We start from the raw sequence: 222,549 nt of genomic DNA, 5'->3' as shown, positions 1-222,549 counted from the left end.
GGGGCACCCGGCGCAATTGCTGGCGCAGTTGCGCCAGGCGCCCTGGCAGACCGTGCTCGCTGTCCAGCCTTGTGTGCTGGTGCTCGACGCCCAGGCACTGGCTGCGGGCAGACCGTTGCCCGACGCGCAACGCGAAGCATTGGCCAGTGCCGGGTTGCTGCTGCTGAACAAGGCTGAAGGATTGGACGCTGCGCAACGTAGCGCAATCGAAAGGACCCTGCCGGCCTGCGAGATTTACTGGGCGCGGCAGGCGCAGCTGCCATTGGTTCGGCTACCGGGGTTTGGCGCACAGGCCGGGGCGGCTGTGGATAACTTTCAAGTGCCCCAGGGGCTGGCGCAAATCCCGGCAATCTGGAGCGATCCGTGCGTGCCGATTTGCCTGCATCAGGCGCAGGCCGGCGGCTGGAGCATCGGTTGGCGCTGGCACCCAAGCCAGCAGTTCGACCCCACGCCGCTGTGCCAATGGTTGCAGAACCTGGAGTGGCGTCGCGCCAAATTGGTTATCCACAGCGCCGACGGTTGGGTCTCGGCCAACGCTGTGGATAACACCACACTCACCTGGCAGCCCAGCGAATGGCGTCGGGACTCGCGTATCGAGCTGATCTTTGGCGAAGAGCAGGATGTGGCAAAACTGCAAAAAGCCCTGGCCGCTTGCCGTCAGTGACGGCTCTTGCCGTGCTCCTGGCGCCACTGGCTCAGTTCAATCACTTCGGCGCTGGGCGGCGGCGTCTTTATTTCAAACGGGTAGGGCGCCAGTTCGATTTGCGCGCTGTGGGCCCCAAATTGGGTGATGGTGCCGGGATGGCGGGCTTCGCCGGTCACCGTGAACTCAAAATTGTAGACCCGTGCCAAACGCCGGCGCCCGCTGGCGTCCTTGACGAAACCGATGCGTTTCAAGGCCACGGCGCCGTCGAGCAGTTCGATGTCGAGCTTGGCGCAATGCTGTTTGACCCTCTCCAACGCGCGCTCGCGCAGGCCGTGGTTGTGCCACACCCAGGCGGCAGCCGCCGCCAGCAGCATCAGCACAAAGATATTTCCCAGGGTCAGCATTCGATTTGCTCCAACAAAGTAAGGCCAGCTTAACTGCGTCTCCGGTCTGTCGTACAGGCTGCGTTTAGTCGCATACTGCGCGGCCAGAATTTAACGGTTTTACGGAAGTTTCCTGCATGAAACGTACGCCTCATCTGCTTGCGATCCAGTCCCATGTGGTCTTCGGCCATGCCGGCAACAGCGCCGCCGTGTTTCCCATGCAGCGGGTGGGGGTGAATGTCTGGCCGCTGAACACTGTGCAGTTCTCCAACCATACCCAGTATGGCCAGTGGGCGGGAGAAGTGTTGGCGCCCCAGCAAATTCCTGCGTTGGTGGAGGGGATCGCGGCGATTGGCGAGCTGGGCAACTGCGATGCGGTGTTGTCCGGTTACCTGGGCAGCGCCGCCCAGGGCCGGGCGATCCTGACCGGTGTGGCGCGGATCAAGGCCATCAACCCCAAGGCCCTGTACCTGTGCGACCCGGTGATGGGGCATCCGGAAAAAGGCTGCATCGTGCCCCAGGAAGTCAGTGATTTCTTGCTCGACGAAGCTGTGGCCATGGCTGACTTCCTGTGCCCCAACCAATTGGAGCTGGACAGCTTTTGCGGGCGTAAACCGCAGTCGCTGTTCGACTGCCTGGGCATGGCGCGGGCCCTGCTGGCGCGTGGGCCCAAGGCGGTGCTGGTCAAACACCTGGATTACCCGGGCAAGCTGGCGGACGGTTTCGAGATGCTGCTGGTGACGGCAGAAGGCAGTTGGCACCTGCGTCGGCCATTGCTGGCGTTTCCACGCCAGCCGGTGGGGGTGGGCGACTTGACGTCGGGCCTGTTCCTGGCGCGGGTGCTACTGGGTGACAGCCTGCTGGCGGCCTTCGAATTTACGGCGGCGGCTGTGCATGAAGTGCTGCTGGAAACCCAGGCGTGCGCCAGCTACGAGTTGGAATTGGTGCGGGCCCAGGACCGCATCGCCCATCCGCGCGTGCGCTTTGAAGCCACGCCGATCAGCCTCTGACACCACCAACCCAATGTGGGAGCGGGCTCGCTCGCGAAGACGATGTATCAGTCAATACATGTGCTGACTGGTACATCGTCTTCGCGAGCAAGCCCGCTCCCACATTTTGATTGGGGTTACACGTCGGCCTTGATTTCCTGGTAGCGCTTCTCCAGCTCCTGGCGAATCTGCCGGCGCTGCTTGCCCTGGATAAACCGGCGCTTGTCTTCACTGTTCTGCGGCTGCAATGCGGGCACGGCGGCCGGCTTGCGGTCGTCATCGACGGCAACCATGGTGAAGAAGCAACTGTTGGTATGGCGCACCGAGCGCTCGCGGATGTTCTCGGTGACGACCTTGATCCCTACTTCCATCGAGGTGTTGCCGGTGTAGTTGACCGAAGCCAGGAACGTCACCAACTCGCCGACATGGATCGGCTCGCGAAAAATCACCTGGTCCACCGACAGCGTGACTACGTAGCGGCCGGCATAACGGCTGGCGCAGGCGTAGGCCACTTCGTCGAGGTACTTGAGCAGGGTGCCGCCGTGGACATTGCCTGAGAAGTTGGCCATGTCAGGGGTCATCAATACCGTCATCGACAGCTGGGCGTTTCCGGGTTCCATAGCACACTCACGGTTGTAGGCATTGGTTGGGGGGGCACCTCTGCGGATGCTGGAATCATTGCGGCGTCATCCCTTACGGGACGCCGGGACGGGCCTTGCCGTCACGCCCAAGGCGATCTGTTTCCATATATTGCACCGGCTTTCTGCCGGAAGTCGTGGTGTTACCCTTGAAAAGCCCATTTCAAGGGCATTTCTTACGATTAAGGCAGACTTCTCCTTCCGCACATTGCGCGCCGTTGTAGCGGCCGCGTGGAAACCGGGACAGCGCCAGTACCCTCAAGGAGCCCCTCGCCATGCACGCCATCAGCTTTATCCAGGATTTGGCCGTGATCATGCTGGTGGCAGGGGTGGTGACTATCCTGTTTCATCGCCTCAAGCAGCCGGTCGTCCTGGGGTACATCGTCGCCGGCTTCATCATTGGCCCGCACACCCCGCCATTCGGCCTGATCCACGACGAAGACACTATCAAGACCCTGGCCGAGCTGGGGGTGATCTTCCTGATGTTCTGCCTGGGCCTGGAGTTCAGCCTGCGCAAGCTGTTCAAGGTGGGCGCCACGGCGTTTATCGCGGCCTTCCTGGAAATCATCCTGATGATCTGGATTGGCTATGAAATTGGCCAATGGTTCGACTGGAACACCATGGACTCGCTGTTCCTCGGCGCGATCCTGGCGATTTCCTCGACCACCATCATCGTCAAGGCGCTCAACGACCTGAAGATGAAAAACCAGCGCTTTGCCCAGCTGATCTTTGGCGTGCTGATTGTCGAAGACATCCTGGGTATCGGCATCATTGCCTTGCTGTCGAGCATCGCCGTCAGCGGTACGGTCAGTTCCGGCGAGGTGTTTTCCACGGTCGGCAAGCTCTCGCTGTTCATGATCGTGGCCCTGGTGATCGGCATTTTGCTGGTGCCACGGCTGCTGGCCTACGTGGCCAAGTTCGAAAGCAACGAGATGCTGCTGATCACCGTTCTGGGCCTGTGTTTCGGCTTCTGCCTGCTGGTGGTCAAGCTCGAATACAGCATGGTGCTGGGCGCGTTCCTGATCGGTGCGATCATGGCCGAATCCCGGCAGTTGCTGAAAATCGAGCGCCTGATCGAACCGGTTCGCGACATGTTCAGCGCAATCTTCTTTGTTGCCATTGGCTTGATGATCGACCCGCAGATCCTGCTGCAATACGCCTGGCCGATTGCAGTGATCACCGTGGCCGTGGTGCTGGGCAAGATGCTGTCCTGTGGCCTTGGCGCGTTTATCGCCGGCAATGACGGCCGCACTTCGTTGCGGGTGGGTATGGGCCTGTCACAAATTGGCGAATTTTCTTTCATCATTGCGGCGCTGGGGATGACCTTGCAGGTGACCAGCGACTTTCTCTACCCGGTGGCGGTGGCCGTTTCCGCCATCACGACGTTGCTCACGCCCTACCTGATTCGTGGCGCCGACCCATTGTCCTTGAAGATCGCGGCGGTGATGCCCCAACGCCTGAGCCGGGTGTTTGGCATGTATGGCGAATGGTTGCGCAGTATTTCGCCCCAGGGCGAAGGCGCGATGCTGGCGTCGATGATCCGCAAGATCATCCTGCAAGTGGGGGTGAACCTGGCGCTGGTGGTGGCGATCTTCTTCACCGGCAGCTTTTTTGCCGCGCGCATTGGTGGGTATCTGGAAGGTTGGATCAGTGATCCGAGTTGGCAGAAGGCATTGATCTGGGGCGGGGCGTTGTTGCTGTCGCTGCCGTTTCTGATTGCCGCATATCGCAAGCTCAAGGCGCTGTCGATGTTGCTGGCGGAGATGAGCGTGAAGCCGGAAATGGCCGGGCGCCATACCCAGCGCGTGCGGCGGGTGATTGCCGAACTGATCCCGATTCTCTCGCTACTGGTGATCTTCCTGCTGTTGGCAGCCTTGTCGGCCAGTATTTTGCCGACCAACAAGTTGCTGGTGTTGATTGCCGTGGTCACGGCTGCGGTGGCCGCCGTGCTCTGGCGTTGGTTCATCCGCATCCATACACGCATGCAAGTGGCTTTGCTGGAGACCCTGGACAATCACAAGGACACGCCGGAGCACTGACCACCACCCTCAACGGAGCGATCCACCGTAGGCGCCGGCCGGCCGGCGCCTACAAAGGCATCAGCTTTCCAGCCAGACGTCCCGCGCCCAGTGCCACACCGACTCCCAGGACTCTTCGGTTACCAGTTCTTCTTCGCCGGACCACAACACCACCGTGCCGTCTTCTTCGACGCAGTAGTAGTCGTCGCCATCCTGGCAAATCGGGATCAGTTCGCGAGGCACGCCGATATCCCAGGCATTGGCGGCGACTTCCGGCAGGTAAGTGTGGGACTGGGGGTCGGTGATGGTCACCGGCTCCAGGCTGCCATACACCACATCGCTGACGGTCAGCAGGAATTCCTTGAACACAAACGGGATGTTGATAAACAGCTGTTCCTCGACTTCCACCAACTGGTCTTCGTCGGGCAGTTCCAGAGGAACCGGTACCGGTTCGTTGGCTTCACGCAATTGTTCGATAACTTCTTCCACGGCCGGGATCCTCATGCTAGATGGCGCGGTTTATAGGGGCGTTTTATACAGTAGCTCGCTATAAGTGCAACCGCGAAATAGAAAACCCGGTGTTGTCGGTTAAAACTGCTTTTCCAGCTTTAGGCTGATGCTGTTTTTGTCGTAGGAATAAAGCCAGTCGACATTGCTGACGACCTTGTTGTACTTGACCGTCAGACTGGGCACCGCATCCAGCACCGCCAGGCGTGGGGCACGCAGGATAAAGGTGTAGCCTTGTTCTTTCTCATTGCGTCGGTCATCGACGATAGCGCTGTAGGCATCGTATTGGCGCTTGCGGTACGAGGCGAACAGCACGGCGCTGACGCCCACTTCGAAATCCTTCGCCACCCCCAGCCGCACGCCCTTTTGCAGGTAGGCCGCCGTGCGGTCCTGGGTATTACGTTCGGTCAGGTCTACGCCGCCGAACAGCGTCCACCGCTGGGGTAGGGCCTGCCACAGGGTGGCGTAGACCGAACTGATGCCGCCGTCGAGGTTGCTATTGATCTGGTGTTTGTAGGCCATGTCCTTGTATTCGCCTTCCAGCTTGAACATGCGGGTGGCCGACAGTGTATGAATCCATTCGCCGCGCAGCCCCCAGGCGCTGTACATGGCGTTGTCACCAATCGTATTGAATTCAAACGACGGCCCGAGGGCGTACTGGTTTTTGGCGTCGTGGTAGCTGTAGCCAGCGTTATTGATGAGGGTGCCTTCGTTGTACTTGCTCTGTTTTTCATAGGCCTGGCCATAGAGCAGCGAGCGCATGAACACCCCGTGGTGGCCGCTGATGGCCACGCGTTTGTTGAGCGTGGCCTCGTAGTCCGCGCCGTGGGCAGACACGGCCTTGGGCAGTGAGCGTTTGACGTAGATGGTTTCGTCGGGGGTGACGTAGCGATAAGTCACCTCGCTTTCCGGGGACTGGTTGAGGTTGTAGCCCCAGGTCGGGCCGATGGCCAGGGAGCCTTGCCAGTCTTCACGGTGGTCCAGGGCCTGGATAAAACTGTCGACGGTCTTGCCCACGCCCATGGCTTGGGCGTCCGCTGGGCTGAGGCTGCTGCTGATCTGCCGGAACGCGGCGTTGGATTCGCCATCCTTGCGGTTCTCGAACAATACCCGCGCCAGCTCCAGGCGCCCCGGCAGGAAGTCGCCCTGCAACGCCAGCAGCTGGCGGTAGTAGCTTTCTGCTTGTTCAAGGTTGCCATCGGCGCGGGCCAGGCCGCCGTTGGCATAGGCGGTGAGCATCGGGTCATGGCCGGGCAGGGCGGTGTAGCGCTTGAGGTAATCCCTGGCTTGCGGCCATTGCTGGCGCTCGATGGACAGGTACACCGCGCGGCCCAGTTCATCGAGGTTGTTGCCCACACTGTAGGTCTGCCCATCGATATTCAACAGCGGCGGGGCGCCGTCGCTGGGCAGTTCATCCTTGAGCAACTCGCGCTCTTGCTGATTGGCGCGGTACTCGATGGTCTGGTTCAGGCGCAGGCTGGTGTCCTGGTCGGCGGCAAATACCGCCGGGGTCATGCACAGCAGCAGGGAAAAGGGTAAAGCGTGGAGCGTGAGGGATCGCATGCAATAGGGCTGGGGCATTACCGGGCTCTCGGGATCGCTTCAAAACGCCAAAAGCAAGTGCCTGGGGGCAGGCACTTGCTTGGGTGGTGCTACAACAGGTTCAACGTGCGATTACTTGGCGACACCACCGAAGGCGGTGTCGTAGTTGCGGTCGGTGAACTTGGCGATACCGGCCAGCGACGCGGTGGCGCCTGCGCCGAAGAAGCTGCCTTGGGTGGTGCCGGTTGACAGGCTTGCGTTAGTGACCGCATCGCGCGCAGCTGCGTTGCCGGCAAAGCTGGCGTCGGCGGTGTTGATGTTGGCCACCAACTGGACCTTCAAGGTGCTGTTGCTCAGCGAACCTACCAGCGTCGGGGCGGCCGTACCGAAGGATGCGGTCAGGTCGCCAGACAGCACGTTAGCTCCGGAGTAGTTGTTGATGCCCTGTACCGCATAGGTCACGCTGGCCGTTGGCAATACGCGGCCGGTGGTATCGCCGGAGTAGTACACGACGCGGGTTGGATCATTGTTGGCGCCTGTCTGCGACCACTCTCCGTAGTACACCTGCTGGTTGGCGACTTGTTTGAAGTCGAAGTTGCCCAGTGTGGAGTGAGAGGGTGGCATCATCGCGGTGGTAATGGTGGAGACACCATTGGCATCGGTGGCAGCCATACCTTTCAAACCGCTGAAAGCGACTTTCGTGCCGTTGTAAAAAGCCTTAACGCCAATGGCTGGCTGGCCTGCGGAACCTGGGTGGTTAGTTGAGCCTGAACCACTGGAGCCGTCGACGACGATCGTGCCATCGTAACTTTGACCAGAAGAAGTGGCTGCTTGAGCAACGCCAGCCAGACCCAGAAGTGCCACTGCCAATACTGTGTAGTTGAAAGATTTCATTTCATCATCCATTGAGTGATTTAAATTAAGTCAACACGTCAAGCGTTTGCCAATTTCTTCTTTAGCCTCCCATGCAGTACCTCCCAAGTTAAAAAGTAGTGGTGAAAGCGAGTTTCAACGTTCGACCGGGTGCGGGCATGGCCGAACGCGTGAGTGGGTCGATGTAATAAAGGTTGCTCAAGTTGGTGCCGGTTAACTCGATGGATGCGTCATCGGTCAATTTATAGTTAACGTAGGCGTCATAAGTGATGATCTTGTCCCATGACATGGGCGTATTCAGGTAATAACTGACCATGGCGCTGTTGGGGTAGTTGTCATAGAACTTGTTTTCATGTTGGCGGTAATAAATAGCCCGTCCGCCCACTTCCAGTTTGCGATCAAGGAAGCGCGCACCTAACCCGAGGTTGGCAGTCCACTCCGGCATTGCCATGCTCACCAGGTATCCGCCTACAAAACCGTCTTCCACGCAGTTGGGGGTGCTACCGTCGGTGCTGACGGAGACAGCCGAGTTTTCATCGCAGACTCTGTTTTTCAGGACGTGGCCGATACTCATGTCGGTGAAAAACCGTCCGTTATCGTAGCGGCCCTGGAACTCCACGCCGGAAGTGACTTGCTTCTCAAGGTTACTGAAGCGCAGTTGTGGGTCACGTTCGATCACGTTTTTGGTCGTGTTGTAGTAATAGCTCAGCTTGATGTCGGCGCTTTCACTGCCACCCCAGCCGGCCAGGTTATGGATGTAGGCGGCTTCGTAGTTATGCGCATGTTCTGGCTCAAGCCCCCAGGGGTTGACCGATGAGGAAAAGCCCATGGTGCTTTCAAACATGCTTGGGTAACGGATGGCCTCGCTGTAGCGCAGGTAGACCCGGCCATTTTCCGAGGTATAGAAGGTTGCAGAAAGCGAAGGTGTCCAGCCACTGTCTTTCTGGTGTTTGGCTTTGATATCTTTTTCGTAGCCCTTGCCGTTTCCGGAAGAGCTGCAGGAAATAATATTCTCGCCTGCATTCAAGCCATTGATACATGGGTTGTTAGCGCGTGAATAGCGACCTTTACCATCGCTCTCCCAGTTAACCCTATGTTGGGTTTTTTGAACGGGTGATGTTTCTTGCTTAATCACTTCTATATCAGCCAAACGTTCGGCCTCTGTGGCGCCGAAAACATCCCAGAGCCCTTTCATGTTTTCAACTTTCTGATCAATGATTGTTTTTAATTCTGCATCCGTCAGTGTTTTTTGCGTGGTGTAATCCACCCGACGCCCGGTTTCTTCAAATTGTGTTGTTATCCCACTCTTGTCCTGGGCACTTTTCAAGTAATCATCAAATGCCCAATAAGACGAATAACGCATCCCCGCCTCAAACTTGGCAAAGCTTACGGGCCGCCAGTCGAATTTGAAGTTGTATTCCTGTTCCTCGCGGCGCCCGGCCCGAGGGTACATGCGCAACGTGTCGCTGATGATAGGGTCGTAATAGTTGTCGTTCGATCCCAACTTTTCATGCTGATAACTACCACCCAGGGTCAGGTCGAGGCTGTCGAGCAACTTCAACTTATTGCTTGCGGTCAGGCCGATACGATCATGCTTGGCGTTGGCCAGGGCGGTATTGCGGTACACCGGGTCGGCCATGGTGGTTTGATTGGGGACGCCACCGCTGCTGTAGGTATCGCTGCGGGTGTTGGTCATCCACAGGTTGGAATAGAAATCCACCCACGGGTTACCTTCGGGCTTGAGGTTGTATTCCAGGTTGTAGGCTTTGCTTTGTACATGGCTCAACGGCCATTGCGGCACGCCGTTGGTGGCGGCGTCGTAAGTCGTGCCGGGTTTAAAGAACGAGATCCGTGATGGCAGGATCTCGCCGTACAGCGCATCGGTGTCGCGATAGCCGAATTCCAGGGACTGGTTTTCATCAATCTTGAGTTTGGCCTTGCCCAGCCAGGACTCCATCTTGCTGGAGGTGTTGGGCACTTCATCGCCCGGTTTGTAGATAGTGGCGAGGTTGGGAATGTAGTCAAACTCGCCGTTGACTTTCTTCCCGCTGGAATAGAAGCCGCTCTTGTTCTTGCCTGCGTAGTGGTTGCCTTTTTCACGGAAGGCGTAGGCTGCCAGCAGTTCGAATTTTTCCTGGCGCGTGGCCAGTGCCAGGCGGTAGGCGGAGTCATCGCTGGACAGCAGTTTGTTACTGCTGCTGGTGCGTGGGTGTTTGTACAGCGAGTGATCGTAATAGCCCCTGATGGGTGAATATTCATAACCGGGGCTGGGCATTTGCCCGGTCATCAGCGTCGGTAGTTTGGGTGACACCGAGTTGTTGCTGCCTTCGATTTTAAGTTCGCCACCATATTCCTGGTCCTGCTTGAGCACATCGTCGACGTTTAGAGTGCTGGCCACCACTGCGCCGCCAATGCCGCTGTAGACGTTACGCTCCAGGTTCGGGCCCTTGAGCACCTTGATGCTGCCGATCAGGTTGGGGTCGATGTAGTTGCGGTTGTTGGCGCCCATGTAGCCGCGGTAAGCGGTGATTGCCTGTTCGGTACCGTCGATGGTCACAGGCACGCGGCCGGGGCCCTGGATGCCGCGGATGTTTGGGTCCAGTGCGCCGCTGTTGCGCGAGTCGCCGCTGTACACGTTGAGCATGCCCTTGAACATATCGGCGGGGGCTGCGCCTTTGTAGCGTTCGATCTGCTCCTTGCCGGCATACACCGAGGAGATGTCATGGTCGTAGATATCGTTGTAGCCCTTTTCGTCCCGGGACTGCTTGCCTTCCATGCCCATGACGTAGGTCGGGTGCAAGTCGCCGGCCTGGATACCCGCCGAGTTCGGTGCCGATTGCACCTGGATGATCGGGCGCTCGGCTGAGCCGGTGAGGCTGTAGCTGACTCCTTGGTTGGCCAGCAGCGTTTGCAGCGCGGTGTCCAGGGACAAGCGCCCCTTGACCGGGTTGCCGTAGCTGTTGGTGAAGTCGTTGCTGCCCAGGTACAACTCGACACCGGCCTGGCGCGCCAGCAGGACCAAGGCTTGATCCAGCGCCAGGGCGGGCACGTCGAAGTTGTGCACGTCAGTGGCCGGGGCGTGGTTTGCGCTTGGCGCTGCCAGCACCGGGCTGATGGTGGCGGCATTGGCGACCAGCGCAATGGCGGCCGACGCAATCCCCAGGCTCAGTCGGGTGCGTTTTGTTGCCTGGCGTTTTTTGTTGTTCTCTTGCGTCTGCAAAACCGGCCTCACTAAAGTAAATAAGATTTATTCACATGTAGTAGAAACGGCCCAGCTGCAAAAACGCGATAGATCGTTATGATCTATAAATATCGTTATTTATGTTTTTTTTGAAATTGACGCCGTGCGAGGCGGCTCAGTAGATCAGTGTCAGTCCTGGCAGCTCGAACATGCGCCCGTGGACTTGCGCCACCAGATGTTCAAGCGCGGTGTCGAGGTTATCCAGGCGCATTACCGCACTGACCCGCACGTTGCGCAGGGCCTCGCCCTTGACCAGCACCAGCCCCGGTCGGTAACGGTTGATGCGGGCGGCGGCGTCGGCCAGGGATTCGCGTTGGAATACCAGCCGGCCTTCCTGCCAACTGGCCAGTTCCTCGGGGCTGGTGTTCAGCGGCACCAGGCCCGTTCTGGGGCTGAAGTGCAGGCTGTTGCCCTGCTCCAGCAGCGCGGAACCTGCGGCTTCATCGCGCCCGTGCTGGGTCAGGTTGACCTCGACCCGATGCTGCAGCACCCCCACCCAGCCTTCGCGATCCTTGCCGACACCGACCAGGTAACGCGTGCCTCGCGCGGTGATATCGGCCCCGGGCGCTTGTACGGTGAAGGGCCGCCGCTCCTGTTCATTCATTGGCGCAGGGGTGAAGACCGCCTCGCCCTGGCTCAGGCGCACCCGACGGGTCTGGTCGTCGTAGGCCAGGCTCAGGATGCTGTGGCTGCCCAGTTGCACCTGGCTGCCGTCGGCCAGGGTGATCTGGCGCACCTCGCCAAACCCGGTGTGATAGTCGCTATTCAGGGCCTGGACCCAGAAAGGTGGTGCCAGCAGCATCCAGCAGCCCAACGCCAGCGCCGCCACGGCGCTGCCGCCGACCACCGGCATGCGCAGCCAGGCAGAGCGCGGCGGGCGTTGGGGTTTTACATAGCCGGGACGTTGCTTGAGCTGCGCGGTGGCCAGCCAAGCACGATTGGCGCGCTCGGCGGCGGCGGCGTGCAAAGGGTCGGCGGCCAGCCAGCGCTGAAACGCCTCGAGTTCACGTGCCGAAAGCTGTCCTTGGCGATGGCGCATCACCCAGTCGGCAGCTTTGCGCTCTACCGGGTCGATAGTCTGTGGGGAGGCGTTCACGGTTCGGTCTATTTACCTTTTGGCTCTTTGTCGTACACAAGGCTCAGCCCTCTTGGTCCGGCTCAAGCGCCCGGCCAATCCTGGCCAGGGCCATTGCCATGTGTTTTTGTACAGAGCTTGTGGATATCCGTAAATAGCGCGCGGTCTCTTTGTGCGTCATGCCTTCCACCCGGCACAGCATGAACACATCGCGGGTACGCGGTGGCATGCGTTGCAGCAGGCTTTCCAGGTGCTCCAGTTCCAACGCGCCGAGGGCCTGTTCTTCAGGGCAACTGGTTTCGTCGACCAGGGTGGCGAAGAAGGCGCTGGGGTCGTTGTCGTAGCGCTTTTCACCATAGCGGCGGTGATGGTCGATCATCAGGTTGTGCGCTACCCGAAACAGATAGGACGGCGCGCACAGCACGCGCTCCAGGCTCTCCAACTGGGCGATGCGCAGGAAAGTGTCCTGTACCAGGTCCGAAGCCAGGCTTGGGGAGCACTTTTTGCGCAACAGATACCGATGCAACGCGGGTGCATGTTGAGTGAACAGTTTTTCCAGCACGGCGGCACTTTCCTATGCTCGGGCAGAACCGGGGAGGGCGAGTATAATGAGAGTCGTTCTCATTAATCCAGCAAAACCCCATGCTGACTTTTCCACAGGCAAAAAAACACCCCGGCTGTGCAGGCTTCTTAAAGCGCTGCACAAGACCGGGGTGTTTCTTACAGCAGGCTATAGGCCTTTGCGGATCAGCCGTTCTGGCGGATACCGGCTACCAGCCAAGGCTGGTTTTCGCCCTGTGGACGTTCCATGTTCCAGCTTTCGCTGAACACTTCGCCCTGGTCGAAGCGCGAAGTCTTCGACGTACCGCTGAAGGTCAGGGTAGCGATGGTCTTGTCGGCGCGATCATCCACACCTTCCAACTGCACGCGCAGGTCGTCGATGTAGGTCGACTGGAAGCCGTCGCCCAGTTCGGCACGTTCGCGCTTGAGGAACTCCAGCAGTTGCGGGGTCACGAACTCGGCGATCTTGTCCATTTCGTTGGCGTCCCAGTGTTGCTGCAGGGACTGGAAGTGGTTGCGGGCCGCTTCGACGAAACGCTCTTCGTTGAACCAGGCTGGCGCGTTGATCACCGGACGAGCGGCAGCAGGTGCTGCCGAGCCGCCGAAGATCGAACCCATGGCAGGCTTTTGCTCGAACACTTCACGCTGCATCGGCGCGCCGGCTGGAGCCAGGTGCTCCTGCTGCTTGCGGCGACGGGCGGCGATGAAGCGGAAGATCACAAAAGCGATGACCGCCATGATCAGGATGTCGAAGATCTGCATGCCCTGGAAGCCGCCGCCCATGAACATGGAAGCGAGCAGGCCACCGGCAGCGATACCGGCCAGAGGGCCCAACCAGCGCGAAGCACCGCCGGCCTTGGCAGCAGCGCCAGCGGCACCGGCTGCACCTGCGGTGGCAGCCGCTCCGCCCATGCCGCCAGCGGCTGGGGCCATTTGGCTGGTCTGGTGGCTCGGTGCTGCGCCGGAGCTTTTACCGCCACCGAAGCGTTTGGCGTTGGCGTCGAGGCTCATCGTCAGGCCGATGCACAACGCCATGGCGATGCTAAGAAAACGTTTCATAAAGGGAATTCCCATTTGTGGATTGCACGCGCGCCATGTTGCACAGGTGCAGAGGCAGTGGCTAGCGGCATAATGTTTCGGGCTTTTGCGTAAGACCTTTGCGAATGGTCTGTAGGACTAATTACAGATATTGGCCCGTACTGGTTAAAAACAAGGGCAAGGCGACCCATCTCACCGAGGCAGAGCGCCCGATCGTTCCCACGCAGAGCGTGGGAACGCTCAGTCAGACCGCTTCGAGCTTGGCGTAACCCATCATCAGCCACTTGCTGCCTTCGGCGAAGTTCACCTGCACCCTGGCCTGGGCTCCGGCGCCTTCGAAGTTGAGGATCACCCCTTCGCCAAAGATCGCATGCCGGACCTGCTGGCCAAGGCTGAACGGGGTCTCGGGAATTTCCGAGCCGGCAAACATGTTGCTGGAGTTCTGCTGCTGACCGCCACCAAACGGCCGGCTGACGCTATTGGACAAGCGCACTTCCTGAATCAGCCCTTTGGGCACTTCCCGTACGAAACGCGACACCTTGTTGTAGGTCTCGCTGCCATACAGGCGTCGTGTCTCGGCGTAGGTCATCACCAGGTTCTGCATCGCCCGAGTGATACCCACGTAGGCCAGGCGGCGTTCTTCTTCAAGGCGGCCGGGCTCTTCCAGGCTCATCTTGTGCGGGAACAGGCCTTCTTCCATGCCCACCAGGAACACGTAGGGGAATTCCAGGCCCTTGGCACTGTGCAGCGTCATCAGTTGCACGCTGTCTTCGTGCTCGTCGGCCTGGGTATCGCCGGCTTCCAGGGAGGCGTGGCCGAGGAACGCCGCCAGTGGCGACAGGTCGGCATCTTCCTCGCTGTTCTCGAACGCGCGGGCGGCGCTGACCAGTTCCTCAAGGTTTTCTACCCGAGCCTGGCCTTTCTCACCCTTTTCCGCCTCGTGATAAGCGATCAGGCCGGATTGTTCGATCACGGTCTGGGTCATCAGGTGCAGCGGCATTTCCAGGCATTTGGCGGCGAGGCTGTCGATCAACTCGACAAACCCACCCAACGCTCCGGCAGCGCGGCCGGTCAGGCCTTTATTGGCGATCAGCAGGCGCATGGCCTCCCACATCGACACATCGCTGTGACGCGCATGTTCGCGGATCGCCTCGACGGTTTTCTCGCCGATGCCCCGTGCCGGTACGTTGATCACCCGCTCCAGCGCGGCATCGTTGCCGCGACCTTCCAGCAAACGCAGGTAGGCCATGGCGTTCTTGATTTCTGCGCGCTCGAAGAAGCGCTGGCCGCCATAGATGCGGTACGGAATGCGCTCGCGCAGCAAGGCCTCTTCGAGTACCCGTGACTGGGCGTTGGAGCGGTACAGAATGGCGATATCACTGCGGGCCAGCCCGGTTTTCAGGGCGCTTTCAATGGTTTCCACCACGTAGCGCGCTTCGTCGTGCTCGTTGAAGGCCGCGTACAGGTTGATTGCCTCGCCTTCACCGCCGTCGGTCCACAATTCCTTGCCCAGGCGCCCGGTGTTATTGGCGATCAAGGCGTTGGCGGCCTTGAGGATCCCGGCGGTGGAGCGATAGTTCTGCTCCAGGCGAATGGTCTCGGCGTCTGGGAAGTCGTCGGAATACTGGTAGATGTTCTCGATTTTCGCGCCGCGCCAGCCGTAGATCGACTGATCGTCGTCGCCCACCACCATCAGGCTGTCGCCGCCCTTGGCCAGCAGGCGCAACCAGGCGTACTGCACGGCGTTGGTGTCCTGGAACTCGTCCACCAGGATGTGCCGGAAGCGCTTCTGGTAATGGGCCAGCAAGCCGGGGTTGTCGCGCCACAGGTCGAGGGCCCGCAGCAGCAGTTCGGAGAAGTCGATGACGCCGGCACGCTGGCAGGCCACTTCATAGGCTTCATAAATGCTGCGCATGGTGGCCAGGAACAAGTCGCCACTGGCCTGGATATGTTGCGGGCGCAGGCCTTCGTCTTTCTGGCCGTTGATAAACCATTGGGCCTGACGCACCGGCCAGCGTTGTTCATCCAGGCCCAGCTCGCGGATCACCCGCTTGACCAGGCGTTGCTGGTCATCGCTGTCGAGAATCTGGAAGGTCTGGGCCAGGCCCGCCTCCTGCCAGTGGGCCCGCAGCAAGCGGTGCGCCAGGCCGTGGAAGGTGCCGACCCACATTCCGGCCGGGCTGATGCCCATCAACTGCTCGATGCGGTGGCGCATCTCGGCAGCGGCCTTGTTGGTGAAGGTCACCGACAGGATGGAATGCGGCGACGCGTTCTCGACCTGGATCAACCAGGCGATACGGTGCACCAGCACTCGGGTTTTACCGGAGCCAGCACCGGCCAGGACCAACTGACGGCCAACGGGGGCTGCTACGGCCTGGCGTTGGGCATCGTTGAGGGAATTCAGCAAAAGGGAGAGATCATCGCGCATCGGCGCATTCTAGGGTGCCGGGGGAAGGGGGGCAAATCCCATTGCCGGGTGGTCGGCACAAAAAAATCCGCGGCGATCTTCAATCGGCAAATAATCGATCCACGGTGATGACCGGTAAGTCATCGCCTGTAGCCCGCGCCCTGTCTTGTTCAGCCCCTCTGGGCCCAAGGTTTGCGATGGTTTATTCGCCGATTTTTATGATCCAGAGCAGTTTGGTCTGCCCGCCCGCTTGTGTATGCTCCGTCGACGTTTCGGGCTCACCATTATAAGAACACTGCCTATGACCCTCAGCACCGACTTGCCTGGCCCTTCTGTCGCGCCGGCGCAAGTTATCCGCAAGCACTACGCCATGGAGATGGCGGTCGAGCGCACGCGTCTGTTGTACCAAGGTTCGTTGCTGCCCACTTTATTGATGTTGATTAACGGTCTGGTCTGCGCCTGGTTGCTCTGGAGCCCGCAGCGCTACGTGCTGGTCGGCAGTTGGCTGGTGTGGTTGCTGGCCCTGGTGGCGATGCGCGTGATCCAGGTGGCGGCCTTCGATAGCGCCCTGCCCAGCCGGCAGGCGCAGCCGGTCTGGCGGCGCATGTTCATGTTGGGCTCGGCGGCCAGCGGCCTGACCCTGGCGAGCGCGGCCATTGTCCTGGTGCCCCTAGACAGTTTCGTGCAGCAGGCCTGGATCTTCGGCCTGATTGGCGTGGCCACCTTATCGGCCAGCGTGGCCTACGCGGTGAGCGTGCCGGCGTTCTTATCGTTTGCCTTGCCCTGCCTGGTGCCCACCATCCTCTATTTATTCTGGAGCGGCGAACCGCAACTGCAGGGCTGGAGTTACCTGGGCCTGATTCTGCTGGCATCCCTGAGCCTGGTGGCATGGCAGGTCAACCGCCTGATCCAGCGCGGTTTGCTGCGCCGGTTCCAGAACCAGGCCCTGATCGAGCACCTGCAGCAGGCCCGTCAGCGCAGCGAGCAGTTGAATCAGGACCTGGTGCGCGAGGTTGAGCAGCGGCGCCAGGTCGAGCAGGAGTTGCGTGAAGCCCAGGTCGGCCTGCAACACCGTGTCGAACAACGCGGCCAGCAACTGGACGCCGCCAGCCTGGCCCTGAGCAAAAGCGAAGCGCGCCTGGCGATGGCATTGCAGGCCAGTGAGTTGGGTTTGTGGGACTGGAACCTGCAAACCGACGAGGTCCACCACACCCAGCTCAAGGAGTTGTTCGGCCTGGAGCCGGAATACGTCACGGCGATGTTGCGCGACCTCACGCCTCGCCTGCACCCGGACGACTTGCCGCTGCTCAAGCGCGCGCTGGTGGAGCACTTGAAAGGGCGCAGCGAGGACTACCAGGTGGAGTACCGCGTGCGCCATGGCGACGGGCGCTGGGTGTGGATCGAGGACCGTGGGCGCGCCGTGGAGCGTGCGGCCAGCGGGCGCGTGACGCGCATGCTCGGTACCCGGCGCGATATCAGTGCCGGCAAGGCGGTGGAAGAACAGCTGCGGCTGGCGTCCACGGTGTTCGAGGCGGCCAGCGAAGGCATCGTGATACTGGACCCGGAGTACGTGCTGATTGCGGTCAACCAGGCCTTCAGTCGCGTGACCGGCTTTGATATCGACGACATGCTCGGGCGCAACGTCGTGGAGTTGCCGTGCAGCCGCGATGCCCGCCGACACTTCCCGGTGATCCGCCAGGCGTTGTTGAGCCACGGCAGTTGGCAGGGCGAATTGGTGGAGGCGCGCAAGAACGGCGAGCTGTACCCGCAATGGCTGCAACTGAGCGTAGTGCGCGATGTTCGGGGAAACGTGAGTCACATCGTGGGCTTCTTCGCCGATCTGTCGGCGCGCCGCGAATCCGAGGAGCGCATGCGCTACCTCACCCATTACGACGAACTGACGGGCCTGGCCAACCGCTCGCTGTTTCGCGAGCGCCTGCGCGAGGCCCATCAGCGGGTGCGCCAGGGCGGCCGCAGCCTGGCGTTACTGCATATCAACCTGGACCGCTTCAAGCTGCTCAATGACAGCCTGGGCCATGAAGTCGCCGACCAATTGCTGCAAAAAATGGCGCGGCGCCTGATCAACGCGTTGCCGGAGGCCGACACCATTGCGCGGTTGTCCGGCGATGAATTTGCGGTGTTGTTCGACGCTTATGGCAGCCTGTCGAGCCTGGCGCGAGTGGCCACCCGGCTGCTGGCCAAGTTGCGGGTGCCGGTGGCGGTGGAGGGGCATGAGTTGGTAGTCAGCGCCTCAATCGGTGTCAGCCTGTTGCCGGATAACGCGCGGGAAATTTCCGCGTTGGTCAGCCAGTCGAACATGGCCATGCAGCACGCCAAGCATTTGGGCGGCAATAACTTCCAGTTCTACACCGACAGCCTGCAAGCCAGCACCCTTGAGCGCCTGCAGCTGGAAAACCAACTGCGCAAAGCCATCGATGAACGCCAATTGAAGGTGTTCTACCAACCCAAGCTGTGCCTGGCCACTGGCAAGATGAACGCCGCCGAGGCGCTGGTGCGTTGGGACCATCCGCAATGGGGCAGTGTGCCGCCCGGTGATTTCATTGGCTTGGCAGAAGAAACCGGATTGATCGTGCCATTAGGCGAGTTCGTGCTGCGCCAGGCCTGCTGGCAGGCGTGTGAATGGCAGCGCCAGGGCCTGGCGCCGATCCGTGTGTCGGTCAACCTGTCGGTGCACCAGTTGCGCCAGGGCAAGCTGGTCAGCCTGGTGCGCCAGGTGCTGGATGAAACCGGGCTGGCCCCGCAGTACCTGGAGCTGGAGCTGACCGAAAGCCAGTTGCTCGACAGCGTCGAGCACATCATCGCCACCTTCCAGCAACTGCGCGACCTGGGGGTGAAGCTGGCGATTGACGACTTTGGCACCGGCTATTCGTCCCTCAGCTACCTCAAGCGCATCCCCGTGGATTACGTGAAGATCGACCAGACCTTTATCCGGGGCCTGGGCCAGGGGCGCGAAGACTTGGCGATTACCCGGGCCATCATCGCCATGGCTCATGGCTTGGCGCTCAAGGTGGTGGCCGAGGGTGTGGAGGATCAGCAGCAGCTGGATTTCCTGCGCGCCGAAAACTGCGATGAGGTACAGGGCTATTTGATCAGCCGGCCGATCGAGGCCGAAGGGCTGGCGGATTTGTTACGGAAAAATGCGGATTTTCCTGGCTGCTAGCGAGGCGCCATCGGGTGCTACATCGCATATGCCCGCTGATTCAGGGGGTAGTAGGGCGATTTAGTGATGCATCGAACGGGCAAATCCGCAATTCTTGTAGTATAACTACAAGCTTGCTACATCCCTGGCGCCTGCCAATAACAAGAGTCCTGCCCTTTGAACCTGTTGCAACATATCGCCCAGTCGCGCCACCTGTTACGCAAATCGGAACTCAAGGTTGCCGATCACGTGCTGCTTGACCCTGCGGCCGTGATGCACAGTTCCATGGCTGACCTGGCCCACAGCGTGGGGATCAGCGAGCCGACCATCGTGCGTTTCTGCCGCGCCATCGGTTGCTCGGGGTTCCAGGACTTGAAGTTGAAACTGGCCCAGAGTCTGGCGGCCGGTGCCAGCTTCGGGCAGTTTGCGATCCACGAAGACGACTCCGTCGCCGACTACAGCCTGAAAATTTTCGATACCACCCTGCACACCCTGATGGAAGTGCGGGAAAAGCTCGACCCGATCGAACTGCAAAAAGCCGTGACCGCCATGTCCCAGGCCCAGCGCGTGGAGTTCTATGGCTTTGGTGCCTCCGGCGCGGTGGCGGCGGATGCCCAGCACAAATTTTTCCGCCTGCTGCTGACGGCGGCGGCCTACAGCGACCCACACATGCAGGCGATGTCGGCGGTGACGTTAAAGCCTACCGACGTGGCGATCTGTATTTCCCAGTCGGGCCGTTCCAAGGACTTGCTGATCACCGCCAACCTGGTGCGTGAAAGCGGCGCGTCGCTGATCACCTTGTGCCCGAGCCAGACGCCATTGGCGGAGCTGTCCACGGTCAACCTGGCGATCGACGTGCATGAAGACACCGAGATCTATACGCCGCTGACCTCGCGCATCGCCCACCTGGTGGTGATCGACGTGCTGGCGATGGGCGTGGCGATGGCGCGTGGCCCGAGCCTGGTCAACCACCTCAAGAGCGTCAAGCGCAGCTTGCGCAGCCTGCGTCTCTCGCCCAAATCGGTCAAAGCCCTCGACGACTGACCCAAGGTCGCACTCGATCAACTGTAGGAGCTGGCTTGCCTGCGATAGCGGTCTGCCAGCCCCGCACTTATCGCCTGAGGCACCGCCATCGCCGGCAAGCCGGCTCCTACAGTTTTGGCCGGTGTTGCATCCGCAAGATTCATCGTCCTGTAACCCTCGCGCCGCCAAACCGTCATCCCCCGTGCCCATCCTGAACTCCCCGTACTCGCATTGGGAGACTCGAAATGGCCCGGCACTACGAAGACAGCACCAGCACCGTCAAGACCCGTCGTCAGCAGGAAGACCAGCGCCGCATGGCGTTCCGACGTGCAATTGAAGATCGCTGTGAACAACGCCAACTGCTGCAAAGCATCAGTGACTACCCGGAGTTGCATTGGCAGGCACCCGCGGCTGCCCAGCGAAACGTTCAGCCAGCGCGCTGATCTGCACCCGTTCGCTGCGGATAAAGCCCAGGAACGCATGGGCCACCGGTGACAGGCGCTTGGCCTTGGCCTGCACCAGGCACCAACTGCGGTACAGCGGCAGCTCTTCCACCGGCAGCTCCTTGAGCCCACCGGTGGCCAGCTCCAGGTTCAGGGCGTGGCGCGTCAGCAGTGCCACGCCCAACCCCGCCACCACGCACTCGCGCTGCGCCTCGGCCGAGGCCACTTCCACCGTCTGGGTAAAGTGCACGCGCTTTTCCTTGAAGTATTCCTCGCAGGCCAGCCGTGTCCCTGAGCCCGGCTCGCGCAGCAACAAGGTGTAAGGCTCCAGGTCCTGCAGGCGCAGCGGCCCTTGCAGGCTCAGCGGATGGTCCGGCGGGGCCACCGCCACAATCGGGTTATTGAGAAACGGCAGGAATTCCAGGCCCATGTCCTGGGGCACCATGGACATGATCACCAGGTCATCACGGTTGTCCGACAGCCGGCGGATCACCTGGGCGCGGTTGACCACCGTCAGGTGCAACTGCACCTCCGGGTGCTGGCGCTTGAAGGCGGCGAACAAGTGCGGCACGAAGTATTTGGCGCTGGATTCCACGGCCAGCTTCAATTGCCCCTGCAGCGAGCCTTGCATGTCCGAGAGCTGCATATCGAGGTTTTCCAGGCGCCCGAAAATGTCCCGGCTGGCCCGTTGCAGGGCTTCGGCGGCTTCGGTCATGTAGAGCTTTTTGCCGACGTAGTCGAATAGCGGCTGGCCGATCAGCTCTTCAAGCTGGCGAATTTGTAGGCTGACGGCGGGTTGCGTGAGGGACATTTCCTCGGCAGCGCGGCTGTAGGAACGCAAGTCGCAGACTTCATTGAAGATTTGCAACTGGCGTAATGTCATACGCATCAATGACTTACGCATAATTCAAGATGGCTCGCTGGGTTTGTACGGCCAACTATAAGTCTTTACTTATACACAACCCAATAATTATTGATTTTTGTTAATCCCTAAGTGCGCATAGTGTGTGTCTCGCGACTGGCTTGAAACATTTGGTCACGCGCCGACCTGGTCTAGCAGGTCGATGAACGCAGCAATCGGCTCAAGGGAATTTCCAAGTGATAACAAAGATCCTGATCGCCAACCGTGGTGAGATTGCCGTCCGCATCGTGCGGGCCTGTGCCGAAATGGGTATCCGTTCGGTGGCGGTCTATTCCGACGCAGACCGGCATGCCTTGCACGTCAAGCGCGCCGACGAGGCCCACAGCATTGGTGCCGAGCCCCTGGCCGGCTACCTGAATCCGCGCAAGCTGGTGAACCTGGCGGTGGAAACCGGCTGTGATGCATTGCACCCAGGCTACGGCTTCCTGTCGGAAAACGCCGAACTGGCGGATATCTGCGCCGAACGCGGCATCAAGTTCATTGGTCCATCGGCCGAAGTGATTCGCCGCATGGGCGACAAGACCGAAGCGCGTCGCAGCATGATCAAGGCCGGCGTGCCGGTGACGCCGGGCACCGAAGGCAACGTCGCCGACATCGCCGAGGCGCTGACCGAAGGCGACCGCATCGGCTACCCGGTGATGCTCAAGGCCACCTCCGGTGGTGGCGGGCGCGGCATTCGTCGCTGCAACAGCCGTGAAGAGCTCGAACAAGCCTTCCCCCGCGTGATCTCCGAGGCCACCAAGGCCTTTGGTTCGGCGGAAGTGTTCCTGGAAAAATGCATCGTCAATCCCAAGCACATCGAGGCGCAGATCCTCGGTGACAGCTTTGGCAACGTGGTGCATCTGTTCGAGCGCGATTGTTCGATCCAGCGCCGTAACCAGAAGCTCATCGAAATCGCCCCTAGCCCCCAGCTGACCCCCGAGCAGCGCGCCTATATCGGCGACCTGTCGGTGCGTGCGGCCAAGGCTGTGGGCTACGAGAACGCCGGCACCGTGGAGTTCCTGCTCGCCGAGGGCGAGGTGTACTTCATGGAGATGAACACCCGGGTGCAGGTGGAGCACACCATCACCGAAGAAATCACCGGCATTGATATCGTCCGCGAGCAGATCCGCATCGCTTCCGGCCTGCCGCTGTCGGTAAAGCAGGAAGATATCCAGCACCGTGGCTTTGCGTTGCAGTTTCGTATCAACGCCGAAGACCCGAAGAACAACTTCCTCCCAAGCTTCGGCAAGATCACCCGTTACTACGCCCCCGGCGGCCCTGGCGTGCGTACCGACACGGCGATCTACACCGGCTACACCATCCCGCCGTTCTACGACTCCATGTGCCTGAAGCTGGTGGTGTGGGCGTTGACCTGGGAAGAAGCCATGGACCGCGGCCTGCGTGCCCTGGACGACATGCGCCTGCAAGGCGTGAAGACCACCGCCGCCTACTACCAGGAAATCCTGCGCAACCCGGAATTTCGCAGCGGCCAGTTCAACACCAGTTTTGTGGAAAGCCACCCTGAGCTGACCAACTACTCGATCAAGCGCAAACCCGAAGAGCTGGCCCTGGCCATCGCCGCCGCCATCGCCGCCCACGCAGGCCTGTGAGGAACATTCCAATGTCTAAGAAAATCTTCGTAACCGACACCATCCTGCGCGACGCCCACCAATCGTTGCTGGCCACCCGCATGCGCACCGACGACATGCTGCCGATCTGCGACAAGCTCGACAAAGTCGGCTACTGGTCCCTGGAAGTCTGGGGCGGCGCGACCTTTGACGCCTGCGTGCGCTTCTTGAAAGAAGACCCGTGGGAGCGCCTGCGCAAACTGCGCGCCGCGTTGCCTAACACGCGCCTGCAAATGCTGTTGCGTGGGCAGAACCTGCTGGGCTACCGCCATTACAGTGACGATGTGGTCAAGGCCTTCGTCGCCAAGGCCGCGGTAAATGGTATCGACGTGTTCCGCATCTTCGACGCGATGAACGACGTGCGTAACCTGCGGGTGGCCATCGAAGCGGTGAAAGCTGCGGGCAAACACGCCCAGGGCACCATCGCCTACACCACCAGCCCGGTGCACACCATCGAGGCGTTCGTGGCCCAGGCCAAGCAGTTGGAGTCCATGGGTTGCGATTCCATCGCGATCAAGGACATGGCCGGCCTGCTGACCCCGTACGCCACCGGTGAACTGGTCAAGGCGCTGAAGGCCGAGCAGAGCCTGCCGATCTTTATCCACTCCCATGACACCGCTGGCCTGGCCGCGATGTGCCAACTCAAGGCCATCGAAAACGGTGCCGACCATATCGACACCGCCATCTCCAGCTTCGCCTGGGGCACCAGCCACCCGGGCACCGAGTCGATGGTCGCCGCCCTCAAAGGCAGCGAATTCGACACCGGCCTGGACCTGGAACTGCTGCAGGAAATCGGCCTGTACTTCTACGCCGTGCGTAAGAAATACCACCAGTTCGAAAGCGAATTCACCGCCGTCGACACCCGCGTGCAAGTCAACCAGGTGCCGGGCGGGATGATTTCCAACCTGGCCAACCAGTTGAAAGAGCAGGGCGCCCTCAACCGCATGAGCGAAGTGCTGGCGGAAATCCCACGGGTGCGTGAAGACCTCGGCTTCCCGCCGCTGGTCACGCCAACCTCGCAGATCGTTGGCACCCAGGCGTTCTTCAACGTGCTCGCTGGCGAGCGCTACAAAACCATCACCAATGAAGTGAAGCTGTACCTGCAAGGCGGCTACGGCAAGGCGCCGGGCACCGTGAACGAGAAACTGCGGCGCCAGGCCATCGGCAGCGAAGACGTGATCGACGTGCGCCCAGCCGACCTGCTCAAGCCGGAAATGACCAAGTTGCGCGGCGAGATCGGCGCATTGGCCAAGTCCGAAGAAGACGTGCTGACCTACGCCATGTTCCCCGATATCGGGCGCAAGTTCCTGGAAGAGCGCGATGCCGGCACCTTGTCCCCTGAAGTGCTGCTGCCGATTCCTGAAGCCGGTGGTGTAGCCCGTGCTGGCGGTGAAGGTGTGCCGACCGAGTTCGTCATCGACGTACACGGTGAAAGCTACCGCGTGGATATCACCGGTGTTGGCGTCAAGGCCGAAGGCAAGCGCCACTTCTACCTGTCCATCGACGGGATGCCGGAAGAAGTGGTGTTCGAACCGCTCAACGAGTTTGTCGGCGGCGGCACCAGCAAGCGCAAGCAGGCCAGCGCGCCGGGCCATGTGAGCACGGCGATGCCGGGCAATATCGTCGATGTTCTGGTCAAGGAAGGCGACGTGGTCAAGGCCGGCCAGGCCGTGCTGATCACCGAAGCGATGAAGATGGAGACCGAGGTGCAGGCGGCCATCGCCGGCAAAGTCACCGCCGTTCACGTAGCCAAGGGCGACCGGGTCAACCCGGGCGAAATCCTGATCGAAATCGAAGGCTGATATCCAGCCTTCGACACTACCGCTTAATCCTCGGGGGGCATGTTGCCCCCTTTTTTTGCCTGTAATAAAGCGCCAATCAGAAGCTCAGGGTCCATTGGCCCATGACGGCCTGGCTGTTGCTGCGGGCGCCAAAATCGCCGGTGTAGGTCAGGCCGACGCTTTGCCTGGTGGAGATGCCCAGGCCCAGCCCGGCTTGCAGCGCCATACTGTCGCGGTCCAGGGACGTGCCTTCGATGGTGAAGGTGCTGTTGAACTCGTCCTTGTTCACCCATGCCGACGATTGGCGCACGCGGCTGTCGACGTCGCCGTACAGGTGTTTCCAGCTGGCGCTGGCGTGGGGTTTGAGGGTCATCTGGTTGTCCAGGGTATAGAGGCTGGTCATGCGCAGGCCGAAGGTGCTGTTGAGGTTCGCCTGGGTCTGCTCGCCGACATTGAGGGCGCTGAGGCCGCCTTTTTCCTTGAAGCGCTCGCGTTGGTAACGCTGATAACCGACGCCCGCGAACGGTTCGACGGTGAAACTGCCGTGGTCCACGCGATAGCCCAGCTCGCTGAAAAGCGTCTGGCTTTGCGCAGAATACTTGCCCTTGAGCTGCTCTTGATGGTCGATGAAATCAAAATCGACACTGCGCTTGTTCAGCCCGGCGTGGTGGCTGTGGATTGCCCCCAGGCGCAACGCCAACGGCCCGTCCTGGCGCACCGCGTATGCCCCCAGGTGCCAGCTGTCGAGCGCGGCCTTGAAGCGTTTGGCGCTCAGGTCACTGGTCGTCTTGGCCCCCATTACACCCACGCGCCAAGCGGGGTCCACGGCCCAATCGGCGCCCAGCACCAGGCCCTGGTTACGCTGCTGTAAATCACCACCGCCGTGCTGGCCGTCCAGGCTGCCGGCGTTGCCCAGGCCTTGCAGCCAGACGCGGCTGTTGGCGTCGCCGTTCATCTCGCCCATGGCCGACAGCAAACTGCTTTGCAGTGGCTTGAGGCTGCTTTGGGTGGCGTTGCCCAGGTTGGCGTTCTGGCTGCCGGCCAGTTGCTCAAGCACCGCGCCGATTCTTCCGGGGGCCAGGTTGCCCATATAGCGGGCGTCATCTGCAATCAGATACTGCTCGCGCACGCTCAGGTTGCCTGACTCCAGCAAGGCATCCACTGCACGGTCCAGCACCTGGGCCACGCCCCGGCCATTGCCGGTGGTGGCGTAGTCAATGAAATAAAAAGGGCTGGCCGGGTCCGGCTCGCTGGGCGGTGGCCCCATATCCCCGCGTGCGGCGGCCAATTGAATGCTCAAGGCACTCAGCATGAAAGTGATGGCAAGGGCGAGTCGCTTGGATGTGCAGTGCATAGGGTCCGACCTCTGATATGTGAGGCGGGGAATTTAGCGAGGCGGCGGAGGGATAACTGTCAGGAGCAGCGTTTTAGGTGGGAGGGAGATGTCTTTAGTCCGGGGCGAATACATACGTGCGGGTTGTGGCCTGGACACGCGCTTTGTTGATCCAAAGCGCAAAGCAGGGCCTGGCCGAAGGCACCCTGCAGATCGGCGAAGCCGTGCGTCGGCTGCGCGTGGACGTCATCGGAGTGCACCAGAGCCAATGCGCCAGGATGTGCAAGATTTCCCTGCGCACCCTGGTGCATATCGAGCATGGCGAGGGCAATCAGACGCTCAAGTCGTTGAACGCGGTGTTCCGGCCGTTCGGTTTGCAGATGGGCGTGGTCAAGGTCCGGCGGTCGCTGAACTGACCGTCAGCCCCGGCATTGCGCCAGGCTTTTCGCCTGCCCATCCGCTGTCTGGTTAGTCTCGGATAGCCACGCCTCAAACCCCGCGCCTACCTTCGGCCATTCCCCATCGAGGATCGAGTACCACGCGGTATCGCGGTTCTGCCCCTTGACCACCATATGCTGGCGGAACACCCCTTCAAAACTGAATCCCAGCCGCTCGGCGGCGTATTTGGAGCGGGCGTTGCCGTTGTTGCACTTCCATTCCAGGCGGCGGTAGCCCAGCTCGAACGAGTGCCGGGCCAGCAGGTACACGGCCTCGGTGCTTTTGGGCGAGCGCTGCATCGGTGCGCCGAAGGTGACGTGGCCGATTTCGATGCGGCCCTGGGCCGGGACGATCGACATCAGGCTGAGGATGCCCTGCACGTCGCCGCTGGCGCGGTCGATCACGCTGAAAAAGTATGGGTCGCTGTTGGCCGCGTGGTTGTTCAACCACGCGTCGAACGCGGCGCGCTCGGGAAACGGGCCGTAGGGCAAATAGTCCCACAGCTTGGGGTCGGCGCCGGGGCCCTGGAGGGCTTGCCACAAGCCATCGGCGTGGCGGGCCGGGTCGAGTTTTTCCAGGCGGATAAAGCGCCCTTCGATCAATTGGGCGGTGGGCGCGGGGGCGCCTTTCCAATCTGCAAGTGAGGTCGACATGGGGTACTCCTTAAAGGCCTTTGCGAAATTGGATAAAGCCGGGACGTTCGGCAATGCGTTCATACAACTGGATCGCCGTGGCGTTGCTCTCATGGGTCAACCAGTGGACCTTGGCGCACCCCTCGGCCTTGGCGGTGGTGTAGACGAACTCGATCAGTTGGCGACCAACCCCGGTGCCGCGTTGGCCGGGCTCCACGAACAGGTCTTGCAGGTAACAGGAGTTTTCGATGCTCCAGTTGGAGCGGTGATAGATAAAGTTGACCATGCCCACCGCCTTGCCATCCTGCCAGGCCAGGGCCGAATGGGTCGGTTCGCTGGGGTCGAGCAGGCGTTGCCAGGTGCTGGCGCTGACCGCGTCAGGCAACTCGGTGTTATAGAAGCGCAGGTAGGCCTGCCACAGCGGTAACCAGGCGGCGTGCTCGGTGGCTGCTACCCGGCGGATTTCGATCTGGCTCATGTGCGGTCCTTGGGAATGAATCGGGCGAGGGTTTGGTCACGCATATCAACGCTGGCGGCCAGTCCTTCGCGCACCCCGGCAATGTCGGCCGCGCTGCGGTTCTGGCTGAGCTTGCGTTTGCCGATCAGGCGCTCGATTGGCAGGACGAAGCCGACGATGGCCTTAAGCATGCCGTCAATGTAGCTGGCCGGGGCGTCGCTGACTTTCCATGGCTGGGCGCGGCGGCCTTCATGGCGATCGGTCAGCGCACTGACCACCGCCAGCAAGCGCTCGGCATCGGTAAACACCTGGGCCTTGCCGTAGGCGTGTACCGCCAGGTAGTTCCAGGTTGGCACCACTTTGCCGTGTTCGGCCTTGGCCGGGTAGAACGCCGGGCTGACGTAGGCCTCGGCGCCCGCGAAGATCACCAGCGCTTCGCTACCATTTTGTAGGTCGCGCCACTGAGGGTTGGCCTTGGCCAGGTGCCCGTAGAGGGTGCCGTTGGGGCCCTCGTCGGGGTTGAGCAGCAGCGGCAGGTGGCTGGCTTGCAGGCCTTGTTCGCCAAAGGTCACCAGTTGCGCCAGGCGCGTGTGCTGGATCAGTTGCTGCTGTTCGGGCAAATCGTCGAGAGCAAAGGCGGACGGTGTGTACATGAATATTTTCCTTGGCGAATACGTGCATCCTAGGCAGGCTAATGGTTCGTTGTAAGAGCCATCTCAGACCAATTTCATAGGTCCAATATGTCGCCCATGTCGTTTAACCCTGCTGGTATCGAGCTTGATCGTCGCCAAGGCCTGACACGCCAGTTGTACGAGGCGCTGCGCCAGCGCGTGCTGGATGGGCGACTGGCCAGTGGCACTCGCCTGCCGGCTAGCCGCGACCTGGCAGCGGCCCTGGGGATTTCCCGCAATAGCGTGGTGCGGGCCTACGACCAGCTGTATGCCGAAGGCTTTATCGAAGGGCGGGTGGGTGACGGGACCTATGTGGCGCAATTGGAAAAAAAACTATCCACAAAAGTGTCCACAGGGTTATCAACAGGCTTATCCCCAGCTTTATCCACAATTCACGCCGACCTGCCTGGATTTTCATCCAGTGCAGTTATCCACAGCGGCGCCTTGGGTCGTCTGGAAAGCAACCATTTACCCTTGCCGCCGGCTGGCCCGCCACGGGCTTTTCGCGTGGGTGTGCCGGCCTTCGATCTGTTCCCGTTTGACGTGTGGGCCAAGCTGAATGCGGCTTTTTGGCGCAAGCCGAACCTGCAGCAGTTGTGCTACGGCGACCCGGCAGGGGACGCGCGCCTGCGCGGGCTGATCGCCGCCTACTTGCGTAGCTCGCGAGGCATGCAGTGCACTGCTGAGCAAATAGTGATCACCAGTGGCGCGCAACAGGCGATCAGTCTTTGTGCACAGCTGCTGGTGGAGCCCGGGGATGGAGTGGCGATTGAAAATCCCGGTTATCGGGCGGCCGGACATGCGTTCGCCATTGCCGGGGCGAAACTCCAAGGCGTGGCAGTGGACGCTGGCGGCATCGACTGCACCGCGTTGAACGCGCTCAGCGATTGCCGCCTGGCCTACGTCACGCCCTCGCACCAATACCCGACGGGAGTGGTGATGAGCCTGGCCCGGCGCCTGGAGCTGCTGGCCTGGGCCGAGCGCACCGGTGGCTGGGTCATCGAGGACGACTACGACGGCGAGTACCGCTACAGCGGCGCGCCCTTGGCCCCGCTGGCCGCCCTGGACCGCAGTGGCCGGGTGCTCTACGTGGGCACCTTCGGCAAGGTGGCGTTCCCGGCGTTGCGCCTGGGCTATCTGGTTTTGCCCCAGGCGCTGGTGAGTGCCTTCACCCGGCGCCGCGCCGTGGATGTGCGGCACTCTGAGGTCAGCACCCAGGCAGTGATGGCTGAGTTCATGGCAGCGGGGCACTTCCAGCGGCATATCCGCCGCATGCGTCGCGCCGCCCTGAGCCGGCGCAATGCCGTGCTGGCCGGCTGGCCGGCCGATGTGCCGGGTGTGGGGAGCCTGCCCGGTGTCGCGGCCGGCTTGCACCTCACCGTGCGGGTGCAGGGCCTGGCCCGTGAAGCGCAACTGGTGGCTCAGGCCTTGGCCGCGGATGTGGAGATCAACGCCCTGAGCAGCTACTGGCTGCCCGATACCGGGCCGGCACCGGAGCTGCGTGCCGGCCTGGTGCTGGGGTTTGCCGCCGTGCCCGAAGAGGCTATTGCCCAGGCGCTGGCCCGGTTGCGCCGGGCCTGGCAGGCCGGTTGAGCCTCAGTTCTGGAAGAACAGGGCACGCGCCAGTGGCGGGCGGATTTCACTGCGATAAATCGCGATCTGGTCGCGCTCGCTCAAGCCCGTACGGTGGATCGCGCCGCCGAGCTTTTGCTGGTCGCGGGTCTTGAGGTGGCCGGCGGTGTAGTTGTCGAGTTCGGCTTGCGGCGATTCGTAGTGGAAGTGCGCATACCACAGCACTTCCTGGCTTTGGTGATCGCGGATGGCGTACTCATCCAGATAGTTTTTGCCGGGCCCCTTGAGGCGTCGGCGGGTTACCACCTTGACGATATTTACCTTCCCCAGGCTGTGCAGCCATTCCACCCGTTCGGCGGTGGGCAGTTGCTGTTTGGTCATGCTGATACGGGTGTTGGTGCCCAATTGGTAGAGGCGTTGCGCCGCCTCGTTGAGTTTGCGGTTGAGTGTGGCAGCAGAGGGGCGATCGCTTTCGGTGAGGTTGCGCTGGGTCAGCGCCTCCTCGACCGTGTTAACCGCCTGCTCCAGGCGTGCCGCGTACTGATGCAGCATTTCTTCGATCTCTACCGGGATGCGTCCGGCTTTTTTGGCATGCGCCAGCACCCGCTGCGTGGCGGCGGGTTCCTCATCCAGCAGGTGCTGCCCATCGTTCATGCTGGTATTGAGGTCGGCAGCCTGTGGCTTGGGCAGCTTTGCGGCAGGCCTTGCGCGTTCCACCCACACGCCGGGGCTTTTTTCGTGGAAGGTGGCAATGACCTTGCCCGTCACCGGCGCCCTGACATCCAGCAGGCCTGCCTCGTCAGGCCGCAACTCCCCCACCAGCACGCCGCTGAAACGGGTCTTGATAACCTTTTTTTTCGGCGTCTGCGGCGTTCTGGACGAGCCGGCCTTGGGTTCCGGGGGCTTGCGCTCACGCAGCAGCAGCACCAGTTCGTGAGTCGCCTGCTGGTTGAATTCGTCGATCCGCTGGCGCAGGTCTTCCAGAGGCTCTCGCTGCACGTGTTCAGGGTATTCGGCGTGCAGGTCCAGCAAGCGCTGGTCAATGATGGCGAACTGTTCTACCAGGCTGTTGAGCACATCGAGGCGCTCGTCCGGGTTGCTGATGGTCGATTCGCTCAGGGTCTCGACCCAGGTCAGGATGTTGATATCGGCGCAGTTGACGATTTCATCGAGCTGGCGGTGCGCATCGGTGAACGCTTCGCCGGTGCCTGGCGTGATGCACAGGTAGCGGGTCAGGGTGATTTGCAGGGCTTTGAGGTCGTACAGCTTGAAGTGGGGCAGGGCGCGCAGCGTGGTCTGGATGATTTTGGTGCCCTCGATACCGAGCTTTTCCAGCTCGCGATAACGCGACTCGGCGTATTGCAGGCGCTTGATCATGTCCAGGTTGAGCTTTGATACCGTTCCGGCGAGCTGCGCCTGAAGCTTGGCGTCCCGCGAGGTGATCGTTTCCAGCTCCTGGAGCGTGGTCAATAGCTTGGTGCGAAACATGGGCAGGCGTTGCGCAACGGCTGAACGGGTCAGCAGCAGTTGTTGGCTCAAATAGTCAATCATGTTGCCCTGGTAATTGGGCACCGTGTCGATGATGTTCAGTGCCCGCAGTTGGCGGATGGGCACGTCGTATTCGGCCATGCGGGCGTCGACCTTGTCGATGTACGCCTCGCGCTGGCGCTCGGAGGAGGGGCCTGGCTTTGGCTCTATCGCCGCATGTGCCTGGGTGATTTCGGTTTGCCCGCGTCGCTGGTCGGCGTTGAACGCGTTGAGTTTTTGCCGCAGGTCGAGGATGCGCGAAGGTGCTTTGGCTTGCGCGGCTTTGCGGCGGTTCCTGAACCCGGCACCGCGCAGGCGCAGGCGGGTGTCGACAAACCATTGGCCGGCCAGGTTGCTTAGCAGCAAGGGGCCGTTGTGGGTGGGGCGTTTGGGGTCGATGATCATGACGTTGTCGTTCTCATCCACCGTCACCTCGAACCAGCGTGGGCCGACCGGTGCGTACCATTTATCGGCAAGGGCATAGAGATGTAGGTGCACCCCGGCCTCCGCGATCGGCTCCCCCAGCCCCTCGGGTTTGTCAATTTTGAAGCGATCCAGGGTCGCCCCCAGGCTTGAGGGCGCACGACTGAGTGCGCCGCTGCTGTGCAGGGGGCCTTGATGACGTGCGGCCAGGTCGCTCTCGGACACGTTGGCTTGCTGGCTGACGAGGACTTTGGGCGACGGCGGCAGTGCTTTTTGCGTCTTTTCCAGAACCGTGGTTTCAGGTTCTACCGGTGTGGGTTCAGTCTCCACCAGCGCCACCTTTTGCGCTGCTCGCTCAGGTGGATGGCGCAAGGTCACGTGCAGCACCAGGGCCATGCCCAGGTTGAGCAGCAGGTCGACCTGAGCCGTCCAGGAAACCTCCCCATCGGGCCCCGGTTCGGCCTGGGCCGTGGCTTGCAGGTCGTCCATGATTTGCCAGATCCATGCGGCGATCCCCACCGTGCGCCCCAAAAAGGGCAGCGCCGCGCCGAAAATCATCCAGCCGGCCTGCCGGTAACTGGCCCAGCGCTTCTGCACATTGGACACCGATTGGCGGTTGGCCAGCTCCACCAGCGCATTGGCGTTGTCCGTGAACAACGTCGCCAGGGCATCATTGCCCAGCACTTCGTCGCTCAGGGCCATGGGGCCACTCATTTGCAGCACCACTTGCGGTTCCACCAGCGCGCGCACCACCGTCCATGGCGAGGGCAGGGCGGCGGGGAACACGTACTGCTCGTAGTTAAAGCGTATGTCTTCGGCCAGCCAGGCCAGCACCGAATCGCGCAGGGTGCGCTGATGCTTGATCGCATACAGCAGGTTTTGCCGGGACGGGAACTGGATCAGCACCGGAGTCAGCAACGGGCGATACAGCAGGCACGGGCCCTGGGTGTGGTCGCGGGGGCCGATCACGAACATATTCGCCACCCCATCCTGTTCCTTGCTGGGGCGCAAGGTCGGGACAAAGGCCAGGCGGCGGAACACGATCTCTTGCCCTTCCACCTGGCGCTCGTGCGCCTCTGCCTGCACGGCCGCCGCCACATAGCGGTAACCGCGCTCGTCGATGCCATGCAGGCGCTGGATTTTCCACTGCAAGGCCAGCAGCGGCAGTTGCACCCGCAAGTGCGAGGTGTAGAGGGTCTGCCGGCTCTTCGACTCAGCAGGGTCGTCGAGCAGGGTGCGTTTGATCAGCGCCGGGTAGTGTTCGCCGATATCGAGGGTTTCGATCAGGTCCTTGAGGTAGGTGTAGGTCAGCCAGGTCGGGCTCTTGCCGCCGTTGTAGAGCATGCTGGTTGTTCCTGTGGGCAGCCCGGTGAGGTTTTCCAGGGCCAGGTCGATCAGGCTGCGCCGGGTGATGTCGCTGGCCCCGGGCAGCACAAAAGTGCCCCAGACCACCGGGCTCTCGATGCTGATCTCGACCTTGTCCAGGTTCAGGCTCGCGCCATTGGGTTGCTGTTTGAGTGTGCCTTGCAACTGCTCCCGGGCGTAGTCGCGGATTGCCGGGATACCGTCCTGGAACGTGCGCCCGTGGTTGTGGGTGTGCAGTTCGGCCAGGTCGATCAGGTAGCGGCTGTAGGTCGAGATGTCGAGGTCTGAGGCGCCGGTCAGCCACTCGGGAAGCTCTTCATGTATCTGGCGGATGTTCGACAGTGAGTGGCTGCTCAGGTCCTCAATCACCGGCAGGATGCGGGCGACCGCCTGGCCGCCGACCGCTGCTGCGGGAGGTGCTTCGATGCCGGACGAGCCCACCGAGCCGATGGCCTCCAGTTGCAGGGCGACCAGGTTACACGCCTGGCTCTCGAAGAAATCCCCCTGCGGTTCGTACAGGCGCCATTGCACGTTCACCTGCGCCGCACTTTGCGTCAGGCCTGTGGGCAGGGCTTGGCCGAAGGCGTCCAGGGAGTCGAATTTCGCATAACCAGTGCTCAGCGAATACGTGAGGATGCGCTGCTGTTGCTCGTGTACGCCGATCAGCACCGCGATATCCGACAGGCCAACGTGAATGGACTGGTTTTCGTGGCTGGCATCAATGTCGACCAGGTAAGCGTGGGTCTGGAAGGTATCGGAGGTTTTGCGCCTGGCCAGCTGCGGGAAGTGGAACAGCGTCCTGGCCATGGCGCAATCTTGCTCATCCCAGCCTTCCTGGGCCGTAACGTTCCATACGTTGCGCAAGGAATGGGCGAGTGTCTGCCAGCGGGGGCCTGCCAGGCCGTTGGAGGCATTCCAGTAGTCCAACTGCTGCTCCTGGAAAGCGCTGAAGATCAGGGCCGACAGCTCGTTGACCAGCCGTGCGATAGCATCGATCTTCACGGGCAGGTGGTCGGGGGGCTGGGCTGCGGGCTCCAGGGTGAGGAAATGCTCGCCGTCGATATAGATCACCGGCTCAGGCGACAGGGCCTGGTTGGCCAGGACCGAGGTCAGTGATTCGGTAGACGCCGGCGCTGCCTGGATCGCATCGCCGACGATGCGCCAATGCGGTGTGACGACCATGGCCAGGTCCGGCTCGATGTTCAGTGTCGGGTATTGCTCCTTGAGGGCTGCACGTAGCAGGTTCGCGGCGACTTCACGGATGGAGGGGCCGGTACTCAATTGCATCAGCAGCTCATAGGCACTTGGCGGACGGTTGTGGGGGGCGGGTGAGTCGTTGGGCATTTGCAGCTCCTTGGCCAGTGGAAGGCTTGAAGAGCTGCACGGTAGTTTCTGCGGCGGCGGCGAAGACGGTAGATAAATACCCTGGCCGGGGCCGGCGCGCCCAGGCCAAGGTCGATCAGGTGCCGGACTTGATCTTGCTCCAGGCCCGGGTCCGCGCACGCTCGGCGTCGCGCTCCAGGGGCTTGAGGGTGTAGAGCGTGGCCATCGCCGCCTCGGTGGGATACAGGTTGGGGTTGTTGCGAATCGCCGGGTCGACGTGCTCGGTAGCATCCTTGTTGGGGTTGGGGTAGCCGACAAAATCACTGATGGGCGCGATCACCTGGGGTTGCAGCAGGTAGTTGATGAAGGTGTAGGCGTCCTGCGGGTTTTTTGCACCCTTGGGAATGGCCAGCATATCGAACCAGATCGGCGCGCCTTCCTTGGGCAGGCGCATGTCGACAATCACCCCGTTCTTGGCCTCCCGGGCGCGGTTGGCGGCCTGGGAGAAACTGCCGGAGTAACCGACGGCCACGCAGATATCCCCGTTGGCGATATCGGCCATGTATTTGGATGAGTGGAAGTAGGTGATGTAGGGGCGGATCTTCATCAGCAACGCTTCGGCTTTGAGATAGTCCTTGGGGTTGCTGCTGTTGGGGTCCAGGCCCAGGTGCTGCAGGGCCAGGGGCAGGATTTCCGACGGTGAGTCCAACAGTGCCACGCCGCATTGCTTGAGCTTGCTGATGTGCTCTTCTTTGAAGATCAAATCCCAGCTGTCCACCGGTGCGTCGGCGCCCAGGGCGGCCTTGACCTTGTCCGGGTTGAAGCCGATGAGGATGGTGCCGTACATGTAGGGCACCGCGTGTTTGTTGCCCGGGTCGTTGGCCTCGATCAGCTTCATCAGCTTGGGATCGAGGTGGTTCCAGTTGGGCAACTGGCTGCGGTCCAGGGGTTGGAACACCCCGGCTTCGATCTGCTTGGCCAGGAACACATTGGACGGCACCACCACGTCATACCCGGAGTTGCCGGTCAGCAACTTGGCTTCCAGGGCTTCGTTGGTGTCGAAGATGTCGTACACCAGCTTGATCGCCGGGTTCTGCGCCTTGAAATCTTCCAGGGCCTTGGGCGTGATGTAGTCGAACCAGTTGTAGACCCGCAGGGTTTTTTCTTCGGCGTGGGCGGCGCTGCTGAGCACGGCGGCGCAGAGCACAAGCGACTTGAGCATGTTCATTGGGCTGCCCCTTCAAAACCTTCGAGAACGTTGACGGCATTGATGCCGATTTCTGCCACCGCGTAACCGCCTTCCATCACAAACAGCGTCGGCTTGCCCAGGCGGGCGATACGCGCGCCCATGGCCAGGTAGTCCGGGCTGTCGAGCTTGAATTGCGAGATGGGATCGTCCTTGAACGTGTCCACGCCCAGGGACACCACGATGATGTCGGCGCCATAGCCCTCGATCTCCCGGCAGGCCTGCTCCAGTGCCGCGCTCCAGGTGTCCCAGGCGGCACCGGCCGGCAGCGGGTAATTGAAGTTGAAGCCTTCGCCGGCACCCTCGCCCAGCTCGTCGGCATAACCGAGGAAAAACGGAAACTCGGCCTGCGGGTGCCCGTGGATCGAAGTGAACAGCACATCGCTGCGCTCATAGAAGATCGACTGGGTGCCGTTGCCGTGGTGGTAATCCACGTCGAGGATCGCGACCTTTTTGTGGCCCTGGTCGATAAAAGCCTGGGCGGCGATGGCGGCGTTGTTGAGGTAGCAGTAACCGCCCATCAAGTCGCCAGCGGCGTGATGCCCCGGTGGCCGGCACAAGGCGAAGGCGCTGTGGGCGCCTTGTTGGATCGCCTGCTGCGCGGTCAGCGCGACCTGCGCCGCGCTGTAGGCCGCCTGCCAGGTACCGGCGGTGATCGGCGCACCGCCGTCGAAGCTGTAATAGCCCAGTTGGCCGTGCAGGCTGGTGGGCAGCACGCGGCGCAAGGTCCGGGCGGGCCAGGTGTAGGGCAGCAGGTCGCCGTCCTGGCCGAATTCGACCCAACGGGCCCAGGCACCCTGGAAGAACTCCAGGTAGTCGCGGCTGTGGATGCGCTGCAGCGGCGCCAGGCCAAAGTCCTGGGGCGCTTGCACCGGGCCCAGTGCACGGTCCTTGACCCGTTGCAGCACATGGTCGGCGCGCGAAGGCATTTCGAAGCAGGGCATCAACTGGCCGTCCATCAATTCGCAACGGCCATGGTGCAGGTGGTGATCGTGCGAGTAGATCGTCAGCATTTTTATTGTTCTCCGCAGGCAGGTTGGGATGCCTTGCAGTGTTGCGGTGCGCGCAGGTTTGGAGAACGGCAGGAGCGGCCAAAAGGGGATAAATATGGCCAAATTGTCTGTCCGAAATTCGCCCCTACATGGGGCGTCATGCTCGAAATTGACTCGGCGCTACACCGCTCCAGCGTACAAAGGCATGCCGGAAGCTCGCGGTCTCACTGAAACCCAACTGCTCGGCGATGCGGTAGATCGGCCACTGGTCTTGCGCCAACAACTGCTTGGCGCGCTCGAAGCGCAGTTCGTCCAGCAGTTCCTGGTAGCTGCAGCCCAGGTCGTGCAGGTGTCGGCGCAGGGTGCGCGGCGAACAGTTCATCTGCTGGGCCAGGCCATCGAGCCCCGGTGCGGCGTGCAGTTGTGCCGCGAGCAACTGGCGGACCCGCCCCAGCCAGGCCTCGCGCCCGGTGAATTCGGTGTTCTGCTTGCGGCAGCGTTCGGCCATGGCCCGGTGGGTCACGGTGTCGGCCAGGGGCAAGGGTTGGGCGAGCCAGCGCTGGTCGAAGGCGAACGCATTGGCCGTGGCCTGGAACTGCAACGGGCAGTCAAAACACTCGGCATAGCGCGCCTGGTAATCCGGCGCAGTATGCTCAAAGCGCGCGCCCAGCAAGGGCAGCGGATGGCCGAGCAGGTCGTCGCAGATCACCTTCAGCGACCCCAGGCACAGCTCCACGTTGAAGGCGGTCAGCGCCGGGCTCTCGCGGTAATCGCTGGCGGTGAACCAGATACGCTCGCCGTCTTGCTCAAGGCTCAGTTCGAACAGTGTTCCCAACAGCGCCGGATAACGCAGGGCCAGGCGCAAAGCGTCACCGAAAGTGGCACTGGTGAGCAGGGCATAGCCGAGCATGCCGTACGCCGATACGTGCATCCGTCGCCCCACGATCAGCCCGATATCGCGCTGCAAGGCCACGGCATTGGCGCACACTTGCATTTCCTGGTGCGTGGCGATGCGTGTGTCGGCGCGGCTCAGGTCCGCCGCACAGATGCCACTGCCGGCCAGCAGCGCTTCGGCGGGCAAGCCTTCGGCCTTGAAGGTGCTGAGCACCAGGGAAACGGCGTTGAGGGTGGTGAGGTGGGAGTGCAGCATGGGAACTTCCAGCCAGGGGATGGCTGGAAGTGGAGCAAGTTATATGCCGCTCAGCTCAGTTCGCCGCACAGGTCCAGCTCGACCAGGCGCCGTACTTCGTCGTTGGGCAGCCCGGCGCCGAGCAAGGCTTGCAGCTTGCCGAACACGGCTTCGCGGGTCATGCCGCCACCGGACAACACACCGACCCCACGCAGGCGGCTGCCGGCTTCATATACGTCCAGTTCCACACCGCCTTCATGACATTGGGTGATCGCGACGACCACGATGTGCCGAGCCTGCGCACGTTGCAGGCTGGCGAGGAACGCCGGGTTATCGCTGGGCCCGGTGCCGCTGCCAAAGCATTCGAGCACCAGTGCCTGGATGCCGCTGTCGACCAGGGCATCCAGTTGCCCGGCATCAATGCCCGGCACCAGCGGCAATACGCCGACATTGGCCAGGGCCTTGGGCTGGCGGTAGTCCAGTGCGGCAGGCAGCGCCTGGGCCTTGGCCACGCCGCCGTTGCGCTGCAGTGCAGCAAAGGGATGGCGGCCAAAACTGCGGATTTTCGCACAGCGGGTCGGCGCCATCAGTGCGCCGTGGAAGTACAGGTGCACCCCGGGCGCCAGGCCTTCACCCAACGCTGCCAGGGCGCCGCTGACGTTTTCCCAGGCATCGCTGTCGGGCACGCCGGCCGGCAGCATCGAACCGGTGAACACCACCGGCGCCGGCAGGCCCAGCAGTTGGAAACTCATGGCCGCCGCGCTGTAGGCCAGGGTGTCGGTGCCATGCAGAATCAGCACGCCATCGCAGCCCTCGTCCACAGCCTCGACCACGGCGCTGCGCAGGTGTTGCCAGTAGGCGGGCGTCATATTGGCGCTATCGATCAGCGGCGACATTTCCCGAAAGCGCCAGGCTGGCGCTGGTAGGTGGGCAAGCTGTTCGCGCATGCGCGCTTCAAAGCCCGAAGCGGGCGCCAGGCCGTTGGCGCTGGCTTGCATGCCGATGGTGCCGCCGGTGTAGAGCACCATGAGGGTGTTAGCTTTGGACATCGAACAATCTCCTGAACGAAAAACGCCGCCGGGCCCAGAGCATGCCCAAGGCCGGGCGGCGTGTCATCTATCTAGGCTCAGCGTTGCACTTGGGCGTTCAGCTCAGCAGTCGCTTGAGCGGTTGGCTCAGGCTGCACCGGGTTGGCCGGCCAGGCCTTGCGGTCCAGGTCCAGGTCCGGGAACTGGCTGGAGTCGAACACCGGGGTCTTGATGCCCGCCGCGCGCTGGTTGTCGTAGTCGTTGAGGATACGCATGGCGATCTTGAACAGGAACGCCAGGGCGAACAGGTTGACGAACGCCAGCATGGTCATGGTGATGTCGGCGAACGCGAACACGGTGCTCAGGTTCTCGATCGAACCCCAGAAGATCAGCACCAGTACCAACGCGCGATAACCGATCAGCACCTTGCGGTTGTTGCCCACCAAAAAGCGCAGGTTGCTCTCGCCCAGGTAGTAGTTGTACATGATCGATGTAAACACGAACAACGCCAGGGCCACCGAGATAAACATCCGCCCCCAGTCACCGACCACCGCCGCCAGGGAGTTCTGGGTCAGGGCAATGCCGTCGCCTTCGAAGCCTGGGGTGTAGAAGCCCGAAAGCAGGATCAGCAGGGCGGTGCAGGTGCAGATGATAAAGGTGTCGAGGAACACGCTGAACGCTTGCACCACACCTTGAGCGACCGGGTGTTCCACCGAGGCCACCGCGGCCACGTTGGGCGCGCTGCCCAGGCCCGCTTCGTTGGCGAACACGCCGCGCTTCACACCCATGATGATCGCGCTGCCCACCAGGCCACCGAAGGCCTGGTCCAGGCCAAAGGCGCTCTTGACGATGGTCGCGAGCATGGCCGGCACCTGGTCGAATTGCAGCACGATCACGTAGACCGTCACGGCGATATAGACCAGGGTCTTGACCGGCACCAGCAGGTCGGCAATCGAGGCAATGCGCTTGATCCCGCCGATAAACACCAGGCCCAGCAACACCGCCAGCGCCAGGCCGGTGTAGGTGGTGTCGAAACCAAAGGCGTTATTGAGCGAGTGGGTCACGGCATGGGCTTGCAGGCCGTTGAAGGCGAACCCGAAGGTCACCAGCAGCAGGAACGCCATGACCATCCCCAGCCAGCGTTTTTGCAGGCCGTGCTGGATGTAATAGGCCGGGCCACCACGGTAGGTGCCTTCGGCGTCGGTGCGTTTGTAGAGCTGGCCCAGGGAGCACTCGATAAAGCTCGACGACATGCCCACCAGCGCGGTGACCCACATCCAGAACACTGCGCCCGGGCCACCCAGGGTCACGGCAATGCCGACCCCGGCGATGTTACCGGCGCCCACCCGCCCGGCCAGGCTGAGCATCAGCGCCTGGAACGAACTGAGTTGGCCGGCGCTGCTTTTGAGGCTGTCGCGAAACACCGCGAACATATGAAAGAAGTGACGAAACTGAACGAAACGCGAGCGGATCGTGAAGTAACCACCGAGCCCGACAATGAGCACGATCAGTACTTTTCCTGAGAGGAAGTCGTTGATGACTTCTAGCATGGAGTATTCCTCGCTGTTTTTTTGTAAAGGCAAAAGCCGGACGGGTCGAAACATCGCGTTACACACCGTCGCGCAGGCAGCACGATAGGTGGGGCGAGTGCTCGTCCCGGTTCCAAGTCGCGGGTTGTTATTAGTTCGGCGTTCGCATGCGGTTGACGATCGTGCATGCGAAGAGGGGCGGCACTATACCTAGGTGTGCGCCAGCCGTCTGCAAGCAGCGCAACTGAGCGAGGAATGGTCGAAGCGTCACACTGGCCTGATGTGGGGGCTGTCGAGCTTTGGTGAGGCTGCGTTAGGCATGAGTATCTACACGACTTGCTCTTTTTTGGTTGTGGGGTGTGAGTACATATCCGTTGCTGCGGTCATGGCCACTTAGGGTTCCGCCCTTACGGCGGCTCACTTTGGAAAAGCCCCAAAGTAAGCAAAGGGCTCTTGCCCCACCACTCGGCACCTCGCCTAGGCTCGGTGTGCCCGTCATCCGACATTGATTTGGGGGGCCGCCGCGATGGGCCATCCCTGGCCCAGCGCGGCTAACCCGGCGTCCTGCCGGGTTACCCCCCAAATCAATATCGGATGACGGCCAGCGTGGTTTAACGGGGCGCCTAAGATCAAAATCACAAGCAAAGCGAGGCGGCCTGACAGCCGACCTGATCGTCAAGGCGTACGCGTACCCTGTAGGAGCTGGCTTGCCTGCGATAGCGGTGTATCAGTCGATGAATCTGTTGGCAGACCTGCCGCCATCGCAGGCAAGCCAGCTCCTACAGGGGAATGCAGCTTCGCGCTCTGGTTCTGCTGTTGCTCTGTTTTTGATCTGGCTTTTGATCTCAGGCGCCCCGTCAAACCACGCTGGCCGCAGGCAGGTATTGCGCAGTGGGCACCCCGGCAGGATGCCGGGGTAGCCGCGACACGGCCATGGATGGCCGATCGCGGCGGGCCCACGGAGCAATGCCTGACTGCGGGCATGCCGAGCCTAGGCGAGGCACCGAGTGGTGGGGCAGGAGCGCTTTGGTTACTTTCGCGCTTTTCGAAAGTGACCCGCTGTAAGAGCGGAACCAATAGCCGCCATGACCGCAGCAACGGATATGTACTCACCCCCCCCCACCTTTGTTTTTTGTTGCCTGGTTAAAAGTAGTAACCAATATTCACGTTGGTGCGGTAATACCACTCGTTGCTGCCCACCGAACTGGTGTTGGTAAAACCACTGCCATTCTCTGCGCCGCCATAGGGGTTGGCGTTGCGCGCCCAGGTAAAGTCGACCCAGGCCATCACCGGCATGGCCAGGAACTGCGCGCCTACGGTGAACATCTGCGAATCATCCCAGTCGCTCTTGTCTTTCATCATCCGGCTGTAGTCGGTGTACAGCTTGACCTTCTTCAACTGCCCCAGCCTCGGCGTGTAGACGTCATAGCCGAGGTTGATCGACGCCAGGCTGGCCTTGGACGCGATCAGGTAGGCCGGGGTCAGGCCGTTGCCGCCCATCAGTACCGAGTCCTTGCTGACGCCGGTGGGGTTTTCGGGATCGTATTCGTAGCGGATGGCCTGGGTGGTGACGGTCCACAGCCCCTTGTTGATGATGGCGTGTACACCGGCGGCCCAATAGTCGCCATCGTCCTTGGTGGTGGCGTTGTACAGCTGGGCGGTGGCCAGCGAGGCGCCGATCTCGGTTTTCCAGCCATTGCTGTTGAAGGTGCGCGCCACGCGGGCGTTGAGCTGGTTGCGCTTCTCGTTGTCCTGGCGCGACTGGGTGAAGGCAATCGCGTTGTCGTTCAGGTCGGCGTAACGCCCGACTTCAGGCGAGTAGCGAAGGTCGCTGGGCAACATGCGTGGGAAAAAGCCAAGCTGCACGTCCCAATCCTGATCCTTGTAGCTGTACTTGAGGCCGGTGCCGGCACTCACTGCATAGCCCATGAAAAACGGCAGGTGGTAACTCCAGCCAAATTGCGGATACGGCTCCAGGCCAAACGGCTTGAACGGTGCGCCCAGTTGCAGGTTGGAGTTGGCATTGAGCCGATAGCCAACGAAGCCACGGTCGATGGAGCGCTTGCCGTCGTCCTGGAACCAGTAGCCGATATCGCTATAGAGGCCCTTGTAGGTGGCCTGCACGTCCAGGCGGAACGTGTCGAAGAGGAAGCGGCCATTGTTCTCGGTGGTGTCCCAATGCTCGTCGCGATAGTTGGTGCGCAGCGCGCCGCCGATGTCCAGGCTGGCGTCCCCGGCGTCACTGCGCCAGGCAATGTGGGGGAAAGGTTTATTGGCGGCGTTGGCCCGCACCGGCTCGGAAGGGATGGGTTCTGCGGCGAAACCGCTGAAACTGGCAAACATCAATCCTGCACATAAGACACGCTTCATAGAGACCTCTCTACCGGGTGATCGGCAACACTCGTCCGCTTGCCTTTAAAGGCAACTAAGGAGGGAGCGGGTCTTACCGGGTTTAAGTGTTGGTTCTTATTGTTTTATCGGCGAAACGCCGTTTAATCAGTGGATGCACGGGAGTAGAGCAGGAAGTGTGCCAGGCGGTAAATTAGTTTGGATTTTATAAAAAACCGCTTAAAAACAATTGTTTATATGGGAAACAAAGCGCTGTGTATAACCCATGAAACAATCCGTAAGTGCGGTAACAAAGTTGCCCGTGATAGGTGCGTCTTTATTGCACGCTGCCAATGAAACGGGCACTTTGCGGGTGATCCTGTAGGCGCGAGCGAAGAACTTGAGGGTAACGCGGTTATTCAGGATAAACCGCGTTATCGTTAACGTTCTTCGCGAGCAAGCTCGCTCCTACAGGGGGGCTAGAGGTCCAGCACCAACCGTTGGCTCTTGCAGCCCGAAACACACACCATCATCGATTTGTTCGCCGCGCGCTCGGCCTTGGTCAGCACCCCGTCGCGGTGGTCGATCTGGCCTTCCACCACCCGGGTTTCACAGGAGCCGCACACCCCCTCGCGGCAGCTGTGATCGATGTCGCAACCGGCTTCGAGCAGCACATCCAGCAAGCTCAAGCCGGGTTCCACCGACAGCGTCTTGCCGGACTTTTTCAACTCCACGCTATAGCGGTTCTGCGCATCTTCGCTGGGCGGCAGTTCGGCGGCGGTAAAGCGCTCGATATGGGCATGGGGATAACCCAGGCGCTCACAGGTGCCCTCGAACGCATCCAGCATCGGCGTTGGGCCGCAGCAGTAGAAGTGCGTATCCGCAGGTTGGCCGGCGAGGTAGGCGGCGAGGTCCGGCGGCACGCCTTTTTCGTCGTTGAAGTGGTACACCACCCGCGCACCCAGGCCGTTCAAGGCTTCCACCAATGCCGCTTCCTGGCGCGAGCGCGCGCAATAGATCAGCTCGGCGGATTTGCCCTGGGCCAGCAGTTGGCGAAACATGCAGTAGATCGGCGTAATGCCGATGCCACCGGCCACCAGCACACTGTGGCTGGCGCTCAGGTCCAGCGCGAAGTTGTTGCGCGGCGCCGAGATCGACAGCGCCATGCCGACCCGCAGTTGGCTGTGCACATACTCCGAGCCGCCGCGGCTGTTGCGGTCACGCAGGATGCCCACGGTGTAGCGCCCCTGGTCGCTGGGAGAATTGAGCAGCGAGTAACTGCGCACCAGGCCGTTGGCCAGGTGCAGGTCGATGTGCGAGCCGGCCTCGAACGGCGGGAACACGGTATCGCCCAACGGCCGAAACTCCACGCTGATGATGCCTTCGGCTTCATAGCGCAGGGTGTGTACGCGGGCGTTGAGCAGGGAGGGCTTAGACATCATTCACCTCTGTGACGGTACGCAGGTCGACATCGAGCCGGGCACTGGCCTCGATCTCGACCCGAAGTTCAGGAAACACCAGCGCGCTGACGGCCACCAGGGTGGACGTGGGAAATACGGCCTGCCCGGCGAAGAAGTCGCGGCGTGCGCGGCCCACCTGGTCCTTGTCGGCGATATCGGTGAGGTACACCGTCAGCCGGTAGATATTGCCCAGATGCCCACCGGCCGCCGTCACCAGCGCCTGGATCTTGCCCAGCACCACCAGGGTCTGGGCGTAGCAATCCAGGGTCGCCTCGCGGCTGGCGGGGTGTGCGGTCATCCCGGACATCACCACCTCGCGGCCGATCAGCAGCGCATTCGACCAACTGGCCCCGGCGGGCGCCACCACGACCGGGTTCATGGCAGTTGCTTCGCGTCGATCAGTTCGAGCTGGGCCTTGGCCGCGTTCTTCAGGTAACGGCGCATGCGCACCACACCCAGGTCGTGCTGGTAGAGGTTTTCGCGCTGGTTGGCGTCCGGTTCCATGAACTCCAGCAGCACCCGATCCTGCTCCAGCACGGCCCAGTGCCGCGCTTCCAGGCGGTTTTTGTAGAGGAAGCGCCAGGTGTCGCGCTGCCAGCCGGTCAGCGGTCGGCAGCGCCAGTGGAACACCGCCGAGAGCGCGCGGCTGCTTGGGGTGTAGCTGCCGATAATGGTGAAGTTGCCGCCCGGGCCGCCGGTTTTCGGGTAGGGGATTTCCAGGCGCAGCCAATGGCAGCCGTTGTCCATGAACTCGGTCCAGTCGAAGTTCACCCCGCGCTGGCCTTCCTTCTCGAAAAAGAACCCGTTGTCGGTGTCGCGGGTGACGAACTTGGCGGTGGCTTCGCCTTCACTCATCGAGTGCGACATCTTGTGCAGGTAGGTGCCGTGCATCGGGTCCATGACGTTGTCGATCACGTAGCGGTAGTCGCCTTTCCACTCGGTGTAGCAGACGAAGCTGCTCCACTCCGGGGACGTCAGTTGCTCGGGCAGCACCAGTTCCGGCGGGGTCGCTAAATGCGGGTCGGTGGCATTGAACAAAAAGATCGCGCCTGCCGCTTCGCGGGTATGGAACATGCGGGTCGGGCGGCTGCCTTCGAGTTTGCAGCCAGGGCTGCCCGGTACCTTGGTCACGGTACCGTCACAGCGCACTTCGATGCCGTGATACGGGCATTGCAGGCGATCACCCAACACCGGGCCCTGGGACAGCGGCGCACCGCGATGGGGGCAATGGTCTTCGAGGGCGTGTACGCGGCCATCGTTATCGCGCCACAGGGCGATCTTGTAGCCCAGGCGGCGTACCGATACCGGCTTTTCACCCAGCAGGTCCGAGGGTAATACCGGGAACCAGAGGTCTTTGAGGCCATTGGCCAGATGGTTTTCAACAGGGTCGACGGTCAATTGCATAGTCATTGTTTTATTCCTTCTGCCGGGTCATTCGCCCAGCCGGGCCATCAGGGTTTGATAGGCATCTGCCGTCCACTCGCCGCTGGTCAGCGGGCAGGGCGGGCCGGCCAGGTTGAGGTGGGCGAGCAGCGCCGCCAACTCGGTCACGCCGTTGCCGAAGGCGCGCTCGATGGAGTCGCCCAGCAGCTCTTCAAACTGGGTATTGGGCCGTTTGCGCGCCTGATGGGGCTCGAGGAATCGTTCGGTAGTGCTCATGTCATTGACCTCCGTTGCGTACCCGTTCGCGGATGGTTTCGCGCACCGGGATAAAGTCGTATGTCGGGAAAACTTCAGTGCTGAACACGCCCCACGCCGAGCGCTCAAGCTCCACGTTAAGGGACGGCAGCAGGCCCGGAGCCAAGCGCAGGGTGACGATCTGGCCCAGGCCCATGGCCACGGTCCAGCTCACCACCTCCACGCCTTGCGGTGGAAAGCGCTCCCACCAGTCCTGCTGCTTCATGTGCCGCTGAATGTCTTCCAGGTTTTTTGATTGGTCGTGCTTGAGCAGCACGGTCACCAGCAAGGTGTCGCTCATGGTCAGGCCGCGCTTTGGGTGGGGATGGTCCAGGCGTCGTAGCCGTAGACCCAATCGGCGTTGCCGCCGTCCTTGAGCCACTGGTTGCCGCGCGAGCCGATCTGGATCTGGCTGGTGCGTTCCAGGCGCGCCTGCTGATAGCCCTGCAAGGCAGCGGCGACCTGGGACGGGCTGTCGAGGTCTTGCAGGTAACGGGCGAGCACCACCGCATCCTCGATGGCCTGGCCAGCACCCTGGGCCATGAACGGCATCATCGGGTGGCACGCATCGCCCAGCAGGGTGATCGCGCCCTTGGACCAGAACGGCAGCGGGTCGCGCTCATACAGCGCGGTCTTGAGCACATCGCTGCACGCATCCAGCAGGGCACGGGCGTCGGGGTGGAATGCCTGGTAGTGGCTGCGCAGTTCGTCGGCATCGCCGGCGCTGGTCCACGACTCTTCGTGCCAGCTGTCCTGGGCGGTGGTGGCGAAGATAAAAATATCTTTGCCCTGGTTCAGCGGGAACGTAACGATCTGGCTCTGCGGGTTGGGGCCCCACCATTTGGTGAAGGCCTGGATATTCGGCACATGGGCCACCAACTCGGCCGGCACCACCGCGCGGTATGCCACCACCCCGGTAAAGCGCGGGTGCTCTTCGCCGAACAGCGCGTTGCGCACCACCGAGTGGATACCGTCGGCGCCGATCAGCACGTCACAGCGGTGCTGGCTGCCATCCTTGAAATGCAGGCAGATGCCGTCGTCAGTGTGCTCGATCCGTTCGGCACGCTTGGCGAACTGCACCTGCTCCAGCGGGAACACTTCGGCCAGGGCCGCCAGCAGATCGGCGCGGTGGATGGTCAGTTGCGGGGCGCCGTACTTCTGCTCGGCGGCGTCGGACATTTCCAGGCGTGACGTCTCTTCGCCGCTGTCCCACATCCGGCTGATACGGTGGGTCGGCCGCGCGGCCGGGATGCGCACGGCGGCGCCAATTCCCAGGCCATCCAGCGCCCGTACCGCGTTGGGGGTGAGGTTGATGTCGGCACCGACCCGCAAAAAGGCCTTGGACTGTTCAAACACGGTGACCTGGTGACCGGCGCGGTGCAGGGCGATCGCGGCGGTCAGGCCGCCGATGCCGGCGCCGGCGATAGCAATATTTAAGGAAGGCATGTGCGACTCCTGCTCAAGGTTTCGGTTTGTCGGTGAGGAACTTGCCTTGCGGCGCCTCGACGTGTTGCTGGCGCCGGGTATTGCCGTCGATACCGCCGGCAATCGCCCATTCGGCGAACACCGTGGGCCCCGGCTCAAAGGTGCGGGGCTGCCATTCGCCGGTCAGTTGGTCTTCGTCGGCGTAGTACTCCACCAGCGCGCCAGCGGGGTTTTTGAAGTACCAGAAAAACGCCGAAGACACCGGGTGGCGCCCAGGGCCGATCTCGGTCGGCCAGCCGCTGCGGGACACGTGCATGCCGCCGCCAAACACCTCGTGCACATCGCGTACGGTAAAGGCCACATGGTTCAGCCCCGCCCGTGGCGCCGGCAGTTGCAGCATGAACAGGTCGTGATGGCCGCCTTCCTCGGCGGTGCGCAAAAAGGCCCCGCGGTCCGGGTAGCGGTCCGAGGCCTGGAAGCCGAAACGTTCGTGGTAGAAGGCTTCGCAGGCGTTTACGTCCTTGACGAAAAACACCACGTGGCCGACCTCAATCGGCGTGGCGCGCTCGTAGATCGGCGCCGCCTTGTTGATCCGGCCCTTGGTCTGCCAGGTGTTGTGGCCGCTGCACTCGATCTCCAGCTCACGCTTGCGCGTCACTTGCAGGCGGATCGCCAAGCCGTTGGGGTCGGTGCAGCCGATACGCCCGTTGCCCTCGACAAACCCCGGGTCGTTGGCGATGCGTTCGGCGTACAGCGCAAGGTCCGCCGCGTCGGCCACGCCCCACACCACTTCGCGCACGGTCGAGCCGGCCTCGATGGCGGGCGGCAGGCCGGGTTTGTTCAGGTCGGCGAGCACTACGCGGCAGCCGTTGAGGGTCTCGAAGATCACCTCATCGGGTTGCGCGCTGACCTGGGTCAGGCCCCAGTCGCTGAAAAAACGCACGCAGGTGTCGAGGTCCTCGACGCCATAGGTGACTTCATCAATACCTAAAACGCTCATCACGCTACCTCGTGTGGCACACCGGCCCAGGCCAGTGGCTGTTGGTTCATGCCCCAGTAGAGGCTCTTTTGTTCCATGTATTGCAGGATCCCCAGCCGGCCTTTTTCGCGGCCCAGGCCGCTGTCGCGCCAACCGCCGAACGGCGTGGAAATCGAGAACTGCTTGTAGGTGTTGATCCACACCGTGCCGGCCTGCAAGCGCCGGCCCAGGGCCCAGGCGCGCTTGTAGTCGCGGCTCCAGATGCCTGCCGCGAGGGCGTACAGGCTGTCGTTGGCCTGCTCCAGCAGTTGCTCTTCATCGTCGAAGGGCATGGCCACCAGCACCGGGCCGAAGATTTCTTCCTGGCACACCTGTTGTTGGTTGTGCAGGCCTTCGAGGATGGTCGGCGGGTAGAAGTAGCCCTGGTCATACAGGCCACCGCTGGGGCGCTGCCCGCCCAGGCGCAGGCGCCCGCCTTCGGCCAGGCCGAGGGCGACGTAGCGTTCCACCGATTCACGATGGCTGGCGCTGATCAGCGGGCCCATCTGCGTGTTTTCGTCGGCCGGGTCGCCCATGCGCAGGTTCGCGGCGGCGGCTACCAGGCGTTGCATGAAGGGTTCGTACAGGGCGCGCGCGACAAACAGCCGCGAGCCGGCAATACAGGCCTCGCCCGAAGAGCTGAAGATGCCGTAGAGCACGCCCGCCACCGCGTGGTCGAGGTCGGCGTCATCAAGGACGATGGTCGGCGACTTGCCGCCCAGCTCCAACGACACCGGCATCATCTTGTCAGCGGCGATATGGGCGATGTGCTTGCCGGTGCGGGTACCGCCGGTGAACGACACGCGCTTGACCAGCGGGTGGCGGGTCAGCGCGTCGCCCAGCAGCGAGCCCTTGCCGGGCAGCACGCTGATCAGGCCCTTGGGCAGGCCGGCCTCTTCACACAAGCGCGCCAGGCGCAGGGCCAGCAGCGGGGTGATTTCCGCTGGCTTGATCACCACCGCATTGCCCGCCGCCAGGGCTGGCGCGACCTTTTGCGCCTCGCTGGCAATCGGCGAGTTCCACGGAGTGATCGCGGCGACCACGCCCATCGGCTCATACACGCTCATGCTGACGAAATCGCCGCGCGAGGGGGTGATGGTTTCTTCGAGGGTTTCGCAGGCGGCGGCGAAGAACTGGAAGGTGCCGGCCGCACTGGCCACCAGCGCGCGGGTTTCATTGATCGGCTTGCCGTTGTCCTGGCGTTGCAGCTGCGCCAGTTCTTCACTGTGCAGGCGGATCAGCTCGGCGATGCGGTACAGCACGCTGGCCCGCTCATGGGGTTTGCGCTGGGCCCAGCCGCTGTGCAGGAAGGCCTGGTGTGCGCCCTGGATGGCGTCTTCTACATCCTGCAGATCGGCAGCGTTAAGCCAGGCCACGGCCTCGCCGGTGGCCGGGTAGCGGCTGGCGTAGCGTTCGCCACGGCCCAGGCGCCAGTGGCCGGCGATGCAGATCGGTAAAGTCTGTTCGAGAGTCATCGACGGGCTCCTAAATTGAGATGGCATGGGCGTGGTTGCCCAGCGCACGGACCACGCTGTACACGGTCAGCGCCGAGGTCTTGGGGTTGGCCAAAAGCGGCTTGCCGCGCAGGCTCAACTCGAAACGGCCAAAGGCGCCACGGGCTTCGAAGTGGTGGACGTTTTCGTCGCTGTGGGGGTCGGCGATCAGCGTGACGTGGGTGCGATCCAGGCCCAGCCCGGCCAGGGACAGGGTGGCGGCGACGTTGGCGTTTTTCGGATACAGCCGCGCGGCTTCGCGGGCGCTGCCCTGGAAGATCACCGTGGCTTGGCTGATGGTGTCGAGGTCGCACGCCTGCTCGCCGGGAGTGTTTTTCCAGGCGCGGGCCGGCTTGCGCCCGGTGTAGTTGACCGAATCCAGGCCGCCGACCTTGGCCGCCGACAACGCATCAATACCGCCAATCGCACCGGGCAGCAGCTCGATGCGGGTCTTGCCGCGCTCAGCGGCTGCTTCCAGGCGCTCGACCAGACCCACTTCGGACAAGGCGCCGACCGACACAATCAGGCAGGCAATCCCACGCTCCAGGGCCGGCAGCACATGTTCCTCGATAGCGCGGTGGCCGGCGCACTCCACCAGCAAATCCGGGCGCGTATCGACGGGCAAGGCGGTGAGCACCTGCGGCGGTCGCTTGAAACTGGCCAGGCGCTGGCGCACCAAGGCTTCGGAGCCCTCGGAGGCGATGACGTAATCCACGCACAGCTGCGGATCGTTCTCCAGCAGCTCCAGCACGCCGACGCCAATGGCGCCGCAGCCGATCATGGTGATATGCAACATGCGGCGATCCTCAGGCGGTGGCCTTCTGGGCTTTGGTTTCGCTGTTGGGCGGGCCGGCGAACTGGGTGGCGAAATTGCCCACGCTGAGCATGTCCACTTCTAGCAGGAACGGGCCGGGTTGGCTCAGGGCGCTGTCGACCACCTTGCCGAAATCCTTGAGGTCGGTGACCAGGCCGTGGCGCAGGCCCATGGATTCGGCGAGCTTGGTGTAGTCCGGGGTGTGCAGGTCGACATAGCAATGCCGGCTGCCGTAGACCGCGTCCTGGATATTGCGGATCACCCCATAGCGCTGGTCGTTCATCAGCAGAATCACCAGGTTGGCGCGCTCCTGGACCAGGGTCGCCAGCTCACCCAGGTTGAGGATGAAACCGCCATCGCCCGCCAGGGCGAACACCTTGCGCTCGGGCGCGGTTTCAGCGGCTGCCACCGCTGCCCCGATGCCCATCGCCAGGCCCTGGCCAATACCGCCGCCCAAGGCGTGAACCCCGGCACGCGGGTGGTACAGGTTGAGCAGGCGGTTGCCCCAGATGCTGTTGGACAGGGTCACATCGCGCACCCAGGAGAAGTTGCGCCCGGTGTTGGCCTGCAATTGCTCGACCATCGCCGAGTACGGGCCCAGGTCCGCCACCAGTTGGCTGCGCGATTGCTCGCGCACGGCCTTGAGTTCGACGAGGAACTGCGGATCGGTATGCAGGCGGCCTTCCAGGCGGTCAGCCAGGCCCTCCAGGGCCAGGGCCGTATCGCCGCAGATAAACAGCTCGCTGGCATAGCTGCGGCCTTCGATGGCCGGGTTGGCGTCGATGCGCAGGGTGTTCTGCGGCAGCTTGAGCGCGTACTTGAAGGTCTCGTTGCTGCGCAGGCGCGACCCGGCGATCAGCAGTGCATCGCAGGTTTGCAGGAACTGCTCGACCCGTTTGTTCTGCGAAAAGGCCCCCAGGCAGCGCTCGTCGTCTTCATTGACCACGCCACGGCCTTGGGTCGAGGTGATCACCCCCACGCCCATCGCCAGCAGGCGCTTGACCTGCGCCCCGGCATGCCGTGCGCCGCCACCGAGCCAGAGCATCGGGCGCTTGGCACTGGCCAGGCGCGCGGCCACCAGGTCGAGGGCTTCCGGTGCCGGTACGGCGACCGGGATCGGCAGCGGCGACAGGTCGGTAGGCATCGGGATAAAGGTCGACTGGATATCGATCGGGATCTCGACGCTGACCGGGCCGGTGGGCGCGGTGAGGGCGGTCTGTACCGCGAGCTTCAGGGTGCTGATGGCGGTCTCGACGCTGCGCACGCGAAAGGCGGCCTTGGACACGGCCTTGAGCATGTTCAACTGGTCGCGGGCTTCGTGGATATACGCCAGTTCCTGATCCAGGTATGGCGTTTCGATCTGCCCGGTGATGTGCAGCAGCGGGGTGCCGGCAGTCTGCGCTTCAACCATGGCGCCGGCGGCATTGCCGGCGGCGGTGCCGGTGGAGGTCAGGCACACGCCCAGGCCGCCGGTGGTACGGGCATAGGCGTCAGCCATGTTGGCGGCGCCGGCTTCACCCCGGGCCATGACAAAGCGGATATTGCCGCGCACGGCGAAGGCATCGAGGATCGGCATGTTGTGGATCGAGATCACGCCAAACGCGGCCTTGACGTCGCATTGTTCGAGAAAGGCGGTGATGGCAGCGCCCACGGTGACAGTGTTTTCATTACGCATGGCGGGACAGGCCTCCGGATACATCGATATGGCTGCCTGTGGTGTAAGCCGACAGAGGCGAGGCCAGAAACAGGATCGCGCGGGCCGCTTCAATCGGCAGGCCCAGGCGCCCCAGGGGAATATGTTTTTGTTGGGCCAGGCGGGCGGTCCATTGCGCCCAGTCGAGGTTGCGTTCTTCACGCGCTTCGAAGCGGCGGCGCCATTGCCCGGACTCCACCAGGCCAATCAGGATGCCGTTGACGCGGATGCCTTGCGGGGCGAACTCGGTGGCCATCGAGCGCACCAGGTTCTTGATCCCGGCGCGGGCGGCCGAGGTGGCGACCATGTGCGGCTCCGGCTGGCTGGCCAGCAGTGAGTTGACGCAGACGATGGCGGCATCGGCCTGGTTGTGCAGCTGCGGCTTGAAGGCGCGGACCGGGTTGATCACCGAAAAAAACTTCAGGTGCAGCTCTTCGGTCCAGGCGCTGTCGGTGGTGTCTGCGAAGGTCGAGACCCGGCCTTGCCCGGCGTTGTTGATCAACACACTGGCGGCGCCCAGCGCGGCCTGGCTGGCGCTGGCAAAGGCGTTGACCGCTTCGCCATCGAGCACATCGCACACTTGGGCCAGCAGTTGGCCTTGGGGGAAACGTTGGCGCAGGTCGCTTTCGGCACGGCGCAGGCGTTCTGCATCGCGGCCGCAGAACGCAACGGCGGCGCCGGCTTCCAGCAGCAGCTCGACGCACGCCAGACCAATGCCCGAGGAGCCTCCGGTGACGATTGCGGTGCGGCCCTGCAATGGATAAAGGCTCATCTCAATCTCTCATCAAGGCAGTGACGCGGGGCTGGCTGCTGTGGGCGCCGCCGTTGTAGTTGAGCAGGCGCGACAGCTCGTCGGCGCTGCGTCGTACCTGGGTCAACAGCTCTTCAAAATTCACATGACCGATCTGCGTGGTCGGGATGGTTACGCCGAGGGCGGCCACGATGTCGCCGCTCTGGTCGCGCACGGGCGCGGCCACTGTGGAAATCGCCGATTCAAAGAACCCTTCGCCGCTGACAAAGCCGCGCTGGCGGTCGGCCTGGAGCATGTCGAACAGCTCCATCACGGTTTTGGGGGTGCAGTGGGAGTGCTGCTCCAGGTGCTCCTCGGGGTACAGCTCGCGCAGTTCGGCCAGTGACAGGTCTTCGAGGAGGATGCGCCCCAGCACCGTGGCATGGGCCGGCAGGCGGGTGCCGACGTTGACCGCGTTGGAGAACACCGACGGCGGCGAAACCTTGGCCACATAGACGATGGAACGCCCGTCGCGCACCACCAGGTTACTGGGGTAGTTAACCCGGTCGCACAAACGGGCCAGCAGCGGCTGGCCGAGTTCGGTCAGCTCCAGCGAGGCCAGGTACTCGAAGCCCAGGCGCAGCACCGACATGCCCAGGCGGTATTCGTTGCCGCTGCGGGTGACGAAGCCCATGGTTTCCAGGGTGGTCAGCAGGCGGAAAATGGTCGAGCGCGGCAGCGCCAGGCGCCGTGCCAGTTCCGGCGCGGTCAGGGTGCGGTTGCGCCGGCTGAACTCGCAGAGCAGCAGCAAGCCGCGCTCCAGGCCCGGCACGATGTATTTGTCCTGAGCATCCTTCAGCAGATCTGAGTCGTTCATAGGGTTCTACCTGTCAGGGATTGTTTGAGGGCGTAGGCCAGGCGACCGGCAACCACCAGCGGTTGTTCGATGGGGCTGGCATGGCCTGCGTCGGCGATCAGGTTGAAGCTGGCACCCAGGGCCTTGGCCACACCCAGGCAGGTGTCGGGCGTGGTGATGGCGTCGGCTTCGCCGCAATGCACTTCGCAGGGCATTGCAGGTTGGCCGTGGCGCAGCAGGTCGTCGCCGCACAGCAATTCGATGGCCTGGCGATAACCCAGCGGGTTCAGGCGGGCCATGTTCCAGTGCACCCAGGCCAACGCTTCGGGCTGGGCCCGCGACGAGAGCATGTGGGCGCTACGTTGTGCGGCCAGGCCGGTGATACCCAGGCGTTGCAGGTTATCCAGGCGTTGCTGGCGTACTTGCTGGCGCTGCTGGCTGCGCTCGGGTGCGCCATAGCCGCGAGCCGGGCTGACCAGCACCAGGCGGCTCACCCGCTTGGCCTGCGCACTGCGGGCCAAGGCCAGGGCGGTCAGCGCGCCCAGGGAGTGGCCGACCAGCACGCACTCGTCCACTTCCAGCGCATCGAGCATCTGCGCCAGGCGGGCGGCGTATTGCTCGGCCTTGGGCACGTCCGACTCCAGGGGGCTGGAGTCGCCATAGCCGGGCGCGTCCCAGGCGATGACCCGGGCCTGGGCCGCCAGGTGCTGTGCCACTTGCAGCCAGGACGCCGCGCCCGAGCCGATGCCGTGCAGCAACATCACCGCCGGCCCCGTGCCGCATTCGCGCAGGGCCTGCTGGCCACCGGCGGCGGCGACCAGGCGCTGGGGGAAGTCGCGCTGCAGTTGGGCTTGCAGGTCGGCCGTCGGCGCGGCTTGGGTGAGTCCTGGCAACATGGGCTTACCCGCGTTTGATCGAGGCCAGAGGGTGCTCTGGCGGATAGGTCGGGGTGATCGGCTTTTTCGCGCCGAGCATCACGCACATCAGCGCGTCTTCGTCGCCGATATTGATCTCTTCGCGGTACACGCCCGGCGGCACGGAAATTACGTCGCGGTCGGTGAGGATGGTTTCGAAACGCTCGCCGTCCTTTTCCAGTACCACCTTGAGTTTGCCGCGCAGCACGAAAAACACTTCTTCGACGTCAATGTGCAGGTGCGGCGGGCCTTCGTGGCCGGCCGGGATGACCATGGTGGAAAAGGTGAAGTGCTCCGACGGGATGGTGTTCATGTCGGTGCTGATGCCAGTGCCGCCAGTGCCGATGTAGCGCATTTGCGCGCGGCGGAACTTGGGGTCGTAGTCGGCCTGGAACTTCAGGGCATCCCAGTCGTACTTGCGCGTCTCGTAGCGGGCGATGCGCGTGCTCATCCAGCTTTCCAGGCTGGCGCCGGCAGGGCGGTCCCAGCTTTTTGGGGTGTCGTTTTGGGCAGATAGATCAGTCATGACAGTCTCCAGATCAAGGCATGACGAACCCGCCGTTGACCGGCAGGGTTTGTCCAGTGATAAAGCGGGCAAGGTCGGACAGCGCGAACAGCACGGCGCCGCTGACGTCTTCGGGCAATTGCGGGCGTTGCAGGGCCCGTTGGTCGTTGTACAAACGGTGGCGCGCCTCGGGCACGTAGGCGGTGGCTTCCACCAGCACCAGGCCGGGGGCGATGGCGTTGACGGTGATGTTGTCGCTGCCCAGCTCACGGGCCAGGCTGCGGGTCATGGCGATGATCGCGCCCTTGCTGGCGACGTAGGCCAACAGGTTCGGTGCACCCCACAGCGGGGTGTCCGAGGCCAGGTTGACGATGGCGCCCTGGCCGCTGGCGCGCAGGGCCGGCAGGCAGGCGGTGGTCATCAGCCAGGTGCCGCGCACGTTGACCTGCATCACCTGGTCCCAGGTGTCGATGCTCAGCTCTTCGCAGCCCTTGCCCCCGGAGTTGGTGATCGAGGCGTTGTTCACCAGGCCGTCGAGGCCGCCCAGCAGGCTGATCGTCGCGTCGACACAGGCCTGGATCGAGGTGGATTGCGCCAGGTCGACAGCCACGGCCTGCACGTCCAGGCCCAGCGCCCGTAATTCGCCGGCGGCCTGCTGTACACGCTCGTGCAGCACATCGGCAATCACCACCCGGGCGCCGGCCTGGCCGATGGCCTGGGCAAAGGCATAGCCCAGGCCCCGGGCGCCACCGGTGACCAGCACGCGGCGGCCTGCAAGCAAAAGGTCATGGCGGCTCATCATTGGGTGCTCAACATGGCTTTGGGCATGTAGTGCAGGACGCGTTTTTCCGCCCACACCACTGCGCCGTAGGCGATCACCCCAATCAGGGTCAGCGCGACAATGGCGACGAACACCCCGGCGGTGTTGCCCTGGCCCTCGGCGTCTACCAGCAAGAAGCCCAGGCCCTGGTTGCCACCGACCAGCTCACCGACGGTGACGCCGATCACGGCCAGGGTCGAGGCAATGCGCAGGCCGGAAAACAGTGCGGCCATGGCCGACGGGAACTCCACCAGGCGGAAGATCTGCCAGCGGCTGGCATTCATGGTGCGTACCAGGTTGATCATGTCCGGGTCGACGGTGCGGATTGCCGAGAGCACGTTGATCATCACCGGGAAAAACACGATCAGGATCGCGATCAGAATCTTCGGGTAGATGGTGTAGCCCAGCCACATCACGAACAGCGGCGCGAAGGCGACTTTCGGGGCGATCTGCAAGGCCAGGATGTACGGCGACAACATGGCTTCGGCCGCCGGCGACAGGCCCAGCGAGACACCGATCATCACTCCCAGCAGGGCGCCGAGGGCGAAGCCGACGACGATCTCCAGGGCGGTGATCAGGGTGTGTTGCAGCAGGCCGCCGGTTTGCCACATCACCAGGCCTTCCTGGGCCACGCGGCTGAGTTTGGGCATGACGAACTCGGGCATGCCGAGCAGGCCGGGGCCCCATTGCCAAAGCACCAGGAACAGGATCAGCAGCGCGACGCTACCGAGCACGGAGTTGTTGTTTTTCATCGTGTACGTACCTCAATGTCCCGGTGGTTCACTGTGCGGCGACCGGGCTGTCGACGAATTGGTTGGTGAAGAGGTCTTCAAGCGGAGTCGCCTGAGTGACGATGCCCTCGCTGACATAGAACTGCAGGACCTTGTCCAGGTGCTGCGGATCGATGTGCCCGAGCACGGCCTGCTTGGCGTAGACGTGTTCGACGTAGAGCTTGAAGATCTTCTCCAGGGAGTCTTCCTTGCCGGCGTAGGCCGGTACCGCCTTGGCGAAGGTCGCGGCGGCGGCGCGCGGGTCCTGGATGATGTCGCGCATGCCTTGCAGGGTGCCCTGGACCACGCCGCGCACAATCTGGGGCTGGTTCTTGATTGCGTCGTCGGAGGCGAGAATTGCCTGGGCCATGCTCTCGAAAATCTGGTCCTGGGGGATCAGCTTGATCTGCACCCCGGCTTCCTCGGCATTGATCACCCAGTCCGGCACGCCCGCCATGGCCTGGGCCTTGTTGGCGGAGAACAACTGCCAGACCCCGGCGGGGCCGGCGGCCTGGATGTTCACGTCGTTTTTGCCCAGCCCGGCTTTGCGCAGCGAGGCGAGCAGGGCGTAGTAGGTGGTGTCGGAGTACGACATCACCGTCATGGTCTTGCCCTTGAGGTCGCTGACGCTGTTGATGTTGTCCTTGGCGTTGGTGGCGATCATCGTCACCCCGCCGTCGCCCAGCACCGCCACGGCGCGCACCGGGATGCCATTGGCCCGCACCACAATCGGCGTGTCACCGATGGCCCCGCCGATCAGCGCATTACCGGCGCCGATCTGCTTGGCCACGTCCACGCCACCTTTGGCGGCGATAAAGGTCAGGTCCAGGTCCTGGGCCGTGTAGTAGCCCTTTTCCTTGGCGATGATCCACGGAGCGAACGCGGGCGAGTTGGGCGGCGCCGGCAGCAGGTAGGTGACCTTGGTCGGCTGCGCCTGGGCGGCACAGGCCATGCCGAGGCCCAGGCTGAGGGCGCAAAGACGTTGAAACAGAGACTTGAGCATGGGGACTCCTGAATCGGTTGGGGGCCGCAAGGGCGGTGATCAGTGCAGTTCGGTGTCGGCGCCGACTTGGAGCAACTCCATCAGGCGGCCGACCAGCGGGCCGATTTCCGGCAGCTTGCGGCGCTCCAGGGGGTTGTCGCGAAACGGCAGGTCGATGCTGATTTCTTCGATGATCGTGCCGGGGCGGGCGCTCATGACCAGCAAGCGGTCGGACATGGCGATGCCTTCGATCAGGTCATGGGTGATGAACAGCGCGGTCTTCTTCTCGTCGAACAGCATCCGCGCCATGTCCTGTTGCAGGATCATCTTGGTCTGGGCATCGAGGGCCGAGAACGGCTCGTCGAGGAACAGCACCTGCGGGTCGATGGCCAGGGTGCGGGCCAGGGCGGCGCGCTGGCGCATGCCGCCGGATAGCTGGAACGGGTAGTGATCGGCGTAGCCATTGAGGTGGCAGCGCTCGAGCAGGTCGAGGGCGACTTTCTGCCGGGTGGCGGCGGGTACGCCCTGGATCTCCAGGCCCAGCTCGACGTTGCGGCGGATGCTGCGCCAGGGCATCAGCAGGTCCTTTTGCAACATGAACGCAACCTGCGGCACCGGCCCGGTGACCGGCTCGCCACCAACGAACACTTCACCTTCGCTGGGGCGGTACAGGCCTGAGCCCATGTTCAGAATGGTGCTCTTGCCACAACCGGATGGGCCGATGATCGACACCACTTCACCCCGGCGAATCTTGAAGTTCACCTCGCGAATGGCGAAGGGCGCGTCTGCTTTACCCTTGGCCGGGAAACATTTACCGACATTGCGAAATTCAATTTCAGTCGGCTCCAGCTCTTCCCTGAGAGCTTGGTTATTCCATTGGGGCGTCACGGCGTACATCTCTTTCACAGCCATCAGGTAGGTACTCTGGTCTGTTTTATAGGTGATACGCCGTTTAGTGCATGAACAATGCCAGGGGGTTATTTCCTACAAACTATTAGTAAATATCCTTTGATATTAGTGATTTAGGTTCTAGTAGTTGGAAGTTGGTTGTTTCATATATGAAACGTTGGTTCTTATATGGCACGAAATTGCACACTGCTTGAGCGTGTAATGGGAAGTTGCAAGAAGTCGGTGCTTTATTGGGTAACGCGGGGAAGTTGCGAAAGGCGTTATTTGTTTTATATGTAAAACGCATTCGAGGGACTGGTTGCGTTTATGTAGGAGCCGGCTTGCCGGCGATGGCGTCCTTGAAATGTTGTACCTGCCTTGAGGACCTCATCGCCGGCAAGCCGGCTCCTACAAAGGTTGGGGGTTGGCAAATTGCGGGCAAAAAAAAGGGCCTGAAGAGCAAGTCTTCAAGCCCTCAAAAGGGTGAGAGGTGTCTAGTCCCTCAACCTGGTGAGCGGTGCTACATGCGTTCAGGCCTTCAAAGGCACCAGACGCGGGGCAATCATGTTTTCCGGGCGCAGGATGTCGTCGAGCATGGCGTCGTCGAGCAAGCCTTCTTCGCGCACCAGTTCCAGCACGCCGCGGCCGCTTTCAAGGGCGATGCGGGCGATACGGGTAGCGTTTTCATAGCCGATGTACGGGTTCAGCGCGGTGACCAGGCCGATGGAGTGCTCCACCAGTTCGCGGCAGCGTGCTTCGTTGGCGGTGATGCCGACGATGCAGTGCTCGCGCAGCATGTCCATGGCGCGTTGCAGCAGGCGGATCGAGTCGAAGATCTTGAAGGCGATCAGCGGCTCCATCACGTTCAGTTGCAGTTGGCCGCCTTCGGCCGCCATGGTCAGGGCCAGGTCGTTACCGATGACCTGGAAGGCCACCTGGTTCACGGCTTCCGGGATGACCGGGTTGACCTTGCCGGGCATGATCGAGCTGCCTGGCTGACGCGCTGGCAGGTTGATTTCGTTGATCCCGGTACGTGGGCCGCTGGACAGCAGGCGCAGGTCGTTGCAGATCTTCGACAGCTTCACCGCCGTACGCTTGAGCATGCCGGAGAACAGCACGAACGCGCCCATGTCGGAGGTGGCTTCGATCAAGTCGGCCGCCGGTACCAGCGGCTGGCCGCTGATGGTGGCCAGGCGCTGTACAGCCAGGGCCTGGTAGCGCGGGTCGGCGTTGATGCCGGTACCGATGGCGGTGCCGCCCAGGTTGACTTCGGTCAGCAGCTCCGGCGCCAGGGTCTTGAGGCGTGCCAGGTCTTCACCCAGGGTCGTGGCGAAGGCACGGAATTCCTGGCCGAGGGTCATCGGCACGGCATCTTGCAGCTGGGTACGGCCCATTTTCAGGACGTGGCCGAACTCGACACCCTTGGCGGCGAACGCCTGGATCAGGCTGTCGAGGCTGGCCAGCAGCGCGTCATGGCCCAACAGCAGACCCAGGCGGATCGCGGTCGGATAGGCGTCGTTGGTCGACTGCGCCATGTTCACGTCGTTGTTGGGGTGCAGGTATTGGTACTCGCCCTTGTTGTGGCCCATGGCCTCCAACGCGATGTTGGCGATGACTTCGTTGGCATTCATGTTGGTTGAAGTGCCAGCGCCGCCTTGAATCATGTCCACCACGAACTCTTCGTGGAAGTCGCCGCGGATCAGGCGGGCGCAGGCTTCGCTGATGGCAGCGTGCTTGGCTTCGCTGAGCTGGCCCAACTCGCGGTTGGCATCAGCGGCGGCTTGCTTGACCATTGCCAGACCGACCACCAATTTCGGGTAATGCGAAATCGGAACGCCGGAGAGACGGAAGTTATTCACGGCTCGTAGGGTCTGGATGCCGTAATACGCTTGGGCAGGTACTTCGAGTACGCCAAGCAGGTCTTTTTCTGTGCGGAATGATGCAGCGGAGGACATGACGGAAATCATCTCGATATGGACCCGGGCTAGGCCGGAACGCTGTGAATGCTAGGCTTGTGGAAGTTTTTGGGCCAATGCTATTAAGCGCTGGCCTATGCACAAACGGCATAATGTTGATGTGACCCGGTTAACATGGCGGGCGTGTGTGCCAAAATGGTGCATGCCCTGGAGAATCAGATGAACCTTGAAAGCAAATGGCTGGAAGACTTTAGCGCCCTGGCGGCCACGCGCAGCTTCTCCCAGGCGGCGGAGCGGCGCTTTGTCACCCAGCCGGCCTTCAGTCGACGCATCCGCAGCCTTGAGGCGGCCCTGGGGCTGACGCTGGTCAACCGTTCGCGCACGCCCGTCGAATTGACGGCGGCGGGGCAGTTGTTCCTGGTAACGGCGCGCACGGTGGTCGAGCAACTGGGCGAAGTGCTACGCCATTTGCATCACCTTGAAGGCGGCCAGGGCGAAGTCATGCAAGTCGCGGCGGCGCACTCCCTGGCGCTGGGCTTTTTCCCACGCTGGATCGCGCAATTGCGCAACGAAGGGCTGAACATCGCCACGCGGCTGGTCGCGACCAACGTCGGCGACGCGGTGCATGCCCTGCGCGAAGGTGGCTGCGACCTGATGCTGGCGTTCTACGACCCAGATGCGGCAATGCAGATGGACCCGGATATTTTCCCGTCGCTGCACCTGGGTAACACCGAAATGCTCCCGGTGTGCGCCGCCGATGCCGATGGCAAGCCGCTGTTTGACCTGGAAGGCGAGGGCAGCGTGCCATTGCTGGCCTACAGCGCTGGGGCATTCCTCGGGCGTTCGGTGAACCTGCTGCTGCGCCAGCGCGCCCTGCGCTTTACCACGGTGTATGAAACCGCCATGGCCGACAGCCTTAAAAGCATGGCGCTGGAAGGGCTGGGGATTGCCTGGGTACCACAGTTGAGCGTGCGCGCCGAGCTGGCCCGGGGTGAACTGGTAGTGTGCGGCGGGCCGCAGTGGCATGTGCCGCTGGAGATCCGCCTGTATCGCTGCGCGTTGGTGCGCAAGGCGAACGTGCGGTTGTTGTGGCGCAAGTTGGAAGGTGGGGCGGCGCAGAATCCGCCGGCCGAACGCGGTTAACTGTAGGAGCTGGCTTGCCAGCGATAGCAGTGTGCCAGTCGAATATTTGGTGCTGATTGACCGCAATCGCCGGCAAGCCGGCTCCTACAGGTTTTGGGTGTTTTGGCTGACTCTGAAGTCAATAAAACCGCAGGTTTGACCGGTAAGACAGATGGTCATTCCAGGGGCTGTTTATCTGCATTATTACGGTATACTGCGCGGCCTTCGGCCGGTCCAACCGGCCTTAATTCGTACAACAAGCCACGCCGGATTTCCCGCGTGGCTTGTTGTTTTTTGACGCGCCTGCGGGCGCCCAGAGAGAAGAGGCACGACGATGAGTGCATTGGTTGGCGTGATCATGGGCTCCAAGTCCGATTGGTCCACCCTTAGCCACACCGCCGATATGCTGGAAAAACTCGGCATTCCGTTTGAAGTGAAGGTGGTTTCCGCCCACCGCACGCCGGACTTGCTGTTCCAGTATGCCGATGAAGCAGAATCCCGTGGCATCGAGGTGATTATCGCCGGTGCCGGTGGCGCAGCCCACCTGCCGGGCATGTGTGCGGCCAAGACCCACTTGCCGGTACTCGGTGTGCCGGTGCAGTCGTCGATGCTCTCGGGCGTGGATTCGCTGCTGTCCATCGTGCAGATGCCCGCCGGCATTCCGGTGGCCACCCTGGCGATCGGCAAGGCTGGCGCGATCAACGCGGCATTGCTGTCGGCCAGTATCCTGGGCGCCAAGCATCCACAGTTCCACGCGGCCCTGAAGAAATTCCGCGCCGAACAGACTGACAGCGTCCTGGACAATCCAGACCCACGCATCGCCTGAGGTTGTTGATTGATGAAAATCGGTGTAATCGGTGGCGGCCAACTGGGTCGCATGCTGGCCCTGGCGGGTACGCCGCTGGGGATGAACTTCGCGTTTCTTGATCCGGCGCCGGACGCCTGTGCGGCGGCCCTGGGCGAACACCTGCGGGCGGACTACAGCGACCCGGACCACTTGCGCCAACTGGCCGATGAAGTCGACCTGGTGACCTTCGAGTTCGAAAGTGTGCCGGCCGAAACCGTGGCGTTCCTGTCGCAATTCGTGCCGGTGTACCCGAGCGCCGAAGCCCTGCGCATCGCCCGTGACCGCTGGTTCGAAAAGAGCATGTTCAAGGACCTGGGCATTCCGACCCCGGCCTTCGCCGACATCCAGTCCCAGGCGGACCTGGACGCTGCCGTCGCCAGCATCGGCCTGCCGGCTGTGCTGAAAACCCGCACCCTGGGTTATGACGGCAAGGGCCAGAAAGTCCTGCGTACTGACGCCGATGTGGTCGGCACCTTCGCCGAGCTGGGCAGCGTTGCTTGCCTGCTGGAAGGCTTCGTGCCGTTCACCGGCGAAGTCTCGCTGGTGGCCGTGCGCGCCCGTGATGGCGAAACGCGCTTCTACCCGTTGGTGCACAACACCCACGACAGCGGCATCCTCAAGCTGTCCGTGGCCAGCACCGACCACCCGTTGCAGGCCCTGGCCGAAGACTATTCCAGCCGCGTGCTCAAGCAACTGGATTATGTCGGCGTGATGGCCTTCGAATTCTTTGAAGTGGACGGTGGCCTCAAGGCCAACGAAATCGCCCCGCGTGTACACAACTCCGGGCACTGGACCACCGAAGGCGCCGAGTGCAGCCAGTTCGAAAACCACCTGCGGGCGGTTGCGGGCCTGCCACTGGGTTCCACGGCCAAGGTGGGCGAGAGCGCGATGCTCAACTTCATTGGTGTGGTGCCGCCGGTAGAGCAGGTCATTGCGATTGATGACTGCCACCTGCATCACTACGGCAAGGCCTTCAAGGTCGGGCGCAAGGTCGGCCACGCCAACCTGCGTTGCAAGGACCGCGCGACACTCGACGCGCAGATCGCCAAGGTCCAGGCACTGATCGCCGCGCAATAACCCACGGGCTGGCGGGAACCATTGGTGACCGCCATCCTCTGATTGCAGGATGCCAAAGTCTGACTAGGCTTCAGCTAACTTTCATTCAGAGGGAAATGCCATGGGTATCATTGGGACCATCTTTATCGGTTTGATCGTCGGCCTGCTGGCGCGTTTCCTGAAACCAGGCGACGACAGCATGGGCTGGATCATGACCATCCTGCTGGGTATCGCCGGCTCCCTGGCGGCGACCTATGGCGGCCAGGCGCTGGGTATCTACCAGGCAGGCCAGGGCGCAGGCTTCATTGGCGCGCTGGTCGGTGCCATCGTGTTGCTGGTGATCTACGGTCTGCTGAAAAAGAAATGATTTAGCGACAAGCCCTCTGCGCTGCGCAGGCGCAGAGGGCTAGAATGCCGGCACTGTGTTCATTTGCCGAGCCCCTTCATGCGCCGCCTCCTGTTGACTGTCCTTTTGCTGGGTTCAAGCCTGGCACACGCCGCCCAATTGCCGGAAACCGACTGGCTGGAACTGATGCCTGAGTCAGACCAGAAAGCCCTGGAGCAAATGCCGGATATCGACCACAACTCCCCGGAAGCCCTGGGCACCTTTACCGAAAAGGGTGGCTTGAAGCAGAGCAAAGGCTTGCCGGCGGTGATGTATTCGACCAAGACCGTGGCCGCCCTGAACGGCAAGCATATCCGCCTGGGTGGCTACCCGGTGCCATTGGAAACCGACGCCAAGGGCCGCAGCACCTTGTTCTTCCTGGTGCCTTACCCGGGCGCGTGCATCCACGTGCCGCCGCCGCCGCCAAATCAGTTGGTGTTGGTGCGCTATCCCAAGGGCTTGAAGCTGGATGACATCTACACGCCGCTTTGGGTGACCGGCACCTTGAAGGTAGAGACGGTCAACAACGACCTGGCGGATGCGGCGTATGCGCTGGATGCGGGAGTGGTGAGGGTGGTGCAGGAAGCGGATCTATAACCAGCGCTACAAAACCCCGGGCTTGGGTGGGAGCGGGCTTGCCCGCGATAGCGGTGTATCAGTCGCCGAATGTATCGGCTTAAACACCGCTATCGCGGGCAAGCCCGCTCCTACATTTTGGTCAGGTTACAGGGGCACACTGGCGATGCTCACACCCAGGGTGTGACTAGCGCCCGGTGCCAGTGCCACCACATCGTCCAGCACATTTGCCGTCTCGATGCACAGCATGCCCTGCCAGCCGTCATCGGCCATGTCATCGAAGGCCTTGGCGCGTTCAGTCCAGGGGTTCCAGATCACCGTCGATTTTGATCCTTCGCTGGTGAGCTGGATACGGCGCTGCCAGTCTTTATCAACGATGTTCAATTGTGCCGGGGTGTCGAGGTAGATGCGGTCGGTCTCGGCAGTAAAGTGCAGGAGGCCAGATTGCTTTTTGGTCACCCAGCCGTCGGCGGTATCGATATAGTCCAATCCGTCCAGACCATCGACCTGCACCTTGCGTACGTCGCTGACCGCGAAGTAGCTGTGCAGCGCCTGGCTGATGGTCACGGTGTCGGTGCTGCGGTTGTGGCTGGTCAGGCGGATATGCAGTTGATCGTCGAGCAGGATGCTCATTTTCAGATCGACCTGATGGGGCCAGCCAGGGAAGCCGCCAGCAGGTGCCGGCAGTACCAGCTCAACCCGGTTGTCTTCGACGCCGGCCAGGGTCCAGATGGCTGTGCGCGCGAAACCATGGGCGCCGGCCGGCTGATCACTCTGGCGCATCGCCTTGACGCTTTGCGGGTTGCGCTCGAACACACCAAACCACGGCCAGCACACCGGCACGCCGGTACGGATGCCTTTGCCGGCCTTGAACACCGCCTTGTCGTTAGGCCAGATCACCGGTTTTGCGCCAGCGGGCTGGTAACTGAACACGTGCGCACCCTGTTGGGCCACCAGCACTTCGGCGCCGTTGTGGCGGATGCGCCAGCAGTCCAGCTCATCCATTTTCACGGCTTCAACGTGGGGCGTAGGCATACAAGGCTCTCTTAGTGACAGGCAATGGGGCAATGGACCGTCAAACCGCCGCGAGGTTTAACGCGCCCGCGACGGAACCGACCGGGTGCGCCCGCTGCCATCGATGGCGACGAACACAAACACCGCCTCGGTGACTTTGCGCCATTCGCTGGACAGCGGGTCATCGCTCCACACTTCGACCATCATCTGGATCGAGCTGCGGCCGATTTCCAGGGCCTGGGTGTAGAAGGACAACTGCGCGCCCACCGCCACCGGAACCAGGAAGGCCATGCGGTCGATGGCTACGGTAGCCACGCGACCGCCGGCGACCTTGCTGGCCATTGCCGTGCCGGCCAGGTCCATCTGCGCTACCAGCCAGCCGCCGAAAATATCGCCGAAACCGTTGGTTTCACGGGGCAGTGCGGTGATTTGCAGGGCGAGATCGCCTTGCGGGATAGGATCTTCTTGTTCGAGTTCGATCATGCCGGGGGTGCCTCTGACCCGTGACTCTTGGACTATGTAATCGGTGAATAGCCGTCTTGGAAAAACGATTCAGCCCCGAACATACTACGTTCGTCACGTTTTTCGAAAGGCGCCTTGAGGGAAACTCTGCGAAATCGGCTGGCCGGTGCCAACGACGTTTTCGCGCAACTTCCACTGATATGCCGGTGCAAGGCGGGCAGTATATCGGTCGCTAGCCTGCGCGACGACCATTGGGGCCGGATTTTGTACATCTATCTGCGTGGCTTTGAAGGTGTCGGGCAAATGGCCAAAACAGTCATGCAACTTGAGGGGTTTGACCATTGTTTCTTTTAAACCCGGCACCCCAGTATTTGCTGGCGTTTTTGGTCCCCGACAATAATTCGAAGAAGGAAGAGGCGGGCCTTGCAAGGTGGTGACTTTGCGAGTCGGCGCCAACCGCTGTGCAGGTGTTTAGACTGTGCTTTTCCAGGCAATTTGTTATCTTGCCGGACCTGCCAGGCCAAACCAGCACTGTTGCGGATTCCTGATCTGACCTAATAAGAGAAGCCTTGCCATGACCACAGTGCCTTCAAGCATTGCGCCGCCCGCACGACCGCTGAACCGCAACGACTATAAAACCCTGTCGCTGTCGGCCCTGGGCGGCGCGCTGGAGTTCTACGACTTCATTATCTTCGTGTTCTTCGCCACTGTGGTCGGGAAGCTGTTTTTCCCCGCCGACATGCCCGAATGGCTGCGCCTGATGCAGACCTTCGGCATCTTCGCCGCCGGCTACCTGGCGCGGCCGCTGGGCGGGATCATCATGGCGCACTTCGGCGACCTGCTGGGGCGCAAGAAGATGTTCACCTTGAGCATCTTCATGATGGCCGTGCCGACCCTAATCATGGGCCTGTTGCCGACCTACGCGCAGATCGGCCTGTGGGCTCCGATCCTGTTGCTGCTGATGCGCGTGATCCAGGGCGCGGCGATTGGTGGCGAAGTGCCGGGGGCGTGGGTTTTTGTTTCTGAACATGTCCCACCACGCCATATCGGCTACGCCTGCGGCACCCTGACCAGCGGCCTGACCGCCGGGATCCTCCTGGGTTCGCTGGTGGCCACCGCCATCAACACCCTGTACACCCCGGAGCAGGTGTCGGACTACGCCTGGCGGATCCCGTTCCTGTTGGGCGGTGTATTCGGCCTGTTTTCGGTGTACCTGCGCCGCTGGCTGCACGAAACGCCGATCTTCGCCGAAATGCAGCAGCGCAAGACCCTGGCCGCCGAGCTGCCCTTGCGTGCGGTCCTGCGTGACCACCGTGGCGCCATCGTGCTGTCGATGCTGCTGACCTGGCTGCTGTCGGCCGGTATCGTCGTCGTGATCCTGATGACCCCGACCGTGCTGCAGACCATCTACCACTTCAGCCCGACAGTCTCGTTGCAGGCCAACAGCCTGGCGATCGTCACCTTGAGCCTGGGCTGCATCCTCTCCGGCGCGCTGGCTGACCGCTTTGGCGCCGGGCGCGTGCTGATCGCCGGTTGCGCATTGCTGCTTGCGACCTCGTGGACGCTGTATCACAGCCTGCTGGACCACCCGAACTGGCTGTTCCCGCTGTACACCCTCACCGGCCTGTTCGTCGGCGTGGTCGGCGTGGTGCCCTACGTGATGGTCAAGGCCTTCCCGCCGGTGGTGCGCTTCAGCGGCCTGTCGTTTTCCTACAACGTTGCCTACGCGGTGTTCGGTGGTCTGACGCCGTTGGTGGTGTCGCTGCTGATGAAAGAAAGCCCAATGGGCCCGGCGTACTACGTTGCCGTGATCTGCACGATGGGGATGCTGGTGGGTGCCTACCTGTGGAAACGCGGGCGCTGAACCTGGCAAGTCCCCTGTAGGAACCGGCTTACCGGCGATGGCGTCCCTTGATCAGTGCACAATTCAAGGGCCCATTGCCGGCAAGCCGGCTCCTGCAACGTTTACAGAGTGTTTCTGAAATTACCGCAATCCCTCGCCTCGCCCCCGCGTTTACTCAGCGTCCCCCCCCGCATCCGCTTTCCTAGCCAATACTGGCCTTTCATCTAATTGTCATATTCCAGACATAGAGTGTTCACACGGCCTACCGATACTTGGCCCCGATCCAACTATCCCTATCTGCTAGGAGTAAGGCATGAAACTGAAGCGTTTGATGGCGGCAATGACTTTTGTCGCTGCTGGCGTTGCGACTGCCCACGCGGTGGCCGCTGGTGTTGACCCGGCAATTCCGGCCTATACCAAGACCACTGGTGTATCGGGCAACTTGTCCAGCGTCGGTTCCGATACCCTGGCCAACCTGATGACCCTGTGGGCCGAGAACTACAAAAAAGAATACCCGAACGTAAACATCCAGATTCAAGCCGCCGGCTCTTCCACCGCGCCGCCTGCACTCACCGAAGGCACCGCTAACCTGGGCCCGATGAGCCGCAAGATGAAGGACAACGAACTGCAGGCTTTCGAGAACAAATACGGCTACAAGCCGACGGCTATCCCGGTGGCCGTGGACGCCCTGGCTGTATTCGTACACAAGGACAACCCGATCAAGCACCTGACCATGGCTCAGGTCGATGCCGTGTTCTCGTCGACTCGCCTGTGCGGCGCCAAGGCTGACGCCAAGACCTGGGGTGACCTGGGTGTGACCGGTGACCTGGCCAACAAGCCAGTGCAACTGTTCGGCCGTAACTCGGTATCCGGCACCTACGGCTACTTCAAGGAAGAAGCGCTGTGCAAAGGTGACTTCAAGCCAAACGTCAACGAACAACCAGGCTCGGCTTCGGTCGTTCAGTCCATCAGCTCCTCGCTGAACGGCATCGGTTACTCGGGCATCGGCTACAAGACTGCCAGCGTGAAAACCGTGGCCCTGGCCAAGAAAGAAGGCGGCGAGTTCGTCGAAGATACCGAAGAAAACGCCCTGAACGGCAAGTACCCGCTGTCGCGTTTCCTCTACGTGTACATCAACAAAGACCCGAACAAGCCTCTGGCCCCGCTGGAAGCCGAGTTCGTGAAACTGGTTCTGTCCAAACAGGGCCAGGAAGTTGTAGTCAAGGATGGCTACATCCCACTGCCAGCCAAAGTTGCCGCCAAGGCACTGGCTGACCTGGGTCTGAAAGAAGGCAAATAAGCCTGCACTACCTGGTGTAGATGCATGCTCTTGTGTGGGAGCGGGCTTGCCCGCGATGCAGGCGACGCGGTTTAAAATTGAAATCGTGTTGATGCCATCGCGGGCCAACCCGCTCCCATGACAAGCCGGTCTACACCCCTAATTTTTCGGTCCGCTGCCAGCCCTGCTACGCGGCGGATTTTTTGCGTCACTGCATTGTCATCTTTCTGTCATACAGGATCGCTAGGGTGTGCGCATGAATGATCTGGCCAATTCCACCATGACGACGACTTCTCCTCCCAAGCGCATTGATTTCAATACGCCTGAGCTGCAACGCAAGCGCCGCATCCGCGCGCTCAAGGACCGCCTGACCCGTTGGTACGTACTGGTCGGCGGCCTTGCCGTCCTCGGCGCTATCACGCTGATTTTCTTCTTCCTGGCCTACGTGGTCGCGCCGCTGTTCCAGGGTGCCAGCCTGACCAAGGACGAGGCCCTGAGCCCAGCCTGGATGCAGGATGCCGGCAAGCCGTTGCTGATCTCGCTGGAAGAGCAGAACCAGGTCGCCATGCGGGTTTCCGACAAGGGCCAGGCGTTGTTCTTCAGCGTTGATACCGGTGCTGAACTCAAGCGTGTCGACCTGGCCCTGCCGGCCGGCGCCAGCGTGGTGTCCATCGGTGAAGACCAGCCCGGCAGCCCGCTGGTAATCCTTGGCTTGTCCAATGGCCAGTCCCTGGTGTTCCGTCACTCTTATAAAGTGTCGTACCCGGACGGCAAGAAGACCATTTCGCCCGAAATCGAATACCCCTACGGCGACACGCCAATGGTGCTCGACGAAGCCGGTCGGCCGCTGGAACATGTCGCCCTCAACGCCACTGACAGCTCGCTGATCGTTGCCGGTTCCGCCGGTTCGCACCTGAACGTGCTGTCGGTGAGCCGCGAAGAAAACATGATGACCGGCGAAGTGGTCAGCGAGCAGAAGCGCATCGACCTACCGCAAATGACCGAGCCTGTTAAAGCGATCTTTGTCGATCCGCGCCAGCAATGGCTGTATGTGATCAACGGTCGCGCCCTGGCCGATGTGTTCAGCCTGCGGGACAACAGCCTCAACGGTCGATACAAATTATTGGAAGATGGCAACGCTGAAATCACCGCCAGCACCCAACTGGTGGGCGGTATCTCGCTGATCGTCGGCGACTCCAAGGGCGGCCTGGCCCAGTGGTTCATGGCCCGTGACCCGGATGGCGAGCAACACTTCAAGCAGATCCGTACTTTCCAGATGGGCACCACGCCTATCGTTGAAATCACCGCTGAAGAGCGTCGCAAAGGCTTCACCGCCCTGGATGCCTCCGGCAAGTTCGGGGTGTTCCACAGTACCGCGCACCGCACTTTGCTGGTGGACCCGGTGGTCGAAGGCCAGGGCATCTTTGGCATGTCGCCACGGGCCAACCGCGTGATCGTCGAAGCCGGCGGCAAGCTGCAGCCGTTGACCCTCGACAACCCGCACCCGGAAGTGTCCTGGAGCGCGTTGTGGAGCAAGGTCTGGTACGAAAACTACGACGAGCCTAAATACGTCTGGCAATCGACCGCCGCCAACAGCGACTTCGAACCGAAGATGAGCCTGGCGCCACTGACCTTTGGTACGCTCAAGGCCGCGTTCTACGCCATGCTGCTGGCTGCACCCCTGGCCATCGCCGCGGCGATCTACACCGCTTACTTCATGGCTCCGAGCCTGCGCCGCAAGGTCAAGCCGGTGATCGAGCTGATGGAAGCGATGCCGACGGTGATCCTCGGCTTCTTCGCCGGCCTGTTCCTGGCGCCGTATGTCGAAGGGCACCTGCCGGGGATTTTCAGCCTGCTGATGTTGTTGCCGATTGGCATCCTCGTCGCCGGCTTTGTTTTCAGCCGCCTGCCTGAGTCGATCCGCCTGCGGGTTCCCGATGGCTGGGAAAGCGCGATCCTGATCCCGGTGATCCTGTTTGTGGGCTGGCTCTCGCTGTACATGAGCCCGTACCTGGAAACCTGGTTCTTCGGTGGCGACATGCGCATGTGGATCTCCCACGACCTGGGCATCACCTACGACCAGCGCAACGCTTTGGTAGTCGGCCTGGCCATGGGTTTTGCGGTGATCCCGAACATCTACTCCATCGCCGAAGACGCCGTGTTCAGCGTGCCGCGTGGCCTGACCCTGGGCTCCCTGGCGCTGGGCGCTACGCCTTGGCAGACCATGACCCGTGTGGTGTTGCTGACCGCAAGCCCGGGGATTTTCTCGGCGCTGATGATCGGCATGGGCCGTGCAGTGGGCGAAACCATGATCGTGCTGATGGCCACGGGTAACACCCCGGTCATGGAAATGAACCTGTTCGAAGGCCTGCGAACGCTCGCCGCCAACGTCGCGGTGGAAATGCCCGAGTCGGAAGTGGGCGGCAGTCACTACCGCGTGCTGTTCCTCTCGGCGCTGGTGCTGCTGCTGTTTACCTTCGTCATGAACACCCTCGCCGAGCTGATCCGTCAGCGTCTGCGCAAGAAATACTCGTCGCTTTAAGAAAGGTAGAAGTCTGTGAAACAGAACTCCCTGAATGGATGGTTCAAGAGCGGCGCCCCTGGCGTCTGGATCAGCGGTGGCGCGGTGGCCATCGCGGTCATCATGACCATTGGTTTGCTGGCTGTGATTGCCGTACGCGGCTTGGGTCACTTCTGGCCGGCCGACCTGATCCAGGCCAACTACAACGTGCCGGGCCAGGCCAACCACATCGTCATCGGCGAAGTGGTACAGAAAGAACAAGTGCCGCGCGAGCGCCTGAAAAGCGCTGGCCTGCCGGTACCGGACGAAGGTCCGGAGTTCATGACCCGCGAGCTGATCAAGGTCGGCAACCGGGACTTGAACGGCAATGACTTCACCTGGATCGTCGGCGAGTGGCTGACCAACCAGACCACGCCTGTCGAGTTGATGGCCATCGAGCGTCGTGAGTGGGGCAACTTCTACGGCACCCTGGTCAACGTCAAGCAGGATGGCAAAGTCATCGCCGAAGGCGAGGCGGCGTGGCCCGAACTGCAGGCGCGGGTTGAGCGGGTGAACAGGTTGGCCGCCGATCTCAAGACCCTTGAGAAGAGCGACATTGGTGCGATCAACGCCGGCCTGGAGCGAATCCGCCTGCACGGTCGCAAACTGGAACTCAGCGGCAAGCTCGACGCTGCCGCCCAGGCTGACATGGATGCCGACCGCGCCGAGCTGAATGCGCGTTACCAGGCCGTCGAGGCGCGCCTGACCGACCTGCACGCCCAGTTCAACCGCGACAGCCTCACGGCCCGTGACGCCAACGGCAAAGAGCTGGAAATCAACATCGGCCATGTGGTGCATGCCTACCAGCCGAACGCCATGGGCACCCTGACCAAGATGGGTTTCTATGTCAGCAAGGTCTGGGAATTCCTCAGCGATGACCCGCGGGAAGCCAACACCGAAGGCGGGATCTTCCCGGCGATCTTCGGCACCGTGATGATGACCCTGATCATGGCGATGATCGTGACTCCGTTCGGCGTGCTGGCGGCGGTCTACCTGCGTGAATACGCCAAGCAGAACACCTTGACCCGCATTATCCGTATCGCGGTGAACAACCTGGCGGGCGTCCCGGCGATTGTCTACGGCGTGTTCGGCCTGGGCTTCTTTGTGTACGTGCTGGGTGGTTCGGTGGACCGCCTGTTCTTCCCCGAAGCCCTGCCGGCGCCGACCTTCGGTACGCCGGGCCTGTTGTGGGCTTCGTTGACCCTGGCGCTGCTGGCGGTGCCGGTGGTGATCGTGGCCACCGAAGAAGGCCTGGCGCGAATCCCGCGCACGGTGCGTGAAGGTTCCCTGGCACTGGGTGCGACCAAGGCCGAAACCCTGTGGAAAATCGTCCTGCCCATGGCCAGCCCGGCGATGATGACCGGCATGATCCTCGCGGTGGCCCGCGCTGCGGGTGAAGTAGCACCGCTGATGCTGGTGGGTGTGGTCAAGCTGGCGCCATCGCTGCCGCTGGACGGCAACTACCCGTACCTGCACCTGGACCAGAAGATCATGCACCTGGGCTTCCATATCTACGACGTCGGCTTCCAGAGCCCCAACGTCGAGGCCGCCCGTCCGCTGGTGTACGCCACAGCGTTCCTGCTGGTGCTGGTGATCGCCACCCTGAACCTGTCGGCGGTATGGATTCGTAACCACCTGCGCGAAAAGTACAAGGCACTGGATAGCTGACACGGTCCAATGTGGGAGCTGGCTTGCCTGCGATGCAGACGACGCGGTGTATCAGTAAGGCCGCAGTGATGCCATCGCAGGCAAGCCAGCTCCCACAGACACAGAATTTGAGTAAGCCGCTCCGGCGGTTCAACGAAACGAATTGGTAGCACAGGGAGCATCCCATGCAACATGAAACCCATTCCCACGGCATCAACATGTCAGCCCTGGGTCGCGACAAGCAGAGCCTGAGCCTGGCCGAAGAAACCGTGGCCATCGAAGTCCCGGGCCTGAGCCTGTACTACGGTGAGAAGCAGGCCCTGTTCGACGTCAGCATGAACATCCCCAAGCAGCGCGTGACCGCCTTTATCGGCCCGTCGGGTTGCGGCAAGTCCACGCTGTTGCGCACCTTCAACCGCATGAACGACCTGGTGGACGGTTGCCGTGTGGAAGGCGCGATCAACCTCTACGGCAGCAACATCTACCGCAAGGGCGAAGACGTGGCCGAGCTGCGTCGCCGGGTGGGCATGGTGTTCCAGAAGCCTAACCCGTTCCCCAAGACCATCTACGAAAACGTGGTCTATGGCCTGCGGATCCAGGGCATCAACAAGAAGCGCATCCTCGACGAAGCGGTGGAGTGGGCCCTCAAGGGCGCGGCGCTGTGGGACGAGGTCAAGGACCGCCTGCACGAATCGGCCCTCGGCCTGTCCGGCGGCCAGCAGCAGCGTCTGGTGATTGCCCGGACCATCGCCGTGGAGCCGGAAGTGCTGCTGCTCGACGAACCGTGCTCGGCACTCGACCCGATCTCGACGCTGAAAGTCGAAGAGCTGATCTACGAGCTCAAGTCCAAGTTCACCATCGTCATCGTGACCCACAACATGCAACAGGCGGCGCGGGTTTCCGACTACACCGCGTTCATGTACATGGGCAAACTGGTGGAGTTCGGCGATACCGACACCCTGTTCACCAATCCGGCGAAGAAGCAGACCGAAGACTACATCACCGGTCGCTACGGCTAGGAAGCTGTGGTTTTTATTGCACTGACGCTGCGGTTCTCCGCACCTTACCGGACGCTCCAAGGACGCCAACATGATTAGCAAAGAAGGCCTTACCCACCACATCTCCGCGCAATTCAACGCCGAGCTTGAGGAAGTGCGCAGCCACCTCCTGGCCATGGGCGGGCTGGTGGAGAAGCAAGTCAACGACGCGGTGACCGCGCTGATCGAGGCCGACTCGGGCCTGGCCCAGCAAGTGCGCGAGATCGACGACCAGATCAACCAGATGGAGCGCAACATCGACGAGGAATGCCTGCGCATCCTCGCTCGTCGCCAGCCGGCGGCCTCCGACCTGCGGCTGATCATCAGCATTTCCAAGTCGGTGATCGACCTGGAGCGCATCGGCGATGAAGCCACCAAGATCGCCCGTCGCGCCATCCAGTTGTGCGAAGAAGGCGAAGCGCCGCGCGGTTACGTCGAAGTGCGTCACATCGGCGACCAGGTGCGCAACATGGTGCGCGATGCGCTGGATGCGTTTGCCCGCTTTGACGCCGACCTGGCGTTGTCGGTGGCCCAGTACGACAAGATCATCGACCGCGAGTACAAGACCGCCCTGCGTGAGCTGGCGACCTACATGATGGAAGATCCGCGCTCCATCTCGCGGGTATTGAGCATCATCTGGGTGCTGCGCTCCCTGGAGCGGATCGGCGACCACGCGCGCAATATCTCGGAATTGGTCATTTACCTGGTACGCGGCACCGACGTACGGCACATGGGCCTCAAGCGCATGAAAGCCGAAGTTGAAGGCACGGCCGATCAAATCCCTAATGTTCCGGCCGAATCTGACGATAAGTAAGATTGCCCGAGAAATAAACGCCCGGCCTCTGGTCGGGCGTTTGCGTTTGTGGCGTATGAGTTTTGCGCTGCGGGCAGCCATAAAGTCCCGGCGTGACTGACGAGTTTTTGGCAAAATGCCATCAGTTAAGCGTTTTGCTTGCCGGGGTTTTGAGAGGATGAAGGGTCGATGAGTAAAGTCAGTGTATTGGTGGTGGATGACGCCTCGTTTATTCGCGACCTGGTGAAGAAGTGCCTGCGTAACTACTTCCCCGGTATCAAGATTGAAGATGCGGTGAACGGCAAAAAGGCCCAGGCCATCCTGATGCGCGAAACCTTCGACATGGTGCTGTGCGACTGGGAAATGCCGGAAATGTCTGGCCTGGAACTGTTGACCTGGTGCCGTGAGCAGCCACAGCTCAAGTCCATGCCGTTTGTCATGGTCACCAGCCGTGGCGACAAGGAAAACGTGGTCCAGGCCATCCAGGCCGGCGTCTCCGGCTATGTCAGCAAGCCGTTCACCAACGAACAGTTGCTGAACAAGGTCAAGCAGGCCCTGAATAAGATCGGTCGCCTCGACGCCTTGCTGGCCAGTGCGCCGACCAAGATGAACTCGGCTTTCGGCAACGACTCCCTCAGCGCCCTGACCGGTGGCAAGCCCGAAGCGGTCAAGCCCGCCCCGGTGGCCGCGCCGAGCAAAGGCCTGCTCAACAGCCCGCCCGTTCAGTCCACCGCCGCCCCCTCGGCCGCCAGCGGTCGCGGCCAGGGCCAATTGCGCCTGTCCAGTGGCACCCAGCAATGTGTGATCAAGGGCCTGAGCATCAAGGAGGCGCTGCTGGTGGTGCGCCGTGGCGACGTCCTGCCGCAAGTGCTGGAAAGTGCTGTGCTTGACCTTGAACAAGGCGAGAACGCCGAAACCGCCCGCCTCAACGGCTACCTGCACGCCATCGTCGCCTATGAACCACGCCCCGACAGCGACTGGCTGCAACTGACCTTCCGCTTTATCGACCAGGACGCGCAGAAGCTGGACTACATCTCCCGGCTGATTGCCCGGGGTACCGCGCAGAAGCATTTTGTGCCGGGTGCCTGAACCAACCCCCTGATCCCTGTAGATGCTGGCTTGCCAGCGATGGCGTGGCGCGGTGACTGATAAACCGCCATCGCCGGCAAGCCGGCTCCTACAGGGGCGTCGGTCCACACAACAGTGTCATGAACCCTTGCTAGCCTGCCGTTCAGTCATACCCGGCAGGTTTATCCGATGCTTGTGCGTTTTATGTTGTTTTGTGGCCTGTGCGCGGTCGCTTCATCGACCCTGGCCATGACCCTCTATCGTTCCACCGATGCCCGTGGCGTGGTGTTTTTCAGCGAGCAGAAGACCCCCGGCGCCCAGGCGTTTGTGTTCCAGGAACGGCGGGTGGTACCGGTGAAGCGCCAGGTGCTTGATCCCCAGCCGCGGCGCAACTTGCGGCCGGCGCAGTTCCAGCGCTACCCCTTGCCCTGGCGTGGCGGGCCTTTCCGCCTGACCCAGGGGCCTGGCGGCACGTTCAGTCATTCTGACGTCAAGAGTCGCTACGCCATGGATATCGCCATGCCCGAGGGCACGCCGATCATCGCTGCGCGGGGCGGCTTGGTGGTGAAGACCGAGAACAACCAATCCGGGCGCGGCAGTGACCCGTCGGGCAACTTCGTGCGGGTGTTGCACGATGACGGCACCCAGGGTGTGTATCTGCACCTCAAGCAAGGGTCGGTCAGCGTCAGGGATGGGCAGCACGTGGGGGTGGGTAGCCCGCTGGGGCAGTCGGGCAATACCGGCAACAGCAGCGGGCCACACCTGCATTTTGTGGTGCAGCGCGATACGGGGGCGGGTTGGGTGTCGATTCCATATGAGTTCACGCAGCCGGTACAGGCCTTGCCCAACTTTGCGTCGGGCACGCGGTAAGGCTTTTGTAGGAGCGAGCTTGCTCGCGAAAAACCTGAGGGCGCTGCCGGGTGTCAGGATCCCAGCGTTATCGTTAACGTCCTTCGCGAGCAAGCTCGCTCCTACAGGGGGTGTGCTCTAGTCGAGCATCAGGACCTTGGCCAGCACGATTTTCGGGCCTTTCATCTTCTTGATGATGATCCGCAGGCCCTCCACTTCCAGCACTTCTTCCTCTTCCGGCACCCGGTTGAGGGTGTCGTAGATCAAGCCAGCGAGGGTTTCGGCCTCGATGTGGTCCAGGTCGATGCCCAGCAGGCGCTCGATCTTGAACAGCGGCGTGTCACCACGCACCAGCAGTTTGCCCGGCTGGTAGGCGAGGATGCCGCGCTCGGCCTTGCGGTGTTCGTCCTGGATATCGCCCACCAGCACTTCCAGCACGTCTTCCATGGTCAGGTAGCCGATGATGTTGCCGTCGGCTTCCTCTACCAGGGCAAAGTGCGCGCCGCCCTTGCGGAACTGTTCGAGCAATTGCGACAGCGGCATGTGCCGCGACACGCGCTCCAGCGGGCGGGTCAGCTCGGCCAGGTTGAACGACTCGGGAATATGATCCAGGGCCGCCAGCTCCAGCAGCAGATCCTTGATGTGCAGCAGGCCGACAAACTCACCACGCACCGGGTCGTACACCGGGTAGCGACTGAATTTGTGGCGGCGGAACAGCGCGAGGATTTCCTTGAGCGGCGCGTTGAAGTCCAGGGTCACCAGGTCTTCCCGCGAGTTGGCCCAGTCCACTACTTCCAGCTCGCCCATTTCCACGGCCGAGGCCAGCACGCGCATGCCTTGGTCGCTTGGGTCCTGGCCACGGCTGGAGTGCAGGATCAGCTTGAGTTCTTCGCGGCTGTAATGGTGCTCGTGATGGGGGCCGGGCTCGCCCTGGCCGGCGATGCGCAGGATCGCGTTGGCGCTGGCGTTGAGCAGGTAGATTGCCGGGTACATCGCCCAGTAGAACAGGTACAACGGCACCGCCGTCCACAGCGACAGCAGCTCGGGCTTGCGAATGGCCCAGGACTTGGGCGCCAGTTCACCGACCACGATGTGCAGGTAGGAAATCACGAAGAAGGCGGCGAAGAACGACACGCCCTTGATGACTTCAGGCGACTCGACGCCCATGGCCCCCAGCAACGGCTCCAGGATGTGCGCAAAAGCCGGCTCACCGACCCAGCCCAAGCCCAGGGAGGCGAGGGTGATACCCAACTGACAGGCCGACAGATACGCGTCGAGCTGGCTGTGTACGGTGCGCAGGATCTGCCCGCGCCAGCCGTTGGTGTGGGCGATGGCCTCGACCCGGGTGGAGCGCAGTTTGACCATGGCAAATTCCGCCGCAACGAAGAAACCGTTGAGCAGTACCAGGATCAGTGCAAAAAGAATCATGCCGAAATCGGCGAAGAGTGTCGCGAGGGTGATACCAGGGGAAGGGTCCATGATGGGGTTTTGCGGGTTCCGTGTATTCAAAAAGGGGTGATGGCTGTGCCTCAAGGGCGGGCACAAGTCAGGCAATGTAGCGGCTGAAGGGGCGCTTGCCTAGTGGCGGCTGCCGGGTGGATCCGTGAATGCCTGCTGCATTGGGCTTATGTGGGAGCTGGCTTGCCTGCGATGCAGGCGCCTAGGTCTTACAGATGCACCGAGGTGATGCTATCGCAGGCAAGCCAGCTCCCACAGGAGGGTGGGGGTTATTTTCAGATTAATCCTTCGTCGCGATTGCTTGCGAACGACTGACCTGCGTCGGCGCAAAGTGGCAGGTAAAGGTGCTGCCATGGCCCAGGACGCTGCTGATTTCCAGGCGGGCCCGATGGCGCAACAGCACGTGCTTGACGATCGCCAAGCCCAGCCCCGTACCGCCGGTGTTGGAGTTGCGGCTGGAGTCGACGCGGTAGAAACGCTCGGTCAGGCGTGGCAGGTGTTTACTGTCGATACCAATCCCCGAATCCTGCACGCTCAGGTGCGCCCCCTGCTGATCGGCCCACCAGCGGATGCGGATCGTGCCTTTGTCCTGGGTGTACTTCACGGCGTTGAACACCAGGTTGGAAAAAGCACTGCGCAATTCGCCCTCGCTGCCCTTGAGCAGCACCGACGGGTCGGCTTCCAGGGTAATGATCTGGCCGCGCTCGCCGGACAGGGCCTGGGCATCGTTTTTGATGGTCTGCAGCAGGCTCTGTACGGCCACGGGGTGGTTGTCCGAGGGGTAGTCGGTGGCTTCCAGCTTGGCCAGCAGCAGCAGGTCGTTGAGCAGGGTCTGCATGCGTGAGCCCTGTTGCTGCATCTGCTGCAAGGCACGATTCCAGCGCGGGTTGACGCCTTCTACGTTGTCCAGCAGCGTCTCCAGGTAGCCACAGATCACCGTCAGCGGCGTACGCAATTCGTGGGAGACGTTGGCGACGAAATCCTTGCGCATCTGTTCCAACTGATGGATGCGGGTGACGTCGCGCACCAGCATCAAGTGTTCATTGTTGCCATAGCGCGTGAGGTACAGCTGGATGCGCACCCGGTCGTTGGTGGGCGACGGGATTTCCAGGGCTTCCTCGTAGTTATCCTGCTCGAAGTATTCCTTGAAACGCGGATGGCGTACCAGGTTGGTCACCGGCTGGCCGCTGTCCTGGGGCGTCTTGAGGCCCAGCAGGGTCTCGGCGGCGCGGTTCCACCATTCCAGGTTGCCGTCGCTGTCGAGCATGATCACCGCGTCCTTGAGCGCGGCCGTCGACTCCTGGACCCGGTCGATCACCGCTTGCAGGCGGCCCCGCACCCGCTGGTCGCGGCGTTGCAGGTGATAGATGCTGTCGAACACCTCGCCCCACAGGCCGTAGCCGTCGGGTGGTGCTTCATCGGGTTTGTGCTGGCGCAGCCACTCGTGCAGGCGCAGCAATTGCTTGAGGGTCCAGCCCAGGTAGAGACCCAGGCCAATGGCCAGGCTCCAGCCGTAGTAACCGCTGATCAGGCCCACCAACAGGCAGCCGGTGACCAGCAGGAGCATGTGGCGGATCAGGGTGCCATGCCAGTTTTGGTTCACTTGAACATGCGTCCTTGTCGGCTGTTAAGTCTGGGAAGGGCTGGCTCAGCCTTTGGTGGAAAACCGATAGCCGGTACCGCGCACGGTTTGTACCAGATTCTCGTAGGCATCGCCCAAGGCTTTGCGCAGGCGGCGGATGTGCACGTCCACGGTGCGTTCCTCGACATACACATTGCCGCCCCACACCTGGTCCAGCAATTGCCCACGGGTATAGGCGCGTTCCTGGTGGGTCATGAAGAACTGCAACAGGCGGTATTCGGTGGGGCCCATTTCGGCAGGCTTGCCGTCGATGGTCACGCGGTGGCTGATCGGGTCCAGCAGCAGGCCGCCGACTTCAATCGGCGCCTCGCCATCGGTCGGGCCGGCGCGGCGCAGCACGGCCTTCAGACGTGCAACGAGTTCCCGTGGGGAAAACGGCTTGGTGATGTAGTCATCGGCGCCCACTTCCAGGCCCTGGATCTTGTTGTCCTCTTCGCCCTTGGCGGTGAGCATGATGATCGGGATATCCCCGGTCAGCTCATCGCGCTTGAGGCGCCGGGCCAGCTCGATGCCAGAGGTGCCGGGCAGCATCCAGTCCAGCAGGATCAGGTCCGGCTTGCGGTCGACGATAATGGCGTGGGCCTGCTGGGAGTTCTCTGCCTCCAGGCAGTCATAGCCGGCCATTTCCAACGCAACGGCGATCATTTCGCGAATGGGCGCTTCGTCGTCAACGATCAGAATGCTCCTGCCAACCATGCTAAGTCCTCTTGTCATTTAACTGTCTTGCGCCGCATTAGATAACGGAATTATTGCAGTCGTGTGACAGTATTTTACTGGCCTGCGCAATCGGCCTAGTCCTGAACTACGCTTTGAGTCCGAATCCTGACAACCGCAAAAGGAAGGTTCTGATGACTCAAGGTATTTTTTCCTGGAAAGCCCTGCTGGTCACGGCGGCGTTGACGCTGCCGACACTGGCTGTCGCGGCGGACCCAGCCATGACTAAAGACGGGATGTTGGTGGACCACAAGGGCATGGCGCTCTATACCTTTGCCAAGGATGCCGACGGCAAGTCCAACTGCAACGACAAGTGCGCCACCAACTGGCCGCCGTTGAAGGCCGAGTCCACCGATAAACCGATGGGCAAGTGGACCGTCATCACCCGTGACGACAACACCAGCCAATGGGCCTATGACGGCAAGCCGCTGTATACCTTCATCGCCGACAAGAAGGCCGGCGATGCGACCGGCGACGGCAAAATGGACGGCGCCTGGAAGGTCGCCAAGCCCTAAACTCCCCTGTAGGAGCCGGCTTGCCGGCGATGGCGGCCCTGAAATCACCGCAGGGCTGCTGGCCTCATCGCCGGCAAGCCGGCTCCTACAAGCTACAGGGCATTATCGGAAGGCGTAGTCGGCCACAATCCCGAGAAAAATCGCCAACCCTGCCCAATGGTTGTGCAAAAACGCCTTGAAGCACTTCAACCGGTCCCGATCCCGGGTGTACCAGAACTCCCAGGCAAAACACCCCGCCGCCGCCACCAGCCCCAGGTGGAACCAGCCGCCCAGTTCGAAGCGTGAGCCCGCCAGTAGCAGGCAAAGCAGCGCCAGCCCCTGCAAGGTAAGGATGATGATCCGGTCGGCATCGCCAAACAGGATCGCGGTGGATTTGACGCCGATTTTCAGATCGTCATCGCGGTCGGTCATGGCGTAGTAGGTGTCGTAGGCCACGGTCCACAGCAGGTTGGCGATATACAGCAGCCACGCAATGGCCGGCAGGCTGCCGGTCTCGGCGGTAAACGCCATGGGCATGCCCCAGGAAAACGCCGCGCCGAGCACCACTTGCGGGTAATAGGTGTAGCGCTTCATGAAGGGGTAGCTGACGGCCAGGGCCAGGCCGCCCAGGGACAGCCAGATGGTGGCGGCATTGGTCAGCAGCACCAGCAAAAAGCTGATGGCCATCAGCACCGCAAAGAACACCAGGGCCTCTTTGGAGCTGATCTTGCCGCTGGCCAACGGGCGTTGCGCGGTGCGCTTCACATGGCCGTCGACCTTGCGGTCAGCCCAGTCATTGATCACGCAGCCCGCCGCCCGGGTCAGGGTCACGCCCAACACAAAAATCACGATATTGCTCAACGATGGCGAGCCCTTGCCGGCAATCCACAGTGCCCACAGGGTGGGCCACAGTAGCAGATAGATGCCGATGGGCTTGTCCATCCGCGTCAGTTGCACAAAGTCCCAGGCCCGTGGGTTCAAGCGGTTCAGGGATTGGAGCAGGCGCTGGTACATCAGCAATCCTCCGCAGATTGCTGCACGGCTTGCCACAGGCTCGGCAGGAACACTTCCGCCACCAACACGCTCAACGCGCCGCGATCAAAGCGCGAGCGCCGCGCCCACAAGCCATTGGCCTGATCGGCCTGCGGCAGCCAGGCGCGTGGGTAGTGGCAGACCTCGATGGCCTGGCGGGTGAAGGCCTGGTCACAAAACAGCAACTCGCCCAGGGAGCGACTGCCCAACTCATCCATATGCAAGCCATCGCCCTGCAAGGCACTGCGCGCCGCCACGCTGCGGGCGAACACCCAGGCCTGGCCGTGACCGCGCAAATACACCTCGCGTACCCAGCCAATACTGGCCGCTGGCAGGTCGAGGGCGGCGCATTCGTCGTCTCGCAGGGGCTGCCAGCCTTCGTACAGCGGCGTAACACTGAAACCATCGTTGGACAGGTGCGTCAGGCGGCGGGTCAGCGAGCCTTCATCGAACAGCCAGTCAAGGGCAGGGGGGGCGGGCAGAGGGCGCAGAAGGCTCTGGTTCAGCCATTGGCAGGCATCGGGAACGGCAATCGAATGCGGCACGGGGAGTCATTATTGGCAGTTAATGAGGCGCCGAGCTTACCATGGCAGCCTGGATTGTTGCCGGCGTGTGCCGGGACATTGGGTCGAACATGCTTGCATCTGGGCGCCCCGATCAGTACAAAACGCCCTGAGCCGCACGGCAATGCTGGATCTATCGACCGTCGGCCAGTAAGCCTGGACCCTGAGGAAGCAAGTAATGAAGAAGTGGCAATGTGTAGTCTGTGGCCTGATCTATGACGAGAAGGACGGTTGGCCGGATGACGGGATCGCCCCAGGTACCCTGTGGCAGGACGTCCCGGAAGACTGGCTGTGCCCGGACTGCGGCGTCGGCAAAATGGATTTTGAAATGATCGAAATCGGTTGATTCGCTGAATTTAAGAAACGCACTACAAGGAGAATGGAATGAGCGCACCTGTCGTGATCATCGGTACGGGCTTGGCCGGTTACAACCTGGCTCGGGAGTTTCGCAAGCTCGACAGCGAAACCCCGCTGTTGCTGATCACCGCGGATGATGGGCGTTCCTACTCCAAGCCCATGCTCTCCACCGGTTTTGGCAAAAACAAGGATGCCGATGGCCTGAGCATGGCGACCCCTGGCGCCATGGCCGAGCAACTCAAGGCCGAGGTGCGCACCCATACCCGAATCAGTGGGATCGACCCTGGGCATAAGCGCCTGTGGATCGGCGAGGAGGCGGTGGCCTACCGCGACCTGATCCTGGCCTGGGGAGCCCAGACTGTGCAGGTGCCCGTCGAGGGCGATGCCGCTGAATTGATTTTCCCGATCAACGACCTGGAAGACTACGCGCGCTTTCGCCACGCCGCTGTTGGCAAGCGCCGGGTGTTGCTATTGGGTGCGGGCCTGATCGGCTGTGAATTTGCCAACGACCTGATCCTGGGCGGCTACACCATCGACCTGGTGGCACCGTGCGAGCAAGTCATGCCGACCCTGCTGCACCCGGCGGCGGCTGCAGCGGTGCAGGCCGGGTTGGAAGGCCTGGGCGCACGCTTCCACCTGGGTCCGGTGCTTAACCGCCTGCAACGCACGGCTGACGGCCTGGAAGCCCACCTGTCCGACGGCACGGTGATTGACTGCGACCTTGTGGTTTCCGCCATCGGCCTGCGCCCCCGGGTGGACCTGGCGGCTGCGGCCGGCCTGCAAATCAGCCGTGGGATCATGGTCGACCGCCACCTCAAGACCTCCCACGCCAATATCTACGCCCTGGGCGACTGCGCCGAGGTCGATGGCCTGAACCTGTTGTACGTCATGCCCCTGATGAGCTGCGCCCGCGCCCTGGCCCAGACCCTGGCGGGCAACGCCACGGCGGTCAACTACGGGCCGATGCCGGTCACGGTGAAAACCCCGGCGTGCCCACTGGTGGTCTCACCACCGCCACGGGGCACTGAAGGCGTGTGGAGTGTCGAAGGGCAGGGCGGCGACATCAAGGCCTTGTGCCGCGATGCCAGCGGTCGCCTGCTGGGCTATGCGCTTACCGGTACGGCAGTCATGGAAAAACTGGCCCTGAATAAGGAACTTCCGCCTCTGCTGGCGTAAATGCTGGTCGTTCTGTCGGAATAAGCACCTTTTTCCCTCTAGAAAGGTCGCCGCGAGACTGGCGCAGGCACCAATGGCATGCCATCCTCACTCCCGTCTGCCGCAGAGTAGAGCCTGCGGCGCCTTGGCGCTGCTCCAGCAGAGAGCAGCACGGACATAACAACAAAAAACCGTCAAAGAGGCTTCACCTATGCGTAAACCAGAACTCGCAGCCGCCATTGCAGAAAAAGCAGACCTGACCAAAGAACAGGCCAACCGCGTCCTCAACGCCGTTCTTGAAGAAATCACTGGCGCCTTGCACCGCAAGGACAGCGTCACCCTGGTTGGTTTCGGCACCTTCCTGCAGCGCCACCGTGGCGCCCGCACCGGCAAAAACCCGCAAACCGGCGAGCCGGTGAAAATCAAGGCGAGCAACACCGTAGCGTTCAAACCGGGCAAGTCGCTTAAAGACAGCGTCAACCCGTAAGCGCGGCACCGCCTCGAAGGGAGGCGTGGAGGTATGAAAAATGGGCACGCCGACTGGGTCGGGTGCCCATTTTTGTTGGGGCGCGTTCTTGGGCCACGACGCTTGTGTGGGTGGCGCTTGGAGTGACCGAGTGGGCACGGATGCGTTGCCCTGACGTTTGAGCCAAGTTGTTGCTATAAGCGGTAAACGCCAGCCGATCTCCGGCTAACGCGGGAGATCGGTGGCGTTCCGCGCGCAAATCGTTAAACTGCTGCGGCCACCCAATAATTACACTGAGGCCGTGTGCATGAAATTTCGTTTTCTCCTGTGGGTGCTGGGCCTGATGATGGCCAAAGCCAGCCGCAACAACCCCGCGTTCCAGCAGCAGTTGGGTGACAAAGACCTGGCATTCCAGCTGCAGACCCTCGACGGCAAGGTCGCCCGCCACTTCATCGTCAAAGACCAGCGCATCACCAGTCGCTCGGGTGTACACCCGGAGCCTGCGTTCGCCATCGCCTTCAAAGACGCCGCCTATGGCTTCGCCACGATGCAGGCGAAGAACAAGCAACTGGCGTTTATGACGGGGATTCAGGACAAGTCGATCCAGATCAAGGGCAACCCGGCCCTGGTGATGTGGTTCCAGGGCTTGACCAAGTATTTGAAGCCGAAGAAAAAGAAGGCCTGAAAGACCGAGTTGCATTCATCGCAGGCAAGCCAGCTCCCACATTTTGAGTGCATTCCAACGTTGGAACTCGGTCAAATGTGGGAGCTGGCTTGCCTGCGATAGCGGTACAACAGGCACCAGCTTTACCCCTGGCTGAACTGCGACGCCAGTTCGCGCAACAACACCTCAGCATCGAGCACCTTGCTCACCACGTCCTCGGCCTTGTCGCGGCTCAGACCCAGGCGCTCCAGCAGCTCGTCCGGAATCTCGGCCTCAGGCCCGGAGCCAATCCCCCGCCCGCGCAGCAAACGCACCGCCAGGCATACCAGGTTCGGGTATTCGGCGTATTGGCCGTCGTAGCTCGGGTCGTGCTGGAAGCGCAGGGCCGTGGACAGCTCTTGCGGCATATCCCAGTAACGCATCAGCCAGGCGCCGATCTGTTCGCGGCTGATGCCCAGCAAGTGCTGCTCGATATAGCTGTGGCACAGGTGCGGGTTGACCTCCAGGTGCCGGCAGATCAGCGAGAAGTGCGGTGGGAAGACGTGGGCCAGTAACAGGTAACCAAAGTTGTGCAGCAGGCCCGCCAGGTAGGTCAGGCCGGCTTCCGGACGCTGGGCGCGGGGCATGGCGCGGGTCAGGCCTTCGATCACCGCAGCGGTGTAGATCGACTGGTGCCAGTAGGGCGTGGCCTGTTGCGGATGGTCCTTGGGCAGGCTCAGGGTCTTGCCCAGCGCCAGGCCCAGGGCCAGGTTGATCACCAGGTCGAAGCCCAGCACGCGCACAATCGCATCCTCTACCGAACGGATCTTGCCCGGCGAGGCGTAGTACGGCGATGCCGCCCAGCTCACCACTTGGGCGGCCAGGGCCGGGTCGGTCTCGACCACGCCGGTGATGTCGTCGATGGTGGCGTTCGGGTCAACCCGCAGCTTGATGATCTTCTGCGCGGTGTCGGCCAGCGGCGGAATCTCGATGGTGGCTTCCAGCCTTTGCTGGATGCGGCGGGCGGTAAACGCCTGCATGGCCTGGGAGATTTCGTCGCGGTCATCGTTAGGGCGATCGAAGTTGGGCCGGATGCTGCTCAAGGGCTCGCCGAAGTTGGCGGCGCTGGCTTTGCTCAGCATGCGCTTGAAGTCATCGCTGGCGATTTCCAGCAGCACCGTGGCTTCGCCCGAGTGCACCAGCAGGGTCGGCTCGCGCAGCAGGCATTCTTCATACAGGCATGGCGAGCTGGTCAACGGCGGCAGGCCGGGCAGCAGGCTCAGGCTGTGTTTGCCGAGCATGCGCTCCAGGCGCTCCGGTGCGACGGCGGTGAGGTTGCGCCCGGTCAGTTCGGTAAGGCGATTGAGATCCAGCAACTGGCTCTGGGGGAACAGCACCATCAGGGCGCCCACCGCGTCATCGAGCAGTACCGCTTGAACCTTTCGGGCCGGGTTAAGGCCGGGGTGTTCGGTGACTTCCGTGTAGCTGATGGCGAGTTTCGCGAGCAGGTCCCGAATGACCGAGGGTGCGGTCGGCGGGGCTGTGGCGTGGGCAACTTCTGACATGGCCGGATCCAATTTCCTACATTTGCTTGGAGTATAACCAGCTTGGTTCGGCGGGGGGGTGTCTAACTGCGGTTTGTGATGGTGTCGGCTATCGGCGGTCTGTCAGACCTGGCCGTATTGCTGGCCGTGGCGCAGCCAGCGATCCAGCAGCGGGCTGACGTGGTGCGGCCAGCGTTCCAGCAGGGCCTGGGCGGCGTCGCGCACGGCGGGCAGCAGGTCGGCGTCGCGCATCAGGTCGGCCACTTTAAATTGCAGCAGGCCGGTCTGGCGGGTGCCGAGCATTTCGCCGGGGCCGCGCAGTTCCAGGTCTTTTTCGGCGATCACGAAGCCGTCGTTGGTCTCGCGCATGATCCCCAGGCGCTGGCGGCCAATCTGCGACAGCGGCGGATGGTAGAGCAGCACACAGTGGCTGGCGGCACTGCCCCGGCCGACACGACCGCGTAGCTGGTGCAGTTGCGCCAGGCCCAGGCGCTCGGGGTTTTCGATGATCATCAGGCTGGCGTTGGGCACATCCACGCCGACTTCGATGACTGTGGTGGCGACCAGCAATTGCAGGTTGCCGGCCTTGAACTCGGCCATCACTGCAGCTTTTTCCGCAGGCTTCATGCGCCCGTGGATCAGCCCGACCTTGAGCTCGCCCAGGGCGCTGGTGAGGTCTTCGTAGGTGGTTTCGGCCGCCTGGCAGGTCAGTTCTTCGGACTCTTCGATCAGCGTGCATACCCAATACGCCTGGCGCCCCTCGGCGCAGGCGCCGCGCACGCGCTCGATGACTTCGACGCGGCGGGTGTCGGTGACCAATACGGTGTTGACCGGGGTGCGGCCGGGCGGCAGCTCGTCGAGGATCGAGGTGTCGAGGTCGGCGTAGGCACTCATGGCCAATGTGCGTGGGATCGGGGTGGCCGTCATGATCAACTGGTGCGGATTCATCCGCCCGCCCACGCCCTTTTCGCGCAGGGCCAGGCGTTGCTGCACGCCAAAGCGGTGCTGTTCGTCGATGATCACCAGGGCCAGGTTCTTGAATTTCACTTCGTCCTGGAACAGCGCGTGGGTACCTACCACCATCGGGGCGCCAGCGGCGATCTGCTCCAGGGCGGCAGTGCGGTTCTTGCCCTTGAGCTTGCCCGCCAACCATGCCACTTCCAGGCCCAGGGGTTCGAGCCAGCGCTTGAAGGTGATGAAGTGCTGCTCGGCGAGGATCTCGGTCGGTGCCATCAACGCCACCTGGTAGCCGGCCTCCAGGGCCTGCAGCGCGGCCAGGGCCGCGACCACGGTCTTGCCAGCACCGACATCGCCTTGGATCAGGCGCAGCATTGGTTCTTTCTGACTCAGGTCGTAGGCAATTTCGTTGCCTACCCGCTGCTGCGCGCCGGTCGGCGCAAAGCCGAGGTTGGCCAGGTATTGCGCGGGCAGGCGCGTGGCTTTGGGCATCGCTGGCGCACGCAGGGAGCGCATGCTTTCGCGCAGGCGTTGCTGGGACAATTGGTGGGTCAGCAACTCTTCAAAGGCCAGGCGATGCTGGGCCCAGTGATGACCCAGGGCCAGCTCATCGACATCGGCATCGGCCGGTGGATGGTGCAGATAGCGAATCGCATCCGCCAGGGGCGCCAACTGGTAGTCACGGGCCAGCTCCTGCGGCAGCCAATCGGGCAGGCTCTGCGGGCCGAGCAGGGTCAGGGTCTGCATGCACAGCTGGCGCAGGCGCTGTTGCGTCAGGCCCTCGGTGAGCGGGTAGATGGGAGTGAGGGTGGTGTCTACCGGCGGCGGTTCGTCGCCGGTAATGGCGCGGTATTCCGGATGGTAGATTTCCAGGCCCGAGGCGCCCGGGCGCGCTTCACCGTAGCAACGCACGCGAGTGCCGCGCTTGAGGCCTTCCTTTTGCGCGTTGCTGAAATGGTAGAAGCGCAGGCTCAGGCCACCGGTGCCGTCCTGCAGGCGCACCACCAGGCTGCGGCGCTTGCCCATCACTACATCGGCACCGCTGACGGTGCCTTCGACCACCGCGTCCTGCCCGGGGCGCAGATGGCCGATGGGCACTACGCGGGTGCGGTCCTGATAGCGCAGGGGCAGGTGAAAGAGCACGTCCTGGAGGTTTTCCAGGCCGACCTTGGCCAGCTTCTCGGCCATGGCTTCACCGACACCCTTGAGTGCCGTCACCGACACCTGCGACAGCTCAGTCATACAAGGCTTAGCTCGCAGCGGGCGGCTTGGCCACCGAGCACAGGCGGATCGAGTCGGCGAGGATATCAATCGCTTTCGGGCGCGGGAAACTGGCACGCCAGGCAATCGCCACGGTGCGGAACGGCACGGGCGGGGTGAGCGGACGCACTTCGATCACGCCGGCTGCATAGTGATGGCTGTCCACGGCCGACAGCGGCAGGATCGAGATGCCCAGGCCAGACGCCACCATATGGCGGATGGTCTCCAGGGAGCTGGATTCCACCGTGGTGTGCTTGGCGCCGTCGTTGCCCTTGGTCAGGGTCGGGCAGGCTTCCAGCACCTGGTCGCGGAAGCAATGGCCTTCACCGAGCAGCAGCAGGCTCTTGTCGTTGAGCAGGCCGGCGTCGATCGTGTCTTTTTGCGTCCACGGGTGGGAGGCGGGCATCAGCACGTAGAACGGCTCGTCATAGAGTGGCAACGTCAGCACGTCGGCTTCGTTGAACGGCAGGGCGATGATGATCGCGTCCAACTCACCGTTGCGCAGTTTGTCGCGCAGTACGTGGGTGAAGTTTTCCTCGATATACAGCGGCATCTGCGGCGCAACGCGATGCAGTTGCGGGATCAGGTGTGGGAACAGGTACGGGCCGACGGTGTAGATCGCGCCGACTTTCAGCGGGGCAGTCAGCTGGTTCTTGCCGGCCTGGGCCAGCTCACGAATGCTCTGGGCCTGCTCCAGTACCTTCTGGGCCTGGGCCACAATGCCTTCGCCTACCGGAGTGAGGCGCACGGCGCTCTTGCTGCGCTCGAAAATCAGCACACCGAGTTCGTCTTCAAGCTTCTTCACACCCACCGACAGCGTCGGCTGGCTGACATGGCAACGTTCGGCGGCATGGCCGAAGTGTTGCTCTTGGGCGAGGGTCACGATGTAGCGTAATTCTGTAAGAGTCATAGCGGGCGTCCATGAGGTTGCGGGCCAAGCATACCGGCTGCAATCGATAGGCGCACGTTATCAGAACTAGATTGGGGATTGAGCGGTTTGTGCGGGGGATTTTGCTTAATGGCGTTGGCGGCTTTGTGTGGGGGTGGGCTTGTTCGCGATGGCGGTGTGTCAGTCATTGTGGATGTTGACTGTTACACCGTCATCGCGGGCAAGCCCGCTCCCACAGGGGTTAGCGGCGACGCTTCTCGATGTTGTAGACAAACGGCGCAACGATTTCGATGCTGCCGTTTTTCAACATGTCGGCCGGTGGCTTGGGCAGCGGCTGGGCACGACGGATCATCTCCAGGGTGGCGCGGTCCAGGTCGGCGTTGCCGGAACGGCCCACCAGTTCATAAGACAGCACCTTGCCTTCAGCATCCACCACGAACCGCAAGCGGTTCAAGCCTTCCTTGCCACGGGCCTGGGCGCCTGGCGGGTACTTCTTGTATTTCGCCAGGTGACCGAGCAGCGTGCTTTCCCAGGTGGCCTTGGCCGCGACTTGCGCCGGCGAAGGGCCGGGTTGCGGTTGGGCCGACTTTTCCGAAGGCGCGTTGTTCTGAGGGCTTTCGCTCGGCGGGTCCTCGGAAGGTTTCTCCTTGGGCTGCTCGACCTTTTTCTCAGGCTTGGGCGGCTGCGGCTTGGGCTTTGGCTTGACCGGCTTGGGCACGGAAATCGTCGGCTTGGGTGCCTCGGCCAGTTTCGGCAAGGGCAATTCTTCCACCGGCGCCGGCGGTTGCGGCGGCGTCACCACCTTCGGCGGGGCCGGAGGCGGTGGTGCCGGCATCGGCGCCAGGTCGATGACCATGGCCGCTGGTGGCAACTGCACCATATGGGGTGCCGACCATTGGTACGCGAGGATGATCGCGACGGCGTGGACGCCCAGCACGACGGCGAGGCTGGTGCCATAACGCGTCAGTTTGTGGCGCGTCGTGATCATTTTTTGGCTGCCGTCTCAAGTCCGACCAGACCGACCTTGAGGTAGCCGGCCGCCCGCAGGGCATCCATCACGCTCATCAGGTCGCCGTAGTCCACGCCTTTGTCGGCTTGGAAGAAGATCGTCGTGTCTTTCTTGCCCTGGGTCCGCGCGTCGAGCACCGCACCCAGGGTTTCGGATTTGACTTCTTCTTCGCCCAGGAACAGGCGCTGGTCAGCCTTGACGCTGAGGAACACCGGTTTCTCCGGCCGCGGCGCGGGTTTCGCGCTGGAGGCGGGGAGGTCAACCTTGATGTCCACCGTGGCCAAGGGTGCTGCCACCATGAAGATGATCAGCAGCACCAGCATCACGTCGATAAACGGCGTGACGTTGATTTCGTGGTTCTCGACGAGCTCGTCGTCGCCTTGATTCAAATGCAGGCCCATGGCCGATTACCCCACTTTCACCATGTGCGGTTGCGAGCTGCGCTCGGTAGGCAGGTGATCGAGGTCACGGCTGACCAGCAACAGGACTTCTGCCGAAGCATCCGACACCTGGGCCTTGTAGCCGGCGATCGAGCGTGCGAACACGTTGTAGATCACCACCGCCGGAATCGCGGCGACCAGGCCCAGGGCGGTTGCCAGCAGGGCTTCGGCGATGCCGGGGGCAACGACGGCGAGGTTGGTGGTCTGGGTCTTGGCGATGCCGATGAAGCTGTTCATGATGCCCCACACGGTACCGAACAGACCGACGAACGGTGCGGTAGAACCGATGGTCGCCAGCACACCGGTGCCGTTGCTCATGTTGCGACCGCAGGCCGCTACCAGGCGCTCCAGGCGGAAGCTCACGCGTTCCTTGATGCCTTCCTTTTCGCGGGTGTTGGCCGACAGGCGCATTTCTTCCAGCGCGTCGTGCACCAAGAGATGCGCCAGGGTGCCCTTGATGGCCGCGCTTTCGCTGGCTTCTTTAAGGGTGGTGGCTTTTTTCAGGTTGACGATTTCAGTGCGCAGGCGGCGTTTGGCGCCCAGCAGTTCGAAGCCTTTGGCGATCCAGATGGTCCAGGTGATGATCGAGGCGATAGCCAGGCCGACCATCACGATCTTCACGATGATGTCGGCGTTCTGGTACATGCCCCACGGCGACAGGTCGTGGGCCATGCCCAGGGTGTTGTCTTCTTCCAGGACCACGCCGGTTTCATCTTGCGGGGTAACACCGTCGGCTGCGACCGGGTCGGTGGCCGCAGGTACGGCAGCCGGCGCGCCGGGAGCTGCGGCGTTTTGCTCAGGTGCTGGGGCTGCAGCCGGGGCTGGTGCAGCGGCGGCAGGCGGGGTGGCCGGTGCCGTGGCATCGGCGAACGCGGCGGTCGGAGCCAGCAGGACGCTGAGCAGCAACGCAGTTATCGCGCGCCAGGCGCGGGACGGGCTGTGAGGCTTGGTTGGCGAAGCGGGGAGGTTATTGCGTGTCATGCTGGCCGGACCTGAGAGGAAAAAATAAGGGATTGCCCTGCCAGGCCGCAAAAGGGCCGAGGACAAATGGGCCGTTATTATTGCAAGTAATTCTTGTTAACAGAAGTAATACAGTAACTTTATTTGTGCTTTTTCTGGCCGCTGGTCACCTGCGAGGGCTAATCTAGACCTTTGAGAACGGAGTTTTGTGATGTCTGCGCCTTCTGTGGTGATTGCCGGTTGTGGTGATGTAGGTAGTCGGCTGGCGAGTCAATTGCTGGTCGCGGGATGGGAGGTGCATGGCCTGCGACGCAATGTCTCGCGCCTGCCGGAAGGGGTGATTGGCATTGCCGGCGACCTGTTCAAAAAGGACTGCCCCGACACCTGGCCGATTGGTGGCGTGGACTACCTGGTGTACTGCGCGGCTGCGACCGACCACGATGAAGCGGGCTATCGCAAAGCCTATGTCGAAGGTTTGCAGCATGTGCTGGAGTGGCTCGATGACTATGGTCAGCAGCCCAAGCACCTGCTGTTTGTGTCCAGTAGCAGCGTCTACGGCCAGCAAAACGGTGAATGGGTCGATGAAACCTCGCCCACCCAGGCCGTTGGGTACTCCGGGCAGGTGATGCTGGAAGCCGAGCAAGTGGCATTGGACAGCGGTATCCCGGCCACGACTGTGCGCTTGACCGGTATCTATGGTCCTGGTCGCGAGTGGTTGTTGAGCCAGGTGCGCCAAGGCTATCGCGTGGCGGTTGAGCCACCTTTATATGGCAACCGCATCCACGTCGATGATGCGGCAGGGCTGCTGGCCTTTTTGCTGCTGCATGTGGAGCAGGGCGGTACGTTGGACAAGGTCTACATCGGTGTCGACAACGCGCCTGCGCCGCTGGCCGAAGTCGTGGATTGGCTGCGCGAGTACCTTGGGGTCACCGAGTGGGCCGAAGACGCCAGCGTGCGGCGTGCGGGCAGCAAGCAGTGCAGCAATGCGCGAGCCAAGGCGCTGGGCTGGACGCCAACCTATCCAAGCTACCGCGAAGGCTACGCCGCTATCCTCAAGGGCTGACCTCTCCTGTGGGAGCCGGGCTTGCCTGCGATGCAGGCAGCTCGGTGTGTCAGTGAAACAGAGGTGATGCTATTACAGGCAAGCCAGCTCCCACAGTGGTCTTACTGTTTTTCCAGCAGCCACTGGCGCTGCCCAGGGCTCAACTGAGGAATTTCGTCTGGCCTGGAATGATTGATCGCCTGGAAAATTTCCAGCGTGTTGCCGTTGCGCACGAAAATCCAACTATCCCCCGCGTCGCCTTTGCCCAGGTACAGGGTGTCATTGCCGGCGCCCTGAGTGGCGCAGTCCCCGCCCAGGCACAATTCGTATCGGTCATTCTTCCCCAGGCCCGACAGGTTGCCGTGCGCATTGAACACTACGGTGCCGCCGGCGCCTTCGCCCTCAAGGATTTTCCACGGGCCACCCATGTAAGCTGAGTTCAGTGCCTGCCGGAATGTACTCCCCCATTGCGCACCCTCCGTGGTCGATGGGTGGGCACGCTGGAACACCTGGCCGGGCAGATCCTTGCGAGGCAGTTGGAGCAGTTGCTGATCCTTTAATTGCAGTTCGTCACGGCCATGGCCGTTGTGATCGACGGTCCATGCGCCAGGTGCTTTTGGCAGGAGTTGGCCTTCATCTACCTCAAAGGCACTGCTGGCATGAGCTTGGCCGGTGCGGGTGTCGACATTCCACTCCAGGTTCCTGCCGTTGGCTTGCAGGCTGTTGAGCAGCGGCCGGCCCTGGGCGGCGGCATCGATGGCGGCCTGGTTGATCCAGATCCCGCTGATGTCGACGGGTTGCGATACGTGGGTGCAGCCGCCCAGCAAGGCCAGGCCAATGAGGAGTGGTTTGAACATGGCGTAGTCCGAGGCAAAGGATTGCTGGCTAAAGAAAAAGGAGCCCGTAGGCTCCTTTGTTTCGTATCACTGTTTTTCCAGCAGCCACTGGCGCGGCCCGGGGGTGAACGAAGGCACTTCGTCGGCCTGGGATGTATTGATCGCCTGGAAAATCTCCAGTTGCTTGTCGTTGCGACTGAAGATCCACGGGTTGCCCTGGCCACCTTGTTGCAGCCAGATGCTGTCGTAGCCACCGCTCATGGAGGCGCAGTCGCCTGCCAGGCACAGTGAATACTGGTCGGCACCCGGCAGGCCGGTAACCTGGCCGTTGGCCTGGAACTGTACTGTCTCGCCCAGGCCGCTGCCGCTGGTGATTTTCCAACTGCCGCCCATGTAGGCCGCGTACAGCGCCCGTTCGAAGTTGGCACCCAACGGTGCGCCTTCAGGGGCAGGGTCCTTGGGGCGATCAAAGAGCTGTTCGGGCTCGTTGTCGTTGGCCACTTGCAGCAGCTGTTTGCCCTTGCGCTTGAGTTCGGTGGTCGAGCTGCCGTAGAAATCAACGTTCCAGGTGCCGGACTTTTCGCCGGCCAGGGTGCCTTCAGGGCGTTCAAAGCCGTTGAAGTAGCGCGCCTGGTTGGCCCGGGTGTTGACCTCCCATTCGAGGTTCGGGCCGTAGGCTTGCAGGGCTTCACGCAAAGGGCCGCCCTTGGACGCCGCATCGATGGCAACCTGGTTGATCCAGGTACCGCTCACATCCCGGGTGGCAGGACTGCTGGCGCAGCCGCCAAGAAGAAGGGCCAGCAGCGTGGAGGCAACGAGCGCTTTGCGCATTACGAAATCCTTTTAAAACGAAGTCGGCGCAACCCCGTGGGTTGCGCCGAATGTATTACTCGATGACCAGAATCGCGTCCATCTCAACCTGGGAACCCTTGGGCAGGGCGGCAACGCCAATGGCGGCGCGGGCTGGGTAGGGTTGTTCGAAGTACTTGCCCATGATCTCGTTGACCTTAGCGAAGTGGCTGAGGTCGGTGAGGAAGATGTTCAGCTTGACGATGTCCTTGAACGAACCGCCTGCTGCTTCAGCTACCGACTTGAGGTTCTCGAAGACTTGTACGGTCTGGGCTTCAAAGCCTTCAACCAGTTCCATGGTCTTTGGGTCCAGTGGGATCTGGCCGGACATGTAGACGGTGTTGCCCGCCTTGATCGCCTGGGAATAAGTACCGATGGCAGCAGGTGCCTTGTCGCTGGTGATAACAGTCTTGGTCATGAATGACTCCTTGTAATGTCCGGGTTATAGGGGGGTGTTATGCGCGCATGCGAGTGATGCGGATAACCCCGGTCAGGGCACGCAGTTTCTTGATCACACGGGCCAAGTGCACGCGGTCGTGCACGCTGACCACCAGTTGGACCACGCTGATGCGACCATCGCGTTCGTCCATGCTGATTTTTTCGATATTACCGTCGGCCGCGTTGACACTGCTGGCCAGCAGGGCGATCAGGCCGCGCTGGTGCTCCAGCTCCACCCGCAGCTCGACGTTGAATTCGCCGGTCACATCCTTGGCCCATGACAGCTGGATGCATTTTTCCGGGTTGTGGCGGATTTCGCTGATATTGCGGCAGTTGTCCAGGTGCACCACCATGCCTTTGCCGGCGGACAGGTGCCCGACAATCGGGTCGCCCGGGATTGGCGTACAGCATTTGGCGTAGCTCAGCACCAGGCCTTCGGTGCCACGAATGGCCAGCGGGCCTTCGGGGCTCGGCAGTTGCTCGCCTTCGCCCAGCAGGCGACGGGCGACGACGTAGGCCATGCGGTTGCCCAGGCCGATATCTTCGAGCAGGTCTTCGATGGTTTCCTGGCGGTACTCGTGGAGGATCGCCTGCACGCGCTCGGCGGGAATCTTCTCCAGGGAACTGTCGAAACCGTTGAGCACCTTGTTCAGCAGGCGTTCACCCAGGCTGATGGACTCGGAGCGACGTTGCAGCTTCAGCGCGTGGCGGATATGGGTGCGAGCCTTGCCGGTGACCACGAAGTTGAGCCACGCCGGATTCGGCCGGGCCCCCGGCGCGCTGACGATTTCCACGGTGGAGCCGCTTTGCAGCGGTTCCGACAGTGGGGCCAGGCGACGGTTGATCCGGCAGGCGATGCAGCTGTTACCGACGTCGGTGTGAACCGCGTAGGCAAAGTCGACCGCCGTGGAGCCCTTGGGCAGCTCCATGATCCGGCCTTTGGGCGTGAACACGTAGACCTCGTCCGGGAACAGGTCGATCTTCACGCTTTCGATAAACTCCAGGGAGTTGCCGGCACGCTGCTGCATTTCCAGCACGCCCTTGACCCACTGGCGGGCGCGGGCATGGGTGCCTTTGGGCTGCTCGTCGCCGCTGGACTTGTACAGCCAATGGGCGGCGATGCCGTTGTTGGCCATCTCTTCCATTTCCCGGGTGCGGATCTGGATCTCGATCGGCACCCCATGCATACCGAACAGCGTGGTATGCAGCGACTGATAGCCGTTGGCCTTGGGGATCGCGATGTAGTCCTTGAAGCGGCCTGGCAGGGGTTTGTACAAATTATGTACAGCGCCCAGCACGCGGTAGCAGGTATCGACCTTGTCGACGATGATCCGGAACGCATACACGTCCATGATCTCGTTGAAGGCCCGGCGCTTGCCGCGCATCTTCTTGTAGATGCCGTAGATATGCTTCTGCCGCCCGCTGACTTCGCCTTCAATCTCGTCGATTGCCAGGCAATGGCTCAGGGACTCTTCGATCTTGTTGACGATTTCCTTGCGATTGCCCCGGGCGCGCTTGACCGCCTGGTAGATACGCGCTGAGCGCATCGGGTGCATCGCCTTGAAACCAAGGTCTTCGAATTCGATACGAATGGCATGCATGCCCAGCCGGTTGGCGATGGGCGCGTAGATTTCCAGGGTTTCCTTGGCAATGCGCCGGCGTTTCTCGCCGGACAGCACTTCCAGCGTGCGCATGTTGTGCAGCCGGTCGGCCAGCTTGACCAGGATCACCCGGATATCCCGGGCCATGGCCATGGCCATTTTCTGGAAGTTTTCCGCCTGGGCCTCAGCCTTGGTCTCGAAGTTCATCTGGGTCAGCTTGCTGACCCCGTCGACCAGGTCGGCCACGGTTTCGCCAAATTGCGCGCTGAGCGCTTCCTTGGCAATGCCGGTGTCTTCGATCACGTCATGCAGCATCGCGGCCATCAGGCTTTGATGGTCCATGTGCATGTCGGCAAGAATATTGGCCACCGCAAGAGGATGGGTGACATATGCCTCGCCGCTGCGGCGGCGTTGGCCGTCGTGGGCTTGTTCGGCGTAGAAATACGCTCGGCGGACCAGGTTGACCTGGTCGGTACCGAGGTAGGTCGATAAGCGATCGGCGAGGGCGTCTATGCTCGGCAAGGTATTAACTCCTGCCGAAGGCTTTGACCCCGCGCCGTGCTACGTCGACCAGGCATAGGCTTAGACGGCCTCGTTGGACTCGTCCTCGAACGCTGCAAACAGCGGTTCGTCTTCAACGATCTCGGCGTTGGCGATGAACTCGTAGCTCATCACGCCGGCAGCGATTTCGCGCAGGGCCATCACGGTTGGCTTGTCATTTTCCCAATTGAGCAACGGCTCTTTGCCGCCAGTGGCCAATTGACGGGCACGCTTGGTAGAGAGCATGACCAGCTCAAAGCGGTTATCCACGTGTTCTAGGCAGTCTTCAACGGTTACGCGGGCCATGGTATTCCTCGGAGCGAATGCAAGATGCGCGCTGCCCGGTTGGGCGAGCGGACTCAACAGTTTAAAAAATCACCAGCGTTTAGGGAAGCGCTGATTTTCCGCAGGCCCCGGCAAACACGCTACAAGCGCCAATGTAAGGCCCTTGCAGCGGTTTTGGGAAGAGCCATTCAACCGAGCAGTTCGGCCAACAATTTGCCAAAACGCTGCTGCTGGCGTTTTTGCTGGAGCTGATTGGCACGGAAAATCGCCTTCAGGTCGTCCAGGGCGTGGGCAAAGTCGTCGTTGATGATCAGGTAGTCGTAGTCCACATAGTGGCTCATTTCACTGACGGCTTCGCGCATGCGCCCAGCGATGATCTCGTCACTGTCCTGGCCGCGATTGGTCAGGCGCTGGTGCAAGGCTTCCAGCGACGGCGGCAGGATAAAGATCGAGCGCGCCTTGGGCATCAATTGGCGCACCTGTTCGGCGCCCTGCCAGTCGATTTCCAGGATCAGGTCATGGCCTTCGTCGAGGGTCTGCTGCAAATGGCTCTGGGACGTGCCATAGAGGTTGCCGAACACTTCGGCACGCTCCAGGAAGTCACCGTGTTCGATCATCTTCACGAACTCGCTGCGCTCGACGAAGTGATAGTTCACGCCGTTCACCTCACCCGGACGCATGGCGCGGGTGGTATGGGAGACCGATACGCGGATCTCCGGGTTGGCGTCGGTCAGGGCCTTGACCAGGCTGCTTTTGCCCGCGCCCGAGGGCGCGGAAATAATGTAGAGGGTGCCGGTGCTGTGGGTCATGGGAGTTGCCTTACTCAATATTCTGTACTTGTTCGCGCATTTGCTCGATCAACACTTTGAGGTTGACCGCCGCCTGGGTGCTGCGCGGGTCGAAGGCTTTAGAGCCCAGTGTATTGGCTTCGCGGTTGAGTTCCTGCATCAGGAAGTCCAGGCGCCGACCAGCGGCACCGGCCGACTTGAGCACGCGGCGCACTTCCAGGATGTGGGTGCTCAGGCGGTCGAGTTCTTCGGCGACGTCGCTTTTTTGCGCGAGCAGGACCATTTCCTGCTCCAGGCGCACCGGGTCGAGGTCGGCCTTCATGTCGGCGAAGCGGTCGAGGACCTTCTGGCGCTGGGTGGCCAGCATTTGCGGCACCAATTCGCGCAGGGTCACCACGTCGGCTTCGATAGCGGTCAGGCGCTCGCTGATCAGGCGCGCCAGTTCGGCGCCTTCGCGCTCGCGCCCGGCCTTGAGCTCCTTCAGGCCTTGGTTGAACAGGGCCAGGGCCTCGGCATTCAGCGCCTGCGGGTCAGTGGCGTCGGCCACCAGTACGCCGGGCCAGGCCAGGACTTCCAGCGGGTTCAGGGCTGCCGGCTGCTTGATCAGGCTGGCGATGGTCTCGGCGGCGGCGACCAGTTGCGCGGCGCGTTCGCGGTCAACCTGCAACGGCTTGCCGGTGGTTTCCTCGGTAAAGCGCAGGGTGCATTCCAGCTTGCCACGGGAGATGCCGGCGCGCAGGGCTTCGCGCACGGCGCCTTCAAGGTCGCGAAAGGATTCGGGCAGGCGCAGGTGCGGCTCCAGGTAGCGGCTGTTGACCGAGCGCAGTTCCCAGCTCAGGGTGCCCTGGGCGCCGGCTTTTTCGACGCGGGCGAAGGCGGTCATGCTGTGCACCATGGAGGTACCTCGCGATACAGTCCCGCAAACGGGCGGGCTGGTAGGTAGATTGAAGCCGACTGGCTGCGAAGGCGCAGGATTGTAGCGCAACGGGGCGAGCGCCCCCAAATGCTGGCTGTGACAAAGGGTGGCAGGGCTTGTCCATTCGTTACCGAATTTATTAGCAGTGCCGAGAAGCGGCCTGCGGCTCTATAATGCTCGGCAGTTTTTCGTCCTTAGTACAGGTATCCCCTATGAAACGTCCAAGTGGTCGCGCTGCCGATCAGCTCCGCTCGATCCGCATCACCCGCAACTACACCAAACACGCCGAGGGATCTGTACTGGTCGAGTTTGGCGATACCAAGGTCATCTGCACCGTCAGCGTCGAGAACGGCGTGCCGCGTTTTCTCAAGGGCCAGGGCCAGGGTTGGTTGACTGCAGAGTACGGCATGTTGCCGCGCGCCACCGGCGAGCGTAACCAGCGTGAAGCCAGTCGTGGCAAGCAGGGTGGTCGTACCCTGGAAATCCAGCGCCTGATCGGCCGCTCCCTGCGCGCTGCGCTGGACATGTCCAAACTGGGCGACGTGACCCTATATGTCGACTGCGACGTGATCCAGGCCGACGGCGGCACCCGCACCGCGTCCATCACTGGCGCCATGGTCGCCCTGGTCGATGCGCTGAAAGTGATCAAGAAACGCGGTGGCCTGAAAGGTGGCGACCCGCTCAAGCAGATGATTGCCGCTGTGTCGGTGGGCATGTACCAGGGCGAGCCGGTACTGGACCTGGATTACCTGGAGGACTCGGCTGCCGAGACCGACCTGAACGTGGTCATGACCAGCACCGGTGGCTTCATCGAGGTGCAGGGCACCGCCGAAGGTGCGCCATTCCAACCGGCCGACCTGAACGCCATGCTGGCCTTGGCCCAGAAAGGCATGAGCGAAATCTTCGAACTGCAGAACGCCGCACTGGCTGACTGAAACCAGCCTCAAGGAGCAACGCCATGAGTGACAACCAGCTTCCCGTGTCGGCCCAGAACAAAGAAGTGCGTCAGTGGGCGATGCTCTGTCACTTCGCGGCGTTCCTCGGCCTGGTGTTCCCCTTTGGCAGTGTGTTGGGGCCGTTGATCCTGTGGCAGGTGAAGAAGGACATGGACCCGCTGATCGATGACCAGGGCAAGGAAGCGCTGAACTTCCAGCTGACCGTGGCCATCGCCTGGCTGGTCTGCTTTGTCCTGGGGTTCGTGGTGATCGGCTTCCTGTTGATGGTGGTGCTGGTAATTGCCGCGCTGGTGTTGACCATCATCGGCGGGGTCAAGGCGAACAAAGGCATTGCCTACCGTTACCCGCTCACCTGGCGATTGATCAAATAATCATCGCCCACAAAAAAACCGACAGCGATGTCGGTTTTTTTGTGCCTGGATATTGACCTCAGATGGTCAAGGTCCAGTCGTAGTCCACGATCAACGGCGCATGTTGCGAGAAGCGCGGTTGACGCGGCAGACGTGCGCTGCGCACAAACCGGCGCAGGCCGGGGGTCAGCAACTGGTAGTCGAAACGCCAGCCCAGGTTAAGCATCTCGGCCTGTTCGTTGTCCGGCCACCAGCTGTACTGGTCGCCTTCGCGGCTGACTTCACGCAGGGCATCTACATAACCCATGTTGCCGACAATCTCGTCCATCCAGGCCCGTTCCGGCGCCAGGAAACCCGGGGATTGCTGGCTGTCGCGCCAGTTCTTGATATCCAGCTTCTGTTGCGCCACGTACAACGAGCCACAATAAATGTACTCGCGACGTTTGCGTCGCTGTTTATCCAGATAACGGGCGAAATCGTCCATTAGCTTGAACTTCTGGTTCAAGTCTTCATCGCCGTTCATCCCCGAAGGGAGCAGCAAGGTAGCAATACTGACTTTGTCGAAATCGGCTTGCAGGTAGCGCCCGTAGCGATCGGCTGTCTCGAAGCCGAGGCCGCTGATGACCGCCTTGGGTTGCAACCGTGAATACAGAGCCACGCCACCTTGGGCAGGGACTTCGGCATCACAGGCATAAAGGAAGTAGCCATCCAGTTGGAAGGCTGGGTCGTCCAGTTCAAAGGCGGAGGCGCGGGTGTCCTGCAGGCAGATGACGTCGGCATTCTGGGCTTGCAGCCAACTGAGCAAACCACGCTCGACTGCAGCCTGAATACCATTAACGTTCACACTGATGATCCGCATAAATGGCCCCAAAAATCGCGTGCGTGTATGATACACGCCGTCTACCTATTTAGCTAAATCCGTGGTATCTGAGGCTTTTTTCATGCAGGCGTATCAACGCGATTTCATTCGTTTTGCCATCGATCGCGGGGTTTTGCGCTTCGGTGAGTTCACCCTCAAGTCCGGGCGCACCAGCCCATATTTCTTCAATGCCGGCCTGTTCAACTCGGGTTCTGCCCTGGCGCAACTGGGGCGTTTCTACGCCGCCGCCATTGTTGAAAGCGGTATTTCCTTCGATGTGCTGTTTGGCCCTGCCTACAAAGGCATTCCGTTGGCCGCCGCGACCGCAGTGGCCCTGGCCGAACATCACGACCGGGATCTGCCATGGTGTTTCAATCGCAAGGAAGCCAAGGCCCACGGCGAAGGCGGCAGCCTGGTCGGCGCACCGCTGGCCGGTGATGTGCTGATCATCGACGATGTGATCACCGCCGGCACCGCGATTCGTGAAGTGATGCAGATCATTGCATCCCAGGACGGCGCCAAGGCCGCCGGCGTGCTGATCGCACTGAACCGCCAGGAGCGCGGCAACGGTGAGTTATCGGCGATCCAGGAAGTAGAGCGTGATTTTGGCATTCCAGTGGTCAGCATCGTGTCGCTGAACCAGGTATTGCAGTTCCTCGAAGACGACCCGCAGCTCAAGCAGCACCTGCCGGCAGTGCGTGCGTACCGCGAGCAGTTTGGCGTCTGACCCCTTGTAGCTGATGAGCTTGTGTAGGAGCGAGCTTGCTCGCGATGGCGATCTGTCAGTCAACATCAGTGTTGAATGGACTACCGCTATCGCGGGCAAGCCCGCTCCTACAGGGGATCTCCACAATGCTGCAGGTCGATGCACATAAAAAATCCCCCGTTCAACCAGGTTGAACGGGGGATTTTTGTTTCAGCGGTCAGGGACGCTTGCGATTGCTGATCAGCGTGCCCATGCCCGTATCAGTGAAGATCTCCAGCAGCACCGCATTGGGCACCCGGCCGTCGATGATCAGCGAGCTGCCGACACCACCTTGCACGGCTTCCAGTGCGCAGCGGATCTTCGGCAGCATGCCGCCGTAGATAGTGCCGTCGGCGATCAGGTCGTCGACTTGCTGGGTGGTCAGGCCGGTCAGGACCTTGCCTTCCTTGTCCATCAGGCCGGCGATGTTGGTCAGCAGCATCAGCTTCTCGGCCTTCAGGGCCTCGGCCACCTTGCCGGCTACCAGGTCAGCGTTGATGTTGTAGGACTCGCCATTGGCCCCCACGCCAATCGGCGCGATCACCGGGATGAAGTCGCCCTTGACCAGCAGGTTGAGCAAATCGGTGTTGATGCCGATCACTTCGCCCACCTGGCCGATGTCGATGATTTCCGGCTGGGTCATCTCCGGGGTCTTGCGGGTCACGGTGAGTTTCTTCGCGCGGATCAACTCGGCGTCCTTGCCGGTCAGGCCAATGGCGCTGCCGCCGTGACGGTTGATCAGGTTGACGATGTCTTTGTTCACCTGGCCGCCCAGGACCATCTCCACCACATCCATGGTCTGCGCATCGGTGACGCGCATGCCGTCGATGAAATGACTCTCGATGGACAGGCGCTTGAGCAGGTCGCCGATCTGCGGGCCGCCGCCGTGTACCACCACCGGGTTGATCCCGACGGCTTTCATCAACACGATGTCGCGGGCAAAGCCGGTTTTCAGCTCGTCGCTTTCCATGGCATTGCCGCCGTACTTGATCACCAGCGTCTTGCCGACGTAGCGTCGAATGTAAGGCAGCGCTTCGGAAAGGACCTTGGCGGTATTGGCGGCAGCGTCGCGTTCGAGGGTCATTCAGGGCTCCGGGGCAAATAATCAGAACGGTAGTTGGAGATCAGGGGCAACACGTTTCAACTGGGCGTGGAACACGTCCTTGATGCGCTGCAACTCGGCCTCGGTATCCGCCTCGAAACGCAGGACCAGCACCGGAGTGGTGTTGGACGCGCGAACCAGGCCCCAGCCTTCGGCATAATCGACTCGCACACCATCAATGGTGGTCAGGTTGGCGCCTTCACCCCATTGCGCATCGTGCAATGCGTCAATGATGCTGAATTTGCTCTCTTCGGTCACATGGATATTGATTTCCGGCGTAGAAATGTCGTTCGGGAAGGTCTCGAACAAGTCTTCAGCGCTGGATTTCTCCTTGCTGAGGATCTCCAGCAGGCGGGCGGCGCTGTAGATGCCGTCGTCAAAACCGAACCAGCGTTCCTTGAAGAACACGTGGCCGCTCATTTCGCCGGCCAGCAGGGCACCGGTTTCTTTCATTTTCTTTTTGATCAACGAATGACCGGTCTTCCACATCAGTGGGCGGCCGCCATATTCCTTGATCAACGGCGTCAGGCGCCGGGTGCACTTGACGTCGAAGATGATCTCGGCGCCTGGGTTGCGTGCAACCACGTCGCGGGCGAACAGCATCAGCAGGCGGTCGGGGAACACGATGCTGCCGGTGTTGGTCACCACGCCCACGCGGTCGCCGTCGCCATCGAAGGCCAGGCCGACATCGGCGCCCACTTCTGCGACCTTGGCGATCAGGTCCACCAGGTTTTCAGGCTTGCCAGGGTCGGGGTGATGGTTGGGGAAGTTGCCGTCGACGTCGCAGAACAGCGGGATCACTTCGCAGTTCAGGGCTTCGAGCAGTTGCGGGGCGATCACGCCGGCTGCGCCGTTGCCGCAGTCCACCACGACTTTCAGGCGGCGCTGGAGCTTGACGTCCCGGGTGATTTCGTCCGAATAGCGCTGGAGGATATCGACTTGGGTGATGCTGCCCTGGCCGCTGGTCAGGTCATTGGTCTTGAGGCGAGTGTGCAGGGCCTGGATCTGCTCGTTGGCCAGGGTGTCGCCGGCAATCACGATCTTGAAGCCGTTGTAGTCCGATGGGTTGTGGCTGCCGGTGAGCATCACGCCGGATTTGCCGGCCAGCACGTTGGCGGCGTAGTACAGCGCCGGCGTTGGCACCAGGCCTACGTCACTGACATGGCAGCCGCTGTCGGCCAGGCCCTGGATCAGGCGCTCCACCAACTCGGGGCCGGACAGGCGACCGTCACGCCCCACCGAGACGTTGGGCTCGCCCTGGGCCAGGCTTTGGGAGCCGATGGCGCGGCCGATCCAGTAGGCGGTTTCGGCGGTCAGGGTTTTCGGGACGACGCCACGGATGTCGTAGGCGCGGAAAATGCTGTCGGGAAACGTCGGTGCGACTGGGGCTGCGTTGCTCATCACTGGGAAACTCCATCGATACGGGGCGGACAGGCCTGAGTGCGGCGACCGGCAGGCTCAAACTGAAGGGTAAGACGGCGTTTTAGCCCTAGAGTTCGTAGTGCGAAAGTGCCACTGGGGCATACCGGACGCTGCGCCCGGCATGCCTGAGCGTAGTCAGTGGCTGCCGGAATGCCCGAAACCGCCTGCGCCGCGCTGGGTTTCGTCGAACTCGGTCACCAGCTCGAAATGCGCCTGCACCACCGGTACCAGCACCAGTTGGGCGATACGCTCGCCGACGGCGATGTTGAAGGCGGTCTGGCCACGGTTCCAGCACGAGACCATCAGCTCACCTTGGTAGTCGGAGTCGATCAGGCCCACCAGGTTACCCAGCACGATCCCGTGTTTGTGGCCAAGGCCCGAGCGCGGCAGGATCAACGCAGCCAGGCCAGGGTCGCCGACGTAGATCGACAGGCCGGTAGGGATCAGCAGGGTCTGGCCCGGCTCAAGGACGGTGTCTTGCTTGAGCATGGCGCGCAGGTCCAGGCCGGCGGAGCCGGGTGTGGCGTAGGCCGGCAGTGGGAAGTCGGTGCCGATGCGGGGGTCGAGGATCTTGGCTTGCAAAGCGTGCATGGAAATTAAACCTGGTTCAGCCGTTGGGCGATAAAAGAGATCAGTTGGCGGGCAATCTTGCCCTTGCTGGTCTGGGCGAAAAGGGTGGCGTGCAGCTCGCGGTCAATCACGCTGCAGGCGTTTTCCTCGCTGTTGAAGCCGATGCTGGGGTTGGCGACATCATTGGCAACGATCAGGTCGAGGTTTTTGTCTTTCAGTTTACGTGCGGCGTAGTCCAGCAGGTTTTCGGTCTCGGCGGCGAAACCGACGCTGAACGGACGATCGGCGCGGGTGGCAATGGTGGCCAGAATGTCCGGGTTGCGGACCATTTGCAGGAGCAGGCCATCGCCGCTTGTAGGGTCTTTCTTGAGTTTTTGCGGCGCAACCACTTCCGGGCGGTAGTCTGCGACCGCTGCCGAAGCGATAAACACATCACAGGGAATCGCCGCCTCACAGGCCGCGAGCATGTCGCGGGCGCTGACGACGTCGATGCGGGTGACCCGGTCCGGGGTTGGCAGATGCACCGGGCCGGTGATCAGGGTCACGCGCGCGCCTGCCTCAACCGCCGCCTCAGCCAGGGCAAAGCCCATTTTCCCTGAGCTATGGTTGGTGATGTAGCGCACCGGGTCGATGTTTTCCTGGGTCGGGCCGGCGGTAATCAACACGTGCTTGCCGGTCAGGGCCAGGTGCTGGAAACACTCGGCGGCGCACAGCGCCAGGTCCGTGGCTTCGAGCATGCGGCCCAGGCCGACGTCACCACAGGCCTGGCTGCCGGAGGCCGGGCCAAAAACCTTGAGGCCACGGCTTTGCAGCAATTGGGTGTTGGCCTGGGTGGCCGGGTCGCGCCACATGGCCTGGTTCATCGCCGGGGCGATGGCGACGGTGGCGTCGGTGGCCAGTACCAGCGTGGTCAGCAGGTCGTCGGCAATACCTTGGGCGAGGCGCGCGATGAGGTCGGCGGTGGCGGGTGCGATCAGCACCAGGTCGGCCCATTTGGCCAGTTCGATATGGCCCATGGCGGCTTCGGCAGCCGGGTCCAGCAGGTCCAGGTGTACCGGGTGGCCGGACAGTGCCTGCATGGTCAGTGGGGTAATGAACTCACTGCCGCCACGGGTCATGACCACGCGCACTTCGGCGCCCTGGTCCAGGAGCCTGCGAACCAACTCTGCGCTCTTGTAGGCGGCAATGCCGCCGCCGACGCCGAGAACGATGCGTTTCCGATACAGACGCTGCATTGGTTTGCCTTTCCAGTTCAGTGATGGCGTTGCGATCCCCCCTCCCCAGGGTGAAATCGCGCGCAAAAAAGAGCGGCTAAGATAACACAGCGTCCGCCATGCAACAGCGGCGCACATGCACACGGAGGTGCCATGAGTATTCGCAATTGGCCTGCGGCGGAGCGTCCGCGGGAGAAGCTTTTGGAGTTGGGCGCGCAGAGCCTCTCGGATGCCGAGTTGCTGGCGATTTTCCTGCGTACCGGTGTCTCGGGTAAAAGCGCGGTGGACCTGGCGCGCCACCTGTTGGGGCAGTTTGGCAGCCTGCGTACGCTGCTGGAGGCGCGCCAGGCCGTATTCATCCAGCACCTGGGCCTGGGGCCGGCCAAGTTCGCCCAGTTGCAGGCGGTACTGGAAATGGGGCGGCGCCATCTGGCCGAGCATGTGCGTAACGAGTCGGTTCTGGAAAGCCCGGTAGCCGTGCGTGATTACCTCAAGGCCCTGCTGCGCCACCAGCCCCACGAGATATTTGGCTGCCTGTTTCTCGACTCCAGGCATCGGGTGCTGGGTTTCGAGGCGCTGTTCCAGGGCACCATCGACAACGCCACGGTCTACCCGCGACAAGTGGTCAAGCGCGCCCTGGACTACAACGCGGCGGCCTTGATCCTGTGCCACAACCATCCCTCCGGGAATGCCGAGCCGAGCGTTGCTGATCGAAAATTGACCAAAGTGCTGCAAAAGGCCCTGGATCTGGTGGATGTGCGGGTACTGGACCACATCATTGTCGGCGACGGTGACCCGCTGTCGATGGCTGAATATGGCTGGCTGTAACGCAACCTCTTGTAGGAGCTGGCCTGCCGGCTCCTACAGAGGCCGGGTCAGGGTTTTACGCTGACCTTGGAGAAGTCCTGGCGCCCAAACGGGCTGACCTGATACCCCTCGATACTCTTGCGTGTCAGGGCAAAGGCCGTCGGGTGGGCCAGTGGCAACCACAGTGCCTGCTGCTGGATCTGCGCCTGCGCCTGTTGGTACAGCTTGCTGCGCACGCCTTGCTCGTTGGTGGTCTTGCCGGCACTGATCAGCTTATCCAGCGCGGGGTCGCAGTAGCGGGCGAAGTTGGTGCCGGATTTGACCGCTGCGCAGGAAAACTGCGGGGTCAGGAAGTTATCCGGGTCGCCGTTGTCGCCGGCCCAGCCCATAAACAGCAGGTCGTGCTCGCCCGCCTTGGCGCGGCGGATCAGTTCGCCCCATTCGATCACGCGGATCTCGGCCTGGATGCCGACCTTGGCCAGGTCCGCCTGCAACAACTGGGCGCCCAGGCTTGGGTTGGGGTTGAGCAGGCTGCCCGAGGGCCGGGTCCAGATGGTGGTCTTGAAGCCGTCACTCAAGCCGGCACGGGCCAGCAGGGCCTTGGCCTTGGCGATGTCCTGTGGATAACCCGGCAATTCCTTGGCAAAACCCCAGGTGTTGGGCGGGTAGGGGCCGGTGGCGGCTTCGGCGGTGCCTTCAAACACGGCCTTGAGGTAGCTGGCCTTGTCGAAGGCCAGGTTGATCGCCTGGCGCACTTCTGGCTTGTCCAGCGGAGGGTGCTGGCTGTTGATGGCCACAAAGGCGGTCATGAAGGCTGCGGTCTTTTCCACCTTGAGCGCCGCATCCTTTTGCGCCTCGCCGATATCCAGGGGCTTGGGTGACAAGGCGATCTGGCACTCATCCCGGCGCAGTTTCTGCAGGCGCACGTTGGCGTCCGGGGTGATCGCAAAGATCAAGTTATCCACAGCCGGTTTGCCGGCAAAGTAATCCGGGTTGGCCTTGTAGCGAATGGCCGCATCTTTCTGGAAACGCCCGAAAACGAAGGGCCCGGTGCCGATGGGTTGGCTATTGAGCTTCTCCGGGGTGCCGGCCTTGAGCAGCTTGTCGGCGTATTCGGCCGGGTAGATCGAGGCAAAGCCCATGCTCAGCGCGGCGAGGAACGTGGAGTCGGCGTGATTCAGGGTAAAACGCACGGTCAGCGGGTCGAGGGCGTCGATCTTCTTGATCAGCGCCGGCAGTTGTAGCGACTGGGCGTGAGGGAAGCCGCTCTGGGCAATCTGGTGCCAGGGGTTGGCCGGGTCGAGCATGCGCTCGAAGCTGAAGCGTACGTCTTCGGCGGTGAGGCTGCGGCTTGGGTTGAAATACGCGGTACGGTGAAATTTCACGTCCGGATGCAATTTAAAGGTGTAGGTCAGGCCGTCTGGCGAGACTTCCCAGCTGTCGGCCAGGCTCGGCACCAGCTTGCCGCTTGCAGCGTCGAAGTCCACCAGGCGGTTCATCAACACATCCGCCGAGGCGTTGGTGGTGGTCAGGGAGTTGTACTGCACCACATCGAACCCTTCGGGGCTGGCCTCGGTGCAGACGCTCAACGTGGAGGCCGCCTGGGCCAACGGGGCGAGGAAGAGCGGGGCGAGCAGGAGTGGCAGGGCAGCGAGGCGCATGGTCGGTTTCCTTTGCAGATCGGAGGCCCATCTGCGAGTGCAGTCTGGAAAAGGCCTACCGTAGTGGCCTGATTCACAAATGACTAGCCCATTTTTGCCTGTGCATTTACAGCAAATACTGTTTTGATGGCGCCTCAGGTCATTTTGTCCGGGGCCTTGGCCTACAAGCAGCGGCGATAAAACATTTGGTGCGACGAGCGGTTCGCCAGCACGGCGGCCCACCCTGGCAGCGCTTGAGAGCTGTTCGGGCGAGATTTACAGCGGGAAAAACACACCGGCTGTTGTTGCACTGGGGTCTTTCTGGTATAAAGCAGCGCTCTTTTCTAGGGGCCCGGTTCCTTCACTGTAGGTGTAGCCGGTAAGACCCTTAAAGAAACGCGGCGCCTGGCGCCAAATGACTGAGAGATTAAGCGGCCAACCCATGCCGGGTTGGGCATGTGGTTTTAGAGGGCTGAGGCATGTCGAGAGTCTGTCAAGTTACCGGTAAGGGTCCGGTGACTGGGAATAACATTTCCCACGCAAACAACAAAACCCGTCGTCGTTTCCTGCCAAACCTGCAGCATCACCGCTTCTGGGTTGAAGAAGAGAAACGTTTTGTCCGTCTGCGCGTATCTGCCAAAGGCATGCGTATCATCGACAAGCGTGGCATCACTGTCGTGCTCGCTGAACTGCGCCGCGACGGCAAAATCTAAGGAGCTAAATCATGCGTGAATTGATTCGAATGATCTCTAGCGCCGGTACTGGTCACTTCTACACTACCGACAAGAACAAGCGTACTACCCCGGACAAGCTCGAAAAGAAAATGTTCGACCCGCGCGTTCGCAAGCACGTGATCTACAAAGAAGGCAAAATCAAGTAATTGGTTTTCTTTCTTGTGAAAAAAACCCGTATCTCACGATGCGGGTTTTTTTTGCCTTTTGAAAAGTCGCGCTCGACCGATCAGGCCTTTTCTTCGAACACCACGTAGATCTTGCGGCACGGCTCCAGCACTTCCCAGGTGCCACTGAACCCGGCCGGGATCACGAAGCGGTCACCGGCGCGCAAGGTCTTGGCGTTGCCTTCGGCATCGCGTAGCACCGAAACCCCCTGCACGATCTCGCAGTACTCGTGTTCGGTGTAGTTCACCTTCCATTGCCCGACTTCACCTTCCCAGACCCCGGCGTTCATCTGGCCGCACGGGCTGTTGTAGTGGTTGTAGAGCGTCTGCTCGGGGTCGCCCTTGAGGATTTTTTCTGTGGCGGGGCGGTAGCGTTCGGCGGCGGTGTTCGCCTGGCTGAAATCGACGACATCCTGAATGTTCATGCACGTATCCCGTCTAGGCCTGGGGTTGGAGAGCCAAAGTCTATGTTTATTAAAATGAACATCGCAAGGGCGTTTGCCGCGGTTATGTCAAATATATTGAAACATCCCTTGCGGCTGGTTTAGGGTGGCGGGTGCCTCGGACCGAATAGCTGGCTGGCCGGGCAAGCATTTGGAAGGGAGCGGTTATAACGCCGGGCCCTTATATTTAATAAGAGGAGGACACTCGCATGACCACCCTGACCCGTGCCGACTGGGAACAACGCGCCAAGGACCTGAAGATCGAAGGCCGCGCCTACATCAATGGCGAATACACCGCCGCGGTTTCCGGCGACACGTTCGAATGCCTCAGCCCGGTCGATGGCCGCCTGCTGACCACGGTTGCCAGCTGTGACGTCGCCGACGCCCAGCGCGCCGTGGAAAACGCCCGCGCCACCTTCAACTCCGGTGCCTGGTCACGCCTGGCCCCGGCCAAGCGCAAAGCCACCATGATCCGTTTCGCCGCGCTGCTCAAGGCCAATGCCGAAGAGCTGGCCCTGCTCGAAACCCTGGACATGGGCAAGCCCATCGGCGACTCCCTGGGCATCGACATCCCTGGCGCGGCGCAAGCCCTGAGCTGGAGCGGCGAGGCCATCGACAAGATTTACGATGAAGTGGCCGCCACCCCCCATGACCAACTGGGCCTGGTGACCCGCGAGCCCGTCGGCGTAGTGGCGGCCATCGTGCCGTGGAACTTCCCGCTGATGATGGCCTGCTGGAAGCTGGGGCCGGCGCTGTCCACCGGTAACTCGGTCGTGCTCAAGCCGTCGGAAAAATCCCCGCTGACTGCCATCCGCATCGCCGCCCTGGCCGTTGAAGCCGGTATCCCCAAAGGCGTGCTCAACGTGCTGCCGGGTTATGGCCACACTGTCGGCAAGGCCCTGGCGCTGCATATGGACGTCGACACTTTGGTGTTCACCGGTTCGACCAAGATCGCCAAGCAACTGATGATCTACTCCGGCGAATCGAACATGAAACGCGTCTGGCTGGAAGCCGGCGGCAAGAGCCCGAACATCGTGTTTGCCGATGCCCCGGACCTGCAAGCCGCCGCCGAATCCGCTGCGGGCGCCATCGCCTTCAACCAGGGCGAAGTCTGCACGGCCGGCTCGCGCCTGCTGGTGGAGCGTTCGATCAAGGACAAATTCCTGCCAATGGTGATCGAGGCCCTCAAGGGCTGGAAGCCGGGCAACCCGCTGGACCCGGCGACTAATGTCGGTGCGCTGGTGGATACCCAACAGATGAACACCGTGCTGTCGTACATCGAGGCCGGGCACGCCGATGGCGCCAAGCTGGTGGCCGGTGGCAAGCGCACCCTGCAGGAGACCGGTGGTACTTATGTCGAGCCGACGATTTTCGACGGCGTGACCAACGCCATGAAAATTGCCCAGGAAGAGATCTTTGGCCCGGTGCTGTCGGTGCTGACTTTCGACAGTGCTGAAGAAGCGGTGGCGATTGCCAACGACACGCCTTATGGCCTGGCCGCTGCAGTCTGGACTTCGGATATCTCCAAGGCGCACCTGACCGCCAAGGCCCTGCGCGCCGGTAGCGTGTGGGTCAACCAGTACGATGGCGGCGACATGACTGCGCCGTTTGGTGGGTTCAAGCAGTCGGGCAACGGTCGCGACAAGTCGCTGCACGCGTTCGACAAGTACACCGAGCTGAAGGCGACCTGGATCAAGCTGTAAGTCCGGACTCCGGGCCCAAGCTGCAGTAGACCCAAATGTGGGAGCGGGCTTGCCCGCGATAGCGGTATATCAGTCACTCATGAGTTGGCTGGTACTCCCTCATCGCGGGCCAGCCCGCTCCCACAGTATTTTGCGTGATCTGGAAATAACCCACAGGAGCGTGGCAATGCGTTGGGCGACTTACTTCGCCGTCCTGGCGTCGGTACTCAGCGTCGGCCTCGCCCTGGGCGTGAGCATGCCGTTGGTGTCCCTGCGCCTGGAAAGCTGGGGCTATGGCAACTTTGCCATCGGCATCATGGCGGCCATGCCGGCATTCGGTGTGTTGTTGGGCGCCAAGGTGTCCAGTCGCCTGGCCTCCTGGTTGGGCACGGCGAACCTGATGCGCCTGTGCCTGTGGGCCGGGGCGATTTCCATCGGTTTACTGGCGGTACTGCCCAGCTATCCGGTGTGGCTGGTGCTGCGGTTGATGATCGGGGTGATCCTGACCATCGTGTTTATCCTCGGCGAGAGCTGGATCAACCAGTTGGTGGTGGAGCAGTGGCGTGGCCGGCTGGTGGCGCTGTATGGCTGTACCTACGCCTTGAGCCAGCTGTCGGGGCCGTTGTTGCTCGGTGTGCTGGGCACCGAGCATGACTATGGTTTCTGGGTTGGTGTCGGCCTGTTGATCGTTGCGCCGGTCCTGCTCCTGGGGCGCAGCGGGGCGCCGACGGCAGAAGCCTTCAGCGTGACCTTTGGCGACTTGTGGGGTTTTTGCCGTGGCTTGCCGGCGATTGCCTGGGCGGTGGCGCTGTTTGCCGCGTTCGAAGCGATGATTCTGACGCTATTACCGGTGTATTGCCTGCAACAGGGCTTTACCGCCGAGGTGGCGCTGGCGATGGTCAGCACCGTGGTCGTCGGCGATGCCCTGCTGCAATTGCCGATTGGCGCCCTGGCCGATTACCTGCCAAGGCGCACCCTGTTTCTGGGCTGCGCGGTGCTGTTGCTGCTGTCGAGCCTGGCGATTGCGCCGTTGCTCGATACCTGGCTGATCTGGCCGATCTGGGTGCTGTTCGGTGCCAGCGCCGGGGGCTTGTTTACCTTGTCGTTAATCCTGATCGGCGAACGCTACCGTGATGATGCGCTGGTGCGGGCCAATGCCCATATCGCGCAGTTGTGGGGCATTGGTTGCCTGATCGGCCCACTGGTAGCGGGGGCTGGCAGCCAGTGGATCAGCGGGCATGCGTTGCCGTTGTTGATGGCGGCGGGGGCCTTGGGGCTGGTGATTCTGTTGTTGCGCCAAGGAGCGTTTGGCGTTGAGCAGCCAGCCTAGGTAAACCTGTAGGGGCCGGCTTGCCGGCGATAGCAACTTAGCTGACCCGCCGCTATCGCCGGCAAGCCGGCTCCTACAGGGGTTAGAGCATGCGCTCCAGGCCCACGGTGGTAGCGAACCAGGCATTGAGCCGGCGCCACCAGCTACCCGGCTCACGGGTCAGGGTGTGCAACTGGCCGTTATCTTCCGTCACCCAGACCACCTGGCCCTCCTGCAGTTTCGCCTCATAACTCAAGGCGGGCGCCATCCCTTGCAGGGCCAGGTTGCGCACGTGTTCGGCCAGCTCAGGACTGTCCACCAGCACCCCGACCTCGGTGTTCCACAGCACCGAGCGCGGATCGAAATTGAATGAGCCGATAAACGACTTCTGCCGATCAAAGATCATCGCCTTGCTGTGCAGGCTGGAGTCCGAGCCATGCAGCGCGCGGCTACCCAGCAGGTGCGGGCCACTGCCGCCGCCGTCGCCCGGTTGGCGGCGCAGTTCGTACAACTTCACCCCGTGTTCCAGCAGCGCCTTGCGATAGGGCGCATAGCCGCCATGCACCGCCGGCACGTCGGTGGCTTCCAGGGCGTTGGTCAGCAGGCGTACGTCCACACCCGCGTCTGCGCGGCCGGTGAGGTACACCAGGCCCGGCTGACCGGGGACGAAGTAGGCCGAAATCATCATCAGTTCACTGTGCACGCCTTCCAGCTCTGGCCCCAGTTGAGTGGTGAGCAGCAGTTGCGGGTCGGGATCGGCCTTGGCCAGGACCTTGCTCGGTGCATCCCACAGTGCCTGGTTCCAGGCCCAGATCAGCTCTCGGCGCCAGATGTCCATGCGGGGCTGGGTCTGGTAGGTGCGCAGACGGTTGTACAGGGCATGGTTTTGCTGGCGCGACTCGGCCAGGGACTTCTCCAGGAGCCCGCGCGCGGTGGCCAGGTCGCGGGAGGAGGGGGCGCTGGAGATAAAGTCGGCGATGGGTTTGCTCAGTGCACTGTTCCAGTACTGGTCAAAGCTGTGGCCCAGTTGTTCGGCCACAGGCCCGACGCTGAGCATGTCGATATCGGTGAAGTTCAGGTTGGGCTCGGCATCGAAATACTCATCCCCCAGGTTGCGCCCGCCGACTATCGCCATGCTGTTGTCCGCCAGCCACAGCTTGTTGTGCATGCGCCGGTGTTGCAGCGATAGGTTGAACAGCCGGCCCATGGCCCGCGTCACGCCGGTACTGCGCCCCAGGTGCAAGGGGTTGAACAGGCGAATCTGGATCTGCGGGTGCGCGGCCAGGGTGGCGATGATCTGGTCCAGGCCGTCGCTGGTGGTGTCGTCCAGGAGGATGCGCACCCGCACGCCACGGTCGGCCGCGGTGAGCAACTCGTCCACCAGCATGCGCGTGCTGATGCCGTCATGGACGATGTAGTACTGCAGGTCGAGGCTGGTCTGGGCATTGCGGATCAGTTCGGCGCGGGCCATGAACGCTTCGCTGCTGTTGGGCAGCAGGCGGAACCCGGAGCGGCCCTGATAGGGCGCGGCCTGGGCCTGGATCGAGCGGCCGAAGGCGGACTGCGTGGCCGGCAGCGCTTCGCTGGGTACGCGGGGTACGTTGAGGGTGGCGCAACCGCCCAGGCCCAGGAACCCCAGCAAAAGAAGCGCTAACAGCCGTTGGCTCATCAAGGAGGCAGGTTCCGAATCAGGGCGGTGGTGGGCATATGACGGTGATTGCTGGCAAAAGGTCAGTCCACCCGCTGTTCGGCTTCGGCGAGCATCTTGATCGCCGTGGCCCCGACCTTGCGCACCGCCTCTTCAATCTGGGGTGTTGGCTTGGCAGCGTAGTTCATCCGCAGGCAGTTCCGGTATTTGCCCGAGGCAGAAAAGATGCTGCCCACGGCAATCTGTACGCCTTGCTCGACCAGGGCGCGGTTGAGCCTGAGGGTGTCGAAGCCCTCGGGCAGTTCCACCCACAGCATAAAGCTGCCCTGGGGCCGGCTGGCGCGGGTGCCGGCGGGGAAATAGCGGCTGACCCAATCGAGCATCAGGTCGCGATTGCGCTGGTATTGGCTGCGCATCCGCCGTAAATGCGGCTCGAAGTGCCCGTTCTTGAGGAACTCGGCAATGGCGATCTGCGGTTGGGTGGCGGTGGAGCCGGTGCTGATGTACTTCATGTGCAGCACCCGCTCCAGATAGCGGCCAGGGGCTACCCAGCCGATCCGCAGGCCGGGGGCCAGGGTTTTGGAGAAGGAACTGCAGAGTAGGACGCGGCCATCTTCGTCGAAGGATTTGATGGTGCGTGGTCGCGGGTAGCTGTAGGCCAGTTCGCCATACACATCGTCTTCGATGATCGCCACGTCAAAGCGCTGGGCCAGGGTCAGCAGCGCCCGTTTGCGGGCCTCGGGCATGATGTAGCCCAGGGGGTTGTTGCAGTTGGGGGTCAACTGGATGACTTTGATCGGCCATTGTTCCAGGGCCAGTTCCAGGGCTTCGAGGCTGATGCCGGTGAGCGGGTCGGTGGGGATTTCCAGGGCTTTCATGCCCAGGCCCTTGAGGGTCTGCATGGCGCCATGAAAGCTTGGCGAGTCGACGGCGACGATATCGCCAGGCTCGCAAATCGCACGGATGCTGGAGGACAGCGCCTCATGGCAGCCGGTGGTGATCACGATGTCCTGGGCGTCGAGCTGGCAGCCGGAATCCAATGACAGACGGGCGATTTGCTCGCGCAGTTCCATACAGCCGTAGATATTGTCGTAGTACAGGCCTGGCAGGTCCTGGCGCCGGCTCACCCGGGCCAGGCTGCGCAGCAGCGGCTTGATGGTTGGCGACAGTACATCCGGCATGCCTCGGCCCATCTGTATGACATCTTTGCGCGGTACCGCGCGGACCAGTTCCAGCACCTGGTCCCACTGGGAAATCTCCACCGGGCGCTGGGCCGGCCGACCTACGGCGGGCAACGCCGGCAGCTCGCGCCCGACAGGCACGAAGTAGCCGGATTTTGGCTTGGGCGTTGCCAGGCCGTTGTCTTCCAGCAGCCGGTAAGCCTGCTGGACGGTGCTCAGGCTGACGCCATGTTCTACGCTCAGGGCGCGCACCGAGGGCAGGCGGTCGCCGGGGCGATAGAAGCCCTGTTCGATGCGCGTGCCCAGCAGTTCGGCGAGGTTGACGTAAAGCGTCATGGCGGTTGCTCCCGAGGACCAGTACAGATGCCTGGAAAATACAGGATTCAGCGTGTGCTGTGGAGTATCTGTATGGATTTAATATAGGTTGGTTGAATCTGTAATGGTTTTGCTGCGGTGCTCATTCTAGTCACTCATGGCAATAGGCAAATGAGGGGCAAGACAATGAGTGGCTTGAGCGACGTGCGGCTGGCATTACACAGTCAGGAACTGGAAGCAGGGCAGGAACGTGCGCTGGCCGGGCTGGCGCCTGGCAATCCGAGCCGTTGGGAACTGTTCTGGCGCCGGCGCCACACGCGCAAGGCCTTGCTGGAGTTGAGTCGGGAGCAGCTGCGCGACATCGGCCTGAGTGCCGAGCAGGCGCGCCAGGAAGGCTTGAAGCCGTTCTGGCGCGGCTGAGTCAGAGCAGTTCTTTCAAGCGGTGCCAGAGCATGCCCAGGGCCAGCAGCGGTGAGCGCAAGTGCTTGCCGCCAGGGAAGGTGATGTGTGGCACCTGGGCAAACAGATCGAAGCGCCCACTGTGCTGGCCGCTGATGGCTTCGGCCAACAGTTTGCCGGCCAGGTGGGTGGCGTTCAGGCCATGGCCGGCGTAGGCCTGGGCAAAGTACACATTGGGCTGGTCGGCCAGCCGGCCAATCTGCGGCAGGCGGTTGGCGCCGATGCCGATCATGCCGCCCCATTGATAGTCGATCTTCGCCTCGGCCAATTGCGGGAAGACCTTGAGCATCTTCGGCCGCATATAGGCGCCGATGTCCTGGGGATCGCGTCCGGAGTAGTGGCAAGCACCGCCGAACAGCAGGCGCCGGTCGGCCGACAAGCGGAAGTAGTCCACCGTGACCCGCTGATCACACACCGCCATGTTTTGCGGCAGTAACTCGGCGGCCTGGGTTGGGCTCAAGGGTTGGGTGGCAATGATGTAGCTGCCAGCGGGCAGCACCTTGCCGCTCAGGTGCGGGTTGAGGCCATTGAGATAGGCATTGCAGCCTAGCACCAGGGTCTTGGCGCGCACGCTGCCCTGGGCGGTGTGGACTTTGACTTCCGGGCCGTAGTCGATGCGCAGGGCTTCGGACTGCTCGAACAGCCTGACCCCCAGTTGCTGCGCGGCGGCGGCTTCACCGAGGGCCAGGTTCAGCGGGTGCAGGTGGCCGGAGCCCATGTCGATCATGCCGCCCACGTAACGGTCGGAGCCGATCACGCTGCGCATCTCCCCGGCTTGCAGCAGGCGCAGTTCATGGCGATAACCAAGCCCGTGCAGTTCTTCGGCATCGGCGGCCAGGCCTTGCAGGTCGCGGGGCTTGTTGGCCAGGTCGCAATAGCCCCAGGCCAGGTCGCAATCGATCTGGAAGCGCTCGACCCGCTGGCGCACGATTTCCACGGCTTCCAGGCCCATCAGCTTCATCTGCCGCACACCTTCGGTGCCGACTACATTGGCAAACTGATCCAGGCCGTGACCGACGCCACGAATCAACTGCCCGCCGTTACGCCCGCTGGCGCCCCAGGCGATCTTGCGCGCCTCCAGCAGCACCACGCTAAAGCCGCGCTCGGCCAGCTCCAGCGCGGTGTTCAGCCCGGAAAACCCGCCGCCCACCACGCACACATCGGCGACGACTTCGCCTGCCAGCACCGGGTAATCGGGCTGCGGCAGGCTGCTGGCGGCGTAGTAGGAAGCGGTGTGCCGGGCGCTGGCGGTCATGGGGAGCATCCGTGTTTGGAAAATTTGACGCAGGATACAGCGGTCGGGTGAAGCTGTCTCACTCGGGGCTTTTAGGGCAAAATCCACGCCTATTCGCCGTTCGGTATGGGTTTCGATGAGTTGCAACAGCCAGAAAGTCAACGCGCTGCGCCGGCAGATTCCCTCGTTCGAGTGTGTGCCGGGTTGCCATGATTGCTGTGGGCCGGTGACTACATCCACCGAGGAAATGTCGCGCCTGCCGCGCAAGACGGCGGCCGAGCAGGAAGCGGCCATGGATGAGCTCAATTGCGTACACCTGGGCCCCGACGGCTGCACGGTGTACGACGAACGCCCGCTGATCTGCCGGCTGTTTGGCACTACCCCCAGCCTGCCATGCCCCAATAACCGTGGGCCGGTGGAGTTGATTCACCCGCGGGTGGAGAAGCAGATCCACGAGTATATGGCGACCACCCGGCAGGTCCTGGTCTGACTGCTCCCCTTGTAGGAGCCGGCTTGCCGGCGATGGCGTCATTCAATTGAATGCATGACTCCAGGGCCTCATCGCCGGCAAGCCGGCTCCTACACGGTAGGGGCGTCAATCCGGGATCGGCAGGTTCAGGCTTTCCTTCACCTCTTCCATCACGATATAGCTCTTGGATTCGCGCACATGGGGCAGCTTGAGCAGGATGTCGCCCAGCAGTTTGCGGTACGAAGCCATCTCGGAGATCCGCGCCTTCACCAGATAGTCGAAATCCCCTGAGACCAGGTGACACTCCAGCACATGGGGCAGTTTCAGCACGGCACGTCGGAATTCTTCGAAGGTATCGCCGGATTTGTAGTCGAGGCTGATCTCGACAAACACCAGCAGGCTACCCTTCAAGTGCTGCGGATTGAGGCGGGCGTTGTAGCCCATGATGATCCCCTCGCGCTCCAGGCGCCGGACCCGTTCGGTGCAAGGCGTGGTCGACAGCCCGACCTTCTCCCCCAGCTCGGTAAACGAAATCCGCCCGTCGGCCTGCAGGATGCGCAGGATGTTGCGGTCGATCTTGTCCAGCTCCCGCTTGGTCTGGGTATTGGTCCGCATAGGGGATGCTCCTCCGTGAAAAGGGTTTTTGCCGAGAATTGTCGCCAAATATAGGCACTTATATAGTGAAATGCACTGGCCATTGCTTTTTATACTGCCCACATCTTTGTGCTGAACAACAAACGTCAGCGGTCAAGCCGTGATGAGGATATAAAAATGCGCGTTTTGGTCTTGGGTAGCGGTGTCATTGGTGTGGCCAGTGCCTACTATTTGGCGCGTGCCGGTTTTGAGGTGGTCGTGGTCGACCGTCAGCCGGCTGTTGCAATGGAGACCAGCTTCGCCAACGCCGGCCAGGTCTCGCCCGGTTATGCGTCGCCATGGGCCGCGCCGGGCGTGCCGCTCAAGGCCATCAAGTGGTTGCTGCAGCGCCATGCGCCGCTGGCGATCAAGGCCACCGCCGATATCGACCAATACCTGTGGATGGCGCAGATGCTGCGCAACTGCACGGCCAACCGTTATGCGGTGAACAAAGAGCGCATGGTGCGCCTGTCCGAGTACAGCCGCGACTGCCTCGACGAACTGCGCGCCGAAACCGGTATCGCCTACGAAGGCCGTAGCCTGGGTACTACGCAATTGTTCCGCACCCAGGCGCAACTCGATGGCGCGGCCAAGGATATCGCCGTGCTGAAAGAGTCCGGGGTTCCGTTCGAGCTGCTTGACCGCGCCGGCATTGCCCGCGTCGAGCCGGCCCTGGCCAGTGTCACGGATATCCTGGCCGGTGCCCTGCGCCTGCCCAATGACCAGACCGGCGACTGCCAGATGTTCACCACCCGCCTGGCCGATATGTGCAAGCAGTTGGGTGTGGAGTTCCGCTTTGAACAGGACATTCAGCGCCTGGACCACGCCGGCGACCGCATCAACGGCGTGTGGATCGACGGCAAGCTGGAAACCGCCGACCGCTACGTGCTGGCCCTGGGCAGTTACTCGCCGCAGTTGCTCAAGCCGCTGGGGATCAAGGCGCCGGTGTATCCGCTCAAGGGTTACTCCCTGACCGTGCCGATCACCAACCCGGCGATGGCCCCGACCTCGACCATTCTCGACGAGACCTACAAGGTCGCGATCACCCGTTTCGACAACCGCATCCGGGTCGGTGGCATGGCTGAAATAGCCGGTTTTGACCTGTCGCTGAACCCGCGCCGGCGCGAAACCCTGGAGATGATCGTCAACGACCTTTATCCTCAGGGCGGTGATTTGAGCGAAGCCACCTTCTGGACCGGCCTGCGTCCGACTACCCCGGACGGTACGCCGATCGTCGGCGCCACGCCCTTCAAGAACCTGTTCTTGAATACCGGCCACGGCACCCTCGGCTGGACCATGGCCTGTGGCTCTGGTCGCCTGCTGGCGGACCTGATGGCCAAGAAAACCCCGCAGATCAGTGCCGCAGGCCTTGATATTTCCCGTTACGGCAACCCTCAGGAGTCCACAAAACATGTCAATCCAGCGCCAGCTCACCAATGAGCGCATGAGCCAGATCGTTGTCCACAGCGGTACCGTGTATCTGGCAGGACAAGTCGGCGACGACATGAGTGCCGGGATTGAACAGCAGACCCGAGAAACCCTGGCCAATATCGAGCGATTGCTGGATCTGGCCGGTACCGACAAAACCAAGTTGCTGTCGGTGACGATCTATCTCAAAGACATCGACGCCGACTTTGCCGGCATGAACGCGGTATGGGACAAGTGGCTGCCAAAAGGCGTGGCCCCGGCCCGTGCCACGGTCGAGTCGAAGCTGTGTGAGCCAGAAATCCTGGTGGAGCTGTCTGTCGTGGCTGCTCTGCCATAAACGATCCCTCTTCCGGTGCCGGCGCTATTGGCCGGTACCGGTTTTTTCTTCCCACCGCCGCCTAGAAGCCTGCCGCCATGCGTCCTGCCCGTGCCCTGATCGACCTACAAGCCCTGCGCCATAACTACCAATTGGCCCGCGAACTGACCGGGGCCAAGGCCCTCGCCGTGATCAAGGCCGATGCCTATGGCCATGGTGCCGTGCGTGTGGCCCAGGCCCTGGAAGACCAGGCCGACGGTTTTGCCGTGGCCTGCATCGAGGAAGCGCTGGAGCTGCGCGCCGCTGCAATTGGTGGGCCGGTGTTGTTGCTCGAAGGATTCTTCGAGGCCGACGAGCTGCCGCTGATCATCGAGCATGACTTGTGGTGCGTGGTGCATTCGCTGTGGCAACTGGAGGCGATTGAACAGGCGCGCCTGAGCAAGCCGCTGACGGTGTGGTTGAAGCTGGATTCGGGCATGCACCGGGTTGGGCTGCATCCCAAGGACTATCACGATGCGTACCAGCGCCTGCTGGCCAGCGGCAAAGTCGCAAAGATTGTGCTGATGAGCCACTTCGCCCGTGCCGATGAGCTGGACTGCGCCAGCAGCGATGAGCAGGTCGCGGTATTCGAGGCGGCGCGCCAGGGCCTGGCGGCCCAGGTCAGCCTGCGCAATTCGCCGTCGGTGATGGGCTGGCCGAGCGTTTCCAGTGATTGGGTACGGCCGGGCATCATGCTTTACGGTGCGACGCCCTTTGGCGAAGACCAGGCAGTTGCCGCGCGTTTGCAGCCGGTGATGACCCTGGAGTCGAAAGTCATCTGCGTACGCGAGCTGCCTGCGGGCGAGCCAGTGGGTTATGGCGCGCGCTTCGTGACGCCCAAGCCGATGCGTATCGGTGTGGTTGCCATGGGGTATGCCGACGGTTATCCACGGCACGCGCCGACCGGCACACCGGTGCTGGTCGCCGGCCAGCGCAGCCAGTTGCTGGGGCGGGTGTCGATGGACATGCTGTGTATCGACCTGACCGACGTGCCCCAGGCCGGCCTGGGCTCGACCGTGGAATTGTGGGGCAAAAACATCCTCGCCAGCGATGTGGCGAGCGCCGCCGATACCATTCCCTACCAGATTTTTTGCAACCTGCGCCGCGTGCCACGGCTCTATTCCGGCACATAGCCGCAGGCCGCCGATCACGTCCACCAGGATTCAGACCAAAGTGTTGTAAATACTGAACGCTGTCGCCATGATAACGCTCAATTACAACAAAGCCTGAATCCTAGGAGGCTCCTGCATTGGACGTCGGCGAACGACTGCAATCCATCCGTAAACTGAAAGGTCTTTCCCAGCGTGAACTCGCCAAGCGTGCGGGCGTCACCAACAGCACCATTTCGATGATCGAGAAAAACAGTGTCAGCCCCTCCATCAGCTCCTTGCGCAAGGTGCTGGGCGGCATTCCCATGTCCATGGTCGAGTTCTTTTCCGAGGAGATCCTCCAGGAAAAACCGACGCAGATCGTCTATAAAGCCAATGAGCTGATCGACATCTCCGATGGCGCGGTCACTATGAAACTGGTGGGCCGGGCGCATCCCAGCCGGGCGATTGCGTTTCTCAACGAAATCTACCCACCAGGCGCCGATACCGGCGAGGAAATGCTGACCCATGATGGTGAGGAAACCGGGATCTTGTTGGAAGGTCGTCTGGAGTTGGTCGTGGGCGTCGAAACTTTTGTGCTCGAAGCCGGCGATAGCTACTACTTTGAAAGCACCAAGCCGCACCGTTTTCGTAATCCGTTCGATGTGCCGGCGCGACTAATCAGCGCAGCCACGCCCGCGAACTTTTAACAGAAGAGGCGCCCTGCCTACCTTGCAGAGGTGCCCATCGTTGTATTTCGCCCTACTGAATCTCCCCTTGGATAATAGGGTTGTTTCAGTGAGGCGGCCTAACCGTTATACTTTCGCCGCCTGCGAAACCGTGGCCGCAGGCGTGAATAGCCACCATGAGGGTGAACGCGTGAACCTAATTATGAAAATGCTGGCCGTACCAGCAACCGTACTGGCCCTTTGGGCTGCCAGCGCTCAAGCTGCGACCAATGATGATATTGCCAAGCGCCTGGCGCCTGTCGGACAGGTGTGTGTCCAGGGGCAAGAGTGCAAGGGGATGGAAGTCGCTGTGACAGCAGGCGGCGGCGGTGCGAAAACGCCGGACGAAGTCATTGCCAAACACTGTAATGCTTGCCACGGCACGGGCCTGTTGGGTGCACCGAAAATCGGTGACACCGCAGCCTGGAAAGAACGCGCCGACCACCAGGGCGGCCTCGACGGCATCCTGGCCAAAGCCATCACCGGCATCAACGCCATGCCGCCTAAAGGCACCTGCTCCGATTGCTCGGATGACGACCTCAAGGCTGCGATCGAGAAGATGTCTGGTTTGAAATAAACCGATCTTCGCCAAAAAGCCGCTGACCAGCGGCTTTTTTGTGGGCGCAATTTGGCGGCCAAGGCTGTTCATTGCAGCAAAGACCCGGCAAGCTCGGTCCAACCCCTAATCACGGAATGTTCAGGAGGGTCGGATGGTGCAGTTGTGTTCAATCGAACAAGCGGTCGATGACGTACTGGAGCGCTTGCCTGCGCATATCCACATGGGTATGCCGTTGGGTCTGGGCAAGCCGAATCTGTTTGCCAATGCCTTGTACCGGCGCATTGCCAAGCTGCCCGAGCGGGCGCTGACCATCTACACGGCCCTCAGCCTGGGCCGCCCACCGTTGGGCGATGGCTTGCAGAAGCGTTTCCTGGAGCCGTTTATCGAGCGGGTGTTTGGCGATTATCCCGAGCTGGACTTCCTCGCCGCCCTGCGCAAGGACAGCCTGCCGGCCAATATCCACGTGCAGCAGTTCTTTATGCAGCCCGGCAGTCTGTTGCATAGCACCTCGGCCCAGCAGGATTACGTCAGCAGCAACTACAGCCATGCCGCCCGCGATATCAACGCCGCCGGCCTGAACCTGGTCGCGCAGTTGGTGGCCAGCAGCAGCGAACACCCGGATCGCCTGAGCCTGAGCTGCAACCCCGATATCACCCTCGACCTGTTGCCGATGATCGCCAAGCGCCGTGCGGCCGGGGAGAACATCCTGGTAGTCGGCCAGGTGCATGAAGATTTGCCCTACATGCCCGGTGATGCCGAGCTGGGCATGGATCAGTTCGACTTCCTGATCGACGAAAAAGACCGCACCACGCTGTTCTCCACGCCAAACATGCCCGTGGGTTTGCAGGACCACTTCATCGGTTTGCACGCCAGCACCCTGGTGCGCGACGGCGGTACGTTGCAGATCGGCATCGGTTCGATGGGCGACGCCCTGACCGCTGCGCTGCTGGCGCGCCAGGCCGATAACGAAGGCTACCGGCAGTTGCTCACAGACCTTGATGTGTACCAGTGGGCACCGCTGATCAGCCGTGAGGGCGGGGTCGAGCCGTTTGCCCGGGGCCTTTACGGCTGCAGCGAAATGTTCGTCAACGGCTTGCTGGTGCTGGCCGACGCCGGGATTGTGCGGCGCAGGGTGTACCCGGATGTGGCGACGCAGCAGCAGGCTAACGCTGGCCTGCTGGACGATGCGGCGCAGCCGGATGGCGTGTCGATCCACGGTGGTTTCTTCCTCGGGCCACGCAGTTTTTACCAGCGCTTGCAGGAAATGACTCACGCCAAGCGCCTGGAATTCAACATGACCCGCATCAGCTACATCAACGAGCTGTACGGGCAGGAAGAGCTCAAGCGCTTGCAGCGCCTGGATGCGCGGTTTATCAACAGCGCGATCATGGTCACGTTGCTGGGCGCCGGTGTTGCCGACCAACTGGAAGACGGTCGCGTGCTCAGCGGGGTGGGCGGGCAATACAACTTTGTCGCCCAGGGCCATGCGCTGGAGGGCGCGCGCTCGATCCTGATCCTGCGCAGCTGGCGCGAGTCGGGTGGCGATGTCAGCTCCAATATTGTCTGGGAGTACGGCCACTGCACGATTCCCCGGCACCTGCGCGACATTGTGATCACCGAATACGGCATCGCCGACCTGCGCGGCCAGACCGACGCCAAGGTGATCGAGGCGCTGCTCAATATCACCGACTCGCGGTTCCAGGCCGACCTGATCGAGCAGGCGCAAAAAGCCGGCAAGTTGCCCAAGGACTTCCAGCTCGACCCGCGCTTTGCCGACAACACGCCCGAGCGCTTGGAGGCCGTGCAGGCGCGGCATCCAAGGCTGTTCCCGGAGTACCCGCTGGGCAGTGACTTCACTGACGAAGAGCGCGATTTGTTGCGCGCGTTGAACTGGCTCAAGAGCAAATTCAAGCTGACGGAGATTTTGGAACTGGGCAAGGCGGCGCTGGATGCACCGGAGCCTGAGGCGTTTGCCGAGCACCTGCTGCGCATGCGCCTGGAAAAGCCGGAGGGGTTTAAAGAGGATTTGTATCAGCGCCTATTGCTTGCTGGCCTACAGGCCACCGCACGCTGACAGGTAACACAAGGCAAATGTGGGAGCTGGCTTGCCTGCGATGAGGGCCTGACAGTCGACATCTCTGTCGCCTGACACTGCGCTATCGCAGGCAAGCCAGCTCCCACATTTTTAACTGTGCTCGCTCACCTTCAGTCGATGAAGGTCACGACACCGCCAGCCAGGGACTTGACCCGCGCCAGCGACTCAACCCGGTAACCCTGGGCATCCAGCTCGGCACGCCCGCCCTGGAACGACTTCTCGATCACGATCCCCAGGCCTGCCACGGTGGCGCCAGCCTGCTTGATGATCGAAATCAGTGCCTGGGACGCCTTGCCGTTGGCCAGGAAGTCATCGATCACCAGCACGCGGTCGCTGCTGGTCAGGTGGCGCGGGGAAATCGCCACAGTGCTTTCGACTTTCTTGGTGAAGGAATACACCGTCGCCGACAGCAGGTTTTCCGTCAGGGTCAGGGACTGCTGCTTACGGGCGAAGATCACCGGCACGCCCAGGTTCAGGCCGGTCATGATCGCCGGCGCGATGCCAGAGGCTTCGATGGTGACGATCTTGGTGATCCCCGAGTCCTTGAACAGCGCGGCGAATTCGTCGCCGATCAGCTTCATGAGCGCCGGGTCGATCTGATGGTTCAGAAAGGCGTCGACCTTGAGTACCTGGTCGGAAAGCACGATGCCTTCTTCGCGAATTTTCTTGTGCAGTGCTTCCACAAAAGCTTCCTCTGGTGGCGCAAGGGGCGCCGAAAGTAGATTAAAAAGTAGTCGATTCTAGCGCTTTAGCATCGCGCGTATATCCGCCAGGGCAGTGTTGCCGCGTACCGCCTTGACTTCAGTTGGGGTGTCGTCGTTGCCTTCCCAGGCCAGGTCGTCCGGTGGCAGCTCATCGAGGAACCGGCTCGGGGCGCAGTCGATGATCTCGCCGTACTGCTTGCGCTTGGCCGCAAAGGTGAAGGCCAGGGTCTGACGCGCGCGGGTAATACCCACGTAGGCCAGGCGCCGTTCTTCTTCGATGGTGTCGGCTTCGATGCTGGAACGGTGTGGGAGGATTTCCTCTTCCATGCCCATGATGAACACGTAGGGGAATTCCAGGCCCTTGGACGCATGCAAGGTCATCATCTGCACACCTTCGGCGCCATCCTCTTCTTCCTGCTGGCGCTCGAGCATGTCGCGCAGCACTAGCTTGCCGATGGCGTCCTCGACGGTCATTTCGCCGTCTTCGTCTTTTTCCAGGGTGTTCTTCAACGCCTCGATCAGGAACCAGACGTTGCCCATGCGGTAGTCCGCCGCCTTGTCGCTGGAACTGTTGGTGCGCAGCCAGTTTTCATAGTCGATATCCATGACCATGCTGCGCAGGGCGCTGATCGGGTCTTCGCCGGCGCATTGCTCGCGCACCTTGTCCATAAAGCGCTTGAAGCGCGACAGGCGATCGGTGAAGCGCGTGTCCAGGTGCTCGCCCAGGCCGATTTCATCGGTGGCGGCGTACATCGAGATCTTGCGTTCGGTGGCGTAGTTACCGAGCTTTTCCAGGGTGGTGGAGCCGATTTCCCGGCGTGGCACGTTGATCACGCGCAGGAAGGCGTTGTCGTCGTCCGGGTTCACGATCAGCCGGAAGTAGGCCATCAGATCCTTTACTTCCTGGCGTCCGAAAAAGCTGTTGCCGCCTGACAATCGATACGGAATCTGGTGGTGCTGCAACTTCAGCTCGATCAGCTTGGCCTGGTAGTTGCCGCGATACAGGATGGCGAAGTCGCTGTAGGGGCGGTCGGTGCGCAGGTGCAAGGTCAGCAGTTCGACGGCCACGCGCTCGGCTTCGGCGTCTTCGTTGCGGCAGCGGATCACGCGTATCTCGTCGCCGTGGCCCATCTCGCTCCACAGTTGTTTTTCAAACTCGTGGGGGTTGTTGGAGATCAGCACGTTGGCGCAACGCAGGATGCGACTGGTGGAGCGGTAGTTCTGCTCCAGCATCACCACTTTCAGGGACGGGTAGTCGTCCTTGAGCAGCATCAGGTTTTCCGGGCGCGCTCCGCGCCAGGCGTAGATCGACTGGTCATCGTCGCCGACCACGGTGAACTGGTTGCGCGTGCCGATCAGCAGCTTCACCAGCAGGTATTGGCTGGCGTTGGTGTCCTGGTATTCGTCCACCAGCAGGTAGCGCACCTTGTTCTGCCACTTTTCCAGGATGTCCTTGTGTTCCTGGAACAGTTTCACCGGCAGCAGGATCAGGTCGTCGAAGTCCACCGCGTTGAACGCCTTGAGCGTGCGCTGGTAGTGGGTATAGACAATGGCGGCGGTCTGTTCCTTGGGGTTGCGCGCGTTTTCCAGGGCTTCGGCGGGCAGGATCAGGTCGTTTTTCCACGAGCCGATCATGTTCTTGATCTCGTCTACGCCGTCGTCGCCGGCATATTCCTTCTGCATGATGTCGGTCATCAGGGACTTGACGTCGGTCTCGTCGAAGATCGAGAAGCCCGGCTTGTAGCCCAGCCGCACATGCTCCTTGCGGATGATGTTCAGCCCCAGGTTGTGGAAGGTACACACGGTGAGGCCACGGCCTTCGCCACCCTTGAGCAGGGTGCCGACGCGCTCTTTCATTTCCCGCGCCGCCTTGTTGGTAAAGGTCATGGCGACGATGTACTGGGCACGGATGCCACAGTTCTGGATCAAGTGCGCGATCTTGCGGGTGATCACGCTGGTCTTGCCGGAGCCAGCACCGGCGAGCACCAATAGAGGGCCGCCGACGTAGTTCACGGCTTCTTGCTGCCGGGGATTGAGTCGGGACATACAGGGTTTTGGGAGTCTTTGAGCGAAAAGGGCGGGCATTTTAACAGGCTGGCAAGATTCTGCCGCCTCTGAACGACAGTGTGACGTACCACTCGATCTAAATTTGCCGGTTTTGTTACTTTGCCGCAGGATGTGCGGGGTTTTTGGGTCTATTGTTCGATCTAGAGCCGCACAGCACGTATTTGATAACCAATATCATTGGTCATTATCAGGCTGCACGTCATAATGCCCGCCGCCAACGAAATTTTGCAAAGTCTAGGGAGCTAGCTTGTCTACGCCTGTCGAACCCTTGCGTTTGCTGCTACTGGCCGATGAGCCTGCGTGGGCAGCGTTGTTGCGCGAGTGCCTGACGCCGATGGGCGATGGGGCTGTGCTGATCAGTGCGCCAAACTGGGAGTCGGTGAGCAGCCTGTTCGACGACGACCGCACGGCTGTATTGCTGACCACCCCCAGCCTGCAACCCGGCCCTGGCCGCTGTAGCCTGCCCACCGTGTTGCTGCTGGAGCAGGAACCGCTGGTTGCGCCATTGGGCGCCAGCGACTGGTTGATCCGTGGTGCGTTTGACGTGGATACGCTGCGCCGCTGCCTGCGCCACGTGCGCGAGCGCGGCGTGCTGGAAAATACCCTGCAACGCCTGGCCGAACAGGATCCGCTGACCGGCATCGCCAACCGTCAGGGCTTCCAGACCTTGCTGGCCGCGCGCCTTGCCGAAAACGACGGGCGTGGCCTGGCCCTCGGCCACCTGGACCTGGACAACTTCCGCCACGCCAACGATGCCCTCGGCCACCAGGCGGGCGACCGGCTGATCCTGCAAGTGGTCTCGCGGCTCAAGAGCCAACTGGAAGTCGGCGACCAACTGGCACGCCTTGGCAGTGACGAATTCGCCTTGCTGATCGACACCCGCCGTGCGCCGCAGCGCGCCGAGTGGATGGCTGAGCGCATCACCGAGGCCATGGCGGAACCTTATTGGGTTGATGGCGAAAGCCTGCTGATCGGTTGCAGCCTGGGTGTGGCCCATGCCCGCGCCAAGGCCGGCGCCGACCCGTTGATGTGGCACGCGCATATCGCCATGCAGCAGGCCAAGAGCACCCAGGGCTGCACCTTTCATATCTTTAATGAACGCATCAACCGCAACGCCCGCAGCCTCGCCGACCTGGAAAGCGAACTGCGCCGGGCGCTGCGCCGTGACGAATTGGAACTGCATTACCAGCCGCGTCTGGACCTGGACGATGGGCATATCGTCGGCCTCGAAGCCCTGGTGCGCTGGCGCCATGGTGAGCGCGGGTTGTTGCCGCCTAGCGAGTTCGTGCCGCTGGCCGAGCAGAGTGGCCTGATCGTGCCGTTGGGCTACTGGGTGATTTCCCGAGCCCTGCGCGATATGCAGGACCTGCGCGAACGCGGCCTGCCGCCGCTGCACATGGCGGTCAACCTGTCGTTCCGTCAGTTCCAGGACAGCCAGTTGCTGTCGACCTTGAGCCGCTTGATTGCCGAGCGCGGGGTGGAGGCGCAGTGGTTGGAGTTCGAGCTGACCGAAACCGCCGTGATGCGCCGCAGCGACCTGGTCAAGCAGACCATGGATGCCCTGGGCCGCCTGGGGGTGCGTTTCTCCCTGGATGACTTTGGCACTGGTTTCTCGTCCTTCGTACACCTCAACAGCCTGCCGATTGCCTTGCTCAAGATCGACAAGAGCTTTGTCGGCGGCATGGAAGAACGCGAGGAAAACCGCAAGCTGGTGCATGCCATGATCAACCTGGCCCACAACCTCAACCTGGAAGTGGTGGCCGAAGGCGTGGAAACCCCCGAGCAACTGGCGTTGTTGCGCTTGTTTGGGTGCGACCAGGCCCAGGGTTACCTAATCAGCAAGCCGTTGCCGCTGGCGGAATTGGTGGAGTACCTGACGTTTGGCAGCAGCCAGCAGGCGTTGTTGGGTGAAGTGATCTAGGCCGGTGCGGTCAAACCAATCATTGTAGGAGCTGGCTTGCCAGCGATAGCAGTCTGTCGGTCAACGATACTGTGACTGATACATCGCCATCGCTGGCAAGCCAGCTCCTACAGTGAACGCGTACCTTCTTCAGTTTGTCTGGGCAATCATCCGCCTCATCTTTCTTTCAAACGCCCACGTCAGGGTAATCGCCGCGCAGGCCAGCCCCAGCGCCAACCCCCACCACACCCCGGTCGGCCCCCAACCCAGGGTAAACGCCATCAGCCAGGCCGCCGGTGCGCCAATCAACCAGTAACAGCCCAGGCCGACGAGGAAGGTCGTCTTGGCATCCTTCAGCCCGCGGATGCAGCCCATGGCGATGGTCTGCACACCGTCGAACAACTCGAACCACGCCGCCACGGCCAACAGGCTCACCGCCAGGCTGATCACCTGGGCGAAGGCCGGGTCGTCATGGTCGAGGAACAGGCCGATCAGCGGGTCTGAAAACAGCCAGAACACCATGGCAAACCCCAGCATCACCGTCGCGCCGAAGGCGATACCCACGCGCCCGGCGAGCCGTGCGCCGAGCAGGTGCCCGCCGCCGTAATGCAAGCCGATGCGCATGGTGACCGCATAGGACATGCCCGCCGGGACCATGAACGCCACCGAGACGATTTGCAGGGCAATCTGGTGGGCCGCCAACTGCGTACTGCCCATGGTGCCCATGCACAGCGCCGCGAAGGCGAACAAGCCGACTTCCACTGCATAGGTGCCGCCAATCGGCAGGCCCAGGCGCCACAGCTCGCGCAAGTAATGCAGGTTGGGCCGCAACAGGCCCTTGCCCAATGGGTAGGCGGCGTAGGCGCGGTTGTATTTGATGTACCACAACAGCGCCAGGGCCATGCAGTTGGCGACAATCGCCGTGACCAGGCCGATGCCCATCAGGCCCAGTTTGGGCAGGCCGAACATGCCTTCGATCAATGCATGGTTGAGCAGGTAGTTGATCACCGTGCCGCACAGGCTGATCACCATCACCGGGGAGGCTTTGCCGATGGCGCTGGTGAAGCCGCGCAGGGCCATGAATGTCAGGTAACCGGGCAGGGCAAACGGCAGGATCATCAGGAACTGGCCGGCCGACTGCACGTTGGTCTCGGTCTGGCCGAACATCAGCAGCACCGGCTTGAGGTTCCACAGCAGCAGGCCCGCCACCAGGGCCATCAGCCAGGCCAGCCACAGGCCGGCCTGGGTCAGGCGGGTAGCGCCTTCGATATCACCGGCGCCCTGGCGAATGGCGACCAGGGTGCCCACGGCGGCAATCACGCCGATGCAAAAGATCGACACAAACGAATAGCTCGCTGCGCCGAGCCCACCGCCGGCCAGGGCTTCGGGGCTCAGGCGGGCCATCATCAGGGTGTCGGTCAGCACCATCAGCATGTGCGCCAGCTGTGAGGCAATCAACGGCCCTGACAACCGCAGAATGGCCCAGAGTTCGGTACGCGCCGGATGCTGCATGATCATCACGCTCAATATTTGCACAAAGGGTAGAAGGGTTGATTCTCGGCGCTCTCAGCGCTTTGTACAAAGGGATAAATGCGATCATTGGCATGATTAAAACTCATGCCAGGATGATTCTGGTAGGGTTTGCGGATCGTGCCGTCGGAGTTTTCCTCATGTCTCGTCGCCTTCCTCCGCTGTATGCCTTGCGTGCATTTGAAGCCGCCTCACGGCACAACTCCTTCACCCGTGCCGCCGAAGAACTGTCGATCACGCAAAGTGCGGTCAGCCGGCATATCCGCACCCTGGAGGAGCATTTCGCCTGTCGCCTGTTCCAGCGCAGCGGGCGCACCTTGCAGCTCACCGAATCGGCGCGCTTGCTGCTGCCGGGCGTGCGCGAGGGCTTCGCCGCCCTGGAGCGCGCCTGCCATACCTTGAATGCCGAAGATGACATCCTGCGCATGAAGGCCCCGTCGACCCTGACCATGCGTTGGTTGCTGGCACGCCTGAGTCGGTTCCGGCACTTGCAGCCGGGCAACGAGGTGCAGTTGACCAGTGCGTGGATGAGCATCGATGAGGTGGATTTCAACCAGGAGCCGTTCGACTGCGCGGTCCTACTGAGCGATGGGCACTTTCCCACAGATTGGGAGGCCAGTTACCTGTTCCCCGAACTGCTGATCCCGGTGGGCGCGCCGAACCTGCTCAACGATGGCCCCTGGGATGTGGAGCGCCTGGCCGGCGCTGAACTGCTGCACCCCACGCCGGACCGGCGTGATTGGCGCCGTTGGTTGCAACGCACCGGCCTGGCCTCTCGTGTCGCCATCAAGGGTGGGCAGGTGTTCGATACGCTGGAGTTGGGCATGATTGCCGCCGCTCGGGGCTATGGCGTGTCCATGGGGGATTTGCTGATGGTTGCCGAAGATGTGGCGCAGGGGCGCTTGAGCCTGCCCTGGCCTACTGCGGTGGCCAGCGGCGAAAGTTACTACCTGGTCTGGCCCAAGACCCGCCCCGGCGGCGAGCGCCTGCGCAGGCTCTCGGACTTCCTGCAAAGTGAGGTCCGGGCCATGACACTGCCGCCAGTGGAGCAGCTCGACTGAATCGATGCAGCGCGCACAGACAATGCGTTTGAGTGATACCCCTGTAATTTGCTCAAGTATTGATCCAGGCCGCCGAAGTAGGTGTGTCGGAGCCGCCATTAGTTGCGGCTCAGCGTGCCCCCAATCCAAGAAATTCGCCGATTAGCGCTATGAGATCAGGACGATCCGGGCCTCGGCCAGGAGCTGTCATGTCTCAACCCCGCGCCCGCATCGCTTCGCAGCTGGGCATTGCCTTGGCGGTCATATTGGCTGTCGTGATCAGCGCCAGCACCCTATTTGCCCTGCGCTCCCTGGATTCGGCCAACCTGCAAACCCGCGAAGAACACCTGGCCAGCGAAGCGCGCTTGCTCGCCGACCAACTCAATACCTTCCACAGCACCCTGCGCGAGAGCACCGAGCGTTTGAGCGGGTTGTTTGAGCAGCGCTTCGCCGCCGGGTTGCGCGTGGGTTCCGAGCAGAAAGTGAATGTGGCCGGGGTACAGACCCCGAGCCTGTACCTGGGCGAGCAGGTGTTGAACAACAACTTCGACGAGGTCGATGAGTTCAAGCAGATGTCCGGTGGCGTGGCTACGGTGTTCGTGCGCAGTGGCGAAGACTTTATCCGCATCAGCACCTCCCTGACCAAACAGGACGGCAACCGTGCGATCGGCACCGTGCTGGATCGCCAGGGCCCGGCCTACCAGCGCCTGCTTGCCGGGCAGAGCTACATTGGCCGTGCGGTGCTGTTCGAGCGCTCCTACATGACCCAATACAGCCCGGTGCGCGATGCCAGCGGCCAGGTGATTGCGGTGTTGTTTATCGGTTTTGACTACACCGATGCGCAGAACGCCCAGTTCGCCAACCTCAAGCGTTTTCGCATTGGCCAGACCGGCTCGCTGGCGCTGCTGGACGAGCAAAAGCACTGGCTGGTGCCGCCCGCTGGTGTGCAAGCCCCGGAGCAGGCGGTTGTGCCGATTCTGGAGCTGGCGCAAAAGCCCGGCCAGGGGCGTTTCTGGAGTGACCAGGGCGAGGACTTCTACAGCGTTGCGGTGCCGTTTGACGGCGGCCCGTGGTCGGTGGTGGCGAGCATGCCCAAGGCCGAGATCCGGGCGGTGACCTGGGCCGTGGGTATCCGCCTGGTAATCGGCAGCGTGCTGGCGATGCTGTTGGCCGTGGGCGCGGCGGTCTGGCTGCTGCGCAGCAAACTCCAGCCCCTGGGTGACCTGGTGCGCCAGGCCGAAGCCCTGGGCGCCGGTGATTTGAGTGCGCGGCTGAATGTGTCCAGCCATGACGAGATCGGTCAACTGGCGCGCAGTTTCAACCAGATGGGTGAAGCTCTGTCGACCATGGTCTCCCACATCCGCGAGGCGGCCGAAGAGGTCAACAGCCGCGCCCAGGCGCTGTCGGGCCTGTCGGGCGGGGCCTATGAGGGCATGGAGCAGCAGTCCGGCGAGATCACCAGCATGGCCGGCGCGGTGGAAGAGTTCAGCGCCACCTCGTTGAACATTGCCGACAACATGGGCAATACCGAGCGCCTGGCCCAGGAAAATGCCCAGCAGACCCGCATCGGTCGCAACTCGATGCAGGAGGCGTCGTCGTCCCTGGAACATATCGCCACGGCACTCAACAGCACGGCCACGGTGATCAATACCCTGGGCCAACGCTCCCAGGAAATCGGCGGCATCGTCGGTGTGATCACCTCGATTGCCGATCAGACCAACCTGCTGGCGCTCAACGCCGCCATCGAGGCGGCGCGGGCCGGGGAGCAGGGGCGTGGGTTTGCCGTGGTCGCCGATGAAGTGCGCAACCTAGCCTCACGCACCCGCCAGGCCACCGATGAAATTTCCGGAATGATCCAGAGCATCCAGCAGGAAACCGGCAACGCCATCAGCACCATGGAGCAGGGCAATGTGCTGATGCAGGAAGGCCTGTCGCGCAACGCCGACGTGGCCTCGGCCCTGGCGCGCATCGACGAACAAAGCCGTTCGGCGGGGCAGCAGTTCGCCGCGATTACCACCGCGACCCAGGAGCAAAGCAGCACCGCGACCTTGCTCAGCAGCAACCTGCAGAGCATTGCCCTGGCCAACAGTGAGCAGCGGGAAGTGGTGTCGAACCTGGCAGTTACCGCCAAGGAACTGGAGACCTTGGCGGCCGGCCTGCGCCATGAGGTGGATCGGTTTCGTTGAGGCTTAGTGGTCGCCGAGCCCTGGGTCCACGCGCTTGCCAATGTCCTTGAGCCGCGCCAGTTGGTCGACCATCCCTGGTGCTTCGTCGAGACTGCTGACGAAGGTCCACAGGTACGTCATCACCGCATAGACATGGCCGGCCTTGACCGCTGGCGACAAGGCCAGTTGGCTGATCGCTACGATGAACAGTAGCGCTGCCAGCGTGCCGAGAAACAGGTAGGCGGCGGCTTCGCGGTCCGACAGCCAGATACGCAGGCGTGACAGCAACTGGTAATGGCGTCGCAACGTCTGGGCGCCCACCTTTTCCACCAGGCCAATTTCTTTCTCCAGGCGGTTATTCAACCGTTCGTGCAACTGCTCGTTACGGCGGGCAAATCGCGGTAGCAGGATGATGCAAAGCAGCAATGCCGCAAAGCAGGCCAGGCCCACCCAAGGTTCAATCACCAGCAGCATCGCAGCTGCGCCAACGATGGAGACCAAGGCCGTTGCGATCACGGGCACATGTTTTTCGAAAAAATCGACAAAGTCCCGCGCCAGCACCACCCGTGCGGCTGCCTTGGACGTGCTGTGGTTCTGCAGACGCTGATTGAGAATCACAGGTACGGCAAGATCGGCGTAGATCCGCGTGAAAGTGCGGGTATCCAACGCCCGGCGTGCGGCGCCGACCACCCAGAACGCCATCACCACGGCCGCATAGAACAGCGCACTGCCGGCATCGCCGCGCAGGATCGAGTCCACGGCGAAACCGGCAAACAGGGGATAGGCCAGCAGCAACGCGTTCTCCAGCGCAACCAACGACAGCGTGCAGAACAGCTTGCCGGGATAAGCCTTGGCGATTGCCTTGAGGGTTTGGCTGGCCGATTGCTGGCCGATTTTCTTGCTTTCTTCGATCAGGATGTGTGGCGTTGTGGATGGCATGGGTGCACCGAAGGAGTAATAGGCGCTACTATTGAGCGACTGCTCAAGTATCTTTGAGCGATCGCTCAAAAAGCAAGCGCCGCTTATCTGGTGGCGCCCGTAAGGAATTGCCCATGTCGCGTATCGACCGTAAAGACCAGATCATCGCCGCTGCCTTGGAGCTGTTTCGCAGCAAGGGCTTTGCCGATGTATCCACCCGTGACTTGGCCGAACATGCCGGGCTGTCGCGCAGCCATGTCTATCACTACTTCAGCGACTGGAATGAATTGCGCCGCGAAGCCTTTGTGCGCTTTGCGAATGAGCAATTGGATGAAGTGCGCGAGCCCTTGGCCGATGCGCCACCACTGGAGGCGCTCGTAGGATTCTTGAGCGACTGCCTGCCCAGCACCGCCGATGCAGGCTGGGCGCTCTGGCTGGACGCCTGGGACGAGGCCATGCATGACGCGCAAATGGCCCAGGCTTACCTGGTGATCAATGCCCAATGGCAAGGCATGCTTGCCGAGGTGATCGAGCGGGGTGTCGCTGCCGGGGTCTTTCGCTGCAAGTCGCCCCAACGCGCTGCACGGCAGCTCTTCGCCCTGGCGATGGGCTACGCCGATGACCTGATGCTCAAGCCTTCCGCCGAGTCGGCAGAAGCGGTACTGGGTGAGGTGCTGGAAGTGGCGAGGCTGCTGCTGGATTTTTCCTGAACGCTGCTAGCCAACTGATGCCGGCCGGTACTGCAATGCCTCCGCCAAGTGATGGCGAGCGATGCCTTCCACTTGCTCAAGGTCTGCCAGGGTACGCGCGACCTTGAGCAGTCGGTGGGCTGCGCGCAGCGATAACGTCAGCCGCTCGCAAGCGCTCTCCAGCCAGCTTTCATCGGCGTTTACCAGTGCGCAGTGCTCGCGTAATCCCGCCAGGTCGAGGAAGGCATTCGCGCAACCCTGGCGCCCTTGCTGGCGCTCCCGGGCCTCGGCCACTTGGGCGGATGCCTTCGCCGTGTCATCACCGACCTTTTGGGAGGGGTTCAGCACGGTGGTTTCACGTGCCACGGTCAGGTGCAAATCAATCCGGTCCAGCAACGGCCCGGAGAGTTTGTTGCGGTAGCGCTGGATCTGCTCCGGCGTACACCGGCAACGTCCACTGGGCTCACCCATGTAACCGCAAGGGCAGGGGTTCATCGCCGCCACCAGTTGAAAGCGTGCCGGGAAGCTGACGCGGTCGCGTGCCCGGGAAATCACGATATGTCCCGATTCCAGCGGTTCGCGCAGCACCTCCAGCACCTTGCGATCAAATTCCGGCAGCTCATCGAGAAACAACACCCCGTGATGGGCCAGGGTGATTTCCCCAGGCTGCGGTTTCGAGCCGCCGCCCACCAGCGCCGGCCCGGACGCGGAATGGTGCGGCTGGCGAAAGGGCCGATGAGGCCAGTGGCTCAACGGCGCCAGGCTGACCACTGATTGGATCGCCGCCACTTCCAGCGCCTCCTGTTCGCTCAAGGGCGGTAGCAGGCCGGGCAGGCGGCTGGCAAGCAAGGTCTTGCCGGTGCCGGGTGGCCCGCTGAACAGCAAGTTGTGGGCACCCGCTGCCGCAATCAGCAGTGCGCGCTTGGCGGCCAGTTGGCCCTGCACCTCGCTCAGGTCCGGGTAAGGTTTGTTCAGGTACAGCAATCCGTCGGACGTGTAAGGCTCGATCGGCACCAGCCCATTCAGGTGCGCCACCACTTGCAGCAGATGATCCACCGCAATCACCTTCAACCCCGAGGCCAGGCATGCCTCCTCGGCATTGGCCCTGGGCACGATCACGCTGCGCCCGGCCTTGCGTGCGGCCAATGCGGCTGGCAACACACCTTTGACGGCACGCACTTCGCCAGACAGGGCCAGTTCGCCGAGGCACTCCACGCCATCCAACGCCTGTGCCGGCACCTGTACGCTGGCCGCGAGAATCCCCAGGGCAATCGCCAGATCAAAACGCCCGCCGTCCTTGGGCAGGTCGGCGGGCGCCAGGTTAAGGGTGATGCGGCGCGCGGGGTATTGCAGCGCACTGTTGAGAATGGCGCTGCGCACGCGGTCTTTGCTTTCCTTGACCGCAGTCTCCGGCAAGCCCACCAGGGTCAGGGACGGCAAGCCATTGGCCATATGCACTTCGACCGTGACGGCGGGGGCTTCGACGCCGATCTGGGCGCGGCTGTGGACGATGGCGAGGGACATGTTCGTTCCTTGAAGGGAGGGCCGCTTTGCGGTTTTTCAAGGGTAGACGAGAGAGGGGGAGGCGCCTTGCGCAGGTTTTACTGAACGTATCCGGGCGTTGAAATTGCAGGAGCCGGCTTGGTGTGTCAGGTAGACAGCCATCGCCGGCAAGCCGGCTCCTACAGGGGGCAGGGTGGTTATTCCTGGGGTGGATTCAACCGTGCTTCCAACTCTGCCACCTTCGCCTCCAGGCTCTCCAGGCGTGCTCGGGTGCGGGCCAGGACTACCATCTGGCTGTCGAATTCTTCCCGGCTGACCAGGTCCAGTTTGCTGAACCCGCTTTGCAGCAGTGCCTTGAACTGGCTTTCGATTTCATTGCGAGGCAGCGGGGTCTCGCCGCTGAACAGGCGAGAGGCGTGGCCGCTCAGGGCGTCGAGGAGGTCTTTGGGCGCGAGCATGGGAAACATTCCGGAAAACAGTTGGCCGGCAGTGTATCACGCAGCGCCTATAGTCTTTTCCCAGTGCTCTGCGCACGCTTTTCGCGCATTGGCCCGAATGCGGATGCACTGTTTTTGTGCGTATGTGGGCTGCTACACCGGCCCACTGCTCGGTGTGAGCGGGCAACGGATTGATTTCAGTGATTTTTACGGAGCTGGCAAGGTTTCTGCTTAGACGATCATGACCCATGCACTGATGCAGTCGCTGTGACGAATGCAGTGCGCTGACGGACCAGGGTACATGTTTCGTCACCAACGGTTAGCTGGCGTCGACAAGGCAATTGCCGAGGCGACGATGCGTTACAAAGCCAGGCACTGCGCTTAGACTTGAGACGGGTTTGTTTTCCTGGGGCAAGTCCACCAATTCGGGAGAGAGTTTTCATGAAGCTAGTCACTGCCATCATCAAGCCGTTCAAGTTGGACGATGTACGCGAGTCACTGTCCGAGATCGGCGTGCAGGGCATTACCGTCACTGAGGTCAAAGGCTTCGGTCGGCAGAAGGGTCATACCGAGCTGTATCGCGGCGCGGAATACGTAGTCGATTTCCTGCCGAAGGTGAAGATTGATGTCGCCATTGACGACAAGGATCTTGATCGGGTTATCGAGGCGATAACCAAGGCGGCCAACACCGGCAAGATCGGCGACGGCAAGATCTTCGTGGTCAATCTGGAACAGGCTATTCGCATCCGTACCGGCGAAACCGATACCGACGCAATCTAAGCCGCCAAACCCCAACGCCCCAGGAGAAAACAATATGACTCTGCGTAAATTCGCAGGGCTAGGAGCCCTGTTGTCCATCGTAATGCCCAGCCTGGCCATGGCGGCAGACGAAGTGGCGGCTCCAGTCCTCAATTCCGGCGACACTGCCTGGATGCTGACAGCCACCGCACTGGTGCTGTTCATGACCATCCCTGGCCTGGCGCTGTTCTACGGCGGCATGGTCCGCTCCAAAAACATTCTTTCTGTGATGATGCAGTGCTTCGCCATTACCGGTCTGATCAGCATCCTGTGGGTCGTCTACGGCTACAGCATTGCGTTCGACACCACCGGCATGGAGCAGGGCGTCGTCAACTTCAACTCGTTCTTCGGCGGCATGGGCAAGGCGTTCCTGGCGGGTGTCACACCGTCCAGCATCACTGGGCCTGCAGCGCTGTTCCCGGAAGCGGTGTTCATCACCTTCCAGATGACCTTCGCGATCATCACCCCGGCGCTGATCGTCGGTGCGTTTGCCGAGCGTATGAAGTTTTCCGCCATGCTGCTGTTCATGGCCATCTGGTTCACCCTGGTCTATGCGCCGATCGCGCACATGGTCTGGAGCGGCAACGGCGGCCTGATGTGGGACTGGGGCGTGCTGGACTTCGCTGGCGGCACCGTGGTGCACATCAACGCCGGTGTGGCTGGCCTGGTGGCGTGCATCGTGCTCGGCAAGCGTAAAGGCTACCCGACTACGCCGATGGCCCCGCATAACCTGGGCTACACCCTGATCGGCGCGGCGATGCTGTGGATCGGTTGGTTCGGCTTCAACGCCGGCTCTGCTGCTGCGGCCAACGGCACGGCGGGCATGGCGATGCTGGTGACCCAGATCGCTACCGCGGCTGCGGCGCTGGGCTGGATGTTCGCCGAGTGGATCACCCACGGCAAACCAAGCGCCCTGGGCATCGCTTCGGGTGTGGTTGCCGGCCTGGTGGCCGTCACCCCGGCCGCTGGTACCGTAGGCCCAATGGGCGCCCTGGTGATCGGCCTGGCGTCTGGCGTGATCTGCTTCTTCTGCGCCACCAGCCTCAAGCGCAAGCTGGGCTACGATGACTCCCTGGATGCCTTCGGCGTGCACGGTGTTGGCGGGATTGTCGGGGCGATCCTCACCGGTGTATTCGCGGCGCCGATCCTGGGTGGCTTCGGCACGGTGACCGATATTGCCGCACAGGTCTGGATCCAGGCCAAGGGCGTAGGCTTTACCGTGATCTACACCGGTGTCGTGACCTTTGTGATTCTCAAGGTGCTGGACTTGACCATCGGCCTGCGTGTGACCGAAGAGGAAGAGGCCGTTGGCCTGGACCTGGCGGAACACAACGAACGTGGCTACAACTTGTAAGAACCTATGAAAAAAACATGCCCGGCTTGCCGGGCATTTTTTTGTCTGGTATTTGCCTGTGGTGAAAGCGTGTGAGAATTTTTGTGTCGAGTTTGTGATCGGATCCACACGGTACTTTTCAGTGTGCGAATGTCTTACAGGCATGTAGGCGTATTCGGCACTTTGTTTTTTCCCAGAGCGCGCTAGAATGCGCGCCGATGGGCGCAGAACTGTATACATCGGCAGACCCTGATTACCCTGCGGGCCAAGCCCCGGGTCATTTCAAGGGCAGCCTTTCGGCTCGCCAACTGAGTTTGCCGGTCACGGCCGGCCATTTGGCAATGGGCACATGGCAAGGCGTTTATCTGGGCGAGCAGCGTGATCATGGCGGTGCTCGTAAAGTCCTCGGCACCTTGCACGGTGACGGGGCATAAGCCACTGGTTATCCGGTGGACGTTGATTTTTTTCCGGCAGCCTTCGACAGATGGTGAAGCTGGGCTATAACTAATCTGCTTTTCGCAAGTCATGAGGTAGAACATGAGCGACGATGATCTGGAAAACGACGACCTCGAAGTAGGTGACGACGAAACCGAAGAAGGTCTTGAGGCGGCTGCCGAAGACGTAGCTGACGACGACGGCGGCGATGACGCGCCGGCCCCGACCGCCAAGGGCAAGGCCAAGGCTGCTGTGTCGGTTGATGAGTTGCCGAGCGTTGAAGCCAAGAACAAAGAGCGCGATGCGCTGGCCCGCGCGATGGAAGAATTCCTCGCCAAGGGCGGCAAAGTGCAGGAAGTCGAGGCCAACGTGGTGGCAGATCCACCGAAGAAGCCGGACAACAAGTACGGCAGTCGGCCTATCTGAGGCCGGTTACTTGCTTGCTGAAAAAGCCCGCCGTCGCTGCGGGCTTTTTCATGCCTGAGACAAATGGCCAGTGCCGCAAACCCATGTGGGAGCTGGCTTGTCGGGTCGCGTTATTTCCAGCTGTGGAGCAGCGAAGGCAGCTCGCTCAAGCTGCGAATCTGCGCATCCGGCAATTTCTCGCCTTCCCAAACCTTGCCCGCCGGGTTGAACCACACCGCCCGTAACCCCGCCTGCTGCGCCCCGGCGATGTCATCGCCCGGATGGTCGCCAATATGTACCGCCGCACTGGCATCCACCCCACCTCGCTGCAACGCTTCCTGAAACAAGCGCGCATCCGGCTTGGCGATGCCGATATCTTCGGCCCTCAGGGCAAAGTGGAAGTAATCCGCCAGGCCCACGCGCTGGACATCGGCATTGCCATTGGTGATCACCCCCAGCAGGAAGTGCTGGCGCAGGGCTTGCAGCATCGGCTCAGCTTCCGGGAAGACCGTGAGCTGGTGCCGCGCATGAATAAACGCTTCAAAACACACATCGGCCATTTCCGTGGCCTGCGGCTGTGGATAACCGGCCTCTTCAAAGGCGTGCATCAGCACCCGGTGGCGCAGGATGCTGATCCGGTGCTTGAGTTCGGGATGACGTTGCAGTACGTGCTGGCGCAGGCTGGCGAAATGCTCCAGGGGCAAGTCGCCGACCTTGGACGCATGGGTCGCCAGCCAGTGGCGCATCGACGCTTCGGCGCTGATGATGACGGGGACGTTGTCCCACAGGGTATCGTCCAGGTCGAAGGTGATTAGCTTGATGCTCATGAGTCGCCGCCTTTAACGCGTTTGGCCCGTGGATGGGCGCTGTCGTACACCGTCGCCAGGTGCTGGAAGTCCAGGTGGGTGTAGATCTGGGTGGTCTTGATATCCGAGTGGCCGAGCAGCTCCTGCACGGCGCGCAAGTCTTGTGATGACTCCAGCAGGTGACTGGCAAAGGAGTGGCGCAGCATGTGCGGATGCAGGTTCTGCCCCAGTTCCCGCTCGCCGGCGGCCTTGACCCGCAGCTGAATGGCCCGTGGCCCGAGGCGTCGGCCTTGCTGGCTGACAAACACCGCATCGTCCGGCGGGTTGGCCAGGGCTCGTAGGGGCAGCCATACCAGCAGGGCGTCGCGGGCTTTTTTGCCAATGGGCAGCACGCGGGTCTTGCTGCCTTTGCCGTGCACTTGCACCAGGCCATCGGCCAGGTCCAACTGCTCGAGGTTGAGGCTGGTCAGCTCCGACAGCCGCAGGCCCGAGGAATAGAACAGCTCCAGGATCGCCTGGTCGCGGTGCGCCAGGAAGTCATCCTCGACCGCGCCATCGAGCAATTGCAGGGTGCGGTCGGCATCCAGGGTTTTGGGCAGGCGGCGCTCACCCTTGGGCGGTGCCAGGCCGTTGGCCGGGTCGTGATCGCACAGGCCTTCGCGGTTGAGGTAGTGATACAGGCCACGCACCGCTGACAGCAGGCGCGCCAGGCTGCGGGAGGATTGGCCTTGCTGGTGCAGGCGCGCAACCAGGCTGCGCAGGCCCTGGATATCGAGGGCCTTCCAACTGCCGATCTGTTGTTTCTGGCAGAACGCCAGGACCTTGTTCAAGTCCCGCCGGTAGGCTTCCAGCGTATGGGGAGACACCTGGCGCTCGCTGCGCAGGTGAGCGCAGTAGGCGTCCAGTTGTCGTTCCATGGCTAGCGCACCGCGCGCAGGGCGCTGGTGAAGCGTGGCAGGCTGCGGCTCAACACTTCGGCAATGTAGGTCAAGAACAGCGTGCCCACGGTGCTTTTGTAGTGCTGCGGATCACGGCTGGCGATGGCCAGGACACCGTGCAAGCCTTGATGGCTGAGGGCGACCACGGCAGTCGAGCCGATCTGCACGCGCTGGTCTTCGCCAAACAGGAAGTCCAGCTCATGCTCGCGCAGGGTGCCGCTGATGGTCTTGCCTTCCGACAACAGGCCGCCGATGGCGGTCTGTGCGTCGCTGCCCTTGACCCAGCGCCCGACCGGCATCGGGTTGTCACTGAACAGGATCAGGCTGACAAACGGCACCTGGAAGTCCTGGCGCAGGCTGTCTTCGACGGCAATGGTCAGGTCTTCCAGGCTGGCGGCATCCAGCAGCGCCAGGATCAGGCGGCGGGTCTTGTCGAACAGGCGGTCGTTGTCGCGGGCCACGTCCATCAACTGTGAGAGCCGATGGCGCATTTCGATATTGCGCTCGCGCAGGATCTTCATCTGCCGCTCCACCAGCGACACGGTATCGCCGCGCTGGTGAGGGATGCGCAGGGCCGGCAGCAGCTCGTCGTGTTCGACGAAGAAGTCCGGGTTAGCCTCCAGGTAAGCGGCGACGGCCGCTGCCTCCAGGCTTTCGCAAGGGGATCCTTCGGGCTGCTTGGCGGGTGCCTGGGGCTTATCGGTCATTAGCGAGTCGCTCTCATAGACGGACCTGTCCTTCGTATACACGGGATGCCGGGCCGGTCATCTTCACCGGTTGGCCTGGGCCTGCCCATTCGATGGACAGGCGTCCACCAGGCAGGTCGATCAACAGTGGCGAATCCATCCAGCCCTGGCTGATCGCCGCCACGGCGGCGGCGCAAGCACCGGTGCCACAAGCCTGGGTTTCCCCGGCGCCGCGTTCCCAGACCCGCAACTGCGCGCGGGAGCGGTCGATGACCTGCAGGAAGCCGACGTTGACCCGTGCCGGAAAACGCGGGTGATGTTCGATCTTCGGGCCCAACTCATGCACTGGCGCATTGTTGATGTCGTTGACCCGCAGCACTGCATGGGGGTTGCCCATGGACACGGCGGCCACCTCGACCACGGTACCGTCGACATCCAGCGGATAGCTCAACGCCTGGGCATCAGCCACGAACGGAATATCGGCCGGTACCAGGCGCGGGGCGCCCATGTCGACGCTGATCTGGCCGTCGCTGCGGATATCCAGCTCGATAATGCCGCTTTTGGTCTCGACGCGAATCTGCCGTTTGGCGGTCAGGCGCTTGTCCAGCACGAACCGCGCGAAGCAGCGCGCACCGTTGCCGCATTGCTCCACTTCGGAACCGTCGGAGTTGAAGATCCGGTAACGGAAATCCACCTCCGGGTTGCTCGGCGCTTCGACGAGCAGCAGCTGGTCGAAGCCGATGCCGGTATGGCGGTCGCCCCACAGTTTGGCGTGCTTGGGCAGGATATGCGCGTGCTGGCTGACCAGGTCAAGGACCATGAAGTCATTGCCCAGCCCGTGCATCTTGGTAAAACGCAGCAGCATGGCTTACTCCGGCAGCAGGCTTTCGCCAGCAAACAACTCGGCTACCGTCTCGCGGCGACGCACTTCAAACGCTTGATCACCGTCCACCAACACTTCGGCGGTACGCCCGCGGGTGTTGTAGTTGGAACTCATGACAAACCCATAGGCACCGGCCGAATGCACGGCCAGCAGATCGCCTTCTGCCAGGGCCAGTTCACGGTCCTTGGCCAGGAAGTCACTGGTCTCGCAAATCGGGCCGACGATGTCATAGGTGCGCGGCGCGCTGTCGCGCGGGCGCACGGCGCTGACATCCATCCAGGCCTGGTACAGGGCCGGGCGGATCAGGTCGTTCATCGCCGCATCGACGATGGCGAAATCCTTGTGTTCGGTGTGCTTGAGGTACTCGACCTGGGTCAGCAGTACGCCCGCATTGGCAACGATGTAGCGGCCCGGCTCGAATATCAGCTTCAGGTCGCGGCCTTCGGTGCGCTCGCGTACGGCCTTGACGTAGTCGGCCACCAGCGGCGGCTCTTCGTCGCGATAACGCACGCCCACGCCACCACCCAGATCAATGTGGTGCAGGTAGATGCCGCACTCGCCGAGGCGATCGATCAGCGCCAGCAGGCGGTCGAGGGCATCGAGGAACGGTGGCAGGCTGGTCAGTTGCGAGCCGATATGGCAGTCCACGCCCAGCACTTCCAGGTTCGGCAGTTGGGCGGCGCGGATGTACACGTCTTCGGCGTCGGCAATGGCGATGCCGAACTTGTTCTCTTTGAGACCGGTGGAAATGTACGGGTGCGTGCCGGCATCCACGTCCGGGTTGACGCGCAGGGAAATCGGCGCACGCACGCCCATCTCGGCGGCCACCACTTGCAGGCGCTCCAGCTCGTCGGTGGACTCGACGTTGAAGCAATGCACGCCGATTTCCAGGGCGCGGCGCATGTCTTCGCGGGTCTTGCCGACACCGGAGAACACGATTTTGTCAGCCTTGCCGCCCGCGGCCAGTACACGCTCCAGCTCGCCACGGGACACGATGTCAAAACCAGCGCCCAGGCGCGCCAGGACATTGAGTACACCCAGGTTGGAGTTGGCTTTTACTGCATAGCACACCAGGCTTGGCGTACCCTCCAGTGCATCGGCAAAGGTGCGGTATTGCGCTTCGATATGCGCTCGCGAGTACACATAGGTCGGGGTACCGAAGCGTTCGGCAATCGCGGACAGCGCCACGTCTTCCGCGAACAGCTCGCCGTCCCGGTAGTTAAAAGCGTCCATGAAATTCCCTTAGTAGGTGTCGTGCTTGTGCGCTTTGGATTGCGACGTTTGCGCCTGTTCATTCGGGTCTTTGCTGTCATCGGGCAGGTACAGCGGGCCTTTTTGACCACAGGCACTGACGAGGCAAGCGACCGCGACGAGCGCAGCAAGGGAAGAGATCAGGCGCTTCATGGCTAAATCCTTGAATATGCATTAATTGCGCCCGAGTATACCGACCACCCGCCAGCTTGCCTATGCGCCGGGACACCCGTCCGGCGGGGCTTTGCCGAGTATGTCGTGATGTGGCCTACATCCCGTCGGGATAATTCGCACGGCTGGTGGGAATGAAATCGGTATCCTTTGCAATCATCATGGCGCCTCCGTATCGTGCGGCGCTTGAGCGTGAGTAGACACTTTTTGAGGTTCCCACCATGAGTTTGACCGAAGCCCGCTTTCACGACCTGGTCGATGCGACCCAGCAAGCGCTGGAGGATATTTTCGACGAGAGTGGCCTGGACGTGGATCTGGAAAATTCTGCAGGCGTGTTGACCGTCAAGTTTGAGAACGGCAGCCAATTGATCTTCAGCCGCCAGGAGCCGCTGCGCCAGCTGTGGCTGGCCGCGCGTTCCGGAGGGTTTCACTTCGACTACGACGAAGAAGAGAAGCGCTGGTCGAACGACACCAGTGACGAGCTGTTGAGCGAAATGCTTGCACGCATCACCCTGGAACAAGCCGGCGTCGAGCTGGACTTCGACGAGATCTGATCGTGACCCAGCCCGCGCCCGTCCGCCCGCCCAAGCCGCTGTTCAGCAATGTCAGCCCGGCTGTGCCGTCACCTTGTATCAGTTTGTGTCGGCTGGATGAGCAAAAAGTCTGTCTTGGCTGCTTCCGGCATGTGGAAGACATCCGGGAATGGCGCTCCGCCGACGATCAGCGGCGCCGCGTGATCGTCGCCCAGGCCGAGCAACGCAAGGCTGGCGCCTGACCTTCAGGCCGGCCCATCTTGTTTATTTGGTGTGCTGTGGTAGTGTCCGGGTATACCTCAACTCATCGAGGTCCGTGAGAACCCCGCCGTTTATTGGCGGGGTTTTGCTTTTTTGTGCAGAAAAAAAGGAGTCTGCCGCAATCATGACTGCACCTTCCATCATCCTCACCCGTCTCGATGTGCAACGTCTTGAGCAACTGATCGACCGTATGGACGACAAACTGCCAGGCGTCATCGCCCTGCAAGCCGAACTTGACCGCGCCGAAGAGGTGGTTGGCCACGATGAAGTGCCTGCCGGTGTCGTGACCATGAACTCCAGCGTGCATTGCCGTGAGCAAAGCAGCGGCAAGGACTATCACCTGACCCTGGTCTACCCCAAGGACGCGAATGCCGACGAAGGCAAGATCTCGATCCTGGCCCCGGTGGGCAGTGCGTTGCTGGGCCTGCAAGTCGGCCAGCACATCGATTGGCCTGCTCCGGGCGGCAAGACCCTCAAGCTTGAGCTGCTGAGTGTCGAAGGCCAGCCGAAGGACGGCGGCGCATTCGCGCTCTAAACCTCATTCAAGGCCTGGTTGAGCGCCTGCTCCAACTCGGCTTTGTAGCGCAGGTACAGATTGCTTGGGCTTTGAACATCACCGAGTAGGCCGGATAGGTCCAAATCGGTGATGTAGCAACGATAGCGCTCGGTTTCCCGGCGCTGCCCGACGATCTCCTGGGCGACCACAGCAAACAGTTGGTCGCCAAACTCCAGTTCGCAAAACTCCCGCTGATTGCAGTACAGGGTGATCCCCACCTGGCCTGGCGCACCCTTGCCGATAATCGCCTGCACGTCGTAGAACGGTTTGTTGGCCGGAGTCTGCGGCGCAGGCCGTGGCTCGACCCGACGGGTACGGCCGCCTGCCGATGGCAGCAGTTGGTAATACAGCGTCTGCACCGCCCCCAGTGGCTGCTGCGGGTCCAGCGGTGACAGCGCGTCCCGTCGATAAATGATCGATTGCAGGAAGCGCTGCAAAGGCGCGAGCAAGCTCTGCTCATCATGAAACGGCAGGCGCTGTTGCCAGAGGGCGTTGAACTCGTCGAGTACGTACAGCTCGGCGAAGCCGTCGTTGATGCGGTAGAACACCTGCACACAATCGGCCTGGCCCATGGGCAGCAGTGCTGCCAGGTCGTGGTCTTCCAGGGCCATGGCATCCAGGTGCAACGGGCTGTAGCTGGCCAGCTCCTCGCTGAGGTAGTCCACCAGCGCCTGCTGGCTGGGCAATGACACGTGATTGGCTTGCCCCGGTGCCAGCTCCATGACGTGATAGTGCTGTTGTACCTGGATCAGATAGCGGTGGTTGAGCTGGCTGAGCATCAGGTTTTGCGCGGTATCGAAAATCTCTTCGACCCGCTGGGCAATGAACTGCGCACGGTTGTGACAGAAACAACGCACCCGCAGCCGCGGCAATCGGTCATGCGGTAACTGATTCAGGTAATCGCGCAGGCAATCGAGCAGGGCGTGGGGCCCCTCGTAGCGGCTGACCATCACCTCGTTCCAGCTGTTGAGCGTCACCTGGTCCAGGGTCAGCACCAGGTTTTCCCTGACGCCGGCGTAACTCAGGGAGTCGGTGCGCTCGGTGGTCATCAGGATATTCAAGTCACGGTGATGCTTGAGGGGGTCGACGCCGACGTTGATCAGCAACAGCACCTCCTCGGGTATCGCCGTACGCAGCAGGCGTTCTTCATCGACCGTGGCCAGGGGCAGGGCGACGGTCTGTTGCAGGCTGCCCAGCAGGTTGAACAGCTCGAATTCGCTCAAGTCGCTGGTGCCGGGGTGCAGGGCCAGGCGTGTGCTGCTGTCGATCACGCCGTTGCGATGGCACCAGGTGAGCATCTCCAGCAGGTCGCGGCTGCGTTTGATCGGCGCAAAGTGCTCCCATTCCAGGGCGGTCAGGCTGCCGTTGTACAGGCCCCAATGAAACTGACCCGGCTCCTTGCGATTGGGCGAATGAACCAGGGTGAGGGTGTCTTCGGCCAGGTCCGGAGCAATCCCGGGGTTGATGAACTCGACTTTGCCGGCCTTGCGTTCGAAGGCCGCGTACAGGCGCCGGCCCAGCACATTGAGGTCGCGCTTGTTGATCAGGCTCACGGTCTGTTCGGTGCGGGCGAACTGGGTCAGGAAGCGATAACTGTAATTGAGCTCATTGACCAGGGCCCGGCGCTCGGACGCGACCTGGCGCACTTTCCATTGACTGCGGCTGTCGAGCAGGGCCAGTTGCCGCTGGTCCCAGCCCCATTCATTGGCCAGGCGCTCCAGCAGTGCACGCTGCCAACCGATGGTGCGCTGGCCGGTGGTGAGCTTGCGGTTGACCTTCAGGTACAGGCTGCGCCGCACCAGTTCCAGGCGTTCGGGTTCGTTGCGGCTGCGCAGGTATTCCTCGATGCGGCGGTAGACCACGATATACGGGTCCAGCTCATCCAGATCCAACTGGTTGGCGAACACTGCGCGTTTGAAACGCAGGCTCAGGCACTGCACCTTGGGGTGTTCGCTGGCATACACCTCGGTCAGCAACAGCTTGAGCACCGACTTATAGGGTGACTCGATGCCCTTGAACAGTTGCCACAGGCCGGCGCCGATGAATTCCCCAGGTGGAATATGGGCCAGGTGCCCGAGGTCGAGGGTTTCGTCGGCGCGGATAAAACGTTTGGAAATCAGCGTGTGGGTAAATTCGGCGTAGCGCGCTTCTTCGTAGACCGGTACCAGCCACCAGATCGGCGTGCGCCCGGCCAGCCAGATGGCGGTGCGGTAGAACTCGTCGAGCAACAGATAGTGCTGGCTGGTGCCACAGTCATCTGAACTGAGCTGGGTATCGCGCCCGCCCTGTGCAAAGCGGCTCGGTTCGATCAGGAAAAAATGCGCTTCGGCGCCCATGCCCAGGGCCCAGGCTTCCAGCAGTTGGCATTTTTTGCGCAGCTCGCCCAGCTCGGCCTCGCTCAGGTCGGCGGCGTGGCACACCCACACGTCCATATCGCTCTGGTCAGCCTGGGCCAACGTGCCGAGGCTGCCCATCAGGAACAGGCCGTGGATCGGGGTGGGCGGGTTGCCGTGGCGTGGCTTGTAGGAAAACGAGCGGGTCAGGCGCTGGGCTTCGGCCAGGACCTGGGCATCCGGTTCAAAATTCGCCAAGCCGGCCGGCGTACTGCCCGAGACATAGCCCGGCAGCAGCGGGTGATTGACGTGGAAAAACAGCGGCAGCAGCGCCAGCACGCTTTGCTGGCGCGGCGTCAGGCCTTCGACGGCGCGGGCCATGCGGCCGGCATTGAGGGTCAGGAAACGCGAGCGCAGTTGGGCCAGTACCTTGCGGTCAATGCCTTCATCCAAGTCAGGGCGGATTTCATGGGTACTGGTCATGTCGAACTCAACGGCTCGCAGGGCCCGGCGTGGGCAGCCGTGTAGGAGTTTACAGACAGAATCGTAGGAGGTTTAAGGGGAATTTGTTTTTGACGTCAGAATTTTATCGTGCACACGGGAATGCCCGCGGAATCCGTGAACAGAGGATCCCGTGGGCGATACGGTGGATCAGGCGGCTTCTTTGGTGGTAGCGGTAGTCAGAATCGTCAGCAATGTTTGCGCTTGTTCTGCCGCGTCGCGGCCCAGGCTGGTCAGGTAGCCGCCATCTGGCTGGTCGATCAGTTTTTTCTCGAACAGGCGTTTGGCAGCAGCAATGGCAGTGGGAGCGGCGGTCTGATGGACTTTCAGGCCTTCCTGGATATTGCCCAGGTTAAAAAGTGCAAGGATTTCCAGTTCGGCAACCAACTCAGGGGTATACGACATAAGGACTCCAGACGTTCTAGGAATTGTCAGACGCTAGCAGCCCCTAAGGTGAACGTACTTGGGCGAACTGTCCAGTGCGATATGGGCACAGGGGAGGCAAGCCGCACTCCTGTAGGAGCCAGCTTGCCGGCGATGGCGGTTCCAGGGGCCTACTGGTTTTCCGGCGGCAGCTCTGGCAGTGCGCGCAGGGCGGTTTCATACCAGTCGGTGTTGAACGGCCGGTCTTCTTCCAGCATCGCGTCGATTTCCACGGCCAGCACATGGGCCATCAGGTTCAGGATGTCTTCGCGCTCGTAACCCACCAGGGTCAGCTTGTTGAACGTGGCCTTGGCCGCGGGCGGGTTGTCGCTTTCGATCTGGTTTTCGATCGCTTGGGTCAGGGTGGATTCGGCGAACTCTTCGTCGTCGTTGTCGATATCGGTTGGCTCGCTCATGGCTGCCTCCTGTCAGGAAAGGGCGCCAGTCTACCTCCATTCAGCCAGGTGATGCTGCTGGTCAGGCGGCGCATCACGTTCTATAACCTACCCAGCCAACCCCCTGCACGGCCTGGAGGCTTTGTGATGCTCAAGCTCTACGGATTTTCGGTCAGTAACTACTACAACATGGTCAAGCTGGCGCTCCTGGAAAAAGGCCTGCCCTTCGAGGAAGTGGCTTTTTATGCCGGGCAAACCCCTGAAGCCCTGGCGGTGAGCCCGCGCGGCAAGGTGCCGGTGCTGAAGGTCGAGAAAGGTTTTATCAACGAAACCAGCGTGATTCTCGAATACCTCGAACAGACCCAGTCGGGCCCGGCCCTGCTGCCAGGCGATGCATTCCAGCGCGCCCAAGTGTTGGCGCTGTGCCGGGAAATCGAGTTGTACATCGAACTGCCGGCCCGCGCTTGTTATGGCGAGGCGTTCTTTGGCATGACGGTACCGCAGGCGATCAAGGACAAGGCCAAGGCCGAGTTGCTGTTGGGGATTGCGTCGCTGGGCCGGCACGGCAAGTTTGCGCCGTATGTGGCGGGGGAGAGTTTTACGCTTGCCGATCTGTATTTTATGTACAGCGTGGACTTGGCGTGCGCGGTCGGTGGGAAGCTGTTTGGCCTGGATCTGCTGGCTGAGTTGCCGAAGGCCAAGGCCTTGCTGAAGAAGTTGCAAGACCTGCCCAACGCCCAGCGAGTGGCGGCGGACAAGGAGGCGGCGATGCCAGCCTTTATGGCGATGGTCGCGGCGAAGAAGTCATAAATGTGGGAGCGGGCTTGTATGGGAGCTGGGCTTGCCCGCGATGCAGGCACCTCGGTGTGTCAGTGACACTAAGGTGATGCTATCGCCGCCAAGCCAGCTCCCACATTTTGACCGAGTTAAATTGAAGGCTCTGGTCAAAGGTGGGAGCTGGCTTGCCTGCGATGCTTTTAGCGGCTGGCGAGCAGGGCCTGGCCGCGCACCACTGCTGCCTTGACCTGGGCCGGAGCCGTGCCGCCGATATGGTTGCGGGCATTGACCGAGCCTTCCAGGGTCAGCACCGCGAACACATCCTGCTCGATCTGGTCGCTGAACTGACGTAGCTCTTGCAGGCTCATTTCCGCCAGGTCCTTGCCGGTGTCCACGCCGTACTTCACGGCATGCCCGACGATTTCATGGCAGTCACGGAACGGCAGGCCACGGCGCACCAGGTAGTCCGCCAGGTCAGTGGCGGTGGAGAAACCGCGCAGCGCCGCTTCACGCATGATCGCGTGCTTGGGCTTGATCGCCGGGATCATGTCGGCAAATGCGCGCAGCGAGTCGCGCAGGGTGTCGGCGGCGTCGAACAGCGGTTCCTTGTCTTCCTGGTTGTCCTTGTTGTAGGCCAGGGGCTGGCCCTTCATCAGGGTCAGCAGGCCCATCAGTGCGCCGAATACACGGCCACTTTTACCGCGCACCAGCTCCGGCACGTCGGGGTTTTTCTTTTGCGGCATGATCGAGCTGCCGGTGCAGAAGCGGTCCGGCAGGTCGATGAACTGGAACTGTGCACTGGTCCACAACACCAGTTCTTCGGAGAAACGCGACAAGTGCATCATCGCGATGCTGGCTGCTGCGCAGAACTCGATGGCGAAGTCGCGATCCGATACGCCGTCCAGGGAGTTGCCGCCCACGGCGTCGAAACCCAGCAGTTGCGCGGTGTACTCGCGGTCGATCGGGTAGGTGGTGCCGGCCAGGGCCGCGCTGCCCAGAGGCATGCGGTTGGCGCGCTTGCGGCAGTCGACCAGGCGCTCGTAGTCGCGGCTGAGCATTTCGAACCAGGCCAGCAGGTGGTGGCCAAAGGTCACGGGTTGTGCGGTCTGCAGGTGGGTGAAGCCGGGCATGATGGTGTCCGATTCACGCTCGGCCTGCTCCAGCAGACCTTTTTGCAGGCGGGTGATTTCGGCCAGGATCAGGTCGATTTCATCGCGCAGCCACAGGCGGATATCGGTGGCCACCTGGTCGTTGCGGCTGCGCCCGGTGTGCAGCTTCTTGCCAGTCACGCCGATGCGGTCGGTAAGACGCGCCTCGATATTCATGTGCACGTCTTCAAGGTCCACGCGCCAGTCGAAGGTGCCAGCCTCGATTTCGCCACGGATGGTGGTCAGGCCATCGATGATGCTGTCGCGCTCGGCATCGGTCAGCACGCCGACCTTGGCCAGCATGGTGGCGTGGGCGATCGAGCCCATGATGTCGTGGCGATAGAGGCGCTGGTCGAAATTGACGGAGGCGGTGAAGCGCGCGACGAAGGCGTCGACGGGCTCACTGAAGCGGCCGCCCCAGGACTGGTTGGTCTTGTCGGTGCTCATGGATTCGCTCGTGATCTGCTTAAAAGAGGGCATGAAAGTGTGCCGCCGATAATAACAGGGTTGTCCGTGGAGGCGTTGATACGCCGCGTCGGCATTTTTATTTGTTTGATGGGTGGCAAAGTGCCTTGCCGTTGGCCGCGTCCGGGATGAGACTGGAGGCGGGAGTGAACGCGGGGGTTTAAACCGGTCGGTTCCTGAGGTAAACAAAGGGTGTTTATTGAGACGATATTTGACGATTGAGCAATGTCGCCTTCGTGAGCGTCTACAGTTGCACTGACAGGGGTGCAGTGCACCAATGCCAGGCAATGAGGTCGAACTCCAGGCTAACCTTAAAGTAGAGGGGGTGTTCATATTGAGTATCAGCAAACCCTATGACGATGCCCTGCGGTATCGGGTTTTGGGCGGTATTGAACAGGTCCGGGTAAATATTGGTGTCGCTCTCGGGGCACTTTTTGCCGCTCACGCTAGTCTTAGCGTGGATCGCCGTGACGGAAGTCACCGCACCTGTCTACGCTATCCTTGTGCGAGACTCACGCAGGAATCCAGCGCAATATGAATGTCCTGATCGTTGATGACGAACCCCAAGCCCGCGAGCGACTGAGCCGTATGGTCAGTGAACTCGAGGGATACACTGCCCTTGAACCGAGCGCGTCCAGTGGCGACGAGGCATTGACCTTGATCGACAGCCTGAAGCCGGACGTGGTGCTCCTCGATATCCGCATGCCGGGCCTTGATGGCCTGCAGGTCGCCGCCCGCTTGAGCGAGCGCGAGTCGCCGCCGGCACTGGTGTTATGCGCCAGCGACGAGGAGTTCTCTGCCGAGGCCCTGGAGGCCAGCGGTGTGAGCTTCCTGGCCAAGCCGGTATCAGCCGATGCCCTGCTCAAGGCCTTGAAGAAAGCCGAGCGGCCCAATCGCGTGCAACTTGCCGCCCTGACCCAGCCCGCGGCGCAAAGTGGCAACGGCCCCCGCAGCCATATCAGCGCCAGGACTCGCAAGGGTATCGAGCTGATTCCCGTGGACCAGGTGATTTATTTCATTGCCGATCACAAGTACGTGACCTTGCGTCACGAGCACGGTGAAGTGCTGCTCGATGAGCCGCTCAAGGCCCTGGAAGACGAATTTGGCGAGCGTTTCGTGCGTATCCACCGCAACGCGCTGGTGGCCCGCGAACGCATCGAGCGTCTGCAGCGCACGCCCCTGGGCCATTTCCAGCTGTTCCTCAAAGGGCTCAACGGCGACGCATTGATCGTCAGCCGGCGCCACGTCGCAGGCGTGCGCAAGATGATGCAGCAGCTTTAGCCCGAAGGCTGTAGCGACCTGCATGCCCCAATTGCGGTGCGCTGCGGCCAGGGAGGCCCCGCACTTGCTGATTCAAATCAAGGCGGTTCTGCCTGAGCTGTTATTATCTGCCGTATCTATTCAGTACGGATTGATCCATGTCCTCTCGCGAAATCCGCATCGCCACCCGTAAAAGCGCCCTGGCCTTGTGGCAGGCCGAATACGTCAAAGCCCGCCTTGAGCAAGCCCATCCTGGCCTCACGGTGACCCTGGTGCCCATGGTCAGTCGCGGCGACAAGCTGCTCGACTCGCCGCTGTCGAAAATCGGTGGCAAGGGCCTGTTCGTCAAGGAGCTGGAAACCGCTCTGCTGGAGAACGAAGCCGACATCGCCGTGCACTCGATGAAAGACGTGCCGATGGACTTTCCCGAAGGCCTGGGCCTGTATTGCATCTGCGAGCGTGAAGACCCGCGCGATGCCTTCGTGTCCAATACCTACGCCTCCCTCGATGAATTGCCGCAGGGCAGCATCGTCGGCACCTCCAGCCTGCGTCGCCAGGCCCAGTTGCTGACCCGTCGCCCGGACCTGCAGATCCGCTTCCTGCGGGGCAACGTCAATACCCGCCTGGCCAAGCTGGATGCCGGCGAGTACGACGCGATCATCCTGGCGGCGGCTGGCCTGATTCGCCTGGGCTTTGAAGATCGCATCACCTCGGCCATCAGTGTCGAGGACAGCCTGCCGGCCGGTGGCCAGGGAGCAGTCGGTATCGAATGCCGCACCGCAGACCGGGAAATCCAGGCGCTGCTCAAGCCTCTGGATCACCACGACACTGAGGTTCGTGTCACCGCCGAACGCGCCCTGAACAAACACCTCAATGGTGGCTGCCAGGTGCCGATTGCCTGCTACGCGGTACTTGAGGGTGAGAACCTGTGGCTGCGCGGCCTGGTGGGCGACCCTGACGGTGGTTTGCTGCTCACCGCGCAAATCCGCGGGCCACAAGCCGAAGCCGCGAGCCTGGGCGTGCAGGTAGCCGAAGAGCTCCTGGCAAAAGGCGCCGGCGCCATTCTGCAAAAAGTCTATGGCGAGGCCGGCCCGCAGTGACCGGCTGGCGTGTGCTGCTGACGCGGCCTGCCGAGGATTCGGCAGCCTTGGCGGCCTCGTTGTCCGAAGCCGGTATCTTCAGCAGCAGCCTGCCGTTGCTGGAAACCCAACCCTTGCCCATCACTGCTGAACACCGGGCGGTTTTTCAGGGCCTGGATCGCTATTGTGCGGTGATCGTCGTGAGCAAGCCGGCCGCACGCCGGGCGTTGCACTTGCTTGATCAATACGCGCCAGCAGTGCCGGCCTTGCCGTGGTTCAGCGTTGGTGCGGCAACGGCCCAGGTCCTGGCTGAGCATGGCCTTAACGTGAGCTACCCCGAGCTTGGGGATGACAGTGAGGCCTTGCTTGCATTGCCCAGGTTGCGCGAGGCTGTCGCTGTTGACCATGCGCGGGTATTGATCCTGCGCGGGCAGGGTGGGCGAGAGCTGCTGGCTGAGCGTTTGCGCGGCCAAGGTGCTAGTGTCGATTATCTGGAGTTGTATCGTCGGTTTCTGCCGGCCTACGACCCGGATGTGCTCGCCCAACGCATTGCAGTGGAACGCTTGAACGGCCTGGTGGTCAGCAGTGGGCAGGGTTTTTTGCATCTGCAAGGCCTCGCCGGTGCCCATTGGCCACGCGTGGCCCAGTTGCCGTTGTTCGTGCCCAGCCCACGAGTTGCCGAAATGGCGCGGGCGGCGGGCGCGGAAAAAGTTGTGGATTGCCGTGGTGCCAGTGCCGCGGCTTTGCTAGTGGCGTTACGGAGCCAGCCCGTTCCCACTCTCTAATAACGCAAAGGATGGACACGTGAGCGAAACAGCCTTGCCTAAAGATGAAGCTCAGCCCGCGCTCGATGCGCCTGTTGAGACCCCGATCACTGCGCCTCGCCGTGGCAATGGCCTGGCGATCCTCGCTCTGCTGCTTGGTGCCGCCGGTGTTGCGGCTGGCGGCTGGGGGCTCTGGCAGGTCCGGGCCTTGCAAGCGAGCAGCCAGCAACAGTTGGGGCAGGTGCGCACCCTGGATGAACAATCCCAGGGCATCGCGCAGGCGCAACAGCAGTTGGCCGCACGTCTGGCACAATTGCCCGGTGCTGATGAGCTGGAGGAACGCCGCCGGTTGGTCGCGCAATTACAGGGCGACCAGCAGCGCCTGAACCAGCGTCTGGAAACCGTGCTGGGTGCCAGCCGCAAGGACTGGCGCCTGGCCGAGGCCGAGCATCTGCTGCGCCTGGCCAGCCTGCGTTTGTCAGCGTTGCAGGACATCAACAGTGCCCAGGCGTTGGTGCAGGGCGCCGATGAGATCCTGCGCGAGCAGAGCGATCCGGGTTCGTACGCTGCCCGCGAGCAATTGGCCAAGAGCCTGGCGGCGTTGCGCAGTGTCGAGCAGCCGGATCGTACCGGGCTGTACCTGCAACTGGCGGCGCTGCGTGACCAGGTGGTGCAACTGGCGGCCGTGTCCCCGGAATATCAGCTGCAAGAAAGCCCGCAAGGCCTTGCGACTACCGACACTGACAATCGCTGGAGCCAATGGTGGGAGCAGATTTCCCGCTACTTCCGTATCGACTTCAATCCCGACGATAACATCCGCCCGTTGCTGGCAGGCCAAGGCCTGAGCCAGGTGCGCCTGGCCCTGAGCCTGGCGCTGGAGCAGGCGCAATGGGCCGCACTCAATGGCGAGCCGGCGGTATACGCCCGAGCGCTGGGCGAGGCGCGCAGCGTGTTGCAGGGCAACTTCAACCAGGACAATCCGCAAAGCCAGGCCATGCTGGCGCGTATCACCGAGCTTGAGCCCAAGGCCGTCTCGGTGGTGACCCCGGACCTCGCCGCGAGTTTGTCTGCGGTGCAGGCTTACCTTGAACGCCGCCACCTGTCTGCCGATGAAGCCAAGGCTTCAGCCGGTAAGCCGGCGACCCAGGAGTAAAGCCGATGAAGCGTTTCTATGTGATCCTGGTGCTGGCGATAGCTCTCGCCCTGGCGCTGGCTGTGGGCATCTCGAAACACACCGGCTATGTGCTGATCAGCTACCCCCATGTGCTGCATTATGAGTCCGGCCTGTGGTCGACCCTGGTGGCGGTGTTTGTCGTCGGCTTGGCGATCTATCTGCTGCGGGTACTGCTGGGCCTGGTGACGACTTCCGGTGGCGTGGTCAACCCGTGGTCGCGGCGTAATCGCAGTCGACGGGTGCAAGTCGCTATTGAACAAGGGCAGATGGACCTGGCGGAAGGCCGCTGGGCCAGTGCCGAGCGGCACCTGCACCGCGCGGCGGAAGCCGAACGCCAACCATTGCTGTATTACCTTGGCGCAGCCCGGGCGGCCAACGAGCAGGGGCGTTATGAAGAGTCCGACAACCTGCTGGAACGAGCCCTGGAGCGTCAGCCCCAGGCCGAGCTCGCCATCGCCTTGAGCCACGCGCAGTTGCAGATGGACCGTGGCGACACGGATGCGGCCCTCGTGACGCTGCAGGCCATGCATGAGCGCCATCCGCACAACGCCCAGGTCTTGCGCCAGCTCCAGCGCTTGCACCAGCAGCGCGGTGACTGGTCCTCGGTGATCCGGCTGTTACCGGAACTGCGCAAGGACAAAGTGCTGCCCGCCCCCGAGCTGGCGGATCTGGAGCGCCGGGCCTGGGGTGAAAACCTGAGCCTGGCGGTACAGCGTGAAGAACAAGGCGAGGCGGGTCTGCAGTCCCTTGAACGGGCCTGGCAACAATTGACCTCGGCCCAGCGCCAGGAGCCCCAGTTGGTGTTGGCCTATGCCGAGCAATTGCGCCAATTGGGCGCCGATGCCAAGGCCGAAGAGGCGTTGCGTGTTGCGCTCAAGCGTGGTTACGACAGTCACTTGATCAGGTTGTATGGCCTGCTGCGCGGTAGCGACCCGGCACGCCAGCTGAAATTCGCCGAAGGTTGGCTCAAGGACCATCCGGGGGACGCCAGCCTGTTGCTGACGCTGGGCCGGCTCTGCCTGCAAAACAGTCTTTGGGGCAAGGCGCGGGACTATCTGGAAAGCAGCCTGCAAGTGCAACGTAACCCCGAGGCCTGCGCCGAATTGGCGCGATTGCTGGCGCAGTTGGGTGACACCGAGCGCAGTAATCAACTGTTCCAGGAAGGCCTGGGGTTGTTGGATAGTCGCCTGCTGGCTTCGCCGCTACCGGTGCCTGCACGGGTTTAACGTAGGATGTTTTGAAGGGTTGGCTCGGAAGCATCTGGTAACCAGCCCTTCAAAATCCCTGGGTTTTCTCGATTTCAGGGGCTTGAGGTGGTTTCCCACACCGGGCCACGTAAAGTCGCCTGCCCTCTGACGGGATATCCCTGCTATCTCGCGGAAGCGTCTGCTCCAGCGCGTATTGAAAGGGGTAAGGTCTTTCCTCTACCGTAACTACCTATCTCTTGCGTTGCGGATAAACAATGTCTTTGGCCCCCTCACGCTCCTTGTTCTTCCTGGCGTTCATGGCCGGTGTGCTGACGTTGGGCGCGTCTTTTTATCTGGAATACGGGGCTCTGCTGCGACCTTGTTTCCTGTGCCTGATCCAGCGCAGCCTGCTGGCGGTGTTCACCTTGATTACCCTGATAGCAACGCTCCATGGCCCCAGGCGCGTGGGCATTTACCTGTACTGGGCGGCGAGCATGGGTTGTGCGCTGCTCGGCGCAGTGACAGCGGTGCGCCAGGTGCTGTTGCAGAACATCCCGCCTGACCAGATGCCCAACTGCTGGCCGAGCCTGGAATACATGATCGAAAACCTGTCGCTGGGGCAAGCCTTGCAACTGGCATTCAAGGGCACCGTCGATTGTGTGGAAATCAACTGGACGCTGTTCGACTTGAGCATCCCGGAGTGGAGCCTGCTGTTCTTCGTGGCCATGCTCATCCTGGGGGCAACGCAGTTTTCGCGTTTGTTGCCCGGCCCGGGTTTGCGGTTCGTGAAGCACTGATTGGGTGTGTTGGCTCGTAGGATGGGATTAAACACTTGTATGAACTTTCTGGTCTGCGTACCTTGAAGCCATAGTCACGCGGGCATAATCTGGCCCGCACGCGTTATTGAAACAGTTTGTTCGATGCGGCGTTGTCCGCTTGCCGCTTATCCTCGACGTATTGCGCGGGCAAAAGCGGCACCGCCCATAAGGGAAGAGATCATCATGTTGGAAAGTTGTCAGAATGCTCAGGAACGCTGGGGTGGTGTGCATAAGCTGATCGACAGCTGGTTGAAAGCACGTCACGAATTGGTTCGGGCCTTTGATGCTCTTGGTGAGAAACCCGAGGCTCTGGCTGAGAACCGCAAGCCTCTGCAGGAGTTCTGTGGTGTCTTGGTGGACTACGTCTCGGCAGGGCACTTCGGGGTGTATGAGCAACTGACCAAGGAGGCCGAGGCCTTTGACGACCAGCGTGGCCTGGACTTGGCTAAGACCATTTACCCGCGCATCGACGTCATCACCGAAAAGCTCCTGGCTTTTAACGACCTCTGCGACAAGGGTGAGTGCGTTGCCGCAAAATTCAAAGAGCTGGGCGGCTTGCTCCATGAGCGTTTCGAGCTGGAAGACTGCCTGATCGAAGTGCTGCACAACGCCCACAAGGAAGAGCCTGCAATCCAGGCTTGAGCCTTCGCGGCGAGACAAGAAAACGGTGCGCATGGCGCACCGTTTTTCGTTGGGGTCAGGCTCCGGTTGCGAGCAACTCAATCTCGAAAACCAGTGGCGTGTAAGGTGCTATCAACTCACCTGCGCCGTCTGCGCCATAGGCTTGTGCCGATGGAATCACCAGGCGCCACTTCGCGCCCACCGGCATCTGCTGCAACGCGCTTTGCCAGCCGTTGATCACACTGTCCAGGCGAAACCATTGGGGCTGGGCACTCTGGTCGAAAATCGTGCCATCGGGCAATCGCCCCACATACATCACTTGAACCCGATCATGGGCGCCCGGCTTTTTCCCGCTGCCGGGGGTCAGTTCCGTGAGCAAGATACCGTCGGCCAATTCACGCACGCCGGTCCGGGTTTTTTCCGTGGTCATGAATTGTTGTTCGGCGGCGAGAGCCTTTTCGCTTTGCGGCACTTGGGTCTCGTGGCTGGCCTGCGCTTCGTGCTGGGCGAGAATCTGTGCGATGCGTGCCTCATCCAGTGCCAGGGGCTTGCCTTGATAGGCTTGTTTGAGACCGTCGAGCAAGGCCTGGATCTGCAGGTTGGGGACTTCCTGGCGCAGGCGCTCACCCAGGCTGGCGCCCAGGCTGTAGGCCAGGTCGTGGCTGTCTTTGGACGCCGCCGGTTCAGTTGCATTGGCCACTGAAATCGACAAACCCAGGATGAAAAAAAGGTAACGCGACATGGGTATTCTCCAGCCGAAAGTGCGGTGGATTATGCCAGTGTGAGGGGGTAAAGAATGGAGTGGTTTTTCGTTATATCGATAAGAATTTTTGTGCGGTGCAACGCAACGCATTCGATACTGTCAACATGCCCTAGCGGCGGTAAGAGCAGAGGGCTAGTATGAGCCGCACCCACGTCAGCCAGGAGGTAAACCATGTCGGCCAAACAGAAGCCTGTTAATACCCCGTTGCACTTGCTCCAACAACTCTCGGGCAGCCTGCTCGAACATTTGGAAAGTGCTTGCTCCCAAGCCTTGGCTGATGCAGAAAAATTGCTCGCCAAGCTGGAAAAGCAACGCGGCAAGGCGCAAGAAAAACTGCATAAATCCCGTACCAAACTGCAAGACGCCGCAACCGCCGGCAAAGCCAAGGCGCAAACCAAAGCCAAGGGCGCCGTGAAAGAACTTGAGGACTTGCTCGATGCCCTCAAGGATCGTCAATCCGAAACCCGCACCTACATCCTTCAACTCAAGCGCGATGCCCAAGAGAGCCTGAAATTGGCGCAGGGTGTTGGTCGTGTGAAAGAAGCGGTGGCCAAAGTGCTGAGCACTCGTACACCGGCCAAGGCCGTTGCGGCCAAGGCGCCGGCCAAAGTTGCGGCTAAGCCTGCTGCTAAAAAAGCGCCTGCGAAACCAGTTGCCAAAACCGCTGCTGCGAAACCAGCCGCTAAACCAGCTGCCAAAACCGCTGCTGCGAAACCAGCCGCCAAGCCAGCTGCCAAAACCGCTGCTGCGAAACCAGCCGCTAAACCAGCTGCCAAAACTGCTGCTGCGAAACCAGCCGCCAAGCCAGCTGCCAAAACCGCTGCTGCGAAACCAGCCGCCAAGCCAGCTGCCAAACCTGCTGCTGCGAAACCAGCCGCTAAGCCAGTTGCCAAAACTGCTGCTGCAAAGCCTGCCGCTAAACCAACTGCCAAAACTGCTGCTGCGAAACCAGCCGCCAAGCCAGCTGCCAAAACTGCTGCTGCAAAGCCGGCCGCTAAGCCAGCTACTAAAACTGCTGCCGCAAAACCAGCCGCCAAGCCAGTTGCCAAACCTGCTGCCGCAAAACCAGCTGCCAAACCTGCTGCTGCAAAATCAGCGGCTAAACCTGCTGCTGCCAAGCCAGCTGCTGCAAAGCCAGCCGCCAAACCAGCTCCAGCAGCCGCCAAGCCTGCTACCCCTGCCGCTCCAGCCGCTACCACCGCACCGGCCAGCAACACGCCTGCCCCGGCAGCACCCGTCACCACCCCAACCAGCGCTTCCTAAGTGCCGGTGGCCGCGGCGCGCAGCTGATGCAGCGCGTCGTGGTCAAGGTTGGCGGCTTCGGTCGCCAGTCCTTCAAGCCATGTTTGATCCGTGGCTCGTTCCCCTGTTGGCCAACCCTTCGCCAGTGCCTCCAGGCGTAACAGCAACTGCCGTTCGGCTTCCAGCTCCAGGGCCTTGACCCGCTCGCGCAAAGCTCCCAGTTCCACATCCTGCTGCGCCATAGCGCGCCATTGCGTGCGCACCATGCGCAAGGGCTGTACGACATCTGCCTGCCAGGGGTCGGCAATTTCCCGTAGTGCCAGCACACGCGCAGATTCGGGTGCGACGCCACGCTGTTCCAGCCACAGCCCGCACAACAACAGACACACATCCGCCCCTTGTTCCTGCAAGCGCAGGCAGGCATCTTCAGCGCCCGCACCGGCGTAGGTCGAGAGGGCAAAGCTCCACAGGTCAGCGCACATGTTCACACCCAAGCCAGCGGTCAACGAAGCTGGTAGACTCCGCCGCCATTATGATCCGACTTCAAAGCCTAACATTACAGCGTGGCCCGCAACGTCTTCTTGAAGACGCCGAGCTGACCCTGCACGCCGGTCACAAAGCCGGCCTGATCGGTGCCAATGGCGCCGGCAAATCCACGTTGTTCGCCCTGTTGCTCGGTGAGCTGACCCCGGATTCCGGGGATTGCCTGCTGCCGGCCGACTGGCGTATCGCCCATATGCGCCAGGAGATCGACACCCTGGACCGCATCGCGATCGACTACGTGCTCGATGGCGACCTGCGCCTGCGCCAGGTGCAACACGACCTGGCCGAGGCCGAGAAAGCCCAGGACGGTGCCGCCCAGGCCCGCCTGCACTCGGAACTCGACAGCGCCGACGGCTACACCGCCGACGCCCGCGCGCGCAAGATGCTCGCCGGCCTTGGGTTTACCAACGAACAGATGGATCGCCCGGTCGCCGACTTTTCCGGTGGCTGGCGCATGCGCCTGAACCTGGCCCAGGCGCTGATGTGCCCCTCGGACCTGTTGCTGCTCGATGAGCCGACCAACCACTTGGATCTCGATGCGATCCTGTGGCTGGAGGATTTCCTCAAGAGCTACCCCGGCACCTTGTTGCTGATTTCCCACGACCGGGATTTCCTCGACGCCGTGGTCGACAACATCGCCCATGTCGAGCAAAAGAAAATCACCCTCTATCGCGGCGGCTACACCGCGTTCGAGCGGGCCCGTGCCGAACGCCTGGCCCAGCAGCAACAGGCTTTCGAGAAGCAGCAGGCGCAGCGTGCGCACATGGAAAGCTACATCGCCCGGTTCAAGGCCCAGGCCACCAAGGCCCGCCAGGCCCAGAGCCGGATCAAGGCCCTGGAGCGCATGGAAGAACTGTCGGCGGCCCACGTCGATTCGCCGTTCGACTTTGTGTTTCGCGAGTCGGTGAAAATCTCCAGCCCCTTGCTCGATCTCTCGGATGCACGCCTGGGTTATGGCGACAAAACCATCCTGGAGAAGGTCAAGCTGCAGCTCACCCCGGGTGCGCGCATCGGTTTGCTCGGCCCCAACGGCGCGGGCAAATCGACGCTGATCAAGAACCTGTCAGGCGAGCTGCAACCCCTGGCCGGGCGCCTGACCCGTGGCGAGAACCTGGTGGTGGGCTACTTCGCCCAGCATCAACTGGACTCCCTCGACTCCAAGGCCAGCCCGCTGTTGCACTTGCAGCGCCTGGCGCCAACGGAGCGCGAACAGACCCTGCGTGACTTCCTCGGTGGCTTCGACTTCCGTGGTGCACGCATCGATGAGCCGGTGCTGAATTTCTCCGGCGGCGAAAAAGCCCGCCTGGCCCTGGCCCTGATCGCCTGGGACCGGCCAAACCTGCTGCTGCTCGACGAACCGACCAACCACCTGGACCTGGAAATGCGCCTGGCGCTGACCATGGCCCTGCAGGAGTTCAGCGGGGCGGTACTGGTGGTGTCTCACGACCGCCACTTGCTCAAGAGCACCACCGACAATTTCCTGCTGGTGGCCGATGGCAAGGTGGAAGAGTTCGACGGCGACCTGGACGACTACGCCCGTTGGCTGACTGACTATCGCCTGCGTAACGCGCCGGTCAGCAACACCCCGGTCAACCCGGACAAGACCGACAAGAAAGCCCAGCGCCAGGCCGCCGCTGCCCTGCGCCAGCAGTTGGCGCCGCACAAGCGCGAAGCCGACAAGCTCGAAGCCGAGTTGGGCAAGGTCCACGAGCGCCTGGCCAAGATCGAAGCCAGCCTCGGCGACAGCGCGGTGTACGAAGCGGCCCGCAAGGATGAACTGCGCGACTTGCTGGCCGAACAGGCCAAGCTCAAGGTGCGTGAAGGGCAATTGGAGGAAACCTGGATGGAAGCCCTCGAATTGCTCGAAGGCCTGCAAGCGGAGCTGGAGGCGCTGTCCTGATGGAAGCCTTGCAACTGCCGCTGCCAGCGCAATGGATCGAACCGGTGTGGGTCGGCGTGCAAATCCTGCTGATCCTGCTGGCCGGCTACCTGGCCCAGCGCTTCGTCGCCAAGGGCCTGACGCGGCTGGGCGAGCGCTACCCGTTCCCGCCACAACTGCTGATGCCCCTGCGTGGTGGCCTGCGCTGGCTGATCATGGGCAGTGCACTGATCTTCGTCCTCGAACGCCTGGGCGTGTCGGCCACCGTGCTGTGGACTGCGCTGTCGGGTTTTGTGGCCGTGGCGGCGGTGGCGTTCTTTGCCATGTGGTCGGTGCTGTCCAACCTGCTCTGCGCGATCCTGATTTTTACCGTCGGGCCGTTTCGCCTGGGCGATGTGGTCGAGCTGGTGGACACCGTCGACAAGCCTGGCGTCAAAGGCCGGGTGATCGCGATCAACCTGCTTTACACCACGCTGATCGAAGTGGCCGAGGCGGGCACCGACAGCGCGGTGGTGCAAGTGCCCAACAGCCTGTTCTTCCAGCGTTCGGTACGCCGCTGGCGCGGTAGTGATATCAGCCCCTTGCCTTAAAATTCTCTAGCCAGCCCTCGGCCCTCGGAGTTAGCTTAGTGCTCACAACGAATTTGCTACGAGGTGTGTAATGGCGCTCGACACATGGCTGGCCTTTTTCCTGGCCAGCTGGATCATCAGTCTCTCCCCCGGCGCGGGCGCCATCGCCTCCATGTCCAGCGGCCTGCAATACGGTTTCCTGCGCGGTTACTGGAACGCCATCGGCCTGCAATTGGGCCTGGCGATGCAGATTGCCGTGGTGGCGGGCGGCCTGGGCGCCATTCTTGCGGCGTCTTCTACCGCGTTCTATGCGATCAAGTGGTTTGGCGTGGCGTACCTGGTGTACCTGGCCGTCAAGCAATGGCGCGCCCTACCCATGGACATGAGCGATGACGCGGCCGTACGCCCGATCGGCAAGCCGATGGCGATGATGTTCCGTGGTTTATTGGTCAATGCCAGCAACCCCAAGGCCCTGGTCTTCATGCTGGCGGTGCTGCCGCAGTTTGTGAACCCGCAGGCACCGCTGCTGATCCAGTACTTGATCCTCGGCGTGACCATGATCGGCGTGGATATGATCGTGATGGCCGGCTACACCGGGCTGGCGTCGAAGGTACTGCGCCTGTTGCGCACACCCAAGCAGCAAAAACGCGTGAACCGTACGTTTGCCGGGCTGTTCGTGGGCGCGGCGGGTTTCCTCGCCAGCCTGCATCGCGCAACAGCCTGACTGAATAAACCCAATCAAAACTGTAGGAGCTGGCTTGCCGGCGATAGCGGTGTATCAGCCAGCATATATTGCACTGACCCATCGCTATCGCCGGCAAGCCGGCTCCTACATTGGTTTTGGGTTCAGTGCAGGATCTTCGGCGCCTCATCCCTTGGCAGGTTGTTGCGCAATGCCGGCTGCCCAGGTTCCTGGTAGCCAGCGCCCAGTTGCTCCTGCAGCTGGCGCGCCACATCTTCACCCAGGGTTTTCGACACTTCCTTCACCACCCGTGGCCGGCTCAGGCTCACGCGCACGTCGCGACTGCTCACCAACTTGGTGTCCTGGCCTTCACCCATGGCGGTAAATGCCGAGGTGATCTCGTAGGTACGGGTGTTGATCAGGCTGAAGTCCGCCACGACCGCCAGCCCCAGTACCGCTGAATAACTGTTGGTGCGATCCAGGGCGTTGATGTCCTGGGTGAAGTCGATATCCGACAAGGTGCCAAACAACACATAGTCGGCGCCCTTGAAGTGGCCGGCCTTGATCCGCTTGATCACGTCGTACACATCGCCCTTGGCCTCGCTGGTGTAGGGCGTGCCCTGGACCAGTTGGAACTGGCGCGACTTGAGAATCTCGCCCTTGATATCGCCGCTGAATTTACGCAGCTCACTCTGTTCGATGTAGCTGTTGCGGCTTTCGAACTCGGTGTAGCTGGACGCGCCGCTGGCGTTGTACGGGCTGGCCTGGAAGTTATTGCTGGCCGCGACGGCGTGGATGTATTGCTCCACGCGCGCCTCGTAGGCCAGGTCCGTGACCGCGATTTTCGGCGCCGCCCAGGCGCCAACGCTGCACAGCAGGGCGATGATGCCGATCCATGGGCCCATGGCTTAGCGCTCCGTGGTCTTGCGGATTTCTTTTTCGTCCATCCATTCCGCCAGGCCGCTTTCGACGTCGACCAGTTGCAGGCTGAACTTGTAGAACACGTCCTTGTAGTCGGCGCTGCGCTTGACGATGGAACTGATGGAACCTTCCAGGCGGTACTTGGCGGCGACCATGTTGCCGGTCTTGCTGACCGTGGACTTCTTGTACAGGCCGCTCTGGTTTTGCAGCTTGAGCTGGTCGACCTGGCTTTGCATATCGGTGTTGTCGCTGGCGAAGCGCGCGGTGCCGGTCTTCATCAACTGGGTCTTGATCGAGGTGGTGATCTCGCGGGTGTCGATGTACTCGCTGGTCTTGTTCTTCACGTCATACACCTGCACCACCGGGCGGCCCTGGAGGATGCCGGACTGCGCGAGGGAGCGGGTCATGCTTTCGGCGATCATCTGCAGGTCGGTGGAACCGAACTCGTTGGTCACCAGTTCCACGGCCTTGGTGTCGCCATAGCTGATGTTTTTGCCGCCGATGACCGGCGAGGTGTTGGCGCAGCCGCTGGCCAGGACGGCGATCACGGCGAGGAACGAAAAGCGTGCAAACATGGGAAGGTCTCTCGAAAACTGAATAGGGGGCAGGCTCAAGGCGTCTTGACTTCAAGGCGGAAGTCGGCGGCCTGGGGCAGGTTGGCGATGGCCGGCAGGAAGGTGGCCTGGTTGGCGTAGAGGTTCAGCACTTTCCAGGTTTCTTCGTCGCCTACCGGGAAGCCATCGGCGCCAAGCCAGGCGAAGCGGTAATACATCATCTGGTTGCTGCTGGTGATGTTGCTCAGTTGCACCTTGGCCGTCAGGAAGCCGTTCTCGCGGGCCACCCGAATGGCGCCGACGGCGATGCCCTTGAACTTGCCCATCACCACGACTTTGCTCGCGGCGCTGCCAGGTGCCGGCGGCGGGGTGGCGCAGCCGGCGAGGAAGATCAGCGCCAGGGCGCCGAGGATGAAATGACGCATAGCGTGCTCCTTAAGGTTGTTTGAGGCTGGCGACGGCCTGGGCCGGGTTGCTCGCGACCACATGGGCCGCCAGGCCGCTGGCGAAGACCTGGTTGCCGACCACCCGCAAGGTGATCACCTGATGGCGTTGTTCGGCCTTGACCGTCACCAGGCTGCCGCCCAGGGCATTGGGCAGGCTCACCTGGTGCTCGCCACGCTTGAGGCGCAGGCGCGTGACCTGGGTGACGTCCGGCAGGGTGCGCCAGGTGCGGGTGTCGGCGCCCTCGGTGACGGCGGAGGCGATGCCCAGCACCAGGCCGGCCATTGGGTTGGTCTGGTTGAGGTTTTTTTGCGTCACGCCACGGCTGATGGCACGCACGGTCGTGCGCAGGATGATCCCCGGCATGTCGTCGCGCAGGGCGCGGCGTGACATCGCGGTCGTGCTGTTGAGGGCCGTGAGGTTCTGCTGCCGGCCGTCGACGCCGATCTGCGCAAAGGTGGCCGTCGAAGTGTCTGGCTTGATCACCGGGAACGACAGCGGTGTGATCACCCAATGCCCGTCGATAGGAATCGGCAACGGCAGGCGGATCGAGTCGCGGGCCGGCGCCAGGCCGCTCTGGACCACGATCAGCACGTCGCTTTCGTCAGCCGCCACGGCAGAGGCGTCCAGATCGAGCAGCGCCTGTTCCAGCAGCGGTGTGTTGGGGCGCAGTTCGGCGGCCTTGCGATAGCCCGGCGCGGCCAGGTCTTTTTCACCCAGGGCTTCGTAGACGAAACCGGCCAGGTAATGGCTGAACGCGCTCTGGTAGCTGTTCTTCAGGCCCACCACGTCCGGCGCGTCGAGGCTTTCTACCGGGTAGCCACGCAAGTCCTTGAACTGGGTGGCTACGCCCTGGCGCTCGGCTTCGTTTTCGCGCTTGAGGTATTCCTTGTCCCGCAGCTCGGCGATCACCGCTTCGCGTTCGTGGGTTTTCTTGATTTCGGTACGCGCGCCGTCAAAGTCGTTGACCGCCAGCAGGTTCAGCGCCATCTGGGTGGTGAGCATGACTTTTTCATAGTCATACCCTTCGTAGCGCCGCACCTTGTCATTGACCAGGAAACTGCCGAACTGCGCCAGATAGCGCTCGGTGTCGAACTTGACCGACTCCTCCCACTTGTACACCACCACGTCTGCGCGGTGCCAGGCCGCCTGGCTGCCGGCCAGGTCGCCCTTGGCGCGCAGCAACTCGCCTTTTTCGAAGTAGTAGAGAAGGTCTTTGTCTTCGCTGCTGTTGTTCTTTTCCAGCAGGGTCAGCGCGGCATCCACGTTGCCGCTGGCCAACTGCTGGTTGGTGGCTTGCAGTTCCGTGTCGTAGCTGCGGAACATCGAACAGCCCGACAGCAGCGTGACTGCCGCGAGGGCAAGGGAGGTAAAAGCGCGAGATGCCATTGAGGTGCTGCTTCCCTGAGCGTAATCGGCCGAAGGGGCTGGTCGGGTCGAATAACCAATCGCAGGAAGCTTTTTCCTACCTATTCCTCATAAAAAGAGGAGCCTAAATGCCGATTCGCGATAACGAAGGCGGCGCATTATAGGCCTCGTTACTGGCAAAACAATGGCTTTTCAGCGGCATTGTTTAAGGTTTGTGCCACTACCCAGGGCACAGATTTCAGCCGCCAATCACTAACGCCTTGAGTCAAACCCATTAACATTCGACAATATGTTACTTCTTGTTTCCATCTGAGATTCATTCATGACTGCCCCCTCCCGTTTTCTCGCCTGGCTGTTGTTGCCAGCGTTGGTGTCGTGCAGCTTCAATCTGCTGGCTGCCACCGCAGAAGGTGCGCCCCAGGCCCTGCATTTGCTGGACTACATTGGCGCCGACTATCCGCCGACGGTACAGGCGGGCAAGGTGGTCGATGAGTCTGAATACCGTGAACAGGTGGAGTTTCTCGGCGTGTTGCAGGGGCTGGTGGCAGAACTGCCGGACAAGCCCGAGCGTGCGGCACTGGTCAAAGGCGTCGATGAGCTGCTGGCCGCCGTTACCAGCCATCAGGACGGTAACGCGGTAGCACGCCAGGCCCGGCAACTGGGGGCGCAGCTGGCGGTAGCCTATGAAGTCAGCCAGGCGCCGGCCATTACCCCGGACCCGACACGTGGCGCGCCGCTGTACGCCCAGCATTGCTCGGTGTGCCACGGTGACGCCGGGGCGGGCGATGGCCCGGCCGGTGTCGGCATGACCCCGCCGCCGGCCAACCTGCGCGATGCGCAGCGCCTGGACCGCCTGAGCCTGTATGGCATCTACAACACCCTGGGCCTGGGCGTCGAAGGCACCGACATGCCGTCGTTCGCCGACCAACTGGATGACCGTCAGCGCTGGGACCTGGCGACCTACATCGCCGGCTTCACCGCCGACCCGGCAGCGGCAAAAAGCGAAAAATCCTTCAACCTGGCCGACCTGGCGCGCCAGACCCCGGAAGAGGTGCTGGCCGCCGCAGGTCCGGACGCCGTCCGGGTGTTCCGCGCTCAGCGCGCGCAGCCGCCGCAGGTCCAGCGTGGTCCGGCGCAGTTGCTGGAGTACACCGCGGCGACCCTGGACAAGAGCCTGGCGGCGTTCCGCAGTGGTGAGCACGAGCAGGCCTACGACCTGTCGGTAGCGGCGTACCTGGAAGGCTTCGAGCTGGTGGAAAGCTCACTGGATAACGTCGATGCCAACGTGCGCAAGGACACCGAGAAAGCCCTGATGGCGTATCGGCAGTCGTTGCAGGACGGATTGCCAATCGAGCAGGTCCAGCAGCGCCTGGATGTGGCCAAGGGCAAACTCACTGAAGCGGCCGGCCTGTTGGGCGGCGACGGCCTGAGCTGGTCGTTGAGCTATATCTCGGGCTTGCTGATCCTGCTGCGTGAAGGGCTGGAAGCGATCCTGGTGCTGGCGGCGATCCTGGCCTTTTTGCGTAACACCGGCCAGCAGTCGGCGGTGCGCAGCGTCAACGTCGGTTGGGCGCTGGCGTTGGTCGCTGGCGCGGCGACCTGGGCCCTGGCGGCGTATGTGATTGACGTCAGCGGCGCCCAGCGTGAATTGCTCGAAGGCTGCACGGCGCTGTTTGCCAGTGTGATGGTGTTGTGGCTGGGGGTATGGATGCACGATCGGCGCCACGCGGCCGCCTGGCAGGACTACATCAAGAGCAGCCTGGTCGGCGGTGGCGGGCGTTTTGGGTTTGCGATCCTGGCGTTCTTCTCGGTGTACCGCGAACTGTTCGAGGTGATCCTGTTCTACGAAACCCTGTGGCTGCAGGCCGGTCCTGCCGGGCATAACGCGGTATTGGCCGGTGGTGCCACGGCGCTGGTGCTGCTGATGGGCCTGGCGTGGATCATCCTGCGCGGTTCGGCGAAGTTGCCGTTGGCGCTGTTCTTCGGCATCAACGCGGCGTTGCTGTGTGCGCTGTCGGTGGTGTTCGCCGGGCATGGCGTCAAGGCATTGCAGGAAGCCGGCATTTTCGGTACCCGGCCGGTGGCGTTCTTTGACTTCGACTGGCTGGGCATCCATGCCGATGCGTACTCGTTGAGTGCCCAGGCCGTGGCGATCATTGCGATTGTGGTGCTGTACAGCCGCAGCCGCTTGGCCGAGAAGCGCCGGGTGGCGGCTTCCTGAAGGTACTTGCGGTCAAATTGTGGGAGCTGGCCAGCTCCCACCTGTTTGATCGGCTTCGCTGGTTCAGTCGTTCTCGTGGGTCAGTTCCAACACCCGGTCCACCAGCTTGTTGATCCCCGATGCCACTTCGCTGATGTTCTTGCCCAGCATATAGGCCGGCGTGCTCACCAGCTTGCGCGCCTTGTCTTCGACGATTTCGTCTACCGCGCATTCCTGGTGGGTCGCACCCATCTTGTCCAGGGCGGCGGCGGTGTCGGCGTCGTTGCCGATGGTGCAGGTCACGCCTGGGCCGTAGATTTTTGCCGCCAGGGCCGGCGAAATGCAGATCAACCCCACCGGCTTGCCCGCTTCGGCAAAGGCTTCGGCCAGTGCCAGTACGTCCGGGTTGACGCTGCAACCGGCGCCTTCGACGGCAAAGTTCGACAGGTTCTTCGCCGCGCCAAAACCGCCGGGCACGATCAGCGCATCGAATTCTTCCACGCGGGCCTCGCGAATGTCCTTCACCTCGCCCCGGGCGATGCGCGCCGACTCCACCAGGACATTGCGCGACTCAGGCATTTCTTCGCCAGTGAGGTGGTTGATCACATGCAACTGCGCGATGTCCGGGGCAAAGCACTGGACCTCGGCGCCGCGCTGATCCAGGCGCAGCAGCGTGATAACACTTTCATGGATTTCAGCGCCGTCGTACACGCCACAGCCGGAAAGGATCACTGCAATCTTTTTGCTCATGGGCATTTCTCCTGATTTATGGCGTTAAATGTCTACTTATTTGTCGCGCATTGCCAATGGGACAACCGGCCACTGCACTAATCTTGGTGTAACAATAATTGACCGGACTGGCCCATGGACTTCGTCCCTTATGCGGTACCGTTTTTCATTGCCCTGATTGTGGTCGAACTGCTGGCCGACCGTTGGCGCGGCGAGCGCAACTACCGGGTGGCCGACGCCATCAACAGCCTGAGCACCGGTGTATTGTCCACCACCACTGGGCTGTTGACCAAAGGCGTCGGGCTGCTGACCTATGCCTTCGCCCTCAAGCATTTGGCGCTGTTCGAGCTGCCGGCCCAGAGCGTCTGGACCTGGGTGTTCGCCTTTGTCTTCTACGACTTCTGCTACTACTGGCTGCATCGCTGCGGCCACGAGCGCAATATCCTGTGGGCGGCGCACTCGGTCCATCACCAGAGCGAGGACTACAACCTCACCACCGCCTTGCGCCAGACCAGCACCGGCTTTTTGCTGAGCTGGGTCTTCTATCTGCCGCTGGCTGTCGTCGGCGTGCCGCTGCTGGTGTTTATCAGCGTGGCGTCGCTCAACCTGCTGTACCAGTTCTGGGTGCATACCCGCCATGTGCCCAAGCTCGGCTGGTTCGAATGGTTCTTCGTCACACCGTCCAATCATCGGGCCCACCATGCACAGAACGCTCTCTACATGGATCGCAACTACGGCGGGGTGTTCATTATTTGGGACCGTTTGTTTGGCTCGTTCCAGGAAGAAGACGAAAACGAGCCGGTGATCTTTGGCGTGACCACGCCTCTGGCCAGCTGGAATCCGCTGTGGGCCAACCTGCAGTTTTATGCACAGCTGTGGAGTGACGCCCGGCGTACCGAAAATGGGTGGGACAAACTGCGTATCTGGTTCATGCGCACCGGCTGGCGCCCGGCGGACGTCCAGGCCAAGTACCCACTGGCCAAGCCGGACCTGAGCCAGTTCCGGAAATTCGAGGTGCCCCTGGACACGCGCCAGCAGATTTACATCGCCCTGCAATTTGCCGCGTATGTGGGTTTTGGCAGCTATTTGATGAATGTCGGCGAAGGCATGCCGACGGCTGCGCTTGTGTTGGGTTGGAGTGTGATGGCACTGGGCTTGTTTAGCCTGGGCGTGGCCCTGGAGAATCGCCCGTGGGCCTTGAAGGCCGAGCTGCTGCGGTTGGGGCTGAATGTGCCGCTGGTGTGGCTGGCGCCGCTGGTCGGGTTGTGGCCCGCCAGCGTGCTGGGCTGGCTGGGGTTGGCCAGCTACAGCCTGCTCAGTGTCATCGGCCTTTACTGTTGCCGGGGCCGGCTTACTCGATTGGCGTCGTAGGCTCGGGCTTTTTCGGCTCGGCCAGTTGCTCCTGCTCCAGCCGGGCTTTTTCGGCCGCGCAGTTTTCCCGGGTCAGGCGGGCGTTGCGGATGCGCCGGCGCAGCCACAAGCCCAGGCCGAGCACCAGCAAGGCGCCGAGTACCCACAGCTCGTACTTCTTGACGCTGCCCAGCATGCCCTCGAGCACGGCGCCGAAGTGATAGGCCGCAGCACCCAGCGCTGCCGCCCAGATCGCCGCGCCGATGCCGTTGAGCAACAGGTAGCGCCCCGGCGGGTAGCCGGACAGGCCAATGGCCACGGGCATGACCGTACGCAAGCCGTAGACGAAGCGGAAACTCAGTACCCAGATATCCGGGTGCCGGCGGATATGCTCCAGCGCCCGATCGCCCAGCAGTTGCCAGCGTGGCTTGCGCGCCAACAATTTGCGCCCGTGCTTGCGGCCCATGAAGTACCAGAGCTGGTCGCCGGCGTAGCTGCCGAAGAACGCGACCACCACCACCACGTTGATATCCATGTATCCGCGGAACGCAAGGAAGCCTGCGAGAACCAGGATGGTCTCACCTTCAAAGAACGTCCCCAGGAAGAGGGCAAAGTAGCCAAAGTCATTCAGAAATTGTTGGAGCATTGTCTGGGTGCTGGCGAAATGAACGCGCAGCCTACGCCTTCGTGAACATTCATGAAAGTATCGAGATGTGTCACGAAGTGAACATTTCCTACGTAAAGCATGAATGCGGCTACAGGTCGCATGCCAGTTGGATGAGTAAGCACAACTGTCATTCCTTCGTCATAATGGCCGCTTATAACTGTCACGCTCGCCCGTCAAGCCGGGCTCAGGAGTCTGCCGTGAGCTTTACCCCCGCCCAACGCCTGTTTCCCGCTACCCGCCTGCGCCGCAACCGTCGTGATGATTTTTCTCGCCGCCTGGTCCGTGAAAACGTACTGACGGTGGATGATCTGATCCTGCCGGTGTTTGTGCTGGACGGCGAAAATCGCCGGGAAGCGGTGGCGTCGATGCCGGGTGTCGAGCGCTTGACCATTGATCTGCTGCTCGAAGAGGCGGCGCAGTGGGTTGAACTGGGGATCCCGGCGCTGGCGCTGTTCCCGGTCACGCCGGCCGGGCTCAAGTCCCTGGACGCCGCCGAGGCCTGGAACCCTGAAGGCATTGCCCAGCGCGCAACCCGCGCCCTGCGCGAGCGTTTCCCCGAGCTTGGGGTGATCACCGACGTGGCGCTGGACCCGTTCACCACCCACGGGCAGGATGGCATCTTGGATGAAGAGGGTTATGTACAGAACGACATCACCGTCGACGCACTGGTCAAGCAGGCGCTGTCCCATGCCCAAGCGGGCGCCCAGGTGGTGGCCCCCTCGGACATGATGGACGGTCGGATCCAGGCGATCCGCGAGGCGCTGGAGCTGGCCGGGCATGTCAACGTGCGGATCATGGCCTATTCGGCCAAGTACGCCAGCGCCTACTACGGCCCGTTCCGCGATGCGGTCGGCTCGGCATTGAACCTGGGCAAGGCCAACAAGGCCTCGTACCAGATGGACCCGGCCAACAGCCACGAAGCCTTGCACGAAGTGGCGGCGGACCTGGCCGAAGGCGCCGATATGGTGATGGTCAAGCCTGGCATGCCGTACCTGGACATCCTTTATCGGGTCAAGGAGGAATTCAAGGTGCCAACCTTTGTCTATCAGGTCAGTGGTGAATACGCCATGCACATGGCCGCGATTCAAAATGGCTGGTTGGGTGAAGGCGTGATCCTTGAGTCCCTTACCGCCTTTAAACGTGCGGGTGCTGATGGCATCCTGACTTACTTTGCCGCCCGTGCCGCCCAATTGCTTAGAGAGCAACAATAGCCCTCACAGGAACACTCGATGAATACCGAAGGACTCACAGAAGTTGCCGTAAAAGATGCGCACCCGGTGGTTGAACAGGTGGCCGAAACCCCGCCGGAGCTTGCGCCCGAGCAGCCTGCCGTGACCGCGGAGCCGGTGGTGGCGGCACCGCCTATCGTGATTCCGAACCTGGACGACAGCAGCCTGTACATCCATCGCGAGCTGTCGCAACTGCAATTCAATATCCGCGTGCTGGAACAGGCGCTGGATGAGTCCTACCCGCTGCTCGAGCGTTTGAAGTTCCTGCTGATCTTTTCCAGCAACCTGGACGAGTTCTTCGAGATCCGTGTCGCCGGCCTCAAGAAGCAGATCACCTTTGCCCGCGAGCAAGCCGGCGCCGATGGCCTGCAGCCGCACCAGGCCCTGGCCCGTATCAGCGAGCTGGTGCACGGCCATGTGGATCGCCAATACGCCATCCTCAACGACATCCTCTTGCCGGAGCTGGAAAAGCACCAGGTGCGCTTCATCCGCCGCCGCAACTGGACCGTCAAGCTCAAGACCTGGGTCCGTCGCTATTTCCGTGACGAGATCGCGCCGATCATCACCCCGATTGGCCTGGACCCGACGCACCCGTTCCCGCTGCTGGTGAACAAGAGCCTGAACTTTATTGTCGAGCTCGAAGGGATCGATGCCTTTGGCCGTGATTCGGGCCTGGCGATCATTCCTGCACCGCGCCTGTTGCCAAGGATCATCAAGGTACCGGAAGAGGTCGGGGGGGCTGGCGATAACTATGTATTCCTTTCGTCGATGATCCACGCCCACGCCGATGACCTGTTCCAGGGCATGAAGGTCAAGGGTTGCTACCAGTTCCGCCTGACCCGTAACGCTGACCTGGCGGTCGATACCGAAGACGTCGAAGACCTGGCCCGCGCCCTGCGTGGCGAGCTGTTCTCGCGGCGCTACGGCGATGCGGTCCGCCTGGAAGTGGCGGACACCTGCCCCAAGCACCTGTCGGACTACCTGCTCAAGCAGTTCAACCTGGCCGAGACCGAGCTGTACCAGGTCAATGGCCCGGTGAACCTGACGCGCCTGTTCAGCATCACCGGCCTGGACAGCCACCCGGAACTGCAATACACGCCGTTCACCCCGCAGATTCCGAAGCTGCTGCAAAACAGCGAAAACATCTTCAGTGTGGTCAGCAAGCAGGACATCTTGCTGCTGCACCCCTTCGAGTCGTTCACCCCGGTGGTCGACCTGTTGCGCCAGGCCGCCAAGGATCCTCATGTCCTGGCCGTGCGCCAGACCCTGTACCGCAGCGGCGCCAACTCGGAAATCGTCGATGCACTGGTCGACGCCGCGCGTAACGGCAAGGAAGTCACGGCGGTGATCGAACTGCGTGCGCGGTTCGACGAAGAATCCAACCTGCAACTGGCCAGCCGCCTGCAAGCGGCCGGCGCGGTGGTGATCTATGGCGTGGTCGGCTTCAAGACCCACGCCAAGATGATGCTGATCCTGCGCCGCGAGGCCGGTGAAATCGTGCGTTACGCGCACCTTGGTACCGGCAACTATCACGCGGGCAACGCCAAGCTCTACACCGACTACAGCCTGCTGACGTCCGACGACGCGCTGTGCGAAGACGTCGGCAAACTGTTCAGCCAGTTGATCGGCATGGGCAAGACGCTGCGCATGAAAAAGCTGCTGCATGCGCCGTTCACCCTGAAAAAGGGCATGCTCGACATGATTGCCCGCGAGACCCAGTTCGCCCTCGACGGCAAGCCGGCGCATATCATCGCCAAGTTCAACTCGCTGACCGATCCGAAGATCATTCGCGCGCTGTACAAGGCCAGCCAGTCCGGCGTGCGGATCGACCTGGTGGTGCGGGGCATGTGCTGCCTGCGTCCGGGCATCGCGGGCGTGTCCCACAATATCCACGTGCGTTCGATCATTGGGCGCTTCCTGGAGCACACGCGGGTGTTCTACTTCCTCAACGGCGGCGAGGAGCAGATGTTCCTCTCCAGCGCCGACTGGATGGAGCGCAACCTCGACAAGCGGGTGGAGACTTGCTTCCCGGTGGAAGGCAAGAAGCTGATCATGCGGGTCAAGAAAGAGCTTGAGAGTTATCTGACCGACAACACCCACAGCTGGAGCCTACAGTCGGACGGGCGCTATGTGCGCAACACGCCGACCGGCAACCAGAACCCGCGCAGTGCCCAGGCAACCTTGCTGGAGCGCTTGGGCAGCCCGGTGCTGACGGTCCGCTGATATCGGCCAGGCCTACACCCCCCACTGAGAAATCGGACAGCACCGTCAGATTTCCCAGGTTGGGGAGCCCAGGCTCCCGCTCCTAGACTGACCTCGGGCTATCAGGCGATAGCCTGTATAGCGCAGTTGAGGAGTTTTCGATGATCGGATCGGGCGTAGGAATCGGGCTTGAAGCCTCGGGTTTTTTTGAGGTGCTGGCCGCACCGCCGAAGGGCTACCGCAGTGCGCAGGCCATGTCGTCCGACATGGCTCGGGCGGCAGTCACTTCAGAGTCGCTGGTGCGCGATTCATTGCAAGGTATCGCCAACATCGACCAGGGTTTGCAGGGTGGCAATGCGTTCCTGCAGGTCAACCCCGATGCACGTGAACAGGCGCGGGCGCGCGATCAGGAGCGTGCCGGCGGTACCGTGCGCGGTTTTTTGCACGGCGTGCCGATTGCCCTGAAAGATGTCTTTGAAACCAGCGGTAAAATGCACACCAGTGCGGGTTCCCGTGCGCTGGTCGGTTCACCGGCGACCAAAAACGCCAAGGTTGTGGACAACCTGCTCAAGGCTGGCGCCGTGATCGTGGGCAAGACCAATATGAGCGAGCTGTCCAACTTCCGCTCCAGCGTGGCGGTCGATGGCTGGAGCTCCCGTGGCGGGCAGACCCTCAATCCCCATCGGCTGGGAGGGCAGGTGGCAGGGTCCAGTTCGGGTTCGGCGGTGGCGGTCGCCCAGGGCCTGGTACCGCTGGCACTGGGCATCGAGACCAACGGCTCGATCATTGCCCCGGCGGCCTACAACGGCGTGGTTGGTTTGAAAACCTCGGTCGGGCTGGTGAGTACCGAGGGCGTCATCACCAGTTCCAGGCTGGACTCGGTGGGCACGTTTACCCGCAGCGTGCGGGATGCTGGCGAAGCGCTCAATGCCATGACCGAAACCACCGGCTATACCGCCGGCCTGACGGCCAATGCCTTGCAGGGCAAGCGTATCGGCTACACCCCGCTGCCTGAGCTGTCGCCGCAGGCCGCCCAGAATCCGGCCCTGCGCGCAGACAGAAAGCACTACGAGGACGCGCTCGCATTGCTCGCGTCCAAGGGTGCAGTCATGGTGCCCATAGGCAGGCTGGACGCGAATGTATCGAATGAGACGTACGATCAATACAGCGACGCGCTGTTTGCTGGGATCAAGCAACGCCTGGAAGGCTACTTGGCCGGCCGGGAAGGGTTGCCCGTGAAGTCGCTGGCTGAGCTGATTGCGTTCAACGAGCGTGACAGGAAAACCGGGGAGCCGGACCAGGCGTTGCTGGAGCACATCAACAGCCTGGACGTGACGGATGAGCAGCGCGAGCAACTGTGGGCGGCCGTCCTGCCGACTTTCAAGGACACCCTCGATAAGCCGTTGAGCGAGCACAGGCTCGATGCCATCGTGTCGAACTTCCGCTCCGACAGTTACTACTTTGCCGCCGCAGCCGGTTACCCCGGCATCTCGGTGCCCTCGGGCATGGATGAGGAGGGTATGCCGACCGCGCTGCACTTTTGCGGCACGGGCAACAGTGAAGCCACGCTGCTCTCGGTTGCACACGGTTATGAACAGGCCTCGCAGGCCATCCGCGAGCCGGCGTTCCGGCCTGGCGTACCGCTGTCGTCCGAGAGGGTCTAGGTGTCAGTGCACGTTCAAGCTGAACCCCACCCGCGTCAGCCACTCGGCTTCCTGGGCGAAATCCGCCTGGGTCAGTTGATTCTCGTCCAGCCAGTTTTTGGGGAACACCACATCCAGGCTGTCGCCATTGGCGCGCAGGGTGACTTGCGGCATCTGTTGGGTGCCTCGAATGTGATGGAACAGGATCGCAAAGCGCAGTAGGGCGCATAGGCGAATCAGCTTGATGCCCTCGGCGCCGAACTCGGCGAACTTGTCCTTGGGGATATTGCGGCGATGGCCGCGCACCAGCAGCGCCAGCATCTGCTGGTCCTCCCGGGAAAACCCCGCCAGGTCGGAGTGCTCGATCAGGTACGCGCCGTGCTTGTGGTAATGGTAGTGGGCGATGTCCAGGCCCACCTCATGGACCTTGGCCGCCCAGCCCAGCAGTTCACGCCAGACCCCGTCTTCCAGGTCCCAATCCTCGGCGACCTGGTCAAAGGCATGCAGCGCCTTGCGCTCGACCCGTGCCGCCTGTTCCAGGTCAACGTGGTAACGCTCCATCAGCGAGCCCAGGGTGCGCTCACGCACGTCTTCGTGATGATGGCGGCCCAACAGGTCGTAGAGCACACCTTCACGCAGGGCACCATCGCAATGGTCCATACGCTGCAACTCGAGGGCGTCGAAGATGGCTTCCAGGATCGCCAGGCCGGCAGGGAAGATGGCGCGGCGGTCGGGCTTGATGCCATCGAAGTCGATCTTCTCGGCATCGCCGAGCTTGAACAGCTTGCGCTTGAGCCAGGCCAGGCCTTCGGCATTCACTTCGCCAGTGCCATGGCCGCCGGCCTTCAGGGCCAGGCCGATGGCGCGGATGGTGCCGGATGAGCCGATGGCTTCATCCCAGGTCAGGCGGTGCAGGGCGTGCTCGATGCTCATGATCTCCAGCCGCGCCGCCGTGTACGCCTGGGCGTAGCGGGCCGGGGTGATCTTGCCGTCCTTGAAATAGCGCTGGGTGTAGCTGACGCAACCCATTTGCAGGCTTTCGCGCAGCAGCGGCTCGAAGCGTTGGCCGATGATGAACTCGGTGCTGCCGCCGCCAATGTCGGCCACCAGGCGCTTGCCGGGGGTATCGGCCAACGTGTGGGAAACGCCGAGGTAGATCAGGCGCGCTTCTTCACGGCCGGAGATGACTTCCACCGGGTGCCCGAGGATCTCCTCGGCGCGGCGGATGAATTCGCCACGGTTACGCGCTTCGCGCAAGGCGTTGGTGCCGACGATACGCACGGCGCCCTGGGGCATGCCGTTGATCAGTTGGGCAAAGCGCTTGAGGCAATCGAGCCCGCGCTGCATGGATTCTTCGTTGAGCTTGCGCTCATCGTCGATCCCGGCCGCCAATTGTACCTTTTCGCCGAGCCGCTCAAGGATGCGGATCTCACCGTTCTGGGCCTTGGCCACGACCATGTGAAAGCTGTTGGAGCCCAGGTCGATGGCGGCGATCAGGGACAGATTCTTGGCTTGGGATTGCGGCATGGGTAGGGGATCTCGGTCGATAACCTTGCCATCGTGCCACGATCAAACGCTGGCGCCAACGCGTAGTGCTCGGTGATTTGTCTTACCCCTGCTCTCGATCAAGTTTTGTAGGAAATGTAGGGCAAATTCCCGGGCGGCCTATGACATCTCCCTAGTGGTATGTAGGGGGTTATAAAGTTTTTCAAAAGTTGAAGTGCTTATGCGGTTTCCTACATGGCGGCGTTCATTATGCTGATCTTTAGTTTGCTCCGGACTACTTCTATAGTTGTTAAAAGGGACGGTTGTATTTAACAGGTCTCACAGGGTTTAAGGTGTTGTCTTATATTTATTAGGTGGTGGCCAGGGTGAAACTGTCCTTCGGCAATGATGCCGTGGTGTTATTTATTTATGGCTTTGTGTTTCAACAAGGAACTAAAGATGGGCGGTAAACTGCCCGGTTTAAATAAATAACGCCTGACACTTTCTAACGACAGGTTGATCATGAAAAAAGCATTGGGTTTGACGATGGGCATTATCTGCCTGGCAGCCAGTATCGCTGCCCAGGCAACAAACGTAGCGCAACTGGTGGTGCGGGGGACGATCACTCCCACCTCCTGCAACCTGAGCCTGGGTGGTGGTGGGATCATCGACTACGGGACCATCCGCTCCGGCGAGTTGTCCCAGACCGCCTTCAACCCTCGCGAGGAGCGAACCACCTCGGTGTCCGTCAACTGCGGCAGCACCCCGGCCAAGTTCGCCCTGGCCCTGACCGACCTACAGGCTAGCAGCAAGGTCACCGGGATCCTCGGTGCCGGCTATACCGAGGCGCAGAACTTCGGCTTGGGGGCCGTATCGAACCGGCGTACCGGCGGTTACTCGGTCACCCTGCGCGACCTGAGGTCGTCAGGGGTGGTGTTGAACCCGATCATGCGGTCGGGCACCGGCGCCTGGCAGGTCAGTGATGGCAAAGTCGCGCAATCCCCCAGCCAGTATTCGTGGCGCAATGGCGCGACCATTACTCCGGCAGCCGTTGCCCAACTGACCGGTGTGATTGCGGTCAAGGCGGTCATCAACAAGGCACAGGACCTGGACCTCACCCGGGATGTCACGCTGGATGGGCGGGCTACTTTAGTACTTAGTTACATCTAAGCACTTATAAAAACAGCCGATATTGCAACGGAAGTTTTCTTGGTACTTCCGGAACTTGTCGGCTGCTTTTGCGTGGGCACTTGTTTGTTATTTGTTTGGGTCGTTGCGGAGAAAACACTGTGAGTTGTTTTTTGAAAGCAAGTGTGACGCTGTTGAGTTGTTCAGCTTTACTGTTTTGCGCAAGTGGCATGGCCTTCGCCGATGGCATGCAGCCCGAGACAACGGTGGTCGTGCTCTATGAAGAAGACGGTGAAGCGACGATCAATCTCAAGAACACCGATCCGGGTCCCGCGTTACTTCACTCGGTGATTGAAAACATCCCGGAAGATCAAGAGCCGCTGCTGGTTGTCACGCCGCCGATTAGCCGGGTCGAAGCCGGTGAAACCCAGTTGGTGCGTTTTATCAGCACCGCCGCTGCGCCGCTCAAGACCCAGCGCTTGAAACGCGTGTCCTTTGAAGGCATCCCCCAGGCCCGCAGCCCCGGCGGGGCGACCATTGGCATCACGCTGCGCCAGAACCTGCCGCTGATCCTGCATCCCAAGGGGCTGGCCAGGCACCAGGCACCCTGGGAACTGCTGAAGTGGAAGCGCCAGGGCAGTGGCCTGGTCGTGCACAACGACAGTGCGTATGTGGTGCGGTTGGCGCTGGAGTTGCAACTGCTGCCGGGCAAACAGCTGGCGACCCTGCCGCGCAGCTACATCCTGCCGGGTGAGACCCTGGCGGTCGCGACCCAGGGCGCCCTTTCCGCCGTCAGCTCGGTGGTCCTGCAGCCGGCGACTGTCTACGGGTTCAGCGTCGACAGTTACCAAGCCAATGTGGCCGATCATGGGAATTGACCGGGCGGTGGGCAAGATGACGGGTGGTGCCCGTTGTTCGGGGCTGTTCATGGGCCTGGCCAGCCTTTTCGGGGGGCATGGGGAGGTGGTGGCCATCGAGCTGGGGACGGGGTTCGACCTGGCGGCCCTGACCACCCATGGCATTGATCCAAAAGTCTCGGAATACTTTCGCAGTGCCGCGCGTTTTCGCGAGGGTGTCCAGGTGGTCGGGCTGCGGGTCAATGGCGCCGCATTGGGGCTGGTCGACGCTCGTTTCGACTATCAGGGCCAACTGTGCTTTACCCGAGGGCTACTGGACAAGGCCGGTTTGCGGGTGCCATCGGCGATCTTGCAGGCCGGTGTCACGGCCGATCAGGCATGCCATGACTTTATTGGTGAGTATCCGGCAACGATAGTGCGGTTGCGCCCCGGCAGTGACGAAGTATCCCTGGTGGTGCCCACGCAATCGTTGCGCGAGGCGCAGTGGGAGGCGGGCAGCTTCAGCCAGGGCGGTACGGCCGCCATGCTCAATTACGATGTGCTGGGGTTCGACAGCCATGCACGTGATGGCTCCAGCCGGTTTGTCTCGGCCTATACCGAGGCGGGGTTCAACCTGGGCAACTGGGTTGTGCGCAGTCGGCAGTTCTACATTTCCGATAATGGCAGGGGCAGCAGCGAGCATGTGTATGCCTACGCCCAGCGCGATTTCGCGGCCCTGCAATCGACCTTCCAGGCAGGCCAGATTTCCAGCCGCAGCCCGGTGTTTGGTGGGCTCCAGCTTTCGGGCTTCCAATTCTTTCCCGATGGTGTGGCGCGCCTTGGGAGCGCCAACGGTGTAGTGGTCGAAGGCCTGGCCCATAGCCAGGCGAGGGTTGAGGTGCGCCAGTCCGGGGTACTGATTTATTCGACCCTGGTGCCTGAAGGCCCCTTCAGCCTGACCGGTCTGCCGCTGCTCAATGGCACCAGTGACCTGGACGTGAGTGTCATCGGGACCCGGGGTGGCAAGCGCAGTTTCGTGGTGCCGGCGGCGTCGTTCGGAGCCCAGGTGCCTGTGGCGCCGGGCTTCGACTTTGCCCTGGGCAAGGTGCGCGAAACGCTCGTCAGTGGCCGGGAGCAACCGGTGGTGGCGATGGGCAGTGGCACCTGGGGCCTGGGCGCAGGCACGGCCCTGGGGTTCGGCGTGCTGGGGACAGATGAATATCATGCGGCCGGTGGTACGTTGAGCCGGGTGTTTTTCCAGCGGGTTTCGCTGACGGCAAGGCACAACATGTCGCGTGACCAGGTCCGTGGCGTGGGCGGCACGCGCAATGCCGTGTCGCTGGGCAGCCCGTTGGGCGCCGGGGTTGAAGTGAACCTGAGTGCTACTACCCAGAGCCGAGGTTATCGGGATGTCCTGGAGGCAGGCGCCGTCTCGAACAAGGACTTTCTGGATGCGCGTTTCCAGCGCCAGTACACCGCCGGGCTGAGTTGGGCCGAGCCGCTGTTTGGCGCGCTATCTCTCAGCTATTCGCGCAGCACCCAGTTTGACGGGCAGGGTGCCGAACACGTATTCGCGTCGTGGAACAGGCGTTTCAGTGAGGTTGATGTCGCGTTGATCGCCGACTCGCAAACCGGCCCGTCGCGCCGCCGAAAACGCCGTTATGCCGCCAATGAGGAGCTTCCCTCGCAAGGGATGTCCCTGCGCCTGCAGGTCAGCCTGCCCTTTGGCGAGAGCCGTCGCCTGACCTCCTACGCCAGTCGGCGCAATGGCCGCTCCGATATCGGCACATCCTTGTCGGAACGGGTCAATGAGTATGTGGACTATGAGGTTGGAGCCGAGCGCGATCTGACGGACCGCCAGCAATCGGTGCACGGGCGGGTCGATGTCATGCCGCGCTACACCCGCGTAGGTGCGGGAGTGAACCGCGACGCCTCGGGAACCAGCTACACCGGGCAATTGCAGGGCGCCGTGGTGGCCCATGGGCAAGGGCTGACTTTTTCGCCCTACCCGGTACAGGACACGTTCGGCCTGCTGTCGGTGGGGAATATCTCGGGCGCCAAGGTCGAGACGCCCCAGGGCCCGGTCTGGACTGACTATCGCGGCCAAGCGGTCATTCCTGGGCTGCCGGCGTACAGCAACAGCCACCTCCAAGTGCAGACCCAATCGCTGCCCAAGCGCGTCGACCTCAAGAACGGCACCCAAACCCTGGCGGCTGCACGCGGCTCGTTCAATACCGTGGAATTCCAGGTGGTCAGTGCCCGCCGTGTTCTATTGACTGCCCGTGATCAGCATGGGCGCACGTTACCCCAGGGAGCTGCTGTGTTTGGCACCGACAAGGCCTTTGTGACCAGCGTGGTGGGCGAAGGCCTGATCTTCCTGAATGACAGCCAGCCCCAGCAAACCCTGAGTGTCCAATTGCCGGATTCGACCAAACCCTGCCTGTTGCAACTGAACCTTGAGCCAGAGCCCTCCAATGACAAACTTTATGAAACCGCCTCGGCCACCTGCCAAGGGTTGTAAATCGGTGAGCAGGTTTTATCAGCGCCTGTTGTTCGTTATCGCAATATTGGCCAGTGAAGCCAGTGTCGCCAATTGCCAGTTGGTTTTAAGCCAGCCTCGCGTCGACTTTGGCATATTGCGCCACGCGCAGTGGCTCGATGGCCCCGCCAGTTCACCGTCACTGGGCAAGCGTACGGTGGTGCTGAACGTGGTGTGCATCGATCCCGTGCCCATGGCGATCCGGTTTGGCGGGTTGCCTGCGGGAGGGCGGGGGTTTCGGTTTGGTGGCGAGGGCGTCGTTACCTTGAGTATCCGGCACGCCCAGCTGGATGGCCGCCCCGTGGACCTGGCTGTCGACGGCTCGACCGGCGATCAGCTTGTGCCCGGGCAGGTGCTGATCGCCCGGGCCGCGGGCGTACCGGCGACAGGCCGGCGATTATCGGCGCAGTTGGAGGTCGACCCGTATCTGCCGGTCGATGCGTTCTCTGTGCGCAGTGAAACCACATTGGAAGGGCAGGTCCAGGTCGAGTGGGTGCCGCACGGGGCTGGCATCAGCCCGGCTGCTCCACAGAACCAATAAAGTTGGCTAGCTCAGCGGTGCGCGGTTGGGCAAACAGAACCTTCGGGTCACCAACCTCATGTACCTTGCCCTGGTGCATGAACACCAATTTGTCGCCGACTTCCCGGGCAAAACGCATCTCGTGGGTGACCATGATCAAGGTCATGCCATCCTTAGCCAGTTGGCGCACCACTGTGAGCACTTCATTGACCAACTCCGGGTCCAGCGCCGAGGTGATCTCATCGCACAGCAACACTTTGGGCGACATCGCCAGTGCCCGTGCGATGGCCACCCGCTGTTGCTGGCCGCCGGACAGACGATCCGGGAAGGCATCGAATTTTTCCCCCAGCCCGACGCGCTCCAGCATCTGTCGCGCCAGGTCCGCGGCCTTGGCCTTGGTGACTTTTTGCACGACCTGGGGCGCGAGCATGACGTTTTCGCCCACGGTCAAATGGGGGAACAGGTTGAACTGCTGGAACACCATGCCGACTTTCTGCCGCAGGCTGCGCAGGTCGGCGCGGGCCGCGTCGAGGTATTCGCCGTCGACTTCAATCACCCCATCGTTGATCGACTCCAGGCCATTGAGGGTGCGCAGCAAGGTGGATTTTCCCGAGCCACTGCGGCCGATGATCGCCACCACCTGGCCTTCCTCGACCGTCAAATCGATGCCCTTGAGCACATGGTGATCGCCGTAATACTTGTGCAGCGCGGATATTCTAAGCAGAGGCATGCAGTCTCCTTTCCAGGTAGCGGGCACTGAGGGACAAGGGGTAGCAGAGCAGGAAGTAACCGAGTGCCACCAGGCTGTAGACCATGAAGGGCTCGAAGGTGGCGTTGGCGAGCATGCTGCCGGTCTTGGTCAATTCGGTGAAGCCGATGATCGACGTCACCGCCGTGCCCTTGACCACCTGCACCGAGAAACCCACTGTCGGCGCCACGGCAATTCGCAGGGCCTGGGGCAAAATCACGTAGCGCAGTTGCTCATAAGGGTTGAGGGCCAGGCTGGCGGAGGCTTCCCACTGGCCATGGGCGATCGCGTCGACACAGCCGCGCCAGATCTCGGCCAGGTAGGCGCTGGTAAACAGGGTCAAGGCAATCGCGGCGGCCAGCCACGGCGAGATATCGATCCCCAGCAAGGCGATGCCGAAGAACACCAGGAACAACTGCATCAGCAGCGGCGTGCCCTGGAACAGTTCGATATAGGTGCGGGCAATATTGCGCGGCAGTGCCTTTTTGCTGATGCGCAGGGTCATCACCAGCAAGCCGATCAGCCCGCCGCCGATAAACGCCACCAGCGACAACAGTAGCGTCCACTGCAGGCCGGTCAGCAGGTTGCGCACGATGTCCCAGAACGAAAAATCACTCATCGGCTGTTCCTCATCACATAGCGGCGGCCGATCCAGTTGAGCAACTGGCGGATCATCAACGCCATGCACAGGTACACCAGGGTGGTCAGTGCATAGGTTTCAAACGCACGGAAATTGCGGGACTGGATAAAGTTGGCGGCAAAGCTCAACTCTTGCGTGGCGATCTGTGAGCACACCGCCGAACCGAGCATCACGATGATGATCTGGCTGCTCAGCGCCGGCCACACCTTGCCCAGCGCCGGCAGCAACACCACATGGCGGAACGCTTCAAGGCGCGTCATTGCCAGCGCCGCTGCGGCCTCCAGTTGCCCACGGGGAATCGCCTGGATCCCGGCGCGAATGATCTCCGTGGAATAAGCCCCCAGGTTGATCACCATCGCCAGCACCGCTGCCTGCCATTCGGAAATCTGCAGGCCCAGGGACGGCAAACCGAAGAAGATGAAGAACAACTGCACCAGGAATGGCGTATTGCGGATCAACTCGACATACACCCCGAAGAGCCAGCAGAACGGCTGGATTTTCCATGCCCGCACCACGGCGCCGACAATCCCCAGCGCCACCCCAAGGATGGCGCCGATAGCGGTCAGCTCCAGGGTGAACAGCGCACCGCGCAACAACAGGTCGGTATTGGCCAGCACCGGCACAAAGTCGAATTGATAGGCCATGGATCAGCTCCGCCTCACAGGTCTGCCGGCAACGGTTCTTTGAGCCACTGCATCGCGTTTTTTTCCAGGCTGCCGTCAGCCTTGGCGGCGACCAGGATCTGGTTGACCTTCTCCAGCAGCGCCGGCTCGTTTTTGTTCACGCCGACATACACCGGCGAATCCTTGAGTTTGACTTTCAACGCCGGCACCCGCTTGGGGTTGCGCGCGCTGATCGCCACCATCACCACGTTGCCACTGGCGATCAGGTCTACCTGGCCGGCGAGGTAGGCGGCGATGGTCGAGTTGTTGTCTTCAAAGCGCTTGATCGTGGCTTCCTTGGGCGCGACGGCGGTCAACTCGATATCTTCGATGGCGCCGCGGGTTACGCTGATGGTCTTGCCCTTGAGGTCGTCCAGGCTCGCGATGGCCGCGTCAGGTGGGCCAAATACCGCGAGATAGAACGGCGCGTAGGCCTTGGAGAAGTCGATGACCTTCTCGCGCTCCGGGTTCTTGCCCAGGCTGGAAATCACCAGGTCCACTTTGCCAGTGGTGAGGAACGGGATGCGATTGGTGCTGTTGACCGGGGTCAGCTCCAGCTTGACCTTGAGTTGCTCGGCCAACAGTTTGGCGGTGTCGATATCCAGGCCGCGCGGCTTCATGTCGGGGCCGACCGAGCCGAACGGCGGGAAATCCTGGGGCACCGCGACCTTGAGGGTGCCACGGGCGACGATATCGTCCAGGCCGTTGGCCTGGGCTGGCGCCTGGCTGAGCATCAGGCTGGCAAACAAGGCAGTGAGCAGGGCGCTGCAACGCTTGGTCATGGCAACTCTCCGAAAAGGGTGAAGGGATTTTCTGAGTTTGCCCAGTGCACAGCCCATGCCATGACGCCCTGAAACGGTTGCAAGGCAGGATTTAATGGGCTTGCAGCGGTCTTACTGGTCTGAACAGTCAGCCGCTGTTTCGCACCCTTTTCGAGCGCCGGCAAAACCGCGCGAGCCCCTTTGGGGCGTGGCTTGCGGGCTGCCGAGAATAGATTTACAACTAGGCCTACTGTTGACTAAAATCTCGGGTTTTTATGAATTCCATCGCCCAAGCCGTACCGGAAGCGGCCTTGCAAGCCATCCGCAAACTGATCAAGCAACAGGGCTTCGGGCCAGGTGATGCATTGCCTTCCCAGCGTGACCTGGCGCTGCAACTGGGGGTCAGTCGTGCCTCGTTGCGTGAGGCCTTGTCATCGCTCAGCGCCCTGGGGGTGGTCAGCGTGCAACCGGGCAAGGGCGTGTTCGTGCAGGCACCACCGGCGGGTGATATGGGCGGTGTGGCCTGGCCGTTTACGGCACAGGCCAGCCCGTTGGATATCTTCCAGTTGCGTTACGCCCTGGAGGGTTTTGCTGCGGGGCTGGCGGCCATGACGTTGACCACCGAGGAACTGGATGGGCTCGAAGACAATGTCCAGGCCATGCGCCGGGAGCTCAAGGCCGGTGATTTCGAGGCCGCCGCACGGCTGGACTTCGCTTTCCACCAGCGCATCCTGTTGGCCAGTGGCAATCAGGCGATGGTGAGCATCCTCAGCGCCAGCGCCGAGGTGTTCCTGGAAAGCCAGAAACTACCGTTCATCCGACCGGAGCGGGCGATGGAAACCTGGCAGGAGCACCGCAAGATCCTCCGTGCCCTGGCCCGGCGCAGCAGCGCGGCGGCGCACAAATCCATGCAGGAGCACGTGCGTAACGCGGCGCTGCGTACGGGGATCGCCCTTATCACCCCGGTAGCCTCATGACCCGGCCATATCCAAAATGATGGCGTCCCATAGCAAGAGTCAATCAGCGGCGGCTTCCTGAACGAAGGAAGGGCGGCTATGATGGGCAACGTTTTTTTTGCTTACAACCCGGAGACATCCATGAGCAGCGATCTTATCAAGCACGTCACCGACGCGACCTTTGATGCCGAAGTCCTTCAGGCCCAAGGCCCGGTGCTGGTTGACTACTGGGCTGAGTGGTGCGGCCCTTGCAAAATGATCGCCCCGGTCCTGGACGATATCGCAGCTACCTACGAAGGCAAGCTGACCATCGCCAAGCTGAACATCGACGACAACCAGGAAACCCCGGCCAAGCATGGCGTACGTGGTATCCCGACCCTGATGTTGTTCAAGAACGGCAACGTCGAGGCCACCAAGGTCGGCGCGCTGTCGAAGTCGCAACTGCAAGCTTTCCTCGACGCCAACATCTAAGCGTCGTCAAAAAGCCCCGCAAATTGCGGGGCTTTTTCGTGAAACAGGGCTAGACGCTCCCAAACTCAGGTGGTACATTCGGCCCCGCACTGGTTTCTCCACTGCCCCCTGCAAGCCGTCGCCGACGCATTCCTTTCGATTAGTACGCGATCCTGTCGCCTTCTCTGCGGCGCGGCCTCATTAAGCCAAAAGCTTAATTCCCCCCCTCTATAAATGATTACGTCATTCCTATATGAATCTGACTGAACTCAAGCAAAAGCCGATTACCGACCTGCTCCAACTGGCCGAAGAAATGGGCATAGAAAATATGGCCCGTTCGCGCAAGCAGGACGTGATTTTCTCCCTGCTGAAAAAGCACGCGAAAAGCGGCGAGGAAATCTCCGGTGATGGCGTGCTGGAGATTCTCCAGGACGGCTTCGGCTTCCTCCGCTCTGCAGACGCCTCCTATCTCGCCGGCCCAGACGATATCTACGTCTCGCCGAGCCAGATCCGTCGCTTCAACTTGCGCACCGGTGACACCATCGTTGGCAAGATCCGTCCTCCAAAGGAAGGCGAGCGTTACTTCGCCCTGCTCAAGGTCGACACGATCAACTTCGATCGTCCCGAGAACGCGAAGAACAAGATTCTCTTCGAGAACCTGACGCCGCTGTTCCCGACCGTGCGCATGAAGATGGAAGCCGGCAACGGTTCCACTGAAGACTTGACCGGTCGTGTGATCGACCTGTGCGCCCCGATCGGCAAGGGCCAGCGTGGTCTGATCGTCGCACCGCCGAAAGCCGGTAAGACCATCATGCTGCAGAACATTGCAGCGAACATCGCGCGTAACAACCCTGAAGTTCACCTGATCGTGCTGCTGATCGATGAGCGTCCGGAAGAAGTGACCGAAATGCAGCGCACCGTGCGCGGCGAAGTGGTTGCTTCGACGTTCGATGAGCCGCCAACCCGCCACGTGCAGGTTGCCGAAATGGTGATCGAGAAGGCCAAGCGCCTGGTCGAACACAAGAAGGACGTGGTGATCCTGCTCGACTCCATCACCCGTCTGGCCCGTGCCTACAACACCGTGATCCCGAGCTCCGGCAAAGTGCTCACCGGTGGTGTCGATGCCCACGCCCTGGAGAAGCCGAAACGTTTCTTCGGCGCCGCGCGTAACATCGAAGAAGGCGGCTCGCTGACCATTATCGCCACCGCGCTGGTTGAAACCGGCTCGAAGATGGACGAAGTGATCTACGAAGAGTTCAAGGGTACCGGCAACATGGAGCTGCCATTGGACCGTCGCATCGCTGAAAAGCGCGTGTTCCCGGCCATCAACATCAACCGCTCCGGCACCCGCCGCGAAGAGTTGCTGACGGCCGACGACGAACTGCAGCGCATGTGGATCCTGCGCAAGCTGCTGCACCCGATGGACGAAGTTGCCGCCATCGAGTTCCTGATCGACAAGCTGAAAACCACCAAGACCAACGACGAGTTCTTCCTGTCGATGAAGCGTAAGTAATACGACGTTTCAGGTCCGAAAGAATGGCGCCCCCAGGGGCGCCATTTTTTTTCGTGTGTTTTTTAAGCATGTTCCAAACGCAAATACGCCGCGATAAGCTGCCAGCCGCCCTCAGAGCAGGTAGGATGTACGCCTATTTTACGGGTGGCATGGTTAATGAAATTCAAGGATCTTCGGGATTTCGTGCAGCAACTTGAGCAGCGCGGAGAGTTGAAACGTATTCAGGTGCCGGTTTCCCCGGTCCTGGAAATGACTGAGATTTGCGACCGCACCCTGCGTAACAAGGGCCCGGCGCTGCTGTTCGAGAACCCCACAGGCTTTGATATCCCGGTGCTCGGCAATCTGTTCGGCACGCCCGATCGGGTGGCGTTCGGCATGGGTGCCGAGTCGGTCAGCGAACTGCGCGAGATCGGCAAGCTGCTGGCGTTCCTCAAGGAGCCCGAGCCGCCCAAGGGCCTCAAGGATGCCTGGTCGAAGCTGCCGATCTTCCGCAAGATCATTGCCATGGCGCCCAAAGTGGTCAAGGACGCGGTGTGCCAGGAGGTGGTCATCGAAGGCGATGATGTCGACCTGGCGATGCTCCCGGTGCAGACCTGCTGGCCCGGCGACGTCGGCCCGCTGATCACTTGGGGCCTGACCGTCACCAAGGGCCCGAACAAAGACCGCCAGAACCTCGGTATCTATCGCCAGCAAGTGATCGGCCGCAACAAGGTGATCATGCGTTGGCTGAGCCACCGTGGCGGCGCGCTGGACTTTCGTGAGTGGTGCGAGAAGCATCCCGGCCAGCCGTTCCCGGTGTCTGTCGCCCTGGGCGCCGACCCGGCCACCATCCTCGGAGCCGTGACGCCGGTGCCGGACAGCCTGTCCGAATACGCCTTTGCCGGCCTGTTGCGCGGCAACCGCACTGAGCTGGTGAAGTGCCGTGGCAACGACCTGCAAGTGCCGGCCACCGCCGAAATCATCCTCGAAGGCGTGATTCATCCGGGCGAGATGGCCGATGAAGGCCCCTATGGCGACCACACCGGCTACTACAACGAAGTCGATAGCTTCCCGGTGTTCACCGTCGAGCGCATTACCCACCGGATCAAGCCGATCTACCACAGCACGTACACCGGCCGCCCGCCTGATGAGCCGGCGATCCTGGGTGTGGCGCTGAACGAAGTGTTCGTGCCGATCCTGCAGAAGCAGTTCCCGGAAATCACCGACTTCTACCTGCCGCCGGAAGGCTGCTCGTACCGCATGGCCATTGTGACCATGAAGAAGTCCTACCCGGGCCACGCCAAGCGCGTCATGCTCGGTGTGTGGTCGTTTTTGCGACAGTTCATGTACACCAAGTTCGTTATTGTCACCGATGACGACATCAATGCCCGGGACTGGAACGATGTGATCTGGGCCATCACCACGCGCATGGACCCCAAGCGCGACACAGTGATGATCGATAACACGCCGATCGACTACCTCGACTTCGCCTCGCCGGTGTCGGGCCTGGGCTCGAAGATGGGCCTGGATGCCACCCACAAGTGGCCGGGTGAAACCACCCGCGAGTGGGGCCGGGTGATCGTCAAGGATGAAGCCGTGACGGCGCGTGTCGATGCGATGTGGAAAGAATTGGGAATAGATTGATGCGTGTAACCCTGCAACCTTCCGGTGCGGTCCTCGACTTGCAGCCGGGCGAGCGGATTCTTGAAGGTGCGCGGCGCTTGGGCTACGAATGCCCGCAGGCGTGCCGCAATGGCGTGTGCCACGTGTGCGCGGCCCTGTTGGTCGAGGGCCGGGTGCAGCAGGCCGGCGAGGTGCGCGATCATGGCGAGTTCTACACCTGCATCGCCGAGCCGCTGGAAGATTGCATCGTGCTATGGGATGGCGTGTTGGCGCCGGGGGAGTTGCCGGTGCGCAAGCTTGCCTGCCAGTTGAGCGAGTGCGTGGACCTGGGTGGCGATGTGTGGCGCGTGCGCCTGCGTGCGCCGGCCGGCAAGGCGCTGCGCTACCACGCTGGCCAGTACCTGATGATCGAGCGCGAAAACGGCGAGAAATCGGCGTTTTCCCTGGCGTCGGCGCCCCATGCCGGGCGCGAGCTGGAGCTACATGTGCTGGTGCGCGAAGACAGTGCCCGCAGCCTGATCGAGCAGTTGCAGCGCAACCAGATGGCGCGGGTCGAGCTGCCGTTTGGCGATACCCACCTGGCCGAGCTGCCCGACGGGCCGCTGGTGCTGATCGCGGCCGGCACCGGCATGGCGCAGATGCACAGCCTGATCGAGCACTGCCGGGCGAGCGGTTTCAAGCACCCGGTGCATCTGTACTGGGGCGTGCGCCGTCCCGAAGATTTCTACCAGGTCGAACACTGGGAGCAGTGGCAGCAATTGCCCAACTTGTTCCTGCACAAAGTGGTCAGCGACCTGTGCGGTTGGGAAGGGCGTTGTGGCTTGTTGCATGAGGCGGTGTGCGAAGACATAACCGACCTCAAGGCTGTGCATGTCTACGCCAGCGGTTCGCCGGCGATGATCTATGGCACGCTGGATGCGCTGGTCAACGCGGGCATGGATGCACATCAGATGCGCGCCGACGTATTTGCCTACGCCCCTCGCGCCTGAGGCGCCGATCAAACTGTGGGAGCGGGCTTGCCCGCGATAGTGGTGTATCAGTCACCGATGATATTGACTGAACCAACGCTATCGCGGGCAAGCCCGCTCCCACAGGGGATCTGCGCATGGCAGGGAATTTTGGTACCGCCACAAATCAAATATGGGGGCGGGCAAGCTCCCACATTGGATTGTGTCTACTCAGGTGCGCGGCCTCAGAAGCGCACGCCCGTGGTTACCATCGCCGCATTGAACCCCAGCAGCACAAGCTCTGCCGCCACCGGCCCATAGTGCGCGCCTACCGACGGAATGATCACTGGTGCCACGCCGTAGCGGTTCAGCGGGATCTTGTCGCGGTATTTGCCGCGATAGCCCTGGATCGCCCCGCCGGTCAGCTTCAGGTACACCGGATAGTTGGCCATGTCATAGCGCTTGCCCGCATAGGCGTAATACGAGCGCTGGCGAAACGAGTTGCGAAAGGTCGCACCGCCATACACCCAGCCCGAAGCGTCATTGCGCTCCAGGCCGATCAGGTCCTGGTGGTTGTTGTGCTCGGGGTCCGGCGCAAAGTGCCGGGTGTAGACGCTGGTCTGGGCGTACCAGAAGCCTTTGTCGTCGTTGGCGGGTGTTTCGGCGGCCAGGGCGGTGGTGGCCTGCGCCAGGAGCAGCAGGCCAGAAAGTCGGTTTTTCATGGGGCGACCTCGATAGTCGGTTAATGCGCGGCTAAGTGGGGTCGTGACGCGGGCCTATCTTGAGGCCAGGCCGCCCGTAAAGGCTGAACCGGTGCTGAAACAACGACGTTTACCGGGGCAATCCTGACGAATGGGGCCCATTGCTTATGCTTTCTCTTATTCTTAAAAGATATTTATTCGTCAAGATAAATATCATTAAGCTATATGTCATCGGGCCACCGACTTTCTGCCAATAACCAGTAAATGACCGCCACCGTCCGCCACACGGATCGATCGTATGAACTCAGGGCATTGAAGTTCTGACTTTTGATTGCAAGGGGAGCGGTATGGGGAGCTACAACAAACACGCGCTGTACACGGCGATTTTGTCAGCCAATTTGCTGACCGCCGTGGGATTCAATCCAGTGATCGCCGCTGAAACGACGACTGCGGACGCACCAAAACTCGACACGGTGATCGTCACCGGCACTCGTGCCCAAGAACGCACGGCCAGCGCCTCACTGTCACCGATTGATGTTATTTCCGGCGAAAGTCTGCGCAGTACCGGCTCCGATGAGCTGGGTGCTGTACTGGCGCGGCTGATTCCTTCCATCAACTTCCCACGCCCCAGCCTGGTGGACGGCGCCGAACTGGTGCGCCCGGCGCAACTGCGCGGCCTGTCGCCGGATCAGGTGCTGGTGCTGGTCAATGGCAAGCGGCGCCACACCAGTGCCTTCGTCAACCTGGGCGGGGCGGTCGGTCGCGGTTCGGCCCCGGCAGACTTGAATGCCATCCCGCTGTCGGCGGTCGACCATATCGAAGTGCTGCGCGATGGCGCGTCGGCCCGCTACGGCTCTGACGCGATTGCCGGGGTAATCAACGTGATCCTCAAGCAGACCGACCATGGAGGCGCGGTTTCCAGCAAGTTCGGGCAATACAAGAAAGGCGACGGGATCCAGCGCAACATCAGCGGCAATACCGGCCTGGCAGTGGGCGAGAATGGGTTTATCAACCTCTCCGCCGAAGGCGCCGACAATGACTACACCAATCGCGCCGGCCACGATTACCGCCCGGCCAGCGTCGGCTCTACCACGTACGGCCAGCGGGTGTTCCGCCAGGGCGAACCCTCGACCAACGAAGGCAAGCTGTGGTTGAACGCCGGCTATGCCTTCAACGATGCTGCCGAGTTCTACACCTTTGGTGGCTACAGTAAGCGGCGCGGCGAGACGGCGGCGTTTTACCGGGCGAGCAATGCGTCCAACAACATCCCGGCGCTCAACCCCAATGGCTACCTGCCGCTGATCCGTGGCAACCTCGAAGACACCTCGCTGGTGGCCGGCCTGCGTGGGCAGTTGGCGTATGACTGGCACTACGACCTGTCGGCCAACTACGGCAAGAACCAGTACGAACTGCGCACCGAAACCATCAACACCTCCCTGGGCCTGGCGACGCCGCGCAAGTTCGACAACGGCACCCTGAGCAACGAACAGAAGCAGCTCAGCCTGGACCTGTCCCGGGAGTTCGACCTTGGTTGGTTGCCGTACCCGGTGTCGGTGGCCTTCGGTGGTGAGTACCTGCACCAGGGCTATGAGATTGAAGCCGGTGAGCCGGCGTCCTACTACCAGACCGGCAGTTCGGGCCTCGGCGGTTTCCGTGATGCCGACGCCGGCAGCACCTCGCGCCACGACTGGGCGCAATACCTGGACCTGGAAACCAATTTCACCGAGAAGCTCGGGGTTTCGGCGGCGGTGCGCCATGAGGACTACAGCGACTTTGGCTCCAACGTCAGCGGCTCGCTGTCGGCACGCTATGACTTCACCCCGCAGGTGGCCCTGCGCGGCAGCATTTCCAATGGCTTTCGCGCACCGTCCCTGGCCCAGCAGAACTTTGCCTACACCTCGTCGCAGTTGATCGGCAACACTATCCAGGAAGCCGGCACGTTCCCGGCCACCAGCCAGGTCGCCCGCCTGCTCGGCGCCGAAGACCTCAAGGCCGAAAAGTCGCGCAACTACAGCCTGGGCCTGGTGCTGGAGCCCGCGGATAACCTGACGGTGACGGTCGACGTGTACCGTATCGATATCCGCGACCGTATCAGCCTGTCGTCCAACCTCGCGCTCAACGCTGCGACTCGCGCTTATCTGCAGGCCAACGGTGTCGGCAACATCGACTACACCACCGCCCGTTACTTCACCAATGCCACCGACACCAGCACCGATGGTGTCGACCTGGTGGCCAACTACCGCTACCAACTGGATAACGGCATCCGCTGGAACAGCACTGTGGGCTACAACTACAACCACACCAAGGTCACGGACGTGAAGGCCAACCCGGCCATTCTCGATAGCCTGGGCGCCAACCTGGTGCGGGTCGACCGGCGCGAGCGCATCGGCTTGCTGGGCGACACCACGCCCCAGCACAAGTTGAGCCTGGCCAACGATTTCACCTTCGGCAACTGGGCGCTGCACAGCAACCTGGTGCGTTATGGCGAATTCACCAGCTACCAGGCAGACAAGGTCAACGACCAGACCTTCAAGGCCGCCTGGGTGCTGGACCTGTCGGCTGACTACAAATTGCACAACTGGACCTTCACCGTGGGCGGCGACAACGTGACCGACAAATACCCGGAAAAGCTCAATGCCTACGCCAGCAGTGGCGGCAACCTGGCCTATAGCACTTTTTCGCCTTACGGTTACAGCGGCGCGTTCTATTACGGTAAAGTCGCCTATAACTGGTAATGCACAGGAGACCTAAGCGATCTGCCATGACCGTTATTGAATCCGAACGTCTGCAATTGGCTTACCCACCGCGGCTCGATCTGGGGCCGCAACTCACTCACGAACAATTGATGAGCTCGATGCAAGCCACCATGGGCCTGCACAAGGGTGGGCCGGTCTGGCTGTTTGCGTATGGCTCGCTGATCTGGCGTCCCGAGTGTTCGGCAACCCAGCGCCTGCGCGCCCGGGTCCATGGGTATCACCGGGGCCTGTACCTGTGGTCCCACGAGCACCGGGGCACGCCGGAATTACCGGGGCTGGTGTTTGGCCTGGATCGTGGTGGCTCGTGCAGCGGCTTTGCCTACCGCCTGCCGGAGGATCAACTGGAGGCCTCGCTCTATGCCTTGTGGCAGCGCGAGATGCCTTACCCATCGTATCGGCCACATTGGCTCAGTTGCCGGCTTGAAGACGGCAGCCAGGTGCAGGCGTTGGGTTTTGTGCTGGAGCGGCACCTGCCCAGCTACGCCGGCAACTTGCCCGACAGCGTGCTGAACCAGGTATTTGAAAGCGCTTGCGGGCGTTACGGCACCACTCGCGATTATGTCGAGCAGACCGTCAACGCCCTGCGTAGCCACGCCATGCCAGATAAAAATCTGGAGGCGCGGCTCAAGCGATGTGCCAAAGGCGTCGCGGCGATTAACGCGCCGAGCTGACGCTATTGGTGTGCCACAGGGTTGGGATCAGGAACGCGATGGCCAGCAGGCACGCGCCGATCAGCAGCACAAAGCCGCCGTCCCAGCCGAAGTGGTCCACGGTGTAGCCCATGGCCGCACTGGCCGCTACCGAACCGCCCAGGTAACCGAACAGGCCGGTAAAGCCTGCCGCCGTACCAGCGGCTTTCTTCGGCGCCAGCTCCAGCGCCTGCAGGCCGATCAACATCACCGGGCCGTAGATCAAAAAGCCAATGGAGAACAGCGCGATCATGTCGACCATCGGGTTGCCTGGCGGGTTGAGCCAGTACACCAGGGTCGCCACGGTCACCAGGGCCATGAACACAATGCCGGTCAGGCCACGGTTGCCACGGAAGATCTTGTCCGACATCCAGCCGCACAGCAGCGTGCCGGGAATCCCCGCCCATTCGTAGAAGAAGTACGCCCACGACGATTTGTCGACGGTGAAGTGCTTGGCTTCCTTGAGGTAGGTCGGTGCCCAGTCCAGCACGCCATAGCGCAGCAGGTAGACGAACACGTTGGCGAAGGCGATGTACCAGAGCATTTTGTTGCGCAGCACGTACTTGACGAAGATTTCCTTGGCGCTGAATTCGTCTTCGTGGCTGGCGTCGTAGCCTTCCGGGTAGTCGTTCTTGTACTTCTCGATAGGCGGCAGGCCCACCGACTGCGGGGTGTCGCGCATGGTGATGAAGGCAAACGCCGCCACTGCCAAGGCTACGGTGGCCGGCACGTAGAACGCTGCGTGCCAGTCGTTGAACCAGGCCATGCCCAACAGGAACAGCGGGCCGATCAGGCCGCCGCCGACGTTATGCGCCACGTTCCATACCGACACCACGCCGCCGCGTTCTTTCTGCGACCACCAGTGCACCATGGTCCGCCCGCTTGGCGGCCAGCCCATGCCCTGGGCCCAGCCGTTGATGAACAGCAAAATGAACATCATGGTCACGCTGGAGGTTGCCCAAGGCGCGAAACCGAAAATGAACATCACCCCGGCCGATACCAGCAGGCCAAACGGCAGGAAATAGCGCGGGTTGGAGCGGTCGGACACCAGGCCCATGAGGAACTTGGACAGGCCGTAGGCAATGGCGATTGCCGACATGGCCAAGCCCAGTTGACCACGGGTGTAACCCTCGTCGATCAGGTACGGCATGGCCAGGGAGAAGTTTTTGCGCAGCAGGTAGTAACCCGCGTAGCCAAAGAAAATACCGGCGAAGATCTGCCAGCGCAGTCGTCGGTAGGTACTGTCGATCTTTTCTTCAGGCAGGGGTGCCTGGTGTGGGGCAGGACGAAAGAAAGCAAACATTCAAGAGCTCCAAATTTCTTGTTTTGACTGCGGATGCGAATGTTACAGTTTCGTTACCGAAAATAGCATCGCCTCTTATCCGCAAACACAGGAAACCGGAGTAATTGCATGTTCTTTTACGAACATGTCGCCAATAGACAAGTATGGGTCGTAACCAGATTCTTCAGAACACCGCAGACCCACTGTAGGAGCTGGCTTGCCTGCGCTAGCGGTGGATCAGTTACCAACGATGTAGCTGGCCCACCGCTATCGCAGGCAAGCCAGCTCCTACATTGATTGCATTTCAAATCACTGGCGGACCTGCACGACCACCTTGCCCACCGCCTTGCGCTGCCCCAGGTCATTGATCGCCTGCGCCGCGTTATCCAGCGGATACACCTGCGACACCAGCGGCTTCAACTTGCCCTGCGCATACCAACTGAACAACTGCTGGAAATTCGCCGCGTTATCCTGCGGCTGGCGCTGGGCGAACGAGCCCCAGAACACCCCGAGCACCGCCGCGCCCTTGAGCAGCGCCAGGTTCACCGGTAGTTCAGGGATGCGCCCGCTGGCAAACCCCACCACCAGCAGGCGGCCGTTCCAGGCAATGGCGCGGATGGCCTGGTCAAACAGATCGCCACCCACCGGGTCGTAGATCACGTCGGCGCCGTTGCCATCGGTCAGGCGTTTGATTTCATCCTTGAGGTTGCTTTCGCTGTAGTTGATCAACTCATCGGCCCCGGCAGCCTTGGCCACGGCCAGCTTGTCGGCGCTGCTGGCGGCGGCGATCACCCGGGCACCCATGGCCTTGCCGATTTCCACGGCGGCCAGTCCGACGCCACCGGACGCGCCCAGTACCAGCAGGGTCTCGCCAGCGGCCAGATGGCCACGCTGGGTGAGGGCGTGCATCGAAGTGCCGTAGGTCATGCTGAAGGCAGCGGCGGTATTGAAATCCATGCTCGGTGGGATCGGCAGCACGTTATAGCCCGGCACCGCGACCTGCTCGGCAAAGCTGCCCCACCCGGTCAACGCCATGACCCGGTCGCCGACCTTGAGGTGGCTGACCTTTTCCCCGACCTCGCTGACCACACCTGCCGCTTCGCCACCCGGCGAGAACGGGAAGGGTGGCTTGAACTGGTACTTGCCCTCGATGATCAGCGTGTCCGGGAAATTCACCCCGGCGGCGTGCACATCCAGCAGGATCTCGTTCTTCTTGATCGCCGGGCTTTCGACGTCTTCCAACACCAGGGTTTCGGCAGGGCCGAAGGCTTTGCACAGCACGGCTTTCATCGGACTATTCCTTTTGGCGTATTGGCCGATAAGTGTAGGTGGGTAAGGTCACGGGTCAACGAGCATGCCCCGGCCTGATAAGTCGCCATAAGCTTGTGCTCTGCCTTGCTAGCGTTATGCTACTGGCCACCGAATATGAGGAATGAACTGTGAAAGCGTGGATCCTGTTGATGCTGGCCCTGACGTTGCCGATGGCAGCCCATGCCGAAGAAGCCAAGGAAGGCGAAGCGCCCAAGGTCAGCTATTACAGCCTGACGCCGCCTTTTGTCGGCAACTACGCCCTGGATGGCGGCCCGAAACTGCGGGTATACAAGGCCGATGTGGCCCTGCGCGTGACCGGCCCGGAAGCGGCGGCGGCGATCAAGGCCAATGAGCCGCTGATTCGCAATCAACTGGTGGCGTTGTTTACCCAGCAGACAGTCGAGAGCATGGGCAGTGTCGAGGGCAAGGAGAAGTTGCGCCAGGAAGCGCTGAAGCAGGCTCAGCAAGTGATGAACGATGAGACGGGCAAGCCGGTGGTTGAGGATTTGTTGTTTAACAACCTGATCATTCAATAGCTCCGAGTGGGGGAGCTTTTGATGGTTTAAAAAACCAGCAACTAAGTTGCTGGTTGTAATAGTTAGTACACAGTGAGCTTCAGTGTTTTTCTATCTGTTCTCCATACTCCCTCGGGGGGCGCGTCGAAGATAAAGTAGAAAGTGAAAAATAGTGCTGTGTTGGCTGTTTGGTAGCTCATTGATGAACCCCAAGAGTGCCATTGGCCATCTTGTGGAGGGTTGACTGACAATGTGGGGCCGATGGGGCCCTCGGTGTCTCTGGTGATTTCGAAGCGGGGGTTTTTACCCGTTACCGCAGTACGCTCGAATAGATATCTGAGCGCAGTTATCGTGTAGACATTACTTCTCCAGGTGTATTCAACCTCTATCGCTCCTTTATATCCATGCAATGAATACTCCCCTGTAACTGTTGTTTTTCCGTTGGGGTTATTCGAGTCGATCTTAATCTCTATGACCTCTGGGGTGGCAGCGTCGCTGGAGCCACTGTTATCCGAATCTGATTTATTGACCATTTTCGCTCTCCCGGGGTGCTACGGCGATAAGTTCGTGGTTGGCTGTTCAAGCTAACAAGGGGAGAGGAATGCCGGCTACTGTCATAAATGACAGTTTTTTATTTTGTTTTTTAATAGGCTTAGTGTTTTTTATAATTCACAAGTGATAGTTCAAGACGCCAGACTCTTCCTGAACCGCGCCAACGCCACCGCAAAAAACAGCAACCCAATTCCCGCCAGCGCCAGCAAATCCGGCCACACCACGCTCACCCCCGCATCCCGGAACAGAATCGCCGCACTCAAACTCACAAAGTGCGTGGACGGCGAGCCCTGCATCACCCATTGCAACCATTCGGGCATGCTGTCCAACGGCGTACTGCCGCCTGATAACAGCAGCATCGGAATGATCACCGGGATCGCCAGCAAGCCGAACTGCGGCGTCGAGCGGGCGAGGGTGGCAAGGAAGATGCCCAAGGCGGTGCTGGCAAACAGGTATAACGCCGTCACCAGCAGGAACAGGCTCAACGAGCCGGCCAGCGGCACGCCGAGCAGGCCCTTGACCACCACTTCCAGGGACAGCCAGGTACACAGCACCACCACCAGCATATTGCTCCAGATTTTTGCCAGCATGATTTCCAGGGCGGTCAGCGGCAGCACCAGCAAATGGTCGAGGGTGCCGTGCTCGCGTTCGCGCAGCAGGGCGGTGCCGGTCAGTACGATGGCGAGGATGGTGATGTTGTTGACGATCTGGATCACCGCCAGGAACCAGCCACCTTCCAGGTTGGTGTTGAACAACGCGCGGGTGGTGAGGGCCGTTGGCGCGCGCTGGCTGGCGTCGGACTGGCCGCCGTAGGTCAGCAGTTCGCGCTGGAAAATCCGCCCTATATAGCCCGCGCCCATAAACGCCTGGCTCATGGCGGTGGCATCCACGTTGACCTGCACGCTCGGCTGGCGTCCGGCCAACAGGTCGGCCTGGAAATTGGCCGGCACGTTGATCACGAAAGTGTACTGGCCGCTGTCCATGACCTTGTCCAACTGGTCGTAGGGCAGTGGCACGGCAGGCTGGAACTCCGGTGGCTGCAGGGCTTCGGCCAACTGGCGCGACAATTGGCCGTGGTCTTCATCGACAAAGGCCACGCTGGCGTTATGCACGCCAATCACCGAGCCGGCCGCCGGCATGTAGATGGCGACGGTGAAGGCATAGAACAGAAACAGCAGCAGCACGCTGTCGTGGCGCAGGCTGGTGAGCTCTTTGACTCCCAGGCGCAGGATATGGGCGAACTTGTGCATCAGGCCTCCTGCTTCTTGAGCATGACCAGGCTCAGCCCGGTGAACCCCAGGAAAAACCCGAACAGCGCCAGGCACTGTGGCCACAGTTGGCGCAGGTCCAGGGCTTTGGTGAAGGTGCCGACGGCGACATCCAGGAAGTAACCGGCCGGAAACAGCATCCCCATCAGCGCCGCCGCCCCTTCCAGGGACGAGCGCGGCACGATCAACCCGGAGAACTGGATGGTCGGCAGGCTGGTGATAATCATGGTGCCAAGGATCGCCGCGATCTGGGTGCGGGTGAACGCGGAAATCAGCAGGCCCATGCTGGTGGTGGCCAGCACATACAGCAGGCCGCCAAACGCCAGGGTCAGGCCGCTGCCCTTGAACGGCACGCCGAACAGCCAGCGGTTCATCGCCACCAGCAAGGCCAGGTTGATCAGGCTGATCACCAGGTACGGCGCCTGTTTGCCAAGGAGGAACTCCAGGCGGGTAAGGGGCGTGGCGTAGAAGTTGGTGATCGAGCCCAGTTCCTTCTCGCGCACGATGCCCAGGGCGGTGAGCATGGCCGGGATAAACGCCAGGATCAGCGCCATCACACCCGGGCCGATGGCATTTACGCTGACCACGTCCTGGTTGTAGCGAAAGCGCGTTTCCAGCTTGGCCGCGGCCGGTTGGGACAGCGGTGTGCTGTTGAGTTCGGCCAGTTGCTGCAGGTTGGCCTGGTGTACGGCTTCTACATAATTGCGGCTGGTCTCGGCGCGAAACGGCATACCTCCATCGAGCCAGGCGGCCACCGCTGGTTGGCGCCCGGCGTAGAGGTCGCGGCCAAAGCCCGGGGGAATTTCCAAGGCCAGTTTGATTTCCGAACGTTGCAGGCGCCGGTGCAGCTCGGCCGAATCAGTGATCGGCGGCTGTTCGGCGAAGTAGCGCGAACTGCGGAAGGCCTCCAGATAGGCGCGGCTTTGCGGCGTCTGGTCCTGGTCATACACGGCGAAGGCGAGCTTCTCCACGTCCAGGGAAATGCCGTAGCCGAAGATCACCATCATGAAAATCGCCCCGAGCAGGGCAAAGGCCATGCGCACTTTATCGCGCAGCAGTTCCTTGCCTTCACGGCTGGCCACCGCCAGCAGGCGCGCCAGGCTGAAGCCGCGCTTGCTGACGGGCGGCGTGGTCGGCGTGCTGACGCTCGCGCTGGGCGCGGCGGTTTCCGGGGTTTGCTGGGCTTGCTCCAGGCAGGTGACGAACGCGGCTTCCAGGGTCTCGCCGTGGAATTGTCGTTGCAGGGCGTCTGGCGTGTCGCAGGCCAGCACCTTGCCTGCGTGCATCAACGAGATGCGGTCGCAGCGCTGGGCTTCGTTCATAAAGTGGGTGGAGAGGAAAATCGTCACCCCTTGCTCGCGGGACAACTCCACCAGCAAGCGCCAGAAATCGTCGCGGGCGGCGGGGTCCACACCCGATGTGGGTTCGTCGAGGATCAGCACTTCCGGGCGATGCAGCACCGCCACGGCCAGGGACAGGCGCTGACGCAAGCCCAGGGGCAACTCGCCGGAGGGTTGTTCGGCGACGCTGCCCAGGTCAAAACGCTGGATCAATTCTTCGATGCGTGGGCCGCTGTCGGCCTTGGGCAGATCAAATAGCTGTGCGTGCAGCACCAGGTTCTGGCGCACGCTGAGTTCGCCGTACAGCGAGAAGCTCTGGGACATGAAACCCACGCGCTTGCGGGTCGCCAGGTCCTTGGCATTCACCGGGTTGCCCAGCAGCGTGGCGCTGCCTTCACTGGCCGGCATCAGCCCGGTGAGGACTTTCATGGTGGTGGTCTTGCCGCAGCCGTTGGAGCCGAGAAAGCCGAAGATCTCGCCACGGCCAATGGCGAAGCTGACTTTGTTGACAGCGGTGAAGTCGCCAAAACGCAGGGTCAGGTCGTGGGCTTCGATGGCGATATCGGTGTTGTCGTTAGCCCGAGGGGGGATCACCAGCGGCTGGTTGTTGTGCGCGCTGTCGCCCTGGAAATGGGTGAAGGCTTCATCCAGCTTGCCACTGGGCGTAACAGCAGCCAGGTCACGGCTCAGGCCATCGGCAATCAGCTTGCCGCGGTCGAGCATCAGGCAGTGCTCGAACTGCTCGGCTTCTTCCATGTAGGCCGTGGCCACCAGCAGCGTCAGTTGTGGGCGCTCGCTGCGTACGGTTTCTACCAGTTCCCAGAAGCGCCGGCGTGACAAAGGGTCGACGCCGGTAGTCGGTTCATCGAGGATCAGCAGGTCCGGATCGTGGATCAACGCGCAGCACAGCCCCAGTTTTTGCTTCATCCCGCCCGACAGCTTGCCCGCGGGGCGGTCGGCGAAGCGTGCCAGGTCGGTGGCCAGCAACAGGTTGTGCATGCGCTGGTCGCAATCGGCTGTGGACAGGCCAAACAGGGTGGCGAAAAAACGGATGTTCTCGCTGATAGACAGCTCTGGATACAGGTTGCCGCCCAGGCCCTGGGGCATAAAGGCGATCAACGGGTACAGGCTGTTGCGGTGGCGGCGGTCTTCGATGGAACCGCCCAGCACCTGCAAGTCACCGGTCTGCAGCTTTTTGACCCCGGCGATCAAGCCCAGCAGGCTCGACTTGCCCGCGCCATCGGGGCCGATCAGGCCGCAGCGGGTGCCAGCCGGCAGGCTGAAGGCTATGTCGATCAGCGCCTGTTGCTTGCCGTAGCGGTGGTTGATGCCCGTGGCGTGCAGCGCCAGCCCGTTCATTGCAGGTTGGCCGGCCAGTCCAGCTCGGCAGTGCGCACGTAGCCGGCGCCGGGCATGCCGGGCTTGGCCTGGGGCACGGCGCTTGGTTGAGTCAGGCGCAGCTTGACGCGAAACACCAGTTTCTGGCGCTCGTCGCGGGTTTCCACTTCTTTGGGGGTGAACTGGGATTTGGCCGCGACAAAGCTGATTTTCGCTGGCAGCGGCTGATCCGGGAGGGCATCGAGCACGATCCGCGCTTCACTGCCCACGGTCAGGCGACCAGTGACGGAGGCGGGCAGGTAGAGGTTCATGTACTGGTCATTCGGATCGATCAGCAACAACACCCGCCCACCGGCGCCGAGCACTTCGCCAGGTTCGGCCAGGCGCAGTTGAATGATGCCGTCGATGGGCGCGCGCAGGCTGCTGTCGTCGATTTCGCTGGTCAGTTGCGCCACCTGGGCCTCGGCGGCACCAATGGCGGCCTTGACCGCATTCACCTGGGCCTGGGCGGCCACCACCGCCGCATTGCCGGTGTTCTGGCGTGCCTGCTGCTGGTCGATCAACTGCGCGCTGGCGAAGCCGCGGCGGTACAGCTCTTGGGTCCGCTTGAGTTCCTGGCTGGCCAGCAGGTTTTCGCTCTGGCGCAGTTGCACATTGGCTTGGGCCGCAGCGAAGTTTTCCTTGGCTCGCAGTACTTCGGCTTCGGCCTGGGAACGCTGGGCTTCCAGGGTGCGGGTGTCGATACGCGCCAGCAGTTGGCCCTTGAGCACCTTGTCGCCTTCATCGACCCGCACCTCGGCCAGGCGGCCGGGGATCTTGGTGGCGATCTGCACTTCGGTGGATTCCAGTCGGCCGTTGCCCATGCTCAAGCCTTCCGGCAGGCGGTCGAGGGTGGACTTCCAGTAACCGAAGCCGCCGGCGGCCACCAACAGCAAAATCAGGAGAAAGGCGAAGAATTGCGAACTGCGATGTGACGTCGACATGGGTGCATCCTGCGGTGTTAGCGTCCTAGTTTGCCGGGATCGTAACCGATAGCCGTTGATACCGGTCAAATGAATACCGTTAGGCGTTAGCGCAGCGCCATGACCGCCGCCCATTGCTCCGCTGTGACTGGCATCACTGACAGGCGACTGCCTTTTTGCACCAGCGGCAATTCGGCCAGGGCCGTCTGTTGCTTGAGGTAGCCCAGCCCGAGGACTTTGGGGAAGGTTTCGACGTGGGCCACGGTGATGGCGCTCCACGGATTCTTCTCGGGGGTGGCCTTGGCATCGAAGTAATGGCTATCAGGCTCCAGCGCGGTCGGGTCGGGGTAAGCCGCTTCGATGATTTTTCCTACGCCGGCAATGCCCGGTTCCGGGCAACTGGAGTGGTAAAAGAAGAACGCGTCGCCCACGGCCATGGCCCGCAGGAAATTGCGCGCCTGGTAATTGCGCACGCCGTCCCAGCGCGCCTCGCCGAGTTTTTCCAGGCCCTTGATGGACAGCTCATCGGGCTCGGATTTCATCAGCCAATAGGCCATGGTTTTGCTCCTTTGCAGGGGATTGGGCAGCTTGTCTGTCAATTTCATGACAAACCGACGGTCGGTTGACGCCAAGGTTTGCGTGTTGGTTCACGTTAACGCAGAATGCCGGGATTTTAAGCTTGACGCAGCTGGAACGGACTACTTTGGAACGTTGCTGTCATCGTGTGTGATATGCCTGAAGGGGGGCAATCGATGAAACGCAAACCGGATTTACTATGGATTTTGGTTATTTTGTTCGGTCTGGGCGTCGTGACCACCGGGTATGCGCAAAGCCTATGGTCGAACAAGACCCAAGCCCCGGTTGAATTTGCACAGCAGCAACAACAAACCTTCAAGCGTTGACGCTATTTCGGCGCCGTTGAGTCCAGCGGCGTCCCCTCTGCGACATACCATCTTCTATCGGTAACGGTGCCATTCAACGGCACGTCCCAGCTTGCCTGCGCCAGGCGTTCGACCTTCTGGCACTCATGGGCCAGCCCCAGCAGCGTCGGCTTGCGCCACGACGAGCGGCGCGCCAGGTACGCCAGGCTGCGATCGTAAAAACCGCCGCCCATGCCCAGCCGCCCGCCCGCATCATCAAAACCCACCAACGGCAGCAGCACCAGGTCCAGGGCCCAGACCTTGCGCTGGCGCCCGACATTGACCCGTGGCTCAAGAATGCCAAAGCGGTTGGGCGCGAGCTTTTCCCCAGGGCGCACGCGTTGGAACACCATCTTGGTCCGTGGCCAGGAGCTGAGCACCGGCAGGTAGGTGGCCTTGCCCCGGCGCTGGGCAGTGCGCAGCAGCAAGCGCGGATCGATTTCGCCATCCGTCGACAGGTACAGGGAGATATGTTTGGCCCGGCGAAACAGCGGGTGCTGTGCCAGTTGCCGATACAGGCCAAGCGCGGCCTGGCGTTGCTCGCTTGGCGTCAGGGCGCGGCGGGCCTTGCGCAACATGCGTCGAAGGTGCGGACGGGAAAGTGGCGCAGGTTCGGTCATGGTGTTCGGCTCATAAAACAATGCCAGTCCGGGGACTGGCATTGAGTTTGGGAATCAGGCTCCCCGACAGAACCGCTGTCGACTTAGCCCTTGAACCCGAAAGTTCAAGGTGGAAGATGCAGTAGGCTTTAAGGCTTTCCGTCTAGCGGACATGCACACCAGCCCAACGTGCAACTTCCAGGGTAGTGCGAATCGGCTCAGGGACATCGCCGACTGGCAAGCACGCCAGGGAGTGAGGCGAGTATACCCGAAATAGACGCGGCGATCAGCCCTTGGGTGGTTCCTGGTCGGTAGAAAGCACCAGGTCGACGCGCTCGAGCAGGTCACGCACTTGCTCGCGTGTCGAACCACTGGCCTGTACGTCAGGGCGTTCCTGCTTATGCAGCAAATCGTGGGTAATGTTCAGCGCGGCCATCACGGCGATACGGTCGGCGCCGATGACTTTGCCGCTGCTGCGGATTTCACGCATCTTGCCATCCAGGTAGCGGGCGGCGCTCACCAGGTTGCTGCGCTCCTCCTGGGGGCAGATGATCGAATACTCTTTGTCGAGAATCTGCACGGTGACGCTATTGCTTGAACTCATGAGTCTTGCTCCAGGGCCTTCAGGCGCGAAATCATCGATTCGACCTTACGCCGGGCGATTTCGTTTTTTTCAATGAGGTGCGCGCGTTCCTCGCGCCAGGTCTTTTCCTGAGCTAATAGGAGTCCGTTTTGACTCTTTAGTTGCTCGACCCGGGTAATTAGCAATTCGAGTCTGGCCATCAGCGCTTGCAAGTCGGCGTCTTCCATAGGGTTCCACTGGATTTGTCTGATGAATGGCAACTGCAGGATAAACGATCTGACGCCCTTGATAGTCGGGTGCGTCTGCCGGTGCTAGGATACAGCGCTTCATTCTAGACATCGCGCCGCCTGGCGCCTAGCTCATCATGCCTATTCAGAACTCCCCGTACGACGCTTTTTCCAAACTGCTGAGCTCCAGCGGTCACCCTTGCTCGCCTGCCGAACTGCATGGCGTGCTGCTGGGCCGTAGTTGCACCGGCGTCGGTTTTGACGCCGACACCTGGCTGGCCGACGTGGCCGAGCTGCTGGAAACCGAGCCTACCGAAAACGTGCGCAACGCGTTGATCGGCTTGCAAGAAATGGTTAAAGGCGAACTGACCGGTGATGACGTCACCGTGGTCCTGCTGCTGCCAACCGACGATGCGTCGCTCACCGAGCGTGCCGCTGCACTGGGCCAATGGTGCCAGGGTTTCCTCCATGGCTTTGGCGTGAACGCCGGCGGCCTGGAGCTGAGCACCGACGCCAAGGAAGTGTTGCAGGACCTCGCAGCCATCTCCCAGGTGCAAGATGCCCTGGAAGAATCCGAAGACGGCGAAGGCGACTATATGGAAGTCATGGAATACCTGCGCGTCGCGCCGTTGCTGCTGTTCACCGAGAACAAAAAGTCTGCTGAACCTGCTGCAACCAAGCCGTCGCTGCACTAAGAGAGGGAACCCACCTGCCCATGATCCATATCCCCAAAGCGGAATACACCCGCCGCCGCAAGGCGCTCATGGCGCAGATGGAACCCAACAGCATCGCGATCCTGCCGGCCGCTGCCGTGGCGATCCGCAACCGTGATGTCGAGCACGTGTACCGCCAGGACAGCGACTTCCAGTACCTGAGCGGCTTCCCCGAGCCCGAAGCGGTGATTGTGCTGATGCCTGGGCGCATTCACGGCGAATACGTGCTGTTCTGCCGTGAACGCAACGCCGAGCGCGAATTGTGGGACGGCCTGCGCGCTGGCACCGAAGGCGCGATTCGCGAATACGGCGCCGACGATGCGTTCCCGATTACCGATATCGACGACATCCTGCCCGGCCTGATCGAAGGCCGCGACCGGGTGTACTCGGCCATGGGCAGCAATGCCGAATTCGACCGGCACCTGATGGAGTGGATCAACGTGATCCGCTCCAAGGCGCACCTCGGTGCGCAGCCGCCGAACGAATTCGTTGCCCTGGATCATCTGCTGCACGACATGCGCCTGTATAAATCCGCCGCAGAAGTGAAGGTCATGCGCGAAGCCGCGCGGATTTCCTGCGCGGCCCATATTCGGGCGATGCAGGCCAGCCGCGCCGGGTTGCATGAGTTCAGCCTGGAAGCCGAGTTGGACTACGAATTCCGCCGGGGCGGGGCGAAGATGCCGGCCTATGGCTCCATCGTCGCCTCGGGGCGCAACAGTTGCATCCTGCACTACCAGCAGAATGACGCGCTGCTCAAGGACGGGGACCTGGTGTTGATCGACGCCGGTTGTGAAATCGACTGCTATGCCAGCGATATCACCCGCACCTGGCCGGTCAATGGCAAGTTCTCGGCCGAGCAGAAGGCGATCTACGAAATTGTGCTGGCCTCCCAGGACGCCGCCTTTGCCCAGATCGCGCCGAACAAGCACTGGAACCAGGCCCATGAGGCGACGGTGCAAGTCATCACCGCGGGGCTGGTGAAGCTGGGCTTGTTGCAGGGTGATGTGGACGAGTTGATCGCCAGCGAAGCCTACAAGGCGTTCTACATGCACCGCGCCGGGCACTGGCTGGGCATGGATGTGCATGATGTGGGCGAGTACAAGGTCGGCGGCGAATGGCGGGTGCTGGAAGTGGGCATGGCCCTGACCGTGGAGCCGGGCATCTACATTGCCCCGGACAACCAGAACGTGGCAAAGAAATGGCGTGGCATAGGCGTGCGCATCGAGGATGACGTGGTGGTGACCAAGCAAGGCTGTGAAATTCTGACCGGTGGCGTACCCAAGACCGTGGCCGAGATTGAAGCACTGATGGCGGCCGCCCGATGAGCCGGGTCAACCTGGCGATTATCGGTGGCGGCCTGGTGGGCGCCAGCCTGGCCTTGGCATTGCAGGCCGGGGCCAAGGCCCGTGGCTGGAAAATCGTGCTGATCGAACCCTTCGCCCCTGGCGACAGCTACCAGCCGAGCTACGACGCGCGTTCCTCGGCGTTGTCCTTTGGCGCGCGGCAGATCTACCAGCGCCTGGGTGTATGGCAAGACATTTCCCGACGTGCCGAACCGATCAAGAAAATCCATGTTTCCGACCGTGGGCGCTTCTCTACCGCACGCTTGTCGGCCCTTGAAGAGGGCGTACCGGCCCTGGGCTATGTGGTGGAAAACGCCTGGCTCGGGCAGTGCCTGTGGCAAGGCCTGGACAAAGACGTGATCAGTTGGCGCTGCCCCGCAGAAGTCAGCCGCATGGAACCGCTGGCCGATGGCTACCGCCTGACCCTCAACGATGAAACCGTCATTGAGTGCGACCTTGCGGTACTGGCCGATGGTGGCCGCTCCGGGCTGCGCGAGCAGTTGGGCATTGGCGTCAAGCAACGGCCTTACAACCAGAGTGCCCTGATCGCCAACATCACCCCCAGCGAAGCCCATAACGGCGAGGCGTTCGAGCGTTTCACCGACGAAGGCCCGATGGCCTTGCTGCCGCTGGCGGACAACCGTTGCGCGCTGGTCTGGACCCGCGTCGGCATGGACGCCCAGCGCCTGGCGCAGTTGGATGAGCGCAGTTTCCTCAGCGAGTTGCAGGGCGTGTTTGGCTATCGCCTGGGCACCCTGAAACAGGTCGGCGCGCGCCACTTGTATCCGCTGACGCTGGTGGAGGCCGAGGAGCAAGTGCGCTCGCACCTGGTGGTCCTGGGCAACGCCGCCCACAGCTTGCACCCGATTGCCGGCCAGGGTTTCAACCTGTCCCTGCGCGATGCCTATGCGTTGGCCGAGGCGTTGCTGTCCGGGCCCGCCGTGCCGGGTGACCTGGCGACCTTGCAGACCTACCGCGAACGCCAGCGCCTGGATCAACAACTGACCGTGGGCTTCTCCGACCAGGTCACCCGCCTGTTCGGCAGCGGCCAACCGCTGGTCGCCATGGGCCGTAACCTCGGCCTGCTGGGCCTGGACCTGCTGCCGCCGGCCAAACGCTGGTTCGCCCGGCAGGCCATGGGCCTGGGCACGCGCCCCGATGCGTAAGTGGCTGACGGAGCGCCTGGGCAAGGCGCGGTTGTTACGGTGGTTCTTGAGCCTGTACCCGCCGTACCTCGGCGCCGGGGTGCGGGTCCAGCACCTGAGTGCCGACTTTTGTCACGCCAAGGTGCGCATGGGCCTGGGCTGGTACAACCGCAATTACGTCGGTACGCAGTTTGGCGGCAGCCTGTATTCGATGGTCGACCCGTTCTACATGCTGATGCTGATGGAGAACCTGGGCCGCGACTACATCGTCTGGGACAAGGCGGCGAGCATCGATTTCATCTCGCCGGGCAAAGGCCCGGTGTTTGCCGAATTCTCCATCGACCAGGCCTTGCTCGATGAAGTGCGACGCCAGACCGAGGGCGGCGAGAAATACTTGCCGCACCTCAAGGTGCAGATTTACGACGGCTCCGGCACCCTGGTGGCGCGAGTCGACAAAACCCTTTACGTGCGGCGCAAGCCGCCAGCGAAACAGGCATAAAGCATGGACATGCGCGCAGATGTGCTGATTGTCGGGGCCGGAATGGTCGGAAGCGCCCTGGCGCTGGCGTTGCAGGGCAGTGGCCTGCAAGTGCTGCTGCTCGACGGCAGCCCGTTGAGCGTCAAGCCATTTGACGCTGATGCTCCGTTTGAACCGCGGGTGAGCGCCTTGTCGGCCGCCAGCCAGCGCATCCTCGACCGCCTGGGCGTGTGGGACGGCATCGCCAGTCGCCGCGCCAGCCCCTACGGCGAAATGCAGGTTTGGGATGGCAGCGGCACCGGGCAGATCCACTTCTCGGCGGCCAGTGTGCATGCCGAGGTGTTGGGGCATATCGTCGAAAACCGTGTGGTCCAGGACGCCCTGCTTGAGCGCCTGCACGACTGCGACCTGGGCCTGCTGGCCAATGCACGCCTGGAGCAGATGCGCCGCTCCGGCGATGACTGGCTGCTGACCCTGGCCGATGGCCGCACCCTGCGCGCGCCGCTGGTGATCGCCGCCGACGGCGCCAACTCGGCCGTGCGCCGCCTGACCGGCACCGCCACACGCGAATGGGATTACCTGCACCACGCCATCGTCACCAGCGTGCGCAGCAGCCAGCCGCACCAGCGTACGGCCTGGCAGCGCTTCACCGACCATGGCCCGCTGGCGTTCCTGCCGCTGGTGCGCGATGGCCAGGAAGATTGGTGCTCGATCGTCTGGTCGACCACGCCGAGCGAGTCCGAACGCTTGATGGCCCTGGACGACGAAAGCTTCTGTGGTGAACTGGAGCGCGCTTTTGAGGGTCGCCTGGGCAGCGTGGTCAGTGCCGACCCACGCCTGTGCGTACCGCTGCGCCAGCGCCACGCCAAGCGCTACGTCGCCGAAGGCCTGGCGCTGATTGGCGATGCCGCCCACGTTATTCACCCGTTGGCGGGGCAGGGCGTGAACCTGGGCTTCCTCGACGCCGCGGTGTTGGCCGAGGTGCTGCTAAAGGCGTGCGAGCGCGGTGAACGCTTGGCAGATGTGAAGGTGCTCAGTCGCTACGAGCGCCGGCGCATGCCGCACAACCTGGCGCTGATGGCGGCGATGGAGGGCTTTGAACGGTTGTTCCAGGCCGACCAGCTGCCGTTGCGCTGGTTGCGCAATGCCGGGCTGAAATTGGTCGACCAAATGCCCGAGGCCAAGGCGCTGTTTGTGCGTCAGGCGCTGGGCTTGACCGGCGACCTGCCGGACCTGGCCAAGCCCTGAGTGCGTTCCCGCTAGGAGCCGGCTTGCCGGCGATGAGGCCGGTTGCCGCAGGGTAAATTCTTCCCATGCAACATCTCGTAACGCCTGCGCCCAGTGTTTGGTTGAGATGCTAAATGTGAGTCCTTATCATTTGCGCTCACTTTTCCTACGAGAGACCGCACCTATGTTGGCACCCAAGCGCCTCCTGACTGCCCTGGCACTCACCCTTATCGCCAGCACCACCGTCCAGGCGGCTGACGAAGTGGTGGTCTACTCCTCTCGTATCGACGAGTTGATCAAGCCGGTGTTCGACGCCTACACCAAGAAAACCGGGGTGCAGGTGAAGTTCATCACCGACAAGGAAGCGCCGCTGATGCAGCGCATCAAGGCCGAAGGCCAGAACGCCACCGCCGACCTGCTGCTGACCGTCGATGGTGGCAACCTCTGGCAAGCCGAGCAGATGGGCATTCTGCAACCCTTCACCTCCAAGGTGATCGACGCCAACATCCCTGCACAATATCGCTCCTCCAGCCATGCCTGGACGGGCTTGAGCCTGCGGGCGCGCACCATCGCCTACTCCACCGACCGCGTGAAGCCGGCAGAGCTGACCACCTACGAAGCCCTGGCCGACAAGCAATGGGAAGGCCGCCTGTGCCTGCGTACCGCGAAGAAGGTCTACAACCAGTCGCTGACCGCCACCCTGATCGAAACCCATGGCGCAGAAAAGACTGAAGAAATCATCAAGGGCTGGGTCAATAACCTGTCCACCGACGTCTTCTCCGATGACATTGCGGTACTGCAGGCAATCAACGCCGGGCAGTGCGATGTGGGTATCGTCAACACCTACTACTACGGCCGCCTGCACAAGCAGGACCCGAAACTGGCGGTGAAACTGTTCTGGCCGAACCAGGGCGACCGTGGCGTGCACGTCAACCTGTCGGGCATCGGCCTGACCAAGTACGCCCCGCACCCGGAAGCCGCCAAGGCTCTGGTGGAGTGGATGACTACGCCTGAGGCGCAGAAGATCTTTGCCGACGTCAACCAGGAGTTCCCGGCCAACCCTGCGGTAGAACCCTCGGCTGAAGTGGCGAGCTGGGGCAAGTTCAAGGCGGACACCCTGCCGGTGGAAGTGGCGGGCAAGCGCCAGGCCGAGGCGATTCGCCTGATGGATCGCGCGGGCTGGAACTGAGTACAATTTGTAGCACGCCGCAGTTCTAATTAATGTGGGAGCGGCTTGTGTGGAAGCTGGCTTGCCTGCGATAGCATCACCCCGGCATCGCTGATAAACCGAGGTGTCTGCATCGCAGGCAAGCCAGCTCCCACACAAGCCCGCTCCCACAGTGTTTTGTGCAGGCCTGCGAATCATCCACAGCTTGAGAATTCCTTTTGGCCCACCCCGCCCAACGCCGCTGGTACCTGCCGGTCTTCACTGTCGCCGCCCTGGTGCTGCTGCCCCTGAGTGTCCTGTTGCTGTCCTGGCAAAGCATCGACACGCAAATCTGGTCGCACCTGTGGGACACCCAGATGCCGCGTCTGCTGGGCAACACCTTGACCCTGGTGGTGGGCGTCGGGGTAGGCGTAACGGTGCTGGGCGTGAGCCTGGCCTGGCTGACCAGCCTCTGCGAGTTCCCCGGCCGGCGCTGGCTGGACTGGGCGTTGATGCTGCCGTTTGCCATCCCGGCCTATGTCCTGGCGTTTGTCTTCGTGGGTTTGCTGGATTTCTCCGGGCCGGTACAAACCCTGCTGCGCGAATGGTTCGGCATGGGCCTGCGCCTGCCGCGCGTGCGCTCCACCAGTGGCGTGATCATCGTGCTGGTGCTGGTGTTCTATCCCTACGTCTACCTGCTGGCGCGCACCGCGTTCCTGGCGCAGGGCAAGGGGTTGATGGAAGCGGCGCGGGTGCTGGGCCAGTCGCCCTGGCAGGCGTTCTGGCGGGTGGCCCTGCCCATGGCGCGCCCGGCCATCGGCGCCGGCGTAGCCTTGGCGTTGATGGAAACCCTGGCGGACTTCGGCGCGGTGTCGGTGTTTAACTTCGACACCTTCACCACCGCCATCTACAAGACCTGGTATGGCTTTTTCAGCCTGTCCAGCGCCGCACAACTGGCGAGCCTGCTGCTGTTGGTGGTGATGCTGGTGCTCTACGGCGAGCGCCGGGCCCGTGGCGCCAGCCGCCCGAGCAACGAGCGACCGCGGGGCAAGGCGCTCTATCACCTGCATGGCGTCAAGGCCGCCGCCGCCACCGGCTGGTGCGCCCTGGTGTTTGCCTGTGCCTTTGTTATCCCGATGCTCCAGCTGCTGGCCTGGTTCTGGCAGCGCGGGCGTTTCGACCTCGACGAGCGCTATGCCGGGCTGATCGTGCATACCCTCTACCTGGGCGGCATGGCCGCGCTGATCACCGTCAGCGTGGCGTTGCTGCTGGCCTTCGCCAACCGCCTGGCGCCGACCCGGGCTATCCGCTCCGGGGTCAGCCTGGGAAACCTGGGCTATGCCTTGCCGGGTTCGGTATTGGCGGTGTCGATCATGCTGGCTTTCAGCTATCTGGACCGCGAGTTGGTGATTCCGGTTTCCAGCTGGCTGGGCGGCGCTGGCAAACCTTTGCTGCTGGGCAGCCTGTCGGCGCTGGTGATGGCCTATCTGGTGCGTTTCCTGGCCGTGGCCTATGGCCCGCTGGAAAACAGCCTGGCGCGCATCCGCCCGTCCTTGCCGGAAGCAGCGCGCAGCCTGGGGGTAAGTGGGCCACGACTGTTTTGCAAAGTGTATCTGCCACTTTTACTGCCTGGCACCTTGAGCGCGGCCTTGCTGGTGTTTGTCGATGTGCTCAAGGAAATGCCCGCGACCCTGCTGATGCGCCCATTCGGCTGGGACACGCTGGCGGTACGCATCTTCGAGATGACCAGCGAGGGCGAGTGGGCGCGTGCCTCGTTGCCCGCCCTGACCCTGGTGTTGGTCGGCCTGTTGCCGGTCATCGGCTTGATCCGACGTTCGGCGCGACGAATCGGTTAGGTGCCAGTCCTACGGCTTGAGGCTACAATGCGCGGCATTCGGTGCGGCCCGTCTTCCGGGCAGGGTGGCTGATTGTGGCTGCAGGCCTTGTATTTCAAGGTGTGTAGCCCGAACGGCAACCGTCCGCACCTTCGCCACGCCCGGAAGGAGAAACCCATGGGACAGCGTACGCCTCTGTATGACCTGCATCTCGCCCTCGGCGCGAAAATGGTCGATTTTGGCGGTTGGGATATGCCTCTGCACTACGGCTCGCAAGTCGAGGAGCACCATCAGGTGCGCCGTGACTGCGGGGTGTTTGATGTTTCCCACATGACCGTGATCGATATCTCAGGCCACCAGGCCAGGGAGTGGCTGCAGTACTTGCTGGCCAATGATGTCGATCGTTTGCATGGCTGCGGCCATGCGCTGTACAGCGCCATGCTCAACGAGCAGGGCGGGGTGGTGGACGACATGATTGTCTACCGCACCGAAGACGGTTACCGGCTGGTGGTCAATGCGGCCACCCGCGACCAGGATATCGCGTGGATGCAGGCCCAGTTGGGCAGCTATCAGGTGCTGATGCGTGAGCGCCCGGACCTGGCCATGCTGGCGATCCAGGGGCCCCAGGCCCGGCACAAGATTGCCGAGCTGGTCACCCAGTCTCGCGGCGTGCTGATCCACCAGCTCAAGCCTTTCGAGGGCCGCGCCGACGGCGACTGGTTTATCGCACGCACAGGCTATACCGGCGAAGATGGCCTGGAAATCGTCCTGCCCGCCGACCAGGCCCCGGGCTTTTTCAACGACCTGGTGGGCGCGGGCATCTCGCCTATCGGCCTGGGTGCGCGTGACACCCTGCGCCTGGAGGCCGGCATGAACCTCTACGGCCAGGATATCCACCTGAATGTGTCACCGTTGGCCGCCAATATGGCCTGGAGCATCGCCTGGGAGCCCGCGGGCCGCGACTTCATCGGGCGTGCCGCCCTGGAGGTTGAACGGGCCGCCGGAGTGCAGCTCAAGCTGGTGGGTTTGGTGCTGGAAGAACGCGGGGTTTTACGCGCTCATCAAGTGGTTCGTATCGCCGATGTTGGCGAAGGAGAGATCACCAGTGGTAGTTTCTCTCCTACGCTGAGTAAATCCATTGCCCTGGCGCGTGTACCGATGGCAACCGCTGACCGCGCGGAAGTAGAGATTCGCGGCAAGTGGTACCCGGTGCGAGTGGTCAAGCCGACCTTCGTGCGCCATGGCAAGACCTTGATCTAACCTTTTGCGGCAGGCCAATGGCCGCTGACATTTCTTTTTGAGGACACAGACTATGAGCGATATCCCTGCCGCACTGCGTTTTGCCGAAAGCCACGAATGGGCACGCCTGGAAGCGGATGGCACCGTGACCGTCGGGATCTCCGATCACGCCCAGGAAGCGTTGGGTGATGTGGTGTTTGTTGAGTTGGCGGAAGTGGGCAAGGTGTTCGCCGCAGGCGACGCCGCGGGCGTAGTCGAGTCGGTGAAGGCTGCTTCGGATATCTACTCGCCGGTTTCGGGTGAAGTGATTGCGGTCAACGAGGATTTGGCCGATGCCCCTGAGTCGCTCAATGAAAAGCCTTACGAGGCCTGGATCTTCAAGGTCCAGCCAAGCAATGCCGCCGAACTGGAAAAACTGCTGGATGCCGCTGGCTACAAAGCTGCCATCGGCGAATAACACCGTCCCCTGCAGGAGCCGGCAAGCCGGCTCCTGCAACGGTCAGGGCTTGAGCACCTGCTTCACCGCCGCAACAGCCCGCTCCACATCCGCCTTGGTCATCGCCGTAAACATCGGCAACGACACAATCAAGCGCCCGACGCTTTCCGCAACCGGAAACATGCCTTCCTTGAACCCCTGTGCCCGATACAGGCTCAGCAGGTGGATCGGCGGGTAGTGATAGCCAATGCCCACGCCCTGGGCCTGCATCTGCTCCATGAACGTAGCGCGGGCCGGCAGGCCATCCGAACGCTCGGGCAGAACCAGTTGGAACAGGTGCCAGTTGCTGTTTTCAAAGTCCGCAGGCGGCAGTTGTGCGCCGTACGTTGCCTCGAAATCGCTGCCCAAACACTCGAAGTAATGCCGGGCCAGGGCCTGGCGATGGGCCGTGATCTGCTCGAGATGGGCAAACTGGCCCAGGCCGATGGCGGCGGCGATATCGGTCATGTTGAACTTGCCGCCCAGCACATCCACGTCCAGGCCATCGAACCCACTGCGGGTCACGCCTTGCAGGCGGTATTTCTCCGCCAGGCGCGCTTCTTCAGCGTTGTTCAACACCAGGCAGCCGCCTTCGGAACAGGTGATGTTCTTGTTCGCCTGGAAGCTGAACGAGACAAAATCCCCGGTGGCGCCAATTCGCTGGCCATCCCAACTGGAGCCCAATGCCTGGGCGGCGTCCTCGATGATCCGCAGCCCGTACTTGTTGGCCAGTGCATAGAGCATCGGCATGTCCAGCGGCAGGCCGGCCAGGTACACCGGGATGATCGCCTTGGTGCGCGGCGTAATGGCGGCTTCCACCTGGGCCAGGTCGATATTGCGGGTCACCGGGTCAATATCGGCAAACACTGGCGTGGCGCCTACCTCCAGAATCACGTTGGCCGTTGCCACCCAGGAAATCGGCGTGGTGATCACTTCATCCCCCGGCCCGACACCGGCGATACGCAAGGCGATCTCCATGGTGCAGGTGCCAGAGTTGAAGGTGCGCACCGGCCGGCCGCCAAAATATTCCGACAATTGTGCTTCGAACGCCTGCACCTTGGGCCCGCTGGTGATCCAGCCGGAACGCAACACTTCACCGACTGCCGCGATAGTGGCTTCATCAATGGTCGGTTTTGAAAACGGCAGGAAAGGCAGTTGGCTCATGACGTTGAAAGCATCCGTTTTAAGAGGAACTAAGAAAAAAAGCTCATATCAACCCCAGCATCGTCGCACGGGGTAACTGAATATAGCCTGTCATCCGTGAACGAATCGTCGAACGGCAGGCACAAAAAAGCCGCTTTTGAAGCGGCTTTTTTGTGCCCGGTTTACTCGGCGGCGATGGCGTTCTTCGCCAGGATGGCGTTGGCCAGTTCCATGTCAGTGGCCTTCAGGCCTGGGTTGTCGGCACGCACTTTCTGCATGGCGGCTTCCAGGTAAGGGCCACGGATGCCGCCGTCGCTGGCGACGAAGCTACCGGCGTCGTCCTGGGCGGCGACTACCAGCTTGTGGTCCTTGAAGGTCAGATACGTGGAGCCGGTGGTGGCGCCCGATGAGATGACATTACGCCAGAAGCTGTCGGCCATGGCCGATCCAACTGGGAGGGAAAGCACGGCGAGGGTGGCGACAGCATATTTGAGACGCATGATGGGTGACTCCGACTTGGGTTATCTGAACAGTTTGATTGTAGATAACCCAGCCTAGTTCCATGGCTGACTAAACAGTTTCGACCCGCAGAATCACGCCTTCCTGGCCAATCACCCGTACTTGAGCCCCTACAGGCGCATCAGGCCCGGTGACCATCCACACGCCATCGCCGACCTTGACTTTGCCCCGGCCATCGATAATCGCCTGATGCACCACAAAGGTGCGGCCAATCAGCTCCGAACCACGCATATTCAGGCCCGGCTGATCGCTGGCCTTGGCACTGCTGCGCTGGCGCTTCCACCAGTACACCGCCGTCAGGATCGACAGCACCGCAAACAGCAGCAGTTGCAGCTCCAGCCCAAGCCCTGGAATCAGGAACTTGAGCACGCCAACCGCTGCCGCCGCGATCCCCATCCACAACAGATAGCCGCCGGCACCAAACACTTCGAGAATCAGCAGCACGGTGCCCAGCGCCAGCCAATCCCAGAACGACAGGTGTTGCAGGAATTCCCACATGGCGCGAGCCTCAGGCTTTCTTGTTGTCGAAGGTGGCCTTGACGATTTCGCCGATGCCGCCCACCGCGCCAATGACCTGGCTGGCTTCCAGCGGCATCAGGATCACTTTGCTGTTGTTGGCCGAGGCCAGCTTGCCCAGGGCATCGATGTATTTCTGCGCGACAAAGTAGTTGATGGCCTGCACGTTACCGGTGGCAATCGCCTCCGATACCACCTGTGTGGCGCGCGCTTCGGCTTCAGCCTGACGCTCACGGGCTTCAGACTCCAGGAACGCAGCCTGGCGACCCCCTTCGGCCTCGAGGATCTGCGCCTGCTTCTTGCCTTCGGCGGTCAGGATGGCGGAGGCACGCAGGCCTTCGGCTTCGAGGATCTGGGCACGCTTGATCCGCTCGGCTTTCATCTGGCCGGACATGGCGGCCATCAAGTCGGCAGGCGGGCTGATGTCCTTGATCTCGATGCGGGTGATCTTGATGCCCCACGGCGCGGTGGCTTCATCGACCGTGCGCAGCAGCTTCTCGTTGATGCCGTCGCGCTGGCTGAGCATGGCGTCCAGTTCCATGGAACCGAGCACCGTACGGATGTTGGTTTGCAGCAGGTTGCGG

The 222,549-nt window shown here is 61.9% G+C and carries 209 protein-coding genes, 1 other RNA gene and 2 pseudogenes (2 of these 212 running past the window's edge); 95 read left to right on the top strand and 117 right to left on the bottom strand.

Features of this window, described 5'->3' with window-relative positions; translation table 11 throughout:
• Positions 1 to 664, top strand: partial view of a CobW family GTP-binding protein gene (locus tag ACSSVH_RS26200; RefSeq protein WP_492634737.1) — the 3' portion only. It extends 299 nt beyond the left edge of the window; 664 of the gene's 963 nt are visible here — the last part of the coding sequence; the start codon falls outside the window, past its left edge; the stop codon is at positions 662 to 664.
• Here the strand turns inward: ACSSVH_RS26200 and ACSSVH_RS26195 are convergent.
• Positions 658 to 1,050, bottom strand: coding sequence for a DUF3301 domain-containing protein (locus tag ACSSVH_RS26195; RefSeq protein ID WP_057961211.1), 393 nt, complete (start codon positions 1,048 to 1,050; stop codon positions 658 to 660). The genes ACSSVH_RS26200 and ACSSVH_RS26195 overlap by 7 nt on opposite strands.
• Before the next feature lie 116 nt (positions 1,051 to 1,166).
• Here ACSSVH_RS26195 and pdxY point away from each other — a divergent pair, with 116 nt between their 5' ends.
• Positions 1,167 to 2,039: a pyridoxal kinase PdxY gene (gene pdxY, locus ACSSVH_RS26190; RefSeq protein ID WP_169954031.1), complete on the top strand. Its 873-nt coding sequence runs from the start codon at positions 1,167 to 1,169 to the stop codon at positions 2,037 to 2,039.
• A gap of 116 nt (positions 2,040 to 2,155) precedes the next feature.
• Here the strand turns inward: pdxY and ACSSVH_RS26185 are convergent, their stop codons facing one another.
• Complete coding sequence (locus tag ACSSVH_RS26185; protein ID WP_029290061.1) at positions 2,156 to 2,638, bottom strand: acyl-CoA thioesterase; 483 nt, start codon at positions 2,636 to 2,638, stop codon at positions 2,156 to 2,158.
• Between the two features lie 293 nt (positions 2,639 to 2,931).
• Between ACSSVH_RS26185 and ACSSVH_RS26180 the strand changes: the two genes are divergently transcribed.
• Positions 2,932 to 4,695: a cation:proton antiporter gene (locus tag ACSSVH_RS26180; protein ID WP_169954030.1), complete on the top strand. Its 1,764-nt coding sequence runs from the start codon at positions 2,932 to 2,934 to the stop codon at positions 4,693 to 4,695.
• 60 nt (positions 4,696 to 4,755) lie between these two features.
• On the opposite strand, the gene ACSSVH_RS26175 is transcribed toward ACSSVH_RS26180, so the two are convergent.
• The 8 genes from ACSSVH_RS26175 to uvrD all read right to left on the bottom strand — a co-directional run bounded on the left by ACSSVH_RS26175 (position 4,756) and on the right by uvrD (position 15,939).
• A complete protein-coding gene (locus ACSSVH_RS26175) occupies positions 4,756 to 5,163 on the bottom strand; it encodes an SMI1/KNR4 family protein (protein ID WP_029290059.1) in 408 nt (135 codons plus the stop codon).
• Between the two features lie 99 nt (positions 5,164 to 5,262).
• The gene (locus ACSSVH_RS26170) at positions 5,263 to 6,762 is read right to left on the bottom strand and encodes a surface lipoprotein assembly modifier (RefSeq protein ID WP_170042030.1); all 1,500 of its coding nucleotides are present in this window, start codon (positions 6,760 to 6,762) and stop codon (positions 5,263 to 5,265) included.
• Between the two features lie 93 nt (positions 6,763 to 6,855).
• The gene (locus ACSSVH_RS26165) at positions 6,856 to 7,617 is read right to left on the bottom strand and encodes a Slam-dependent surface lipoprotein (protein ID WP_169954028.1); all 762 of its coding nucleotides are present in this window, start codon (positions 7,615 to 7,617) and stop codon (positions 6,856 to 6,858) included.
• 88 nt (positions 7,618 to 7,705) lie between these two features.
• Positions 7,706 to 10,816, bottom strand: a complete 3,111-nt coding sequence (locus tag ACSSVH_RS26160) for a TonB-dependent receptor domain-containing protein (protein WP_432754797.1) — start codon at positions 10,814 to 10,816, stop codon at positions 7,706 to 7,708.
• A 136-nt stretch (positions 10,817 to 10,952) separates the two neighbouring features.
• Entirely contained in the window at positions 10,953 to 11,933 is a 981-nt protein-coding gene (locus ACSSVH_RS26155) for a FecR family protein (protein WP_492633900.1), read from the bottom strand.
• A 43-nt stretch (positions 11,934 to 11,976) separates the two neighbouring features.
• Complete coding sequence (locus ACSSVH_RS26150) at positions 11,977 to 12,474, bottom strand: sigma-70 family RNA polymerase sigma factor (protein WP_169954026.1); 498 nt, start codon at positions 12,472 to 12,474, stop codon at positions 11,977 to 11,979.
• Positions 12,475 to 12,659: 185 nt separating this feature from the next.
• Entirely contained in the window at positions 12,660 to 13,532 is an 873-nt protein-coding gene (locus tag ACSSVH_RS26145) for a Tim44 domain-containing protein (RefSeq protein ID WP_169954025.1), read from the bottom strand.
• Between the two features lie 223 nt (positions 13,533 to 13,755).
• Positions 13,756 to 15,939: a DNA helicase II gene (gene uvrD, locus ACSSVH_RS26140; protein ID WP_169954024.1), complete on the bottom strand. Its 2,184-nt coding sequence runs from the start codon at positions 15,937 to 15,939 to the stop codon at positions 13,756 to 13,758.
• Between the two features lie 280 nt (positions 15,940 to 16,219).
• Between uvrD and ACSSVH_RS26135 the strand changes: the two genes are divergently transcribed.
• From ACSSVH_RS26135 to ACSSVH_RS26125, 3 genes are all read left to right on the top strand, one after another.
• Positions 16,220 to 19,099 carry an EAL domain-containing protein gene (locus ACSSVH_RS26135; protein ID WP_170042033.1) on the top strand — a complete coding sequence of 960 codons (2,880 nt, stop codon included), beginning with the start codon at positions 16,220 to 16,222 and terminating at the stop codon, positions 19,097 to 19,099.
• Positions 19,100 to 19,255: 156 nt separating this feature from the next.
• Complete coding sequence (hexR, locus tag ACSSVH_RS26130) at positions 19,256 to 20,122, top strand: transcriptional regulator HexR (RefSeq protein ID WP_029290040.1); 867 nt, start codon at positions 19,256 to 19,258, stop codon at positions 20,120 to 20,122.
• Positions 20,123 to 20,346: 224 nt separating this feature from the next.
• The gene (locus tag ACSSVH_RS26125) at positions 20,347 to 20,544 is read left to right on the top strand and encodes a PA3496 family putative envelope integrity protein (protein ID WP_262376960.1); all 198 of its coding nucleotides are present in this window, start codon (positions 20,347 to 20,349) and stop codon (positions 20,542 to 20,544) included.
• Here the strand turns inward: ACSSVH_RS26125 and ACSSVH_RS26120 are convergent.
• Positions 20,474 to 21,448, bottom strand: a complete 975-nt coding sequence (locus ACSSVH_RS26120; RefSeq protein ID WP_169954022.1) for a LysR family transcriptional regulator — start codon at positions 21,446 to 21,448, stop codon at positions 20,474 to 20,476. The two genes, ACSSVH_RS26125 and ACSSVH_RS26120, sit on opposite strands and share 71 nt — an antisense overlap.
• Positions 21,449 to 21,642: 194 nt before the next feature.
• Between ACSSVH_RS26120 and ACSSVH_RS26115 the strand changes: the two genes are divergently transcribed.
• Together ACSSVH_RS26115 and oadA are read left to right on the top strand one after the other, a co-directional pair.
• Complete coding sequence (locus ACSSVH_RS26115) at positions 21,643 to 23,058, top strand: acetyl-CoA carboxylase biotin carboxylase subunit (RefSeq protein WP_029290035.1); 1,416 nt, start codon at positions 21,643 to 21,645, stop codon at positions 23,056 to 23,058.
• 11 nt (positions 23,059 to 23,069) lie between these two features.
• The gene (gene oadA / locus ACSSVH_RS26110) at positions 23,070 to 24,878 is read left to right on the top strand and encodes a sodium-extruding oxaloacetate decarboxylase subunit alpha (RefSeq protein ID WP_170042035.1); all 1,809 of its coding nucleotides are present in this window, start codon (positions 23,070 to 23,072) and stop codon (positions 24,876 to 24,878) included.
• 76 nt (positions 24,879 to 24,954) lie between these two features.
• On the opposite strand, the gene ACSSVH_RS26105 is transcribed toward oadA, so the two are convergent.
• Complete coding sequence (locus ACSSVH_RS26105) at positions 24,955 to 26,211, bottom strand: autotransporter outer membrane beta-barrel domain-containing protein (protein ID WP_492633899.1); 1,257 nt, start codon at positions 26,209 to 26,211, stop codon at positions 24,955 to 24,957.
• 116 nt (positions 26,212 to 26,327) lie between these two features.
• On the opposite strand from ACSSVH_RS26105, the gene ACSSVH_RS26100 reads away from it, so the two are divergent.
• Entirely contained in the window at positions 26,328 to 26,606 is a 279-nt protein-coding gene (locus tag ACSSVH_RS26100; protein WP_492633898.1) for a transcriptional regulator, read from the top strand.
• 3 nt (positions 26,607 to 26,609) lie between these two features.
• On the opposite strand, the gene ACSSVH_RS26095 is transcribed toward ACSSVH_RS26100, so the two are convergent.
• The 3 genes from ACSSVH_RS26095 to ACSSVH_RS26085 are packed head-to-tail and all read right to left on the bottom strand — an operon-like array spanning position 26,610 to position 28,370.
• Positions 26,610 to 27,281, bottom strand: a complete 672-nt coding sequence (locus ACSSVH_RS26095; protein WP_172313798.1) for a GNAT family N-acetyltransferase — start codon at positions 27,279 to 27,281, stop codon at positions 26,610 to 26,612.
• Between the two features lie 10 nt (positions 27,282 to 27,291).
• Positions 27,292 to 27,738: a GNAT family N-acetyltransferase gene (locus ACSSVH_RS26090; RefSeq protein ID WP_169954017.1), complete on the bottom strand. Its 447-nt coding sequence runs from the start codon at positions 27,736 to 27,738 to the stop codon at positions 27,292 to 27,294.
• Complete coding sequence (locus ACSSVH_RS26085) at positions 27,735 to 28,370, bottom strand: FMN-binding negative transcriptional regulator (RefSeq protein ID WP_170042039.1); 636 nt, start codon at positions 28,368 to 28,370, stop codon at positions 27,735 to 27,737. The genes ACSSVH_RS26090 and ACSSVH_RS26085 overlap by 4 nt, the downstream gene beginning before the upstream one ends.
• 87 nt (positions 28,371 to 28,457) lie before the next feature.
• Between ACSSVH_RS26085 and pdxR the strand changes: the two genes are divergently transcribed.
• Positions 28,458 to 29,981: a MocR-like pyridoxine biosynthesis transcription factor PdxR gene (gene pdxR, locus ACSSVH_RS26080; RefSeq protein WP_170057511.1), complete on the top strand. Its 1,524-nt coding sequence runs from the start codon at positions 28,458 to 28,460 to the stop codon at positions 29,979 to 29,981.
• Positions 29,982 to 29,984: 3 nt separating this feature from the next.
• On the opposite strand, the gene ACSSVH_RS26075 is transcribed toward pdxR, so the two are convergent.
• The 26 genes from ACSSVH_RS26075 to aspA all read right to left on the bottom strand — a co-directional run bounded on the left by ACSSVH_RS26075 (position 29,985) and on the right by aspA (position 60,850).
• On the bottom strand, positions 29,985 to 34,619 hold the full coding sequence (locus ACSSVH_RS26075) for a dermonecrotic toxin domain-containing protein (protein ID WP_492633897.1): 4,635 nt from the start codon (positions 34,617 to 34,619) through the stop codon (positions 29,985 to 29,987).
• Between the two features lie 115 nt (positions 34,620 to 34,734).
• Positions 34,735 to 35,826: a polyamine ABC transporter substrate-binding protein gene (locus ACSSVH_RS26070; protein WP_432754793.1), complete on the bottom strand. Its 1,092-nt coding sequence runs from the start codon at positions 35,824 to 35,826 to the stop codon at positions 34,735 to 34,737.
• Complete coding sequence (locus ACSSVH_RS26065) at positions 35,823 to 36,857, bottom strand: histone deacetylase family protein (protein WP_169954012.1); 1,035 nt, start codon at positions 36,855 to 36,857, stop codon at positions 35,823 to 35,825. Before ACSSVH_RS26065 ends, ACSSVH_RS26070 begins: the two co-directional genes overlap by 4 nt.
• Before the next feature lie 136 nt (positions 36,858 to 36,993).
• Positions 36,994 to 37,986 carry an AraC family transcriptional regulator gene (locus tag ACSSVH_RS26060; protein WP_170042044.1) on the bottom strand — a complete coding sequence of 331 codons (993 nt, stop codon included), beginning with the start codon at positions 37,984 to 37,986 and terminating at the stop codon, positions 36,994 to 36,996.
• 50 nt (positions 37,987 to 38,036) lie between these two features.
• Positions 38,037 to 39,014, bottom strand: a complete 978-nt coding sequence (locus tag ACSSVH_RS26055; protein WP_170042045.1) for an asparaginase — start codon at positions 39,012 to 39,014, stop codon at positions 38,037 to 38,039.
• Positions 39,015 to 39,091: 77 nt separating this feature from the next.
• Positions 39,092 to 40,543 (bottom strand): alanine/glycine:cation symporter family protein, encoded by a 1,452-nt coding sequence (locus ACSSVH_RS26050; RefSeq protein ID WP_432754792.1) that lies wholly within the window; start codon positions 40,541 to 40,543, stop codon positions 39,092 to 39,094.
• A 1,122-nt stretch (positions 40,544 to 41,665) separates the two neighbouring features.
• Entirely contained in the window at positions 41,666 to 42,892 is a 1,227-nt protein-coding gene (locus ACSSVH_RS26045) for a hypothetical protein (RefSeq protein WP_492633896.1), read from the bottom strand.
• A gap of 437 nt (positions 42,893 to 43,329) precedes the next feature.
• Complete coding sequence (locus ACSSVH_RS26040) at positions 43,330 to 44,289, bottom strand: PDR/VanB family oxidoreductase (protein WP_172313788.1); 960 nt, start codon at positions 44,287 to 44,289, stop codon at positions 43,330 to 43,332.
• Entirely contained in the window at positions 44,282 to 44,689 is a 408-nt protein-coding gene (locus ACSSVH_RS26035; protein ID WP_170042048.1) for a Rid family hydrolase, read from the bottom strand. Before ACSSVH_RS26035 ends, ACSSVH_RS26040 begins: the two co-directional genes overlap by 8 nt.
• Complete coding sequence (locus ACSSVH_RS26030; protein WP_170042049.1) at positions 44,686 to 45,720, bottom strand: Rieske 2Fe-2S domain-containing protein; 1,035 nt, start codon at positions 45,718 to 45,720, stop codon at positions 44,686 to 44,688. The genes ACSSVH_RS26035 and ACSSVH_RS26030 overlap by 4 nt, the downstream gene beginning before the upstream one ends.
• Before the next feature lie 21 nt (positions 45,721 to 45,741).
• Positions 45,742 to 45,969, bottom strand: coding sequence for a recombinase-like helix-turn-helix domain-containing protein (locus tag ACSSVH_RS26025; protein WP_029289990.1), 228 nt, complete (start codon positions 45,967 to 45,969; stop codon positions 45,742 to 45,744).
• A gap of 1 nt (position 45,970) precedes the next feature.
• Positions 45,971 to 46,288, bottom strand: coding sequence for a hypothetical protein (locus ACSSVH_RS26020; RefSeq protein WP_169955447.1), 318 nt, complete (start codon positions 46,286 to 46,288; stop codon positions 45,971 to 45,973).
• A 2-nt stretch (positions 46,289 to 46,290) separates the two neighbouring features.
• Positions 46,291 to 47,433 (bottom strand): FAD-dependent monooxygenase, encoded by a 1,143-nt coding sequence (locus ACSSVH_RS26015; RefSeq protein ID WP_492633895.1) that lies wholly within the window; start codon positions 47,431 to 47,433, stop codon positions 46,291 to 46,293.
• Between the two features lie 13 nt (positions 47,434 to 47,446).
• Entirely contained in the window at positions 47,447 to 48,412 is a 966-nt protein-coding gene (locus ACSSVH_RS26010; RefSeq protein ID WP_169955445.1) for a VOC family protein, read from the bottom strand.
• The gene (locus ACSSVH_RS26005) at positions 48,412 to 49,905 is read right to left on the bottom strand and encodes an aldehyde dehydrogenase (protein WP_170042051.1); all 1,494 of its coding nucleotides are present in this window, start codon (positions 49,903 to 49,905) and stop codon (positions 48,412 to 48,414) included. The genes ACSSVH_RS26010 and ACSSVH_RS26005 overlap by 1 nt, the downstream gene beginning before the upstream one ends.
• A 10-nt stretch (positions 49,906 to 49,915) precedes the next feature.
• Positions 49,916 to 50,719: an aspartate dehydrogenase gene (locus ACSSVH_RS26000; RefSeq protein WP_492633894.1), complete on the bottom strand. Its 804-nt coding sequence runs from the start codon at positions 50,717 to 50,719 to the stop codon at positions 49,916 to 49,918.
• Between the two features lie 10 nt (positions 50,720 to 50,729).
• Complete coding sequence (locus tag ACSSVH_RS25995; protein WP_492633893.1) at positions 50,730 to 52,412, bottom strand: thiamine pyrophosphate-binding protein; 1,683 nt, start codon at positions 52,410 to 52,412, stop codon at positions 50,730 to 50,732.
• Positions 52,405 to 53,202 carry an SDR family oxidoreductase gene (locus ACSSVH_RS25990; RefSeq protein WP_492633892.1) on the bottom strand — a complete coding sequence of 266 codons (798 nt, stop codon included), beginning with the start codon at positions 53,200 to 53,202 and terminating at the stop codon, positions 52,405 to 52,407. Before ACSSVH_RS25990 ends, ACSSVH_RS25995 begins: the two co-directional genes overlap by 8 nt.
• Before the next feature lies 1 nt (position 53,203).
• A complete protein-coding gene (locus tag ACSSVH_RS25985) occupies positions 53,204 to 54,037 on the bottom strand; it encodes an IclR family transcriptional regulator (RefSeq protein WP_169955440.1) in 834 nt (277 codons plus the stop codon).
• Entirely contained in the window at positions 54,034 to 54,912 is an 879-nt protein-coding gene (locus ACSSVH_RS25980) for an alpha/beta fold hydrolase (RefSeq protein ID WP_492633891.1), read from the bottom strand. Before ACSSVH_RS25980 ends, ACSSVH_RS25985 begins: the two co-directional genes overlap by 4 nt.
• Positions 54,913 to 54,916: 4 nt before the next feature.
• The gene (locus ACSSVH_RS25975; RefSeq protein WP_029289969.1) at positions 54,917 to 55,456 is read right to left on the bottom strand and encodes a cupin domain-containing protein; all 540 of its coding nucleotides are present in this window, start codon (positions 55,454 to 55,456) and stop codon (positions 54,917 to 54,919) included.
• Positions 55,457 to 55,469: 13 nt separating this feature from the next.
• A complete protein-coding gene (locus ACSSVH_RS25970) occupies positions 55,470 to 56,234 on the bottom strand; it encodes an SDR family oxidoreductase (protein ID WP_169955438.1) in 765 nt (254 codons plus the stop codon).
• Entirely contained in the window at positions 56,234 to 57,007 is a 774-nt protein-coding gene (locus ACSSVH_RS25965) for an ABC transporter permease (RefSeq protein WP_076963115.1), read from the bottom strand. The genes ACSSVH_RS25970 and ACSSVH_RS25965 overlap by 1 nt, the downstream gene beginning before the upstream one ends.
• 28 nt (positions 57,008 to 57,035) lie before the next feature.
• Positions 57,036 to 58,028: an ABC transporter substrate-binding protein gene (locus ACSSVH_RS25960; protein WP_170042054.1), complete on the bottom strand. Its 993-nt coding sequence runs from the start codon at positions 58,026 to 58,028 to the stop codon at positions 57,036 to 57,038.
• Between the two features lie 39 nt (positions 58,029 to 58,067).
• Complete coding sequence (locus tag ACSSVH_RS25955; RefSeq protein WP_262376972.1) at positions 58,068 to 58,904, bottom strand: ABC transporter ATP-binding protein; 837 nt, start codon at positions 58,902 to 58,904, stop codon at positions 58,068 to 58,070.
• 521 nt (positions 58,905 to 59,425) lie between these two features.
• Positions 59,426 to 60,850, bottom strand: a complete 1,425-nt coding sequence (aspA, locus tag ACSSVH_RS25950) for an aspartate ammonia-lyase (RefSeq protein WP_038444539.1) — start codon at positions 60,848 to 60,850, stop codon at positions 59,426 to 59,428.
• 180 nt (positions 60,851 to 61,030) lie between these two features.
• Here aspA and ACSSVH_RS25945 point away from each other — a divergent pair, with 180 nt between their 5' ends.
• From ACSSVH_RS25945 to ACSSVH_RS25925, 5 genes are all read left to right on the top strand, one after another.
• On the top strand, positions 61,031 to 61,954 hold the full coding sequence (locus tag ACSSVH_RS25945; RefSeq protein ID WP_170042055.1) for a LysR substrate-binding domain-containing protein: 924 nt from the start codon (positions 61,031 to 61,033) through the stop codon (positions 61,952 to 61,954).
• A gap of 313 nt (positions 61,955 to 62,267) precedes the next feature.
• Positions 62,268 to 62,759 (top strand): 5-(carboxyamino)imidazole ribonucleotide mutase, encoded by a 492-nt coding sequence (gene purE, locus ACSSVH_RS25940; protein ID WP_057440545.1) that lies wholly within the window; start codon positions 62,268 to 62,270, stop codon positions 62,757 to 62,759.
• 12 nt (positions 62,760 to 62,771) lie between these two features.
• The gene (locus ACSSVH_RS25935; protein ID WP_032856724.1) at positions 62,772 to 63,857 is read left to right on the top strand and encodes a 5-(carboxyamino)imidazole ribonucleotide synthase; all 1,086 of its coding nucleotides are present in this window, start codon (positions 62,772 to 62,774) and stop codon (positions 63,855 to 63,857) included.
• A 100-nt stretch (positions 63,858 to 63,957) separates the two neighbouring features.
• Positions 63,958 to 64,203: a GlsB/YeaQ/YmgE family stress response membrane protein gene (locus ACSSVH_RS25930; RefSeq protein ID WP_029289950.1), complete on the top strand. Its 246-nt coding sequence runs from the start codon at positions 63,958 to 63,960 to the stop codon at positions 64,201 to 64,203.
• A 78-nt stretch (positions 64,204 to 64,281) separates the two neighbouring features.
• On the top strand, positions 64,282 to 64,818 hold the full coding sequence (locus tag ACSSVH_RS25925; protein WP_169955434.1) for a DUF3299 domain-containing protein: 537 nt from the start codon (positions 64,282 to 64,284) through the stop codon (positions 64,816 to 64,818).
• Positions 64,819 to 64,944: 126 nt separating this feature from the next.
• Here the strand turns inward: ACSSVH_RS25925 and ACSSVH_RS25920 are convergent, their stop codons facing one another.
• Positions 64,945 to 65,832 (bottom strand): D-hexose-6-phosphate mutarotase, encoded by an 888-nt coding sequence (locus ACSSVH_RS25920; RefSeq protein WP_492633890.1) that lies wholly within the window; start codon positions 65,830 to 65,832, stop codon positions 64,945 to 64,947.
• Positions 65,833 to 65,889: 57 nt separating this feature from the next.
• On the bottom strand, positions 65,890 to 66,294 hold the full coding sequence (locus tag ACSSVH_RS25915) for an acyl-CoA thioesterase (protein WP_003176975.1): 405 nt from the start codon (positions 66,292 to 66,294) through the stop codon (positions 65,890 to 65,892).
• A 562-nt stretch (positions 66,295 to 66,856) separates the two neighbouring features.
• On the opposite strand from ACSSVH_RS25915, the gene ACSSVH_RS25910 reads away from it, so the two are divergent.
• The 8 genes from ACSSVH_RS25910 to ACSSVH_RS25875 all read left to right on the top strand — a co-directional run bounded on the left by ACSSVH_RS25910 (position 66,857) and on the right by ACSSVH_RS25875 (position 77,370).
• The gene (locus ACSSVH_RS25910) at positions 66,857 to 68,137 is read left to right on the top strand and encodes an MFS transporter (RefSeq protein WP_170042267.1); all 1,281 of its coding nucleotides are present in this window, start codon (positions 66,857 to 66,859) and stop codon (positions 68,135 to 68,137) included.
• Positions 68,138 to 68,429: 292 nt separating this feature from the next.
• Positions 68,430 to 69,416 carry a phosphate ABC transporter substrate-binding protein PstS gene (locus ACSSVH_RS25905; RefSeq protein ID WP_492633889.1) on the top strand — a complete coding sequence of 329 codons (987 nt, stop codon included), beginning with the start codon at positions 68,430 to 68,432 and terminating at the stop codon, positions 69,414 to 69,416.
• A 487-nt stretch (positions 69,417 to 69,903) separates the two neighbouring features.
• Positions 69,904 to 71,937 carry an ABC transporter permease subunit gene (locus ACSSVH_RS25900; protein ID WP_492634736.1) on the top strand — a complete coding sequence of 678 codons (2,034 nt, stop codon included), beginning with the start codon at positions 69,904 to 69,906 and terminating at the stop codon, positions 71,935 to 71,937.
• Between the two features lie 15 nt (positions 71,938 to 71,952).
• On the top strand, positions 71,953 to 73,623 hold the full coding sequence (gene pstA / locus ACSSVH_RS25895; RefSeq protein ID WP_169955431.1) for a phosphate ABC transporter permease PstA: 1,671 nt from the start codon (positions 71,953 to 71,955) through the stop codon (positions 73,621 to 73,623).
• Positions 73,624 to 73,787: 164 nt separating this feature from the next.
• On the top strand, positions 73,788 to 74,621 hold the full coding sequence (gene pstB, locus ACSSVH_RS25890) for a phosphate ABC transporter ATP-binding protein PstB (protein ID WP_029289934.1): 834 nt from the start codon (positions 73,788 to 73,790) through the stop codon (positions 74,619 to 74,621).
• 70 nt (positions 74,622 to 74,691) lie between these two features.
• Complete coding sequence (gene phoU / locus ACSSVH_RS25885; RefSeq protein WP_057961181.1) at positions 74,692 to 75,453, top strand: phosphate signaling complex protein PhoU; 762 nt, start codon at positions 74,692 to 74,694, stop codon at positions 75,451 to 75,453.
• 168 nt (positions 75,454 to 75,621) lie between these two features.
• Positions 75,622 to 76,521, top strand: coding sequence for a response regulator (locus ACSSVH_RS25880; RefSeq protein WP_169955430.1), 900 nt, complete (start codon positions 75,622 to 75,624; stop codon positions 76,519 to 76,521).
• Positions 76,522 to 76,689: 168 nt separating this feature from the next.
• Entirely contained in the window at positions 76,690 to 77,370 is a 681-nt protein-coding gene (locus ACSSVH_RS25875; RefSeq protein WP_492633888.1) for a M23 family metallopeptidase, read from the top strand.
• Positions 77,371 to 77,487: 117 nt separating this feature from the next.
• Here ACSSVH_RS25875 and ACSSVH_RS25870 read toward each other — a convergent pair whose 3' ends face one another.
• From ACSSVH_RS25870 to phoB, 3 genes are all read right to left on the bottom strand, one after another.
• Complete coding sequence (locus ACSSVH_RS25870) at positions 77,488 to 78,828, bottom strand: hemolysin family protein (protein ID WP_029289929.1); 1,341 nt, start codon at positions 78,826 to 78,828, stop codon at positions 77,488 to 77,490.
• A gap of 259 nt (positions 78,829 to 79,087) precedes the next feature.
• Positions 79,088 to 80,374 carry a phosphate regulon sensor histidine kinase PhoR gene (gene phoR / locus ACSSVH_RS25865; protein ID WP_178121202.1) on the bottom strand — a complete coding sequence of 429 codons (1,287 nt, stop codon included), beginning with the start codon at positions 80,372 to 80,374 and terminating at the stop codon, positions 79,088 to 79,090.
• Between the two features lie 81 nt (positions 80,375 to 80,455).
• Positions 80,456 to 81,145 carry a phosphate regulon transcriptional regulator PhoB gene (gene phoB / locus ACSSVH_RS25860; RefSeq protein WP_003176964.1) on the bottom strand — a complete coding sequence of 230 codons (690 nt, stop codon included), beginning with the start codon at positions 81,143 to 81,145 and terminating at the stop codon, positions 80,456 to 80,458.
• 152 nt (positions 81,146 to 81,297) lie between these two features.
• Between phoB and ACSSVH_RS25855 the strand changes: the two genes are divergently transcribed.
• Positions 81,298 to 81,678, top strand: coding sequence for a COG4315 family predicted lipoprotein (locus ACSSVH_RS25855; protein WP_169955427.1), 381 nt, complete (start codon positions 81,298 to 81,300; stop codon positions 81,676 to 81,678).
• A 102-nt stretch (positions 81,679 to 81,780) separates the two neighbouring features.
• Here ACSSVH_RS25855 and ubiA read toward each other — a convergent pair whose 3' ends face one another.
• A complete protein-coding gene (gene ubiA / locus ACSSVH_RS25850) occupies positions 81,781 to 82,671 on the bottom strand; it encodes a 4-hydroxybenzoate octaprenyltransferase (RefSeq protein WP_169955426.1) in 891 nt (296 codons plus the stop codon).
• Positions 82,671 to 83,234 carry a chorismate lyase gene (locus ACSSVH_RS25845; protein ID WP_169955425.1) on the bottom strand — a complete coding sequence of 188 codons (564 nt, stop codon included), beginning with the start codon at positions 83,232 to 83,234 and terminating at the stop codon, positions 82,671 to 82,673. The genes ubiA and ACSSVH_RS25845 overlap by 1 nt, the downstream gene beginning before the upstream one ends.
• A 196-nt stretch (positions 83,235 to 83,430) precedes the next feature.
• On the opposite strand from ACSSVH_RS25845, the gene ACSSVH_RS25840 reads away from it, so the two are divergent.
• The 4 genes from ACSSVH_RS25840 (at position 83,431) to ACSSVH_RS25825 (ending at position 85,915) form a co-directional block, all read left to right on the top strand.
• A complete protein-coding gene (locus ACSSVH_RS25840; protein ID WP_003213373.1) occupies positions 83,431 to 83,598 on the top strand; it encodes a rubredoxin in 168 nt (55 codons plus the stop codon).
• A gap of 38 nt (positions 83,599 to 83,636) precedes the next feature.
• Entirely contained in the window at positions 83,637 to 84,785 is a 1,149-nt protein-coding gene (locus ACSSVH_RS25835) for an NAD(P)/FAD-dependent oxidoreductase (protein WP_169955424.1), read from the top strand.
• Positions 84,786 to 84,975: 190 nt separating this feature from the next.
• The gene (locus ACSSVH_RS25830) at positions 84,976 to 85,251 is read left to right on the top strand and encodes an HU family DNA-binding protein (protein WP_003213368.1); all 276 of its coding nucleotides are present in this window, start codon (positions 84,976 to 84,978) and stop codon (positions 85,249 to 85,251) included.
• A gap of 286 nt (positions 85,252 to 85,537) precedes the next feature.
• On the top strand, positions 85,538 to 85,915 hold the full coding sequence (locus tag ACSSVH_RS25825) for a hypothetical protein (RefSeq protein ID WP_029289848.1): 378 nt from the start codon (positions 85,538 to 85,540) through the stop codon (positions 85,913 to 85,915).
• Positions 85,916 to 86,037: 122 nt separating this feature from the next.
• Here the strand turns inward: ACSSVH_RS25825 and ACSSVH_RS25820 are convergent, their stop codons facing one another.
• The 6 genes from ACSSVH_RS25820 to exbB form a co-directional block, all read right to left on the bottom strand.
• Positions 86,038 to 87,438, bottom strand: a complete 1,401-nt coding sequence (locus tag ACSSVH_RS25820; protein ID WP_170058893.1) for an aminoacyl-tRNA deacylase and HDOD domain-containing protein — start codon at positions 87,436 to 87,438, stop codon at positions 86,038 to 86,040.
• Positions 87,439 to 87,540: 102 nt separating this feature from the next.
• Positions 87,541 to 89,616, bottom strand: coding sequence for an ATP-dependent DNA helicase RecG (gene recG, locus ACSSVH_RS25815; RefSeq protein WP_057961010.1), 2,076 nt, complete (start codon positions 89,614 to 89,616; stop codon positions 87,541 to 87,543).
• 7 nt (positions 89,617 to 89,623) lie between these two features.
• Positions 89,624 to 90,544, bottom strand: coding sequence for a hydrogen peroxide-inducible genes activator (locus tag ACSSVH_RS25810; protein ID WP_169955422.1), 921 nt, complete (start codon positions 90,542 to 90,544; stop codon positions 89,624 to 89,626).
• Positions 90,545 to 90,764: 220 nt separating this feature from the next.
• Positions 90,765 to 91,511, bottom strand: coding sequence for a TonB family protein (locus tag ACSSVH_RS25805; RefSeq protein ID WP_169955421.1), 747 nt, complete (start codon positions 91,509 to 91,511; stop codon positions 90,765 to 90,767).
• Complete coding sequence (exbD, locus tag ACSSVH_RS25800; protein WP_029289838.1) at positions 91,508 to 91,933, bottom strand: TonB system transport protein ExbD; 426 nt, start codon at positions 91,931 to 91,933, stop codon at positions 91,508 to 91,510. The genes ACSSVH_RS25805 and exbD overlap by 4 nt, the downstream gene beginning before the upstream one ends.
• Before the next feature lie 6 nt (positions 91,934 to 91,939).
• Entirely contained in the window at positions 91,940 to 92,953 is a 1,014-nt protein-coding gene (gene exbB, locus ACSSVH_RS25795) for a tonB-system energizer ExbB (RefSeq protein WP_492633887.1), read from the bottom strand.
• A 190-nt stretch (positions 92,954 to 93,143) separates the two neighbouring features.
• On the opposite strand from exbB, the gene ACSSVH_RS25790 reads away from it, so the two are divergent.
• Complete coding sequence (locus tag ACSSVH_RS25790; protein WP_170057529.1) at positions 93,144 to 93,995, top strand: NAD-dependent epimerase/dehydratase family protein; 852 nt, start codon at positions 93,144 to 93,146, stop codon at positions 93,993 to 93,995.
• Positions 93,996 to 94,096: 101 nt separating this feature from the next.
• On the opposite strand, the gene ACSSVH_RS25785 is transcribed toward ACSSVH_RS25790, so the two are convergent.
• The 7 genes from ACSSVH_RS25785 to ACSSVH_RS25755 form a co-directional block, all read right to left on the bottom strand.
• Positions 94,097 to 94,831 carry a hypothetical protein gene (locus ACSSVH_RS25785; RefSeq protein WP_492633886.1) on the bottom strand — a complete coding sequence of 245 codons (735 nt, stop codon included), beginning with the start codon at positions 94,829 to 94,831 and terminating at the stop codon, positions 94,097 to 94,099.
• A 66-nt stretch (positions 94,832 to 94,897) separates the two neighbouring features.
• Positions 94,898 to 95,641 carry a hypothetical protein gene (locus tag ACSSVH_RS25780; protein ID WP_169955417.1) on the bottom strand — a complete coding sequence of 248 codons (744 nt, stop codon included), beginning with the start codon at positions 95,639 to 95,641 and terminating at the stop codon, positions 94,898 to 94,900.
• Positions 95,642 to 95,696: 55 nt separating this feature from the next.
• Complete coding sequence (locus ACSSVH_RS25775; protein ID WP_025130815.1) at positions 95,697 to 96,077, bottom strand: RidA family protein; 381 nt, start codon at positions 96,075 to 96,077, stop codon at positions 95,697 to 95,699.
• A gap of 37 nt (positions 96,078 to 96,114) precedes the next feature.
• Positions 96,115 to 98,220 (bottom strand): bifunctional GTP diphosphokinase/guanosine-3',5'-bis pyrophosphate 3'-pyrophosphohydrolase, encoded by a 2,106-nt coding sequence (gene spoT / locus ACSSVH_RS25770; RefSeq protein WP_032856810.1) that lies wholly within the window; start codon positions 98,218 to 98,220, stop codon positions 96,115 to 96,117.
• Between the two features lie 60 nt (positions 98,221 to 98,280).
• Positions 98,281 to 98,544, bottom strand: a complete 264-nt coding sequence (gene rpoZ, locus ACSSVH_RS25765; protein ID WP_169955416.1) for a DNA-directed RNA polymerase subunit omega — start codon at positions 98,542 to 98,544, stop codon at positions 98,281 to 98,283.
• A 167-nt stretch (positions 98,545 to 98,711) separates the two neighbouring features.
• Entirely contained in the window at positions 98,712 to 99,332 is a 621-nt protein-coding gene (gene gmk / locus ACSSVH_RS25760; protein WP_169955415.1) for a guanylate kinase, read from the bottom strand.
• Positions 99,333 to 99,342: 10 nt separating this feature from the next.
• The gene (locus tag ACSSVH_RS25755; RefSeq protein WP_169955414.1) at positions 99,343 to 100,206 is read right to left on the bottom strand and encodes a YicC/YloC family endoribonuclease; all 864 of its coding nucleotides are present in this window, start codon (positions 100,204 to 100,206) and stop codon (positions 99,343 to 99,345) included.
• Positions 100,207 to 100,439: 233 nt separating this feature from the next.
• Between ACSSVH_RS25755 and rph the strand changes: the two genes are divergently transcribed.
• Positions 100,440 to 101,162, top strand: coding sequence for a ribonuclease PH (rph, locus tag ACSSVH_RS25750; RefSeq protein ID WP_057961002.1), 723 nt, complete (start codon positions 100,440 to 100,442; stop codon positions 101,160 to 101,162).
• Between the two features lie 23 nt (positions 101,163 to 101,185).
• Positions 101,186 to 101,554: a DUF4870 domain-containing protein gene (locus ACSSVH_RS25745; protein ID WP_169955413.1), complete on the top strand. Its 369-nt coding sequence runs from the start codon at positions 101,186 to 101,188 to the stop codon at positions 101,552 to 101,554.
• A 58-nt stretch (positions 101,555 to 101,612) separates the two neighbouring features.
• Here the strand turns inward: ACSSVH_RS25745 and crc are convergent, their stop codons facing one another.
• Positions 101,613 to 102,392 (bottom strand): catabolite repression control protein Crc, encoded by a 780-nt coding sequence (gene crc / locus ACSSVH_RS25740; protein ID WP_029289816.1) that lies wholly within the window; start codon positions 102,390 to 102,392, stop codon positions 101,613 to 101,615.
• A gap of 82 nt (positions 102,393 to 102,474) precedes the next feature.
• Between crc and pyrE the strand changes: the two genes are divergently transcribed.
• Positions 102,475 to 103,119, top strand: coding sequence for an orotate phosphoribosyltransferase (gene pyrE, locus ACSSVH_RS25735; RefSeq protein ID WP_169955412.1), 645 nt, complete (start codon positions 102,475 to 102,477; stop codon positions 103,117 to 103,119).
• A 196-nt stretch (positions 103,120 to 103,315) separates the two neighbouring features.
• Here pyrE and argB read toward each other — a convergent pair whose 3' ends face one another.
• From argB to coaBC, 4 genes and pseudogenes are all read right to left on the bottom strand, one after another.
• Positions 103,316 to 104,221: an acetylglutamate kinase gene (gene argB / locus ACSSVH_RS25730; protein ID WP_076963434.1), complete on the bottom strand. Its 906-nt coding sequence runs from the start codon at positions 104,219 to 104,221 to the stop codon at positions 103,316 to 103,318.
• A gap of 21 nt (positions 104,222 to 104,242) precedes the next feature.
• Positions 104,243 to 105,646 (bottom strand): annotated as a pseudogene (locus ACSSVH_RS25725) (phosphomannomutase/phosphoglucomutase); the annotation flags it as partial.
• Positions 105,647 to 105,796: 150 nt separating this feature from the next.
• Positions 105,797 to 106,252: a dUTP diphosphatase gene (dut, locus tag ACSSVH_RS25720; protein WP_169955410.1), complete on the bottom strand. Its 456-nt coding sequence runs from the start codon at positions 106,250 to 106,252 to the stop codon at positions 105,797 to 105,799.
• A 5-nt stretch (positions 106,253 to 106,257) separates the two neighbouring features.
• On the bottom strand, positions 106,258 to 107,466 hold the full coding sequence (coaBC, locus tag ACSSVH_RS25715) for a bifunctional phosphopantothenoylcysteine decarboxylase/phosphopantothenate--cysteine ligase CoaBC (RefSeq protein WP_029289805.1): 1,209 nt from the start codon (positions 107,464 to 107,466) through the stop codon (positions 106,258 to 106,260).
• A gap of 132 nt (positions 107,467 to 107,598) precedes the next feature.
• On the opposite strand from coaBC, the gene radC reads away from it, so the two are divergent.
• Positions 107,599 to 108,273: a RadC family protein gene (gene radC / locus ACSSVH_RS25710; protein ID WP_169955409.1), complete on the top strand. Its 675-nt coding sequence runs from the start codon at positions 107,599 to 107,601 to the stop codon at positions 108,271 to 108,273.
• Between the two features lie 47 nt (positions 108,274 to 108,320).
• Here radC and ACSSVH_RS25705 read toward each other — a convergent pair whose 3' ends face one another.
• A complete protein-coding gene (locus tag ACSSVH_RS25705) occupies positions 108,321 to 109,913 on the bottom strand; it encodes an ABC transporter substrate-binding protein (protein WP_170042067.1) in 1,593 nt (530 codons plus the stop codon).
• A gap of 458 nt (positions 109,914 to 110,371) precedes the next feature.
• On the opposite strand from ACSSVH_RS25705, the gene rpmB reads away from it, so the two are divergent.
• Together rpmB and rpmG are read left to right on the top strand one after the other, a co-directional pair.
• Positions 110,372 to 110,605, top strand: a complete 234-nt coding sequence (gene rpmB / locus ACSSVH_RS25700) for a 50S ribosomal protein L28 (protein ID WP_007920377.1) — start codon at positions 110,372 to 110,374, stop codon at positions 110,603 to 110,605.
• A gap of 11 nt (positions 110,606 to 110,616) precedes the next feature.
• Positions 110,617 to 110,772, top strand: a complete 156-nt coding sequence (gene rpmG, locus ACSSVH_RS25695; protein ID WP_003176906.1) for a 50S ribosomal protein L33 — start codon at positions 110,617 to 110,619, stop codon at positions 110,770 to 110,772.
• Between the two features lie 80 nt (positions 110,773 to 110,852).
• Here the strand turns inward: rpmG and ACSSVH_RS25690 are convergent, their stop codons facing one another.
• On the bottom strand, positions 110,853 to 111,215 hold the full coding sequence (locus ACSSVH_RS25690; protein ID WP_169955407.1) for a cupin domain-containing protein: 363 nt from the start codon (positions 111,213 to 111,215) through the stop codon (positions 110,853 to 110,855).
• A gap of 227 nt (positions 111,216 to 111,442) precedes the next feature.
• Between ACSSVH_RS25690 and ACSSVH_RS25685 the strand changes: the two genes are divergently transcribed.
• Together ACSSVH_RS25685 and ACSSVH_RS25680 are read left to right on the top strand one after the other, a co-directional pair.
• Positions 111,443 to 112,936: an aldehyde dehydrogenase gene (locus ACSSVH_RS25685; protein ID WP_057440504.1), complete on the top strand. Its 1,494-nt coding sequence runs from the start codon at positions 111,443 to 111,445 to the stop codon at positions 112,934 to 112,936.
• Between the two features lie 166 nt (positions 112,937 to 113,102).
• The gene (locus tag ACSSVH_RS25680) at positions 113,103 to 114,245 is read left to right on the top strand and encodes an MFS transporter (protein ID WP_169955406.1); all 1,143 of its coding nucleotides are present in this window, start codon (positions 113,103 to 113,105) and stop codon (positions 114,243 to 114,245) included.
• Between the two features lie 82 nt (positions 114,246 to 114,327).
• On the opposite strand, the gene ACSSVH_RS25675 is transcribed toward ACSSVH_RS25680, so the two are convergent.
• On the bottom strand, positions 114,328 to 115,893 hold the full coding sequence (locus tag ACSSVH_RS25675; protein WP_169955405.1) for a phospholipase D family protein: 1,566 nt from the start codon (positions 115,891 to 115,893) through the stop codon (positions 114,328 to 114,330).
• A gap of 62 nt (positions 115,894 to 115,955) precedes the next feature.
• Positions 115,956 to 117,389: an aminotransferase-like domain-containing protein gene (locus ACSSVH_RS25670; protein WP_169955404.1), complete on the bottom strand. Its 1,434-nt coding sequence runs from the start codon at positions 117,387 to 117,389 to the stop codon at positions 115,956 to 115,958.
• A gap of 165 nt (positions 117,390 to 117,554) precedes the next feature.
• On the opposite strand from ACSSVH_RS25670, the gene ACSSVH_RS25665 reads away from it, so the two are divergent.
• Complete coding sequence (locus ACSSVH_RS25665; RefSeq protein WP_492633885.1) at positions 117,555 to 117,788, top strand: DUF1127 domain-containing protein; 234 nt, start codon at positions 117,555 to 117,557, stop codon at positions 117,786 to 117,788.
• A gap of 1 nt (position 117,789) precedes the next feature.
• On the opposite strand, the gene ACSSVH_RS25660 is transcribed toward ACSSVH_RS25665, so the two are convergent.
• Positions 117,790 to 119,082, bottom strand: coding sequence for an NAD(P)/FAD-dependent oxidoreductase (locus ACSSVH_RS25660; RefSeq protein WP_170057535.1), 1,293 nt, complete (start codon positions 119,080 to 119,082; stop codon positions 117,790 to 117,792).
• A gap of 115 nt (positions 119,083 to 119,197) precedes the next feature.
• Between ACSSVH_RS25660 and ACSSVH_RS25655 the strand changes: the two genes are divergently transcribed.
• Positions 119,198 to 119,551, top strand: coding sequence for a YkgJ family cysteine cluster protein (locus ACSSVH_RS25655; protein WP_169955401.1), 354 nt, complete (start codon positions 119,198 to 119,200; stop codon positions 119,549 to 119,551).
• Between the two features lie 105 nt (positions 119,552 to 119,656).
• Here the strand turns inward: ACSSVH_RS25655 and ACSSVH_RS25650 are convergent, their stop codons facing one another.
• Positions 119,657 to 120,145 carry an Lrp/AsnC ligand binding domain-containing protein gene (locus tag ACSSVH_RS25650; RefSeq protein WP_003206849.1) on the bottom strand — a complete coding sequence of 163 codons (489 nt, stop codon included), beginning with the start codon at positions 120,143 to 120,145 and terminating at the stop codon, positions 119,657 to 119,659.
• 156 nt (positions 120,146 to 120,301) lie between these two features.
• Between ACSSVH_RS25650 and dadA the strand changes: the two genes are divergently transcribed.
• The 6 genes from dadA (at position 120,302) to ACSSVH_RS25620 (ending at position 126,395) form a co-directional block, all read left to right on the top strand.
• Positions 120,302 to 121,603: a D-amino acid dehydrogenase gene (gene dadA / locus ACSSVH_RS25645; RefSeq protein WP_029289774.1), complete on the top strand. Its 1,302-nt coding sequence runs from the start codon at positions 120,302 to 120,304 to the stop codon at positions 121,601 to 121,603.
• Entirely contained in the window at positions 121,575 to 121,928 is a 354-nt protein-coding gene (locus ACSSVH_RS25640) for a RidA family protein (RefSeq protein WP_032856829.1), read from the top strand. The genes dadA and ACSSVH_RS25640 overlap by 29 nt, the downstream gene beginning before the upstream one ends.
• 77 nt (positions 121,929 to 122,005) lie before the next feature.
• Entirely contained in the window at positions 122,006 to 123,079 is a 1,074-nt protein-coding gene (gene alr / locus ACSSVH_RS25635; protein ID WP_169955400.1) for an alanine racemase, read from the top strand.
• A gap of 116 nt (positions 123,080 to 123,195) precedes the next feature.
• A complete protein-coding gene (locus tag ACSSVH_RS25630) occupies positions 123,196 to 123,744 on the top strand; it encodes a cupin domain-containing protein (RefSeq protein WP_029289768.1) in 549 nt (182 codons plus the stop codon).
• Positions 123,745 to 123,925: 181 nt separating this feature from the next.
• A complete protein-coding gene (locus ACSSVH_RS25625; protein WP_169955452.1) occupies positions 123,926 to 124,339 on the top strand; it encodes a c-type cytochrome in 414 nt (137 codons plus the stop codon).
• 133 nt (positions 124,340 to 124,472) lie between these two features.
• Positions 124,473 to 126,395 carry an acetyl-CoA hydrolase/transferase C-terminal domain-containing protein gene (locus tag ACSSVH_RS25620; protein WP_492633884.1) on the top strand — a complete coding sequence of 641 codons (1,923 nt, stop codon included), beginning with the start codon at positions 124,473 to 124,475 and terminating at the stop codon, positions 126,393 to 126,395.
• A 131-nt stretch (positions 126,396 to 126,526) separates the two neighbouring features.
• On the opposite strand, the gene ACSSVH_RS25615 is transcribed toward ACSSVH_RS25620, so the two are convergent.
• Positions 126,527 to 127,099, bottom strand: coding sequence for a xanthine phosphoribosyltransferase (locus ACSSVH_RS25615; RefSeq protein WP_029289761.1), 573 nt, complete (start codon positions 127,097 to 127,099; stop codon positions 126,527 to 126,529).
• Between the two features lie 57 nt (positions 127,100 to 127,156).
• Positions 127,157 to 129,166: a DNA helicase Rep gene (rep, locus tag ACSSVH_RS25610; RefSeq protein ID WP_169955398.1), complete on the bottom strand. Its 2,010-nt coding sequence runs from the start codon at positions 129,164 to 129,166 to the stop codon at positions 127,157 to 127,159.
• Positions 129,167 to 129,434: 268 nt separating this feature from the next.
• On the opposite strand from rep, the gene ACSSVH_RS25605 reads away from it, so the two are divergent.
• Positions 129,435 to 131,108 (top strand): putative bifunctional diguanylate cyclase/phosphodiesterase, encoded by a 1,674-nt coding sequence (locus tag ACSSVH_RS25605; RefSeq protein WP_170042074.1) that lies wholly within the window; start codon positions 129,435 to 129,437, stop codon positions 131,106 to 131,108.
• 129 nt (positions 131,109 to 131,237) lie between these two features.
• Here the strand turns inward: ACSSVH_RS25605 and ACSSVH_RS25600 are convergent, their stop codons facing one another.
• The gene (locus ACSSVH_RS25600; protein WP_492633883.1) at positions 131,238 to 132,605 is read right to left on the bottom strand and encodes a NorM family multidrug efflux MATE transporter; all 1,368 of its coding nucleotides are present in this window, start codon (positions 132,603 to 132,605) and stop codon (positions 131,238 to 131,240) included.
• Between the two features lie 152 nt (positions 132,606 to 132,757).
• Between ACSSVH_RS25600 and ACSSVH_RS25595 the strand changes: the two genes are divergently transcribed.
• Both ACSSVH_RS25595 and ACSSVH_RS25590 read left to right on the top strand, forming a co-directional pair.
• Positions 132,758 to 133,678, top strand: coding sequence for a LysR substrate-binding domain-containing protein (locus ACSSVH_RS25595; RefSeq protein ID WP_170042075.1), 921 nt, complete (start codon positions 132,758 to 132,760; stop codon positions 133,676 to 133,678).
• Between the two features lie 188 nt (positions 133,679 to 133,866).
• Complete coding sequence (locus ACSSVH_RS25590; RefSeq protein ID WP_492633882.1) at positions 133,867 to 135,843, top strand: methyl-accepting chemotaxis protein; 1,977 nt, start codon at positions 133,867 to 133,869, stop codon at positions 135,841 to 135,843.
• A 3-nt stretch (positions 135,844 to 135,846) separates the two neighbouring features.
• Here the strand turns inward: ACSSVH_RS25590 and ACSSVH_RS25585 are convergent, their stop codons facing one another.
• A complete protein-coding gene (locus tag ACSSVH_RS25585; RefSeq protein ID WP_170042077.1) occupies positions 135,847 to 136,761 on the bottom strand; it encodes an ABC transporter six-transmembrane domain-containing protein in 915 nt (304 codons plus the stop codon).
• 113 nt (positions 136,762 to 136,874) lie between these two features.
• Here ACSSVH_RS25585 and ACSSVH_RS25580 point away from each other — a divergent pair, with 113 nt between their 5' ends.
• Positions 136,875 to 137,450 carry a TetR/AcrR family transcriptional regulator gene (locus ACSSVH_RS25580; protein ID WP_170042078.1) on the top strand — a complete coding sequence of 192 codons (576 nt, stop codon included), beginning with the start codon at positions 136,875 to 136,877 and terminating at the stop codon, positions 137,448 to 137,450.
• A gap of 6 nt (positions 137,451 to 137,456) precedes the next feature.
• Here the strand turns inward: ACSSVH_RS25580 and ACSSVH_RS25575 are convergent, their stop codons facing one another.
• Entirely contained in the window at positions 137,457 to 138,953 is a 1,497-nt protein-coding gene (locus ACSSVH_RS25575; protein ID WP_169955391.1) for a YifB family Mg chelatase-like AAA ATPase, read from the bottom strand.
• 176 nt (positions 138,954 to 139,129) lie between these two features.
• Complete coding sequence (locus ACSSVH_RS25570; RefSeq protein WP_057444205.1) at positions 139,130 to 139,390, bottom strand: accessory factor UbiK family protein; 261 nt, start codon at positions 139,388 to 139,390, stop codon at positions 139,130 to 139,132.
• A 420-nt stretch (positions 139,391 to 139,810) separates the two neighbouring features.
• On the opposite strand from ACSSVH_RS25570, the gene glnK reads away from it, so the two are divergent.
• From glnK to sutA, 4 genes and pseudogenes are all read left to right on the top strand, one after another.
• Entirely contained in the window at positions 139,811 to 140,149 is a 339-nt protein-coding gene (gene glnK, locus ACSSVH_RS25565) for a P-II family nitrogen regulator (protein ID WP_002555808.1), read from the top strand.
• Positions 140,150 to 140,183: 34 nt separating this feature from the next.
• Positions 140,184 to 141,521, top strand: coding sequence for an ammonium transporter (locus ACSSVH_RS25560; RefSeq protein ID WP_492633881.1), 1,338 nt, complete (start codon positions 140,184 to 140,186; stop codon positions 141,519 to 141,521).
• A gap of 191 nt (positions 141,522 to 141,712) precedes the next feature.
• A pseudogene (locus ACSSVH_RS25555) lies at positions 141,713 to 141,934 on the top strand (YjbQ family protein); the annotation flags it as partial.
• Between the two features lie 103 nt (positions 141,935 to 142,037).
• On the top strand, positions 142,038 to 142,361 hold the full coding sequence (gene sutA / locus ACSSVH_RS25550; protein ID WP_169955390.1) for a dormancy-specific transcriptional regulator SutA: 324 nt from the start codon (positions 142,038 to 142,040) through the stop codon (positions 142,359 to 142,361).
• A 110-nt stretch (positions 142,362 to 142,471) separates the two neighbouring features.
• On the opposite strand, the gene ACSSVH_RS25545 is transcribed toward sutA, so the two are convergent.
• The 6 genes from ACSSVH_RS25545 to lptM are packed head-to-tail and all read right to left on the bottom strand — an operon-like array spanning position 142,472 to position 147,057.
• Positions 142,472 to 143,167 (bottom strand): HAD family hydrolase, encoded by a 696-nt coding sequence (locus tag ACSSVH_RS25545; RefSeq protein WP_172313735.1) that lies wholly within the window; start codon positions 143,165 to 143,167, stop codon positions 142,472 to 142,474.
• Complete coding sequence (gene xerC / locus ACSSVH_RS25540) at positions 143,164 to 144,063, bottom strand: tyrosine recombinase XerC (protein ID WP_170042082.1); 900 nt, start codon at positions 144,061 to 144,063, stop codon at positions 143,164 to 143,166. The genes ACSSVH_RS25545 and xerC overlap by 4 nt, the downstream gene beginning before the upstream one ends.
• Before the next feature lie 2 nt (positions 144,064 to 144,065).
• On the bottom strand, positions 144,066 to 144,791 hold the full coding sequence (locus ACSSVH_RS25535; protein WP_169955387.1) for a DUF484 family protein: 726 nt from the start codon (positions 144,789 to 144,791) through the stop codon (positions 144,066 to 144,068).
• A gap of 13 nt (positions 144,792 to 144,804) precedes the next feature.
• Entirely contained in the window at positions 144,805 to 145,635 is an 831-nt protein-coding gene (gene dapF / locus ACSSVH_RS25530; protein ID WP_169955386.1) for a diaminopimelate epimerase, read from the bottom strand.
• 3 nt (positions 145,636 to 145,638) lie between these two features.
• Positions 145,639 to 146,886, bottom strand: a complete 1,248-nt coding sequence (gene lysA, locus ACSSVH_RS25525) for a diaminopimelate decarboxylase (RefSeq protein ID WP_170042083.1) — start codon at positions 146,884 to 146,886, stop codon at positions 145,639 to 145,641.
• Positions 146,887 to 146,895: 9 nt separating this feature from the next.
• Entirely contained in the window at positions 146,896 to 147,057 is a 162-nt protein-coding gene (gene lptM / locus ACSSVH_RS25520) for an LPS translocon maturation chaperone LptM (protein ID WP_038444426.1), read from the bottom strand.
• Between the two features lie 239 nt (positions 147,058 to 147,296).
• Here lptM and cyaY point away from each other — a divergent pair, with 239 nt between their 5' ends.
• The 3 genes from cyaY to rnk all read left to right on the top strand — a co-directional run bounded on the left by cyaY (position 147,297) and on the right by rnk (position 148,404).
• Positions 147,297 to 147,629, top strand: coding sequence for an iron donor protein CyaY (gene cyaY, locus ACSSVH_RS25515; RefSeq protein ID WP_038444425.1), 333 nt, complete (start codon positions 147,297 to 147,299; stop codon positions 147,627 to 147,629).
• A 2-nt stretch (positions 147,630 to 147,631) separates the two neighbouring features.
• Positions 147,632 to 147,850 carry a DUF1289 domain-containing protein gene (locus ACSSVH_RS25510; protein WP_169955384.1) on the top strand — a complete coding sequence of 73 codons (219 nt, stop codon included), beginning with the start codon at positions 147,632 to 147,634 and terminating at the stop codon, positions 147,848 to 147,850.
• A gap of 143 nt (positions 147,851 to 147,993) precedes the next feature.
• Positions 147,994 to 148,404 carry a nucleoside diphosphate kinase regulator gene (gene rnk, locus ACSSVH_RS25505; protein WP_169955383.1) on the top strand — a complete coding sequence of 137 codons (411 nt, stop codon included), beginning with the start codon at positions 147,994 to 147,996 and terminating at the stop codon, positions 148,402 to 148,404.
• On the opposite strand, the gene ACSSVH_RS25500 is transcribed toward rnk, so the two are convergent.
• The 3 genes from ACSSVH_RS25500 to ACSSVH_RS25490 form a co-directional block, all read right to left on the bottom strand.
• A complete protein-coding gene (locus ACSSVH_RS25500) occupies positions 148,401 to 151,241 on the bottom strand; it encodes a class I adenylate cyclase (protein ID WP_169955382.1) in 2,841 nt (946 codons plus the stop codon). The genes rnk and ACSSVH_RS25500 overlap by 4 nt on opposite strands.
• A gap of 168 nt (positions 151,242 to 151,409) precedes the next feature.
• Positions 151,410 to 151,664 carry a TIGR02647 family protein gene (locus ACSSVH_RS25495; RefSeq protein WP_169955381.1) on the bottom strand — a complete coding sequence of 85 codons (255 nt, stop codon included), beginning with the start codon at positions 151,662 to 151,664 and terminating at the stop codon, positions 151,410 to 151,412.
• Positions 151,665 to 151,813: 149 nt separating this feature from the next.
• Complete coding sequence (locus tag ACSSVH_RS25490; RefSeq protein WP_057440482.1) at positions 151,814 to 152,098, bottom strand: hypothetical protein; 285 nt, start codon at positions 152,096 to 152,098, stop codon at positions 151,814 to 151,816.
• 126 nt (positions 152,099 to 152,224) lie between these two features.
• Here ACSSVH_RS25490 and ACSSVH_RS25485 point away from each other — a divergent pair, with 126 nt between their 5' ends.
• On the top strand, positions 152,225 to 152,887 hold the full coding sequence (locus ACSSVH_RS25485; RefSeq protein WP_492633880.1) for a glutathione S-transferase family protein: 663 nt from the start codon (positions 152,225 to 152,227) through the stop codon (positions 152,885 to 152,887).
• A gap of 167 nt (positions 152,888 to 153,054) precedes the next feature.
• On the opposite strand, the gene argH is transcribed toward ACSSVH_RS25485, so the two are convergent.
• Positions 153,055 to 154,449 (bottom strand): argininosuccinate lyase, encoded by a 1,395-nt coding sequence (gene argH, locus ACSSVH_RS25480; RefSeq protein ID WP_169955380.1) that lies wholly within the window; start codon positions 154,447 to 154,449, stop codon positions 153,055 to 153,057.
• A 552-nt stretch (positions 154,450 to 155,001) separates the two neighbouring features.
• Between argH and ACSSVH_RS25475 the strand changes: the two genes are divergently transcribed.
• The 7 genes from ACSSVH_RS25475 to rsd all read left to right on the top strand — a co-directional run bounded on the left by ACSSVH_RS25475 (position 155,002) and on the right by rsd (position 161,391).
• Complete coding sequence (locus tag ACSSVH_RS25475; RefSeq protein ID WP_169955379.1) at positions 155,002 to 155,748, top strand: LytR/AlgR family response regulator transcription factor; 747 nt, start codon at positions 155,002 to 155,004, stop codon at positions 155,746 to 155,748.
• Between the two features lie 137 nt (positions 155,749 to 155,885).
• Positions 155,886 to 156,827 (top strand): hydroxymethylbilane synthase, encoded by a 942-nt coding sequence (gene hemC, locus ACSSVH_RS25470; RefSeq protein ID WP_170057545.1) that lies wholly within the window; start codon positions 155,886 to 155,888, stop codon positions 156,825 to 156,827.
• Positions 156,824 to 157,591: a uroporphyrinogen-III synthase gene (locus ACSSVH_RS25465; RefSeq protein WP_170057546.1), complete on the top strand. Its 768-nt coding sequence runs from the start codon at positions 156,824 to 156,826 to the stop codon at positions 157,589 to 157,591. Before hemC ends, ACSSVH_RS25465 begins: the two co-directional genes overlap by 4 nt.
• 19 nt (positions 157,592 to 157,610) lie before the next feature.
• A complete protein-coding gene (locus ACSSVH_RS25460) occupies positions 157,611 to 158,723 on the top strand; it encodes a uroporphyrinogen-III C-methyltransferase (RefSeq protein WP_492633879.1) in 1,113 nt (370 codons plus the stop codon).
• Between the two features lie 5 nt (positions 158,724 to 158,728).
• Entirely contained in the window at positions 158,729 to 159,970 is a 1,242-nt protein-coding gene (locus tag ACSSVH_RS25455; RefSeq protein ID WP_492633878.1) for a heme biosynthesis protein HemY, read from the top strand.
• Positions 159,971 to 160,206: 236 nt separating this feature from the next.
• Positions 160,207 to 160,728, top strand: a complete 522-nt coding sequence (locus tag ACSSVH_RS25450) for a disulfide bond formation protein B (protein ID WP_169955374.1) — start codon at positions 160,207 to 160,209, stop codon at positions 160,726 to 160,728.
• Positions 160,729 to 160,932: 204 nt separating this feature from the next.
• Positions 160,933 to 161,391 carry a sigma D regulator gene (gene rsd / locus ACSSVH_RS25445; RefSeq protein ID WP_492633877.1) on the top strand — a complete coding sequence of 153 codons (459 nt, stop codon included), beginning with the start codon at positions 160,933 to 160,935 and terminating at the stop codon, positions 161,389 to 161,391.
• 55 nt (positions 161,392 to 161,446) lie between these two features.
• Here the strand turns inward: rsd and ACSSVH_RS25440 are convergent, their stop codons facing one another.
• Entirely contained in the window at positions 161,447 to 162,112 is a 666-nt protein-coding gene (locus tag ACSSVH_RS25440) for an FKBP-type peptidyl-prolyl cis-trans isomerase (protein ID WP_492633876.1), read from the bottom strand.
• A 192-nt stretch (positions 162,113 to 162,304) separates the two neighbouring features.
• On the opposite strand from ACSSVH_RS25440, the gene ACSSVH_RS25435 reads away from it, so the two are divergent.
• Positions 162,305 to 163,396 (top strand): AlgP family protein, encoded by a 1,092-nt coding sequence (locus tag ACSSVH_RS25435; RefSeq protein ID WP_492633875.1) that lies wholly within the window; start codon positions 162,305 to 162,307, stop codon positions 163,394 to 163,396.
• Here the strand turns inward: ACSSVH_RS25435 and ACSSVH_RS25430 are convergent.
• Positions 163,393 to 163,857 (bottom strand): TIGR02444 family protein, encoded by a 465-nt coding sequence (locus ACSSVH_RS25430; RefSeq protein WP_492633874.1) that lies wholly within the window; start codon positions 163,855 to 163,857, stop codon positions 163,393 to 163,395. The two genes, ACSSVH_RS25435 and ACSSVH_RS25430, sit on opposite strands and share 4 nt — an antisense overlap.
• A gap of 50 nt (positions 163,858 to 163,907) precedes the next feature.
• Between ACSSVH_RS25430 and ACSSVH_RS25425 the strand changes: the two genes are divergently transcribed.
• From ACSSVH_RS25425 to ACSSVH_RS25415, 3 genes are all read left to right on the top strand, one after another.
• Positions 163,908 to 165,818 carry an ATP-binding cassette domain-containing protein gene (locus ACSSVH_RS25425; protein ID WP_029289609.1) on the top strand — a complete coding sequence of 637 codons (1,911 nt, stop codon included), beginning with the start codon at positions 163,908 to 163,910 and terminating at the stop codon, positions 165,816 to 165,818.
• Positions 165,818 to 166,387, top strand: a complete 570-nt coding sequence (locus ACSSVH_RS25420; RefSeq protein WP_057440468.1) for a mechanosensitive ion channel family protein — start codon at positions 165,818 to 165,820, stop codon at positions 166,385 to 166,387. Before ACSSVH_RS25425 ends, ACSSVH_RS25420 begins: the two co-directional genes overlap by 1 nt.
• 70 nt (positions 166,388 to 166,457) lie before the next feature.
• Positions 166,458 to 167,090: a LysE family transporter gene (locus tag ACSSVH_RS25415; RefSeq protein ID WP_492633873.1), complete on the top strand. Its 633-nt coding sequence runs from the start codon at positions 166,458 to 166,460 to the stop codon at positions 167,088 to 167,090.
• A gap of 122 nt (positions 167,091 to 167,212) precedes the next feature.
• Here ACSSVH_RS25415 and ACSSVH_RS25410 read toward each other — a convergent pair whose 3' ends face one another.
• The 4 genes from ACSSVH_RS25410 to ACSSVH_RS25395 are packed head-to-tail and all read right to left on the bottom strand — an operon-like array spanning position 167,213 to position 170,356.
• Positions 167,213 to 167,953 (bottom strand): penicillin-binding protein activator LpoB, encoded by a 741-nt coding sequence (locus ACSSVH_RS25410; protein WP_492633872.1) that lies wholly within the window; start codon positions 167,951 to 167,953, stop codon positions 167,213 to 167,215.
• Positions 167,954 to 167,956: 3 nt separating this feature from the next.
• A complete protein-coding gene (gene lpoB, locus ACSSVH_RS25405) occupies positions 167,957 to 168,544 on the bottom strand; it encodes a penicillin-binding protein activator LpoB (protein ID WP_169955039.1) in 588 nt (195 codons plus the stop codon).
• A 35-nt stretch (positions 168,545 to 168,579) separates the two neighbouring features.
• A complete protein-coding gene (locus ACSSVH_RS25400) occupies positions 168,580 to 168,948 on the bottom strand; it encodes a YcfL family putative periplasmic lipoprotein (RefSeq protein WP_169955038.1) in 369 nt (122 codons plus the stop codon).
• Between the two features lie 10 nt (positions 168,949 to 168,958).
• Positions 168,959 to 170,356 (bottom strand): COG3014 family protein, encoded by a 1,398-nt coding sequence (locus tag ACSSVH_RS25395; protein ID WP_492633871.1) that lies wholly within the window; start codon positions 170,354 to 170,356, stop codon positions 168,959 to 168,961.
• Positions 170,357 to 170,657: 301 nt separating this feature from the next.
• On the opposite strand from ACSSVH_RS25395, the gene ACSSVH_RS25390 reads away from it, so the two are divergent.
• Entirely contained in the window at positions 170,658 to 172,556 is a 1,899-nt protein-coding gene (locus ACSSVH_RS25390) for an FTR1 family protein (RefSeq protein ID WP_492633870.1), read from the top strand.
• Positions 172,557 to 172,619: 63 nt separating this feature from the next.
• Here the strand turns inward: ACSSVH_RS25390 and elbB are convergent, their stop codons facing one another.
• Positions 172,620 to 173,285 (bottom strand): isoprenoid biosynthesis glyoxalase ElbB, encoded by a 666-nt coding sequence (elbB, locus tag ACSSVH_RS25385; RefSeq protein WP_432754770.1) that lies wholly within the window; start codon positions 173,283 to 173,285, stop codon positions 172,620 to 172,622.
• A gap of 114 nt (positions 173,286 to 173,399) precedes the next feature.
• Between elbB and ACSSVH_RS25380 the strand changes: the two genes are divergently transcribed.
• Complete coding sequence (locus tag ACSSVH_RS25380) at positions 173,400 to 174,635, top strand: sterol desaturase family protein (RefSeq protein WP_492633869.1); 1,236 nt, start codon at positions 173,400 to 173,402, stop codon at positions 174,633 to 174,635.
• Here ACSSVH_RS25380 and ACSSVH_RS25375 read toward each other — a convergent pair.
• Positions 174,616 to 175,260 (bottom strand): DedA family protein, encoded by a 645-nt coding sequence (locus tag ACSSVH_RS25375; RefSeq protein ID WP_169955033.1) that lies wholly within the window; start codon positions 175,258 to 175,260, stop codon positions 174,616 to 174,618. The genes ACSSVH_RS25380 and ACSSVH_RS25375 overlap by 20 nt on opposite strands.
• A gap of 218 nt (positions 175,261 to 175,478) precedes the next feature.
• Here ACSSVH_RS25375 and hemB point away from each other — a divergent pair, with 218 nt between their 5' ends.
• The 3 genes from hemB (at position 175,479) to ACSSVH_RS25360 (ending at position 180,376) form a co-directional block, all read left to right on the top strand.
• Entirely contained in the window at positions 175,479 to 176,492 is a 1,014-nt protein-coding gene (gene hemB, locus ACSSVH_RS25370) for a porphobilinogen synthase (RefSeq protein ID WP_169955032.1), read from the top strand.
• An 18-nt stretch (positions 176,493 to 176,510) separates the two neighbouring features.
• The gene (gene ppk1, locus ACSSVH_RS25365; protein WP_169955031.1) at positions 176,511 to 178,733 is read left to right on the top strand and encodes a polyphosphate kinase 1; all 2,223 of its coding nucleotides are present in this window, start codon (positions 176,511 to 176,513) and stop codon (positions 178,731 to 178,733) included.
• A gap of 233 nt (positions 178,734 to 178,966) precedes the next feature.
• Positions 178,967 to 180,376 carry an amidase family protein gene (locus ACSSVH_RS25360; RefSeq protein ID WP_170042269.1) on the top strand — a complete coding sequence of 470 codons (1,410 nt, stop codon included), beginning with the start codon at positions 178,967 to 178,969 and terminating at the stop codon, positions 180,374 to 180,376.
• Positions 180,377 to 180,379: 3 nt separating this feature from the next.
• Here ACSSVH_RS25360 and ppx read toward each other — a convergent pair whose 3' ends face one another.
• A complete protein-coding gene (ppx, locus tag ACSSVH_RS25355) occupies positions 180,380 to 181,882 on the bottom strand; it encodes an exopolyphosphatase (protein ID WP_170042097.1) in 1,503 nt (500 codons plus the stop codon).
• A gap of 480 nt (positions 181,883 to 182,362) precedes the next feature.
• Between ppx and ACSSVH_RS25350 the strand changes: the two genes are divergently transcribed.
• The 4 genes from ACSSVH_RS25350 to ACSSVH_RS25335 all read left to right on the top strand — a co-directional run bounded on the left by ACSSVH_RS25350 (position 182,363) and on the right by ACSSVH_RS25335 (position 186,884).
• On the top strand, positions 182,363 to 183,010 hold the full coding sequence (locus ACSSVH_RS25350; protein ID WP_170042098.1) for a DUF1120 domain-containing protein: 648 nt from the start codon (positions 182,363 to 182,365) through the stop codon (positions 183,008 to 183,010).
• 143 nt (positions 183,011 to 183,153) lie between these two features.
• A complete protein-coding gene (locus tag ACSSVH_RS25345) occupies positions 183,154 to 183,846 on the top strand; it encodes a fimbria/pilus chaperone family protein (protein ID WP_170057555.1) in 693 nt (230 codons plus the stop codon).
• Positions 183,836 to 186,325, top strand: coding sequence for a fimbria/pilus outer membrane usher protein (locus ACSSVH_RS25340; protein WP_492633868.1), 2,490 nt, complete (start codon positions 183,836 to 183,838; stop codon positions 186,323 to 186,325). Before ACSSVH_RS25345 ends, ACSSVH_RS25340 begins: the two co-directional genes overlap by 11 nt.
• A 4-nt stretch (positions 186,326 to 186,329) precedes the next feature.
• The gene (locus ACSSVH_RS25335) at positions 186,330 to 186,884 is read left to right on the top strand and encodes a DUF1120 domain-containing protein (protein ID WP_178121179.1); all 555 of its coding nucleotides are present in this window, start codon (positions 186,330 to 186,332) and stop codon (positions 186,882 to 186,884) included.
• Here the strand turns inward: ACSSVH_RS25335 and ACSSVH_RS25330 are convergent.
• The 4 genes from ACSSVH_RS25330 to ACSSVH_RS25315 are packed head-to-tail and all read right to left on the bottom strand — an operon-like array spanning position 186,856 to position 189,695.
• Entirely contained in the window at positions 186,856 to 187,593 is a 738-nt protein-coding gene (locus ACSSVH_RS25330; protein ID WP_169955027.1) for an amino acid ABC transporter ATP-binding protein, read from the bottom strand. The two genes, ACSSVH_RS25335 and ACSSVH_RS25330, sit on opposite strands and share 29 nt — an antisense overlap.
• On the bottom strand, positions 187,580 to 188,230 hold the full coding sequence (locus ACSSVH_RS25325) for an amino acid ABC transporter permease (protein ID WP_169955026.1): 651 nt from the start codon (positions 188,228 to 188,230) through the stop codon (positions 187,580 to 187,582). Before ACSSVH_RS25325 ends, ACSSVH_RS25330 begins: the two co-directional genes overlap by 14 nt.
• The gene (locus tag ACSSVH_RS25320; RefSeq protein ID WP_170042101.1) at positions 188,227 to 188,895 is read right to left on the bottom strand and encodes an amino acid ABC transporter permease; all 669 of its coding nucleotides are present in this window, start codon (positions 188,893 to 188,895) and stop codon (positions 188,227 to 188,229) included. Before ACSSVH_RS25320 ends, ACSSVH_RS25325 begins: the two co-directional genes overlap by 4 nt.
• 14 nt (positions 188,896 to 188,909) lie before the next feature.
• Positions 188,910 to 189,695 carry a transporter substrate-binding domain-containing protein gene (locus ACSSVH_RS25315; RefSeq protein ID WP_169955024.1) on the bottom strand — a complete coding sequence of 262 codons (786 nt, stop codon included), beginning with the start codon at positions 189,693 to 189,695 and terminating at the stop codon, positions 188,910 to 188,912.
• Between the two features lie 254 nt (positions 189,696 to 189,949).
• Here ACSSVH_RS25315 and ACSSVH_RS25310 point away from each other — a divergent pair, with 254 nt between their 5' ends.
• The 5 genes from ACSSVH_RS25310 to ACSSVH_RS25290 all read left to right on the top strand — a co-directional run bounded on the left by ACSSVH_RS25310 (position 189,950) and on the right by ACSSVH_RS25290 (position 195,184).
• Positions 189,950 to 190,651 carry a FadR/GntR family transcriptional regulator gene (locus ACSSVH_RS25310; protein WP_170042103.1) on the top strand — a complete coding sequence of 234 codons (702 nt, stop codon included), beginning with the start codon at positions 189,950 to 189,952 and terminating at the stop codon, positions 190,649 to 190,651.
• Between the two features lie 120 nt (positions 190,652 to 190,771).
• Positions 190,772 to 191,101, top strand: a complete 330-nt coding sequence (trxA, locus tag ACSSVH_RS25305) for a thioredoxin TrxA (RefSeq protein WP_169955022.1) — start codon at positions 190,772 to 190,774, stop codon at positions 191,099 to 191,101.
• A 232-nt stretch (positions 191,102 to 191,333) separates the two neighbouring features.
• Positions 191,334 to 192,593 carry a transcription termination factor Rho gene (gene rho, locus ACSSVH_RS25300; RefSeq protein WP_003176825.1) on the top strand — a complete coding sequence of 420 codons (1,260 nt, stop codon included), beginning with the start codon at positions 191,334 to 191,336 and terminating at the stop codon, positions 192,591 to 192,593.
• 156 nt (positions 192,594 to 192,749) lie between these two features.
• Positions 192,750 to 194,216, top strand: coding sequence for a 4-hydroxy-3-polyprenylbenzoate decarboxylase (gene ubiD, locus ACSSVH_RS25295; RefSeq protein WP_038444369.1), 1,467 nt, complete (start codon positions 192,750 to 192,752; stop codon positions 194,214 to 194,216).
• On the top strand, positions 194,216 to 195,184 hold the full coding sequence (locus tag ACSSVH_RS25290; protein ID WP_170057557.1) for a CDP-6-deoxy-delta-3,4-glucoseen reductase: 969 nt from the start codon (positions 194,216 to 194,218) through the stop codon (positions 195,182 to 195,184). The genes ubiD and ACSSVH_RS25290 overlap by 1 nt, the downstream gene beginning before the upstream one ends.
• Before the next feature lie 203 nt (positions 195,185 to 195,387).
• On the opposite strand, the gene ACSSVH_RS25285 is transcribed toward ACSSVH_RS25290, so the two are convergent.
• Positions 195,388 to 195,864 (bottom strand): sn-glycerol-3-phosphate transporter, encoded by a 477-nt coding sequence (locus tag ACSSVH_RS25285; RefSeq protein WP_169955020.1) that lies wholly within the window; start codon positions 195,862 to 195,864, stop codon positions 195,388 to 195,390.
• A 326-nt stretch (positions 195,865 to 196,190) separates the two neighbouring features.
• Here ACSSVH_RS25285 and ACSSVH_RS25280 point away from each other — a divergent pair, with 326 nt between their 5' ends.
• A complete protein-coding gene (locus ACSSVH_RS25280) occupies positions 196,191 to 198,578 on the top strand; it encodes a TonB-dependent receptor plug domain-containing protein (RefSeq protein WP_492633867.1) in 2,388 nt (795 codons plus the stop codon).
• Between the two features lie 26 nt (positions 198,579 to 198,604).
• Positions 198,605 to 199,270, top strand: coding sequence for a gamma-glutamylcyclotransferase (locus ACSSVH_RS25275; RefSeq protein WP_169955018.1), 666 nt, complete (start codon positions 198,605 to 198,607; stop codon positions 199,268 to 199,270).
• Here ACSSVH_RS25275 and glpT read toward each other — a convergent pair.
• Together glpT and ACSSVH_RS25265 are read right to left on the bottom strand one after the other, a co-directional pair.
• The gene (gene glpT / locus ACSSVH_RS25270) at positions 199,254 to 200,591 is read right to left on the bottom strand and encodes a glycerol-3-phosphate transporter (protein WP_057440450.1); all 1,338 of its coding nucleotides are present in this window, start codon (positions 200,589 to 200,591) and stop codon (positions 199,254 to 199,256) included. The genes ACSSVH_RS25275 and glpT overlap by 17 nt on opposite strands.
• 288 nt (positions 200,592 to 200,879) lie before the next feature.
• On the bottom strand, positions 200,880 to 201,860 hold the full coding sequence (locus ACSSVH_RS25265; protein WP_492633866.1) for an NADPH:quinone oxidoreductase family protein: 981 nt from the start codon (positions 201,858 to 201,860) through the stop codon (positions 200,880 to 200,882).
• 149 nt (positions 201,861 to 202,009) lie between these two features.
• Here ACSSVH_RS25265 and ACSSVH_RS25260 point away from each other — a divergent pair, with 149 nt between their 5' ends.
• Complete coding sequence (locus ACSSVH_RS25260; protein ID WP_169955016.1) at positions 202,010 to 202,417, top strand: flagellar basal body-associated FliL family protein; 408 nt, start codon at positions 202,010 to 202,012, stop codon at positions 202,415 to 202,417.
• 62 nt (positions 202,418 to 202,479) lie between these two features.
• On the opposite strand, the gene ACSSVH_RS25255 is transcribed toward ACSSVH_RS25260, so the two are convergent.
• The 5 genes from ACSSVH_RS25255 to ACSSVH_RS25235 all read right to left on the bottom strand — a co-directional run bounded on the left by ACSSVH_RS25255 (position 202,480) and on the right by ACSSVH_RS25235 (position 208,413).
• Complete coding sequence (locus tag ACSSVH_RS25255) at positions 202,480 to 202,929, bottom strand: hypothetical protein (protein ID WP_432754765.1); 450 nt, start codon at positions 202,927 to 202,929, stop codon at positions 202,480 to 202,482.
• Between the two features lie 150 nt (positions 202,930 to 203,079).
• Complete coding sequence (locus ACSSVH_RS25250; RefSeq protein WP_492633865.1) at positions 203,080 to 204,198, bottom strand: ABC transporter permease; 1,119 nt, start codon at positions 204,196 to 204,198, stop codon at positions 203,080 to 203,082.
• Positions 204,198 to 206,915, bottom strand: a complete 2,718-nt coding sequence (gene rbbA / locus ACSSVH_RS25245) for a ribosome-associated ATPase/putative transporter RbbA (protein ID WP_169955013.1) — start codon at positions 206,913 to 206,915, stop codon at positions 204,198 to 204,200. Before rbbA ends, ACSSVH_RS25250 begins: the two co-directional genes overlap by 1 nt.
• On the bottom strand, positions 206,912 to 207,877 hold the full coding sequence (locus tag ACSSVH_RS25240; RefSeq protein WP_492633864.1) for an HlyD family secretion protein: 966 nt from the start codon (positions 207,875 to 207,877) through the stop codon (positions 206,912 to 206,914). The genes rbbA and ACSSVH_RS25240 overlap by 4 nt, the downstream gene beginning before the upstream one ends.
• 86 nt (positions 207,878 to 207,963) lie before the next feature.
• Positions 207,964 to 208,413, bottom strand: a complete 450-nt coding sequence (locus ACSSVH_RS25235; RefSeq protein ID WP_170042107.1) for an EVE domain-containing protein — start codon at positions 208,411 to 208,413, stop codon at positions 207,964 to 207,966.
• Positions 208,414 to 208,608: 195 nt separating this feature from the next.
• Between ACSSVH_RS25235 and ACSSVH_RS25230 the strand changes: the two genes are divergently transcribed.
• Entirely contained in the window at positions 208,609 to 208,758 is a 150-nt protein-coding gene (locus tag ACSSVH_RS25230; protein ID WP_169955010.1) for a hypothetical protein, read from the top strand.
• Between the two features lie 2 nt (positions 208,759 to 208,760).
• Here ACSSVH_RS25230 and ACSSVH_RS25225 read toward each other — a convergent pair whose 3' ends face one another.
• The 4 genes from ACSSVH_RS25225 to ACSSVH_RS25210 form a co-directional block, all read right to left on the bottom strand.
• The gene (locus tag ACSSVH_RS25225) at positions 208,761 to 209,396 is read right to left on the bottom strand and encodes a 5-formyltetrahydrofolate cyclo-ligase (RefSeq protein ID WP_492633863.1); all 636 of its coding nucleotides are present in this window, start codon (positions 209,394 to 209,396) and stop codon (positions 208,761 to 208,763) included.
• 56 nt (positions 209,397 to 209,452) lie between these two features.
• Positions 209,453 to 209,631: non-coding RNA, 6S RNA (gene ssrS / locus ACSSVH_RS25220), on the bottom strand.
• Between the two features lie 30 nt (positions 209,632 to 209,661).
• Positions 209,662 to 209,979 (bottom strand): cell division protein ZapA, encoded by a 318-nt coding sequence (locus tag ACSSVH_RS25215; protein ID WP_029289530.1) that lies wholly within the window; start codon positions 209,977 to 209,979, stop codon positions 209,662 to 209,664.
• Entirely contained in the window at positions 209,976 to 210,185 is a 210-nt protein-coding gene (locus tag ACSSVH_RS25210; protein ID WP_057440444.1) for a TIGR02449 family protein, read from the bottom strand. Before ACSSVH_RS25210 ends, ACSSVH_RS25215 begins: the two co-directional genes overlap by 4 nt.
• A 137-nt stretch (positions 210,186 to 210,322) precedes the next feature.
• Here ACSSVH_RS25210 and ACSSVH_RS25205 point away from each other — a divergent pair, with 137 nt between their 5' ends.
• The 9 genes from ACSSVH_RS25205 to gcvH all read left to right on the top strand — a co-directional run bounded on the left by ACSSVH_RS25205 (position 210,323) and on the right by gcvH (position 219,769).
• A complete protein-coding gene (locus ACSSVH_RS25205; RefSeq protein WP_492633862.1) occupies positions 210,323 to 210,880 on the top strand; it encodes a YecA/YgfB family protein in 558 nt (185 codons plus the stop codon).
• Positions 210,881 to 210,900: 20 nt separating this feature from the next.
• The gene (gene pepP, locus ACSSVH_RS25200) at positions 210,901 to 212,223 is read left to right on the top strand and encodes a Xaa-Pro aminopeptidase (protein WP_169955007.1); all 1,323 of its coding nucleotides are present in this window, start codon (positions 210,901 to 210,903) and stop codon (positions 212,221 to 212,223) included.
• On the top strand, positions 212,220 to 213,407 hold the full coding sequence (gene ubiH, locus ACSSVH_RS25195; protein ID WP_492633861.1) for a 2-octaprenyl-6-methoxyphenyl hydroxylase: 1,188 nt from the start codon (positions 212,220 to 212,222) through the stop codon (positions 213,405 to 213,407). Before pepP ends, ubiH begins: the two co-directional genes overlap by 4 nt.
• Positions 213,400 to 213,885: a DUF4442 domain-containing protein gene (locus tag ACSSVH_RS25190; RefSeq protein WP_169955005.1), complete on the top strand. Its 486-nt coding sequence runs from the start codon at positions 213,400 to 213,402 to the stop codon at positions 213,883 to 213,885. The genes ubiH and ACSSVH_RS25190 overlap by 8 nt, the downstream gene beginning before the upstream one ends.
• A 9-nt stretch (positions 213,886 to 213,894) precedes the next feature.
• Complete coding sequence (locus ACSSVH_RS25185) at positions 213,895 to 215,112, top strand: 2-octaprenyl-3-methyl-6-methoxy-1,4-benzoquinol hydroxylase (RefSeq protein WP_432755787.1); 1,218 nt, start codon at positions 213,895 to 213,897, stop codon at positions 215,110 to 215,112.
• A gap of 163 nt (positions 215,113 to 215,275) precedes the next feature.
• Positions 215,276 to 216,280: an extracellular solute-binding protein gene (locus ACSSVH_RS25180; protein WP_169955004.1), complete on the top strand. Its 1,005-nt coding sequence runs from the start codon at positions 215,276 to 215,278 to the stop codon at positions 216,278 to 216,280.
• Between the two features lie 197 nt (positions 216,281 to 216,477).
• On the top strand, positions 216,478 to 218,094 hold the full coding sequence (locus ACSSVH_RS25175) for an ABC transporter permease (RefSeq protein WP_169955003.1): 1,617 nt from the start codon (positions 216,478 to 216,480) through the stop codon (positions 218,092 to 218,094).
• Between the two features lie 156 nt (positions 218,095 to 218,250).
• Positions 218,251 to 219,333 (top strand): glycine cleavage system aminomethyltransferase GcvT, encoded by a 1,083-nt coding sequence (gene gcvT, locus ACSSVH_RS25170; RefSeq protein WP_492633860.1) that lies wholly within the window; start codon positions 218,251 to 218,253, stop codon positions 219,331 to 219,333.
• A 52-nt stretch (positions 219,334 to 219,385) separates the two neighbouring features.
• Positions 219,386 to 219,769 (top strand): glycine cleavage system protein GcvH, encoded by a 384-nt coding sequence (gene gcvH / locus ACSSVH_RS25165; protein WP_170042113.1) that lies wholly within the window; start codon positions 219,386 to 219,388, stop codon positions 219,767 to 219,769.
• Positions 219,770 to 219,811: 42 nt separating this feature from the next.
• Here gcvH and ACSSVH_RS25160 read toward each other — a convergent pair whose 3' ends face one another.
• The 4 genes from ACSSVH_RS25160 to ACSSVH_RS25145 form a co-directional block, all read right to left on the bottom strand.
• Positions 219,812 to 220,951 (bottom strand): DegT/DnrJ/EryC1/StrS family aminotransferase, encoded by a 1,140-nt coding sequence (locus tag ACSSVH_RS25160; RefSeq protein WP_169955000.1) that lies wholly within the window; start codon positions 220,949 to 220,951, stop codon positions 219,812 to 219,814.
• Positions 220,952 to 221,112: 161 nt separating this feature from the next.
• Entirely contained in the window at positions 221,113 to 221,430 is a 318-nt protein-coding gene (locus tag ACSSVH_RS25155; RefSeq protein ID WP_057440438.1) for a DUF2388 domain-containing protein, read from the bottom strand.
• 70 nt (positions 221,431 to 221,500) lie between these two features.
• Positions 221,501 to 221,947, bottom strand: coding sequence for an NfeD family protein (locus ACSSVH_RS25150; protein WP_169954999.1), 447 nt, complete (start codon positions 221,945 to 221,947; stop codon positions 221,501 to 221,503).
• A gap of 10 nt (positions 221,948 to 221,957) precedes the next feature.
• Positions 221,958 to 222,549, bottom strand: the 3' portion of a protein-coding gene (locus ACSSVH_RS25145) for an SPFH domain-containing protein (protein ID WP_027608388.1). The gene runs 329 nt beyond the window's last position; 592 of the gene's 921 nt are visible here — the last part of the coding sequence; its start codon lies off the right edge, out of view — the gene reads right to left on this strand; it ends in the stop codon at positions 221,958 to 221,960.

The organism is Pseudomonas sp. HC1(2025) (assembly GCF_058742075.1).
This window is presented reverse-complemented; position numbering and strand designations above follow the sequence as displayed.

What these genes read in the sequence shown, in the direction of transcription:
- ACSSVH_RS26195 (WP_057961211.1), bottom strand. Translation starts at nt 1,050, where the DNA reads ATGCTGACCCTGGGAAATATCTTTGTGCTGATGCTGCTGGCGGCGGCT.
- pdxY (WP_169954031.1), top strand. Translation starts at nt 1,167, where the DNA reads ATGAAACGTACGCCTCATCTGCTTGCGATCCAGTCCCATGTGGTCTTC.
- ACSSVH_RS26185 (WP_029290061.1), bottom strand. Translation starts at nt 2,638, where the DNA reads ATGGAACCCGGAAACGCCCAGCTGTCGATGACGGTATTGATGACCCCT.
- ACSSVH_RS26180 (WP_169954030.1), top strand. Translation starts at nt 2,932, where the DNA reads ATGCACGCCATCAGCTTTATCCAGGATTTGGCCGTGATCATGCTGGTG.
- ACSSVH_RS26170 (WP_170042030.1), bottom strand. Translation starts at nt 6,762, where the DNA reads ATGCCCCAGCCCTATTGCATGCGATCCCTCACGCTCCACGCTTTACCC.
- ACSSVH_RS26165 (WP_169954028.1), bottom strand. Translation starts at nt 7,617, where the DNA reads ATGAAATCTTTCAACTACACAGTATTGGCAGTGGCACTTCTGGGTCTG.
- ACSSVH_RS26145 (WP_169954025.1), bottom strand. Translation starts at nt 13,532, where the DNA reads ATGAAACGTTTTCTTAGCATCGCCATGGCGTTGTGCATCGGCCTGACG.
- uvrD (WP_169954024.1), bottom strand. Translation starts at nt 15,939, where the DNA reads ATGCGCGATGATCTCTCCCTTTTGCTGAATTCCCTCAACGATGCCCAA.
- ACSSVH_RS26135 (WP_170042033.1), top strand. Translation starts at nt 16,220, where the DNA reads ATGACCCTCAGCACCGACTTGCCTGGCCCTTCTGTCGCGCCGGCGCAA.
- ACSSVH_RS26125 (WP_262376960.1), top strand. Translation starts at nt 20,347, where the DNA reads ATGGCCCGGCACTACGAAGACAGCACCAGCACCGTCAAGACCCGTCGT.
- ACSSVH_RS26120 (WP_169954022.1), bottom strand. Translation starts at nt 21,448, where the DNA reads ATGCGTAAGTCATTGATGCGTATGACATTACGCCAGTTGCAAATCTTC.
- oadA (WP_170042035.1), top strand. Translation starts at nt 23,070, where the DNA reads ATGTCTAAGAAAATCTTCGTAACCGACACCATCCTGCGCGACGCCCAC.
- ACSSVH_RS26105 (WP_492633899.1), bottom strand. Translation starts at nt 26,211, where the DNA reads ATGCACTGCACATCCAAGCGACTCGCCCTTGCCATCACTTTCATGCTG.
- ACSSVH_RS26095 (WP_172313798.1), bottom strand. Translation starts at nt 27,281, where the DNA reads ATGTCGACCTCACTTGCAGATTGGAAAGGCGCCCCCGCGCCCACCGCC.
- ACSSVH_RS26090 (WP_169954017.1), bottom strand. Translation starts at nt 27,738, where the DNA reads ATGAGCCAGATCGAAATCCGCCGGGTAGCAGCCACCGAGCACGCCGCC.
- ACSSVH_RS26085 (WP_170042039.1), bottom strand. Translation starts at nt 28,370, where the DNA reads ATGTACACACCGTCCGCCTTTGCTCTCGACGATTTGCCCGAACAGCAG.
- pdxR (WP_170057511.1), top strand. Translation starts at nt 28,458, where the DNA reads ATGTCGCCCATGTCGTTTAACCCTGCTGGTATCGAGCTTGATCGTCGC.
- ACSSVH_RS26075 (WP_492633897.1), bottom strand. Translation starts at nt 34,619, where the DNA reads ATGCCCAACGACTCACCCGCCCCCCACAACCGTCCGCCAAGTGCCTAT.
- ACSSVH_RS26070 (WP_432754793.1), bottom strand. Translation starts at nt 35,826, where the DNA reads ATGAACATGCTCAAGTCGCTTGTGCTCTGCGCCGCCGTGCTCAGCAGC.
- ACSSVH_RS26065 (WP_169954012.1), bottom strand. Translation starts at nt 36,857, where the DNA reads ATGCTGACGATCTACTCGCACGATCACCACCTGCACCATGGCCGTTGC.
- ACSSVH_RS26060 (WP_170042044.1), bottom strand. Translation starts at nt 37,986, where the DNA reads ATGCTGCACTCCCACCTCACCACCCTCAACGCCGTTTCCCTGGTGCTC.
- ACSSVH_RS26055 (WP_170042045.1), bottom strand. Translation starts at nt 39,014, where the DNA reads ATGTCCAAAGCTAACACCCTCATGGTGCTCTACACCGGCGGCACCATC.
- ACSSVH_RS26050 (WP_432754792.1), bottom strand. Translation starts at nt 40,543, where the DNA reads ATGCTAGAAGTCATCAACGACTTCCTCTCAGGAAAAGTACTGATCGTG.
- ACSSVH_RS26045 (WP_492633896.1), bottom strand. Translation starts at nt 42,892, where the DNA reads ATGAAGCGTGTCTTATGTGCAGGATTGATGTTTGCCAGTTTCAGCGGT.
- ACSSVH_RS26040 (WP_172313788.1), bottom strand. Translation starts at nt 44,289, where the DNA reads ATGTCTAAGCCCTCCCTGCTCAACGCCCGCGTACACACCCTGCGCTAT.
- ACSSVH_RS26035 (WP_170042048.1), bottom strand. Translation starts at nt 44,689, where the DNA reads ATGAACCCGGTCGTGGTGGCGCCCGCCGGGGCCAGTTGGTCGAATGCG.
- ACSSVH_RS26030 (WP_170042049.1), bottom strand. Translation starts at nt 45,720, where the DNA reads ATGACTATGCAATTGACCGTCGACCCTGTTGAAAACCATCTGGCCAAT.
- ACSSVH_RS26025 (WP_029289990.1), bottom strand. Translation starts at nt 45,969, where the DNA reads ATGAGCACTACCGAACGATTCCTCGAGCCCCATCAGGCGCGCAAACGG.
- ACSSVH_RS26020 (WP_169955447.1), bottom strand. Translation starts at nt 46,288, where the DNA reads ATGAGCGACACCTTGCTGGTGACCGTGCTGCTCAAGCACGACCAATCA.
- ACSSVH_RS26015 (WP_492633895.1), bottom strand. Translation starts at nt 47,433, where the DNA reads ATGCCTTCCTTAAATATTGCTATCGCCGGCGCCGGCATCGGCGGCCTG.
- ACSSVH_RS26010 (WP_169955445.1), bottom strand. Translation starts at nt 48,412, where the DNA reads ATGAGCGTTTTAGGTATTGATGAAGTCACCTATGGCGTCGAGGACCTC.
- ACSSVH_RS26005 (WP_170042051.1), bottom strand. Translation starts at nt 49,905, where the DNA reads ATGACTCTCGAACAGACTTTACCGATCTGCATCGCCGGCCACTGGCGC.
- ACSSVH_RS26000 (WP_492633894.1), bottom strand. Translation starts at nt 50,719, where the DNA reads ATGTTGCATATCACCATGATCGGCTGCGGCGCCATTGGCGTCGGCGTG.
- ACSSVH_RS25995 (WP_492633893.1), bottom strand. Translation starts at nt 52,412, where the DNA reads ATGCGTAATGAAAACACTGTCACCGTGGGCGCTGCCATCACCGCCTTT.
- ACSSVH_RS25990 (WP_492633892.1), bottom strand. Translation starts at nt 53,202, where the DNA reads ATGAGCCTTTATCCATTGCAGGGCCGCACCGCAATCGTCACCGGAGGC.
- ACSSVH_RS25985 (WP_169955440.1), bottom strand. Translation starts at nt 54,037, where the DNA reads ATGAACGACTCAGATCTGCTGAAGGATGCTCAGGACAAATACATCGTG.
- ACSSVH_RS25980 (WP_492633891.1), bottom strand. Translation starts at nt 54,912, where the DNA reads ATGTTGCCAGGACTCACCCAAGCCGCGCCGACGGCCGACCTGCAAGCC.
- ACSSVH_RS25975 (WP_029289969.1), bottom strand. Translation starts at nt 55,456, where the DNA reads ATGACTGATCTATCTGCCCAAAACGACACCCCAAAAAGCTGGGACCGC.
- ACSSVH_RS25970 (WP_169955438.1), bottom strand. Translation starts at nt 56,234, where the DNA reads ATGAGCCGCCATGACCTTTTGCTTGCAGGCCGCCGCGTGCTGGTCACC.
- ACSSVH_RS25965 (WP_076963115.1), bottom strand. Translation starts at nt 57,007, where the DNA reads ATGAAAAACAACAACTCCGTGCTCGGTAGCGTCGCGCTGCTGATCCTG.
- ACSSVH_RS25960 (WP_170042054.1), bottom strand. Translation starts at nt 58,028, where the DNA reads ATGCTCAAGTCTCTGTTTCAACGTCTTTGCGCCCTCAGCCTGGGCCTC.
- ACSSVH_RS25955 (WP_262376972.1), bottom strand. Translation starts at nt 58,904, where the DNA reads ATGTACGCCGTGACGCCCCAATGGAATAACCAAGCTCTCAGGGAAGAG.
- aspA (WP_038444539.1), bottom strand. Translation starts at nt 60,850, where the DNA reads ATGTCCTCCGCTGCATCATTCCGCACAGAAAAAGACCTGCTTGGCGTA.
- ACSSVH_RS25945 (WP_170042055.1), top strand. Translation starts at nt 61,031, where the DNA reads ATGAACCTTGAAAGCAAATGGCTGGAAGACTTTAGCGCCCTGGCGGCC.
- purE (WP_057440545.1), top strand. Translation starts at nt 62,268, where the DNA reads ATGAGTGCATTGGTTGGCGTGATCATGGGCTCCAAGTCCGATTGGTCC.
- ACSSVH_RS25935 (WP_032856724.1), top strand. Translation starts at nt 62,772, where the DNA reads ATGAAAATCGGTGTAATCGGTGGCGGCCAACTGGGTCGCATGCTGGCC.
- ACSSVH_RS25930 (WP_029289950.1), top strand. Translation starts at nt 63,958, where the DNA reads ATGGGTATCATTGGGACCATCTTTATCGGTTTGATCGTCGGCCTGCTG.
- ACSSVH_RS25925 (WP_169955434.1), top strand. Translation starts at nt 64,282, where the DNA reads ATGCGCCGCCTCCTGTTGACTGTCCTTTTGCTGGGTTCAAGCCTGGCA.
- ACSSVH_RS25920 (WP_492633890.1), bottom strand. Translation starts at nt 65,832, where the DNA reads ATGCCTACGCCCCACGTTGAAGCCGTGAAAATGGATGAGCTGGACTGC.
- ACSSVH_RS25915 (WP_003176975.1), bottom strand. Translation starts at nt 66,294, where the DNA reads ATGATCGAACTCGAACAAGAAGATCCTATCCCGCAAGGCGATCTCGCC.
- ACSSVH_RS25905 (WP_492633889.1), top strand. Translation starts at nt 68,430, where the DNA reads ATGAAACTGAAGCGTTTGATGGCGGCAATGACTTTTGTCGCTGCTGGC.
- ACSSVH_RS25900 (WP_492634736.1), top strand. Translation starts at nt 69,904, where the DNA reads ATGCAGGATGCCGGCAAGCCGTTGCTGATCTCGCTGGAAGAGCAGAAC.
- pstB (WP_029289934.1), top strand. Translation starts at nt 73,788, where the DNA reads ATGCAACATGAAACCCATTCCCACGGCATCAACATGTCAGCCCTGGGT.
- phoU (WP_057961181.1), top strand. Translation starts at nt 74,692, where the DNA reads ATGATTAGCAAAGAAGGCCTTACCCACCACATCTCCGCGCAATTCAAC.
- ACSSVH_RS25880 (WP_169955430.1), top strand. Translation starts at nt 75,622, where the DNA reads ATGAGTAAAGTCAGTGTATTGGTGGTGGATGACGCCTCGTTTATTCGC.
- ACSSVH_RS25875 (WP_492633888.1), top strand. Translation starts at nt 76,690, where the DNA reads ATGCTTGTGCGTTTTATGTTGTTTTGTGGCCTGTGCGCGGTCGCTTCA.
- ACSSVH_RS25870 (WP_029289929.1), bottom strand. Translation starts at nt 78,828, where the DNA reads ATGGACCCTTCCCCTGGTATCACCCTCGCGACACTCTTCGCCGATTTC.
- phoR (WP_178121202.1), bottom strand. Translation starts at nt 80,374, where the DNA reads ATGCTCCTGCTGGTCACCGGCTGCCTGTTGGTGGGCCTGATCAGCGGT.
- phoB (WP_003176964.1), bottom strand. Translation starts at nt 81,145, where the DNA reads ATGGTTGGCAGGAGCATTCTGATCGTTGACGACGAAGCGCCCATTCGC.
- ACSSVH_RS25855 (WP_169955427.1), top strand. Translation starts at nt 81,298, where the DNA reads ATGACTCAAGGTATTTTTTCCTGGAAAGCCCTGCTGGTCACGGCGGCG.
- ubiA (WP_169955426.1), bottom strand. Translation starts at nt 82,671, where the DNA reads ATGTACCAGCGCCTGCTCCAATCCCTGAACCGCTTGAACCCACGGGCC.
- ACSSVH_RS25840 (WP_003213373.1), top strand. Translation starts at nt 83,431, where the DNA reads ATGAAGAAGTGGCAATGTGTAGTCTGTGGCCTGATCTATGACGAGAAG.
- ACSSVH_RS25835 (WP_169955424.1), top strand. Translation starts at nt 83,637, where the DNA reads ATGAGCGCACCTGTCGTGATCATCGGTACGGGCTTGGCCGGTTACAAC.
- ACSSVH_RS25830 (WP_003213368.1), top strand. Translation starts at nt 84,976, where the DNA reads ATGCGTAAACCAGAACTCGCAGCCGCCATTGCAGAAAAAGCAGACCTG.
- ACSSVH_RS25825 (WP_029289848.1), top strand. Translation starts at nt 85,538, where the DNA reads ATGAAATTTCGTTTTCTCCTGTGGGTGCTGGGCCTGATGATGGCCAAA.
- ACSSVH_RS25820 (WP_170058893.1), bottom strand. Translation starts at nt 87,438, where the DNA reads ATGTCAGAAGTTGCCCACGCCACAGCCCCGCCGACCGCACCCTCGGTC.
- recG (WP_057961010.1), bottom strand. Translation starts at nt 89,616, where the DNA reads ATGACTGAGCTGTCGCAGGTGTCGGTGACGGCACTCAAGGGTGTCGGT.
- ACSSVH_RS25810 (WP_169955422.1), bottom strand. Translation starts at nt 90,544, where the DNA reads ATGACTCTTACAGAATTACGCTACATCGTGACCCTCGCCCAAGAGCAA.
- ACSSVH_RS25805 (WP_169955421.1), bottom strand. Translation starts at nt 91,511, where the DNA reads ATGATCACGACGCGCCACAAACTGACGCGTTATGGCACCAGCCTCGCC.
- exbD (WP_029289838.1), bottom strand. Translation starts at nt 91,933, where the DNA reads ATGGGCCTGCATTTGAATCAAGGCGACGACGAGCTCGTCGAGAACCAC.
- exbB (WP_492633887.1), bottom strand. Translation starts at nt 92,953, where the DNA reads ATGACACGCAATAACCTCCCCGCTTCGCCAACCAAGCCTCACAGCCCG.
- ACSSVH_RS25790 (WP_170057529.1), top strand. Translation starts at nt 93,144, where the DNA reads ATGTCTGCGCCTTCTGTGGTGATTGCCGGTTGTGGTGATGTAGGTAGT.
- ACSSVH_RS25785 (WP_492633886.1), bottom strand. Translation starts at nt 94,831, where the DNA reads ATGTTCAAACCACTCCTCATTGGCCTGGCCTTGCTGGGCGGCTGCACC.
- ACSSVH_RS25780 (WP_169955417.1), bottom strand. Translation starts at nt 95,641, where the DNA reads ATGCGCAAAGCGCTCGTTGCCTCCACGCTGCTGGCCCTTCTTCTTGGC.
- ACSSVH_RS25775 (WP_025130815.1), bottom strand. Translation starts at nt 96,077, where the DNA reads ATGACCAAGACTGTTATCACCAGCGACAAGGCACCTGCTGCCATCGGT.
- rpoZ (WP_169955416.1), bottom strand. Translation starts at nt 98,544, where the DNA reads ATGGCCCGCGTAACCGTTGAAGACTGCCTAGAACACGTGGATAACCGC.
- gmk (WP_169955415.1), bottom strand. Translation starts at nt 99,332, where the DNA reads ATGACCCACAGCACCGGCACCCTCTACATTATTTCCGCGCCCTCGGGC.
- ACSSVH_RS25755 (WP_169955414.1), bottom strand. Translation starts at nt 100,206, where the DNA reads ATGGTGCACAGCATGACCGCCTTCGCCCGCGTCGAAAAAGCCGGCGCC.
- rph (WP_057961002.1), top strand. Translation starts at nt 100,440, where the DNA reads ATGAAACGTCCAAGTGGTCGCGCTGCCGATCAGCTCCGCTCGATCCGC.
- ACSSVH_RS25745 (WP_169955413.1), top strand. Translation starts at nt 101,186, where the DNA reads ATGAGTGACAACCAGCTTCCCGTGTCGGCCCAGAACAAAGAAGTGCGT.
- crc (WP_029289816.1), bottom strand. Translation starts at nt 102,392, where the DNA reads ATGCGGATCATCAGTGTGAACGTTAATGGTATTCAGGCTGCAGTCGAG.
- pyrE (WP_169955412.1), top strand. Translation starts at nt 102,475, where the DNA reads ATGCAGGCGTATCAACGCGATTTCATTCGTTTTGCCATCGATCGCGGG.
- argB (WP_076963434.1), bottom strand. Translation starts at nt 104,221, where the DNA reads ATGACCCTCGAACGCGACGCTGCCGCCAATACCGCCAAGGTCCTTTCC.
- dut (WP_169955410.1), bottom strand. Translation starts at nt 106,252, where the DNA reads ATGCACGCTTTGCAAGCCAAGATCCTCGACCCCCGCATCGGCACCGAC.
- coaBC (WP_029289805.1), bottom strand. Translation starts at nt 107,466, where the DNA reads ATGCAGCGTCTGTATCGGAAACGCATCGTTCTCGGCGTCGGCGGCGGC.
- radC (WP_169955409.1), top strand. Translation starts at nt 107,599, where the DNA reads ATGAGTATTCGCAATTGGCCTGCGGCGGAGCGTCCGCGGGAGAAGCTT.
- ACSSVH_RS25705 (WP_170042067.1), bottom strand. Translation starts at nt 109,913, where the DNA reads ATGCGCCTCGCTGCCCTGCCACTCCTGCTCGCCCCGCTCTTCCTCGCC.
- rpmB (WP_007920377.1), top strand. Translation starts at nt 110,372, where the DNA reads ATGTCGAGAGTCTGTCAAGTTACCGGTAAGGGTCCGGTGACTGGGAAT.
- rpmG (WP_003176906.1), top strand. Translation starts at nt 110,617, where the DNA reads ATGCGTGAATTGATTCGAATGATCTCTAGCGCCGGTACTGGTCACTTC.
- ACSSVH_RS25690 (WP_169955407.1), bottom strand. Translation starts at nt 111,215, where the DNA reads ATGAACATTCAGGATGTCGTCGATTTCAGCCAGGCGAACACCGCCGCC.
- ACSSVH_RS25685 (WP_057440504.1), top strand. Translation starts at nt 111,443, where the DNA reads ATGACCACCCTGACCCGTGCCGACTGGGAACAACGCGCCAAGGACCTG.
- ACSSVH_RS25680 (WP_169955406.1), top strand. Translation starts at nt 113,103, where the DNA reads ATGCGTTGGGCGACTTACTTCGCCGTCCTGGCGTCGGTACTCAGCGTC.
- ACSSVH_RS25675 (WP_169955405.1), bottom strand. Translation starts at nt 115,893, where the DNA reads ATGAGCCAACGGCTGTTAGCGCTTCTTTTGCTGGGGTTCCTGGGCCTG.
- ACSSVH_RS25670 (WP_169955404.1), bottom strand. Translation starts at nt 117,389, where the DNA reads ATGACGCTTTACGTCAACCTCGCCGAACTGCTGGGCACGCGCATCGAA.
- ACSSVH_RS25665 (WP_492633885.1), top strand. Translation starts at nt 117,555, where the DNA reads ATGAGTGGCTTGAGCGACGTGCGGCTGGCATTACACAGTCAGGAACTG.
- ACSSVH_RS25660 (WP_170057535.1), bottom strand. Translation starts at nt 119,082, where the DNA reads ATGACCGCCAGCGCCCGGCACACCGCTTCCTACTACGCCGCCAGCAGC.
- ACSSVH_RS25655 (WP_169955401.1), top strand. Translation starts at nt 119,198, where the DNA reads ATGAGTTGCAACAGCCAGAAAGTCAACGCGCTGCGCCGGCAGATTCCC.
- ACSSVH_RS25650 (WP_003206849.1), bottom strand. Translation starts at nt 120,145, where the DNA reads ATGCGGACCAATACCCAGACCAAGCGGGAGCTGGACAAGATCGACCGC.
- dadA (WP_029289774.1), top strand. Translation starts at nt 120,302, where the DNA reads ATGCGCGTTTTGGTCTTGGGTAGCGGTGTCATTGGTGTGGCCAGTGCC.
- ACSSVH_RS25640 (WP_032856829.1), top strand. Translation starts at nt 121,575, where the DNA reads ATGTCAATCCAGCGCCAGCTCACCAATGAGCGCATGAGCCAGATCGTT.
- alr (WP_169955400.1), top strand. Translation starts at nt 122,006, where the DNA reads ATGCGTCCTGCCCGTGCCCTGATCGACCTACAAGCCCTGCGCCATAAC.
- ACSSVH_RS25625 (WP_169955452.1), top strand. Translation starts at nt 123,926, where the DNA reads ATGAAAATGCTGGCCGTACCAGCAACCGTACTGGCCCTTTGGGCTGCC.
- ACSSVH_RS25620 (WP_492633884.1), top strand. Translation starts at nt 124,473, where the DNA reads ATGGTGCAGTTGTGTTCAATCGAACAAGCGGTCGATGACGTACTGGAG.
- rep (WP_169955398.1), bottom strand. Translation starts at nt 129,166, where the DNA reads ATGTCCCGACTCAATCCCCGGCAGCAAGAAGCCGTGAACTACGTCGGC.
- ACSSVH_RS25600 (WP_492633883.1), bottom strand. Translation starts at nt 132,605, where the DNA reads ATGATCATGCAGCATCCGGCGCGTACCGAACTCTGGGCCATTCTGCGG.
- ACSSVH_RS25595 (WP_170042075.1), top strand. Translation starts at nt 132,758, where the DNA reads ATGTCTCGTCGCCTTCCTCCGCTGTATGCCTTGCGTGCATTTGAAGCC.
- ACSSVH_RS25590 (WP_492633882.1), top strand. Translation starts at nt 133,867, where the DNA reads ATGTCTCAACCCCGCGCCCGCATCGCTTCGCAGCTGGGCATTGCCTTG.
- ACSSVH_RS25585 (WP_170042077.1), bottom strand. Translation starts at nt 136,761, where the DNA reads ATGCCATCCACAACGCCACACATCCTGATCGAAGAAAGCAAGAAAATC.
- ACSSVH_RS25580 (WP_170042078.1), top strand. Translation starts at nt 136,875, where the DNA reads ATGTCGCGTATCGACCGTAAAGACCAGATCATCGCCGCTGCCTTGGAG.
- ACSSVH_RS25575 (WP_169955391.1), bottom strand. Translation starts at nt 138,953, where the DNA reads ATGTCCCTCGCCATCGTCCACAGCCGCGCCCAGATCGGCGTCGAAGCC.
- ACSSVH_RS25570 (WP_057444205.1), bottom strand. Translation starts at nt 139,390, where the DNA reads ATGCTCGCGCCCAAAGACCTCCTCGACGCCCTGAGCGGCCACGCCTCT.
- glnK (WP_002555808.1), top strand. Translation starts at nt 139,811, where the DNA reads ATGAAGCTAGTCACTGCCATCATCAAGCCGTTCAAGTTGGACGATGTA.
- ACSSVH_RS25560 (WP_492633881.1), top strand. Translation starts at nt 140,184, where the DNA reads ATGACTCTGCGTAAATTCGCAGGGCTAGGAGCCCTGTTGTCCATCGTA.
- sutA (WP_169955390.1), top strand. Translation starts at nt 142,038, where the DNA reads ATGAGCGACGATGATCTGGAAAACGACGACCTCGAAGTAGGTGACGAC.
- ACSSVH_RS25545 (WP_172313735.1), bottom strand. Translation starts at nt 143,167, where the DNA reads ATGAGCATCAAGCTAATCACCTTCGACCTGGACGATACCCTGTGGGAC.
- xerC (WP_170042082.1), bottom strand. Translation starts at nt 144,063, where the DNA reads ATGGAACGACAACTGGACGCCTACTGCGCTCACCTGCGCAGCGAGCGC.
- ACSSVH_RS25535 (WP_169955387.1), bottom strand. Translation starts at nt 144,791, where the DNA reads ATGACCGATAAGCCCCAGGCACCCGCCAAGCAGCCCGAAGGATCCCCT.
- dapF (WP_169955386.1), bottom strand. Translation starts at nt 145,635, where the DNA reads ATGCTGCTGCGTTTTACCAAGATGCACGGGCTGGGCAATGACTTCATG.
- lysA (WP_170042083.1), bottom strand. Translation starts at nt 146,886, where the DNA reads ATGGACGCTTTTAACTACCGGGACGGCGAGCTGTTCGCGGAAGACGTG.
- lptM (WP_038444426.1), bottom strand. Translation starts at nt 147,057, where the DNA reads ATGAAGCGCCTGATCTCTTCCCTTGCTGCGCTCGTCGCGGTCGCTTGC.
- cyaY (WP_038444425.1), top strand. Translation starts at nt 147,297, where the DNA reads ATGAGTTTGACCGAAGCCCGCTTTCACGACCTGGTCGATGCGACCCAG.
- rnk (WP_169955383.1), top strand. Translation starts at nt 147,994, where the DNA reads ATGACTGCACCTTCCATCATCCTCACCCGTCTCGATGTGCAACGTCTT.
- ACSSVH_RS25500 (WP_169955382.1), bottom strand. Translation starts at nt 151,241, where the DNA reads ATGACCAGTACCCATGAAATCCGCCCTGACTTGGATGAAGGCATTGAC.
- ACSSVH_RS25495 (WP_169955381.1), bottom strand. Translation starts at nt 151,664, where the DNA reads ATGTCGTATACCCCTGAGTTGGTTGCCGAACTGGAAATCCTTGCACTT.
- ACSSVH_RS25490 (WP_057440482.1), bottom strand. Translation starts at nt 152,098, where the DNA reads ATGAGCGAGCCAACCGATATCGACAACGACGACGAAGAGTTCGCCGAA.
- ACSSVH_RS25485 (WP_492633880.1), top strand. Translation starts at nt 152,225, where the DNA reads ATGCTCAAGCTCTACGGATTTTCGGTCAGTAACTACTACAACATGGTC.
- argH (WP_169955380.1), bottom strand. Translation starts at nt 154,449, where the DNA reads ATGAGCACCGACAAGACCAACCAGTCCTGGGGCGGCCGCTTCAGTGAG.
- ACSSVH_RS25475 (WP_169955379.1), top strand. Translation starts at nt 155,002, where the DNA reads ATGAATGTCCTGATCGTTGATGACGAACCCCAAGCCCGCGAGCGACTG.
- hemC (WP_170057545.1), top strand. Translation starts at nt 155,886, where the DNA reads ATGTCCTCTCGCGAAATCCGCATCGCCACCCGTAAAAGCGCCCTGGCC.
- ACSSVH_RS25455 (WP_492633878.1), top strand. Translation starts at nt 158,729, where the DNA reads ATGAAGCGTTTCTATGTGATCCTGGTGCTGGCGATAGCTCTCGCCCTG.
- ACSSVH_RS25450 (WP_169955374.1), top strand. Translation starts at nt 160,207, where the DNA reads ATGTCTTTGGCCCCCTCACGCTCCTTGTTCTTCCTGGCGTTCATGGCC.
- rsd (WP_492633877.1), top strand. Translation starts at nt 160,933, where the DNA reads ATGTTGGAAAGTTGTCAGAATGCTCAGGAACGCTGGGGTGGTGTGCAT.
- ACSSVH_RS25440 (WP_492633876.1), bottom strand. Translation starts at nt 162,112, where the DNA reads ATGTCGCGTTACCTTTTTTTCATCCTGGGTTTGTCGATTTCAGTGGCC.
- ACSSVH_RS25435 (WP_492633875.1), top strand. Translation starts at nt 162,305, where the DNA reads ATGTCGGCCAAACAGAAGCCTGTTAATACCCCGTTGCACTTGCTCCAA.
- ACSSVH_RS25430 (WP_492633874.1), bottom strand. Translation starts at nt 163,857, where the DNA reads ATGTGCGCTGACCTGTGGAGCTTTGCCCTCTCGACCTACGCCGGTGCG.
- ACSSVH_RS25425 (WP_029289609.1), top strand. Translation starts at nt 163,908, where the DNA reads ATGATCCGACTTCAAAGCCTAACATTACAGCGTGGCCCGCAACGTCTT.
- ACSSVH_RS25420 (WP_057440468.1), top strand. Translation starts at nt 165,818, where the DNA reads ATGGAAGCCTTGCAACTGCCGCTGCCAGCGCAATGGATCGAACCGGTG.
- ACSSVH_RS25415 (WP_492633873.1), top strand. Translation starts at nt 166,458, where the DNA reads ATGGCGCTCGACACATGGCTGGCCTTTTTCCTGGCCAGCTGGATCATC.
- ACSSVH_RS25410 (WP_492633872.1), bottom strand. Translation starts at nt 167,953, where the DNA reads ATGGGCCCATGGATCGGCATCATCGCCCTGCTGTGCAGCGTTGGCGCC.
- lpoB (WP_169955039.1), bottom strand. Translation starts at nt 168,544, where the DNA reads ATGTTTGCACGCTTTTCGTTCCTCGCCGTGATCGCCGTCCTGGCCAGC.
- ACSSVH_RS25400 (WP_169955038.1), bottom strand. Translation starts at nt 168,948, where the DNA reads ATGCGTCATTTCATCCTCGGCGCCCTGGCGCTGATCTTCCTCGCCGGC.
- ACSSVH_RS25395 (WP_492633871.1), bottom strand. Translation starts at nt 170,356, where the DNA reads ATGGCATCTCGCGCTTTTACCTCCCTTGCCCTCGCGGCAGTCACGCTG.
- ACSSVH_RS25390 (WP_492633870.1), top strand. Translation starts at nt 170,658, where the DNA reads ATGACTGCCCCCTCCCGTTTTCTCGCCTGGCTGTTGTTGCCAGCGTTG.
- elbB (WP_432754770.1), bottom strand. Translation starts at nt 173,285, where the DNA reads ATGAGCAAAAAGATTGCAGTGATCCTTTCCGGCTGTGGCGTGTACGAC.
- ACSSVH_RS25380 (WP_492633869.1), top strand. Translation starts at nt 173,400, where the DNA reads ATGGACTTCGTCCCTTATGCGGTACCGTTTTTCATTGCCCTGATTGTG.
- ACSSVH_RS25375 (WP_169955033.1), bottom strand. Translation starts at nt 175,260, where the DNA reads ATGCTCCAACAATTTCTGAATGACTTTGGCTACTTTGCCCTCTTCCTG.
- ppk1 (WP_169955031.1), top strand. Translation starts at nt 176,511, where the DNA reads ATGAATACCGAAGGACTCACAGAAGTTGCCGTAAAAGATGCGCACCCG.
- ACSSVH_RS25360 (WP_170042269.1), top strand. Translation starts at nt 178,967, where the DNA reads ATGTCGTCCGACATGGCTCGGGCGGCAGTCACTTCAGAGTCGCTGGTG.
- ppx (WP_170042097.1), bottom strand. Translation starts at nt 181,882, where the DNA reads ATGCCGCAATCCCAAGCCAAGAATCTGTCCCTGATCGCCGCCATCGAC.
- ACSSVH_RS25350 (WP_170042098.1), top strand. Translation starts at nt 182,363, where the DNA reads ATGAAAAAAGCATTGGGTTTGACGATGGGCATTATCTGCCTGGCAGCC.
- ACSSVH_RS25340 (WP_492633868.1), top strand. Translation starts at nt 183,836, where the DNA reads ATGGGAATTGACCGGGCGGTGGGCAAGATGACGGGTGGTGCCCGTTGT.
- ACSSVH_RS25330 (WP_169955027.1), bottom strand. Translation starts at nt 187,593, where the DNA reads ATGCCTCTGCTTAGAATATCCGCGCTGCACAAGTATTACGGCGATCAC.
- ACSSVH_RS25325 (WP_169955026.1), bottom strand. Translation starts at nt 188,230, where the DNA reads ATGAGTGATTTTTCGTTCTGGGACATCGTGCGCAACCTGCTGACCGGC.
- ACSSVH_RS25320 (WP_170042101.1), bottom strand. Translation starts at nt 188,895, where the DNA reads ATGGCCTATCAATTCGACTTTGTGCCGGTGCTGGCCAATACCGACCTG.
- ACSSVH_RS25315 (WP_169955024.1), bottom strand. Translation starts at nt 189,695, where the DNA reads ATGACCAAGCGTTGCAGCGCCCTGCTCACTGCCTTGTTTGCCAGCCTG.
- ACSSVH_RS25310 (WP_170042103.1), top strand. Translation starts at nt 189,950, where the DNA reads ATGAATTCCATCGCCCAAGCCGTACCGGAAGCGGCCTTGCAAGCCATC.
- trxA (WP_169955022.1), top strand. Translation starts at nt 190,772, where the DNA reads ATGAGCAGCGATCTTATCAAGCACGTCACCGACGCGACCTTTGATGCC.
- rho (WP_003176825.1), top strand. Translation starts at nt 191,334, where the DNA reads ATGAATCTGACTGAACTCAAGCAAAAGCCGATTACCGACCTGCTCCAA.
- ubiD (WP_038444369.1), top strand. Translation starts at nt 192,750, where the DNA reads ATGAAATTCAAGGATCTTCGGGATTTCGTGCAGCAACTTGAGCAGCGC.
- ACSSVH_RS25290 (WP_170057557.1), top strand. Translation starts at nt 194,216, where the DNA reads ATGCGTGTAACCCTGCAACCTTCCGGTGCGGTCCTCGACTTGCAGCCG.
- ACSSVH_RS25285 (WP_169955020.1), bottom strand. Translation starts at nt 195,864, where the DNA reads ATGAAAAACCGACTTTCTGGCCTGCTGCTCCTGGCGCAGGCCACCACC.
- ACSSVH_RS25280 (WP_492633867.1), top strand. Translation starts at nt 196,191, where the DNA reads ATGGGGAGCTACAACAAACACGCGCTGTACACGGCGATTTTGTCAGCC.
- ACSSVH_RS25275 (WP_169955018.1), top strand. Translation starts at nt 198,605, where the DNA reads ATGACCGTTATTGAATCCGAACGTCTGCAATTGGCTTACCCACCGCGG.
- glpT (WP_057440450.1), bottom strand. Translation starts at nt 200,591, where the DNA reads ATGTTTGCTTTCTTTCGTCCTGCCCCACACCAGGCACCCCTGCCTGAA.
- ACSSVH_RS25265 (WP_492633866.1), bottom strand. Translation starts at nt 201,860, where the DNA reads ATGAAAGCCGTGCTGTGCAAAGCCTTCGGCCCTGCCGAAACCCTGGTG.
- ACSSVH_RS25255 (WP_432754765.1), bottom strand. Translation starts at nt 202,929, where the DNA reads ATGGTCAATAAATCAGATTCGGATAACAGTGGCTCCAGCGACGCTGCC.
- ACSSVH_RS25250 (WP_492633865.1), bottom strand. Translation starts at nt 204,198, where the DNA reads ATGCACAAGTTCGCCCATATCCTGCGCCTGGGAGTCAAAGAGCTCACC.
- rbbA (WP_169955013.1), bottom strand. Translation starts at nt 206,915, where the DNA reads ATGAACGGGCTGGCGCTGCACGCCACGGGCATCAACCACCGCTACGGC.
- ACSSVH_RS25240 (WP_492633864.1), bottom strand. Translation starts at nt 207,877, where the DNA reads ATGTCGACGTCACATCGCAGTTCGCAATTCTTCGCCTTTCTCCTGATT.
- ACSSVH_RS25235 (WP_170042107.1), bottom strand. Translation starts at nt 208,413, where the DNA reads ATGGCCTATTGGCTGATGAAATCCGAGCCCGATGAGCTGTCCATCAAG.
- ACSSVH_RS25230 (WP_169955010.1), top strand. Translation starts at nt 208,609, where the DNA reads ATGAAACGCAAACCGGATTTACTATGGATTTTGGTTATTTTGTTCGGT.
- ACSSVH_RS25225 (WP_492633863.1), bottom strand. Translation starts at nt 209,396, where the DNA reads ATGACCGAACCTGCGCCACTTTCCCGTCCGCACCTTCGACGCATGTTG.
- ACSSVH_RS25215 (WP_029289530.1), bottom strand. Translation starts at nt 209,979, where the DNA reads ATGAGTTCAAGCAATAGCGTCACCGTGCAGATTCTCGACAAAGAGTAT.
- ACSSVH_RS25210 (WP_057440444.1), bottom strand. Translation starts at nt 210,185, where the DNA reads ATGGAAGACGCCGACTTGCAAGCGCTGATGGCCAGACTCGAATTGCTA.
- ACSSVH_RS25205 (WP_492633862.1), top strand. Translation starts at nt 210,323, where the DNA reads ATGCCTATTCAGAACTCCCCGTACGACGCTTTTTCCAAACTGCTGAGC.
- pepP (WP_169955007.1), top strand. Translation starts at nt 210,901, where the DNA reads ATGATCCATATCCCCAAAGCGGAATACACCCGCCGCCGCAAGGCGCTC.
- ubiH (WP_492633861.1), top strand. Translation starts at nt 212,220, where the DNA reads ATGAGCCGGGTCAACCTGGCGATTATCGGTGGCGGCCTGGTGGGCGCC.
- ACSSVH_RS25190 (WP_169955005.1), top strand. Translation starts at nt 213,400, where the DNA reads ATGCGTAAGTGGCTGACGGAGCGCCTGGGCAAGGCGCGGTTGTTACGG.
- ACSSVH_RS25185 (WP_432755787.1), top strand. Translation starts at nt 213,895, where the DNA reads ATGCGCGCAGATGTGCTGATTGTCGGGGCCGGAATGGTCGGAAGCGCC.
- ACSSVH_RS25180 (WP_169955004.1), top strand. Translation starts at nt 215,276, where the DNA reads ATGTTGGCACCCAAGCGCCTCCTGACTGCCCTGGCACTCACCCTTATC.
- gcvT (WP_492633860.1), top strand. Translation starts at nt 218,251, where the DNA reads ATGGGACAGCGTACGCCTCTGTATGACCTGCATCTCGCCCTCGGCGCG.
- gcvH (WP_170042113.1), top strand. Translation starts at nt 219,386, where the DNA reads ATGAGCGATATCCCTGCCGCACTGCGTTTTGCCGAAAGCCACGAATGG.
- ACSSVH_RS25160 (WP_169955000.1), bottom strand. Translation starts at nt 220,951, where the DNA reads ATGAGCCAACTGCCTTTCCTGCCGTTTTCAAAACCGACCATTGATGAA.
- ACSSVH_RS25155 (WP_057440438.1), bottom strand. Translation starts at nt 221,430, where the DNA reads ATGCGTCTCAAATATGCTGTCGCCACCCTCGCCGTGCTTTCCCTCCCA.
- ACSSVH_RS25150 (WP_169954999.1), bottom strand. Translation starts at nt 221,947, where the DNA reads ATGTGGGAATTCCTGCAACACCTGTCGTTCTGGGATTGGCTGGCGCTG.